This is a genomic window from Candidatus Tisiphia endosymbiont of Dascillus cervinus, assembly GCF_964026405.1.
Taxonomy (GTDB): Bacteria; Pseudomonadota; Alphaproteobacteria; order Rickettsiales; family Rickettsiaceae; genus Tisiphia.
In genome coordinates this window covers 230,686-461,371 of the sequence record NZ_OZ032146.1, presented here as the reverse complement: position 1 = coordinate 461,371, position 230,686 = coordinate 230,686, and the positions used below count along the sequence as shown (strand labels likewise).

The following is a 230,686-nucleotide window of genomic DNA, read 5'->3' as shown; positions in this document are numbered from 1 at the left end:
ACCATTATTCCTACGCGACTTATCTTCGAGATGGATAGGATCAAAATTGTGCCATAAAACGAGGTTAGTATGCGGTGTATGGGATAGAAAATTAAATTTTCTTTACTGACTACATTTTATCATTTTGCAGATTTTGTCATTTGGGGCATTGTTAGATCAAATAAATTGAATAAATGTTGTTGAAGAGACGTTAATTTTGATAATCTTGCTACTTTACAACCTTTGATAGTGTAATATAAAAAACATATTTTTCCAACTCTCTTAATGCTTCCTCAATGGTCACATTATATTTACCATCCTTAGTTACTCCACGACCCTGTTTCAACTTATTTTTCATATAGTGCCATATTTTTAATGCCAACATACAGACAAATACATGTCCCTTTGTTCTATTGCTTTTCCTTAAAAAAATCGGCCTTACTTCGAGTAATCCCGTCTTCATACTGCTAAAATTCGATTCTACTTCATGTAAATTATGGTAAGCTTTATCAACCAATTCTTTACTCATCAGTTTAATTTCAATCTGTGTTTCAATCGCATAACAACCATCAAGAGCAAATAATTCTTTTTTCTTATCTTGATCAATTTCAACCACTATTTGGTTGTCGTCTAATTTTAGGTTAATAAATTTATCTATCCGCCATTCTTCAGCAATTTTTTGAATATTATTTAAACCAGTTCTTGGCTTTGCTTTCTTATGCGTTGATACATATATAGTAATCTCAGTTTAACGTAAGGAGCAATTTTTGTGCTTTTAATTTATTAGGCTTTATTGCTGGTTTGCGTGGCTTGAATCAATAAGCCCTGAGATTATATTGACAAATGCATTAGTTGGACTTCGATGCCTTGAATGCTCAATTTGGCAGCAATTTTTTAACTGATCTATTACAGTCTCTACGATACCCCTTTTACCTAAAAAGAACTCTTGAATCTCTGTCATTATACGTGCTTTTATGTTCTTTCTTACTTTGGTAAATATATCTACGACTTGCTTTTTAAGCTGCTTAATAATAGGTCGTCCTAAATACCCCTTATCAACAAATAGCCAACCTTGCAATTTTTTCATTAACTTTGCTACAGGAAAACGATTATCAACATTTGCAGATGTCATTTTACAAGCCATTAACTCACCTTCATTATTAATTATCAAGTAAAGTTTTAAGCAAAAAAACCATCCCATTGAGTTTTTGCCTTTTGTTGCTATGCCCTTAAAGACCTTGTGCCTTTTTTCTCCTTTTATATGATTATATGACAAACATCTAGTGTTGTTGAATCTGCAAAATATATTCCTGTTTCTTTATCGGTAATGCCATGTAAAAAAATAGTAAGGGGCATCAAGCTACTTTCCATTAATTCAACAAATCTATTATAACTCACTACCTTTGGAAAATAAGCTTTTAGAACTCTTTGTACGCAGTCAATATAATAGTATTTAAAGGTTCGATAATGACTAATATGAAACAATATTATAATAGTCATTATCTCGGATAAACTCATGCTACAGGGCTTATTTCTTTTCTTGCCTGAATTTGCTAAAAAATAATTTTGATTATTTTTATCAAAATACTTACAAAAATCATCAATTGAACAGAATATTTCCTCTAGGGAAGCCAACATAGTTACCTCTTTAATTGTCAGTTAAAATTAGTAACTTTAATTCACTTCCCACTACACCGCAACCCTTATATCTTTATATAATCCTTCTACACTTATATCGAACTCAGGTTATATTACGTTCTTCCACCTTGCTAACTAGTTTTTCAACTCGGTTATTCCTATCAAACTCAACTTTTCGGGCTATAGAACCATTTTTTCTTAAAATATATCTTTTACCATTACTAGTTATTTCGCATATCTGTTCTTCAAAAAAACTATATTGCAAAACTCCGCTTTTCTCTAAGCTTTCAATCTCAACTTTACTTAAGGTTGTAATATAGTCCCATCCTTCTTTGGTCAGGGCTTCTTTGCCTGCCTCCTTAATCATTCCTTTATCACCAACAAAGACGATATTCTTAATACCAAAATTAGATTTTACTAGCTCTATCTGCTCATAAATGGTAGAAGGATCAGCACTATTACCCTTAAAAACTCTAACAGCCAAAGGTTCGCCATGATCATCAGTTAATAGACCTATCACTATTTGCTTTTTACCCTTCTTTTTATCCCAATTGTACCCATATTCCGCAAGTTCATTCTCTGTTCCTTCGAAATAGCTGGAAGTGACATCGTATAAAAGCATAACTGAAGGTACGTTATTGTGCTTCTGATAAGTTTTAAATAATTTCAGTTCTATCTTTTCTTGATTCTCCTCTAACCATTCTAGAGCATTGGCAAACTCGCTTATGCTGAGGAATTTACAGAAGCTACGAAACCTCAACCTGCAGAGAACGATGATGTACGTGAGGAGCAGAGAGTACCGGTAGCATGAATAAGTTACCAGCAGAAGTAGAGTTTACCAAAGATATCTAATATAGTTGAACAAGACCACCGCTTTATCAAGAAACGAACTAAGCCAATGCTTGGTTCTAAGAGTTTTCGCTCTGCTGCTATTACTGCTATAGAAAATATTCATATGATTCAAAAAAAACAAATTACTGGAGCTAATAATAATTTTTCTACTTTTGAGAATTTTGTTATGCTCATGGCATCATAATGTCCAAAATCTAAGGTTTTACAATTTTCGTTAGAACACGATTTACAAATGCGACAAAACCTTATATCTGCTCCACATCGTTAGGAGTAGAGGTTTCTTGTTGATCAGAACTTTCAAGGAGGTCAATAGTATCTTGCTTATTGTTCCTTGAGTAATCTTGTGCTTCAGATTCTGACCTTGCAACAATTACCGTTATATTTGTACTAAGCTCAGCGTGCAACCTAACCTCTACCACGAATACACCTGTTGACTTTATCGGTTTCTCAAGAATTATACTTAAATGTGATATTAAGTGCAAAGAAGCCTTAGACAAACTTTCAGCAATTTCTTTATTATTCACTGAACCAAACAACCGACCATCATCAGCAGACTGCTTAATAAATATTAATTCCTTACCACTTATAACATTATTAATAGCTTCTGCCTCAGATCTTATTTTTAGCTCCTTCATTTCAAGATCATGTTTTTGGGCTTCTATGAACTGTTTATTAGGTTCTGTTGCCCTAATTGCTAATTTTCTGGGGATAAGATAATTACGAGCAAACCCCTTTTTTACCTTAAGAATCTCTGCAATCTTTCCAAGTTTTCTTACAGGTTTAATCAAAATAACTTCCATCTTATTCCTCTGCTTAAATTTGAAATACAAAAGGCAACAACGCTAGGATTCTAGCAATTTTTATAGCATTCTTCAGTTTTCTTTGCTTTTTGGCACATACATTGGTAATCCTACTAGGCAACATTCTACCACCTTCTGATACAAATTTTATTAACAAATCAGGGTTCTTGTAATCAATTACTGGAGCATTTGGAATAGAAAGAGGACATCCCTTACGTTTTCTAAAAAACACTCTTTTATTACTTCTATCAACCATTCTAGTCATTGACTGAGAGTCAACAGCATCATTCTCAAACATTTTAATCTTTTCCAATTTTATTACTATTTAGTCTTTATTAATTGTTACATCAACTATTTCTTCATGATCTGAACCTTTACTTCTTAGAATCGGCGAAGGTTCAGCACTTATTGAATCAACATTGATATTAACAAACCTAATAATATTTTCACTTAGCTTCATTTTCCTTTCCAGTTCATTTATTACCGAAAAATCAGTTTTAAGCCCCATAAAAACATAATGTCCTTTTTTATTATTACCAATCTTATAGGCTAAACTTCTTAAACCCCAATATTCAGTTTTAATAACTTCACCGTTACTATCTTTAACAATTTTAGTAAAGTCATCGGTAATTTTATCTACATCAGCAGACGAAATATCTTGGCGTATGATAAAAACTGATTCGTAAAAAGCCATATATAAGAATCTCCAGCTACAAAATAAAGCCATTTATAACAATAAAAAACATTTAATTCAAGTGTTATCTTTATTATAGAGCATAATTAATAAATCACTAATACCTTTTGATTGCAAAAATATAACCGTTTTACACGGATTGTAAATAAATAATTAAATTAGTAGACTTATATTAATAAATTTAGTAGAAATTTATTAATTAATTCGATAATATTGCACTTTAAAAAGTCAAATTAATATCATTACAATAAATTCACAATATATGTAACATTAGACTCTTGCATAACTGAATTATACTCTTTTTACTTTAAAAAATTGACTCAGCAAAAACTTTGAGGATTTGCGTACTTCACATTACTTACATGTATGTCTAGCATGCTTATACCTTGTTTTATGCTCCAATCCCTCAATCATTTGGGTATACAGAGAAGAATTTAGTCATGCCTAAAGTCTTCATTTAATTAGTATTTAAAATGTTTGATAAATTACCGCCTAGAGTTCTTATTATAGAATCAACTAAAAGCATTAACGTTTCTTTATCTAATGTCATAGAGAGAGCATGGTTTAATCTTGTTAAGGCTAACACAATAGAAAAAGCTATAGCTTCCTCTATTGCAAATCACCCTGACATAATTATTGTTGATTCGATGGTACAAGATAAAGTTGCTACAGAAATAGCAACTAAACTAAGAGAAATTAATGGTTTAGAGAAAGTACCAATAATTTTTTTGCTACATTCCGGAGAATCACCGTCTAATTATACTTTGGAAGATAATAACTTTGTTGTTTCTCTTACTAAACCATTCACTTCAGATCAGCTAATGATTTCAATAAGATCATTACTCCGACGATTTAATTTAATTCTACAAGATAAAGTTATAAAATATAAGGAAGTAAGTATGGATCTTACTACCTATAAAGTAACTAATAACGGCAGGATAATTCGTTTAGGACCAACAGAATTTAAGATTTTACAACTTTTTATCAAAGCACCTAAAGTAATATTTTCCCGTCAAGATATTGTAGACAAAGTGTGGGGCAGAGATACAGCTATTGATCTACGTACTATTGATGTACATATAAATAGAATAAGAACATCTCTAAAAAATAAAGAATCTGAGGTATTTATAAAAACGATCCGTGCTATAGGATATTGCCTTGATTTGCCAAATTCTTAGAATTAAAGTAAAAAATTATCTATTTAACCTGAATTCGATATAAGAATTAATAATTCTTATATCGAATTCAGGTTAATTTAGAATTTCCCAGTCGAACCAAATCCACCAGAACCTCTAGAGGTTTCATCTAACGAATTAACCTCATCCCATAATATCTGCTCATATCTAGCAATAACCATTTGAGCAATTTTCATGCCACGCTCAATTACAAAATCTTCTTTAGGATGATGATTAATTAAAATTACCTTTATCTCACCACGATAATCAGCATCAATTGTACCAGGTGAATTCAGCACGGTAACACCATGTTTTAGTGCCAAACCTGATCTTGGTCTGATTTGAGCTTCTAAATGACTAGGTAATGCTATACAAATTCCCGTGGGTACTAACTTTACTTCTTGTGGTTTTATAGTGATTGGTTCAATATTTGCTGCTACTAGATCCATACCAGCACTATGCTCAGTAGCATAACTGGGCAAAAGATCTACAGAATGTTCTAATTTCTTAATTTTAATGTTCATAAATATAATATTTTTTGGTATGATATTGATCAGCTTGATTACTTAGACTCCAACTTTACTTAACCTTCTTACCATTAGCGTCATAAATTTCGATCTTTTCAAACTTATCTGCTTCTTTATACGGATAAGTAACCCTAGCTGTAATATAACCTCGGTTATTAGATATAGCCCCTTCAACTGGAGTACCTGCCACTTCCCATACTCCAAGAGTCATAACATCAAGTACTCCATGCCCAGCAGCTCTTAAATAATTCAAACCAGATTTTCTTGCCATAGCCCTATATGTTTCCATATATTTTCCATTTTCTTCTTGATGACGATCAACAATTTCCATACCATGAGATAGAAAACAACCTTTCGTTTGGCATTTAGTTATATCTGATACTGAAATACCTTCATTAGAAGCAGCTTTGTAGACAGAGCAGCTAGATAAAATTAGCATTATAATAAAAAGAAAAATATTAACTATATATTTACTAAACATTCATTACCCTAAAAATTAATAAATAGAACACTAACTTATCTTACAGTTATAGCACTGAACTACTTATATTTCTACAATTTTCTTTAATACATCAACGGTTAGTAATTATACAACCTTGCTGATTGTCAGATAGTTTCTTACAGATCGCTTTAGCTTGGCTTATACTTTGGTAGTTACCTACTAATACTAAATAGAAAAAACTTCCTGTACTAGATTGTATCTTCTTAATATTTACTACCGTATTATTAAGAATTTTTGCATATTTTTTTTTGATTCTTTCTCCTTCTTGGTTAGCTTCTGATTCAGATTTTACCGAGGCTAGTTGAATTTTATAACCACCTTGATTCGACTTATTTAACTGTGTTTCATCAATTTTGCGATGTGATTCAGTAACTTTTATGACATTTAAACCAGCTTTATTATTAGATGGTTGAACTATTGGAACAAATTTTTGCTCTATTAAATTCTCTTTTTGCACCAAGTCATTTCTTACTATATTAGGTAAAATTGTTTCTGTTCCTTCTTCATCTTTACTTAGTTTGTGTTTTTCATACTTAGCTTGATCAGTTTCTACTATACTAAATAAAATCGTGTCTATCGAGTCAAGTTCTTCATCACTTTCTGCTAGTTTTTGTTTAGCAATATTTAATGGCTTTTCCGGTTCAGGTTGTAATATTACAGGTTTGTTGGTCTTTTTTTGTTGTAAACTCTCATAAATTATATTATTTGCATTTGGTATTACTATCCCACCACTATCTTGTGGTTTAATTTTTGTAGGTGATGGATCAGGGTAAATTATTACTACTTGACCACTATTTCGGCTGTAATTAGTATAAACTAAATATGTAATACCACTAATTATTGAGAGAATAATTAATAAGAGTAAAGTGCGGTTAGTCATCAACTTGTAAATTACAATACTTTATTACATTTTATTCATAGGTGTTACCCCTATAACATCAAAACCAACTTTTATAATCTTTTGAATAGATTTTGCTAAAGCAAGGCGAGCGGTGGTTAACTCTATATTATCTTCAATTAGAAACCGATAATCATTATTTTCCTTGCCAAAATTCCATAAAGCATGGAATTTTGAAGCTAAATTAATCAGATAAAAAGCTACTCTGTGGGGTTCAAAATATTTTGCCGAAATCTCTAAAACTTTTGACCATGAAGCAAGAAGTTTAATTATTTCTATTTCCTCTTCGCTGGAAAGTAACGACAAGTCATACTCATTCTCTAAGAATTTACCATATGCTTTTGGCATGGATTCTTTAGCTTTTTCCAGTATAGATATTGTCCTAACATGAGCATATTGTACGTAAAATACAGGATTATCTTTTGATTGTTCTTTTACTTTTACTAGGTCGAAGTCAAGAGCAATATCATTTTTACGGGTTAGCATTATAAATCTTATTATATCTTTACCTACCTCATTTGTTACATCTCGCACACTAGTAAAATTACCGCTACGTTTTGACATCTTTATAGCGATACCGTTTTCAACAAAATTTACTAACTGGCAAATCTTAACATCAACTTTAACTTTTTCTCTACCAAGGGCTTTAACTATTGCCTCAATTCTTTTTACGTAACCACAATGATCTGCACCTAGAATGTAAACTAGATGATCAAAACCACGATCTATTTTATCCTTAGCATAAGCTAAATCAGAGGCAAAATATGACCAACTACCGTCAGATTTTTCTATTGGTCTATCTTGATTATCACCAAAAGCCGTAGATTTAAACAATTTCTGAGTTCTTGAATCCCAAGATTCATCTATTTTACCTTTAGGAGGGGACAACTGCCCCTCATATATTAGTCCCATTTTAGTAAGCATTTGTACAACTTCATCAATCTTACCACTATCATGCAGTGACTTTTCCGAGAAGAATACCTCGTGTTCAATATCTAGCTCCTTTAAATCCTGCTTAATTATAGCTAACATTTCTTCTACTGCAAAATCCTTAACGAGTTCATGACGTTGGTTATCGGTCATTGTTAATAATTTATCACCAAATTTTTCCACCAACTTTTGTCCAATATCTACCAAATATTCTCCAGGATAAAGCCCTTCTGGTATTACGATCTCTTCTTTTGTTAATGCTTGTTTATAACGTAAAATAACTGAACTAGCTAAGTCATCCACTTGAGAGCCGGCATCATTAAGGTAATATTCTTTGGTAACAATATAGCCAGTACTATCTAGAACTTTGGCTAAAGCATCACCATAAACAGCACCTCTAGCATGACCAATATGCATAGGACCAGTTGGATTTGCAGATACATATTCAATATTAACCTTTTGATTATTACCAAAATTAATCTTAAAAAAATCCTCCTTATCCAGCAATATATCATTGATAGAGTTATGCCACATATCAGCTTTGATAGTAAAGTTAATAAATCCTGGACCAGCAACTTCTATAGACGCGATATATGGAAGAGGCGTTAATAGTTCTTTAAATCTAATAGCTAGTTCCTTAGGTTTAATATTTTGTTTTGCAGCGATAATCATAGCTATATTACTTGAAAGATCACCATTGAGATTATCTTTAGGAATTTCTATAGCCGCCAATTTTAACACATCTTCATTATCGCATATTTGTCTAGCTGCACTAATGATATCTTCACGTAATTTATTAAATATATTCATAAATCAAATATTATTAAAATTGAAGGAATAAAGATCTTGATATTCTTGAATAGCGAAGCGGTCAGTCATGCCAGCTATATAATCTGCTACTATATCAGCTTTGGATTTTACATCCCCTGGTACAATTAATTCTTTCCAACTAAATGGTAATAAATCAATATTATCCATATATACTTTAAATAACCCTTGTATAATATTTTGACACTTTAAAGTTATAGAAGTCAGTTTATTATGTTTATATACTTTATTATACAAGAATTGTCTAATTGCCGTTATATGTTCTTTTGTCTCGTCAGTAAAATCAACAATCTGATAATCAAGATGTCGTATATCAGCTATTGTAGTTATTTTCTGTTTTTGTAAGTTATCATTTGTTTGTAGCAATAGATCGGTAATTAAATCACTCATCAATTTACGTACGATTTCATAAATAAGACGAGAAGTTGTTATATCCTTAAACTTGGACTTAATTTCAAAAGCATATTGATCAATAAATTTAATTTCTGCTAGATGATTAAAATCAATAATCTTAGCACCAACACTATCTTCCAAATCATGAGAAATATAACTAATATCATCAGCTAATGAAGCAATTTGAGCTTCAGCTGAGGAATAGTGAGCTAAGTCAAGATCATGTTGTAAATCATACTCTATTATATATTTAGGTATGTTATTTATTAAAGGACCATTATGTTTAACAATTCCTTCTAGCACTTCCCATGTCAAATTTAATCCATTATAAGCCGCATATCTTTTCTCTACTTTAGTAAGAATCTTTAATGAATGAGCATTATGGGAAAATCCACCATAATCTTCCATACATTTATTTAGTGCGATCTCCCCTGCATGACCAAAAGGAGTATGCCCAAGATCATGAGCAAGAGCTACAGTTTCAGCTAAATCACTTGATAAATTAAGGGTTTTAGCAATAGAACGTGCAACCGTAGAAACTTCAATCGAATGAGTAAGGCGATTTCGATAATGATCCCCTTCATGATTAATAAAAACCTGGGTTTTATATTGTAAACGTCTGAAAGCCTTTGAATGAATTATACGATCCCGATCTCGTTCAAATTCATTTCTATAAGATGTAGGATATTCATTAAACAATCTCCCCCTACTCTTGGCTGGATCTACTGCATATGAAGCAAGCATATATAACTCCTATTTAATCTGAATTCGATGTAACAAGTTACATCGAATGATGAAAAAAGTTAAAATGCACTCGCGTCAACCGCTTCAAGAGTGCATTTTTCCTTATAACAAAGCCAGTATAGAATTACCTAGCAAGCTTTTCAAGGTTTTTAAATGAAACTCTTGCAAAATTAGGTTTTTAGGATTATTCTAATGGTCTTTATAATATAAGATTATGTCAATAAAAGTTACTGATAATGCTTTTAAAAGAGTAGATGAGCTAATAAAACTAGAAAGTAATCCAAGTTTGGTTCTTAGAGTAGTTGTTGATGGTGGAGGCTGTTCTGGATTTGTTTATAAATACGCTCTCGTTCCAAGCAATGATATAACAAAAGATGACTGTACTATAGAAAAAGATAATATTAAAGTAGTTATCGATGAAATATCTCAGCAGCTTATGGTTGATTGTATAATAGATTTTATCGAAGAATTAGGTAGTTCCTATTTTGAAATTAGAAACTCCCTTGCAAAAAATAAGTGTGGGTGTGGTAATTCATTCTCTGTATAACTGTATATACTCAATTAACCTGAAGAGTTGGCAAAATGATTAAAAGTTATAGTCATAGACTGTAAAAAGTAAGTCCTTCTCCTTGACTAACTTACTTGTCCCTAGTTATTATGCAACAAATCTAATAGAATTTCCTACTAATAAAATAGCACACTGGTATAGATAACATATATATAAAGGCAATGGATGGTAACAAATACCATGGATATATAATAAGACTTATAATGATAACAGCAAATACCATCATCGCTAATGATAAATATTCGTGTTTTATCTTAATATTTTTTGTTGAAAATGTTGGTAGGCTGCTGGCAAGTAAAAAAGCAATTACAACAATATATAAATCTATCATAATAGTATGTTTACGGATATTGATACCTAAAACGCTACTTACTTCAAAATCCAAAATCATTGGCATTAGAGCAAGTAAAGCTCCACAAGGTGCAGGCACGCCAGTAAAAAAATATTTTATTTTCTTATTATGTATCTCCTGAAAAATAGTAGTATTAAACCTTGCAAGCCTTAAGGCCATGCATACCATAAACAATAATATAGAACCCCATGAAAATACTTGATATTCATATTGTTGAAAAGACCATAAATATACAAGATAAGCTGGGACTACTCCAAAATTAGCAAAATCACATAAGGAATCTAGTTCAGCACCAAAAGGACTAGTAGCATTTAGCATTCTTGCTATCCTACCATCAATTCCATCTATTATAGCTGCAACTAAAGTACAATATACAGCCTTTTCCCATCTACCATCTAATCCAAATTTAATAGCACTAACACCAGCCACAAGACCCAATAAAGTGATAAAATTAGGAAGCAATTTTATAAACGGAATTGGTTTTGTTATTTTAACTTTGTGTATTTTAAGCAATTTATACCTGTATACTTATATTAAAGCAGTAAGAATATTACCTTTTTTCAAACTTAAGTTCAGATGTTTTCTTGATCCTAAAATCAGCAATAATAGTTTCTCCACCAACTGAAGTCTGACCCTCAGTAACACAAAGTGCAGTTTTAAGTGGCAAATAGACGTCAGCTCTACTACCAAATCGGATGATACCATACCTATCACCAACTCTAACCTCAGTATCTTCTTCTAAATCACATAATATTCTTCTTGCTATTAATCCTGCTATTTGAACAAAAGCAATTTTATGACCACTATTTGTTTCCATTAAAACAGACTGACGTTCGTTATATATACTTGCCTTATCAAGAGAGGCATTGAAAAATTTTCCTGGATTATAATGTAGGGATAAAATCTTTCCATTAGCTGGAATACGATTTACATGAACATTAAAAATATTCAAAAAAATACTAACTCTAATCATTTCCTGATTACCAAGACCAAGTTCTAGAGGAGGAACTGCCTCAGTTATTTTTTGCACTGTTCCGTCTGCTGGACTGACTACTAGATCGTCACTAATAGGGGTAAATCGATCCGGATTCCTAAAAAAATATATACACCAAATCGTTATAACTAATCCTACATATCCAAAACTATTATGAACAGTAGAAAGTAAAAAAGTCACAACTGCAAAGCTTACGATAAATATGTAGCCTTCACGATGAATAATCTTCGAAAAATCACTATATTGCTTCATTCTCACTCTCTAATTTTGTTACGTTATCCCATTTACTTAAGGGTAATTTAAAAGTTGGTAGGGCTTACAATAGAAACATCAGGCTAGTGCTAACCTGATGTTATATTCTAAACGGGGTATAAAGGTCAACCGATGATAAGTTTTGATAAAACTTAACGCACAATTTCCCATTGACCGTCTGGTCTACGACAAGCTTTCCCATAAACTTTTTCTTGCTTACCACCCACAACAGCTACCTGAGTATACTCACGGCAATACTGACCACTATCGTCTTTGAAAGCTTTGCTTGGTGTTACATACCCGTAATTACCACTATCTGGGTTACGCCACTCTACACTCTGACCACTAGGAGCAGCCTCTAATGCTTTCTGCGAACTTAGCTCTGCCAATTTCCTGTCATTTTCATCCATATTTTGACCAATTTGACTACCGATAAATGCTCCAGCTAAAGCCCCTATACCAGTTGCTGCAAGTCGCCCTGTGCCTTTACCAAATTGCGATCCTAAAAGTCCACCAGCTACACCACCAATTAATGTTCCACCACCTTGTTTATTCATACCGGTACAGCCATGCAACATTGTTGCTGCTAAAATAATTGCTATAATTTTGCATGTTAAATTCATAAAAACCATATGTTTAAGAGTTACGTTATTTGACACACCCTAGGGTTAGTATATACTATACACTAATATATACTAACACTAATACATTTTATACTATAAAATCGAAAATTTTATATGACTAATTCAGAACATCAAATTTTAATCAAGTCCTCATCTTATTTGTCTTTTAGTATAGCTGTATTCATTTTATTTATTAAATCTTATGCGTGGCTGGTAACTGATTCTCAGTCTATTCTAGCGTCTTTAATTGATACTATGCTTGATATTTCATCATCTCTTTTTAATTTGATTGCTATTCGTTTTGCACTGCAGCCACCTGATTATCACCATAGATTTGGTCATGAAAAAATCCAAGATTTAGCAATTTTTTCACAAGCAGTATTCTTTGTTGTTTCGGGTTTATTTATGGGTTTTTCTTCTTTAAGGTCTCTTGTTGATGGATCAGTTCCAAGCAATATAGAATCTGGTATTAATATACTATATTTGTGCATTATCCTAACTGTTATTTTGGTGGCTTATCAAACTTATGTGATAAAAAAAACTAGTTCTGAAATAATCAAAGTAGATAAATTACATTATTTTACAGATTTACTAACAAATGTTGGTGTAATTGTTTCTATAAAATTAAGTACTCGTTTTTGGTTTATAGATTCATTATTTGGCATTGGTATTGCAATATATATAATATATGCCTCTTATGCTTTATTCAGAAAAGCTTTTAAAAATCTTATTGATGAAGAAATGCCTGAAGAAGATAGAAAAAAAATTCTCTCAATAATTACTAGATTTAAAGAAGTAAAAGGTATACACGAAATGAAGACTAGATATGCTGCAAGTAAGCCGTTTATACAATGTCACATAGAAATGGATGGAGATATGTCATTGTATAGTTCTCATTATATTAGTGATAAAATTTATATTGCATTGTTATTAGAGTTTCCAGGTGCAGAAATAATTATTCACCTAGATCCATATGGTTATGAGGAAAAAGTGAATTACCGTGAAAACATCAACCAAATTTAACAATTTCTTCATGGAGGAGGCTTTAAAACAAGCACAATTTGCTTTTAATGAAAATGAAATTCCGGTAGGTGCTATTATAGTTAATAGAATAAGTAACAAAGTTATTTCAAAGGCTCATAATATTGTTGAACAAACAAAGAATCCGCTACTCCATGCTGAAATTGTCGCGATAAATCAATCTTGTCAAATTCTATCTAGTAAGAATCTATCAGACTGTGATATGTATGTTACTTTAGAACCATGTACAATGTGTGCTGCTGCAATATCTTTTGCTAGGATAGGTAGATTATTTTATGCAGCAAACGACCCAAAACAGGGAGGAGTTGAGAATGGTGGGCGTTTCTTTAACAGTAAATCTTGTTTTTACCATCCTGAAATATATAGTGGTTTTTCAGCAAAAATTTCTGAGAATTTAATGAAGGAATTTTTTAAAAAAGTCAGATCACTGGAATAGACAGGGTATACTTAAATGATTTGGAAAATTGGATTTGAAAATGAATGGTGAGCATGCTAGGTGTATATATAGTACATGAGCATGCGAATCCATGATATTTTCAAAAAACAATTCGTAGGAGCAGAAGAGTATATAAAGGACAATATCTGCAACCAATGGAAGTTATTAATGAAACTAGATAAAATTGAGAATATCATAGTCGCACCACTATATATTATTATATTAATGGTTAGCATACCGGTATTAAGCGAGACTATTTATACTCCCTCACTTCCTGATTTAGCCAAGGATTTAGCAATTAGTGCTAATTTAGCTGAATACACACTTACTATTTATTTGTTCGGTTTTGCTATTGGTGTTTTAATATGGGGTAATTTATCTGATTGTTATGGGCGTAAGCCTTGCGTACTTACAGGATTTTTGATTTATGCTTTATCATGCTTCATTTGTTATCTAGCAGATAATATTAATATGTTATTTGCTGCAAGATTTATACAAGCTTTTGGAGCTAGTGTTGGCTCAGTATTAGGCATTGCTATAGCAAGAGATGTAGTAAAACCAGCAGAGCGTGGTAAAATGTTCTCAACGATAGCTATTGCCACGGCGTTTTCTCCTGCTATAGGACCAGTTATAGGTGGTTTTGTTATAAAATTTTATCATTGGTCGGCGGTATTTCTTGTTCTGATAGTGATTGCAATATTTATCATGGTGTTAATATCAGTTAGACTTCCAGAAACTAACCTAAATCTTAGAAGTGAACGTTTGGTTATTCCACTTTACAAAGAATGTTTTGCTAAAATGATCAGAGATCCAAGATTGCTCGGTTTAGCATTTTTAATTGGAGCAGTGAATGGTATGTTATTTGGTTATTTTACTGAAGCACCTTTTTATTTTATCTCAGGACTAAATATTTCAACTTCATCTTTTGGTATGATAACATTCTTTATATGTATTCCCTTAGCTTTAGGTGGACTTATATCCAAAAAGATGCATAAACTGCAAAGAACTTCTGATAATATTATCTTTACAGCTATTAAAGTTATGTGTTTAGGATCTCTACTATTCTTTTTATCTAGCTATTTTAATCTAATTAATAAAGATAATGTGACAGGTTCTTTATTACAAACTTTATTATGGCTAGGTATTATTATGACAGGTAAGACAATGATAGTTCCAAACTGCTTAAGCCAAGTTTTGGAAGATTATGGTAAATTTGCTGGCACGGCATCTTCACTTTTTGGTTTTATATATTATGTAATTATTGCAAGCTTTACAGGATTAATAGGGCATATGCATGATGGATCATTGATACAACTACCATTATTCATGCTGATCATTTCAATTAGCATGATATTAGTGTTTTATATGGCTATTAATAAGCAGCAAATGGCGAAGAATAATTAATAGATTTCCCATTTTTATAAATCTTCTAAGCTCCATTTAGCTCTAGGACAGAAATCGAGTCGGTCAGTAAGATTGTTTTGTAGACGTTCTAGCCCAGCATAAGCGATCATAGCAGCATTATCAGTGCATAAATGTGCTGGGGGTAGTAAAAGTGCATATCCTTGAGTTGCAGCTTTATACTTAAGTATAGACCTCAAATAATCATTAGCAGCAACCCCACCGGCAAGCACGCAAGTTTTTTGTGGCAATAGCGACTTACCTATAAATTCTTCATACATTCTAAAGCTATTAAGCATTTTTACTGACAAGATTTCTCCAACCACATATTGAAAGCTGGCTGCTATATCATTAATTTCTTGATCACCTATAGGTTCTAATTTGGATATTAATATGCGTACTGCAGTCTTTAAACCTGAAAACGACATATTACAGCCAGTTTGATGAATAATGGGTTTTGGTAAAATATATTTAGACGGATCGCCAAATTTTGCTCTTCTCTCAATTTCTACGCCTCCAGGGAAAGGCAAACCCAACATTTTAGCTACTTTATCAAAACACTCTCCAACCGAATCATCTATAGTTTGTCCTAAAATTTTATATTTGCCAAGGGAGGAAGCGGCAACAAATTGACAATGTCCGCCGGAAACTAATAGAAGTAAGTAAGGATATTCAGCCTTATTGGTTAATCTAGCAGTAAGTAAATGTCCTTCTAAGTGGTTAACTGCAATAAAAGGCTTCTTTAAGACACTAGCAATGGACCTAGCAAACATTGAGCCAACTATTACTCCTCCTATCAAGCCAGGACCGGAAGTGGCTGCGATTCCATCTATATCAGATAACTCAAGATGGCTTTCATCTAAAACATATCTAACTGCTTTTTCTAAATTCTGCAAATGTGATCTAGCGGCAATTTCCGGTACTACCCCTTGAAAAAGCTTGTGTTCTTGATGTTGGGAAATAACAACATTTGACAAAATTTCTTTATCTGAGGTGACTATTGCCACGCCAGTATCATCACAACTTGATTCAATACCCAATATTTTAATTATTGTAATCTCTCCTTTAATAAATCATTCACTAGGCTAGGATTGGCCTTGCCTTCAGTTTTTTTCATTACTTGTCCTACAAAAAAACCAAATAACTTATCCTTACCGCTTTTATAAGCAGCAACAGAATCAGGATTTTCCGACAATATTTCGTCAATTATAGCAGATAGTATACCACTATCTGACATTTGCACTAAGCCCTTTTCTTTAATAATTTTTTCCGGTTGCTCGCCAGTTTCAAACATAGTTTCAAAAACTACTTTGGCAATTTTCCCTGAAATCACCCCATCTTCTATTAACTTCACCATTTGGGCAAGCATTTTTGGGGTAATCTTACACTCATTTAAGCTAATGGCATTTTTATTAAGTTGACCAAACAACTCACTAATAATCCAATTAGCAAGTATCTTAGGATTGCATAAAGTCACTGCTGCTTCGAAATAATATGCTACCTGTTCATCAGCAGCAAGAACCTCAGCGTCATATGTGTTTAAACTATATTCTGCAATATATCTTTTAATTTTTGCATCCGGAAGTTCCGGTAGCTCCCGAGCTAATTGCTCTATCAGCTCCTCAGATAAAACTATTGGTAATAGATCTGGATCAGGAAAATATCTATAGTCATGAGATTCTTCTTTTAAACGCATTGTCCTAGTTTCACCAATATCAGCATCAAATAATCTAGTCTCCTGTATTATTGTCTGACCATTTTCGATTAAATTCACTTGCCTATTTGCTTCAAACTCTATTGCCCGCATAATATTACGAATCGAATTTATGTTTTTGATCTCACACCTTGTTCCGAGTGGATTCCCAGGAAGCCTAACTGAAATATTAGCATCGCAACGTAATGATCCTTTTTCCATATCACCATCACAACTTCCTATATATCTTAACAAAGCCCTGAGTTTACGAACAAATTCAGCTGTTTCCTCCGGTGAGCTAAGGTCTGGTTCAGTAACAATTTCCATTAATCCTACACCAGCCCGGTTTAAATCAATGAAACTATAATACGGAGATTGATCATGGATAGATTTGCCCGCATCCTGTTCTAAATGCAAACGATTAATTCTAATTTTCTTGGTTATTCCCTGCTGAGTTACTATGTCTAAATAACCATCTTGGACAATTGGATGATAGAATTGCGAGATTTGATATCCTTGCGGTAAGTCGGGGTAAAAGTAATTTTTACGATCAAATCTTGAATGAAGATTGATTTTTGCCTTAAGTCCGAGACCGGTCTTAATTGCTTGATGGACACAATATTCATTTAATACTGGTAACATTCCAGGCATTGCTGCATCAATTAAAGATACTTGTGAATTAGGAGGAGCAGCAAATTCGGCGGAACTAGCAGAGAAAAGCTTGGATTTTGAAGAAATTTGGGCATGTACCTCTACGCCTATAACATATTCCCATTTACCTGTATTACCAACAATATAAGCCATTTAAAATCTCTTTAGTTTACTATTAAAATGTGAAAAATTTTTAAGATTAAATCTTTATCATATTTTTGATAAAAATTGTAGTTTTTTATAACAAAACTTACGCTATGAGAAAAAAAATGGTACATTATGTTGAGTATAATTTACAAATGCCAAGAGGATAAAATTGCAAGCAATACCAGTTAATAGGACAGATTACTGTCAATTTCTAATAGTGAGTCAAAAGAATTATAGTTTGACCTACTATGCTGAACATGCCAAAAAATGTAGCCATGATGTTATTAATAGATTTTTAAAAAATGAAAAATATACACCTTCTTTGTTATGGGAACATATTAAGGATGATGTTATTTTATCGCCTAACGGATATACAATATTTGATGATACGGTGTTAAATAAAAGAAATACCAAGAAAATAGAAATTGCTAGATCACAGTACAGTGGGGCTACAGGTGGTATTACTACTGGTATAGGAGTAGTAAGTTTGGTATATTATAATCCGGATATTAATAAGTTTTGGGTAATAGATTACCGAATTTTTTCGCCCGAACATGATGGAGCGACAAAAGTAGAACACCTATTAAATATGTTAAATAATGCTGTGTATAGCAAAAAGATTCCTTTTCAAACTGTGCTTTTTGACACATGGTATGCTACGCATAAAATTATGCAACATGTTGATTCCTTGGGTAAATATTATTATGCTCCTATTAAAGCAAATAGAAACGTTACTAAAACTTCCTCTTCTAAGCCTTATAAAGCTGTTAGCAAGTTAACGTTTTCAGATGAGGAAATTAAGAGCGGAGTGGAGATTCATATAAAGGGCTTTGCAAAAGATAAGCATGTTAATTTGTTTAAACTTACTGTTTCTACCAACAGAGTTGATTATATTGTTACCAATAACAAAACTCAAAAATCTTCTAAAGCCGTACAAGATGAGTGTGGCTTTCGTTGGGTAATTGAGAGCATGCATAGAGAAATCAAGCAACTTACCGGTATAGAACGATGCCAATGCAGAAAACAACGCATCCAGCGTAATCACATTAGTTGTGCATTTTTAGTGTGGGCTTTTCTAAAAAACCCCAGTTGCCAATTAATTTTGTATATCAAAAAGTTCTATAGGAAGCAAAGTTTTGATAGAAGGTTTGTTTTCTAGCAACTGATAATTGATTAGGCAGGATAGCATATGACTAAATGCATTTGTAACTGATCTATGTCTAGAATGCTCTAACTTATCAAGAAATTTAAGTTTGCCTATTACGGTTTCTATCAGAGTTCTTTTGAGCAACATAACCTTATCTATAATAACCCGAGTAATAAGTTGGATGCCTTTGTCATACAAATCATCAAATAATTCTTTAGATATATAACCGCGATCGCCAAAAACTTTGCCATATATACCAAATATCATTCCTTTAAGTCCTTTCCTATCATCCTTATTACCACTGCTGAAAGATACCTTTATCAGATTACCTTTGGAATCTATGATTAAATGTAACTTTAGTCCATAAAACCACCCCTTAGTGGTTTTTCCTCTTGCCGCTATTCCTTTAAAAACCTTATGTGGACTTATACGATAATTCTTACATACGGCTATACCTGTAGCATCTACAAAAGACAGACCTGTGCATTCAGCAAGCAAATGATTCAGTAATATTGCTAAATAAGGCATACTTCTACCTATCAATTTAGTAAAATGTTCATAACTAACAAGTTTAAAATCTTCTGTATAATTATGTAAGATTACTTGTTTGTAATAATGCTTAAAACAATCACAATATGAATCATAGTAACCAATTAATATGGTTAATACTTCGCTTATTGATAAATAATTACTTACACCAGGTTTAAATTTACTACTATTAATTGTAGGCAAATTATTTTCCAAATTCTTTATAAAATCGTCGACAAAACAGTAAATTGCGGTAAAATCTTTTTTCATAGGTTATTTTGTTATTGGTTGAAAAAGATAAAATAACCTATGTCCCTTTTAAAATCTACCTTTCATCTCTCCTATTTAATTGGCAACTGGGGTTAAAAAGAACTGCACACAAAATAGGTAAGACGGTTTATCAAATAAAGTTAGGGCTTTTAGATCATTATATGCAACAGCAGTTACGTTCACCCTCTTTACGCTATTTAGAACCTTACATAGCGTAAGTTTTGATTAGTTTGTTTAACCATATTAAGTTGTTTTGCTAATTTAACAAATTGTTCATCAAAATCAAGGTTACAATCAAAAAACCAAATTAGATCATAATTATTTTTATTTTCATAAGCATACATTCTAATTAATTGAGTTTTACCTATACCGCTAGTACCCACTATACTTGCTTGTCTATATTTACTTAAATATTCATCAAGAATTTTAAGTTGTTGCTCATGATTGACAAAATAACTAACTGGAGTGATAAGATTAGATACTTGTACTTGAGCAAAAGTATTACTATAAATAATTAGTAATATGAATAATGTTAAAAATTTTTTCATATAATGAAACTGTTGAAAAATAAATTATGCCCTAACGGTACGTATAAAACATATTATTAACCTCAGCATCCGTATAGAAGTCAATAAGAAAATAATAACTTAACATAAATTTTCATTCCAAGAAGAATTATTTTTGACAATAGAGTGCATAAAAGCTAGTAATTTACGCATAACAGCAACAAGAGCAACTTTTGCTGGTTTATGTTTAGCAATTAAGTGGTCATAAAAATTACGTAAACGCTTATTACATCGTAAGGCAGCTACTGCAGCCATATAAAGAACTCTTCGAAGATTACCTCTACCTGCAAAAATACTTCTTCTACCTTTATAACTACCGCTTTCTCTAGCAAAAGGAGCAAGACCTACTAAAGCAGTTAAGTTTCTAAAAGTAATATTACCAAGTTCTGGTGCTTCACATATTACAGTGGTAGCAAGAGTAATGCCAACTGCTGGAATAGAAGTAAGCTTATCAATTTTATCTTTGATTTCTTGATTCTTAGAAATTAAGGCTTTGATATTCTCATCAATCTCTTGTAATTGTTCTGTTAAACTAGTAATATGCTGGTTCAAAGATAAGATGATTACGTGGTTAAACTCGGTATCCTGCCTAGCAACTTCTTGATTCTTAAATACTAATAATTGTTCCCTTCTTTTTAATAAAGCATGTAACTGTTGTTGGCTATTATTATCATAAGTAACTTTAATTGCTAGTGCAAAGCATGTTGCATAATCATGTAGTAATTTACTATCGATGTTATCAGTTTTAGCAAGCCATCCTCTAGCTTTAGCATAACTACGCATTTTATTAGGGTGTACTGTAGCAAAAGGCAATTTATTTATTTTTAAAAATTCTCTTAAATTATGTTCATATCCACCAGTAGGTTCAAAGACAACAACTAACTCAGATAAGGCAGGATAGTATTTATTAATAGTGCTAAGCATAATAGTAAAGCCATGTTGATCATTGGTAACTTCAAAAGCCTTGTTGGTAGCTGGTAGATAGATATTTAAAGTTTTTTTACTAACGTCCACACCAATATAAGTTGTTACCATATAAAGCCTCATGATTTATATTAATAATAGGATATGCTACATACTCATACGCAAGGTTTAAACCTTATGACATCCGTTCGTAGTCTTTATCCAAAACAGGATGGGTCTTTGCTGAGGTACGAAGTCTTTAAAATTCAAAGCTTCAATTCGACATACAGTTTACCCATCCTACCACTATATATAACTGATCATGTTATATTTATCATGGTTTTTTTATTGTATGAGCTCGATATAAGAATTAATAATTCTTATATCGATACTTGCTTTGTTATAAGGAAAAATGCACTCTTGAAGCGGCTGACGCGAGTGCATTTTAACTTTTTTCATCATTCAATATGTGATTTTAATTATTAAAATCACATATTGAATGGAGTATTATATTTTAACAATCAGATGGGCAACCGCTTCAAACCTGATTGTTTCTATACATAATACTGAATTCGATGTAACAAGTTACATCGAATTCAGGTTATTATTACGAATAATTATAAAGAATAAGCAAAAATAACTCAACTTAAGTTTGAATATTAATAATAAAAATCATTAAAAAGTAGGAAAGTTTGTTTGCTAATTCTGAACCTAAATTCCACTAGCCTAGTATCAGTATTATGCAATCCAAATTATTTCCAACTTAACTTACGCGAATTCGGGTAACTTGATGGTGGCTGAATAAGGGCTGGATTCCGCATCAAGGCTAGGATGATATTTTTTACACGAATGATAACTTTTGATTGCAGGAGGTAATTTATGCAGTAAGGATTACACCTGTGAAACTATCTTGTATAGTTCACTTAATAAAGTTGCAAATTCAATTTGCTCAAAACCTTTCCTAGGGATGACTATCATTGCCCAACTATTTTGTTTGAATTTTGATTCCTTGCTTAGCAGTCTAACTAAATGCCTGATACGTCTTTTGATTTTATTACGAATAACAGCGTTTCCTAACTTTTTTCCGACTTTCATGCCAAAAAGTAATGTATTTGACGAATTATATAAAATCTCACTAGATTTCTTACATAGGTTGTCAATATTACCTTTTACATTTAGCTTTGCAAAGAGCTTAGTAGAATTCTTTGCTATTATTGTGATAAAATAAGGACTATGGAACTTTTTTCCTAACTTATTAACTAGGTCAAATTCTTTCTGATTTTTTAGGGATGAGATAAGCACTTACTACGCTGATAATTTTTTTCTGCCTTTTGCTCGGCGTTTCCTTAAAATTTCTCTACCGCCGACAGTTGCCATCCTTGCCCTAAATCCATGTCTTCTTTTTCTTACTAAATTGCTAGGTTGAAATGTACGTTTCATAAATTCATATCCAATACGAAATAATATATTTCTTTATAGTCAGATAATGTTAAACTGTCAACTTAAATAACATTATTTAAACTAGGGTATAGCTATATTTCTCTCTTATTATCTTTAGTCTTTAAAAGATCTTGTTCTAATTTTATATTATTATTTCTATTGATAATAGATCGATAAACTTGCAGATTTTCCAAAACACGTTGAGTATAGTTCCTAGTTTCTGCATATGGTATTAGTTCAATCCAATCAATTATTTGTCGTAAATTCTTAAAGTCACGAGGATCACCAAACAGATTAATCCATCTTGTGATTCTACAAGGACCAGCATTATAAGCTGCAATGGCTAAAAGATAATTACCATTATATAGTTGTAAGTATTCTTTAAAATGATTAGTACCTAGCATAATGTTATATTTAGGGTCAAGAGTTAGCTTTTTAATATGACATTTACAGCCAACAGATTTAGCCGTATCATAAGCAGCTGTATCTGTAAGTTGCATTAGCCCCTTAGCTTTAGCTGTACTAATTGCATGCTGATTAAAAACTGACTCCTGTCTTATAATACTGTATGTTAAAGCTGGTTCTAGGGGGGTATTTTTTACTGCCTTAGTATAAGGGGTAGGGAAAGCATAATCCTTAATAAAAGTATGATGTTGACAAGCAGTTTTTGCTACATCTACTGTATGATAAATATTACCCTTTGTGCTAATGATATCGGTAATTAATACAATCTTAGATGGGGTTGATGATTTTTCAATAGCCGTTTTAGCATATAACAGAGCTAAATCATGCTTACCATGTTTAATCAAATATTTTATGGCTCTAATAATTTCACTATTTTCATTATTATGCTTAGTGGAGGTAGGCTTTTGTGGTAAAATGAAGTGCCGTTTGTTAAGTTCGATATTAGCTAACTGTCCATAAAAACTATGGGAATACTTGCTGGCCATATGATAAAATTTATTCGCTTGCTCTTTATCCCCTTTGGCTTCATAAGTTCTAGCTAGCCAATATTGCCCCCTTGATACGCTTAATGGTTTAGCTGCAACTTTCATAAATTTGTTAAAATGACTTAAAGCAATATCAGGCTTATGCAAAAATCTAAGGGCAAGCCAACCACTAAGCCATTGTGCTTCTCTTACATCATCAGGGTAGACAGTAAGAGGTATGCTAATTATTTTATAACTACTGGAAAAATCTTTTTGGTCAATAAATTCTCTAGCATAATAAGATTGTACACGAGCCCAATAGGCGGAATGTCTTTTATCTTGCTTTACTTTTTTAAATAGAGCAATACTTTGGCTGGTAGGAATCTCTGTTTTCTTGGAATCCAAATAGTTAAATAATAAAGCTGGGGTATAATATTTTTCTGATACTTGTTGAAAAAGTTTTTCACTATCATTAGATTTATTTAAGATAGCAATTTGGGCAATAAAATTTTGTTTATAGCCATTACTGACATAATGCATATATTTTTTTGCACTACGCATATCCCCTGCCCATAAATATTCATCAATTTTTTTTATATGATCTTCTTCACATAATATATTTTTGAAATTACTCAAATAATTGCTTTCTTCTGCTTGCGTGAAAACCCCATAAATCCAACCATTTTTCATAATCTTCGCTAATTTTTGTGGATCTTTTATTAATTTTCTACTGGCTAAAGCATAAAATTTATAGCCTAAAGCAGTAATTGGTTCGTTTTCACTAAACCAGTTTACAATTAAAGCTTGGTCTGTGTTATAGTTTAAATATTGTTCTGCCATCTCTTTTAGTTTATCGACTTGCGGCCAGTGGGGATTGTTTTGTATAAATTTTATTACCTCTTCAAAGCTATTTTTCTTATAATTCGGGTCTAAGAATCTTTGAGACATAATAATTTTGATTAAGGTTTTATCTTTTGAAGACTTTGCCATCTTTTCACAATCTTGCCATGCTTTTTTGTCTAAATGTATAAAAGTTTCTTTGACATAGTCCGATGCCATTGACTCTGATATTAATAAATTTAGAATAATTAAAACTATTGACAGTATTGTTGAAATTCTCATAATCGACAGTGGATAAATTAAATTATTATGGTATTATTATGAATAGAGCATTTGTCTTTCCAGGTCAAGGGTCACAAATGGTTGGTATGGGGAAAGAATTCTACGATAACTTTCAGGTGGCAAAAGAGACATTTGAAATGGTAGATAATACTCTTGGAAGAAAATTAAGCCATATTGTCTTTAATGGATCAAGTGAAGATTTAACTTTGACTATTAATGCTCAACCAGCACTAATGGCAGTATCTATGGCAATATTGAATGTCATTAAGCAACAAACAAATAGAAATATTACTAACCTGTGTTCATATGTTGCAGGTCATTCTTTAGGAGAATATAGTGCATTATGTGCAGCGGAAAGTATAGATATACAAGTAACTACCCAATTGCTAGCAGTACGTAGTAAGTCCATGCAAGAAGCCTATCCGGTTGGTCAAGGCTCAATGGCGGCATGTATAGGCGTACCTCTAAAAAAGCTTGAAGAAATCATCAAAGAGGTTATAGACCTTGATATAGCTAACGATAATATAGATGGACAGGTGGTAATTAGTGGTAAAACTATAGCAGTGGAACGGGTAATATCTATCGTAAAAGATTTAGGCTATAAAGCTATTAAATTGAATGTCAGCACTCCTTTTCATTGTAGTTTGATGAAGCCAGCAGAAGAGCAAATGGCAAAGGCTTTAGACAAAGTAGCAATTAACAAACCGTTTGTTCCGGTGATACAAAATGTTACAGCTAAACCAATAACTAACCCTATAGAGATAAAACAAAACTTAATCTCCCAGATTTGTGGTAGGGTGAGGTGGCGTCAAACTTTAAACGAATTGGAAAATCTGAAAATAGAACAAATAGTTGAAATAGGTGCAGGTAAGGTTCTAACTAATATGCTGAAAAAAACTGACCATAAATTTAATTTGATTAATGTTTCGAGTCTTGTAGAATTGGAAGAATTTTTAAAAATTATGTGAGTATGGTATTAGTGTTAAGACAAAAATCTGCTATGATCTCAATTTAATTAAAACAATAAGATATAAGATAATATAATAATGGCAACGCAAGCAAATACTAAATTTCCTATAAAAATTGATAAGAAACGAGATGATTTACTGACTAATTTTGGCAAAGCAGTGCTAAAAGATAGATACTTACTAGCCGGAGAGGGGTTTCAAGATCTATTTGCTAGAGTAGCTAGCTATTATGCTGATAATGCAAAATCAGCTCAGCAATTATATGAGTACATAAGCAAGTTGTGGTTTATGCCAGCTACACCGGTTCTTAGTAACGGTGGAACTGACAGAGGGATGCCTATCTCTTGTTTTTTAAATGAAACAGATGATAGTTTAGAAGGTATTGTAGATCTTTGGACTGAGAATGTTTGGTTAGCCTCACGTGGTGGTGGTATAGGAAGCTATTGGGGCAATGTTCGTTCTATTAATGAAGCAATTAAAGGCAAAGGTACTTCTTCTGGCATTATTCCATTTGTCAAGGTTGTCGATTCTATGACTTTAGCTATTTCTCAAGGGTCAATTAGACGTGGTAGTGCTGCTATATATTTACCAATTGATCACCCTGAAATTGAGGAATTCATAGACTTAAGACGCCATACTGGTGGTGATACTAATCGTAAAGCTTTAAACATGCATCACGGCATAGCTGTAACAGATGCATTTATGCAAGCAGTTGAGAGTGATGGAAATTTTCCATTAATCAGCCCTGCTACTAAAAAAGTTGTACGTGAAGTTAAGGCTAGAGATTTGTGGGTTAAGTTATTAACTACTAGAATAGAAACTGGAGAACCCTATATTTTATTTATTGATACTGTCAATAGATATATTCCGCAGCATCATAAAAAACTTGGATTACAGGTAAAAACTTCAAATCTTTGCAGTGAGATTACTTTGCCAACTGGCATTGATCATTTAGGTAAGGCAAGAACTGCCGTTTGTTGCCTATCTTCAGTAAATTTAGAATATTTTGATGATTGGCAGAATGATCCTGAATTTATTCCTACCGCAATGCGTTTTTTAGATAATGTACTTGAAGATTTTATTACTAAAGCACCTAGTACCATGGAGCGAGCTAAATATTCAGCAATGCGTGAACGTAGCATAGGTTTAGGCGTTATGGGTTTTCACTCATTCCTACAATCAAAGGATGTACCAATAGAGTCGGTAATGGCAAAGGTTTGGAATAATCAAATATTTGAACATATTCATAAAGAAGCTGATAAAGCTTCAGTAGTTCTATCTGATGAACGTGGTGCTTGCCTCGATGCAGTTGAAGTAGGTATTAACGAACGGTTTAGTAATAAAACAGCTATTGCTCCTACGGCATCAATCTCTATTATTGCTGGCAATAGTTCGCCTGGAATTGAACCATTTGCTGCTAATAGTTTTGTCCAAAAGACTCTTACTGGATCTTTTAATGTACGTAACAAATATTTAGAAAAGCTGTTAAGCACCAAAGGTTTTAATAATGAGCAGGTTTGGTCATCAATTGCAACTCATGAAGGCTCAGTTCAACATCTAACCTTTTTATCCAGCCATGAAAAAGATGTTTTCAGAACTGCTTATGAGATTGATCAAAATTGGCTTATTGATCTAGCAGCAGATAGGACACCACATATTTCACAATCTCAATCTCTAAATGTTTTCTTAGCAGGCAATGTAAGTAAGATGTATTTAAATAATATCCATTTTAGAGCTTGGAAAAAAGGGGTTAAGAGTTTATATTATTGTAGATCAACCTCAATTCAAAGAGCTGATAAAGTATCACACGATGTCAAGAAAGCGGATTTTCAAGATATTGAAAGAGATAATAAGAAAAAACAAGAAAAAGAAGTTGTGTCTTATGATGAATGTTTATCCTGTCAGTAATAGACTTCTTGCATAATTCTACTTTTGCTGGTAATTTGTGCGTCGATCCGGCACTCGAATCCTCACGTACATTTGAGTACGCTGCGGTTCTGCGTTCCGTGTCTCCTACAAATTCCTCAGCAAAAGCGAATTATGCAGGAAGTCTAATGAATATACGCGAATTCGGGATAAGAATTTGTCAATTCTTATCCCATCGTCATTGCGAGCGAACGTATGTGAGTGTGGCAATCCATGAAGCTTGTCATATAGATTGCTTCGTCAACCTACGGTCTCCTCGCAATGACGTTTTATAGTAGTATACTTAAAAAGGAAATATAATATGTCTTTACTTAATGCCAGTCCAATCTACAAACCATTTTCTTATCCATGGGCTTATGAAGCGTGGCATATTCAACAACGAATTCATTGGTTACCAGAGGAAGTGCCGCTGGCTGATGATCTAAAAGACTGGAAATATAATTTAAGTCCAGGAGAAAAACATTTATTAACTCAAATATTTCGTTTCTTTACTCAAGCTGATATTGAAGTAAATAATTGTTATATGAAACATTACTCTAGGGTATTTAAGCCAACTGAAGTACTGATGATGTTATCAGCGTTTTCTAATATGGAAACAATTCATATTGCTGCTTATTCTCATCTGCTTGATACCGTAGGTATGCCAGAAACTGAATATTCAGCATTTCTCAAATATAGAGAAATGAAAGATAAATATGACTATATGCAGCGTTTCGGTGTAGAAACTAAAGAAGATATTGCTACTACTTTAGCAGTATTTGGTGCATTTACTGAAGGGTTACAGCTATTTGCTTCATTTGTTATTTTACTTAATTTTCCTCGTTTTAATAAAATGAAAGGTATGGGGCAAATTATTAGTTGGTCAGTAAGGGATGAGACGTTACATACTGATTCTATCATTATGTTATTTAAAACTTTTATTAGAGAAAACCCTGAAGTATGGACTGAGGAGGTTCGTAGCCGTCTTTATGAGGCGTGTGCGACTATTGTGCATTTTGAAGATGCCTTTATTGAACTAGCATTTGAAGTTGGTGGTATTGAGGGGTTAACAGCTAGAGACGTAATGAAATATATTCGTTATATTGCAGATCGCAGATTAATGCAGCTTGGACTTAAAGAGATTTATTTAATTGATACTAATCCGTTGCCTTGGCTTGATGAAATCTTAAACGGTGCTGAACATACTAATTTCTTTGAAGGAAGGGTGACAGAATATACCAAAGCTGCAACTACTGGATCGTGGGAAGATGTATTTGCTGAGATGGATGGTAGGAGGAGTGGTACTACTTAACCTGAATTCGATGTAACAAGTTACATCGAATTCAGTATTATATATAGAAACAATCATGTTTGAAGCGGCTGCCCACCTGATTGTTAAAATATAATACTCTATTCAATATGTGATTTTAATTATTAAAATCACATATTGAATGATGAAAAAAGTTAAAATGCACCCGCGTCAGTCGCTTCAAGAGTGCATTTTTCCTTATAACAAAGCAAGTATCGATATAAGAATTATTAATTCTTATATCGAATTCGCGTGACTTAATGTGTTCTTGCTGGATTATTAGGTTTTCTACTAATGCGTGATACGTGGTCTACCATATTTGGGGGTTTTGGTGTTGAGACTTTAGCTTTAGGTAAAATCTTTTCCTCCTTAGGTGGTTTGTTAATTGTTGTGTCAAAATCGCTAAATAAACTCGTCTGAGTTTGAGGATTTATTTTATTTTTAGCAGGATCACCAGTAATAACGTTTTTTATATAAGACAGGATAAATCGACCGCAATTTATATTATCAGCTATTTTCTGATGACCTAGATATGATGATTTAAAGGTAACTCTATCTTTTCCAAATGTTTCTTCTAGTGAGTCTCTAATTGGCTTTAGTGGGTAGAAACGGCTAAGCCATCCTTTGGAATCCTGATGATGAGATGTTATATTGCCAGCATTATCTTTATTAAGTTCTAAATATGTGAAGTGTTTCCTTGTCAGAAGTCCAAAAAAATATTTGTTAGACTGACAAATAGGAATTATTGCTTTCTTCCAGTTAGTATCTTGGTTTAATACTCCAAGTGTATCCTTTAATGGGGCTGCAGTTGTTGTAAGCGTACTACCTTTTTGAGCATCATGAGATGGAGCAGTGATATAATTATTGTCATTTTTAAGATAATAATTGATTTTATTCTCAGGATTCCCCGGATTCCCCGGATTTTCATACGTCTCTGCTGATAGTTTATATCCTTGCCTTCTAGATAAATCTTTCAAGACATTATATATCTGAGTAGGCTTATATGCCATATATGGCTCAATTTCTTTCCGATCTTTCATTTCATTCCCTATAATATCCTTAATATATATTAGTGGTAAATAAAATAATAGTATACTAAAATGACTGCAAAAAATAGATGTTTTATAGATAGATGTTTTTAACATCATTTGAGTGCTAAAACAATTTTTGTTATTAGTGCAAGATATAAATAATAGTATAATAGAATATAATTGGGAGAATAAAATAATTATGAGTATTGAAATTATAGTTCCATCTCTTGGAGAGTCTGTATCAGAAGCGGCTATTGCTAAGTGGCATAAAAAACAAGGAGATGCAGTAAAAGTGGATGAGCTACTTTTAGAACTTGAGACAGAGAAAGTTACGTTAGCAGTAAATGCACTTTCCTCTGGTGTAATAAGCAAAATACTTAAGAATGAGGGTGATACAGTATATGTGGGTGAGAGCGTAGGACAAATTACCGAAGGAGAAGCTTCTAGTGTAGCTTCACTTAGTACACTAGACAAAGAGATAAAACAGCAACCTGCAAGTACCAACAAGGTTGATGTTCCGCCCTCGGTGCAAAGATTAGTGAGCGAAAATAAACTGCAATTAGCTGACATAAAAGGTACTGGTCGAGAAGGCAGAGTGACCAAGGGAGATGTACTAGAGTTCATAAATACCCCGCCTGCAAAAGAAACAGAATTACCTGTTATAGCCAATATTGTACGTACAAATGAAGGGATGGTTGAGCGTGTTAAAATGTCACGTCTTCGTAAAACTATAGCGGATCGTTTAAAACAATCACAAAATACTGCAGCCATTCTAACTACTTTTAATGAAATTGATATGTTGAAAGTTATTAATTTGCGTATGCAGTATCGTGAAGAGTTTGAGAAGAAGCATGGCGTGAAGCTAGGATTTATGTCATTTTTTGTAAAAGCTACTATTGAAGCTCTTAAAGCAGTTCCATCGGTAAACGCCGAGATAGAAGGGGATGAGATTCTGTATAAGAATTATTATGATATTGGTGTTGCAGTAGGAACAGAGCAGGGTCTAGTAGTGCCAATAGTTAAGCAGGCTGACAAATTGAGTTTTGCTAAGGTTGAGAAAGAAATTGCTGGTTTGGGTAAAAAGGCTAGAGAAGGAAAATTATCTATGTCTGATCTATCAGGTGGAACATTTACCATTTCAAATGGCGGTGTTTATGGATCACTATTGTCAACTCCGATTATTAACCCTCCTCAATCTGGTATTTTAGGTCTTCACAAGACCGAAGAAAGACCAGTAGTGGTTAATGGTAAGATAGAAATACATCCCATGATGTACGTTGCTTTATCTTATGATCATCGTATTATTGATGGCAAAGAAGCAGTTACTTTTCTTGTAAAAATAAAGGAATTGATTGAAAATCCTGAGAAATTGTTATTAAATCTTTAATACAAAGAAGGAATATAAGTTATGGTGAAAAATAAACCTGTTGTCTATGATCTCGCTGTTAAGATTGAAAAATTTCGTCCTACTAGCAAGGATATAAAGGATTATATTACAGCTCAGCATGCAACTTTAGCAAGTGACCCTAAGGAAAGTTTAAGCCTTAATCAATATTTAAAGGAAAAATATTTTTCAGATGATAATGTAGTAGTAGTTGCAGATTTATCCGATAGGACTTTTAGTAGATCTGGTAATGTAACAGACCTAAGCGGAGGAGATTTTACTGGTTGTATACTTAAAAATACTACTTTTACAGGATGTAATTTAGCTGATGCGATGTTTTGTGATGTTGATTTTGACAATGCTTATTTCGAAGATACTATTCTAAAAAACATAGATTTTAGAGGGGATGACCTTGCTAATTGTAGGTTTTCTGATGGCTATAAAGGATACTCTCAAATAGGGAAAGAACGTGATATTGAGGGGATAAAATTCAGTACCACTTCTTCTTTAGGCAGAAAATATGCTGACATAAAAAGTGACTTAGTTCGCAAAAAAGAGCAGCAAGATATTATAAGTAGTAAACAAAAAGAATTAGAGGAGGCGGAGAAGAAGTTAAGCTTGAAAGCTCAGGCTTGGCGTATTGGAGGTTATAAAACCGGGAATTCAGAATATGATAGGCTGCAAGAAGAGCTGAAGCTAATGGTTGAGCAAAAAATATTTCCTAGAGAAGATAATTCAATGCATGAAACTTTTCAAAACATTTTTGGCAGTAGCAGTTGTACTTTTGATCCAGCTTATGTACGAGGATCAACTAAAGAACAGCGAAATCAAGAAACGCAATATGTACCCTTAGCTCGGAAAGATATAGAGCAATATTTGCAGGCAAGAAAGAGTAATGAGAATTTAAGTTTAAATGATTTTGCTAAATCTAAATTAGAGAAATCACAGATAAGATCAGGAGCAAGAATTATTGCAGATTGTTCTAGTAGAGTTGATACTTCTACTAATAATGAATGGTATGATAGAGTTGATTTATCTAATTTAGATTTCTCTGGAGCAGATTTAGGGGGTGCTGTGTTCGCGGGGTCCGTTTTATCCGGATGTAGATTTAATGGTACTAATATTAGTGAAGCGAATTTCGAGAGTGCAGAACTTGATGGAGCTAATTTTTTAGGGTCTAAAGCAGATAACGCGAATTTTTTTAATAGTAATTTAAGTCAGGCAGTCGTTGATAATAGTCAGTTTACACATGCTTTTATGGCTTGTTCTAATGGTCAGGAGGTTGTGATAAATAACTCCAACTTTGATTATGCGAATATAAAAAAAGGTAAATGGGATAATGCAAAATTTACTGATTCAACATTTAATCAGGCAGATTTGCAAGGTATTTCTTTAATCTCAGCAGATTTACGAAGAGTACAAATGCAGCATGCAATATTAGATAAAGCTATTTTAACAGAGTGTCAAATTATAGAGAGTAATTTATCTAATGCTTTGATGGAAAAGACCAAAGCACATAAAGCAAAATTTAAAGATACTATATTGCAGAACATAGAAGCAAAAGGATTAGATTTGTCGGATGTTGAGTTAAGTGGTTTGACTAAGTTGGATGGAGCGAATTTAGAAGCAGCTATTCTAAGAAGGATTAATGCTGAAGGAGTGAATTTTATTAATGCCAATCTAAATATGGTGGAAGCACAAAAGGCGAATTTCAGAAATGCAATTTTAGAAGGAGTAGAGGTCAAATTTGCTAACTTAACAGAGGCGATTTTAGAAGGAGCGAAGGCTAAAGGAATCAATGCAAGTTATAGTATACTAAAAAAAGTTCATGCACAAAAGGCTGATTTCTCGAATAGTATAATGAGGAGTATTGACGCTCAGGAAGGTGATTTTACCGAAGTAATATTCATGAATGGTGATCTTACAAAATCAAAATTGCAGCAAGCGATATTGGAAAAAGTACAAGCAGAAAAGGTTAAGTTAGAAGGAGTTAATTTACGTGCGGCAAAGTTAGCTGAGGCTGATTTGTCTAAAGCTACGGTCGATATTGATACTGATATTGTGGACGTAAATTTGATTGGTTTACAAGGCATATTCATTCAAAATGGTCAAGAAATTATTCCGCAAAAGCTTCAAGAAGAGCAAAAACAATTGGAGCAAGTAAAAAAAGCGGAGCAATTAGAATTAACACTAGAGAATTTACCTCACATCGCTGTAGGTTTATTAAAAGAGACAGGGACATTTCTTCTTGATATTGCTACTATAGTACCTTCAGCTATTAGGAATCCGCTGGATACAAAGAAGCTATTATATGATGAGCTATATGCTGATTTTCTGAAATTTCAAGAAGTGAGTGGAAAATTATTAAGTGATAAGTTGCTAATTGAAGAAAGGCAAAAATTACAAAAAGAACAAGTAGAGCATGTATCTAATCTAATCAAGGGAGCTGGTGCAGTGGCTGATATATATATTCCTGCTCTGAATGAAGCACGATCTGATCTATTGAAAGATCAGATCGCTCAGCGTGTTTTGTTGCCAGTTTTAGGAGCTGTGTTAAATCCCGCTCCAATGATTTCACCTACAGAAGCTAGTAGAGTTAATCCTGATATATTTGATGGAGTAGATAAAAATTTTATTAGAAGGATAGTGCCGTTGGTGCTAAAATTAGGAGGTGGCGTATTAGAAGGAGAATCAAATAAAAAAGTACAAGAAATTTATAAAAATCTAATAATTTCTAACGAGAATTCAGGGCGTGATATCATTAAAAATGCTTTGGGAATCTTTACCAGCCCTAAAGTAGCAGAAGTAGTCAAGAAAGATTTAGTTGAGTTTTTACGTGATTCAGCTAATCAAAAAGAAATTACCAAAATTGCTGAGAATGTTCTAGACGATAAATTTACTAGATTTGTGTCAAAAGAATTTTTTAGGGATACTGTATCACTAGCAACTAATGCAAGTAGCACGATATTAGAGCATACTCCTGAAATGGTTATGATCTATGAGTTCTATATGAAACATCAAGATTTGGGCTTGGAATTATTGACTAATAAAAATTTATCTCCAACTCGAAAAGAAGAAATAATAGGAACGCAAAGAGCCATGATATTGTCTATTTTAGATAATACTAGTAAGGTTGTTCAAGATCTAGCTCCTGCCTTAAAATCGACTCTACCACAATATTTTGCTGATAATAAAAAGAATATTTTAGAATTTTTGGATAAAACAGAAGTGCAGCAAAATATAAGATCTATTGGTCTGAATCCTAAATTTGTACGTGATGCAACAGCAGCAACTATTCCATTTATTGTTGATGTTTTACCGATAATATCAGAACTTACTGAAAGTTGTTTAGCAGACAAAGAGGGGTTAGAGCGAATCATTGAGCAAACTAAAGAGGTTATGAACGTACCTGAATCCAAACAAGCAGAAAAAGTTGGTAAATTAGTAAACTCTCTTATTAAGTTTAATAAGGATAATCCTAAGGTTAAAGAAGTTTTACAAGAAAAAATACCGGAGCTTTTAATAAAACATGCTAAAGACCTTGGCCCTGTGGTTGAGAAATTTTTAAATGAAACCGAGATGGGTAAAAAACTAAAACTAAAAGGTGAAGCAATTGTTAAAGCACTAGGGGATCATGCTAAGGAAGTAGGAACAATAACGGCTTCATATAAGAAGGGAGAATATAGTGCAATGGTTCGTCCATTGATTAATTTGTTATCTGATACAAAAGTTCTAAGTTTAGCTGTAGAAGCTACTGTTAACCTTTGGAAGTATAATTTCCAAAAACATTTTGTGTCTAATTCAACACGTGAAAAAGTAATTGGTGAAAAAATGAACCAAATTATTGAAGATGTTTTGCCCAATCCTCTTGTGATAGCTAAGTCAGACAAGAAAATAGATTTATCTTCTATCTTTCAGGAGCAGGATGAGAAATATAGTCGAAATAATTCATCTGAGTATTCACCGATACTTGATTATTCCTTAAATAATAAAGATTTGAGAGGATTATCTTTTGAAAAAGTAGATATGAAATTAGATGATTTTGAAATTAAAGGATTTAATTTTAATGAAGTGACATTAGGAAAATGTTCTATGAAAAATGTTGAATTGAAAGAATGCTCTTTTAAGAGAGTTACTTTTAAAGAACATATAGACTTTGAAGGAGCTACCATTGATGGTAATACTTTAACTACACTTCTTCCGGAAATTAAAAAATATAATAAAAAACATCCGGAAAAAACAATGAATTTAGATAATATAAGAGTTGTTGGGAATATAAGCGAAGAAGTTAAATCAAATCCTTTGCTAAAAAATGTAGATTTGAATAAAGCTACTGTAAAAAAAATAGAAGTTATTCCACCAGTACCTAAAGCAAGTCAAACAATATCATCAAATGAACATAGAGAAAGATATGATAGAAATGCTAACAAAGAAAGACAAACAAATCTGTTAATCAGATAAAATAATGTTTGACATTGTTCTGAATAATCGGTATAAAACTTCACACAGGGCAAAAATCCTGTAGCTGTTTGAAAAGTTGATAAAACTGAAAACTAAATACACACTGCGATAATAAAAATTTATGATCGTGAGTGGATACTGTATAAGTAGCAGAATTAGTTCTGTACACATCGTACAATCTCAAGCTTTAAAAGAATCAAAGTAAATAAAATAAGAGCATTTGGTGGATGCCTTGGCACTAGAAGGCGATGAAGGACGTAATACGCTGCGATAAGCTTCGGGGAGCTGCGAATAAGCTTTGATCCGAAGATTTCCGAATGGGGAAACCCACCTGCTTAGCAGGTATCGTATAGTGAATACATAGCTATGCGAAGCAAACCCAGTGAACTGAAATATCTCAATAGCTGGAGGAAAGGACATCAACCGAGACTCCGTTAGTAGTGACGAGCGAATGCGGACCAGGCCAGTGGCTTCAGAATAAAAACTAGAACAACATGGAAAGGTTGACCATAGAGGGTGATAGCCCCTTATAGGTAAAAAGTTTTGGAGTCCTTGAGTAAGGCGGGACACGTGAAATCCTGTTTGAACATAGGGGGACCACCCTCTAAGCCTAAGTACTCTCTAGTGACCGATAGTGAACAAGTACCGTGAGGGAAAGGTGAAAAGAACCCCGATAAGGGGAGTGAAATAGACCTGAAACCGAATGCTTACAAGCAGTCGGAGCAGACATTGAGTTTTAAAGCTCGTTTATATGTTCTGTGACGGCGTACCTTTTGTATAATGGGTCAGCGACTTAGTTTATCTAGCAAGCTTAAGCCGTTAGGTGTAGGCGTAGCGAAAGCGAGTCTGAATAGGGCGACTTTAGTTAGATGAATTAGACCCGAAACCGAGTGATCTAGCCATGGTCAGGTTGAAGGTGGAGTAATATCCGCTGAAGGACCGAACCCACTACTGTTGAAAAAGTAGGGGATGAGTTGTGGCTAGGGGTGAAAGGCCAATCAAACTCGGATATAGCTGGTTCTCCGCGAAATCTATTTAGGTAGAGCGTTATAGCGATTACCGTCGAAGGTAGAGCACTGGATGAGCTAGGGGGTCCTACAGACTTACCAAACTCAACCAAACTCCGAATGTCGACGAGTACAGCATAGCAGACAGACTGTGGGTGCTAAGGTCCATAGTCGAGAGGGAAAAAGCCCAGACCGCCATCTAAGGTCCCTAAATCATGACTAAGTGTTAAAGGATGTGGGAAAACCAAAACAACTAGGATGTTGGCTTAGAAGCAGCCATCATTTAAAGAAAGCGTAATAGCTCACTAGTCTAAATAAGTTTTCCTGCGCCAACAATGTAACGGGGCTCAAGTCATGTACCGAAGATGCGGATTTGTACTTTAATAGTGCAAATGGTAGCGGAGCGTTCCGTAGACCTGTGAAGGTGAACTGTGAAGTTTGCTGGAGGTATCGGAAGTGAGAATGCTGACATAAGTAGCGATAAAGAATGTGAGAAACATTCTCGCCGAAAGTCCAAGGGTTTCTGCGTAAAGTTAATCTGCGCAGGCTTAGTCGGCCCCTAAGGTGAGGCTGAAAGGCGTAATCGATGGGAATCAGGTTAATATTCCTGAACCGAAAGGGTGTGACGAAGATAGTAAATTGTATATGCTTATTGGATTGTTATATGCAGTGAATATCTTCCAGGAAATAACACCCTTATTAAAGACCGTACCCTAAACCGACACAGGTGGACAGGTAGAGTATACCTAGGCGCTTGAGAGAACGATGCTGAAGGAACTAGGCAAATTGCATCTGTAACTTCGGGAGAAGGATGACCTATAAATGGGCAACCATCTATAGGTGGCACAAACCAGGGGGTAGCGACTGTTTATTAAAAACACAGGGCTCTGCAAAGTCAATAGACGAAGTATAGGGTCTGACGCCTGCCCAGTGCTGGAAGATTAAGAGGAGGGGTGCAAGCTCTGAATTGAAGTCCCAGTGAACGGCGGCCGTAACTATGACGGTCCTAAGGTAGCGAAATTCCTTGTCGGGTAAGTTCCGACCCGCACGAATGGCGTAACGATTTCCCCGCTGTCTCCAGTATCGACTCAGCGAAATTGAATTCTCCGTGAAGATGCGGAGTTCCCGCGGTTAGACGGAAAGACCCCGTGAACCTTTACTATAGCTTTGCACTGGTATTAGGAATTAGATGTGCAGGATAGGTGGGAGACTATGAAGCGGTGGCACAAGCCACTGTGGAGTCATCCTTGAGATACCACCCTTTTGATTCTTGATATCTAACCGCGATCCTTGAATCAGGATCCGAGACAATGCATGGTGGGTAGTTTGACTGGGGCGGTCGCCTCCCAAAGAGTAACGGAGGCGTGCGATGGTTAGCTCAGGTTGGTCGGAAATCAACTGTTAGAGTGCAATGGCATAAGCTAGCCTGACTGCGAGTCTGACAAGACGAGCAGAGACGAAAGTCGGTCATAGTGATCCGGTGGTCCCGAGTGGAAGGGTCATCGCTCAACGAATAAAAGGTACTCCGGGGATAACAGGCTGATGATTTCCAAGCGTCCATAGCGACGAAATCGTTTGGCACCTCGATGTCGGCTCATCACATCCTGGGGCTGGAGAAGGTCCCAAGGGTTCGGCTGTTCGCCGATTAAAGTGGTACGTGAGCTGGGTTTAGAACGTCGTGAGACAGTTTGGTCCCTATCTGCCGTGGGTGTAGGAAGTTTGAGAGGATCTGCCTTTAGTACGAGAGGACCGAGGTGGACGTACCTCTGGTGGACCAGTTGTCGCGCCAGCGGCATAGCTGGGTAGCTAAGTACGGAAGGGATAACCGCTGAATGCATCTAAGCGGGAAACCCACCTCAAAACTAGACTTCCCTATCAGAGCCGTGGAAGACCACCACGTTGATAGGCTAGGTGTGGAAACACGGTAACGTGTGTAGCTAACTAGTACTAATAGCTCGATTGTTTTACTTTGCTGAGGTTGTACTTGTGTACAGCATTAATTCTGCAAGAAACATAAAAAGGTTTTCAGTTTTATCAACAACTCAAATTTTAGACCTCTTTTGAAATTATGGTTCTATGAATAAATGTCTAAAGAAGTCTATATATAAAAAAATTTGTATTGCTAGCTTGGTGGTTATAGCACGAGTGAAACACCCGATCCCATACCGAACTCGAACGTGAAACCTCGTAGTGCTGATGGTACTATGCCCTGAGGCATGGGAGAGTAAGTCGCTGCCAAGCTTGCAATGCAAGTTTTTTGTAAAGGTCATGTACACTCAAATGATCCTACGAATTGCATTTGAAAATGAGGGGTAAACTAAAGTAATACGTGAGTTCCTGATGTTTTTAAAAAACAATTCTTAAAAGCGTAAGAGTATACAAATTGTCATTAGACATTTGTTGTTTTGTGTTCCAATTCTCCAAATCATTTAACTACCCTTGCAAGCAAGTCTTTTAAAAAGTAAGTTTTAAAAAATCAACTAAATTATCTACTAACAATAATCCATATTATTTGATAAAATTAGAACAAAAAGAAGGAGGTAATATGAACAATATTAACACTAAGTTTTACATACTACTAGTAATACTACTTGGTATATTCACTTATTCATTAAATCTTTTTAATAAAATATCTCAGTGTTCTTTAGTATTTGTGTTTTTAGCTGTAACTGCAAATATCATATCTGAACTATATGGTAGGAAAAAAGCTTGGATTGCTGTAACGTTGTGTATAATAGTAAGCTTTTGTTTGTTATGGGACTTCAATTATTATATTCATGGTCGTGTTATTAATGGAATTATACTTGTATCTTTTGTATCTATATTGTTATCAACATATTGTAGTACAAGTGTATTTGTACAACTCAAGTCAACATGTTCTTTGAATACAAGAAATTTTGCTGGTTTAATGATGGGTGCGGTTGTAGATGGCATTGTGATGTCAGGATTTTTTGTAAATATATTCTCTACAAGTAGAGTTTTGTCGATGTTTTTAAAAGAAGTATTATTTAAATGTGCATATTCATTAACAGTTTATATATGTATATTTTTGGGGTCATTTTTAGTCCAAAAAGTATATTGCAATAATAGGACTACCCGTCAACTGAAGAATTTTTGAGTAAAAAATACAGCTGAGTACCGCAAGAATCTTGGATAATGACGATGCAATTCTTGATTTTCTATTCTAGAGTATATATACTCAAATGATATTAAAGGGTGTTGGCAAAGTAGTAATAAAGTAAAATTATCGTCATATTTTGAGAATATATTATATAATTTTACTTTTTTACTTATTTTGTTGGCAATTTAATTAAAGAATTACTTAAAAATTTGCTTTATATAGCATTTATATGACTTTGCCAACATTCTATATACCTAACCCAAGGAACTCTTAGCTAAAAGCGATGTCATTTCCACTTTTGCAGGAATGACATCGATAGTAGTTAAGATTATATTTATACCAACTATTGGTACGGTTCTTAAATTGCCCTGATTAAATCTAACGGAATTAACTATATCATAACTTATTTAAACAGGAATAATGTGTATAAATTTATAGACTTGTTTTGCGGTATTGGTGGATTTAGGATTGCTTTAGAAGGAAAAGGAATGGAGTGTGTTTTTTCTTCAGATATAGATAAGGATATTCAAGAAACTTATGTAAAAAATTTCGGAGAAAGACCTTATGGCGATTTAAATGAAATCTCAGAAAAAAAAATACCAAAACACGATATTCTATGTGCAGGTTTTCCTTGTCAACCCTTTAGTATTTCTGGTAAGCAATTGGGATTAAAAGGCAGTAACGGAAGATTATTTTATGAAATAATTAGAATCGCCCAATATCATAAACCGTATGTTTTATTGCTTGAGAACGTCAAAAATATAATTAATATTGATAATGGATCGGTAATTAAAACAATAGATATAAAATTGGATGAAATTGGTTATAAAGTTTATAGGCATATTCTAAATTCTTCTTTTTTTGGTATACCTCAATCAAGAGAAAGGGTTTATTTTGTTTGTTTACGTAAAGATTACGATAATGATCTAAAATTTAAATATTTACCGCCAAAAGAAACTTTTGCAAAAGTTTATTTGGATGATATTTTAGAAGAAAAAGTTGATGATAGTTTATATATTAAAAGAGATGACATAGTAATAGATGGCAATAAAGAAATTTAAGACCTCTAAGAATTGGTTATGTTAATAAAGGCGGTCAAGGAGAAAGAATCTATAGCCCCTTGGGACATGCAATAACTCTTTCCGCTTTTGGTGGAGGAGTAGGTGCAAGAACTGGCTTATATTTAATTAATAATAGAATTAGACGATTATCAGTTAATGAATGTAAAAACTTAATGGGATTTCCAAAAAATCACCATGTTATAGAAGGGATAAAAGGTTATCAACAGCTTGGCAATGCTGTTATACCAAAGATGATCAGTAATATTTATGATTCAATTGGAATATCATAATTATGAATAGAAATGCTTATATAACCCGAGTTGCCAATTAATTTATAAGAGCAGAGCTAGGTTTTATGAACATTTGAAGTTAATTTGTAACATTAAAACACTTAATAAAAACTATATTTTTTAGAAATATGTTTGTATTAAAAATGTTTTAGTATCGAGCCTCACATGAAACCAGCGTTAAATATAGCTTTTGCCAGTATAATTAATTGGCAACTCGGGTTATATAGGAAAAAATGTTGAGGTTCTGTTTAAAAATAGCATAGGAGATCATCAAAAAATCATACAAAAAATTCAAGAAAACTTTAAAATACAAGGAAACTTCATAACTGCGATTTGTAGTGGAGTACATAATGAAAAAGTAGATGTAAAAATGGAATTTTCTTGTGGGAGAAATATTGATGCCAATATAAAGGCTTTTAAGACTGGTTTAAATCAACTAACAAGAACCACACCTGAAAAGTTCTGCGAAAAATTTAATTTGGATTGCTTAACGTGGTTGCAAAATCTACTTGTTGAAAAAGCCAAAAGAGGAGCTACAAAATATGATTTTTTTCCAAAAAGTGAAAAAGAGAAAGCAGTATTAATATTTAAACCTATTGTAAAAGATATAGTGGAATGGTCTATGTCTTATAAAAAATCTCGAGAAATACTAGTACTATACGATAGACAAGAAAGTATTATGCATATTTATTCAATGAAAAATATTTTAAAACATTTAAAATATGACATATCTTTTACATCTAAAGGTGGTAATTTGCTTATTGGTAATGTGATATAGCACTTAACATATATGTTCATATTAGTGCTAGGTTATAAGAACGAACAACCGTCATCGCGAGCCACGAAGTGGCGTGGCGATCCAAATAAACAGCGTGCTGTTGCAACTTTTGGATTGCTTCGTCGCCTAAAGTGGCTTCTCGCAATGACGGTTAGAGAATTTATTCAATCTACAACTGTAGCACTAATATGAACATATATGTTAAGTGCTATAACTTTTAAAAGAAAAGGGGGAAATGGTAAGTTATGTTCGCATAAAATAAAAACCGACCCAACTCACCCAGTAATAACATTCAATTGCAACTGAGAATGTATGAATTTATAAAAGAAATGAAAAATTATGAGTTAGGTAATTACGTTATCTAAATTTAAATCCCTTAAAGTGAAAATTACTTAGAAAAAATAAAATATTTATTAGAATGATCGCGGTAGGAATCACCGGTAGTTATGCTTCAGGGAAAACTTTTGTCTTAAATTATTTAGCTAATCTAGGATTTATAACTTTTTCTGCTGACGAATATGTTAAGAACCTATACGAAGAGTCAGAAATACAAAATATGGTTCTTAACTTACTACCTGATCTAAAAAGCTTTGATAAAAGAAAAATTGCAGAGCTAATCTATGCTAATGATTCAGCAAGAAACAAACTGCAAAATTTTATTCATCCATTTGTAGTGGAAAGTTTGTTTCTTTTTAAACAGCAAAATAGTAAATCAGAGATTACATTTGCTGAGATACCATTACTTTTTGAAGCTGGATTTGATCAATATTTTGATTTTTATGTTACAACATTCTGCTCAGAAGAATCTAGATTAAAACGTGCAATGTCTAGAGAGGCTTTTAATTTAACAGCTTATAATAAAATAGCACAAATTCAATTGCCACAACAGATTAAAATAGAAAAAGCAGATTTTGTTATTAATACTGATGTTAATCTAGTAGATTTAGATAAACAAATAACTCAACTAATAGAAAAATTAAAATGCAGCAATTAAGAGAAGTAATTTTAGATACTGAGACAACTGGTTTAGACCCCAAAAATGGTCACCGAATTGTTGAGATTGGTGCTATTGAGATGGTTAATAAAGTTTTAACCGGCAAACATTTTCATTTTTATATTAATCCAAAGCGAGATATGCCGACGGAAGCTTATCGAATACATGGCATATCGGGAGAATTTTTAAAAGACAAACCACCTTTTGAAGAAATTGTTGACGAGTTCTTAGGGTTTATTAGCAATAGCAGACTTATTATACATAATGCAGCATTCGATATTAAGTTTATTAATTATGAGTTATCTCTGCTCAAAAGACCTTCTACAGAGTATTTAGAACTTTCCAATATTATCGATACTCTTGCTTTAGCTCGGAAGATGTTTCCTGGAATGAAAGCTAATCTTGACGCATTATGTAAAAGATATAAAATTGACAATTCCTCACGTAAGTTGCATGGGGCACTTAAAGATGCGGCATTACTGGCAGAAGTTTATGTTGAACTTACTGGAGGTAGGCAGATAAGTTTCAATATTAATAGCCAAAAGGCACAAAATATAGACGAGTTAGTGGTTCAAACTACTATGGCAAATAAAAAGAATACTATAGTTATCAAACCAACTAAGGAAGAGTTACAAAAACATAAAGAGTTTTTGTCAAAAATTCTTTCTCCAATTTGGTTGTAGAACCAGTGTGCGAAAGTGAGAATGACATATATACTCTTCTGCTTTGAAGAATTGGTTTCGTAAAACTGCGTGGTATTCGCGTACTCACGTTTTATCTTCGAGACAGAAAAGTGCTTGAAACGTCTAAAAAATCAGGCTCGTAGTGCTTTTGGCATACTAAAAATTAGTCAACATAATGCTTCTTATTTGTGCTACAATTTGTTAGATATAAGGCTTTATGGTAATTTTCAAATATAATCAACTAGTATGATAACCCCAGTTGCCAATTAATTTTGTATATCAAAAAGTTCTATAGGAAGCAAAGTTTTGATAGAAGGTTTGTTTTCTAGCAACTGATAATTGATTAGGCAGGATAGCATATGACTAAATGCATTTGTAACTGATCTATGTCTAGAATGCTCTAACTTATCAAGAAATTTAAGTTTGCCTATTACGGTTTCTATCAGAATTCTTTTGAGCAACATAACCTTATCTATAATAGGGATTAATATATTTTTCATATTCTTTTTAACCCGAGTAATAAGTTGGATGCCTTTGTCATACAAATCATCAAATAATTCTTTAGATATATAACCGCGATCGCCAAAAACTTTGCCATATATACCAAATATCATTCCTTTAAGTCCTTTCCTATCATCCTTATTACCACTGCTGAAAGATACCTTTATCAGATTACCTTCGGAATCTATGATTAAATGTAACTTTAGTCCATAAAACCACCCCTTAGTGGTTTTTCCTCTTGCCGCTATTCCTTTAAAAACCTTATGTGAACTTATACGATAATTCTTACATACGGCTATACCTGTAGCATCTACAAAAGACAGACCTGTGCATTCAGCAAGCAAATGATTCAGTAATATTGCTAAATAAGGCATACTTCTACCTATCAATTTAGTAAAATGTTCATAACTAACAAGTTTAAAATCTTCTGTATAATTATGTAAGATTACTTGTTTGTAATAATGCTTAAAACAATCACAATATGAATCATAGTAACCAATTAATATGGTTAATACTTCGCTTATTGATAAATAATTACTTACACCAGGTTTAAATTTACTACTATTAATTGTAGGCAAATTATTTTCCAAATTCTTTATAAAATCGTCGACAAAACAGTAAATTGCGGTAAAATCTTTTTTCATAGGTTATTTTGTTATTGGTTGAAAAAGATAAAATAACCTATGTCCCTTTTAAAATCTACCTTTCATCTCTCCTATTTAATTGGCAACTGGGGTTAAATACACTTGAATCATCAATAATGTTATCTGCAATACTTATTTGTATATTATAATAATCCTTAAATAATGCTTGGATCTGATCAAAATATTGGTACATACCAAGCGTTTTTGAAGAAGGAGCTACAACATCTATAATTAATTTTTTCATTGACATCTCTTAAAGAATTTAAAATTATATCCTTTCTTAATTTAAAATAAAAATGTTGATACTAATATGGTGCCGCTAGTAGGAATTGAACCTACGACCTCATCATTACCAATGATGTGCTCTACCTCTGAGCTATAGCGACCTAGTTTTAAGAGAAGTCTCAGACTATATGAGTATGATCTTTTTGACATATATTGCTTTATCGGTCAAGCAATAATTTTAAAATAATTACTTAGTCAGTTAGCATTTGAGTGTATAATTTAGATTCTTTTTCGTCTAGTAGAAAAAACCCTATTACCATGCGTTTTCAATAATAATTGGTATACTGTAAGGTTTAATAATTATTAGGTCAAATCTAACTTGATAATTTTGGTATTTTGGGTTAGAGCTTAAAAATATACTGGCAGATCTTTTTATTCTTGCTTGTTGATGAGTTGATAATATCCGATCATCAACGTCAGAACGTCTTGTTTTTACTTCTATAAAAACAAGTTGTTTTCCACGTAGGGCAATAATATCAATCTCACCAACATAATATCTTTTACGATGGTGAAGAATTTGATAAAATTTAATTTTATAAATAACAATAGCCACATACTCAGCTATTAAACCGAATGTAATCCTTTTCATAATAATGTTTGCAAGAACTTGAAGAATTTTGAGTACATTCACCGCATAATAGCATATATATCAAGTAGCACTAATGACTTTTACATATAAAATATAAAAAAATCACAGTATTCTTAATGCTTTAAAGAATTAGTTGTTGATTCTTATTATGAAAACCCCCATTACACAAAGTCGATAATAAACTACCACATGAATTAGCATTTTGTGGTAGCGAGGGAGGGATTTGAACCCCCGACACGCGGATTATGATTCCGCTGCTCTAACCAACTGAGCTACCCCGCCATGATGGAAAGAGCTTCAGAAAAATCACATGCTAGACAACTCCAAACAGATTATATAAAATTTTAACGTTTAGAGAATTGAGTGCTTTTTCTAGCTTTATGCTTACCATATTTTTTCCGTTCTACAACCCTTGAGTCTCTTGTTAAGAAACCGGATTTGCGTAAAATACTATGAAATTCTGGTGCAATTTTGTCAAGTGCTCTAGAAACACCGTGTAGTACAGCACCCAGTTGCCCTGATATTCCACCACCTCTAACAGTACATATTATATCATATTGCCCAGCAGTATTAGTTACAACAAATGGTCGCAAGAGAGATTTGGTATGAGCTTCACGAGTGAAATATTGCTCCATATTTTTTTTGTTGACAATTACCTTACCACTACCACTTTTTAACCAAACTCTAGCAATTGCACTTTTTCTTCTACCTGTACCATAGACTTTATTATCACTACTTCCTACAGGCGTTTTAGGCTTAACTAACTTACTCTGAACTGTATCACTTTTGGTTTTTTCACTTTGAACCTTTAATATTGTCATAATTCACTATTTTTTATTCTTTGTATTTTTGCTTGCAAAATCATAAAACTCAGGTTGCTGAGCTTTATGTGGGTGTTCATTCTCTGCATAGACATATAGATTACCCATCTGCTTTGATCCCAAAACATTTCGCGTAATCATTCTTTTTACAGCAAGCTTAACGACACGTTCAGGATATTTACTAGACAGAATTTTTCCAGCTGTTGTATCCTTTATCCCACCTGGGAAACCAGTATGGCGATAATAAAACTTACCATCTTTAAGGTCTGATTTTTTACCTGTCAAGCAAATATGCTTGGAATTAATTATTATTACATAATCTCCACAATCTAAATGAGGAGTGAAGGAAGGCTTATGTTTGCCGCGTAAGATTTTAGCTACTTCACTAGCAAGTCTACCTAATACAAGGTCTTTAGCATCTATGACCCACCACTTTTTCTGAATTTGTGATGGTTTTGCAGAATAAGTTTTCACGTTATATATCTTTATTAATTAGAATTAATGTTATCATTGTCCTCGCCTAAGCTATACTAAATAGCATTATAACCACTATTTTGTCAAGATAAATGTAAATATATATTTTACATAGTTTCTTGACTAATCGACAAACATAATTTTTTTATCAGTAGCAAAATACATACTACCACAGCAGGTTTTTCCATGATATTCAATATTTTTAGTAATTTTAGCAATCTGTGGAGTAGTGCTTAAATTACCATTAACATCTGATTGGAAACTATATAATTCACCTTTAGTGGAAATAATATTTAAATTCCACTCTTCTGCCTCAGCTACCTTACCAATTATAGGGGTTAGGAATGATGAGGCTTTAACTTTTTTAATATCTTTCCCATCATTTAGATCTGCTACAAACTTGACTTTACCAAAATCAGTACTTATAGCAGCTATTTGTCCAGCATTATTTGTTATAAATAAACTATTACCCGCTAACAACATAGATTGCACATCATAAGCTTTGGTTTGCCAAAGAATATTACCCGTCATGATATCTAGCTTTACTATCTTACCAGCACTATTAGCTATATATATGTGAGAGTTATTGACAATAGGTTTGCATAATATAGATGCTGCCTCAAAATTTGGCAAGCCTATTTCTTGATGACTAGATAAATCGTTAGTCCATAGAACTTGACCGCTACCTGCTTCTAGAGCAAGAATTTGTCCTGAATTATAGTTTACTATTACATGATTATTTTGTACTATTGGGCTAACATGGTAACTTGATGACAAAGTTTCTACTACACCTTCATGTTGCCAAACAAAATTTAAGTTATCAATATTAATCGCTAATATTTGATTAGTTACTGTTTGAACTACAATAGTATAATTATTAATTAATACCGGTTTTACTCTAGTAATATCAGGCAACTCTTTTCTGATTATTTCATGACCTGACCTACTATCTAATACTACCAAGAATCTTGAACCATAGGTAACATATAGTTTATCATTGTGGCATAAGATCCCTCCACCAACATAATAATCACTCTTGTTAGTGCTGATATTATATGACCACATAATAGATTTATCTTTCATAGAAAAAGCGGAAATATTACCTTTAGTATCAATGGTATAGGCAACAGCTTTATTAAAAACTGGCTCTGATATTATTTTATATTTTGCAACAGTATATTCCTTATTTTGCAGCTGTTCAGGGCTAAATATATTTATTTTTACAGCAGAATCTATTTGAATTGTTTCATTACTTTCTACAGATAATCTAGGAGTTAATTCTACAATATTTTTAATCTTTTTAGCTCCAAGACCACAAGAAGTTAGAAGAAAAGGTAGTAAGAAAATAATTAATCGTTGTTTTATCATAATTTAAGCCTGTGTTATTACGCGAATTCGGTGAAATTATGATTGCTTCGTCGACCTACGACCTCCTCGCTAATAGACGTTTTATAGACGTATATGTCTATTAGCGAGCGAACGTATGTGAGCGTGGCAATCCATTTTGCTAAAAACATGATTTTAAAAGATTAAAATCATGTTTTTAGCTTTAGAAAGGTTTAAAATACATTCGCAAAACCGCTTTAAGAATGCATTTTTCCTTATATTAAAGCCAATTCGGGATAAGAATTAACTAATTCTTATCCCGAATTGAGGTTTATTGTAAGTTTGAAAGTAAAGCTTTAGCCTGCTCTTTAACTACTTGAGTTGTACTTTCTAGTGATATTACCTTTTTCAAAGTATTTTCTGCTAAATCTTTTGAGTTGTTGTTAATATACCAAATTGCTTTGATAATATTTGCAGTACCAAAGAATGGTTTATTCTCATCATCAAAATAATTTAAATATTCCTCGATTTCATTAATGTTTGCATTAGATAAATTTGTTTCGTCTATCATTAAACTTAACCAAACTAGACGTGCATATGCACTTGTTAATTCGGCATAATTCTTGTTATCAATAATTTTCTTTAATAAAGTTCTAGCCTCTATAAAATCTCCTTGTTGTATTTTTATACTGACTTGTTCGATAGCAGCAAGCTCTCCTACTTTATTATTACTTGTTTCAATTAAATTATCCAACGACTTTATGGTTAGGTCTTTGTTGTCATTGATAAGCGACATAGACTTAACTAAAATATCACCTGTCTTTTGATTATTCTTTATTTTCTTACCGTCAAGCCAATTGTTTATTAGCATAAATAATACGACTATTAGTGCGAGGATTATAGTTATAGGAAGAAGTTTTTTAAAGTAATAAAGTTTCTTTTCTTCATTTTTATCATTTAAGACTTCTTCTAAAATGTCAGTCATTATTATTTACCTTTTTGTTCATAAGAACCTAACGCTTACAAGCAAATTTGGTTCTTGCATCCTTAGCTCTTTTTATTGATGTAGCTGATCTACTCGGAAATTCTGTTTCAAGTTTATCAAGAATAGAGCATGCCTCTTGTATTTTCTTCAATTCCCCAAGAGATAATGCTAATTTTAACAATGAGTCAGAAGCTTTAGAACCTTTTGGTGATTGTTTGTAACCTTTTAGATAATTTATAGCCGCTTTATCAAACATATTACGTCTAAAAAAAGATTCTCCGTACCAAAAATACGCATTACTTACCAAAGGACTATTAGAGTAATTTTTTAAAAAATTTACAAACTTTTCTTCTGCATCGGTTAATTTATTATCTTTTAAAGAGGCAAGTGCTAAGTCATAAAGTTGCTTATCTTTTGCTATCCCCGAAATGGGTTTTGCAATATCATACGACGCAACTTCCTTTTGTACTTCTTTAGTAGCTGGTATTTCAAAGACATCGTCAACTATAGAATCATCTGCTAAATTTTTTGCTGTACTGGTATCCTCAGAACTTATTACCTCTTGTTTTGTAGAGCCTAAAATTCTCTCTAATTTGGCAATAGTATGTTCAATTATTTCGACTCTGCCAAGTAAGTGCTGATTCTCTTTCTCCAAAATATCTAATCTTTCTGTGCAATCATTAGATGAATTAAATTTCAAATCTTTTCTAGTAATTTGATTTCCAGCAAATACTTGCGTAGAAATCAAAATAATCAATAAATGTATAGCAATTGCTTTCATGAATTAATATTTAATTTAATATATTGTAAAACCATCTGAGTATACTAGAAAAATTATAGTAATCCACTTAAACAACTTTTGGCATCTGTTGCAATATAAAGTTTTTCACTTTCTCAAATGCTGTGTTCTCAATCTGCCTAATTCTTTCCTTAGAGATTTTATATTCAATACTAAGAGTATCAAGAGTTTTTGGAGAATCTTTTAATTTACGCTCAGTGAGAATATGTAATTCACGATCATTTAATATCTTCATCGCTTGTGTTAGCAAATTATGTTTGTTAACAGAATCCTCTTGGCTAATTAATCTTAGCTCTTGACTTGGACGGGTTTCCGGTAAAAATTCAATTAGCTCGCTATCACTGTTATCATTTCCACTATTTACCAAATTATTCAATGATAAATCTGGACCAGATAACCTATAATTCATTTCACTAACTTCATTCTTAGTCACTCCAAGTTCTTGAGCAATTTGAACAAAATCTTGATCTGTAACAGCTCTTGAATATAGGTTAGTGATTTTATGCTTAATTTTACCAAGGCTAAAAAATAACTTTTTTTGTGCTGCCGTAGTACCCATTTTAACCAAAGACCAAGATCTTAGAACATATTCATGGATTGAAGCTTTAATCCACCACAAAGCATAAGTAGACAAGCGAAAACCTAAATCAGGATTATATTTCTTTACTGCTTGCATAAGACCTAAATTCCCTTCTGACACAAGCTCATTTAGAGGTAGTCCATAATTTCTATATCTAACGGCAATTTTTGCTACCAATTTCAAGTGACTAGTTACTAGCTTATGAGCAGCTTCTAGATCATTCTGCTCAAGATAGGCTTTGGCAAGTAGAAACTCTTCTTCTTGTGAAAGTGACGGAACTTTATTGATCTTTTGCAAATATTGATAAAACCCTGATTCTGCAGAAATTACTGGCACACTGATTTTGTTAGTCATATAATACCTTTAAAATAGATTCCTTTACTTAGGGCATATACTAGAATGGGTACATAATATCATAAGTTTAAAATATTTTAAATAGACTTCTTGTAAAAAATTGAAATTTGACTTTTTTACAAAAAGAGAGCAACATAGTGTTACAAAAATCTAATAGAAATTTTGCCTTAGCCCTAGTTAGTTTAGTACTTAGCATGGTTTTTTTAAGCTTTGCATCAATACCAATTTACAATTTATTTTGTAAAGTCACTGGATATGGTGGTACTACCACAAGACAAGAACTCAATATATATTCTCCTAAAAAAGGAACTAGAACCATAACTATAGAATTTGATTCTAATGTTGACAGTAAATTGCCTTGGAGATTTATTCCTAAGCAAAGGAGGTCTAAAGTTACCCTAGGACAAAATACACTAATTTTTTATGAGTCTGAAAATCTAAGTAACGATGATATAATAGGAACTTCCATTTATAATGTTACACCTAATAAAGCTGGTAAATACTTTGTTAAAATACATTGTTTTTGTTTTGAAGAACAGTTATTAAAAGCAGGAGAAAAAATGTTGATGCCAGTGACATTTTTTATAGACTCTGATTTTGAGGAAGATAAAGAAATGAATGATGTGGATACAATAACCTTATCTTACAGTTTTTATAAGGTAAGAACCATTGAAAAAGATTCAATGAAATTCAAATAATAATTTAAGAAGTAGAAATTTAGTATATATTTATATAGCTAACCCGATTAGCATTACTTCGTCATTGTGAGGAGTGCGTGAGTACGACGAAACAATCTAAATGAAGTGGATTGCCACGACCACTCACGTGGTCTCGCTAATAGACGGAAAGGCTTTTACCCAAACGTCATTGCAAGGAGTAGCATTGCTACGACGAAGCAATCCAGATCCAATCATCTTCTTGGATTGCTTCGTCGCCACCAAAATGGCTTCTCGCAATGACAACAATTTACTATGGCTAAATACTAATCGGGTTAGCTATAGATGATTTTAATAAAAAAAGTTAATTATTTTATGACCATAACAATTCATTCCCTAGAAAACTTTAAGAAAATGCATATTGCAGGCAAACTTGCTGCAGAAACCTTAGATTTCATTACTAATTATGTAAAACCAGGAGTGAGTACGATCTATTTAAATGATCTTTGCCACGATTTTATTGTGTCTAATAATGCAATCCCTGCACCTTTGAACTATAATGGGTTTCCGAAATCAATTTGTACTTCTGTTAATCATGTAGTATGCCATGGTATTCCAAATGATAAACTCCTTAAAAATGGCGATATAATAAATATTGACGTTACTGTAATTGTCGATGGATGGTATGGTGATACTAGTAGAATGTATTATGTTGGTGATGTAGGAATTAAAGCAAAACGCTTAGTACAGGTTACTTATGATGCTATGATGATAGGAATTGAACTAGTAAAACCAGGAGTACATTTAGGAGATATCGGAAATGCTATACAAACTTATGTTGAAAAACATAATTATTCAGTTGTTAGAAATTATACTGGTCACGGGATAGGGCGTATATTTCATACAGAACCAACTATTCTACATTATGGCAAAGCTGGCACTGGCTTGGTCTTGGAGGAAGGTATGTTTTTTACTATTGAACCAATGGTAAATGCTGGACATCACTCCACTCATCTAAGTAAATTAGACGGTTGGACAGTTACAACAAGTGATAAATCATTATCAGCACAATTTGAACATAGTTTAGGCGTAACCAAAGATGGTTTTGACATTTTTACTTTATCACCAAAACATTTGACATATCCGCCTTATAAAACAGACTTATTGTAAAACTAAATATGAAAGATGATATACCCCATTATATTGGGCATAGACAACGCTTAAGACAACGTATTATTGTTTCTGCAGAAAATCTTGCAGATTATGAATTACTTGAAATGATATTATTTTCTGTAATACCTAGAAAAGATGTAAAACCATTAGCAAAGGAATTATTAACACAATTTGGTAGTCTTGCTAATTTAATAAATGCAGATAAAGAAAAATTGCTTAATATTAAAGGAACTAATGATAATTTATATGTAAATTTTGTCATTATGCGTGAACTAACTAACAGAATGCTAAAACAAAAAGTAATAAATCAAAATGTAATTAGTTCTTGGAACGTTCTAATATACTATCTAAAAGCAACGATGGGCAGCATGAAAACAGAACAATTTCGTATCTTATTTTTAAATAAAAAGAATGTCCTAATTGCTGATGAAATTTTAAGCCAAGGCACTATAGATCAGGCAACAATATATCCAAGAGAAATAATTAAAAGAGCTTTATTTAATGAAGCTGGTGCAATTATATTGGTACATAATCATCCAAGTGGTATTAGTAAGCCTTCAAATACTGATATTGAACTAACACACAAAATAGTAGAAACTTGTGCTAATATGAACATATCGGTTCATGACCACGTAATTATTACAGCCAATGAATATTTCAGTTTTAAATCTAATATGCTGTTATGAGTAACTTTATTAATTATAGTTTTTTGTTTTTATTATCTTTTATAGCAACAAGCTTTCTTACTTGGCTATTGATTTCTAGTCTTCCATCTTTTGGAGTGGTGGATATACCAGATCCACGTAGAGCACATAGTAGAATCACACCAAGAGGAGGTGGACTCGCGATAGTTATAGTGGTAATAATTGCTCTTATCGCCTATGAATATTTTTCAACAAAAACTCTGATAAACTCAATTAAAATTGTACCTTTACTGCTGATCATTTCCAGCATTTCATTTTTAGATGATCTTATTTCCATTCCGATATTTGTAAGACTAATTTTTCACATAATTTGTTCTACAATAGCCATTTTCCTATTTTTATTTCCAGTAGTATTATTTCATCACGAATTACCTTTATATATTGATTTTATGCTATCTATAATAGGATTGATTGTCTTTTTAAATATTTATAATTTTCTTGATGGAATAGATGGTATTAGTGGTGCTGAATCTATTCATTTATCGATCACTATATTGATACTTTGTTATCTAAAATCTGATATAATAATAAATACAAATTTTATAATTGTGCTTAACATCATTATATTAGCATGTTCCATAGGTTTTTTGATATTTAACTGGCATCCTGCTAAAATCTTTCTAGGGGACGTAGGTAGTATAAGCTTAGGATTTTTATTAGGTTTATGTTTGCTACTTATTTCAGCATCTAGTGTTCATTTGTTTGTTGCTTCATCTATTGCTAGCTTATATTACCTAGCAGATGGAGGATTAACCATACTAATTAGACTAGTTAATAAGGAGAAAATTTGGCAACCTCACTTAAAGCATTTTTTTCAAAAAGCAGTCAGAAATGGTAAAAGTCATAAGGAAGTAGTGAGTAGAATTATAATATGCAATATATTACTTATGGTATTATCAATCATTTCTCTGTACTTTCCTTTATTATCAATTATCTTTGCTATATTAGTAGTAATGGTTACAATAATTAATTTTGCCCATGAAACCGCTTAGCCATGACATCAACATAATTATTAGACGAATCTTTGGTAAACAGCACCCATTGCTTGCAGAAATTATGATTAATTGGAGCAAGATTGTTGGACCAAAATTTAGTAGCAAAACTAGCCCCTTAAAAATATCTAGCCCTAAAGAGAAAGGACAGATAATAAATATTTTACATGTACAAGTGGAAAATTCGAGCATCGCCTTAGAAATATCATTTCACCAACAGATAATTATTGAGCGTATTTCCGTTTATCTAGGTTTTAAGGCCATACATAGTTTAAGAACTACAATATATGCTACAAGAAATAACTAGAATAGACTTCTATTTTCATCAAGTATTATCCTGAAATCTTGGAAATATAGCTTTTGGCTGGCTAATGTTACTACCTGGAATTAAAATAAACTCCTTTGTTAAATGTTTAAACATTCTCTGACTTTTTGGTACACCAAGCTGATCAAGCATTTTATTAGCCGAATCAGGAATAAATGGCTGTAACATTACAGCAATATATCTTAGTGTCTCAAGTAGCGTATATAACACCTCATTCATCCTTATAGGATCAGTTTTTTTTAACTGCCAAGGGGCTTCTCGATCTATATAAATATTGGCTTCTTCGGTTAAAGTAATAATATTTTCTAACACAGAATTAATAGCAAAAGTCTTAGTGAACAGTGAATTTTCTGATATAATTTGGTGGGATAGCTTCATTAAAAATGACTCATAAATGCTATCGATAGATTCCTTGCCAATTGACGGAATTTTTGTCTCGTTGTTATTATAAACAAAGGCTAGAGTTCTTTGCAATAAATTACCAATTTTATTAGATAGCTCACTATTCACTCTATTGATTAAGCTACTACGAGAATAATTACCATCTGAGCCAAATATTACCTCTCTCATCAAATAATACCTAACTGGATCTAAACCAAACTCTTTTATTAATTGCAATGGATCAATTACATTCCCTATAGATTTAGAGATTTTTTGTCCTTCATTAGTCCACCACCCATGTGCCATAACACATTTTGGTAACGGCAAGCCAGCTGCCATCAAAAATGCTGGCCAGTATACGGCATGAAAGCGTAATATATCTTTACCGACTATATGAACATCAGTCGGCCAAAATTTGTTATACTGACTTGTATCATTTGGATATCCTAAAGCCGAAATATAGTTGGTTAGTGCATCAAGCCATACATATATTACGTGCTTTTCATCATTTGGTACTTTAATTCCCCACTTAAAACTAGAACGTGATATGGATAAATCATGCAATCCGGATTTGACAAAACTAATAACTTCATTACGTCTAGTACTTGGTCTGATAAAATCAGGGTTGGCATCGTAAAAATCTAATAATTTATCTTGCCATTTTGATAGGGCAAAAAAGTAACTTGGTTCTTCAAGCCATTCAACAGGAGCTTTAGTCGGAGCTAGTCCATCTTCTGTTAATTCTGATTCATCATAAAAAGCCTCATCACGCGTCGAGTACCAGCCTTTATAGCTATCAAGGTAAATATTGCCACTATCTAGCAATTTTTGCCATAGACTACTTACTGCTTGTTTATGCCTAGCTTCTGTAGTTCTAATAAAATCATCATTAGAAATGTTCATTGAGTGCATTAATGTACGAAAAGTTTCAGATACTGTATCGGTAAATATTTGTGGTTCAACATTTTTGGCAATAGCAGATTTTTCTACCTTTTGACCATGTTCATCAGTACCGGTCAGAAACATTACCTCTTTACCTGATAAACGCATAAATCTTGCTATTACGTCAGACGCAACGCTTGTATAAGCATGCCCTATGTGAGGTATATCATTAACATAATAAATAGGGGTGGTAATATAATATGTATTTTTCATAATGAATTTATAATGGATAAACCTATATTTGTTATAGTTATTCTTGCTAAATATGTATACTATAAAAATAGTTAATTTGAGCCGCTTGTTGCCGATGAAAGCAAGCCAGTGTCATTTCGAAATCAAGCAGTCACAAGTATACATTAGAATAAGATTGTAAATCTTTTGACCTAAGGGTGAATAAGATGGAGTTTAGAAAAATATGTTTTGTAACGTGCCACATCTCTTGTAAGAAGAGGAATATTTAATACAGACGCATGTGCTCCGATAAAGAAATCTAGTAATACGGAGTTTTTCTTGCCACTATTTGCTTTTTTATATTGTATAAAAACTTTTCCTGCTAAAAATAGGGCTTCTTTAGGGATAGGAAGAACTTTAAAATTATCGCCGATTATTTCTTCAAGTTCTTCAATTCTTTCAAATCCTATTGAAACTTCTGTATATATATAATCATTAATTGCTAATTCATGAAATTGCGATAATTTTAACAATTGGTTAGAAGACCAATTATACCAACTAGCATCACAGGTGATAATATCCAATAATATATTACTGTCAACTAAGATCATGATCTAGTTAATTTCATTATGGTATCAGTAGACATTTTTACTGTGCTTTTTCCAGACATATGCAATATTAATTTATTACCTCTATTATTTTGATTTTGATATTTTTTTAATAGAACGCCGTCTTCTTTTTCTATAAAAGTGATTTCTGTATCTGGCAAGAAGCCAAATTTACTTCTAATATCTATAGGTATAGTTATTTGCCCTTTACTAGATACTTTCATAATTATTACCTCGTGCTTTCGTTGTGCTATAAAATATAAGTGTTAGCTCATCGCAGCTACCTTAACGCTAATTGTATCGGCTAGTGCTATTTAAGAAATTTTCTATCAGAAATATAAGTGGTACTTTATCGCTTGTTTCCTAACACTGAGCCGTATTTAAGCAAAGCAGTAGCGGAAACAGTTATAGTTACCTCACTTGTGCTTGGTTCTGCAACTGGCATATTAACCGCACTATCATTAGCATTTACAGGTAATACCATCATCAATCTAGGCACTGGCATTCTCCTTGTTTCAGGATCAACATTTATCATAGTAAATCCATCGTATTCTTTACCAAGAGCTTTAGCTACACGTGTAGCTCGTTGCTTTAGTTTTGCAATAGCAGCTTCTATCATATAATCTCGGATGACTTCTCTTTTTTCATTAGAAAGAGTATAATTTAAACTTTGTATTAACAGCCCTTCATTCTGTAATTTTCCAATTAATGTCAATAAAGCCTCAGATGATTTGCTTTTCAGTGATAATACCTGAGTACCACGCCACATTTTTTCTTTATTTCATCTTTTTTATTATCAATATTTTGGTCTTGGTTATATTGGTAAACATAATATTGTTCTGTTGATACAGTAATATCTTCAACTTCTTTAGCCATTTTTACTGCTTTAGACATCATTAGGTTAATCTCATCCTGTATATATTTTAGATCAACTCCCTCTTTTTCTATTCGCATACTAGATATAAGTAAATCTTCTTTTACATCCATTTGTTCAGTAACAGATATATTAAGATACGAACCATTCTGATTTGTTGGTAAATCTTTAGACTGCATAGCAATTACCGGTAAAGTAAATGATATTAACGCTATAGCAATAGTAAGAAGACTTTTATACATACCTACCCCTAGAATAGTTTTGTTTTTTGAGATTATCCAAAACGCTCCATCTTATTTCAAAAAAAAGCACTTCCCCACTAGAACCCAAAAAACATCCAGTTTATCCACGGGGATTTATGCTTAGACCCTATAAGTCTAGTATACGTTATAAGTAAAGAACTTACAAGTAAGAATCTTACTATTCTTATTAAAAAATACATATCTACAGCCATGAATGTGTATTTGCTAGCATACTTCAATAATGTCTTGGGCTTACTTTTACCCACAAATATAAAATTAAGTGTAAAATAATATTGAATTATATACTTAAAATATAAGAAGGGGAAAGAATGAGGCATATACAAGCATTATCTAATGCTTACAACTTAGGTGATAAGTGGTTAGAAAGGGAATTTAGGCATGTTAACTTTGGAGATCAAAGACTTATAAAAAGGCTTATTAAAACTAGCTCACTTATAGAAAGCAAAGCTTCTGGTTCAATAAATCAAAGTTGCAGAAGTTGGAAAGAGGCTAAAGGAGCGTATAGATTATTTAGCAATAAAAAATTTGATCCAGCGGGAATTTATCATTCACATTATAAAGAAACACAAGAAAGGATTAAAGGTAATGAGTTTGTATTTTCAGTTCAGGATACAACATACCTAGATTTTGATTCTCATATTAAAACTAAAGGACTCGGTAGCGTCTCAAAGTCTTATACAAAACATAAAATGGGGCTGATTGTGCATAGTGCCTTGATGTTTACAGTGGAAGGATTACCTTTAGGATTATCTTCTCAACAATGTTGGGATCGTGCTATACGTGAAGAAACTGCACAAGAGAAATCAAGAAGAAAATATATCTCTTCTAGTGAAGATAAAGAAAGTTATAAGTGGATAGCAGCACTTAAGGACACTATGCATATTATACCTAAAGACACTAAAGTTATAACTATTGGTGACAGAGAAGCAGATATCTTTGAACTATTATGGTCGTGTCAAGAAAAGGGTAGTTTGTTTATTGTTCGTAATAGACAAAATAGAAAATTTATTTCTACAGAGGGAAGAAAAACAAATTTGTAAACCCATATAAATCAGATATCAGCAAAGAAAGAAATAGTAATTCAAGTTCCAAAAAAGAACAATGAAGCAGCAAGAATGGCAAATATTGAAATAAAATATATGTCTGGTTTAATACCAATTAGAACCCTTTCATTATATGGTTCAAAAAATACTGAACACAAAATCAGTGATAAAGTAGTGCTCTATGTTGTAAGAGCTAAAGAAAAATTCCCCCCTAAAGGAGTGGAAGCAATTGATTGTCTCTTGCTAACTAATGTTCCTGTCAGTAATTTTGAAGATGCGATTGAAAGGATAAATTGGTATAAGTTAAGATGGAGAATTGAAGAATATTTTAGAGTTCTAAAATCTGGATGTAAAATAGAAAATTCTCGTTTAGCTACAAAAGAAAGACTAGAAAAATTAATTGCCATAAAAAGCATCATTGCATTTAAAATTTTATATTTATCAAAAGTAGCAATATCTCATCCGCAAGAAGTGTGTACTAAGATTTTAACTTCACAAGAATGGCAAGCTCTTTATATTCGAGAGCATAAAACTATTTTTATACCTGAAGAACCTCCAACTATGAAACAAGCTATTATTTGGCTTGGTAAATTAGGAGGATTTATGAATAGAAAAAATGATAAATTACCAGGAACTATGACATTATGGAGGGGCTACGAAAATCTTACAGAAAGTATCGAAATATTATCTATATTTCTTTCCCAAAATTGTGGGTAAAAGTAAGTGTCTTGGGTTGGTGAATAATTATTGTCACCCTCTAACTTCATCTCTTGTGAACAATTAGTAAAATTACCTATAATTGCTTCAGAATTAGGGTTATTGTGAATTATATTACCATCTCTAGAAATTATTTCTATCCATTGACTAATCTCTTGATCTGTCAGATTATTAGCTACAAAATATTCTATCTCCTTAGAGAGATCAAAATGGGGTCAAAACATAAATCCCAGCAGATAAACTAGAAACCTATGAATTTGCAAATTCACATCTAATATTTTTTATTAATTGTACTATTTTTTTTAAAAGTTCAGGAATATATTGTTAAATATTTCATTTGCTAATAATCTTGTTGTTATATCAATAAAAATAAGATTATTAGCGATAATAGATTAAAATGCATTCGTGTCAGTCGCTTCAAGAATGCATTTTTCTGAATATTCTAGCCAGTTTTGGATTAAAACAACTTTTGAAGTAGGGAGAATTATATGAAACATTATACATTATTAGAGCAAGAGTTAGAGCAAATTTTTCAAATTAATAACGTGATTAACATACTTTATTGGGATATCGCAGTAAATATTCCGCATGGATCAATTGATAGTAGAACAAGCGAAATAGCACTACTATCTTCCATAGCCCGCTCTAGGTTACAATCGAAAAAATTAGCTGAACTAATAGAATCTGTCTCTGAAAACGTGAACACTCTTGATGTTTGGCAGTTAGCTAATTTAAGAGAAACAAAAAGACGAATTACAGAATCTACATGTATAGATGATGATTTATGGAAAATGTATGTTACTGCTAGTGCAAAATGTGAGTTAATTTGGCGAGATGCTAGAAAAAATAATGATTATCTATCACTTAAACCTTACCTACAAACAGTATTAGATTGCGTACAAAAAATGGCTAAATCTAAAGCCCATGCACTAAACTGTTCTGTATATGATGCTTTACTTGACACATATGATCCTGAACGTACACTTGATGAAGTTAAAGTAGTGTTTAATAATCTAAAAAAAACTATACCAGAATTAATTAGTCAAATAGTAGAAAAACAAAGTAAAGAAAATGTTCTACCTATCACTAATAGTATTAGTGAAGCACAACAAAAATTAATTGCTAAAAGGCTTATAGAAATAATGGGTTTTAACCTCACTAAAGGTAGGTTAGATGAATCAACCCATCCATTTTGTAGGGGTACTCCTGATGATGTTAGGTTAACTAATAGATATAATGAGCATAATTTTATTTCAGGGATTATGGGGATTATGCATGAAACTGGTCATGGTTTATATGAACAGGGCTTGCCCAGCAAATATAAAAACCAACCAGTAGGTAAGGCTAAAGGTATGGCTGTCCATGAAAGTCAATCTTTATTTATGGAAATGCAAGTAGGTAGATCAGGAGAATTTTGTCAATATCTATCAAAGCTACTTAAGGATGAATTTGGATTCAAAGGACTAGAATATTCTGCAGAAAATCTTTACAAATTAATGACAAGAGTCAAACTAGGTTTTATTAGAGTAGAAGCAGATGAAGTGACTTATCCAATGCATGTAATAGTTAGGTTTGAACTAGAAAGATTGCTAATTAGCGGAGATCTATCTTTGAATGATCTACCACATTATTGGAACAATAAGATGCAGGAATATTTAGGCATTACTCCACAGAACGATAAAGACGGATGCTTACAAGATATACATTGGCCAATGGGCAGTTTTGGTTATTTTCCATCCTATACTAATGGAGCAATTATTGCTTCAATGGTCATGAAAAAAGCACAGGAAGTTAATCACAATATAAAAAAGGAAATAACAAGAGGAGAATTCAATGGTGTAAACCAATTCTTAGATAATAATATTAGAAGCTATGGCTCATTAAAAAATACCAGTGAATTAATTAAAGACGCTACGGGTGAAGATCGCATTCAATCGGAAATATTTTTAAAATATCTCCAACAAAAATATTTATAACTTATTTAACCTCAAATATCTGTAACAAGTTAATATTAGGCTCAGTATTATCGCCACCCCTGCGAAAGCAGGGGTCTAAAAAAATAGCCAAGAAGACTATTCAACATTTTTAGACCCCGAATCCATCATTCGCACCGAAGGCTCTCACTGGTCTAGGATGACATCACCGACTTAAACCGGACACCAACACGCCTTCACAGGGATGACGACATTGTAAATAACTACAAATGTAGTACTAAGCTAAAGCTTTTACTTGAATAATCATGAGAGTAATATCAAGAAAAACTCTTAGGATCTATATCCACTTTTAAATGACAAAAAGCAGGGATTTTGATTAAACTTAACCATGTTTGTAAAAATTTTTGTAAATTAAATTTCCTATCCACTATGATTAGAATACGGTAACGAAACTTTCCTGCTAATTTAAACATCAATGCACTAGATGGTCCGAGTATTCTAGCTGAACTTTTTGGTGCAATTGCAACTAGAGTTTTGGATATTTCAAGCACTTTATGCTCATTTTTCCCAGACAAAATTATTGATGCCATTTTGGTGAAAGGAGGCATATTCTCTGCTTGCCTTGTTTTAAGTTCATATTGTAAAAACTGATCTCCTCCATTTTTTATATAACTAAATATAGCATTATCTGGATAATAAGTTTGCATTAATACTAGACCTTTTTTATCTTCTCTTCCTGCCCTACCTCCTACTTGGTGAAGTAGTTGATAATTGCGTTCACTTGACCGCAAGTCTCCACTACTAATAGCCCCAAGATCAGCATCAACAACACCTACTAAAGTAAGGTTAGGAAAGTGATAACCTTTAGTAATCATCTGAGTACCAATTAGAATATCAACCTCAGAATGCTCCATTTTATATAGTAATTCGCGGATCTTTTCAGGTTTTTGGGCATAATCTTTGCTAATTACCACAATTTTACTATCGGGAAAAAGATGCCTAGTTTCTTCTTCAATTCTTTCAATCCCAGGACCACAAACAGTTAAAGAGTCTTCTTCCCGACAATCAGGACAAAAAATATGAATCCTACTTTGATAACCACAATGGTGACATTCAAGTTTTTTGCTAGATTTATGTACCACTAACCAAGCAGAGCAAGAATTACAAGTAAAACGATAACCGCAAAGTTTACATAACATCAAAGGGGCATAACCCCTACGATTCAAAAATAATAACACCTGCTCTTTGCTTGCTAGCTTTTTACCAATTAATGCTATTAACTCCTTAGATAAGTAAGAATTTTTTGATAATTTCTCCTTTTTCATATCAATTATTTGAATTTCTGGCAAAGTTGCCTCCTGATAACGATTTGACAATTCAATTAATTGATACTTATTGGTACTTACGTTATAAATTGTTTCAATAGACGGAGTAGCCGAGCATAATACTACTTTTATTTTGGATAAGCTTCCCCGCAATACCGCTACATCGCGAGCATTATATAATATACCATCATCTTGCTTATAAGAACTATCATGCTCTTCATCAATAATAATTAATCCAAGATTACTATACGGTAGAAATAGACTACTTCTAGCACCAATTATAACTTTAATTTCATTGTTGAGCAAACCTCTTAAAATCATCTTTTTCTGAGCTTTAGTAATCGCAGAATTCCATATTACTGGCTGAAAGCCAAAGCGTGCTGTAAAACGATTTATAATTTGCTGACTTAAAGCAATTTCTGGTAACATGATCAATATTTGGTTACCTTGCTTCAAATAATCAGCCAATAGATGAAAGTAAATTTCTGTTTTACCTGATCCGGTTACTCCCTTAATAATTGATGGTTTATCCGATTGACTTGATAGAGAAAGTGCTTCTTGTTGCTCTACTGAAAGAGTTGGCAAAATAAAATCTTTGTTTAATTCTTGATGCTTTATTTTTATAGGTTGCTGGGCAATATCGATCGGCAAAGTCAACTTAGCAACTGAACCAAGTGAAGTCATATAATAATTAGCAGCCCATTTAATTAAATCTAATATTTCCTGATTAAACCCAAATTCAAGTGGCACTTTTTGTTTAATAGATTTGATTTTACTAGTTCCCTCTGAAACTTCAGTATCTAATTGCCAAACTATACCCGTTAATTCTTTATTCCTAAATGGGACAACTACTAAATCTCCTATAGCTAATTTTAATCCATTTGGAATTAAATAATCCAACGGGAAAAGCTTAGCTAATGGCAATAATATTTTTGCAACTTGCATTGAAATTCATTTTCAGGTCATTTGAGTATACCATATACTATATACTAATTATCAGAAGCACTAATAGATAAACAATAACAAAATGCAAAAATATTCATCTTTTTCAAAAAAAATATAATAAATTCCTAGTAATATTCTAATTTTTAGTTTAACTTGTATAGCGATTTAAAATATTATGGTTTTTATGGAAGATATTAACTATTGGGATAACTCAAAGTATGAATATTGTCAGTATGCTACTAGGCTATTGAACAAACTCTGTAAGATAAATGAGGAAGTAAACCGACCAATAAATATTGACGAAGTTAAAAAAGCTATTTATTACGCCAAAAAATATCACGGCAGTCAAATGAGACAGTCTGGCGAACCCTATTACTCGCATCCAATTGAAGTAGCGTATATGGTAGCGGAATATGCAGCATCAGAAATTCCAAGCTATTTCAGAATTGATATGATTGTTACCAGTATACTGCATGATACTATCGAGGATACAAAACTGACCGAAAAGATGATTGAATATATTTTTGGAAGTGTAGTAGCTAGTCAAGTAGAAGCTTTAACTAGGGTTAAACCTCACGGCAAGATTAGCTCCAAAGAGATTTTAAATTTATTATATCAACAAAAAAAATATGATGTAGCATTTATTAAAATTTTTGACCGAATTCACAATTTACAAACTATAGGAGTTAAGTCACCTGAAAAAGCTAGGAAGATTATTGAGGAAACTATAGAAGAATTTATACGTCTAGCTATATACTTAGAAGCAATTGGTTTAGAAAAAAAACTAATAGAGCTATGTTATCAATATTTATCTACTATATCATCTAAGCAATATTTGCTACAGAGTCTACATAAGTTTTCTTTTCAGAAAGATTTCCAGCATCTTTCTCGAGTTTAATAAAATATGATAATCCATATGCACAACCTACAACTGTTGGGATTGTAATAAAATACAATCCCCAATGACTAAAATAATCTGTTAAATACACAAGGCTAACAGAAGTAATAAGATATACTAAAGCTCGGGATGCAGCGTATATCGCACTAGTATAAGTAAAACGTTTAAAGACTGGAAAATGCTTAAAGAATATTGCATTAGCTGGTGATGCTTCGCATGCAGTAAATAATAGTAAAGACTGAATTATCAATATATCAAAGCCGGTTGTTGCATTATTCAATAAATATGGAATCATTAGGCAAAACTTACGCTATGTAAGGTTCTAAATAGCGTAAAGAGGGTGAACGTAACTGCTGTTGCATATAATGATCTAAAAGCCCTAACTTTATTTGATAAACCGTCTTACCTATTTTGTGTGCAGTTCTTTTTAGAAAAGCCCACACTAAAAATGCACAACTAATGTGATTACGCTGGATGCGTTGTTTTCTGCATTGGCATCGTTCTATACCGGTAAGTTGCTTGATTTCTCTATGCATGCTCTCAATTACCCAACGAAAGCCACACTCATCTTGTACGGCTTTAGAAGATTTTTGAGTTTTGTTATTGGTAACAATATAATCAACTCTGTTGGTAGAAACAGTAAGTTTAAACAAATTAACATGCTTATCTTTTGCAAAGCCCTTTATATGAATCTCCACTCCGCTCTTAATTTCCTCATCTGAAAACGTTAACTTGCTAACAGCTTTATAAGGCTTAGAAGAGGAAGTTTTAGTAACGTTTCTATTTGCTTTAATAGGAGCATAATAATATTTACCCAAGGAATCAACATGTTGCATAATTTTATGCGTAGCATACCATGTGTCAAAAAGCACAGTTTGAAAAGGAATCTTTTTGCTATACACAGCATTATTTAACATATTTAATAGGTGTTCTACTTTTGTCGCTCCATCATGTTCGGGCGAAAAAATTCGGTAATCTATTACCCAAAACTTATTAATATCCGGATTATAATATACCAAACTTACTACTCCTATACCAGTAGTAATACCACCTGTAGCCCCACTGTACTGTGATCTAGCAATTTCTATTTTCTTGGTATTTCTTTTATTTAACACCGTATCATCAAATATTGTATATCCGTTAGGCGATAAAATAACATCATCCTTAATATGTTCCCATAACAAAGAAGGTGTATATTTTTCATTTTTTAAAAATCTATTAATAACATCATGGCTACATTTTTTGGCATGTTCAGCATAGTAGGTCAAACTATAATTCTTTTGACTCACTATTAGAAATTGACAGTAATCTGTCCTATTAACTGGTATTGCTTGCAATTTTATCCTCTTGGCATTTGTAAATTATACTCAACATAATGCACCATTTTTTTTCTCATAGCGTAAGTTTTGTAGGAAATATATGGAAACTAAAATTAATCTTATCTTTAATATCACTAGTGGATGATATTTATTGGTGAAATACAGCACAAAAATCATGTTTCCTAGTAATATAGCAGATACAATAAAGTTATTGTAAATAATTTGTTCGGCTGTATAGTGAAATGAATATTTTAAAATATTAGCACAATGTATATAAGTAAAATAAAAAATTACTGACCATATACAATCTACTAACAGTAAGCTTATTGTTGTTTTCCAATTAGTTTTTTCTTGAATATTGAGAGTATCTTGCATTACATGTTCAACGTCAATGTTAGATCCTATACTTTTTAACTGTTGAAAAGTTTTGTTTAATCGACGTTTAGCGTCGGCAAATTCAGGTGTTTCTCGCAACGTTGTCCTAGCAATCATACCAACTAATGCCACACCTTCACCAAACCAAAAAGCCAGTCGCTAATTAAGAGCATAAGAAATAACAAGAGAGGCTACACCTAGAGCAGCAAACCCTCCAAAGGCAGCACAAAAAACTATCATAGCTACAGAAACATATCGTCCTGGTGGTTGTAGATATTCTGTTAGATATAATTGAGTTCCTGTGATTTCCCCCATAGAAGTCATACCTTGTACAATACGACATATTGTCACCAGCCAAGCTGCAGTAATCCCTATTTGAGCAAAAGTTGGCAAATTAGCCATGACAAAACAAGATATTGCCATTAAAAAAGTTGTAATGACTACAGATGCTTTCCTTCCTACATTATCGCCTATCCAACCAAATATTAATGCACCAAATGGTCTAAGCAAGTAAGTAGAACAAAAAGCAGCGGCTAAAAGAAGAGTAGCCGTATATGGGTCAGTTTTTGGAAAAAACAACTCATTAAGCAATACCGCCATATGTACATAAAGCATTAAGTCAAAATATCCAAGAAATGTCCCTATTGAGAGTAATCCAACAACCTCTTTTTGTTCTCTAGTCAAACTAGTCTGTTTTTGCATAACCTTATTATCTGCTTGGATAATTTTGTTCATATAATTGTTTAAGCCTCACTGCTATGTTAGCTATAATAATTACTTGCTTCAATAATTATTATATGCATCACAATTAGAAATCAGTAGTATGAATAATAAAGCAGAAAAATATATTAATCAAATGGTTTAACAATAACCATGACAACAGCCACTATCATCAACAGTGCTGGTACTTCATTAATGATACGATAAAATCTTTCAGAATGATGATTTTTGCCTTCAACAAAATTCTTCCTCCATCTAGCTAATAAACCATGAAAAATAGTGATACCTAGAATTGCTGTCATTTTTACGTAAAACCATGTTCCTAAAGCTACTAATCCATATATATAACTGTTAATTATACCTAAGGTATAAGTGCTGATCATAGCCGGATTCATAATGATTCTGAGTAACCTACTTTCCATTAACTGAAACATCTTGTCAGTTTCACTACCTACTACAACTTTAGTGTGGTAGACATATAATCTTGGTAGGTATAGTAAACCTATCATCCAAGAAATTGCTGATACAAGATGGAATGCTTTAAACCATAAATAATAACTAGCCATTAATTTTATCCCATTACTTAGTTTTTTAAATTACAAGGACACATAGTAAAATTATAAGGACATATTCTTTTATTAATTGAACTACATATCAAATTTTTTGTATCGAAACTATAATTAACTAAATTTGATACCATTTTAGTTATACTATTGATAAACAATTTATTTGTTCCAAGAGCAGGAGTCCTAATATATTCTATCTTGTACTTACCAGCAATCTTTCTATATTCAATGTCTAATTCTACCAGTGTTTCAACATGTTCTGATACAAATGCTATTGGGACTATTATAAGAGATTTATCTTCTTTTCCTGCTATCTCAATTTCATCCTCCGTATTAGGTTTAAGCCATTCCACTGGACCAACACGACTTTGATAAGTTATTTTATAATCTAAATTATCTATGCTAAGCTTAGACACCAAATTTTCTACAGTCTTTTCAATCTGCCACTGATATGGATCTCCTGCTTTTATTATTTTTACAGGCAGACCATGAGCTGAAAATAATATACGAAAATTTTTTTTGTTTTTCAATTTTTTAAATGATTGCTTTATTAATGACAAATGAGCTTTAATAAATTCGTCATCGATAGGATAACAACAAATAGTTTTAATATGTCGGGAATATTCACTTTTATTTTTATAAAGAGAAGATATAAAATCTTTAATCGAAGATCCAGTAGTGGTGCTAGAAAAATGTGGGTATAATGGTAACAATATTATTTCTGAAGGGTTATACTCATTTATTTTTCTTACTGCTTCTTCGGAATCAGGATAAGAATAACGCATTGCTATAAAAATCTTAAAATCCTCATTCAGAGTTTGTTTTAACTTCTCTGTAATAGCAGCTTTTTGAGATTCTGTTTCTTGTAAAATAGGCGAATTATTATCTACTAGAGAATATATTTTCTGAGATTTTTTGTTTCTAGTGATTGATATTATCTTAGCAAGAATAAACCTTAGGGGATTTGGCAAGTTAATAATTGCTTTATCATAAAATAAGTTAAATAGAAATCGTTTGACTGAGTTTAAGCTATTTGGTCCACCAAGGTTAAAAAGTACGATGGCTATTTTTTTTTGAGATATTTTAGTATTTAAATTCTCTAACATAATTAACTAAAAACTCAACATTTTCAACTGGTGTATTTGGCAAAACACCATGTCCAAGATTAAATATAAAATTTCTTTCTTTAAAATTTGCAATTATTTTACTTACCTTTTCTGCGATAATTTCTTTATTAGTAAGCAATATAAATGGGTCTAAATTACCTTGTACAACAATTTTCTCACTCCATAATTTCATGGCACTAGCTGGTACAAACTGATCTGCTCCAATAGCATCCACTCCAGTATTAATAATATATTTTTCATATAAAAGCCCAGAACCTCTTGGAAAACCTATAATCGGTAAATGTGGAAACTGTTTTTTTAAAGCTAATACTATATTTTTTGTTGGTTGCACTACAAACTGATCATATTCTGCTTCTTCTAATATCCCTGCCCATGAATCGAATAATTGTACTAAGTCTGCCCCAGCTTTTACTTGTTCCTTTAAATGAATAATAGTTTTTTCAGTAATAAAGTCTAGAAGTTCTTGTGCTAAGTTATTATTTTCATAAATAAATTTTTTACTTGTTTCAAAACTTTGTTTGCCTCTTCCTTCAAGCATATAAGTCATTACCGTCCATGGACTACCGGCAAAACCTATCAATGCAGTATCAACTGGTAATTTTGCTTTAGCTTTATTGATTATTTCATAAATTACATTTAGTTTTCCATTAGAATTTCCTTCAAGATATTTAAAATCTTCTTTTGATTGAAATTTACGTAATATTGGTCCTATATTTTCTTCAAATTTTACATCCCAGCCAAGTGCATCAGGTAAAACCAAAATGTCAGAAAAAATTATAACAGCATCAAATCCATACCTTCTTATTGGTTGTAAAGTCACCTCTACAGCCTTATCAACATTATAACATAAATCTAAGAAACCACTAACAGTTTTTCTTATTTTTTGATATTCAGACAAATATCTACCAGCTTGACGCATTAACCAAATAGGTACAAGATCATTTTTTTTCTTAAAAGTTTGTAAAAGCTGATTCATGAAATAACCCATAATAATCTATATTTATATATAATATTTTTTTAGTTGATATAGACATTGTTAATATGTAGATTAATTATATATACACATAGTTATACACATTTTTTTATTGCTAAATTACTAGAGAAGTTTATTGATTATAATTATTACTCACATTATTCATAGGATTATTTTTTTAGTGGATAATTCATAGTGGTTTATGTGTGTAGAATGAGAAAACGTGAAAGATATTAGATATCTAGCATTTTACACACAAAATTATCCACAAAATTATTCTTTAAATTATAGAGGTTATTAACCTCTATATACGGGATATATACGGGTAGTTATTGGTTGCTTTTAATATAGAGATTAAAATATGAATAAAAATTATCCACAAAGACTAATAAACTATGAATAAGCTGATTATTCACTTAGTTTCAGACTCTTCAGTGCAAACAGTTAAACATGCAGCTAATACTGCTTTGTCACAATTTAGCAAAATTGAGTCAAAATTGTATCATTGGCCAATGTTAAGAAATGCAGAATCATTAAATGAGGTTTTGAAAAAAATCAAGATGAAACCAAGCATTGTATTGTACACTATTTTAGATCACGAACTAAGAAGAAATTTAACTAAATTTTGTTATGATTTAAAAATTCCTTGTATCTCTGTTGTAGGTAGAATTGTAAAAGAAATTTCAGTTTTTTTAGGTGTAGAAACAGAAGAAAGTTTAGTTTATGATTATAAATTTGATGAAGGTTATTTTGATAAGATTCATGCTATTGATTATACTCTTAGACATGATGATGGTCAGATGACTAGTGAATTAGATGAAGCTGATATTATTCTGATTGGTCCTTCTAGGACATCAAAAACTCCAACTTCCGTATATCTAGCATATAATGGATTTAAAACAGCAAATGTACCTTATATTCATGGTTATCCGTTTTTAGACTTGTTAGGCAGCATTACAAAACAGCTTGTAATTGGTTTGATTATTAACCCAACTCGGCTAATTGAAATAAGAGAAACTAGAATGCATTCATTACAGATGAGCGATAATACTAATTATACGGATTTTAAAATAGTCCAAGAAGAATGTATGCAAGTAAAACAAATTTGCGAGCAACAGGGGTGGTCAATAATTGATGTTTCAAGAAGATCTGTAGAAGAAACCGCTGCTGTAGTTATGAAACTTTATTATGATCGTAAGAAATATGTTCTTAACAATTTAGATACTAACATTTTTAAGTAAACTTAAAGCAGTCATTTACAATAAGAATTTTACTTAGTATGATTATAATTGTTAAAACACAGGGATGTCATCCCCGCGTAGGTAGAGGAATCTAGAAAAATAGCAGGCTGTTGAGTATTATGCCTCATAGTATAATCGTCATTGCGAGGAGTCGCTGAAAGCGGCGACGCGGCAATCTAGGATACGCGAAGCGTTACTCTAAAAAAACAGATTCGTTGTTTACCTAGATCGCCACTTATAGAAAAATGTAGGGTACTATGATTATGCTTACGCGGGGATGACATCGAAGGTGTTTTTTATTCGATATTTAATAATTCAAAAAATAAGAGATTATGAAAAGTAATATAACAGATGATTCTTTTAATAAAGAAGTTTTAGAGTCCACCACACCTGTATTAGTTGATTTTTGGGCTGAATGGTGCGGACCATGTAAAATGTTAACACCTATTATTGAAGAATTAAGTAAGGAATTAGTGGGCAAAATAAAAATCGTTAAAATGGACATAGATCAAAATCCCAATATACCTTCAAGTTTAGGTATTCGTAGTATACCTACAATGATTTTGTTTAAAGATGGGAAACAACTAGCTACTAAGACTGGAGTATTCCCCAAAAATATTATTGAAGAATGGATTAACTCTTCAGTAAAAATATAACTCATGTTTTTAACATATGACGTCTAAACTAGTATCTATAGAGATATCTGATGGTTGTGTAGAAGGAATCAATAACCAACAAAGGGTAGAAAGTTTAAGACACTTTTTTATTAAAGGAGGTAAACTTTTTCCTTCGTCAATTCCTATCTTAAATAATATAAATCTTTCCTGTCAAAGAGGCGAAAAAATTGCCTTTATTGGTAGCAATGGTTCAGGTAAGAGTTCTTTGCTTAAAGTAATTGCTGGAATTTATCCATTAAAGTTTGGAAAAATTAAAGTTCATGGTAACTTTGCCGCCATTATTGAGATGGGAGTAGGTTTTGAATTAGAGCAAACTGGCAGAGAAAATATCAAAATGCTTATGATTTATAATAATATGTTAGGTAAGTACAGTAAAGAACTGGAACAAGAAATTATAGATTTTTCTGAGCTAGGGAATAAAATAGATTTACCGGTAAAAAATTATAGTTCTGGTATGTTATCAAGATTGGCTTTTTCTGTATCGGCTTTTCAAGATTCAGATATTCTTTTACTAGATGAAGTTTTTGCTGCTGGTGATAGTCATTTTATTGAGAAGTCGACCAATTTTATGAAAAACAAGTTACAAAATATACCTATTTTAATATTAGTAAGTCATCAAGAAAATATTATTAAGGAGAATTGTAATAGATGTGTATTATTAAAAGAAGGTAGTATTATTGCAGACGGTAATCCAGATGAAATACTAAAAATTTATAATAGTGGGAATTATTAATGATAAAGTATTTTTTTTCCAAGAAATACTGGTTGTCAGTGGTATTATTAACCCAAGCTTCTATATCTCATCAAAATAAAGATTCTTTTTTAGGTTCGTTATGGGGTTTAGTTCAGCCTTTTGTGCATATAATGATCATTTCATATTTTTTTGGATTTTTACTTAAGCTACCAAGAGAAGCAATGATTATGAATCTAGTCGGTGGTTTACCGTTATGGACATTTATTGTTAGCAGCTTAAATATATCATCAAATTCATTAATTAATCGCAGTGGTATTATAAAAAAGGTAGTAATTTCTAGAACTATCTTTCCTATATCGGATAGTTTAACACAAGTTTATACCCTAATTTATTCGTTTGTAGCTATGTATATAGCTTTTATCATTTTATATCCTGAAAGATTTAGTGTATATATACTTTTTGTACCAATGCTTGTGTTACCGCTGATTATTTCTGTGATTAGTAGTTCTATCGCATTTGCATTTTTAACTCCTTATATACGTGATGTTCCACAGGTATTAAATTTGATTTTGAATGTTGCATATTGGACTATACCAATAGTGTACCCATATTCTATGGTACCAGAATCAAAGAAAATATTTTTTGAAATTAACCCCATTTTTCTTGTCATAAGACCAGTTCAATTCTTAGTAATAGAAGGAGTGTTGCCAGATGTATTTATGATTATAAAATCCTTTATTGTAGCCGTTATTGTTTCATTTTTCAGTTATCTTGGCTACAGATTTTTTTCTAAAAATGTCATATATTATATATAGCTAATCTAAAGAAGGTTTTAGCTATATGACACTTGCTTTTGGTTTAGATTTTATAGATCTGAATAGATTAGAAGGCTTAAAAAAATTAGATGAAATTTTTCTAAATTTTCTGCGTAGCCATAGTTATTCTCTTTATGAAATTATTTTATCATTAAGGGCTAATCCTGATCAAGTTGATCAAAAATATTACTCGGATTTTTTATTAGAAATTTCGCCTGTTTTTGATGATTTTCTAGCTAAGTTATTTGGTATTGAACAAGAAATAGCCAATCTGAGATTTAGTCATAAAGAATTTGATGTAATTTATGAATGTAAGAGAAAGTTCATCCAGCGTGTTGCGGTAAGAAAATATCCTCCTGAAAAACTAAAAGAGATTGATTTTGATAGTGTATCAATTTTTTTAGAAAAACTTTTAGGAGAGGAGTTTACCCAAGACAAGTTTGCTCGTCAAGTAATAAAATGGCAATTAGATGATGAAAAATATGCTTTTGAGTTAGATATAGCAGCAAAATATGCTGCCTTTATGGTTTATAATAGACCTCTTGCAGGAGTAGAGTTTCAAAGGAGATTTAATGAATCTGAAAGTATATTATTTTCTTTACCAAATAAAACAGATAAAGATAATTTAATAGATCTTAATAAGGTAGCTAAATATAAAAAACATGTAAGAGTAGGGTTTGATTGTTTAAATCCTATATCTAATCTAGATACAGTCTTAAATGCTACTCACTATTGTATCTACTGTCATAAACAGGGAAAAGACTCGTGTTCTAAAGGGTTATACTCGAATGATTCTGCGAATATACTACCGACTACGCCATCAAAGTCGGGCTGTCCGCTGAAGCAGAAAATCTCTGAGATGAATTATGTAAAGTCCAAGGGATTTAATTTAGCTGCTCTTGCTATTATTGTCATTGATAATCCAATGGTGGCTGCTACCGGTCATAGGATTTGTAATGATTGTTCTAATGCTTGCATTTATCAAAAGCAAGAACCTGTAGATATTCCTCTTGTTGAATCTAATATTTTGGAAACTACTTTGCTTCTACCTTACGGGGTGGAAATATATTTATTACTTACCAATTGGAATCCACTTAACATTTTTTCTCTGATGCCAAAGCCTTCAACTAATTACAAAGTTTTAGTAGTGGGTCAAGGACCAGCTGGGTTTAGTTTAAGCCATTATTTATTACGAGACGGACATACTGTAGTAGCTATAGATGGCTTAAAAATCACCCCATTACCTTTTGATATTAACAAGCCTATTAAATACTGGTCTGATTATAAAAAAAACTTATCAGAAAAAATACCTGAAGGTTTTGGAGGAGTAGCCGAGTATGGTATTACTGCAAGGTGGGATAAAAATAATTTAACTATATTACGTCTGATACTGGAGAGAAACAGTCATTTTAAGCTTTTTGGTGGTGTAAGTTTAGATAGTAATATAACTATGGAGCAAGTATTTCATTTAGGATTTGACCATGTTGCTTTGTGTGTTGGAGCTGGTAAGCCCAAAATTGCTCAAATGAAAAATTTTCTTGCAAAAGGTGTGAAAACAGCCTCCGACTTTCTAATGACATTACAATCAGGAGGAGCTTTTTTAGAACAATCTAACACTAATTTGCTTATTAGGATGCCTATTATTATCATTGGCGGGGGACTGACCTCTATTGATGCAGCAACTGAAAGTTTAAATTATTATAAGTTACAAGTAGAAAAATTTCTAAAAAAGTATGAATTGTCAGTTGAGGAGAATGGGAAAAATCATACAGAACAAAATTGGACAGATGAGGACAAATTAATAGCCGAAGAATTTATCTCGCATGCAAAATTATTTAGGCAAGTACAAGATACAGAAGCTGTAAAAAAAATCCTCGATGAACTAGGTGGAGTAACAATTTGTTATAGAGGAAAATTAAAGGATTCTCCTGCCTACAAGTTAAATCCTGAGGAAGTTATGTATGCTATGGCTGCAGGTGTAAATTTTGCTGAAGATATGATACCTTTAGGCATTGATGTTGATCAGTATACTTACGCTGAATCAATAGAATTTGATAATTTAGGTATAAGGAAAAAATTTAAGGTAAGGACTGTACTTATGGCAATAGGTACGCATAAAGATAATAGTTATTTGGAAAATCATTCGAGTATAACAGACTTCCTGCATAAGTCAAAAATAGTTGAGAAATTTTTAGGAGAAACGAAGCCGAGTACCGCAGCGTACACAGGCGTACGTGAGGAGCACAGGCGAGTTTCGACGACAAAATTACCAACTAGATTGACTTATGCAGGAAGTATAACATATTTTGGTGATTGTAATCCTCAATACTCTGGAAGTGTGGTTAAAGCCTTAGCAAGTAGTAAAGAGGGGTACAAGTTTATTGGAAAAAAACTTATCAAAAATAAACCAAGTTTTTTTGGTAATAATCTAAATTTCTTCGTTAAACTAGATTATTTACTAGTTAGCCGTATCAAGCGGATTAATATTCTATCTTATAAGATAGTAGAGCTGGTAATACATTCTCCTATCGCTGCTCAAAATTTTCAACCGGGGCAATTTTTCCGTTTACAAAATTATTCTAGTGATATTTCAAAAATTATCGAACCATTGGCTGTCACTGGAGCTTATGTTGATTCAGAAAAAGGGTTAATTCATTTGATAGTTTGGCAAAATGGTAAATCAAGTAAATTATGTAGATATTTATCGCAAAATGAACTAGTAGTACTAATGGGACCTAGTGGTAAGCCAACTGAGATATTAAAGGATAGTAATGTAGTGCTTGTTGGTGGAGGAGTTGGAAATGCAGTTTTATGCTCAATAGCTAAGGCTCTTAAAAATAATAATTGTAAAATTATATATTTTGCTGGTTATAAAAATTTACAAGATAGGTTCTATCAAGACAGAATAGAAGAAGCAGCCGATATAGTAGTTTGGTGTTGTGAAGAAGGTATTTTATCAAAAAATAGGGCGGAAGATATTAGTGTTAAGGGCGATTTGGTGTATGCTATAATGGGGCATTGTTACCTTTGGAAAAATTTGAGCATAGATAGGATAATAGCTGCGGGTAGTACAGAAATGATGGAAGCTATAAAAGATATAAAAGATGATTTTTTTGGTAACAAAACTCAATTAATAGTAAGTCTTAATTCTCCTATGCAGTGTATGATGAAAGGTACTTGCGGACAATGCATTCAGGAAGTTACAGATGAAAGGAAATATATTTTTACTTGTGTCTGCCAAGATCAAGATGCAAAAATAGTTGACTTCACAGGGTGTAAAAGTCGTTTAGAACAAAACTCTCTCCAAGAAAAAAATTAAAATGACAAAAATATATAGATATATAGACTTACCAATTGCTCTAATATACTCAAATGATTTGAATATATTATTGGTATCAGATGGGGACTTTTTAACAGGTTTATATTTTGTAGGGCAAAAACATATGCCAATTTTAGATAGTAGCTATCATGAACAGCAAAATTGCAGTATATTCGATCAAACTTACCAAGAGCTAACAGAATACATAAATGGTACTAGAAAAGAATTTACTGTACCTTACCGTTTCACGGGGACTAATTTTCAGGAGAAAGTATGGTCTACCATCTCTGCCATCCCATATGCTAGAGTGATGAGTTACAAGGATATTGCAAATTTAATATTTGCTCCTAAATCTGTACGTGTAGTAGCAAACACTGTGGCACGCAACACTTTGTTAATTATAGTACCATGTCATAGGGTTATAGGTACTGATGGTAGACTAACTGGTTACGCTGGAGGACTTGAACTCAAGAAAAAACTTTTAGAATTAGAAGAAAGCTATAAGGATATGATTATACTTTGACCTTTATCGATAAAAATGATAAAATAGACCTAGAAAGGTGTTAATAACCAGCTTGAACAAATATACAAAAGAATTATTTTAGATAAGTGATAATAATATGAAAATTTCAGCAAATGCTATTAGGGCTGGTAACATTATAGTGTATAATAATGATTTATGGGTTGTGAGCAAAACACCTGAACATACCAAACCTGGTAAAGGTGGGGCTTATGTACAAGTAGAGATGAAAAATTTAAAAACTGGTACAAAACTTAATGAGCGTTTTAATTCATCCGATTATGTTGAAAAAGCACAGCTTGAGAATAAGGATTTACAATTCCTATATTTTGAAGGTGATGACCTCGTGTTAATGGATAATGAGACATTTGAGCAAATTTTAATTAATAAGGCAATTCTTGGTGAATGTTTGCCATTTCTTGAGGATAATATGATACTCAAGGTACAGTTTTATGAAGAAAAAGCTTTAAATGCTGAATTACCGCAAACCGTTATTGCTGAAATTATGCAAACTGATCCTGTAATTAAAGGCTCTACGGTAACATCTTCTTATAAACCAGCGATTTTAACCAATGGAGTAAAGGTAATGGTACCGCCTTATTTAGTTACTGGGGAGAAAATAGTTATAAAAATTGAAGATATAAGCTTTGTTGAGAGAGCAAAGTAATATATACTCAGGTAGAACTTTAAGAGTTAAGGTCATTGTCTCTGAAGATCAAAGCTGCCTAGTTATTCATGTACGCACAGCTAGCTAGACTTTGCTATTGCCTCTTGAAGTTATACTATCGTCTATCATCAACTTTTGAAGTCATATATAGCTTATGCAGCCTATAACTAACTTACTTATTACTGCATCATGTAAAGCTGTTAAGTTTTTGAAGAGAGATTTTTTAGAGCTGGAAATGCTTCAAAGATCTAATAAGGGAAACTATGATTTCTGCAATAAATCTTATATTAAAACACAAGATTTATTACGTAATGAGTTGCAAAAATATACAAGTTCTTTATTTTTTCCAGAGGATAAGTTTGAATTAGATAACGCTTCTGAGATGGTTTTATTAATAAATCCGCTTGATAGTTTGAGTAATTTAGAAAAAAGTATACCATTTTTTGCTGTATCTATAACGTGTTTAAAAAAGATTAATAAAATTTTAACCACGGTTTGTACGGTGATAAACTTTCCAGCTCTTGATGAGATTTATTATGTTGAGAAGGGAAAAGGGGTATGGGTAGGAAATAATACCACTAATAATAGTGGTAGATTAAGGGTTTCTGCTTGTTCTAGTTTTGATAATTTTCTAATTTCTACTGATGATCTTAACATAAACCCAGTTTTTTTGAAAAATGCTAGGGTTTTTGGTTCTCATTGTTATGGAATTCTATTACTTGCAGCTGGTAAGATTGATGCTGTTTATTTTTCATCATTAAATTACACTTTAAAAGCTAGTTTTGATTTAATTGTCCGAGAATCAGGTGGAGCAATAATAAATAATGACAAAACGTTTGTTGCTACTAATTATGAACTTTCCGAGAAATTTAAACATCTATTACTTGAAAAAACGTCATTGAGTAGTTAATTTTTGTTGCCAAAATTTTTTACTTTTATTTTTTTGTTGTATCATATACAATTTTGTTAGGGATAAGTTTTTTAGCATAGTACCCTACATTTTTTATATAACCACTATTAAAATGGTTGCTGATCGTCTATTAGCGAGGAGTCGCTGAAAGCGGCGACGTGGCAATCTAGGATACGCGAAGTGTTACTCTAAAAAAACAGCTCCGCTGTTTACTTAGATTGCCACGGCATCTAAAGAGCCTTGCTATGACGATTATAGAAAAATGTAGGGTACTATGGTTTTTTAGGATTAAATCTTGAAATCCCTAATATTATTCTAATAATTTAATGTTATGTTATGAAAAAGTTTAGTGTTAATTGTGATTTTGGTGGACAAATGGCACCGTTTACTATATATGTAGGGCAACCTGAGCCGGGGCATCATCCCTTGCATTTTCAGGATGACTGGTTATCAAAGCAACGTGGTGGGAAAATACCAGCTGAGGTCATGGATGCGATAACTAAACTGCAAGAACTGGCTAATAAGAATAATATTCTGCTGGAAGAATTGTGTGTGTATGCTCTTGGTTCTGCACAAGAAGAGGATGATAAATCTGAAAAAAGTGAAGAATCGGAAAGTGATAATGACGACCAAGATAGTAATAATGATGTTAACGGTGAGACTGCTAGTTAACCTGAGTTCGATGTATATTGCTATGATTTCAAGAGTTGGGTAGACGATAGTATAACTTCAAGAAGAACTAGGCAGCAGCAAAGTCGAGCTGCTAGGTGTACATGAGTAACGGAGCAGCCATAGTACATTTTTTATGTCACTACTGTTAAGAGTCCTTACGAGCGTCATTGCGAGGGGTCGCTGAAAGCGGCGACGCGGCAATCCAGGATATGCAAAGCGTATTAGAAGAAACAGCTTCGTTGTTTATTTGGATCGCCACGGCATCCAAAGATGCCTCGCGATGACGATTATAGAGAAATGTAGAGTACTATGGCTTACATCAAACTGAGGTTAGCTATTTATCATAATTGGCACACAATAATAATTTTGATCAGGTGGTTGTGTCTATATCAGAAGATATTACATTAATAAAATTCAGTAATGTATCTAAACAATTTGGCAAAAAGTTACCCCTTAATAATATTAATTTTACCGTTAAAAAAGGTGAGGTTACGACTTTAATTGGTCCAAATGGTGCTGGAAAAACAACAATAGCTAGATTAATCTTGGGATTAGACAGTGCCTCATCTGGTAATATAACAATTCACCCCCATCTAAAAATTGGCTATGTACCCCAGAGACTAGATTTTGCTTCAGACTTACCAATTACAGCTGAAAATTTTTTATATTTATTAGCCTCAAATGCTACTCGCAATGATTGGCAAGAATGGAATAATTTTATTGATTTTGATAATTATAAACATCATGATATTTCAGAACTTTCTGGTGGTCAATTTCAGAAGCTAATTCTAACTGCTACCTTACTCAACAATCCTGATCTAATTATTTTAGATGAACCAACTCAATCATTAGATGTTACTAGTCAGCAAGAATTTTATCGGATTATTAATCAAATAAAAAAACGTCTAAATATTACAATTTTTATGATATCACATGACTTATTTACTGTGATGAAAAACTCTGACCAAGTTATATGTTTGAATGGACATATATGTTGTAGTGGTAAGCCTAACGATTTAGCACAGAACCAAGACTTCCTAAACACCTTGTCATCAATTGGTTTTTATGTCCATCATCATGACCATAAACATTAGATATTTTTGGCAAACTCACTTGGGCATTGCCCGCAATGAAGGATTGGTAGAAATATACCTCATGACATATTATACCCACCATTAATTGACAACGTTTCCCCAGTGATAAAACCAGCTTGCTCATCTGCTAGATACTCTACGGATCTAGCAATTTCTTCTGGTCTACCCAACCTTTTCATTGGCACAGCTGCTATTATTTGCTCTAGTATATTAGCTGGTATCTTTTCAACCATTGATGTTTTAATATACCCAGGAGCTATACAATTTACCGTTATATTTTTAGAAGCTGATTCCCTAGCTAATGCCTTAGTAAATCCTATAATTCCAGCTTTAGCAGCAGAATAATTAGTTTGCCCTATTTGTTCTGCCTGAGCATTAATTGAACTAATATTAATAATTCGTCCGTAATTTTGATTTCGCATTTGGTTAATTACTGCACGGCACATATTAAAGCATGAGCTAAGATTAACGTTAATCACTTCTTGCCACTCTTCTTCAGTCATTTTATGCATCATCGCATCCCTAGTAATACCAGCATTATTCACTAGGACACTTACTGGACGACCAAATTCATTTTCAAGTTCCTTTATTGACCTAAAACATTCAGCATAATTTGCTGTATTCCATTGCTTAGTTTTAATAGAATAATTTTCATTAAAATCTTTAGCAGCTTGGTAATCACTATAAAAATTTGCTACAACGGTAAAGCCTCTATCCCTTAATGCTATAGTAATAGCCTTGCCTATCCCCCTTGTTCCCCCTGTAACTACTGCTAACTTTGACATAATATCTATAACTCGTCTACAGCTTCAACAGATTCTACCTCGGGGATAAAATGTTTAAGCATTGATTCAATACCATTTTTTAAAGTAATAGCCGAACTAGGACAACCTTGGCAAGCTCCACGAAGTTCTAATTTTACCACTCCATTTTCAAATCCTCGATATATTATATCACCTCCATCCATGGCAACCGAAGGACGTACACGTGTTTCAATAATTTCTACAATCTGTTGTTCGATTTCAGACATCTTGTCAGAATTATTTATGGCAGATTGACCATTTTCCCCATCAAAAACAGTAAAACCAGCAGTAAAATGATCCATAATAATCATCAAAATTTCAGGTTTTAAAACTAGCCAATCACTTTTTTCTTCTTTAGTAATAGTAATAAAATCACTACCAAAAAATACAGATTTTACGCTATTTATACTAAATAATTGAACTACTAGCCTGCTTTTACCTTTTGCCTCATCAAGATTACTAAAATGAACCGGCTCATTAGGGCTAACAGGTATGTTAGGGAAAAATTTTATCGCATTAGGATTAGGAGTAATTTCAGTTTGAATAAACATATACTTTTTCCTCGATAAAAAGAATGACCTTGATAAAAATGAATGGTACCCGCGGCCAGACTTGAACTGGCAAGGGTTTGCACCCCACGGATTTTAAGTCCGTTATGTCTACCATTCCATCACGCGGGCAAGGTCAGGTTATTTTAGACTCTATGAAGATTGCACAGACTAATAAAAAAAACGTTAAAAAGCAAGTATTTTTACTATAAAAACTTCATTTCTTCTTGATTTTTATCGAGTATACTCGGTGAACTTCAAGAATTGGCGTCGTCGTGTCTAAAGATCGAAGCTGCTCACGTACTAATGTACGCTCCGCTGCTCGACTTTGACACTCCTAGCTCTTCTTGAAGTTGACCCTCGTCTACCAACTCTTCATTTACGAGCAGTATATACATTGAATTAAGGTGAATATTAAACCTTAACTGGCATAATCACAAAAACATCTTTAGGATTCTGAAGGGTTTTCAATAACATTGGTGATGATGCATTTAAAAAGTATAGCTCAACTTGGTTTGCTTTAGTAGCACTTAACACAGCACTTAGTGCATCAGTAAGATATTTAGGATTAAAACCTATAGACAGAGTATCTTCATGATCAAAAATGCATAAATTACTTTCATCTAGAGAACATGGTATGCATTCTTTAGCCACGCCTCTTGCTTCTCCAGAAGCGGTAATTTCAAGCAAGTCTTTTGATAAAATCAATTTTATTGCTTGAAATTTGTCTATAGTTATTGTCGCTACTCTATCTATAGCATCAGCTAGCAACTTGGTATTAATAGTAAGTTTATAGTTGTTCTCTACTGGGATAAAAGCTTGATAATCCGGAAAAGTTCCATCAATTAGTTTTGATACCATTATAATATCATTACAAACAAATTTAATCCTATTAACACTTAGAAAAATTTCAGCCTCCAGTTGAATATTCTTAGGGTCTTTCAATATCTTAACAATTTCCTCGAGAGTCTTTTTAGGTAAAATAACTCCAAATTCGCTAGCATTATTGGCTATTTTTACTACTGACACTGATAATCTATGCCCATCGGTGCTAGCCATACAACATTCTTCATCTTTTACGTAGAAATAAACACCATTAAGATTATAACGAGTTTCATCAACGGATACCGAAAACAAAGTACCGTCGATCATTTTAACAAAATCACTACAAGATATTTTTAAAGTAGCTTCAACATTAATATCATCTAACGCAGGGAACTGGTTAGCATGTAGGGTTAGTAGGTTAAAAGCACAATTCTTTCCTAGAATTTCAAGTTGATCTGTTTCATTTGAGACACTAAGTGTTACATCATTATCAGATATCTTTCTTATTATGTCATTTAATGTTTTAGTAGATACCATTATTTCGCCTTCACTTATTACTTGAGCTGCTACTTTTTGGCTTAAATATATTTCCATGTTAGTAGTTATTAGCTCTAGCTTACCATCCTTAGATGATAATTTAACATGACTAAGCTCAGCAATTACGTTACGTTTTTCTACCACAGAATTGGCAAAAGCCAAAGCATGAGTTAATGTTTTTGTTTCAACTATTGTTTTTAAGTTATTATTATTCATAGTATTTATCCATAATTAACCTCAGTGCAAACTTACTCTTGAAGTAGGAGAAGTATACATATTATATACTATCTAACAAATAAATACAAATATGTTTCCCATGTAGTTGATTTTCATCTAGCGTTATTTATCCTTTAATTACAATGGTGGATAATATGGTACGGTTATATAATTCTCCAGTATGACAGGAACGTCGATAACTTGGATATTTCTCAGGGGTAGTATATGTATCTTCTAGCATCCTTGTTATATCTTTAATACCAGCTTCTTGCAGTTGAAGTTCTACATAAGCTGGTAAATCAAACATATAATGCTTTGTTCTCAAAGAGCTACTAAAAAACTTTGAGTTCTTAGCCCGTTGCTTTATAAAATTATCGTAAAATTCTTGGTCTACCTCATAAGAATATTGTTGAATACTAGGGCAAATAATAGCTCTAATATTTTTTGCTCCTTTCTCATGCATTAGTTTTACCAAATTATTAGTGATACCAGCTTTAGCTCCACGCCAACCACAATGAGCTGCCCCTATAACCTTACCATCTTCGCTACTAAGTAGAATAGGAACGCAATCAGCAGTTTGTACTGTTAGCACTAGATTTTTTTTGGTAGTAACTGCCCCATCAGCTTCGGGATCAGTCTCAATATCACTATCAGCATCAATAACTTTGTTACCATGAACTTGCTGTAGGATAACAATGTTCTTGGCATCATAATGCTTAACTACTGTTAGCCGATTATTCTCGACACTTTCTAAGATCCTAGAATCACCCAACTTATTTTTTTTACTATAAATATGACTAGATTGCTTGAAGCTTCCATCAAAAATTTTATAATAAACTTTATTCTTTATAAACTCATCCACATGACCACCCTACAGCAATTTATCCATACACTATCAGATCATTTGCAAAAGAACAATGCTTTACAAAAAATCATTAAGAAATTTCGAACAGACTACTCGCTAATAGCTTGCATCGGAGTGGAAATAGAATTTTATTTAAGCAAAAATATTGATCCACTCGAATTTCAGACTCTACTTGGAATAGCAGTTAAGAAAGAAAAAGGAGCTAATCAATTTGAGGTAGATTTGCCGCCTTCCACTAACATAATTGAGTATATAGAAAAAATTAGTAGCACTAAGTCTAAAATACAAATTATTGCAGAAAAATTACGGGGTAATGTAAATTTTTCTGCCAAACCATTTGCAAGCGATTATGGTAGTAGTATGCATTTTCATGTAAATTTTATATTCCCAAATGATTTGGAGAATTGTATACTTAATATTGATCTAATGGCTCAAAGTATCTGTCATTATATGCTTGACACTTTCTTGATATTCATGCCAAATGAAGATGATTATCTTCGTTTGGATAAGAATTTTATGGCACCAACTAATGTATCTTTTGGTAATAATAATAGAACTGTTGCACTGCGCATCCCTGACCTCTCTCCTAAAAGACTAGAACATAGAATAGCAAATCCACTCACTGATCCTTATTTGGCAATTTTTACTATTTTAAACTCTATATTTCTAGGTCTAAAATTTCCTGATAAAATAAATAATATCAACAAAATATATGGCAATGCTTTTGATCAACAATATAATTTAGTGTCATTCCCCAAATCATTAACAGAAGCATTAGAGCTATTTAATTTGGAGTTTTTTATATTACTCAATAGACAAAGAGAACTAGCTACTCTAGAATCACTACTAGAAATAATGAAGAAATTATAGTGTTACAAACTTTAAAAAAAAATACTTTAAAAATCGGTAAGTGCCAAGTTCAATTATTACCTTTATTACTTACTATATTAGCATTTGTAATTCTCTTATCACTTGGGTTTTGGCAAATTGCTAGATTACAGGAAAAAGAACTGTTTTTAAGTTCAATGAAAAATAATCTTAATAATCCGTCAATTAATATAAAAACACTTAGTGGAAATAAATTATATGCTAAAATAAGGGCGAACGGCTATTTTCTAGTGGGTAAGAATTTACATCTTTATGGGCGCAGATCAATGTCCACTGAAAAAGATGGTTATTATTTAGTTACCCCATTTCAAACTGATGATAACAAGATAATCTTGGTTGTACTAGGGTGGTTTGCTGGGAGGCATAAAAAAAATATTGATAATATAATAGATAACTCTATGGAAGTCACAGGTGTAATTCTTCCCGGTGAAAAAACAAAGCTGTTTGTACTGGATAATGATGTTAAAAATAATGTTTGGTTTACCTTGGATTTAACTCAAGCCTCTAATGTTCTTGGCTTAAAATTAGAAGATTTTTATTTAGTTATGGAGGGTAATAACAATCGATCTGATATTCTTAAAAGTTTGTCGATTGAAAATTTGCTGAATGTCAGAAATGATCATTTAGAATATGCCATAACTTGGTTTGCATTAGCGATCTCGTTAGCAGTAATTTTTGTAATTTATAATTTGTCTAAAAAAGAAATAAAATAAATATAAAGGAGTAGTTATGACATTAAAAATAGGTGATATTGCACCAAATTTTACTATGCCAATAGATAATAATAGTACAGTTAATTTGTCAGATTTAGCAGGAAAGGTTGTTGTATTATATTTTTATCCTAAAGATGATACACCAGGTTGTACTATCGAAGCCGGTGACTTTAATAAATTAAAACTAGAATTTGAAAAAATGAATGCTGTCATTATTGGTGTATCAAAGGACGACTTAAATTCTCACGATAAATTCAAGAAAAAATATTGTTTGGATTTTGATCTTGCATCAGATTCTAATTCCGATACTTGTGAAAAATATGGAGTTTGGGTAGAAAAATCAATGTTTGGTAAAAAATATATGGGAGTTGATAGAGCTACTTTCTTAATAGACAAAAAAGGCAAGATAGTTTACATTTGGTCAAAAGTACAAGTGGCTGGACATGCTGAAGACGTATTAAATCAGGTACGGAAAATAATATAAACATATCTATATTTTAACAGTCTATCTTCCAAGAACATATACAAAAGTGAACAAAAACAACCATACTACATCGACAAAATGCCAGTACCAAGCTGCAAATTCAAAACCCAAATGACCATTACCTTTCACAAAGTCACCTCGCCGCACTCTATAATAACAAACACTTAGAAATATAGTGCCAATTATTACGTGAACTCCGTGAAAACCTGTTGCTAAGTAAAAATTAGAAGGATAGATTCCATCTTTAAAACCAAAAGCTGCATGATGATATTCATAAGCTTGCATTAAACTAAAAAATACACCAAGTATTATGGTAAAGCTAAGAGCAGTCATACAATCCTTTTGGTTATTTTCCTCAAGAGCATAATGTGCCCAAGTTACTGTTGTACCGGACAACAAAAGAATCAATGTGTTAATAAAAGGAATGTCAAAAGGATCAAATGTTTGAATACCAGCAGGAGGCCATACACCAGGTTTTACCACCCATATACCATCTAGCACTCCTACAGGGAAAAGGTTTGCTTTAAAAAATGACCCAAAAAATACAGCAAAAAACATTATTTCTGACAAAATAAATAGTGCCATACCTATCCTTAAGCCGATTCTTACTGGCTGCGTATGATGTTTTCCAATTAATCCCTCTTTAATTACATCACTCCACCATGAATATAAACAAAAAATCACTGAAAGAATACCAGCTCCAAAAACATATTCACCAAATCTATATGCATGCATAAACATTATGCTACCGCTAGCTAAAAGCAATAAGGCAAATGAAGTCAGGATTGGCCAAGGACTCGGATCAACGAGATGAAATAGATGTTGTTTTTCTTCTAAAGAAACAACATTATTGTTTTTAATAGATATATGTAACATAACAAACTCATAAGCAATTCACTGCTTGGTTATTTTATGCTATCTTCTGTAAATATCAAGAATATACTCAACAGACGCGAATTCGGGATAAGAATTAGTTAATTCCCGAATGGGGTAATTACAATTAATACACTTCAGGAGGAGCGTGTGAAAAATCTGAGCCTCTTCCATCACACGGTACTTCTTGAGCTAAAGCTTCTTGACCACAAGTATTATAATCATTATCAGGTATAAACATCTTACTAAAAGAGTTAAGAAGCATATTTTGAGAATTAGTTAACTCAGGTATTTCATCCATATGATTACCGTTGATGATTGAGCTAATCCGACCGGATAAAGCTTCAATTTGTGTATTATCTAATACTTGTAAGAACATTTCTAGAAGCTGAGATTCCCTAGGAGTTAAAGTACTCAAGCCTTTTTGTAAAGTTTCATATTGACTATCATCTAAATCTTTAATCAATAATTGTTGTTTATCACATTCATTCGATATTACACGATTACTAGCAGTACTGGAAGCATTATTATCTTGCTCTTCATTAGTATTATCACTCGCTACTAACGCACTAGAAACATTAGATTCGTCAATGTTTGCTGCTTTTAAACTCTCTTCTCTATTTACACTCTCAACCAATGTTTTACAAAGATTCTCAAGTAATTCTTTGTTATTTTCTACATATTGCCTACCAATTTCTTTTAATTTAGCTATATTATCCGGCTTAACATTATCCAATTTTTTACATTCTTTTGGTATAGGAATTGATATCTCTGTAAATTGACCAGCTTCTGGTAAATCTTTTTTAACTTCAGTTATAGCACTATGTTCGGTAGCTTTCATAATTTTGTTTATTATGTTTCCTTTAGTTACCCAACCTATCGAACCATCCAATTTTTTTGATGGTATCGCCGTTTCTTTATGAGTTTGTTCAAAATTGATAGAACAAAGCATCGTATGTTTTAACATTTCTACTTGTTCTTCAAGAGTCATCCCTTCTTTCAGCACTCCTATAGCTGATCCTGCTGGAATATTAGCACTTAAGCCTCCATCGACAAGAGCATAAGGTACTCCAGCATCATAGCCAAAACCACCTACACCCTCTTTATTAACAACAACTTTAAAATAAGTAGGAGCTGCCGTAGTAGCAAGAACTACCTCTTTTTTTAGTACGTCGTTATGGGTATGACTATCAAAGACTTTATTAGGATCATTTTTGCCACTTACGTCAAAAACAGGTATAATAACACGAGTTATAGCCTCATCTAATGTACTATTACCCAAATATTTTTCTAACATTGCTTTAAGAGGTTTTTGACTATATTTATGGCTGAATATGTTACCGATTGGACCATTAAAATACCACTTTTGTGGGAAAATATCAGCAGCAGTATTTTCAAATAGCTCTAAAGCTTGTTTTGCTGAAAAAAGTGGTTCTGTTGATCCCTTTTCTTTAGGGATGGTCAATAAAGTTGCAATTAATCCCCCAACACTAGTGCCAGTAATAACACTAAATAATTCAGATATAGACTTGCCTGTCATTTCCTCAATCGCTGCAAGTACAACCAACTCAGCAATCCCCTTAATTCCACCACCTGAAATAGAGAGAATCCTATTTTCTTTTATTTTATCTATTTTATTCAATTTTGCTTCACCTATGTCGCCCATAATTATAACTCACTAAATAAAAAACATTTTATATACTCGATGAGAATCAAGAATTGCGTTGTCGTCTTCAGGGATCATAGGTAACCACGTACTAAATGTACGCCTAGCACCTCGACCCTTTGACTCCTGCTACTAATCATGATTTTAATTCTATCGTCTATACAACTCTTTCAGATACGAGTAGTATACAACATACATAGTGGAAGAGATTGTCAAAAAAATCAAGCTATAGAATGATATAAACTACTAATTATTATCTACCTGTATTGTATAATAATCACTATATACTAAATAGTAATTAACTTTCCTGTAATATATATAGCTTGTCGCAAAAAATAAAATTATTTTACACTTTATAAGTTGGTTAAGTAGTCTATAATCCGATTTAATTAAATTTGATTGATAAGATATAGATGAGCAAACCTAAATCCGTTTTTTTATCAGCAATTTCAGGAAATATACTAGAATATTATGATTTCACAGTATATTCAGTATTTGCATTAGTAATTGGTCACACATTTTTTCCTTCAAGCTCAAAATTTTTACAAATATTATTGGCTCTCGGGGTATTTGCAGTAGGATTCATTACTAGACCAATTGGTGGTATATTTTTTGGTTATGTTGGCGATAAATATGGAAGGCGTATAGCCTTAATTATTTCCATGCTTGGTATGACTATACCAACATTTACTATGGGACTAATTCCTTCTTATCATGACATAGGAGTTTATGCACCGATAATATTAATCATAATGCGTCTTTTTCAAGGCTTATGTATTAGTGGTGAAGGGGCTGGAGCTGCTATTTTTATTCTAGAACATCATCAAAATTTACGACCAGGTTTTACTGCTGGTTTAGTACATGGCTCAAATATGGCTGGTACGTTAATAGCCACCCTTGTAGGAATTATTATTGAACAATATTTTTATCATTTTGATTTTGCTTGGCGTTTTGCATTTTTACTAGGCGGGGCTATGGGGCTTGTCGGTTTCTATTTGCGTCTTCGTGTATCAGAGACTCCAATTTTCAAAATGTTAGCTGAACAAAAGAAAACTTTAAAAGCACCTTTTATCAACGTAGTTAAGACAGCTTGGAAAGCGATGTTTTTAACCTTTTGTACAGGTGCAGTTGCTAGTAGCGTCGTCTATTTAGTAAAAACCTATATCATTGTGTATTACCATGATGTTATGCACCTTGATAATACAATTGCTCTTACTTATATGTTATATGCAAATTTTATATCGATGGTATCTATGCCATTATTTGGTGGATTAACTGATATTATTGGAAAATTTAAGACTTTAGCTTTAATAAGCTTAGCAATCTTGATATTAGCTTTACCTATTTTGTTATCTATGTCATTACCGTTCATGTGGCAACAAATTCTAGCACTAACTATCTTAGGTATTCTTAGTGGGGCAATAGCTGGGGCAGCCTATAGCTTTATTATATCTTTATTTACTCCTGAACAAAAATTTTCAGGGGTATCCTTTAGTTATAATTTGGGTATTGCTATATTTGGTGGTACTTCTCCTCTTATTTCTCGTTGGCTTGTTGAAAAAACAGGCTTGTTTTATGCCCCTGCCTTTTATATTATGACTACTTCTAGTATATTTTTAGTTATCATTTATTTTATGAGAAATGAAATAAGACGTTTACTTAGCAGGAATTCTTTCAAAACTAGAAAGAGATATAATAAGTTGTTTTAACATTCCCACTATAGTGATGGTATAAATTATTATGATTAGCAACAAAGAGAAAGTAGTAACATGGTTTACAAATTTACGTGATCAAGTATGTACTGAATTCGAGAAAATTGAACTTGAATATAGTAAGGTGCAAGGTTTAGCTGCTGCGAGATTCATACGAACACCATGGGACAGAAAAAACGGCGGTGGTGGCGTAATGTCTGTAATGCGTGGTAACTTATTCGAGAAAGTTGGGGTGAATATTTCTACAGTTTTTGGAGAATTATCTCCAGAGTTTAGTAAAAATATACCGGGTACGGAAAATAGTAGGCAATTCTTTGCTACTGGTATTTCTATCGTGGCTCATCTTACTTCTCCATTGGTACCAGCGGTACATTTCAACACCCGCTATATTGAAACTGCTAATCATTGGTTTGGCGGTGGTGGAGACCTAACGCCATTTTACCCTAATGAAAATGAGACGACAAAATTTCATAATGCTTTTAAACATGCTTGTGATAAACATGATCCAAATTATTATCCTAAATTTACAAAACAATGTGATGAGTATTTTTACTTAAAACATAGAAATGAGCCAAGGGGAGTAGGCGGTATATTTTATGATTATTTAAATACTGGAAATTTTAATAATGATTTTTCTTTTACTAAGGACGTAGGACAAACATTTTTAACAGTATATCCTGAAATTGTTAGAACAAAGATGTTACTGCCTTGGACTAGTGAACAAAAGGATTATCAATTAGTGCGTCGTGGTAGATATGTTGAATTTAACTTATTATATGATCGTGGGACAATGTTTGGCTTAATGACAGATGGCAACGTTGAAGCAATATTAATGTCTTTACCCCCAGAAGTACGTTGGTAACCTTTATAATAAATATCAAATTTGTGCAAAAGGTAAAAGCCACTATTATAGAACCTTTTTCACTCATTATTAAATCCTTAGACTCTCAAGTAATTGGTGCATTCGATTGGATTCGAACCAACGACCTCTGCCTTCGGAGGGCAACGCTCTATCCAGCTGAGCTACGAATGCTTAATTTATTGCTGCTTCTCAAACATGAAAATACAATAGATATTTTTCGCTAATAGCAACTACTGATCGTGACTTTTAAATTACCCTATGGCTTTATCTGAGAGAAGAATTTTTAACCTAACAAATATGGGGCGAATGACGGGACTTGAACCCGCGACCCTCAGATCCACAATCTGATGCTCTAACCAACTGAGCTACATCCGCCATGTAACCTGCGTTAAAGTAAATTATTATCACCCATAAGTCAAGTATATTCAAACCAAGTTACCATGACTTAATACTTTTATTCTTAGAATTTTTGCTGTCATAATTATATGATATTATTTTACTAATTCATCTAACTTACCTTCTTCTTCAAGTTTATGAAGAGCATCACATCCACCAATATGCTTACCATCAATGAATATTTGTGGTAATGTACGTTGTCCATTAGCTTTAGCTTGCAACTCTAATCTTTGCTTGTCACTATAATTGTCTACGATTATTTCTTTGTAAGATATATTTTTTCGATTAAGTAGTTTTTTTGCCTTAGTGCAATAGGGGCAATATGTTAATGTATAAATTATGACAGTGTATAGAATTATTTTGTGCATAATTGTTATCCTATTTTTATAGTTATAAAACTATTATCCACATATAATAAACTTTTAGCAAGTTACAAGTTAATGATAAATAAGTTTTCAATAGTATCTAAATATAGTCCAGCTGGCGATCAGCCAAAAGCAATTAATGAAATCGTTAAAGGTCTTGAATCTAGAATGCGTTCACAAATACTCTTTGGTATTACTGGTTCTGGTAAGACCTTTACTATGGCAAATATTATTAAGAGAACCGGTAGACCATCGCTTATTATGGTACATAATAAGACATTAGCTGCCCAAATTTATTCAGAAATGAAGGCAATTTTTCCCAATAATGCCGTTGAATATTTTGTATCATATTATGATTATTTCCAACCTGAAGCATATATTGCAAAAACCGATACTTATATAGAAAAAGATTCTTCGATAAATGAACAAATAGATTTATTAAGACACTCTGCTACTAGGTCACTGCTGGAACGTCGGGATGTAATTGTTGTATCCTCAGTTTCTTGTATTTATGGTCTTGGTTCACCAAATCTTTATTATCAGATGACAATAAGCCTTAAGTCTGGGGAAATTTATGCTAGAGATAAATTGCTTAATGACTTAGTAAATTTACAATATGAGCGTAATGATGTGGGGTTTGAACGCGGTACGTTTAGGGTAAAAGGTGATAATATTGATATATTTCCAGTACATTATAACGATAAAGCTTGGCGATTGTCATTTTTTGGCAATGAAATTGAATATATAAGCGAATTTGATCCGCTTACAGGTGAAAAATTAGCTAAATTGGATCAAGCTGTGATTTATGCTAAGTCCCACTTTGTAACACCTAAAGAAGTAGTACAAAATGCTATATCGCAAATTGAAGAGGAATTACAACGACGCTTAGAATTTCTTAAAGCACATGATAAATTAGTAGAGGCTCAAAGATTAAATCAGCGTACCCAATATGATATGGAAATGATGATGGAAACTGGCAGTTGCAAAGGCATTGAGAATTACTCTCGATTCCTAACTGGTAAAGCAAATGGGCAACCCCCGCCAACCTTATTTGAATATTTGCCTAAAGATGCTTTACTATTTGTCGATGAAAGTCACGTATCTGTCCCGCAAATTAGAGCAATGTATAATGGTGATAGGGCAAGAAAAGAAGTATTAGTGGAACACGGGTTTCGCCTTCCATCAGCCTTAGATAACAGACCATTAAAATTTGAAGAATGGCAAGATTTTAGACCTCAGACGATTTTTGTCTCGGCAACACCTGGGTCTTTTGAATTGGAAGAAACAGCAGGGATTATGGTCGAACAAATTATCAGACCAACGGGACTACTAGACCCAGAATGTATTATAAAACCAGCGACTAACCAAGTTGAAGATTTGATAAGTGAGATCCAATATACGATAAATAAAGGATTTCGTGTTTTAGTGACAACATTAACTAAAAAAATGTCAGAAGATTTAACAAATTATCTACAAGAATTAGGGTATAAAGTATCATATTTGCACTCTAATGTTCATACTCTTGAACGTATGGAAATCATAAGAGATTTACGCCAAGGTACTATAGATATTATTGTTGGTATTAATTTATTGCGAGAAGGTTTAGATATTCCAGAATGTGGACTTGTTGCGATACTTGATGCTGATAAAGAAGGTTTTTTGCGTTCTGAAGTCTCATTAATTCAAACTATCGGCAGGGCTGCAAGGAATAGTCAAGGAAGAGTAATACTCTACGCAGATCGCAACACCAAGTCTATTGATAAGGCTGTAGGTGAGACATATAGAAGAAGAAAAATTCAGGAGGAATATAATAGGCAACATGGTATAGTACCGCAGACAATTAATCACCATATCCATGCACTAATCGAATTAGAAAAATTGGATAGTAAGTTAGATAATAAAAAACAAACTCATATATTATTGGACAATCCAATGAAATTGAAAGCTCATATCGATAGATTAAAGAAGGAAATGTATGAAAAGGCTAGTAATTTAGAATTTGAACAGGCGGCAAAAATACGAGATCAAATTAATGTACTAGAAGAAGCAGCCTTAGAGCTAACTTAATTTAAAGTACTTTCTGTTCCAATTAACCATTAGTTTGGGATAAGAATAAGCCTTTTAAAGAATGAGTAATAGTAGAGTAATAGTAATGTACTGGTTAGGGGATAAACAAAATAAGCAATACCGCAAAAATAATGAAAACAGCTATTAGTGGATCATAAAAATCTGTTATATTTATAGATATAACCGAATTTGGAATAACTTGTTATATTAAATTCAGGTTATTTATTACCGTGTATCATCACAACACTCGCAAAAATACGTTGATGAGTTCTGTAGATATAATAACAGAGATAATTACGATATGTTTAATTTGTTGATAAAACAAGCTGTTTTGTGAAATTGGAATATTCTATCAAAACTTACGCTATGAGAAAAAAAATGGTACATTATGTTGAGTATAATTTACAAATGCCAAGAGGATAAAATTGCAAGCAATACCAGTTAATAGGATAGATTACTGTCAATTTCTAATAGTGAGTCAAAAGAATTATAGTTTGACCTACTATGCTGAACATGCCAAAAAATGTAGCCATGATGTTATTAATAGATTTTTAAAAAATGAAAAATATACACCTTCTTTGTTATGGGAACATATTAAGGATGATGTTATTTTATCGCCTAACGGATATACAATATTTGATGATACGGTGTTAAATAAAAGAAATACCAAGAAAATAGAAATTGCTAGATCACAGTACAGTGGGGCTACAGGTGGTATTACTACTGGTATAGGAGTAGTAAGTTTGGTATATTATAATCCGGATATTAATAAGTTTTGGGTAATAGATTACCGAATTTTTTCGCCCGAACATGATGGAGCGACAAAAGTAGAACACCTATTAAATATGTTAAATAATGCTGTGTATAGCAAAAAGATTCCTTTTCAAACTGTGCTTTTTGACACATGGTATGCTACGCATAAAATTATGCAACATGTTGATTCCTTGGGTAAATATTATTATGCTCCTATTAAAGCAAATAGAAACGTTACTAAAACTTCCTCTTCTAAGCCTTATAAAGCTGTTAGCAAGTTAACGTTTTCAGATGAGGAAATTAAGAGCGGAGTGGAGATTCATATAAAGGGCTTTGCAAAAGATAAGCATGTTAATTTGTTTAAACTTACTGTTTCTACCAACAGAGTTGATTATATTGTTACCAATAACAAAACTCAAAAATCTTCTAAAGCCGTACAAGATGAGTGTGGCTTTCGTTGGGTAATTGAGAGCATGCATAGAGAAATCAAGCAACTTACCGGTATAGAACGATGCCAATGCAGAAAACAACGCATCCAGCGTAATCACATTAGTTGTGCATTTTTAGTGTGGGCTTTTCTAAAAAGAACTGCACACAAAATAGGTAAGACGGTTTATCAAATAAAGTTAGGGCTTTTAGATCATTATATGCAACAGCAGTTACGTTCACCCTCTTTACGCTATTTAGAACCTTACATAGCGTAAGTTTTGCTATATGTATACTAAAAGATTAGAAGCGTCTATAACGCATGATATTTTAGTCCAACTTGATAATCTTGGTTGGATTGTCGATGAAAAAGACCCAAAATGTAACGTATTTCAACAAAGAGTGAAACTTACAAAGCAAAAAGAATTACTTAATGGTAAAATGCCTGACTTTGTGCTATACAAGGAAGGAAGTAATGAACCAATAATAATAATTGAGGCAAAAAAACCGAATGAAAGTATACAATTAGCAATAAACCAAGCATTGAATTTGTATGCTAAACCACTAAATACGCCACTTATATTTGCTTATAATGGAAGTTATATTGAAACCCAATATTTGTATAATGGGCGTAATCTTAAAATTGATGGAGAAGATGTAAGGCAATTTGTAAATCATCATACGGCACTCAGATTTGTTAACGAAGGATCTGAAATACTATCTGCAGTAAATTTTATTCAGCATTCAAGAGACGAGCTTATTAAGATATTTAAAAGGGCAGCTAATTTACTAAGAGAGGATGGTCTACAAGCAGGTATTGATAGATTTGGAGCATTTTCTGATATTTTGTTTTTAAAAATTCTTGATGAGATTTCTGTTCTAAAGATGTTGGGGGGTGAGGAGAATACATTAGATGAGTACCTTAGATGGAGTTCATTTTCTCAGAGAAAAGGAAACGAATTGTATCAATATGTGAAAGATGTTGTTTGGATTAAGATTAACAAGAAATATGGTGATATTTTTAGCGAAGCATTCCCTATTAATTCACCTGATATTTTTGAAGAGATTATTTATGAGATTTCAAAACTTAACCTTACAGCTTCAGATAGTGATGTGAATGGTGATGCTTTTGAGTATTTTTTAAAAAATGCTTACCAAGGCATCAAAATTAAAGATTTAGGCGAATATTTTACACCTAGAAACATTGTAAGAACAATGATAAGTATGGTTAATCCTAAAATTGGCGAAACCATTTATGACCCTTTTTGTGGTACAGGAGGGTTTTTAATTGAAGCGTTTAGATATTTAAAAATCAGAACTTCGTTTAACGATGAGGTGCAAAATATTCTAAGAAAAAAAACAATTCACGGTTCTGAGATTACTGTAAATGCAAGAATTGCAAAAATGAATATGATTTTGTTCGGAGACGGACATAGTAATATCAAAAAACAAGACACCATTTCTGATTATGTAAATCAAAAATATGATATTGTAATTACAAATCCACCATATTCGCAACAAACAAGGTTTGGGTATTTGTATCCAATTCAATCAAATAATGGTGACGCTATTTGTGCTTTACATTGCTTTGAAGCTTTAAAACTAGGTGGTAGAGGTTGTTTGCTTGTAAAAGAAAACTTTCTTTCAGATGGGGGCGATGTTGGAAAGGTAAGAGAGTATATTTTTAATAACTCATCAAATGTTTCTATTGTTTCATTGCCAAGAAAGCTTTTTGAACCTTACACACCAACAAAAACAAGTATTGTGTATTTCGAGAAAAACAGAAAGATATCAAACACATTCTTTTTTGTAGTTAATGCGGTTGGTCATGAACTTGGTTCAAGAAAGAAGCCAATTAAGGACAATGATTTGCCAGCTGCACTTGATGCTTTCAACAATAAAAAGACTGTTTTAGAAATTGAATCTGCTATAATAGAATCAACTGAAATCGCCAAGAATGGTTATAGTTTGTGGATTTATGATTATTTTGATATTTTTGCTAATTTAAAAGGTGATATTATAAAACTTGGTAATTATATTGAGGAGATAACAGAAAAAACAGAGCCCTCTTTACAGCCAATTACAGATTTTAGAATTTTAGGTGTAAGTAATAGTATTGGTGTTTTTGACAATGAAATTTTAAAAGGTGAGGACATAAACCAAAAATACAAGCAGGTTCAAGCTGGAGATTTGGTATATAATCCGCATAGGATTAATGTGGGTTCTTTAGGTTTAGTCTTTGAGGATTTAAGCGGTGGTTATGTAAGTGGTATTTATACCGTCTTTAGAGTTTTAAAAAAATTCCAAGATATTCTACCATCCGAATATTTATTACATATTTTAAAGTCAAAATATTATTTAGCCATTATTGGCAAATACGATACAAAATATGGAGCTGTTAGAGCGAATTTAACTTATGAACAGCTTTGTAATATACACATACCATTACTTAAAAAAAATGAAATGAAAGAATTTTTAGAAAAAATAAGTAAACTAAATAATATCACGGAAAAATTTCAGAAAATTAAAAATAATCTATACATAAAATTTTACCTTAATTTTTACAACCTTATTAACCTAAAAGTTTCAGCATTATAAAAACTAACACAAAAATTTGTCCTGCAATAAGCCAATTGTTATGACTTAGAAAAAAGTTGATTATCGAGTAACAAATTACATACTACAACTAAATATGTCTCTAGAGAAAGCATGCCATCAAATCAATTATATTTATTTCGAGATATGCGTTTTTTGCCTATCTTCATAGTACAATTTTGTGGTTGTATGAATGATAGTATACTAAAAAATGCTCTAATTATATTAATTACTTATAAACTATCTAGTCAATTGGTAGAATCAACCCAATTGCTTGTACTTGCTGCTAATACTATTTTTGTATTGCCTTTTGTTATATTTGCAAGTATTGCAGGGCAAGTGGCTGATAGATACGAGCGATCAACTTTAGTTAAAATCATTAAATTATTTGAACTATCCATAGTGCTTTTCGCTACTTATGGATTTTTCAATAATAATTTAGTAATACTTTTTTTGTCTATATTTTTTATGGGTATACATTCAACATTTTTTGGACCAATCAAATACAGTGTTCTGCCAGACCATTTATACAAAAATGAACTATTGGGAGCTAATGGATTTGTTGAGGCAGGAACATTTATCTCTATTTTAGTTGGTACTATTATTGGAGGATACTACACTATAAGTGGCAATTTAATCATCACTATTCTGATAATAATTGCTATGGTTGGTGTTGTTGCTAGTTATTTTATGCCAAGATCGAATAATTCTAACTGTGAAATTAAAATAAATTTAAATTTATTTCGTGAAAGTATAGAAATGATTAAATATGCTAAAGCTAAAAAGCAAGTATATCTAGCAATTCTTGGTATATCTTGGTTTTGGTTTATCAGTGCAGCAATACTTGCCCAAATTCCATCTCTTGCTAAAGATACTTTTGGAGCGGATGAAAATGTTGCTAATTTGTTCCTTGCAACATTTTCAATTGGAGTAGGGGTTGGTTCTTTTTGGTGTAGTAAGATTTTTGGAAATGAAATTACCACGAAATATGTTTTTGTCTCGGCACTTGGTATCAGTATATTTGGTATTGATTTATTTTTTGCCAGTCGCATTAGTGCAGTTCATTATGAACCGGAACAGTTAAAGAGTATATTTGTCTTTTTATCTAAAAAGCATAATTGGCGGATCATTATCGATTTATTTTTTATAGCTGCTATTGCGGGGCTATATATTGTTCCACTTTTTGCAGTATTACAATATTTGAGTTCTTCAGCTCATCGTAGTAGAATAATTGCTATAAATAATTTTGTTAATGCTATATTTATGGCTGGCTCCACTGCAATATTGTCGTTGTTGTTCTATTGGGAATATTCGATACCATCCGTTATATTATTTATTAGTCTGCTCAACATAGTGGTAGCTTATTATATTTATCAATTAATTCCCGAAGTAAAAATAGTACCTTTTGCTGTTAACCGAGCTATTTTAAAATTTCTTTTTGATTGCATGTACAGAGTGGAAGTAAAAGGTATTGAAAATTTTTATAAAGCTGGTAAAAGATCAGTAGTTATCGCCAATCATATTTCATATCTTGATCCTGCCTTACTTGCAACTTATCTACCTGAAGAAATGACTTTTGCCATTAATACAACTATGGCTAAAGTGTGGTGGGTAAAACCATTCTTAACGATGGCAAAAACTTTACCAATTGATCCTTCTAATTCAATGGCTATAAAGAGCTTGATTAGGGAAGTACAAAAAGATAAAAAAGTTGCTATATTCCCTGAAGGAAGAATAAGTATTACTGGTTCCTTAATGAAGATATATGAAGGACCTGGCATGATTGCTGAGAAATCTGATGCGACAATTCTACCTGTAAGAATAGATGGTACACAATTTACTCATTTTTCTAAACTTAAGAATATATTAAAAACACGGATATTTCCTAAGGTTACTATTACTATTTTGCCACCAGTAAAATTTCCTTCTAAGCTGAATATAGATAATAGGGAAAAGCGTAAATATATAGGTCAGGCTCTTTATGATATCATGGCTGATATGATGTTTGAAAGCTCTGATTATCAAAATACTATATTTCAGTCTCTAATTGAGACAGCAAAATCTTACGGTTTTAACAAAAAAATAATACAAGATATTGATGATAAATCTGTTACCTATCGCCAATTAATATTGGGATCTTTTACTTTAGCAAATTTAATAAAACAGGATACGGAAGTAGCTGACTATGTAGGTCTTATGCTACCTAATATGGTTGAAACTATGGTTACTTTTTATGCTATGCAAGCCTGCTGCCGTCGACCAGTTATGATTGACTATATGAGTGAGGTGAGCAATATAGTGGCTTCATGTAAAACAACGTCAGTTAAAATGGTATATACTTCAAAACAGTTTGTTGAAAAAGCTGGATTACAGGAAGTGGTAGCAAAAATCTTAGCAGCCAATATAAAAATTATTTACCTTGAAGATTTAACACAAAGAATTGATTTATATTTAAAAATTAAGGCTATTATAGCCAGCTTCTTCCCACAAAGTTATTACAACAATATATGTAGCAGTTATGATGATAATGATCCGTCAGTTGTAGTATTTACTTCTGGTATTTCAGCAACAGCTAAAGCTGTAGTATTATCACATAGGAACTTGCAGGCTAATCGATGCCAACTTCTAGCTAAGGTACATTTTAGTCCTGATGATTCTGCCTTTATGGCTTTACCGCTTTTTCACTGTTTTGGTTTATCTGGAATAATAATGATGACACTCAATGCTATACCAGTGTTTCTTTACCCGTCTTCTCTGCATTATAGGAGTATTCCTGAGGTAATATACGATATCGGAGCGACAATTATGTTTGGTACGGATATATTTTTGCATGGTTATGCTGTCTATGCTCATCCTTATGATTTTTATTCTATAAGATACGTATTTGCCAGTAGTGAGAAACTGAGAAAAGACACAAGGGAATTATGGCTTGATAAGTTTGGTATAAGAATTTTTGAAGGATATGGTACGTCAGAAACATCTCCAATAATATCTTGTAATACCCCAATGCATTATCGTGCTGGAAGTGTAGGGCGTTTGATGCCTAAAATAGAATATTATATTAGACCAATTCACAATAGACCTCTTGCAGAATTTGCTTCTGCTGAGGAATTTAAAGAAACCACGGAGCTTCGAACCGTAGCGTACTCAAATGTAGGTGAAGAGCAGAGTACCGGTAGTACGAATAAATTACCAGCAGAAATAGAATTATGCGAGAGGTCTATTGGAATAGAGGGGGTAGGACAACTATTCATCAAAGGACCAAATATTATGCTTGGCTATATGCACTCTAATAATCCCGGAATTATCCACCCTACATCATCAGAAGAATTGGGTTTGGGATGGTATGATACTGGAGATATAGTAAAAATTGATGAAGATGGATATCTTACCTTATTAGATCGTATTCAGCAATTTGTTACAATAGAAGAAGTAATTACGCTGATATTAATAGAGGATTTAGCTAATATGATCGATGTTGATAGTAAGCATGTTGCTATTTGTCCTGATAATGATAATAAAGACAAACAGATTTTTCTATTGACCACAAGTCAGACCATAAATAGTGAAAAATTCATAGAAATAATGCATAAAAATTCAATAGACTCAAACCAAAAGAATATACCAGTTATTATCCATGTTAAAGAAATACCAATTCTACCAATAGGTAAAGTAAATTATCGGCAAATAACTAAAATGCTTGAAAATTATAGAAAAGTAACTAAAATGCTGAAATAAGGTACATGAGTGTCATATATGGACGCCAATATACTATATAACTTGGACTAATAAACCATTTATAACAAACTAATCTATTTAATAGAAAAATATTATGCATAATGTTGTTGGTAAAGTATTATTAATTATTGTTGTTGTTCTTCTAGCATTATTTGCTTATAAAACTATGAAGACTCCTAGTGCTTCTACTACGGTTTCGATTAACACTCTCGATCAGCAAGTGTTAGACAGAAAAGAAGAAGTGGAAAAAACTGAACAAATTATAAAAGAATATTTATTAAATAATCCCGAAATAATCATTCAGGCAATAGAAGGTCTTCAGCAGCGTAAAATGCAAGAAATGGAAATAAAAACTGGCGAATATATAAAAGATAATAAATCTGAAATAGAAGATTCTCTTACATCTCCTGTACTTGGTAACCCGAATGGAGATGTAGTCATCGCTACTTTTTATGATTATAATTGTAGTTATTGTAGAAAAGGTCATAACTTTATTAACCAGTTAATCAAATTAGATACGGGGGTTAAAGTCGTTTTAAAACCGTTCCCGATTCTTGGTGATGCATCTAATTATGCTGCAACTATTGCTTTAGCTGTTTATAAAACCACTCCGAGTAAGTTTCAAGATATTCATAATGGTTTAATGGACTTAAAATCTATTACCAAAGAATCTGTAGAAAAATTGTTACTAGTAAATGATCTAAATCCTGAAGTAATTGCGGAAGAAATCAATAAAGATGAAATAAAAAATCTCATCGACAAAAATGTTAAGTTAGCAAAGGGTTTAAAAATACAGGGAGTACCTGCTTATATTATTAATGGTAAATTAATAGCAGGAATGGTAGATCTAGACCAATTGCAGACGATAGTTGCTGATATACGAAGTCAAAATAAGTAGTTTCGCTGTTATCCGAGCTACGGTGCATGGAGACTTTGCCTAAAAATACCAATGTAAGTAATGGTACTACAAGACCAAAAACGATATCGACAACGCAATTCTTCAAAGTAGCACCACTACGCATTATGTAAAAACAAACTATTAGAAGCAGTTTGTTAGGAGCTAACACTTGATAAGTGCTATCAAGTTCATAATGGAAGAAGCAAAAATGCTCGAAAATCAATATGTTAGATAGTTGTTTCCTAGAAGAGTATACACCTAATAACTCAAAATCAACATATCTCGATCTATTCTGAAACCTTTAAAACGCTCTAATAACGACATGCCTAGTAACGATACGTCAAGACCGCCAGTACCTATGTGAGCTTCAACATTTCTAAAAAAAGCTCCTCTACCAATCTCAACACTATTTAATCTCACGGGAGCAGCCCTACTCGTACCATTAGCTGTAGAGTAAGTTTTAGTGTAATTTAGTTTTGATAAGTCAAATCCTAGCATTTTAGCATCACTAATAGTAAGAGCAACATCACTTGCTCCGGTATCAATCATAAATTTAATTTTTATTCCGTTTGCCACGGCGTTAACGTAGAAATGCCCATCGTTACTACGACTAATTACTAATTCTCCTTGTTTATTGACCCAATTATATGATGGTATTAGTACGGATATGACTCTTTGAGCGGCGTAATTTAACTCAAACTTGAAAGCATAACTAGTAATTATAATTAAGAAAATTCCGCCCCAAGTTAATAATTGAATAGAGAGTATCCTTATACCTTTTTGGCTAAAGGAATTATAAACTATACTGATAATCACCAAAATCATTATAAAACAAGTTATACTTTTTTGGTTATCCCAAGAAAAAGCAGCAAATTGTGCAGCTACTAGTTTACGTGCACAGAAAGTAATGACAATACTAATGCATAGAATAATTATTAACTTTATAAGACTTTTATTACTCACATTAAATCACCTATATTCTCTAAAAATAATCTTGCTCTATGAGATTTGGGTTTTTCAAAAAACTCTACTGCCGGCTGATCAGCTAAAACTTGTCCGTGATCCATAAAAATTATCCTATCGGCTATGGCTTTGGCAAATTTAATATGATGAGTAACTACAATCATGGTTATTTGACTTTTAAATAAAGATATAATTTCAATAATATCTTTAATATTTTCAGGATCTAAAGCTGAAGTAGGCTCGTCAAATAACATTATTTCTGGATTCATCATCAAGGCTCGGCAAATCGCCACTCTTTGTTTCTGTCCCCCAGATAAATTGACAGGAAAGGCGGTAATTCTTTGTCTTAAACCAAATTGTTCTAATAATTTCTCTGCCTTAGCAATGGCAGCCATTTGCTTCATTCCTAAAATATTAACAGGAGCATATATTAAATTATCTTGGACATTTAAGTGCGGAAAAAGATTAAACGCTTGAAAAACCATGCCAATTTTAAGACAAAGTTTCCTTTTATTTTTTTGCGTCAATTTTTTGTCATCGATTAACACATGCCCACTGGTGGGAACTTCTAAAGCATTGATAATTCGCAATAAAGTAGATTTACCACTACCAGAAGATCCTATAATCGCTATAGTTTCTTTTTTCTTGAACTCAAGACTAATATCTTTAACAGCATAGGTTTTGCCATAGTTTCTTGAAACCTTATCGAGTATTATCATATACTCCTAATAATTTGAAAAGTTGATAGACCTACGTGAATTCGGGATGAGAATTAACTAATTTTTATCCCGAATTGGGGTAACTCAGGTTTGTTAAACTATAAATTTGTAACCATCATATAGAGGTTTTATATTACTTGGCAATATTTTTGATATCTCATGGTAATCAATAAAATGATTCATATTCGTTAATAATATTTGTTGAGGTTTATATTCATCGTTCCACTGTAAAATTTTATCTAATCCTGCATGGCAATCATTAGATTCATACGCCATACAGTCTAATATCCAAACATTGATATTTTTCAAGAATGGTTTAGATTCTGCCGGAAAAGCTAGCACATCACTAGAATATACAAAATCATCCATTCTAATACCTAAACTATCTATAGGACCATGATGTTGTCTGAAGAATTGTACATTTATGGTATTAATTTTAAATTTTGCAAAAAAATCTACCGGTCTTGCAATCAGTTTGTCCGGAGCAAATAAATGTTGGTGACGATTCTCAGTTTTCAATGCTGTGCTACTGTCAGAAAAAATTTCTAGTGGTGTCTTTTGGAAAAATGGAAATATACGTAAATCATCAATACCGTTCACATGATCTGCATGATAATGGGTTAATATAGCACCGTCCAATTTTTTAATCTTTTCTCGCATTAATTGATTTTTGATGTCAAAACCAAAATCAACAAGAATTTGACTATTACCATCATCGATGTATATTGATGATCTAGTTCTTTTATTGTAACTTGAAGTAGAAGTGCATATATTGCAATCACAATTAATTATCGGCATACCAAGTGATGAGCCACATCCTAGCACTGTTATTTGTAGCATATACTTAAACCAAACAAAATTGAAATTGAAAATGTTTGAACTTTTATATAATTTCCATGGTCTTAATCAAGAGATATTCTTGTGGATCAATAGAATTACTAACCATTTTAGCATAATAGCTTATATTCTACAAATTATCTCTTATTGTTTTAATATTACCAACTTTGCTATCGTTTATTTTATATATTGTGGATATTTCTATATCCAGTTAAAAAAGATTCAAGATTTTAATCAGCGTCAGATCAAATTTTGGTCTATATATAATAAAATGGTAATGATTGGTATAATTTATGCTATATTCGGTTGTACTTATGCTCTATTTAAGTTTTCGGTTAATATACCTAGACCATTTTGCTCATTACCTCTTAATAGTTTTGTAACAATTGCTCATGTTGAAGTTGAAAGATGTTTATCCAGTTTTCCAAGCAGTCACTCCGGATTAGCATTAATGGTATCTTACTGTATTTGGCCATATATAACAATGTGGCAAAAAATTATAGCCTTTTTGATTGTTTTATTAGTAGCAGTCTCACGTATTACTCTTGCTATGCATTACCCAGCTGATATTATTTATAGTTTCCTTATCACCATAATGATTATAGTGGTTAGTAAAATGATTTTTAAAATTTTTACCAACAATTTAATAAAATGGTTTGGTGAAAGGATTCTTTCTCTATTATATCATTATTTTCTAGACCACTAATATAATTAGTGATTTTTATTTTGAATAAATTTCACTTATGTTTTATAGTAGTAAGATACTAAAAAACTCTTATATAGCTTCAAATTTATGCAAAATATGGAAATTATTGAGACTATCTCTACATCCGTATCATGTTTTGGCAAAGAACCACCTTTTGATCATCCAAGAATTTATTTGGAGATTGATTCAACCAAAGGCTCTATTGTGTGTCCTTATTGTAGTAAAACATTTGTGTTAGTAAGTAATGAAGATAAAACTCCTGTCAGATAGTACTATAAACCGCATCGCTGCTGGGGAAGTAATTGAACGACCAGCTTCGGTGGTAAAAGAACTAGTTGAGAATGCTATTGATGCAGCTAGCACTAAGATAGATATAAGCTTACAGCAAGCAGGGAAAAATCTTATTATTATTTCTGATGACGGAATAGGCATGTCTGAAGAAGATCTAAAAATTGCCGTAGAACGTCATACTACTTCTAAACTTGATGAATCAGATTTACAAAATATTCACACTTTTGGCTTTCGTGGAGAGGCATTACCTTCAATAGGTTCTGTAAGTAAGATGTTGATTACTTCAAAGGCACGTGGGGCTGATAGGGCTTATCATATACAATCTAGCGGTGGGCATAATAAAGAGATTAAACCTACCATTCATAACGAGGGTACTAAGATTGAAATACGTGATTTATTCTTTGCTACCCCTGCAAGACTAAAATTTTTAAGATCTGATAAAACTGAATTAGCAGCTTCAGTTGATGTAATCAAGAAAATTGCATTAGCTCATCCTAAAATCAGCATTAATTTATCTCATGATGGCAAAAATATCATAAAAGTAAAAGGTCAAGATGGAAATTTTGATGATCTGTTAAAGCAAAGAATAATTGATATATTGGGTTATGATTTTATTGAAAATTCTGTCCATATTAATCTACAAAGACCGGAAATATCAGTATATGGCTTTACCAGCATTCCTACCTTTAATAGAGCTTCTGCTGAGGATCAGTTTTTATTTGTTAATAATAGACCCGTTAAGGATAAATTACTACAAATCGCTCTAAGACTAGCTTATCAGGATTATTTAGCTCGGGATAGACATCCAGTTTCAGTTTTGTTTCTACAGATAGATCCCCACATGGTTGACGTTAATGTACATCCTGCCAAAACAGAAGTAAGGTTTCATGATCCGGGTACTATACGGGGATTACTGATAAGCTCTATCAAAGATGCCCTTGCCACTAGAAGTCATATGGTGTCAACGAATATTGCCACAACTGCCTTAGGTCTTTTTCGAAATACTACTACTAACTTTGTTAAAACAAATAAGGCATTTCAAAAGAACCATACCTCTTCTAATAAAGTATATCCAGATGGTTTGAGTATATCTGATAATATCAGTACTTATAAGGCTCAAAATTTAACCATTCCTAGGCACAATGATAGTTCTAATGTTCAGCAACAATTAATAAAGACAGACCCACATGCTAAAGTAGAAGTGCTAGAGGATGATATCCTAGACCTAGATTGTAATAATAAACCTCTTGCAAAATTCACTTCTACTAGGGAATCTGCAGGAGGATTGAAACCTCACCCTTCAAGCAGTACGGCAAATTCCGTTACGGATTCAAGTCTAGTACCATTGCCTAAATTACCAGCAGAAGTAGAGTTATGCAAAAAGTCTAATGTTGCACTCGGAGCAGCAAGAGCCCAACTGCACGGCACTTATATAATATCACAAACAGCAGATAGTATTATTATCGTAGATCAACATGCAGCACATGAGCGTTTGGGATACGAGAAAATTAAGCAAATGATAAGTAACAATGGCTTAATTAAGCAACGATTACTCATGCCTGAGATAGTAGAATTACCGGATGTCAAAAGAGCTGATTTATTGTATAATAAAAAGGATGATCTTTCTAAATTAGGTTTAAGCCTAGAAAAATTTGGCGAGCGATCTATCATTGTATCAGAGACTCCAAGCTTATTTGGAAATACCGATATAAACCAACTTACCCAAGACTTGGCAGATAATTTATCTGATCTTGGTGAAAATATTTCCTTGATTCAATTGATTGAACATGTTACAGAAACCTATGCATGTCATTATGCTATCAGAGCAGGTCGTAAATTATCTTCTGAAGAAATGAATGAATTATTAAGACAAATGGAAAAAACCCCATTTTCTGGTCAGTGTAATCATGGTAGACCAACTTACATCGAACTCAAACTCAAAGATATTGAGCGATTATTTGGACGTAGGTAACCTGAGGTTACGCGAATTAGGGATAAGAATTTGTCAATTCTTATCCCTAATTCGCGTAGGTTAGGTAACTTGAATTCGATGTAACAAGTTACATCGAATTCAGTATTATATATAGAAACAATCAGGTTTGAAGCGGCTGCCCACCTGATTGTTAAAATATAATACTCCATTCAATATGTGATTTTAATAATTAAAATCACATATTGAATGATGAAAAAAGTTAAAATGCACTCGCGTCAGCCGCTTCAAGAGTGCATTTTTCCTTATAACAAAGCAAGTATCGATATAAGAATTATTAATTCTTATATCGAACTGAGGTTAGGTAGGTTTTAAACTGTATAAAAAAATAATGTAATGTCTAACTATAATAATATATTCGATCACCATATAACTAGAATTAAACAAGAAGGAAGATATCGTGAATTTGTTCCTGTTCAAAGACAGGCAAATAACTTTCCATCTGCTTGGTATGGTAATAAAGAAATTGTAATGTGGTGTATTAATGATTATCTTGGTATGAGTAAGCATCCAGATGTTACCAAAGCTGCGTTAGATGCTATATCCAAATATGGAATTGGTTCTGGTGGTACAAGAAATATAGGTGGTAATAATAGCAGCATAATAGAATTAGAGAAGGAACTAGCAATCCTACATAATAAAGAATTAGCTCTAGTTTTCACTTCCGGTTATGTTGCCAATGATACTAGCCTTGCAACACTGGCAAAAATAATGCCTAATATAGTTTTTTTCTCAGATGAGTTAAATCACGCTTCTATTATTTCCGGTATCTGTAATTCAAAAGCTGAAAAACATATTTATCGGCACATTGATACTTGCCATCTTGAAGAATTACTCAAAAAGGTGGATATTAATAGACCGAAGATTATTGTTTTTGAATCAGCTTATTCTATGGACGGATTATTTTCACCAATAGAAAAAATAGTGAATTTAGCTAAAAAATATAATGCTTTAACCTTTATTGATGAAGTACATACAGTTGGTCTGTACGGCAAGCATGGTGCTGGCATTGCCGATCTTCAGGGTTGTGCTGATAAAATTGATATGATCCAAGGAACGCTTGGTAAGGCTTATGGCACTATTGGTGGTTATGTTGCAGCCAATCGTCAAATTATCGATTCTATAAGGCTTACTGCACCAGGTTTTATATTCACCACCTCTCTACCCCCAGTTATTGCTTCAGCAGCAACTGCCAGTATTCGTCATTTAAAAAATTCTAATATAGAGAGGGAAACTTACCAAAAGGTAATAGCCAAGGTAAAAGAATCTTTTGATAAAGCTAAAGTGAATTATTTAAAAAATGATAGTCATATTATACCAATAATTATTGGTGATCCAATTAAAGCCAAACAAGCTTCTAAAATGTTGTTGGATAAATATAATATTTATGTTCAGCATATTAACTTCCCAACAGTACCACGTGGCACAGAACGTTTAAGAATCATCCCAACACCTAACCATACCGACCAAATGATTTATGACCTCACCACAGCCCTTGTTGAAATTTTTAGTACTCTCGATATATCACCATCAATCAATTCTTACTCTATAATAAAATTACCTTTACACCCTGCAGCGTAGTATAATTGTAATCAGTAGTTAATGTACATAGTAGCATTAACTACCAAAGATGCCATTCCTACTTGCCACTATGTCATCAACCATGATTTTAATAGCAGGTGTAGCAATAATAATTCTTCTTACTAATACATTTTCTTCGATCGATTTCTAAAGAAAATAATGTATAATGAAAATTATTAAGAAATGAACTAACATGACCACAATATAACACTGAATTCGATGTAACTTGTTACATCGAATTCAGGTTAGCGGTAGATATAGCGGATATAGACATACAGGTCATGGTCGAAATTTTGTTAGACCTATGTTGTTTGTAGCTGCTATGGCTGCTAGAAATTCTAACTCTGAACTGAAGGTATTTTATGAAAAATTGATCAATAGAGGAAAAAAGAAAATGGTGGCGATGGTAGCATTAATGCGTAAAATCATTGTGATTGCAAACGCTAAGTTACGTTGAAGAATTTTGTGTGTATTACCTGCCCATTAACTTAGCAATAGTTTTATTAGCTTCTTCTAGCTCCTGTTTAGTATTTACTCCAAGCACTATGTCGTGGTCTGAAGATAGCAAATATGATACTTTTTCTCCGCTATCCTTAGCTATTTTTACAAGGGCGGTTAAATATAACTCTTTTGATCTATCAACCTTACCTAAAAAAATAGTAGGTAGATATTTTTTTAATATACCAGCTTCAAAAGCCATAATACCAGAATTACAAATTGTTATAGCTTGTTCTTCACTCGTTGCCTCTTTAAATTCCACAATTTTTAAGAAATGTCCTAGTTCATCAGTAACTATTCGTCCATATTGCCCCGGGTTATCACGTCTAAAGCATAACGTTGTAATGGCTGAATTTGTAGAAATTAGGTGGTCTAATAAATCGTTAATAATATTTGCGGTGATTAAAGGATTATCTCCGTAAAGTACTGCTACAATTTTATTGTCATCAACTAAGTCTAAAGCAGTATATACTGCATGAGCAGTACCAAGAGGTTCTGGCTGTAATATAAATTTACAAATATCTTTATAACAAACAATATGTTCTTCTAATTGCCATGAGTGAACTAAAATAACTTCATTGCTCACTTGCCGAGCATTGGTTATCACCCTATCAAGCATCGATCTACCACCAACTTTATGCATTACTTTTGGTAAGGTAGAATCCATTCTTCGACCATTACCTGCAGCTAAAACAATAACTTGGCAGTCCATATTAAGCATCTTTCATAGTTTCATAAATTGCGTCAGATAATTCATAATTACCAAAAACTTTTTGCACATCATCACTTTCTTCTAAAATATCCACTAATTTTAATAGCTTCTCTGCTTTATCATTATCTTCTATAATTATGGTATTTTTAGGCACCCAACCTACGTAAGATTCTTCAGGATGTCCATATTTATTGGTCAGAAAATCAACAGCTTGCATAAAGTTCTCAATATCCGTGTAGATTAAATATGTATCTTCTTCAGAAATCATATCTTTTGCTCCAGCCTCTAGGCTACTGTCAAACATAGCTTCTGTTGTTGCTAAATTTGCCGGATATTGTATTACTCCAAGATGATCAAACATATAACTGCTACTTCCAGTTTCACCTAAATTACCACCAAATTTGCTAAAAGCTGCTCTAATTTCAGTAGCCGTACGATTTTTATTATCAGTTAAAGCCTCTACTATTATTGCAATACCACCTAGAGCAAAACCTTCATATCTAATCTCTATATAATTTTCGTTATTATTAGAATCACTTGCTGCACTTATTGCCTTATCTATTCGATCCTTTGACAAATTCTGACTGCGTGCTGCAGCTATGCTACTCCGCAGGCGTGGATTATTGCTTACATCAGTTCCCATTTTAGCAGCAGTGATAATTTCTCTAATTAGCTTAGTAAAAATTTTTGCCCTTTTCTTATCTTGTGCACCTTTTCGGTGTTGAATGTTTTTAAATTTTGAATGACCGACCATAATGCTCCCATAAAACCTAAAGCTATCAAAGCCGGATCGTATCAGAAGGTAATTTAAAGTCAAGAATAAATTCTTCCAGCTTTTCCAACATTAGAGTCATTTTTTACTTTAATAAAACTGCATATCATTTTATATTAGCTAAGTATAACACATAGAATCAAACCCACTAATACCAAATATGAAAAAATTTATAATTTTATATCTGTTATTTGCTCACGATTGCTTAGCCTCAGAACCTCAGGCGTGGCAAATGTTGTTACAAACTCCAGCAAGCCCTCTTATGGAAGAGCTTCACGGGTTTCACAATTTCCTACTGTTAATATCAGGAGGAATAGTTGTCTTTATTACCATTCTACTAGTCTATGTTTGTATTAGATTTAATGCAAAAGCCAACCCTATTCCAGCAAAATTCTCTCATAATATCTTAATTGAAGTTATTTGGACGATAATCCCTATAATAATTTTAGTTATTATTGCCATACCATCATTTCGTATTTTACGTTTTGCAGAAAAAATCCCTGAAATAGATATGACTGTTAAAGTTGTGGGTTATCAGTGGTATTGGCATTATATATATCCTGATCACGATAATATCGAATTTGATAGTTATTTAATTACCGATGAAAAATTAAAACTTGGTCAAAAACGCTTATTAGATGTCGATAACCGTGTTATCATACCAGAAAATACTACGGTAAAATTTCTAATTACGGCAGGAGACGTCATACATAGTTTTGCAGTACCAGCACTGGGCATAAAGATGGATGCCGTTCCTGGAAGAATCAATGAAACTTGGACTAAAATTAGCAAAAAAGGCGTGTATTATGGTCAGTGTTCAGAACTTTGCGGTGTTAATCACGGTTTTATGCCGATTGCCATTGAAGTGGTAAGCAAGGAAGAATTTCAAAACTGGTTGATTATGGCAAAGTCAAAATTCTCTATGAATATGAAGACTAACAAAAAATTAGCCTTCAAATAAATTAAATAAAAGAGTTACTATGGTACATTTCAACAAGCATTATCCCCATCTTTACGCAAAACAGGTTAAAGAAACTATATTTTTAAAACATTTTATTCATAATCCTAACATAATGGTAGGTGATTATAGTTACTATCATGATAGCCACTATCCATAACAGTTTGAACGTAATAATGTTATAGGTTGTCATCAGTGTAAATTAATTATCGGTAAGTTTTGTGCTATTGCCAAAGGAACTACCTTCATCATGGATGATGTAAACCATCTCATGGATGGTTTTTCTACTTATCCATTTTTTATTTTTGAAGGTTGGAATAATTATACTCCAACTTGCAACAAAGCTAGAAGTACAATAGTTGGTAATGATGTGTGGTTTGGTACGAATTCAGTCATTATGCCAGGAGTAACAATAGGAGACGGAGCAATTATCGGAGCATATGCAGTGGTCACCAAGGATGTACCACCCTATTCTATAGCTGTAGGTAATCCTAGTAGAATTATTAGAAAAAGATTCTCAGAAGACATAGTAGACAAATTAGCACAAATAAAATGGTGGGACTGGGATTATGATAAAATTACTAGAAATATCGAAGTCATAGTAGGTGCAGATATTGATCAACTTAAAGAATGTAAATAGTAACCATTATGACACTTAAAGATAAAGCCTCTATTAGACCTCTTGCAGAAGTAATATCTGATCATCACGAAACCCCTAAGGGGTTACAAAGATGGATTTTTTCTACTAATCACAAAGATATTGGCGTAATGTATATTATATTCGCCATATTTGCTGGGCTTGTTGGTGGATTATTTTCTGTTATTTTTAGGTTAGAACTAGCAGTACCCGGCGGGCATCTACTAGGTGGTAATTATCAGCTATACAATGTATTAATTACCGCTCATGCTATAATTATGGTATTTTTCATGATTATGCCAGCTTTATTTGGCGGATTTGGTAATTACTTCATACCAATTTTAATAGGTGCCCCGGATGTGGCTTTTCCTAGGCTAAATAATATAAGTTTTTGGCTACTTGTCCCTGCTTTTATATTATTAATGCTGTCAGGTTTGGTTGATGGAGGAGCTGGTACTGGTTGGACACTGTATCCTCCTCTAAGTAGTCTAGTAGGGCATCCTGGGGCTGCTGTGGATATGGCTATTTTAAGCTTACATCTTACAGGGCTTTCCTCCATTCTTGGTTCAATTAATATGATTGTCACTATCTTTAATATGAGAACTGATGGTATGGGGTTATTTGAAATGCCCTTATTTGTTTGGTCAATTTTGGTTACTGCCTTCTTGCTGATACTAGCAATTCCTGTGTTAGGGGGTGCAATAACCATGTTACTGACTGATCGAAATTTTGGTACTACTTTTTTCAAGCCTGATGGTGGCGGAGATCCAGTGTTATTTCAGCATTTATTTTGGTTTTTTGGTCATCCAGAAGTATATATCGTAGTATTACCGGGATTTGGTATAGTCAGTCAGGTCATCTCTACTTTCTCCCGTAAGCCAATATTCGGTTATTTTGGTATGGTGGTAGCTATGGTAATTATAGGATTTGTTGGCTTTATAGTTTGGGCTCACCATATGTTTACTGTTGGTCTTTCGTACAATGCATTAATATATTTTACTGCTGGTACTATGATTATAGCTGTACCTACTGGTATCAAAATCTTTAGCTGGATTGCCACAATGTGGGGAGGATCAATTACTTTTGAAACCCCTATGTTGTTTTCCATAGGGTTTATCTTGCTATTTACTATTGGCGGAGTTACCGGCATAATATTATCAAATTCAGCAATCGACAGAATTTTACATGATACATATTATGTTGTAGCACATTTCCATTACACTATGTCGCTTGGGGCGTTATTTACTGCATTTGCTGGGTTCTATTATTGGTTTGGTAAAATGTCCGGGCGGCAGTATCCTGAGATGATGGGCAAAATTCATTTTTGGATTACCTTTATCGGCGTTAATTTGACATTTTTCCCTCAACATTTTCTAGGATTAGCTGGTATGCCAAGAAGAATACCGGATTATCCGGATGCGTTTGCCGGCTGGAATATGGTTTCATCTATCGGAGCTAGTATTTCATTTATTGCAGCTCTTTATTTTGTATTTATTGTTATTTATACTCTGAAATATGGGAAAAAATGCCCATATAATCCTTGGGGTGATGGGGCTGATACCCTTGAATGGTCAGTATCATCTCCACCACCATTTCATACTTTTGAAACATCACATAAAGGAAACTAATTTTATGAATGAATATATCTATTGTGGCTTTTGGCGAAGATCTATTGCTGTAGTTTTGGATCGAATTTTCTTAATTATTTTTCTTCTAATTTGTATTATTATGATACTACTAAGTAACCTTCCACTAGCCGACCGATACACTATCCGATTCTTTCATTTCGACATCAATAATACTATCATTAACAATATTATATGATCCAATATTTGAGTCATCTTCAATGCAAGCAACTCTTGGTTGCTATATTTTAGGTATGAAGATCATAAACGAGGATGGTACTCGAATAAGCTTTTTAAAATCGTTGATTAGATTTATTATATTAGCACTAATAAGTAGTACTGTAATATTGGGGATTATAAGTATTATCTGCATGATATGTACTAATGAGAAAAAGTTTCTACATGACATGATTTGTGGTACTCGCATGGTAAAGCGATAAGATTAGTATGATACAGAAAAAACCAGTAATAGGAATCACTCTAGATTTGGCTAATAATTCTGAAAAGTATGCCTATGCTCCTTTTCCTTGGTATGCAATTAGACAAAATTATGCAGATAGCGTGATAAAAGTTGGGGGAATCCCCTTAATGCTACCCTATCAATATGATACAATTGAAGTGATGCTGTCAATTATCGATGGGCTAATTATTCCCGGTGGCGATGAGGATATTCACCCTAAATTTTATAGCCAAGAATTCACTTGTGATAGAACAGCTACCAACGACCAACGTGATAATTTTGAGTTACTACTTACCCAAAAAGCTCTAGAAAAGAATATGCCATTCCTTGGAATATGTCGTGGTATGCAGATGTTAAATGTAGTATGTGGTGGCAACCTTATCCAGCATATACCTGATTACATAAAGTCACAAGCAGGAGTAGCTACGGTTATTAACCACGAGCAACCTGCCCCCAAACATACATTATCGCATTCTATAACGATAGAACCAAACACTATTCTTGCAAACTTATCGGGAAATAAGCAAACTTGTATGGTTAACTCGAGCCATCATCAAGCAGTAGGAAAAATAGGCAAGGGACTCCGAGTTGCAGCAACAGCACCGGACGGAATAATTGAAGCAATTGAGTCAATAAATCACAAATTTGTTATAGGAGTAGAATGGCATCCTGAATATTTAAACCCTAATGATTTAGATTTAAATTTATTTAAAGGATTAATCGAAGCTATAGCTAAACTGGAAAGGTTTTAGCCAAAGAACCGTCTATTAGCGAGGGAGACGATGAAATTGCCGATGTGGCGATCTCATGAAGTAATATCTGCCTTTGTTAGGTGACCTCTAGGTGATTTGAAGTACTACTTCACAAGATTGCCACGTTGCCGCTTCTTGCAGCTGCTTCTCGCAATGACGGTTTAAGCCTTACAATAGCACTTCGCTAATAGACGATTTTTTAACTTTCAACAGTTATGGGATGACATCGAGATTGTTAAAACGATCTCTTACATCGAATTCAGGTTAACTAGAACCTAGCATAAACCGATTTAAAAATTCAAAATCTTCAGTTTCTAGACATAAAATTTCTGGTAAATGGACTCGAGCAGTAAAGTTATTATTTATATACCCTTTGCCTTTCAAGTGTTGGCGTTGTGGCACGATGGGACTTCGCGTAGGAACAACGGTTTGACTACGCCTAGTCCGCTCACCACTCTTACACCTAGCCAACTCTTGAAATTCATCTTGTATACTTACCTTAAGCAGTAAAATTATTCTTGTATTACTACGTTCAGGGCTAATACGGTTTTTAAGCAAATCAACGATTTGACATAATTCATAATGATTTTGTGGATAGAGTTTTATCTCTAGTCGTTCTTCATTCATTATATCGTCAATAGTTGTGAAGCTTTTAGCGATTAACCTTGTTCCCCCAGCATCCTTAAACAAATCACAGTGTGCCACAACTAGACGTTGAATGTCAAGTAAGTGAACAAAAATTTTAAGTATTTCTTCACTATAAATAGTTAATTCGAAAATACCAAATTGATCGGATAGTTGTAAGGTTACAAACCTTCCACGAGATGACATACGTGAATCTTTTTTTTGTATTACCCCAGCTATCCTTATCTGCCTACTAGAAGTAGAACCACTATCATTTTGTAAGTCAAGTGATGTTGCAATATTAAGCCTAGCTAGCAAATCTTGATATCTTGATAATGGATGTAGCGTAATGAATAGTCCTAATACTTCAAATTCATAAGAAGAGACAGTATTATTATCAAGTGGTTCTGCTTCAATTAACACTTGTTGACTTGCAGAATTTACCTTAATCAGGCTAAATTGATCAGAAACTTTTTCTGCATGATAGGAAGAGGCGTAAGCTAAAAGTTTAGCGATGCTTAACAGTAACTGATTACGATTAGAATGTAACGTATCAAAACACCCGGCTTTAATAAGATTCTCTAATAATTTTCGATTAATAGATTTAAGCGATAGCCTTTCAATAAAATCTATAATATTTTTAAACTTACCATTTTTAATTCTTTCTTCTGCTAATATTTTGCCAAAAGTAGCTGTGACACTTTTGATAGCACCTAGGGCATAGATGATAAATGTCTTTCCTTCTTCATGAGTAGTACTAAAATAACCAGTGGAAAGATTGATATTAGGAGGAATAATAGTAATGTTGTTATTTCTAGCTTCTTGCATGAATAGATTGATTTTATCATGATTATTTAATTCAAGATTTAAACAAGCTACCAAAAATTCGGCTGGAAAATTTGCTTTCAGATAGGCGGTTTGATAAGATATTACACCATAAGCTGATGCGTGTGCTTTATTAAAACCATAGCTAGCAAATTTAGCCACTGTTATAAAAATAGACTCTGCTTGCTGGCGTGAAATATTGTTAGCTATCGCACCTTTAATAAAAGTTTCTTCTTGCTCTGCCATTTCAGATTTTATTTTTTTGCCCATGGCTTTACGAAGTAAATCTGCTCCACCTAAGCTATAGCCGGCAATTACTTTGGCAATTTCTAAGACCTGTTCCTGATATATAACAACTCCATAAGTTTCTTCTAAAATTGGTTTAAGCATCTCATGCAAGTAATCTGGTAGCTGCAAACCGTGCTTACAAGCAATATAAGTTGGGATATTATCCATAGGACCAGGGCGGTATAATGCTCCTAACGCTATTATATCTTGGATGGAGTCAGGTTTAAGACGTCTTAAAGTATCCTGCATTCCACTACTTTCAAACTGGAAAACACCGGTAGCTCTGCCACTACACAGCAGTTCATAAGTTTTTTGATCATCAAATAGCATATTAGTAAAATCAATATTTATGTCTTGCTGTTTTAATAATTCTAGACATTTAGTAATAACAGTCAGAGTTTGCAGACCTAAAAAATCAAATTTAATTAAACCAGCAATCTCAGCATATTTCATGGAATATTGTACTACCAACATATCCGAATTTAGGTCTTTATAAACTGGTAATATTTCTACTAAATCTTTGCCAGCTATAACGATTCCCGCTGCATGTGTAGAAGCATGCCTGTTAAGTCCCTCAAGCACTAAGGATGTATCCAATACTTGTTTTATTAGCTCCTCTTGACCATCTAAATTATATAGACCGCTGCCATGGGCGGCGTTGTTCAGCTCCTTTACTTCCTTTATAGCCTGATTTAATGTAACGGGAGTAACAGCATTAAATGGCACAAGCTCAGTTAGATATTCGGCATATTTATAAGGCAAGCCAAGAACTCGTGATACATCTTTGATAACAGCTTTTGCCTGCATCTTACCAAAAGTGATGATTTGACCAACTTTATTATCCCCGTATTTAGAACGTACATAATTAATAACTTCTTCTCGCCGTTCTTGACAAAAATCAATATCAAAATCTGGCATTGATATACGTTCAGGGTTTAAAAAACGCTCAAATAGTAGACCAAATTTAATAGGATCGAGATCAGTGATAAGAAGACTCCAAGCAACTATTGAACCCGCCCCAGAGCCTCTACCAGGTCCTACCATAATACCTTGCTCTTTACTCCATTTTATGAAGTCAGAGACTATAAGAAAATAGCCAGCAAAATCCATCCGACAAATAATATCTAGTTCGTAATTAAGACGAGTTAGATATTGTTGTTTAATATCTTGCTGTTTATCTATGGCAATATTTTCCCATTTAAATTTTGTATCAAGTCTTGATAGTAATCCTGCTGTGGAGTTTTGCTTAATTAGATCTATTTCATTAATATCTAGACTAGAGAAATTTGGTAACATTGGTGGATTAGCATGTGCCATAAAATGGCATCTTTGGGCTAAATGGACGGTATTTTGTACAGCATCAGGTAAATCACTAAAAAGTTCTAGCATTTCTTTTGGTGATTTAAAATAACAACCAGTACTAACCTTTTTACGACTCTCCTCTTCTTTACTAACACCAGCAGATATACATAATAATACATCATGTGCATCATGCATGTTAACATCGCTAAACAATACTTTGTTGGTAGCAATTAGTGGAATACCAAGGTCATCGGCTATTTTTATATAATTTGCTTCTATAGATTGTTCTATTGCTAAATTATGCCGCATAATCTCAAAATAGAAACGATTACCAAAAATGCTTTGTAGCTTAGTGGTCCAAAAAATGGCTAATTCTTCGTTCCCATCAATCAGGCTTTTACCAATTATCCCATCAGTATAAGCGGATAAGATAATAAGTCCTTCATGGTACTTAACCAAATCATCAAAAGTAATATGATTACAAATTTTGCGATCATTTTCAGTGAAACTAGCACTAACTGCTTTTAGTAAATTTTTGTAACCTACCTCATCTTTAGCAATCAGCACCATTTCACCAAAATTATCTTTAGTAAAAGCAACGTTTACAATTGCCCCATTTATAGGTTGTACCCCTGCCCTGCAGCTACTTAAATCGAACTCTAGTGAGCCAAATAAGTTACCCTTATCTGCTAAACAAATCGCTGGCATTTTGTGTAATTGTGCCAGCTCTACTATACGATCAATTGTTAAGGCACTCTCAAGAAATGAATATGAGCTTTGTACTCTTAAGTGAATAAAATCAAACTTCATATTGTGTACCAATAAGATAATATTTAAACCCAAGAGATTTTAGCATATCTCCGTCAAGAATGTGCCTGAAATCAATAATTATAGGAGATCTAACTTGATGGCGAATAAGCGACCAATCTAAATCTTTAAACTCCGACCATTCGGTTGCCACTACAATTATATCACTATTTTGACAAGCACTAAGTGCTGAATCGGCAAAAAATATATTTTTTAGCTCTTTTTTAGCATTATCCATACCTATTGGATCGAAGGCTATAATATTAGCTCCTTTATCAACTAGAATTTTGATGATTTTAATAGCAGGGCTGCTTCTAATATCATCTGTACCAGCCTTAAAAGTAAGACCCAATACGGTAATATTTTTATTAGTCAAATTATCATTTATGATATAATCAATCCTATCCGCCATATCATAGCCCCTCTGATCATTACTACTTATAACAGAATTAACTATTTGTAAGTTACATTGATAATGCCCAGCTATTTGTGAAAGTGCTAAGAGATCCTTAGGAAAACATGAACCACCAAATCCAGGTCCAGCATTTAAACATTCTTTACCTATTCTCTTGTCGAGTCCCATAGCAATCGATAGTTCTTTGATATTTGCCCCAGTTCTCTCACATAAATTTGCCATTTCATTAATAAAAGCAATCTTTGTTGCTAAGAAAGCGTTTGAGGCATATTTGGTAAGTTCTGCCGTAACCAAATCAGTACATATAAGAGATATATTCTTTGTAGTCAAAGGCAGGTAGATCTTTTTTAATAAATCTTCTGCGTGTTTATTATTTGTGCCAATTAATATTCTATCAGGGTTTAAAAAGTCATCTACAGCAGTACCTTCTCTAAGAAATTCAGGATTTGAGGCAACAGGAAATTTAAGATTTCTTTTTTTTAAATAATCAATAATTTGGTTACATGTTGTTGGAGGTACAGTTGATTTAATAACAATCAAACAATCATCGTTGATCCATTCACATAAATTATCGATAGCAGTAAAAATATATTGTAAATCTGCCTCCCCTGAAGGTAGTGGTGGTGTTCCTACTGTAATAAATACCGCTTGGGCATTTCTTAATTCAGCCGAGTAGTTGGCTGTAAACTTCAACTTACTAGACTTTACTAATGGCGGTAGGTACTGAGCTAATTTTGGTTCATAAATTGGTAAAATATTTTTTTTAAGCTGATCGATTTTAGAAATATCGGTATCTAAGCAAGTAACGTCGTGTCCTAAGTAACTCATCATTACGCCAGATACTAATCCAACGTAACCAGTGCCTATAAAATGAAGTCTAATATTCATAAATAATTTTCAAATTTTTTTCAGTATATACTTAGTGCAACAAGTTTGTTGTGCTATATTGTTGCAAAGTATATATTAACTGATCAAGTACTAAATAACAAGATGATGCTCATTAAAAGATTTTTTATTAACCTAAGCATAATAGTTTGCACAATTGTAGTAATTTTAACTTTATTAATATTAAGTAGTAGTAAAGGATATTTAGATAAGCCAATTAAGAAGATAATAGAATTTTACCTTGATAAAAAAGCTATGAAAATACGGATAGGTAACTTACAAGTAAGAAATAATATTCTATCAATCGATAAAATCTTTATGGATTTAGCAAATAACGCCCAAGGTGAAATTACTAATTTCAAAATCAGTTTTATTATTGATGATATAATAACCAAGCCTTTAATTCTTAGTACTATTGACATAGATAGTTTTTCCTTAATCTCTAAAGATGATCAATTAGTAATAAATGCCAAAATATCTGCTATATCCATTGTGGATTTTTTTAAAAATAAGATTGAAACACAGTTAAACTTAGGTCCTATAAAAAATATTTCTTTGCTTGATAGTTATGGTGAAAAATTACCTGATGGTGAAGGATTTTGTTCCTATAGCAGTAAAATTTCTAGAGCTTCTAAGAAATCGATCAATTGCAAACTAGAGTTTGGTGATAAAGCCTATCTATTATTCAATAGTGTATTGGATGGTAGCATAATTCAAGCAAGTGGTAATGCTCAGAATATTCCTATAATGATTTATCAAATTGTTGAGAAAATTATTCCTGAAAATAAAGTAATTTTATTTCTACAGGAATATATGAAAGGTGGTTATATTAGAAATGGAGAATTTGATTTTAATTTTGATAAAAATTCTTTAGAAAAGAATATTTCCTTAGAAACTGCATTGAAGGCTAAGCTGCATGTTGTAGATCTTGAATATCAATATGATAAAGACTATCCCCCTTTACGAAAAATTGATACTGATGTTACTATATCTGGGCTATCTGTTAAGTTCATATTAAATCAAGCATATAGTAGTAATAGTCTTATTTCAGGTGGGGTAATAACTTTTGATTGGCAAGGGATGGATAAATCAAATTTTATTGTTAATGCTGATGCTAAGGGGAGTGTTAACGATTTAATTGATTTTATGTCAAATGACGATTGTAATAAAGTAAAACAACAAGGAATTGACCTTAGAAAGATCACAGGAATCGCTGATTCAAAAATTGGCATAATAATACCGATCAGTCCAACTATAAAAAATACTTATGACATCTCTACGATAATAACTGGAGTGAATGGTAAAGCATTTAGTGACAATATTATATTAAAAAATGCCAAAATAACTGGAACATTTAATGGCGATAAGGTAAATTTGATCGGTATAGGTAAAATTAATGGCTATGACAGTAATTTACTTATCGATGTTAATGTCACTGATAATAACCAAGATGATTATCAGAATTTATTAAAAGTAAAAACTACCATTATGGGTAATAACCAAAAGGTTGGTATATTAAAGTTAATCTCAGGTAGTAGTGTCCTAGATTTTGAATATAAAGAGCAAAAAGATGGGAAAAGCTTAATTAAAGCCAATACTAACCTCAAAAACTTAGAATTTTATATTGATAAAATATCTATACATAAAAAACTTGGTAGTGAAGCTAACTTTACTTTAACTGGCAAGTTATATAATAACCTAAATGGTGATATTGATTTTAATCTTTCGGGAGAAAATAACTTAAAAATAGTTGGTAAGGTTAAAGTAGCAGAAGATAAGTATGATGTTACTTTACCTGTGATGAAGTATAATACGACTGATCTAGTAGGAAAATTGCTTTTAGGTAAAGATAGCTTGAATGCTCAGATTCATGGGAAACAACTAGATTTGTCTGAATCTAATATGATGCAATTCTTAGAGAAAGAAGGAGATCCAAAAAATATTCATTTAACAGTTGATGTAGATAGGGTAAGGTTAAAAAATAATATAATGCTTGATAAGCTTAATTTACAAATTGATTGTAATAAAATCAAATGTTTTTCTGGTTCTTTAAATTCAAAAATTGGTACTAAATCTTTTAAAATGCTACTTACAGATAAAAAAGATCTAGAACAATGGATAGTTACCTGTGATAATGCTGGAGCTTTATTTAGAGGTATTGGTATGTATAATAAAATGAAATCTGGTATTATAAATCTGACACTTGATACAAAAAGATATGATGCTAGAAAGGGAGAAGTGATACCAATCGTAGATGGAACATTTGATATCAAGCACTTTGTTACTACCGATGTGCCTTTTCTTACTAGAATGGTATCGGTTGTTTCTTTCCCAGGTTTTATGAGTTTTATATTAAATAATAAGGATATCATGTTTAGGAACATGACAGGTAGATTTAGTTATATAGGTAATACCATAAATATTGCTGATACATCAGCTACCGGACCATTTTTTGATTTTACAATGCAAGGTACAATTGATACTAATAAACATCAAATGAAGCTTAAAGGTAATGTAATACCTTCTTTCTTTTTTGCAAGTAACGTTATCACTAAAGTACCAATAATTGGTAAAATATTTTCAAAGGTTGTGCCTTACTCTATGGAGATGAAGTATAAGGAGTAATAGTCCCTATGTCATCAACCCGAGCAGAGATGATACTGATAACTTGTTATATCAAACCTAGGTTACTTAAGTCAAACTTAAAGTAACTTTAATAGCTTTTTCAATATTAATAATCTCAGTTTTATTCAACTGTTCTATAAACTCTCCCAATCTAGATTTATCTATGGTTCTAATTTGATCAGTTAACGCTTTTGCAGTTTTGTTGTTAACTGTAACTCTTACTTCAAAAGGAAAAATATTATTAATATTTGAGGTAATGGGGATAATTATTACTCTACTAGATATTTTATTCTGAATATTATTAGATATAACTATTGCAGGTCTTGTTTTTTGAATTTCAGTTCCAATTGTTGGATCAAGATTTACCCAATAAATATTGCCTCGTATTATTTCTTTATTTTTTACTAATGTCATCTATTGCATCCCACTCTTTTAGCAAATTTTGACGTTCATTATCTTGCTCTGCATCTTTATATGCCAAAGTAAGTTCCAGTTCCTTTTTTTCTAATTCTTTAGCAATAGCATTGCTTACAAAGTTACTAATTTTTTTAGAAGGAATCATATATTTTAATTTATCATATAAGGTCTCGTTTAAACTAATACTCATCGTTCTCATAAAATTAACTTCATTATTGTATAATACAAAACTTACGCTATGTAAGGTTCTAAATAGCGTAAAGAGGGTGAACGTAACTGCTGTTGCATATAATGATCTAAAAGCCCTAACTTTATTTGATAAACCGTCTTACCTATTTTGTGTGCAGTTCTTTTTAGAAAAGCCCACACTAAAAATGCACAACTAATGTGATTACGCTGGATGCGTTGTTTTCTGCATTGGCATCGTTCTATACCGGTAAGTTGCTTGATTTCTCTATGCATGCTCTCAATTACCCAACGAAAGCCACACTCATCTTGTACGGCTTTAGAAGATTTTTGAGTTTTGTTATTGGTAACAATATAATCAACTCTGTTGGTAGAAACAGTAAGTTTAAACAAATTAACATGCTTATCTTTTGCAAAGCCCTTTATATGAATCTCCACTCCGCTCTTAATTTCCTCATCTGAAAACGTTAACTTGCTAACAGCTTTATAAGGCTTAGAAGAGGAAGTTTTAGTAACGTTTCTATTTGCTTTAATAGGAGCATAATAATATTTACCCAAGGAATCAACATGTTGCATAATTTTATGCGTAGCATACCATGTGTCAAAAAGCACAGTTTGAAAAGGAATCTTTTTGCTATACACAGCATTATTTAACATATTTAATAGGTGTTCTACTTTTGTCGCTCCATCATGTTCGGGCGAAAAAATTCGGTAATCTATTACCCAAAACTTATTAATATCCGGATTATAATATACCAAACTTACTACTCCTATACCAGTAGTAATACCACCTGTAGCCCCACTGTACTGTGATCTAGCAATTTCTATTTTCTTGGTATTTCTTTTATTTAACACCGTATCATCAAATATTGTATATCCGTTAGGCGATAAAATAACATCATCCTTAATATGTTCCCATAACAAAGAAGGTGTATATTTTTCATTTTTTAAAAATCTATTAATAACATCATGGCTACATTTTTTGGCATGTTCAGCATAGTAGGTCAAACTATAATTCTTTTGACTCACTATTAGAAATTGACAGTAATCTGTCCTATTAACTGGTATTGCTTGCAATTTTATCCTCTTGGCATTTGTAAATTATACTCAACATAATGTACCATTTTTTTTCTCATAGCGTAAGTTTTGAATAGTTATTGTACAATACAATACAATACAATACAATATGAAAACTTGAGTATTTTCTAACTAGCGTTTATACTGTTGCTATTTAGAGTTATAGGGGCTTCATCCTGAATTTGTTTTAGGATATAGATTACACCTATAGATAATTTATGACAGAAACTTATGACAAAAACAAAGCAGGAAATTTATAATAGTAGACCTACTTCTCCTCATTTGACGATATATAAAAAGCAGATAAGCTCCGTTTTGTCTATTTTGCATCGTATAACGGGGATAGGCTTATTTTTTGGACTATCAATATTGTCGTGGTGCTTTATTTTATTAGCTTTTAGTAAATTTGATCCTGAATATTTACAGTGCTTTAAATGTAATTTACTTAGAATACCTCTAATATTCATAAGTTTTGCATGGTTTTATCATTTATGTAATGGGGTGCGTCACTTAATTTGGGATAGTGGGCATTGTTTTTCAATAAGGGCTATTAACTTCACAGGTTGGTTTGTGGTAGTAGCTTCGATATTGATGATGTTAGTTTTTTGGTTGTTATAGCTAACCAGAACAGGTTGTTAATATTGTTTATAAATTTCTAAATGTCTATTAGTGATTCACCTTACGTATAGCATTTAAAAATTGCAGAAAAGTACAAGACGTCATTGCGAAACCACGTAGTGGTTGAAGCAATCCATAAAGTAATTAGAAATGGATTGCTTCGTCGTGCTTACGCACTCCTCGCAATGACGCTAGGTTGTTTTTCCTATGACTTTTAAATTGCCATGGGTGTTATACGTAAGGTGAAATAATAATTTAACTTAAGGCCTCTATATGAATAATAATTTAAGGACAGAGTTGGCAAAAGCTAAAGGGGTTGGTTCGGCAAAAAGTGGTTCGAGTCACTGGTTGCATCAAAGAATAACAGCTATTATTTTAGCAATTTGTTCTATTTGGCTAATATTTTTTATTAAATATGCTACTAGAGAGGGTTTTACTCATTTTGTTAGTACTTTACAAAGACCTTACAATATTGTCCCTTTAGGAATACTGCTTATTACCGCTTTCTATCATTCAATGCTTGGTATGCGTGTGGTAATTGAAGATTATATTAGTTGTATTAAGCTCCGCACAGGGTTAATTATATTACTTAAAATATTTTGCATTATAACGATTGCCTTCTTAGTGGTAGCATTATTTTATGTTATAGTAACCTCAACCTCAGCTCGATATAAGAATTAATAATTCTTATATCGATACTTGCTTTGTTATAAGGAAAAATGCACTCTTGAAGCGGTTCTACGAGTGCATTTTAACAATCAGGTGGGCAGCCGCTTCAAACCTGATTGTTTCTATATATAACACTGAATTCGATGTAACAAGTTACATCGAATTCAGGTTATAGTAATCTGATGAGTCAACAAAAATAATCTTATGCAAACCACATTACCTGAACGTTCATTAGTTATTAAAGAAAGATTAGACACGATTGTCCAAGAAATTTTAGCTGCTGGCAAATCAAAAATAGCAATGATAGTTTTATTTGGCTCATATGCTAGAGGGGATTGGGTACAAGACGTGTACACAGAGAATCATATTACCTATGTTTATCAGAGCGATATAGATCTGTTACTGGTCTTAAAGAAAGGAAAATATGCTGGATATAAAGCTACAAAACTTACGCTATGTAAGGTTCTAAATAGCGTAAAGAGGGTGAACGTAACTGCTGTTGCATATAATGATCTAAAAGCCCTAACTTTATTTGATAAACCGTCTTACCTATTTTGTGTGCAGTTCTTTTTAGAAAAGCCCACACTAAAAATGCACAACTAATGTGATTACGCTGGATGCGTTGTTTTCTGCATTGGCATCGTTCTATACCGGTAAGTTGCTTGATTTCTCTATGCATGCTCTCAATTACCCAACGAAAGCCACACTCATCTTGTACGGCTTTAGAAGATTTTTGAGTTTTGTTATTGGTAACAATATAATCAACTCTGTTGGTAGAAACAGTAAGTTTAAACAAATTAACATGCTTATCTTTTGCAAAGCCCTTTATATGAATCTCCACTCCGCTCTTAATTTCCTCATCTGAAAACGTTAACTTGCTAACAGCTTTATAAGGCTTAGAAGAGGAAGTTTTAGTAACGTTTCTATTTGCTTTAATAGGAGCATAATAATATTTACCCAAGGAATCAACATGTTGCATAATTTTATGCGTAGCATACCATGTGTCAAAAAGCACAGTTTGAAAAGGAATCTTTTTGCTATACACAGCATTATTTAACATATTTAATAGGTGTTCTACTTTTGTCGCTCCATCATGTTCGGGCGAAAAAATTCGGTAATCTATTACCCAAAACTTATTAATATCCGGATTATAATATACCAAACTTACTACTCCTATACCAGTAGTAATACCACCTGTAGCCCCACTGTACTGTGATCTAGCAATTTCTATTTTCTTGGTATTTCTTTTATTTAACACCGTATCATCAAATATTGTATATCCGTTAGGCGATAAAATAACATCATCCTTAATATGTTCCCATAACAAAGAAGGTGTATATTTTTCATTTTTTAAAAATCTATTAATAACATCATGGCTACATTTTTTGGCATGTTCAGCATAGTAGGTCAAACTATAATTCTTTTGACTCACTATTAGAAATTGACAGTAATCTGTCCTATTAACTGGTATTGCTTGCAATTTTATCCTCTTGGCATTTGTAAATTATACTCAACATAATGTACCATTTTTTTTCTCATAGCGTAAGTTTTGATTGGTAACAATATAATCAACTTTGTTGGTAGAAACAGTAAGTTTAAACAAATTAACATGCTTATCTTTTGCAAAGCCCTTTATATGAATCTCCACTCCGCTCTTAATTTCCTCATCTGAAAACGTTAACTTGCTAACAGCTTTATAAGGCTTAGAAGAGGAAGTTTTAGTAACGTTTCTATTTGCTTTAATAGGAGCATAATAATACAAAACTTACGCTATGAGAAAAAAAATGGTACATTATGTTGAGTATAATTTACAAATGCCAAGAGGATAAAATTGCAAGCAATACCAGTTAATAGGACAGATTACTGTCAATTTCTAATAGTGAGTCAAAAGAATTATAGTTTGACCTACTATGCTGAACATGCCAAAAAATGTAGCCATGATGTTATTAATAGATTTTTAAAAAATGAAAAATATACACCTTCTTTGTTATGGGAACATATTAAGGATGATGTTATTTTATCGCCTAACGGATATACAATATTTGATGATACGGTGTTAAATAAAAGAAATACCAAGAAAATAGAAGTTGCTAGATCACAGTACAGTGGGGCTACAGGTGGTATTACTACTGGTATAGGAGTAGTAAGTTTGGTATATTATAATCCGGATATTAATAAGTTTTGGGTAATAGATTACCGAATTTTTTCGCCCGAACATGATGGAGCGACAAAAGTAGAACACCTATTAAATATGTTAAATAATGCTGTGTATAGCAAAAAGATTCCTTTTCAAACTGTGCTTTTTGACACATGGTATGCTACGCATAAAATTATGCAACATGTTGATTCCTTGGGTAAATATTATTATGCTCCTATTAAAGCAAATAGAAACGTTACTAAAACTTCCTCTTCTAAGCCTTATAAAGCTGTTAGCAAGTTAACGTTTTCAGATGAGGAAATTAAGAGCGGAGTGGAGATTCATATAAAGGGCTTTGCAAAAGATAAGCATGTTAATTTGTTTAAACTTACTGTTTCTACCAACAGAGTTGATTATATTGTTACCAATAACAAAACTCAAAAATCTTCTAAAGCCGTACAAGATGAGTGTGGCTTTCGTTGGGTAATTGAGAGCATGCATAGAGAAATCAAGCAACTTACCGGTATAGAACGATGCCAATGCAGAAAACAACGCATCCAGCGTAATCACATTAGTTGTGCATTTTTAGTGTGGGCTTTTCTAAAAAGAACTGCACACAAAATAGGTAAGACGGTTTATCAAATAAAGTTAGGGCTTTTAGATCATTATATGCAACAGCAGTTACGTTCACCCTCTTTACGCTATTTAGAACCTTACATAGCGTAAGTTTTGTAATATAAATGAAACCAAAAGAAGTAATAACGTACATCAAAGCACGAGATACAGAAAATATCACGCTAACACAGGTAAAACGTTTAAATACAGGAAAGCTTTTATAAAAAATTGGAGCAGCAGAGGTATGACAGTACTTAAATAAAATAATGACTATCTGAATGAGAAATAGCTCAAACGGAAAATTAAGATTATTTAGCCAATATGGACAAAATAAAATAACAATAGAATATATAATAAGTATAATTTTTGCGGTTAATAATGGATATACTCTGTAACTTACATAAGATAATATTGATAAGATTAAGAACTCTAATACAAAGACAATAAAATTATGATGAATAACCTCAGTTGATGTATAACCAAAATCAGTCTTGAGAATAGTACCACAATGCAGATAGATAAAATAAAAACATACCGGTGTAGAACACTCTAATAAAAGGAACGCTATTATTGTTTTTTTATTAACGACTGGATCATTATATAATGCTTTTATATCAATATTAGCTTTCTCATATTTATTTTTTAGTATAAGTTTTGCATTAGCAAATTCAGGTGTTTCCCGCAATGTTGTTTTAGCAGCAAAACCAATCAATGCCACTATTGCACCTATCCAAAATGCTAGACGCCAGTTAAAACCATAGGAAGTAACAAGTGAGGCAATTCCTAAAGCACCCATACTTCCTAAGGCAGCAGATAGCCCTACCAATGTCACACTTACATACTGGATTGGTGGGTTAATTGTTTCGGTTAAATAAAGTCCTGCCCCTACTATCTCCCCCATAGATGTCATGCCTTGAACAAATACGGCAAATTGTTATTATCCAAGTAGCAGCTACTCCTATTTGAGCATAGGTAGGAAGATTAGCCATGACAAAACATGATACAGCCATCATAAAAGTTGTAATTATAACAGTAGATTTGCGTCCTATATTATCACCCAACCAAATATTAAGGCACCAACCGGCCGAAAAACAAAGGTAGTACAAAAGGCAAAAGACATCATTAAAGAAGTGAAGTGAGAATCAGCAGGTTCAAAAAACAACTCATTAAGAAACGCTGCCATATGAACATATAACATCAAGTCAAAATATTCTAAAAATGTACCAATTGAAAGTAAGCCCACTGCTTCTTTCTGTTCTCTAGTTAAACTTCTCTGTTCATGCGGATACTTTATCATTTATTTTTCTCCTTTAATGTTAAAATGAGCTTATATATTCTGCTACTTTAAAGAATTGGAGTTTATAGTTATTATGCAAATTCAGGATAAGAATTAACTAATTCTTATCCTGAATTGGGTTTATTGTATAAATTTTTCAGATACTGGATTTTCCATGAGTCTCTTAGCTATCTCACTATCTGATATGGAATCGTTTTTTGTAGATCGCATATAGATAGTTACTAATTCTACCATTTTATCACAAAACTCAGATTGTAGCATTTGAGAAGCTTCTAGCTTTTGTCTATTCATTAAATCTATAGTCTCAAGTTTTTTGCTTTCTAGAAACTTATCAATTTCTTCGTTTTGCTGCTTAATTATATTATTGGCAGTTTCTTTGCCATCTTTGATCATTTTTTCTCTTAAAACTTCAATCTGTTGTATTTGGGCTGTAGCATCTTCAAATAACAACGTCATATCTTCGTTAAGTTTTTGGGCTTCTAAAACTTGGTCTTTGATGACCATAATTTTGTCATCTAACGATTTTAAAATTATATTTTTTATTGGTCTATAGACTAAATACACAAAAATTAGGAAACAGACGGCTAGCCAAAATTTTTCGTCAAACAATTGCATTATTTTATCTTTTTGTAAGATTCTTTTAATAACTCTAAATCAACTTCTTGATTAGTAATTTTTTGAATTAACAATTTTGCTAAATCGATGCATGAGTCATTTTCATTAATCCAAAATAATTTATTAGTTGTTTCTATATCATGACGATTATTGGCAATTTGTGCTTTCAACTCATTATGGAGTTGAATTTTTTTTGATAGAAGAGATGCTTCCATTGCATCCCTAGCTTCTTTTTTAATATTTTCCACTATATTTGATATCTCTGCTAGTGTATTTGCATATTGCTTATGCAAGTCATCAGCTTTTTCCCCAAGACTTTCTGCACTAGCAATATTGCTATCTATATAAGCTTGCCTATTCTCAAGAATCTTTTCAGTTAGCGGTGCAATGAACTTATGAACTAGAAGGTATAAGATACTAAAAACAACTACCAGCCAAAAGATTTGCGAACAATAAAAGGTAACATCAAATTGAGGCATAGTTACTTAGGAAAATATCAACAAAATTGCAATTACGAACGAGAATAAGCCCATAGCTTCCGTAAGTCCAGCTCCAATGAATGCCATTCTTTGTAATTGATCAGTAGCTGAAGGATTACGGGCAATTGAAGATAGCAATGCACTGAATATACTACCTACACCAATGGCCGCACCTGACATACCAATAGCCATTAATCCTACACCAATAAATTTTAGAGACGTTCCGTCCATATGTAAACTCCTAAATATAAAAAATTCTAGGTTCTTGCATATTACTGCATTTTTATCTATAAGACCATAAAAATGAAGTCATACGCAGAACCTAATGTGAATTTACAGCATCATTCAAGTATACACAAGAAAGAATTGTAAATATATAAGCTTGAAGTATTGCTATAAAAATTTCAAATCCAATAAGGATCACAATTAGTGGAATTGGCAAAAATTTAAAGAAAATCATTAATGAAACTATAAATCCTGCCATCACCTTTAGTAATATATGTCCTGCTACCATATTAGCAGCTAACCTTAAAGATAAACTTATAGGTCTTGCTAGATAGGCAAATAATTCTATCAAAATCATAAGCGGAGCTAGCCAAGATGGCGTACCTTTAGGCAAAAATATTGATAAAAAATGTATACCGTGATTAATAAAACCGATAATTGTAACCATAAAAAATATCATAATTGCTAAGGCAAATGTTACTATAATATGGCTAGTAACAGTGAATCCGTAAGGAAGCATGCCGAGCAAGTTACATAACAAAATAAACATAAACAAAGTAAAAATGAACGGTATAAACTTACGTCCCTTTTCTCCAACATTTTGATTGAGCATCACTGTAATTATATCATAAATTATTTCAGCACTAAGCTGTAATCTAGATGGTATAATTTTTTCGCCTTTTAAGGCTAAATAAAAATAGGAAAGACCTACAACTTCAGCAAGCAACATAAACAAACTAGAGTTAGTAAAACTAATATCGAAACCAAATAAATTAATTTCTACTAGTTTCTTTATTGCAAATTGATCTAAGGGACTATGGGACATTATTTATTTTTTGCCAAATTATTTTAAAACCTGCAAGCATACCTATCAACAAAAATATTATAATACAAAATGGTTTAGAATTAAACAATTTATCTAATGTAAAACCAACAATAAACCCCAGCATCACACTAGAAAACAAATCTAACGCTATAGCCAACGCATCAATTTCTTTTTTTGGATTAAGTTTAGGGTGAAAATGATTATTTGTTCGATTATTTGTTTTAAGTTTCTTAATCCTTTTTTGTATCTTATCTAACTCTTTTTGTTCCAACATATACATTAATACAAAGAAGTCTATTTAAACCTCAATTTCGGATTAATGAAATTAACCCGAAATTGGAATGAGAATGTAAACAATCAGGCTTAAAGCGGTTTGACACCTGACTGTTAAATATTTCATTTACTAATAATAGATTAAAATGCATTCGTAGAATCGCTTCAAGAATGTATTTTTCTGATATTCTAGCCAGTTTTGGATTAAAATTTTTAATCCAAAACTGAGGTTTTAAATAACCTTGGCACTATATAGCTATGTAACATTAGACCTTTGTTTGTAAGATTAATATGATCTTTATCACCTAATCCCTCATCCCACCTAAGTAAACCTAGCTTTTTATAGTATGTTGCCTTTTCCATATCTAAAATCTCAAATAATTGTTTACCAATTCTTTTCTGTATACTATCAATAGTTAAACCCTTTTCAAGACGTAGTCCCATCATCAACATTTCTGCAATTATTTCTTGCATAGAAAGTTTATTAATCTGCTGAATACCACATCCTAAACTGTCAACAGCTTGTAACCATTTTTCTGGTTTATGCCACATCATAATACTATATAGATTAGATGTAAAATTACTATCACACATGTTAACCCTGCTGTGGCTACCCGGACCTACACCTAAATAGTTGTCATATTGCCAATATGTTAAGTTATGTTTACATTCATGACCTAATATAGCATAATTTGATATTTCATATCTAAGATATCCTTGGGACTTTAAATAGCAGTTAGTCCACTCATAATGGTCAGCTGCTTGATCTGAGTTTGGTATAGTCAGATTTCCCTCGTTAAACAATTTATAAAATAACGTACCCTTTTCGATTACTAGTTGATACAGTGAGATATGACCTGAGGCAAGTTTCATGGCATTGGTAAGTTCATCTTGCCAACTTTCTAGAGTTTGGTTACTTCTTGCATAAATTAAGTCAAAAGATATTCTAGGGAAAAGATGGCGAGCTGTCTCAATAGCTTTGATTGCTTGCCCTACATCATGTTGTCGTCCTAAACTCTTTAAGTCATCTTCCACTAGAGACTGGACGCCAATTGACACACGGTTTATTCCAGCTGATCTAAAGTCCCTAAATTTTTCAGTCTCAAATGAAGTGGGATTTGCTTCTAAAGTAATTTCTGTCTGCTCATCTATTGTTGCTAGATTTGCTATTTTTTTAATTATTCCTTCAACAACAAATGGCTTCATTAAAGATGGAGTTCCACCTCCAAAGAAAATAGATTTTATATATTTATGACCTATAATATCCTTGAAATGATCAAGCTCTAGTTCATAACATTTCAACCATGTATCATGATCTACTTTATCTACAACATGAGAATTAAAATCACAATACGGACATTTTGACAAACAAAATGGCCAGTGTATATATATTGATAAAGGATTTTTCATGTTTATGCTTAGTTGAAAATTACTTCAGCTCATCTTTTACTATCACTACTTCCAAACCCTTTATTTAGATATATTACCATACGTAAACAATAGTAGCATGTTAGCATCGATATGTTCTTTGAGAGGTGGATAGGTGATCAGATCATAAGATTGTACATCTACTTTAACCGGTAAGTTACTGTCATTACTTCACCATTCTTAATCAAATTAGCGGCAATAGCTACCTTAAGTACGGTATCTAGGGTAATGGTTGATAGTATCACCCCCTTATATTCTAGGTAGTCTTTAAGTAACCTGAATTCAATGTAACAAGTTACATCGAATTCAGTGTTATATATAGAAACAATCAGGTTTGAAGCGGCTGCCCACCTGATTGTTTCTATATATAACACTCCATTCAATATGTGATTTTAATTATTATCATCATTGGATTCAAAACAAAATAGCAGAAATTGGTAAATTATCTGAGGCCATTTCCATGTTCTTTGTCACCTAATTCAATTTGATGTACCATATTTCATAACTATTTTATTAAACGATCGACATATTCGATATTATGGTAGATATTCATCAAATAGATCTTGTATTCCTGATAGACTTACTTCAAAAATATCAGGCAGAGGTGGAACAAATCCAACATTATCACGAGTTTGAAATTGTAAAATTTTAATAGGCCGTTTTGGTGATATGCCTTCTTCTCTTTGGTATTCAACCGCGTCTTTCCATTTTTCTGCTACTAATGCCGCAAACTCTGAATGTATTGTTGCAACATCTTGTTTACATTCAAAGCCTACACCTTCGACTTTTATGCTGTATCCCTTGTTGCTCAATTTATAGTCTTTTAATACTTTATTGACCTCTCGTTGTGTTGCAATAGTTTGTCGCTCAATATATGGATTATTAGTTTCAAATAGAATGACAAACTCTTTTTTATCTCCATACTGACCATTAATAATATTCTCAACTAACTTTCTTGCAGCGTCACGGGCTGTACTAGTAGTGTTAGGCCTTTGGTATTGTTCTGCTAATGTATCGACTATAGTAATGGTTTTACTATCATTTAATAGATAAGTAGTAAGTAAATCTTGGGACATTAAAGTTTCTGTTAATTTTCGACTTTCTCCTTCTGCATAATTAGGATACACTCTACCAGGAAAATATCCTGGGGGACATTCCTCTTTTGTCTTATATTGGATAAATGGAGATGATTCGTTCAATCTGATACCATGTCGTGCAGCTAAGCCTTTTATATATTCCTTACCTTCTGTCACACGAGCTAGATCCTCTCCTATAGGCAGAGAAACATCCAATGTATCTAAGTCAGTTTTTGCTTTATAAGCTTCAATCAACTTATCACGTACTGTAGGCGTAATTCCATCAATATTAGCCCATAATTCTCGTGCTCCTGTTAATATTGCTGTTTCTCCGTTCACTTTAATATTACATTTTGATAATATATTATGGTAATCTATTATCCGAGCCATTACGCCTATACGAGATGCCCCGGCAATCCAAGCACTGTCATATTCCTGATGTTCTGGAGTTTCGCGATCAATTAGACGTAGTACTTTAGCACCAGCTAAATATTCTTTCTCATACTTTTTCATCCAGTCTTGGGAAGATAGCTCATTACGTTCCTGGCCAGGTTTACGACCAAAAGCATTCTGAGAAATATAGAAAAGGAAATCCATGATATCTTGTTCATCTAATCCTGTTCCTTTTCCAAGGTTTTTACGTAATATTTTAGCATTAAATCTGCTAGGATCACTTTGATCAGCTTTAGATTTTTTTATTGCAGGATATATCTGTTTAAAAGTTATTACAGGATCCTTTACTCCTAGACGATTAATATCCTGCCATAGCTTTTCCGGATGAAAATATCCTACGATTTGAAGTTGCTTTAATAAGGTTGCTTTAATAAGGCTTCTTGATGTTCTGTTGCACTTATATCTTGACCTGCTTTTTTATAACCTGTAAAACCCAATTTAGTTGCAGCTAATTCGAAATGAGATGGTTTTGTAGACTTTGTATATCCATCATAAGTAAAATAAGTAGTAGGAAACAAAACCCCGACAACAGCAGGTATTAGCTTGTAAAAAGTATGTTTTGCCATATTTACCCTTTTGGTTAGAATTTATATTAATTTCTTAAGTTAAAGTATCTCACTTGTCAAACGTATTTTTAGGGCAGTTTAAAAAACCCAACTTTAACCTATGTCTATAATTGTTAAAATTTTCTCTAGTTTCAGTAATTTTGAAGGAAAAATGCATTATTAAAGTGGCTAACGCGAATGCATTTTAAACCTTTCTAAAGCTAAAAACATGATTTTGAAAGATTAAAATCATGTTTTTAGCAAAATATTAATTTAACAATCAGATGCAGAGCCGTCTCAAATCTGATTGTTTCGATAATTTCACCGAATTTGGGATAAGAATTGACAAATTCTTATCCTGAATTCGCGTAAGTTCTATTAAATAAACGGATTAGTGATTAATAATTTATTTTGACTAATAACAGCTGATGTACCTAATGGCAGTGGTAAATTTCGTGCTATATGTCCTATATCTTTTATAAAGAAGGCGGGTACTTGTGAATTTTCTACTGCAATTTGAATTGCCGTTTGTGTAAGATCTCTACCATCTTGTTCCTCTCCGTTTGTAAATTCACCGAAAAGAATTGCTTGGCTTTTTTCTAGAATTCCCACTTGTTTTAATTGTTCTAATCTTGCAAATATTCTATAACCTCTTTCTCCTACATCTTCAAAAATTAATATTTTATTGGTAGAATTAAGTTGCCAGTTTGTACCAAGAGAATATTGCACCATAGATAAATTACCACCAAGGATTTGTCCTAAAATTGAATCTCTATTCGTTAAATTTTTTGCTATTGCATTTATAGGATAAAGATCATAAGTAAAATTTTTAGTATTACCTAAAAGAGCATTGATTATATCAATGTGGTCTTGAGCATTTACGCCTCGCACTATTCTGTCTAAAACTGTAGCGTGTAAAGATGACCACCCTATTATTTGGTTAAAATATAAGTGTAACGCAGTAATATCGCTAAAGCCTACTAATATTTTATATTTATTGAACATATGAGGTTTCAAAAAAGGAATTAATTCCATAGAACCATATCCTCCTCTATAAGCCCATATAACATTTGAATCTAGATTTTGTAGAGCTGAAATAAAGCTTTGTAGTCTTACTTCTAATGTTGAGGCACTAAATAACCCGAGTTGCCAATTAATTTATAAGAGCAGAGCTAGGTTTTATGAACATTTGAAGTTAATTTGTAACATTAAAACACTTAATAAAAACTATATTTTTTAGAAATATGTTTGTATTAAAAATGTTTTAGTATCGAGCCTCACATGAAACCAGCGTTAAATATAGCTTTTGCCAGTATAATTAATTGGCAACTCGGGTTATATAATAGCATAATACCTCGAAGACTTTTAATGTTTACGATTGTAAGCGGGAGTGCAAAGGCATCCCAATCAACTATTCAAATGTCTCGGGGATTTGGGCTAGAGTACCAGGATCTATACGATCTTAAAACCAATTGCTTCACGGTCGCTCACGCCTGCACAGCGATAGTCATTATAAATCATTATTTACATTGACTTTAATATCTATTATATCATACTTTTTACTTACAATTGCTTCGTCGTTGCAAAGCAGCTCTTCGCTAATAGGTGCTAGGCTGTTTTTCCTATGACTTTTAAATTGCCATGGGGGTTATGTGTAAGGTAAGTTAACCATAAAATTATCGAAACAATCAGATGCAGAGCTGTCTCAAATCTGATTGTTTCGATAATTTCACTGAATTTGGGATAAGAATTTGTCAATTCTTATCCCAAATTCGCGTTACTTGGATATTATTTTGATAAAATTACTTGCTCTTATAGAGATAAAATGAGAACATAGATGTGTAATAAAGAATAATAAATTAATAATTATAGAAAAGTTAATGGGAGAAATATCATGAGGGTACTGTTAGTAGAAGATAATAGTGATATAGCTAGTTCTATTGAATTAACGTTAGCTTCAGAAGGAATTATTTGTGAGGTGGTGGAGTTTGGTACAGAAGGAATAGAAATAGCTAAAATTTATAATTATGATTTAATTATTTTAGACCTGATGCTGCCAGATATTAGTGGGTTCGAAGTCCTACTGAGATTACGTTCTGCTAAAGTAAAAACACCTATACTGATTTTATCAGGTATTACTACAGTTGATCAAAAAATTAAAGGACTTACGTGTGGGGCAGATGATTATATCACAAAACCATTTAACCGCGAAGAGTTAATTGCTCGTATTTATGCAATTGTTCGTCGTTCTAAAGGACATTCTGAGTCAGTTGTTAGGTTTGACAAGGTAAGTATTCATCTTGATACTAGAATTGTAGAAGTTGATGGAACAAGGGTTCATTTAACGAATAAGGAATATGCTATTTTAGAATTATTAGTCTTACGTAAGGGAACAGTACTGAATAAGGAGATGTTCTTAGACCATCTTTATAGTAGTGTTGATGAGCCGGAAATTAAAATTATAGACGTATTTGTATGCAAATTACGTAAGAAATTAGCTGATGCTGCTGGTGGTACAAATTATATTGATACAGTATGGGGGCGTGGCTATATGTTGAAAGAATATGATGAACAAGAATCACTATTGCATCATTTTCAAGGAGAAGTTATTGAACCATCTCTAGAATCAGAGGTAGAAGATAACAAAGAGTCGTGATATAAATAAAGGATTATGATTTTGATTCTATCGTCTATCAACTCTTCATTTACGAGCAGTATAACAGAAGCTTAATTTAATATAGATAGAGAATTATGATACCTAGCAAGATAGAATTAACTGGTAAAGTCTATATTAAATATGTTGATCCTATACCAGTCCCAAATGTTGGGGATGTTAAGCTTTTATTAAATGATGATGCATTGAGTCTTAACAAAGGAGATTATGATAACTTAAAGTCAAGTGGTTATATTAAAGCAAAAATTTTTGATGGACTTGTTTGGCAAAATATTAATATAAGTGAGTTATATCTTGAAAAAGAACATAAATTTACTAAAAAACAAAAATCTATTGACTCAGCCTTACTGTGCCGAAGTATAATTGAAAAACATCGGGGAGTCACGTTGCACCGAACTTATAGAGGACATTTTACTACTCAAGAATAGACTTCGTAAACAGAGGACTAATAAATGGAAACAGATGACAAAAAACCAAGGGACTCTAGAAAATTGGCAGACCAAATTAAAGATGCATTAGTAGGCATCACTGATAATGAACTTGGATCTGATGAGGCGATGGAAATTTTCAATGAGTTAAGTAAAAACGATGCTTTCGAACAGGAAATAGAACAAATATTGGCTTGTCTTAACGAGCAAACAATGGATCTAACAAAATTACAGACACAGATCATCCTATTAATAAAAAAATATTTAGGTAAAATTGCACACAAGAAATTAGGAAAATTAGGTGTTAAAATTGATGAGAACCTTGTTAGTAAGAATGTTGCTGAAGTAAGTAGTTACTTAATGCAACAACATTCACAATTGGTAAAAGAAGCTAACCGAGGTTTGATAAAATCAAAAGATAAGCTACAAGGCATAAGTAATCAATCTAGATTGGAAGCAAAACGTTTAGTGAAAAATTTTGCTTTATACCAAGTTTATAAGTTCATGAACCCTAAAAGAATAGCTGGAGAAACAAAGGAAGAAAATTTTGCTTATAATATGATTAGAGGGGGGATAGATCTAGCTAAAAAATATGAGGGTGGATCGAAAAATGATCTTAAATCTTATTCTCCAGAATTTATCAAAAAATTAGATAAGGCTCATCAGAATTTTAAAGGTAGTGGCAGGACAATTTATTGATTAAGTTATTGATTAATGCGAGTTACCCATTATGGATTGTTTTATGTTCCAATTGAAGTAGGATTATTTGTATAACCCCAGTTGTCAATTAAATAGGAGTGATGAAGTAGAACCACTATGAAAGCAACATTATATATCTTAAGTTCATTTGGACTTGGAGCAATGAAAGCTAGTATAGTAAAATCTCTTAATAGTAGTATACCTATTTCTCTAGTTGTATTTTTACAATTCTTTCTTTGTGCTATCTTTTTTTTACCAAAAGTTATTAGGTCTCGTGGTCAATTAATAGTATCACAGCGATATTGTGCATTAATTACAAGGGGATTATTGGGGGCAGCATATTGGTATTGCATGTTTTCAGCAGTAAATTACTTGTCTCTTTTCAATGTTAGTACACTTACGAATCTGTCTCCAATTTGGGTACTGCTAATAACGGGTATTTTTACTAATAAATCTATCAAAAATGATCTATTATTTTTAGCAATAATTGGCTTTATTGGCTGTTTATTAATACTGAAGCCATCAGTAGAAATTATAACTTCAGGAATCATTTTTGGATTACTTAGCGGAATATTTATGGCATTAACTATTATATCATTACACAACTTACTAAAAACAGAGACCTCAGATAGAGTATTAGTGTATTATTTTTGGATTTCCTCTCTTATTATGTTACCATTTTTAGTGGATTTTAATATAACACAAGTTTCTTCAAAGGATTGGATATTGCTATTAGTCAACGCTCTGTTGATGCTTTTACACCAAATATTATTAAATAAGGGATTAGAAATTGGTTTAGCTACTGAAATGAGTATACTAGCTTATAGCAGCGTTGTATTTTCTTTAATTTTAAGTGTAGTTATATGGCAGGAAATACCAGATAGTTTTTCAATTATTGGAGCAATAATAATCTCAAGTGGAGTATATATATCTAGGAGACAAAAATCGTAAGCAAAAAGTAGAGTAAGATGAATATATCTATTAGTTTATGCTTTTGCAGGGATAACATTGGTGAATTTTAGATATCCTCAAGACTACTAACGTCTAACAAGTAATAAATGAAGCTTTACAAATTGGCAACATTTGTAGTATAAGAGCCTAGGATTAAATTATTTAAAGAATTATAAAAATGAATATTCATGAATACCAAGCAAAGATGATTTTGAGGCAATATGGTATACCTACTTCTACAGGGGTTGTAATATTGCAAAAAGAAGATATCGATAGGCTAATTGATGGTTTAGAAGCAGAAATATATGTGATTAAAGCCCAAATCCACGCAGGTGGTAGGGGGAAAGCTGGGGGTGTAAAAGTTGTAAGAACTAAAGAAGAGGCAAAGAAAGCAGCACACGCAATGTTTGGCATTAACTTAGTAACTCATCAGACGTCAGCTATTGGGCAAAAGGTTCGCTATCTCTATGTTGAATCTGGGTGTGATATTTTAAAAGAATATTATTTTAGTGCCGTTTTTGATCGTAGTAATAGCAAGGTAACTTTTATAGCTTCTACTGAAGGTGGGGTAGATATAGAAGAAGTTGCTCATAATACTCCAGAGAAAATTATTAAAGTATCAGTTGATCCTGCAACAGGCATACAGTCATTTCATTGTCGTAGAATGGCATACAAGCTTGGTTTTAAGAATGAGCAGGCAAAACAAATGATGAAAATTGTTGAATCAACCTATCGAGCTTTTATAGCAACTGATGCTAACCAAATTGAAATTAATCCATTAATAACAAAAGCTGATGGTAGTTTATTGGCACTTGATGCCAAGATTAACTTTGATGATAATGGATTATTTAAACATCCTGATATTTTAAATATGCGGGATGATGATGAAGAAGATGCTCTTGAAATAAAAGCAGCTAGCCTTGGTCTTAGTTATGTTAAGATGGATGGTACTATTGGTTGTATGGTGAATGGGGCTGGGCTAGCTATGGCTACAATGGATATTATCAAGCTTTATGGTGCTGAACCGGCAAACTTTTTAGATGTTGGTGGTGGGGCTGATCGTGAGAAAGTAACGGAAGCACTAAAAATAATTTTATCAGATTCACATGTACAAGGGGTTTTAGTTAATATTTTTGGTGGTATAATGCGTTGTGATATAATAGCCGAAGGCATTATTGCTGCAGTGAAAGAGATTGGCATTACAGTTCCACTGGTTGTACGTTTAGCTGGGACCAATTTTGAATTAGGTAAAAATATTTTAGCAAATTCTGGTTTAAAAATAATTGCTGCAAATGATTTAGGTGATGCTGCTGTTAAGATCGTCGATGCAGTAAAATAATTCATATAAAAATACGGAAAATGCATATATGTCAATATTAGTTGATAAAAATACAAAAGTAATTTGCCAAGGTTTTACTGGCTCTCAAGGGACTTTTCATTCTGAGCAGGCAATCAGTTATGGTACTAAAATGGTAGGAGGGGTAACTCCTGGAAAAGGTGGAAATACTCATCTAGATCTACCTGTATATAATACAGTACATGAGGCAGTTGCGAAAACTAAGGCTACTGCCAGCGTTATTTATGTTCCACCACCTTTTGCTGCTGATTCAATTTTGGAAGCTATAGATGCAGGAATTAGTTTGGTAGTGTGTATTACAGAGGGAATACCGATACTTGATATGATAAAGGTCAAAAGGGCATTAATCGGATCAAAAACTAGATTAATTGGACCAAATTGTCCTGGCATTATTACTCCTGATGAATGCAAAATCGGCATAATGCCTGGTTATATTCATAAGAGAGGCAGGGTAGGAATTATATCCCGGTCCGGTACTTTGACTTATGAAGCAGTAGCACAGACTACAGCTGTTGGTCTTGGTCAATCTACCTGTATTGGTATTGGTGGAGATCCAGTTAATGGCACCGATTTTGTTGATTGTATTGAAATGTTTTTACAAGATAATGAAACAGAATCGATTATTATGATTGGTGAAATAGGTGGGGATGCTGAGGAAAAGGCTGCTGAATTAATAAAAAGCTCAAAGATTAAAAAACCAATAGTTACTTTCATTACTGGTGTTACTGCTCCTGAAGGTAAAAGAATGGGGCATGCTGGTGCAATTATTTCTAATGGACAGGGTTCAGCTGAAGATAAGTTGGAGGCATTGCAAAGTGCAGGTGTTACTATCACTAGATCGCCAGCTGATATTGGTAAAACTATGTTTGAACTATTAAAGAAGCTCTAAACCTTAGAGGTAATAACTGCAAAAGCTACAGAAATTGGGTAATCGTCTGAAATGGACAAGTGAATTTTGATTTGTCCAAATTTGTTTGGATTTTCAGGATGACAAATTTGGACAAAGGGCTTTCCTAAGGCATCATTTAGTATAGAGATGTCTTTAAATCGTAAACCCCGCCCAATTCCGATACCAAGGGCTTTGCTAACTGCCTCTTTCGCAGCAAACCTTTTTGCCAAAAAACAACCATATTGGTCTTTGTTTAGAGAAGTTAGCTTTTGTATTTCCGTTTTAGAAAGAATTATGTTTACAAAACGCTGGTCATATAGGTTTAATATCCTTTCTATTCTTGGAATTTGTACTATATCTGTACCAACACCAATAATCATTTTTGTTCATCATCACTAACATTATCATCAAATATTTGATCATCTAAATCAGAGTAGTCTTCAGTAACACAAAGATCTGAGCCGCTTGGTAAATAATCAAACTCTTCTACAGCAGTATCAAGGGAAGCATCAGTATTTTCTTCATCAATAGGATCGATTCTGCTTTTTGTTCGAAGACGTTTTAATAATTGTGCCTTTAGGGCTGGAATCGTTATATGGCCAGCAGCTATTTCACGTAATGCCAGTACAGTTGCCTTATCGCCTTTCACGTTATTAATAGTCATTTTACTACCAGAATTTATATCATTTGCTCTTTGAGCAGCTAAAGCTACAAGCTTAAATCTATCGTGAATTTTTCCAACACAATCTTCAATCGTTATCCTAGCCATAATACTCTCTTTTTAATTTTATAAGATATATATACAATAACGGATCAGTATAAAGTATAATTAGTAGATTTCAAGAATAGAATTTTCATTGCCTCTCTAGGGTAGTTTAAAAATCATAGATACAGGTGGAAAGATGTAAGGACACTCAAAGAACTGGGGAAAATATTATGTTTTTTTGAGCATTTCTTTATATAGATCTAAGGTTTTACTAAGCATTAAATCAAGGGAAAAATTATCGATTACTGCTTTTCTTGCTGCTTGTTGTATTTTGTTACCTTCATTGGTTTTGAGTATAGATAAGCAATGTTCGATTTTTTCTGCTAAATCAACAGCATCGTTTGGTTTGACATGAAATCCAGTTTTTTTATCTAATATTGTTTCAATAGCTCCACCTATATTTGTAGCAATTACTAGCTTTTCCATTGATTGTCCTTCAGTTATAGTGCGACCAAATGCTTCTGGCTCAATTGAAGTAGATATTACTATATCTGAAACACCGTAAAGGCTGAGCATATCAGCTTCATTACCAAAAATTTGAATTTTACTTTGTAGCTTCAATAAGTTTATAAGAGATTTTACTCGATTGGTAAAATTGGGATGTTTGGATAAATCTCCAACCATTAGACAGTAGAAATCTAGATGTTTTAATTTGCCAAGTGCTTCAACAAGGGTAAGATGCCCCTTCCAACTGGTCATTCTTGATGGTAACAATATTATAGGAGTATTGTTAGATATACCGTATTTCTTTTTATGTTTTAGTAACTTTTCTTCTGTAACATTTTTTGGATCAAAATAACTATAATCTACCCCTCGATATATTACAACAATTTGATCTTCTAGGATTTGATAATTAATTAATATATGGTGTTTTACAAAATTAGACACAGCTATGATCTTTTCGCCTTTGACCATGACGCTATTATAAAAATGTTTGAAAGGATTCGAGATGTTGTAAATTCCGTGGAATGTTGTTAAGAATTTAGTGCCTGTAGCCTTTGCCGCCATATAACAACTCCAAGCTGGAGCTCTCGATCTTGCATGTACTATATCTACGTTATATTCCTTAATTATTTCTGACAGAATTCTTGCGTTTTTCCATATTGTCAAAGGATTTTTAGTAGCACTATTCATAGAAATATGTGGCACTCCTGCCGCCACTAATTCTTCAACCAATGAACCACCAGATGAGACTACAATAACATTATAATCAACTTTTTTTAACATTTTAGCCACTTCAATTGTTCCTCGCTCTACTCCACCAGAGAATAAAGCTGGAACTACTTGCAAAATAGTGGGTTTATGATATCGTTTGGGTGAATCTGATGAAATCATTAATCTTTTTCATAATTAATTTAAATGCGTAAAATATATAATACAGAAAAGAAAAGATTTATCACTTACAATCATCATGAAAGTAGCAAAAAAAATATGCCATCGGTAATTTTTTTGCATAGCTTGATGTCAGGTATGAATGGAAAAAAGGCTATATTTCTTGAGAATTACTGTAAAAAACGTGATTATAATTTTATCACATTTGATAATTTTGGTCATGGAGAATCATCAGGTAGATTTCTAGATAAAACGATTGGATCTTGGCTTACAGGGGTTGAATTAGTTTTAAATAAACTTGTAGTGCAACCAGCTATTATCATAGGCTCCAGTATGGGTGGTTGGTTAGCCATTCTTGCTGCTATAAAATTTCCTAGTAAAGTTTGTGGTCTTGTTTGTATTGCTCCTGCCCTAGATTTTACAGAAACTATTTGGCAAAACTTAACTGAAATGCAAAAAACACAAATGCAACAACAAAAATACCTTGAGATTAGTGGGCGTAATTGCAACGATAAATATCCAATAAGTTATCAATTAATACTCGAAGCTAGAAATCACTTGTTACTAAATTCAAATAGTATTAATCTTAAGGGAGCTATACATTTAATTCACGGGATGCTAGATGAGGACGTACCTTATACCATCTCAAATAACCTTGCAGAAAAAATTACTAGTGACATGGTAGTGATAAAATTGATAAAAGATGGAGTTCATACTCTTGTACGAGAATCAGATTTAGCTATAATAGCTAATTCTTTGGAAGAAATAATAAACTTATCATTAGAACGATGAATAAACATATATTTGCTAAAATAACTAAAGTTTCCGATTTTTTAAAGATATCGGAAGTAATAGATAAATTAGATCAAGATAGCTTGGTGCTTTTTGATGTAGATGACGTACTTATCATGGATCAAGATGAATATCGCTTAACTCATCCTTATAGGCGGCAGTGGCGTGCTGAAAGCAAAAACCGTCTTACGAGAGAAGAAAGGCATCTTTTATACAGTATTATTTTAAAAAATCGTACTATTCGCTTAGTGGACTATAATATAACTGATATACTAGGTAGATTATGGGAGATGCAAATCCCAACTGCTGCTCTGACCAAATTATATACAGGGAAATTTGGTGTTATTGAGGATTTTACCAATTGGCGTCTTACAGAGCTTAAAGGGATAAATATAGATTTTATGAAATCTACTCCGATAAAGGAGGAAATATTAGTTGATGAATTACATATTGGGGGTGGTGTACCAATGATGAAAGAAGGGGTGATTCTTACAGCCGATGTTGATAAAGGTGCAGTATTAGAGAATATTTTACACAAAAAAAACTACTATCCTAAAACAATAATATTTGTGGACGATATTTTAGAAAATATTGAGTCAGTGGCAAAAATATGTAGCAAATTACAGATTAATTTTTATGGTTTTGAATTTGACGGAGCTTCTTTGATCCCGGAAACAGAACTAGATGAAAAAAGTGAAAAAATTCGTTTTGAGATTTTAGAGAAGGAACATCGTTGGATAACAGATTTAAAACTATAATTATTTTTTTGTGTATATGCATTACTTCTTGCTATGCTATAGCTGAAGAACAAGAGAGTATTGGGGTAAAAGCTACTAAAGTACAAATGGCTGATTTATATAATGTTTTCAGTGTTATAGGACAATGTAAGAGTGGTATGAGTCGTGATTATTATGCAAATGTTTCTGGTAGACTTGATTTAGTATCTACTTCCCAAGGAGGTAAGATCCATCAAGGTGATGTTTTGCTTATTATTGACCAAGGTTTAGCTATGTCAATTAAGTCACAAGCGGAAGTCTCTTTAAGAAAAGCTATGGCTTCTTATAGCCGTGACAAGGAATTATTTGCCAAAAAATATATTAGTAGTGATGTGCTAGAAAAATCTAATAGCGAGTTAGAAGAAGCTAGGCTTGCTTTTGCTAAAGCAATGAATAGTTACAACGATATGGTTCTTATAGCTCCATTTGATGGATATATTGGTATAATAAAATCCAAAATAGGGGATAAGATAAAACAAGGAGATTATCTTTTTAGCATTATTGCTCAAAACTCTACTACTGATAATATTTTAATGGAGCTACCTGAGGGGCTTTATAATCAGGTGTCAGAATCCACTAATTTAGTGATAACCGATAATAAGGGTGGATTAATTAATGGAAAAATTGCTGAAATCTCACAATATGTTTCAGATAATGGTACTATAAGTGCTAAAGTTATCATTGATTCTAATAGTAATATTGTGCATGGAAGCTATGTAAATATAGATCTAATTCTTAACAAACATAGGAATTTAGCTGTGCCTAATCAATCGGTACAGAGTAATAATAAAGGTGAGTATTTTGTATATAAACTCAATGACAATAAGGTACAACAACTTTATGTTAAACTTGGCACTAGTTTAAATGGTTTAACAGAGATTATCTCAAGTGAAATTAAGGAAGGAGATATGGTGGTATTGGAAGGGATTACTAAGATTTATGATGGTAGCGTCGTCAAATTGTTAGATTAACCTGAATTCATATAACAGGTTACATTGTTAAGCATCAACCGCGAACGATGTCACCGAACTAAGATTAAATTAACAGAGGATTAAAATGGAATATATATTATTAGTTTGTAGTATCGTGGCAATTCTTATTATTGTACAGATGGTTAAGGTTGTACCACAACAACAAGCATGGGTTGTAGAAAAGTTTGGAAAATTTGATAGGGTTCTGCAGCCAGGATTGAATATTTTGATTCCAGTGATTCAGAGAGTAGCCTATAAACACACCCTGAAGGAAGAAGCTATTGATGTTACTGCTCAAACAGCCATTTCAAATGATAATGTTACGTTATTAATAGATGGTGTTTTATATGTAAAAATTGTTGATCCAGTCGCTGCATCTTATGGTGTTAATAGTCCATATTATGCTATCACACAGCTTGCACAGACCACCATGCGTTCAGAAATAGGAAAATTACCATTAGATAGGACTTTTGAAGAACGGGAAACATTAAACATCGCTATTGTGTCTGCTATTAACCAAGCTGCAATGAATTGGGGGATACAATGTATGCGTTATGAAATTAAAGATATTCAGCCACCACAAACAATACTTAAAGCAATGGAATTACAAGTTGCAGCAGAACGTCAGAAACGAGCTCAAATTTTGGATTCAGAAGGCAATAGACAAGCAAAAATAAACCATGCAGAAGGTGAGAAGGCTCAAGTTGTATTAAATTCTGAAGCTTCCTATACTGACCAAGTAAATAGAGCTAAAGGTGAAGCTGAGGCAATAGGATTAGTAGCAATGGCTACTGCTAAAAGTATTGAAGTTATTGCCGCATCTATTCAAAAGTCTGGGGGTAATGACGCAGTATCTTTAAAAATTGCTGAACAATATATAAATGCTTTTGGTGAGTTAGCCAAAGATAGCAATACAGTAATTCTTCCGGCAAATCTTTCTGAACCAGGAAGTTTTATAACTCAAGCTTTAAGCATTTTTGATCAGCTAAAATCAGTGAGCAATAAGAAATTGTCTAAGGAATCTTCTATGAAGAAACAAACTAGTGCTAGTGAGTAATTACTTATTTAACTTGAATTCGACATAAAAATAATTATTATTCTAAGCATTTTCGAATGTCAACCCTAACAGGGACTATATTGATAACAAGTTATATCGAACTCAGGTTACAATAATCAGGTTACAATAAATTTAGGAGAAAATTTAATGACGTACGTGCCTATAGTAGTTGAACAAACCCCTAGAGGGGAAAGAGCCTATGATATCTATTCTAGGTTGTTAAAAGAACGTATCGTTTTTGTTTGTGGTCAAATTGAAGATTATATGGCAAATGTAGTGGTTGCACAATTACTGTTCTTAGAGGCAGAAAATCCAGAAAAAGATATTTTCATGTATATTAATTCTCCTGGTGGTGTTGTAACTTCTGGTTTGGCAATTTACGATACTATGCAATATATTAAGCCTAAGATTTCTACTCTTTGTATAGGACAGGCTTGTTCAATGGGTTCTATGTTACTCACTGCTGGAGAGAAAGGTATGCGTTATGCTCTGCCGCATAGTCGTATAATGATCCATCAACCGTCAGGTGGTTACCAAGGGCAAGCTACAGATATAGAAATTCATGCTAAAGAAACCATGAAATTAAAAAGAATGCTCAATAACTTGTATGTCAAGCATACAGGACAAGAACTAGATTCTATTGAAAAAAGTATGGAACGTGATAATTTCATGGATCCCGAAGTAGCTAAATCTTTTGGTCTTGTTGATGAAATCATTACCGATAGAGCAAAAATCTTAGTAAGAAAATAGTTTAAAAGGCTGTTAGATGTTATGGATTCCGCACCGAAATGCAGGGGCAGGGGGCAGGATTATTTTTGTTTCTTGGTTTGTGACGTAGTATTAGATCTAGCAAATACTTTAAACTCATCAAGTAGTATTTTAAGATGCAGATTTATATCTTCTAACTGAAAGGTAGCATACAATATGTGATGTTCTTTCTTAACTGTACTATTAGCTAGCTCTGTGGTTCTTTTGATGTAGAGCTGCTATTTCATTTTGTGCTTTGATGTAGACGTTAGAGAAATCCTTGCAAATAACCTCGATCTCGCTATAGGTTAATCTGATGTTATTAAGCCATTTGATCGAGAGGAGGATTAAGAGTATCTGTCCGATGATTATGCTGAATGCTAAAATAGCCAAGGTCAATATTTGGTAATTCATATGTTACTTCCTTTGTTGCCTAGGATTGTGCTTGTTCGCTTAGCCTTTCGCTAGATAAGCTTGGCTGATTGATTGCTGCTATAGGACTGTGAAAATAATAAGGGTTGATTTGGCTAAGAAATTTGTATATAATCATAGTATACTTCAATAAAAGGGTTGTTATTTAAATAGTATTTGATGCTATTTGATTAATTCTACTAGTAAGTACTTTTGAGCCTGTGAAACTTTTCGGTACTTACCAGTTGACTGTAATATTCAATATAATACTTGAGCTTTATTTAAGGATAGAGCTGAAGTATTATATTGGCTTTTTTAGTTTGAGATTTATAGCTAACCCGATTAGCATTACTCCGTCATTGCGAGACCACGTAGTGGTCGTGGCAATCTAGAAAAATTAAATTGGATTGCTTCGTCGCTACTAAAGTAGCTTCTCGCAATGACGCCAATTTATATGGCTAAATACTAATCGGATAGCTAAACCAAAATGTGTATTTTGGTTTTAAAAAAATAGTCAGTAGTTACTAACCTCTTTTTTTTTGGTCCCATCCTATTTTTGGGAGTTTATTATAGTTATTTGGGGTTGTCAAGAAGAATGTGTCAACAGTTGATATATTTTTTATTTTTACTTAATCCATGAATTCTTAGATATGACTCTTGTTAAAGAAATACAAAAATTTTTAGGATTAAAATTTGAAATACTCAAATTGAAAAGAAGAGATTTCTCTGAGGGTAGTGGGATTCCTTATAATAATATTACTAGTATTATGAATGGATTAAGGTCTAATCCCCAAATGCATACTATACTGAAAATAGCTAACTACTTTGACTGTTCTATAGATGAAGTTGTTGGCAGAAGTGAATATATTCCATTATTACAAGTAAAAGGAAGATTTAAGGATTTATCACTAGATGATATTAATAATAACTTAAAAAAATTCTTAAAAGATAAAGTTGTTAAGCAAGATATAAATTTTTATATTTTAGGAAAAGAAATTGGATTTAATTATTCAATTCATAATTTTATTAACGGAAGCCGAGAACAAAAAAATTTAAATAGTCAAATTATAGTAGCCCTAGCCGATTATTTCCAAGTATCCCTAGATGAAATGGTTGGTAGAATTGCTCCTACTAAAGATACTGACAATACTAAATTTTCTGAACAAAACTTTAATAGTGATCCTGATCTGAATAATTTATAGCTAACCTGTGATTTTTAAATTACCATGTCATTTTTGGCAACAAAACCTAATTCAATTTTGACAACTATATATAAAATCCTTAATTATCGGTACAATAAACTGTTTGAATTTGCTACCACTAAATAAGCCGTAATGCCCAACTCCCTTTTGTAAATGATATTTTTTCATTGTCATAGGAATACCGGAACACAAATCTAATGCAGCTTTAGTTTGTCCAACCGCAGCTATATCGTCATTCTCGCCTTCGATACCTAGTAAAGCACAATTTGTTATATTTTTTAAATGAACTTTACGATTTTTTGAGACAAATTCATCTTTGGCAAGAGCAAAATCTTTAAATACTTCTTGTATTGTTTGGAGATAGAATTCCGATGTTATATCCATAGTGGCTAAATATTCATCATAAAATTTTATGGTATGATTAGCTTTTTCAAGGTTGCCATCTAGCAAATTTTGTAGTAAATCCAAATGCGAATTAATATGCCGAGGAATATTTAAACTGATAAAACCCATAAGTTGTAAAAACCCTAGATAGACATTTCTTCCGTAACCAGGATAGTTAAAGGGGACGGATGTAATCATCATTTGGCAAAACCATTGCATGCTTTTATGGATTGCAAACAAGTCAACATCTGTAGGATTAAGCCTTGCATCAATAGGTCCACCTATCAGAATCATTGACCGCGGCACATTTATATCATTATTTGTAGACATTATACTAATGGCAGCTAGAAGGGGGACTGTTGGTTGGCATACTGCCATAGTGTGCAGATTTGGTCCTAGAAACGTTATAAACTCAATTAAGTAGTCTATAAAATCATCTAAGTTAAATTTACCAAGTTGATTAGGTATAGTGCTTGCATCAAGCCAATCTGTAATATATACATCTGCATAGGGGAGCATTTCAGTTACAGTGTCCCTAAGTAAAGTAGCATGGTGTCCTGACATTGGAGCAATTATTAATAACTTTGGCATTTCTTGCTTAATACCAATTTTGCTAAAATGCTTTAATTGACAAAATGTTTTAGTAGCAACTGTTTTTTCTTTAACAACATAAGACGTACCATCAATAATACATTCATTAATGTTAAATTCTTGCTTCTTGTATGTTCTAGTCATCCTTTCAGCAAGTGTCAAATATGCTAACATAACGTGAGTATAGCCGCTATCTTTTACAGGATTATTACTATTTTTAAACCACTGCTCTAAAATTTCTATGTTTGCTCGCATTGGAATAAGCATAGTTTTAAAGGCTTCTAGTGCATAATAAAGATTATTAGAACTGCCATTATGCATAATATTTGTCCTTTAGAAGTCTGTTTATGCTTTAATTTTATATAATTAAGTGTTAATAATATACTCAAATACTGCAATATTCAAATGATTTACCCCAATTTGGGATAAGAATTTATCAATTCTTATCCCGAATTTGCGTATTTGAGTATTAGTGCTAATGAATTATTATGATAATATAAAGGTGATGCATAAAAAAATTGTGGCGATTATTGGTAGACCCAATGTAGGGAAGTCTACGCTCTTTAATCGTTTGGCTATCAGGAAAAAGGCTATCGTACATGATCTCCCGGGGGTAACACGTGATCGAAAATATGCTGATGCTCAAATTGGACCATTCGATTTTACGGTAATTGATACTCCTGGTTTAGAAGAAGCGGAAGGTGCGAAATTAGAATATAGAATGATGCAGCAGACTGTAGAAGCCATTCTAGAAGCAGATTTACTATGCCTTATGGTGGATGGCAAAAATGGTGTATTACCGGAAGATAAGTTTTTTGCTAATTTTATCAGAAAATATGATAAAAAATCTGTGTTGATTGTCAATAAATGTGAAGGACGGTTTGATTTTGCTAAAGAATACTACAAGCTTGGTTTTGATAATGTAGTGCCAATTTCTGCAGAACATGGTGTTGGTATGGCAGATTTACACGATGCAATAACTGAAAAATTAGGAGATGAGGAACTAGAGGAAGAATTAATCGACCCAATAAAGGCTGACTATATACAAATAGTGGTGAGTGGTAGACCAAATGCAGGAAAATCTACTTTTATTAATAGTATTATTAATAATGAAAGATTGTTAACAGGACCTGAAGCCGGTATAACAAGGGAATCTATAGAAATTGATTGGCTATATAATGATAATAAATTTAAATTAATTGATACGGCTGGTCTAAGAAAAAAGGGAGCTATTAACAAGTCCTTAGAAAAATTATCAGCTTCTGATACTATTAATAGTATTAAGTTTGCTAATACTGTTATTCTGATGGTTGATGCACAAATGAATTTGGAGCAACAAGATCTAAATATTGCTAGTTATGTTATAGAGCAAGGCAGAAGCCTGCTTATAGTAGTTAATAAGTGGGATTTAATTGAAGGGAAAAATAGAGATAAATTTAAGGAAGAATTTCTTTATAAGATGGAAACCAATCTACCACAAGTTAAGGGAGTATCGATAATATTCATATCAGCCTTAAAAAAGCAGAATATTAATATGGTACTAGATGAGGCTATAAAAGTTTATACTTTATGGAATAAAAAAATTGCTACTAGTAAACTGAATAATTGGTTAGGTTTTGCACTCGAGCAACATCCGCTGCCCTTACAAAAAGGTGGTAGACGTGTTAGAATTAAATATATGACCCAAACAAAAACTCGCCCACCAACTTTTAAACTATTCTCTAATAATCCTGAGAAAATCACGGATAGTTATACTAGATACCTTGTAAACAACTTGCGGGAAGCTTTTAATTTACCCGGTGTGCCAATAAGATTTACTTATACTAAAACTGAGAATCCATATGTAAAGTCATAGGTCTAATATGAGTAGAGTTAATTAATTTCCATTCAGAAGGTAACCAATTATTTTGAAAAAGAGTTTATCGTGAATAAGGGATAGTACTACTTCTATGGTAATTAATATTATAATGATCCATTCAAGTCTAGTTGAGTGTTTATAGTTTAAGTCATTTGACAAAATGTTATAGAGTTCATGGATCATGTTCAGTCGATGGTTAAGAATATTCTGACGAATTTGAATATCTTGAAACTCTGCAGTCATTAAGTATAAAGGTTCATAACTAGGACGACGCCAAAAAAATTCAGGAGTATCTAGTATATCGCTGTGTAAATTAATAGAATATCGTTCGTTAAATAATATGCCAATTTGTTGAGATATTTCCTTTTTTGAAAGTGATACACTGCCAGTGCTGGCTAGCTCTTGTTGAATCGGTGTTGTTTTTACAATTAAATTACTTACTGATTTTTCTAGTACACTAAGTTTAACTGACTGAGCTAAAGCATGCGATATAGATAATTTTATAAAAGTTGATTTATCTGCTAGAATGATTTGGTTTTTTTCTTCATCTATAAAGGTTTTACCTGTAGTTTCATCATAATCAAAATAGATAAAGTCAGACATTATCTCATCAGTTTGATTAGCTTGCAGAGCTACTATATCGTCTAGAATCATTTTCTCTTGGCTTTCTTCAGCTCCCCATATAGTAACACAGCCAAATGGGAAAAAGAAAACATCTATAGGGTTTAAGTTTTTTACTTGTTCTTTTTGAATATATAGTACATCATCAAAGTGTTTAGGTTCAAGACCAATCTTATTGAGATTTATTACTAAGTCATTCATCTTATATTCAGAAGTCGTACAGTAGGAAGCACATCTCATATAATAAATAATTTATAGCAAACAACTATTGCATCAGTATAATATAGTATTATAAAACTTATTAAAGTCAATTAAAATATCATAGTTGGTAATTATGCATGAAATATTAACAAATAGAGCAATTATTGAAGTTGTGGGTGATGATGCGATGAATTTTTTGCATAATTTGACAACTAATGATATAAAAAATAATGATTATTGTTACAGTTATGCTCTAAATAATCAAGGAAGGTATTTATTTGATTTTTTTGTATTAAAACTATCAGCAACAAGACTTTTTATTGATATAAATGTTAATCAGTCTGATTTATTTAAAAATCACTTAGTGCAGTATAAATTACGTGCTAAAATTGAAGTGAACGACTTAACTAACATCTATCAGGTTATTTACTCAAAACAACAGTTGGAATTTAATGGATACAAAGACCCTCGTTATGAGCAACTCGGTTTCCGTTCCATTGTTAGTAAAGATGTACCAATAACTGCAGGAACAGCAGGACTATACCTGCAAGATAAATATAATTTTGCCATAGTTGATGGGTATGAGGATCTAATTTTCAACAGATCCATTCCGGTCGAATATGGCTGTGAGGAATTAAACGCTGTAAGTTACACTAAGGGTTGCTATATTGGACAGGAAGTTATTTCAAGAACAAAATACCAAGGAGTAGTAAGGAAAAAAATATTTAAATTATACTCTCCTTCCCCTTCGAATTGGCTCCGTAAAACTGTGGGGGATTCGCGTGCTCACGTACTAGATGTACGCTCCGCTCACTCACCCCTTGTTTTACGTTCCAATTCGAAGGAGAAGGAGAGTATATCTGCTACTACAGACAGTTTAGATATCTCAAAAGATGATGAAATTATGGCAAATAATACAAAAATTGGAGTAGTATGTTCAAGCTATAAGAATAGTGCAATAGCTTTAATTAGAGTAGACGACTATCATGTATCGCAAAATACAGCTATTACTGTAAAAAACTTACCTGTTTCTTTGGTTGTTCCACCTTGGAGGAGCTGTACATATGAGTAAAATTATATTTTTAAATGGATGTGGCTCTGCTGGTAAAACATCTATCGCAAGAGCAATACAGTATTTAAGTAAGGATTCTTGGCTTACTTTTGGCATAGATACTTTTATTAGTATGACACCATTACCATGCTCATCTGATGATAAACCGGATGTTAGATACTTTTCCTTCGTTCCGGGGATAAATGACCGTGGACCAACCATGCGTGTTGAAACTAATCCAAAGGGTGAGCAGCTCTTTGGTATCATGCCAGATTTTGCCAATCTACTTGCAAGTCGTAACAATAACCTTATCATTGATGAAGTCTTATTTGAAGATGCTTGCCTCAAATCTTATATAAAAAGCTTGAATGGCTATATTGTCTACAAAACTTACGCTATGTAAGGTTCTAAATAGCGTAAAGAGGGTGAACGTAACTGCTGTTGCATATAATGATCTAAAAGCCCTAACTTTATTTGATAAACCGTCTTACCTATTTTGTGTGCAGTTCTTTTTAGAAAAGCCCACACTAAAAATGCACAACTAATGTGATTACGCTGGATGCGTTGTTTTCTGCATTGGCATCGTTCTATACCGGGTAAGTTGCTTGATTTCTCTATGCATGCTCTCAATTACCCAACGAAAGCCACACTCATCTTGTACGGCTTTAGAAGATTTTTGAGTTTTGTTATTGGTAACAATATAATCAACTCTGTTGGTAGAAACAGTAAGTTTAAACAAATTAACATGCTTATCTTTTGCAAAGCCCTTTATATGAATCTCCACTCCGCTCTTAATTTCCTCATCTGAAAACGTTAACTTGCTAACAGCTTTATAAGGCTTAGAAGAGGAAGTTTTAGTAACGTTTCTATTTGCTTTAATAGGAGCATAATAATATTTACCCAAGGAATCAACATGTTGCATAATTTTATGCGTAGCATACCATGTGTCAAAAAGCACAGTTTGAAAAGGAATCTTTTTGCTATACACAGCATTATTTAACATATTTAATAGGTGTTCTACTTTTGTCGCTCCATCATGTTCGGGCGAAAAAATTCGGTAATCTATTACCCAAAACTTATTAATATCCGGATTATAATATACCAAACTTACTACTCCTATACCAGTAGTAATACCACCTGTAGCCCCACTGTACTGTGATCTAGCAATTTCTATTTTCTTGGTATTTCTTTTATTTAACACCGTATCATCAAATATTGTATATCCGTTAGGCGATAAAATAACATCATCCTTAATATGTTCCCATAACAAAGAAGGTGTATATTTTTCATTTTTTAAAAATCTATTAATAACATCATGGCTACATTTTTTGGCATGTTCAGCATAGTAGGTCAAACTATAATTCTTTTGACTCACTATTAGAAATTGACAGTAATCTGTCCTATTAACTGGTATTGCTTGCAATTTTATCCTCTTGGCATTTGTAAATTATACTCAACATAATGTACCATTTTTTTTCTCATAGCGTAAGTTTTGCAATAACAAAACTCAAAAATCTTCTAAAGCCGTACAAGATGAGTGTGGCTTTCGTTGGGTAATTGAGAGCATGCATAGAGAAATCAAGCAACTTACCGGTATAGAACGATGCCAATGCAGAAAACAACGCATCCAGCGTAATCACATTAGTTGTGCATTTTTAGTGTGGGCTTTTCTAAAAAGAACTGCACACAAAATAGGTAAGACGGTTTATCAAATAAAGTTAGGGCTTTTAGATCATTATATGCAACAGCAGTTACGTTCACCCTCTTTACGCTATTTAGAACCTTACATAGCGTAAGTTTTGTATATATAGATGCTTAAGTAAATTAGAAATATTTATCAAAAATTGTTATGAATGCTTAAAACAAGGAGGAAAAGTTGTAATATGTACTTTAGATATTATAAGTGCATATTCTTATCCAGAGGTTTTTGATATATTAAAATTTCCCACGAAGTTTTTGAAAGATGAGTACACGGATGGTTGCCCCATAGAAATTAGTATTACAAATGATTGTGTTGTAACGTGCTATCATATGGATTTTGATACTATAAAGAGATTAATGGAAAAATTGGGCTTCAAGAATGTAAGGAAACATAACTTGTTTTTAAAAGAAAATGCTTTACAGAGCTTTACAGAACAAGAATTTAACCTTATAAAAGAATCTAATATACTCTTATTAATAGAGGCAGAGAAATAAATATAATAGACTCACCAATTTTAATCACTTTAAGTTTATTTAATTATACGAGAATTTGGTATGGAAGAAGATTTGAATTTTAGTATTGAAGAAGTCAAATGGTCTGAAGTTAAGGATGAAGTGTATAAGGTTAATCCTGAATTGACAGAAAAATGTGATAATGTTAATCAATGTGGAGGATATTCTTTATTCAAAATAAAATATCCTTATGGAGCATATATTGTTAATAGGGGGAGTTTCATCTACCAACTAAAGACGGCAAACTAATTTCTATAAATGACTCAAGAATTCCAGAATTTCTAAAAAAGAAGTTGAGATATAGCCATATTCCCTTATCCTTAATTCTTAATAGTTTGAGCGAAGTATTTGTTCAGATACAAAATAGAATTGTTTCCCTTAATGTTCTTTTGACTGGTGAACTTTTTGGTCTATTTGAATTAATGCATATGTTAAACCAAACATCTTCATTAGATATGCCTATTTGGAATGTGTTAGCTGGAGCTCGCTCTACTGTTATGATTCCAAGTATTTCTGATACAGTGGGTCATAATAGGATTAAAAAGAAATTAGGGGCTGATATCTATGCTCCCTATGGTTTGTCAGATCATTGGCGGACATTTGTAGATATTAATAAGTATTTTCATAATTCAAATTGGAATAATAGCATTCTAGTATTTTCTAATGATTGGTTTCTTCAACCAAATGATCCTGGATATAGTGGTTTTTATAATTATCTAGTTACTCAATGTTGGAAACAGTTTCAATTGTTAGAAGATTTTACAGATTTTAGTTTATTATGGTCATTTTTTACTCATGCAATTAATCTACGTAATTTAAAACCACGATCATATCTAATAGACACTGTTAGACATTTAATTTTGATTTCTAAAGGTTCTGCTATAGCATTTAAGCCATCTACGGATGATACAGGTTTGCCAATGAGTTTAATACAGCAAATATATGTAAATGATTATAATCTAAAAGATTATATACCAAATATTATGCAACCAGCAAAATTTACTAAAAATAGTAAAGTCTATTATTCTCTTAGCTTTCCTACTCTATTTAATAGCTCTCCTTATTGTAGAAATCCTCCGAGTATAATTGAAGATCAAAGAGAGATTAAAAGATTATTAGATATTTTAATAAATACTATTCACCAAATTGAGAATCATAGTGCCAACTCCCTTAAAAACATAAAATTTGAGTTATTTCATTCTGGAAACGATCCATTTGGTCAGATATTATCTAGTAAAATTATATCTGAAGATGATGCTAGGTTTTTAGAGTATAATAGTAATGGTAAGGAAGCAAGAGTATTTTGCTCCTCATCTAGTTTTTTTAATGGTTGTATTGCTATCTGTAATAATGAGTAATTTAAATACACCCATATTAGAAACTCTACAAAGTATAATAGATAAATTAAAAGGATGTAAGTATCTTAATTTAAAAAATGTTACCTTTGTTTGTGTACAACATTTGTTATTTACAACAATAGATTTAATAAAATCTCTTATCAGATTAGGTGCTAAGCCGAATAATATTCATATAATGGGTAAAATATACTCAAATTGCCCTATAGTAATTGCCCAACTTATAGAAATGGGAGTAAATTACTATCCTAGTTCCCAACCGCAACAATTTGGCTATTTTAACTATTATTTTAATACAGATATAGCTAATATGTGGGCTAATGTTGCTACTACCATAATAAATGTAAAATCTGACACTATTATCATACTAGATGATGGTAGTAAATGTACAACAACTATTCCAAAGTTACTAAGTGATAATTACAAGGTCTTTACTGTAGAGCAGACATCATCAGGGGTTGTTCATATTATTAAAAACAATTATACCACGTTACCTTTTATTAACGTTGCTTATTCTGCTGCAAAGCAAATATTAGAGTCTCCAATGATTGCTCAGACCGTCATACGAAAACTTGATAAAATTTTGCCTTTACAATTTCGTACCCTTGTATGTGGAGTAGTAGGTTTTGGAGCTATAGGAAGAGCTGTCGCCCGGAAACTATTATCTTTAAATCATAAAGTAATAATATATGATAGATCTGACAGTAAGTATAATCTTATGAAGAAGATTAAAACTGCAAATAATATTCTATCTTTATTTCAAAAATCTGAGTATATTTTTGGTTGTACAGGAGAAGATATTACTTTATCTCTTGACATCAATAAAATACGAGGAACAAAGAATCTAATTAGTTGCTCATCACAAGATATAGAATTTCAGTCATTACTGCATATTATTCAAGATAATTCTTCTATTAATACCTCTAACGTATTGGATAATATCGAATATTCTACAGATAGTGCAACGTTCAATATTTTTAGAGGAGGATACCCTGTAAATTTGGATAATTCTGGAGAATCTGTGCCAGCCAATGATATACAACTTACTCGAGGATTATTACTTGGTGGAATCGTGCAAGCACTATTTCATTTAGTTCAAGAGGTTAATCAAAAGCCACAACAATATATGTTACATCCTAAAATACAAAAATTAATAGTGAAAGAATTAGTATATAATCAAAAGTACAAATTTTCTAATGATTTAGTAGTTATGAATTTTTTAGATGAAGAGTGGATTAAAAATAATTCTAGCGGAGAATATGTAAGTAATGATATTATCTCACGATATTTTCTGTAAACCTAAATTTCCGATTAAGAGTAGATAAAAAGTTGATGGAAATGAGGTTTAGTTTTCCCACACGCCGCATGATAATCCACTTCTATAGCATAATTTTTGCTCATATTTATCTCGAAGATGAGGAGCGAAGCCTATAGATAATAGGCGAGCGACGAGTGACGACGTCACCAAATTCTCCTGAATTGACTATACCAATGTCAATCTTGGCTTTGTGGTTAGTAAAGTTAAGATAAGTACTGTCTTGTATCACTAGCAATAAATTATCATTATTGTTGTTAATTCTATCAGTAGTTTGCCTAAAATGCGACTCTATTAAATGATCATTGTTAACTTTGCTATTAACAAAAAAATCATAAGATTGTCTTTGATCTTGTGGATTATCAAAAAGATTCTTAATACAGATTGTAAATTTTGCCATTAGGGCTGTAAAAATCTTTAAAGCTCTTGATTTAAGACGTTGATCTTTTAAACTAAACTTTCAAATTCTGATTCAAAAAATAACTTATTACTTCCTTCTCCTAGTCCCAAACTATCCAATTGCTTACCTCAAATCTTAAAAAATAAAATTTAATATTATCTTATTTCTTTTTAATCCTTGCAATTAAAACTTAAGGCTAACTGTTAGATTTGGTTTCGGCTCGGATGTTTGGCTGTCTACGCTTTACTACTGTCGTTACCTTCAGCTGCACAAGACTCGCTATATGGTGGAGCTAGCTACTCCTTCCATAATAGGACTTTCACCCGTAAGATTAATGCACCTTATCTTGACGCACACACAATCAGTTGGACAGAGCCCAGAGCCTTAATAATTCACATTTTTCCAGTCGGAGCGTTTAGTTTCTCCGGTTTTATAAAAAGAAGTTACTTCTTTTATAAAATGTTCAAAATCCGGATTTTCTTTAACGAGCCTATTAGCCATATCCCAATCAATCTCTAATCTTTCTTTAGCAGGAATTAGTATTCGACCTTTTTCTGATTCGTTTATGTTTAATAAAATAAATCCTATACCGTGCCTAGCAGAAAGAATTTCCAGTTCACGAAAAGTGTTACTATCCTTGCTTTCTACTAGAGAGAAAGCTACTAAATATCCATAGTGAGCCCATGAGGAATTTGATAGTGCTTGAAAAAAAGATTCTCGTACATTGGAGTGATTAATTGTTACTTTCACCTCAAAAGACCAAAGTTTAGCTTTTATATTCGCATATTGTTTGACGCAATCTTTGATCGGCTCTGCCCAACCTTTCGTCATAGCCTCCATTCCCACTAGGTCGGGATATAACCATTTATTAGCATTAGTACCACTACGATTTGAAGAACGTTTATCATTAATAGTCATGTTATAAATACTAAGCTCATCCCAAAGAAATTCTGAAAGCTTTAGATACACCTCTTTTTCTTTTATGTTTGACCATTTTTCAGCTTCTTCTATCTCCGCTTGATCAGTTTTTTTAGTAAAATAATATTTGCGCGGACACTCTTGTGTTATTTTAATACCAGGCTCTTGTTTTTGTATGGCTTCATTACGTTCTTTAGTCATTTCTCCACTAAAGAGTACTATAATAATTTGAGCTATTTTTGCTGGATCAGTTACATTGAGTATTGATTTGCATTTACTGTTCTCCGCTTTTCTCTTGACTTCCTCAGGATAAGTTTTTACTAGCCATGCAGCTATTTCTCTAGAAGTAAATTTCCGACCTTCATTGGCTTTAAGGAAACCAATAATTGCTCTGTTACGGTTAAATTGCATAGATACTACTATTTTATAAACTACTAATAAATAATAATCAGAATAGTAAAGAATTTAAATATAACTAATATATAATTCCAAGTTATTATCTTTAAATTTAAATGTAGTTGTAATATTACAACTTATTCATTTTTAACAAATACCCAATCTTTATCGGAAGACTCAGTTTCACTATAATAATAGTTTTGTTTAGAGAACTGTTTTAATTTTTCAGGTACGTCTATAAGATTTTCTGCAATAAAGTTAAGCATGCTGCCCCTAGCTTTTTTGGAGTTTATAGCTATTATTTGTAATTTGTTATTTCTTTTTTCTTTAAAATATATATTAATTATTGGATATTTAAGATCATTTTGATTTATGGCGGAGGAATATTCATTAGAGGCTAGGTTGATTAGATATTTATTTTGGTGAGTTGCTAATATTTGATTTAGATAATTGGTAATATCAATTTGCCAAAAACTGGATAATTTTTCTAAATTTGGCAATTTTGTTGACATTTCTAGCCTATAGGGTTTTATTTTATCTAAAACTCTTAGTGGTCCATATAAACCTGATATAATTAACGTGTGTCCTTGCAAGAAATCCCATTGCTCTTTAGAGAAACTGCGTCTATCAATATTATCATAAACATCCCCATCATAGGCAAATATTGCTTGCTTTTGGGGATGGTTATTGAAATCTTGAAATCTATGATAATTAAGCTCAGCCAGTTTGCTACTTATATTCATTACCTGCTTGATCTGATTTTGTGATAGGCTTTTACATATCTGTAAGAGATACTGCATTTTAGTAAGGAAATGCGGCTGCGTACATGGTAAATCCGGTATTTCCGAGATAAAATCTTGAGTCTTAGCTGGTGAAATTATACTTAGCATATCTGTAGTCTAGACAAGAAATTTACAATTTAACTGATTCAATTAATTTTCTAACTCCATCTACTGATTTATTAAATAGAGCTTGTTCTTCATCATTTAGTTTTATTTCCACTATTTTTTCTACACCATTTTTACCAATAATAACTGGCACTCCGACATACATACCTTTTACTCCATATTCCCCTTGAAGATAAGCAGCACAACTTAATATTTTACGTTTATCTTTTAGATAACTCTCTAACATTTCAATAGCAGAAGTTGCTGGAGCGTAATAGGCAGAACCATTTTTAAGTAGTGAAACAATTTCTCCACCACCATTTTTTGTGCGATCTATTATCGCATTAATACGTTCTTTCGTCGACCACCCCATTTCTACTAAATCTAAAACTGGTATGCCGTTAATTGTTGAATATCTAACCAAAGGAACCATTGAGTCACCATGACCTCCAAGTACAAAACTACTAACATTTTCTACAGAAACATTAAATTCATTGGCTAAGAAAAAGTTAAATCTTGATGAGTCAAGCACCCCAGCCATACCAACCACCATATTGCTAGCTAGTCCACTTTCCTTTAACATTACGTAAACCATAGCGTCAAGTGGATTGGTTATAACAATGACAAAAGCGTTCGGTGCATATTGCTTAATGTTGCTAGCCACAGTTTTTATAACAGTAGTATTAACATTAATTAAATCATCCCGACTCATTCCAGGTGAACGTGGTACTCCAGCTGTAACAATTATAGCATCTGAACCTTCTATGTCTTTATAATTGTTAGTACCTTTAGCAATTATATCTGATCCAGTAATTGCTCCAGCTTGTGATATATCTAAAGTCTTACCCTGCGAAGGACCTTCAGATAAATCAAACATAACTATATCAGCAAGTTCTCTAAGACTGATCAAATGTGCAAGTGTTCCGCCAATCTTTCCCCCACCAATTAAAGCAATTTTTGTTCTTTTAGCCATACTTCCTCCTGAAAAGCATTTTATGAATTCATTGAATCAAAAAATTCTGTATTAGTTTTAGTGTTTTTAAGTTTATCAATTAAAAATTCTGCTGCATCGATAGTTCCCATTGGGTTAATGATTCTACGAAGAATCCACATTTTGGTTAAAATGGCTTTATCAACCAATAGCTCCTCTTTACGTGTACCAGATTTAGTAATATCAATCGCAGGGTAAACGCGCTTATCAGCTATTTTGCGATCGAGGACTATTTCAGAATTACCAGTACCTTTAAATTCTTCAAAGATTACCTCGTCCATACGAGAACCGGTTTCAATTAAAGCAGTTCCTATTATAGTCAATGAACCACCACTCTCAATATTTCTTGCCGCTCCAAAGAATCTTTTTGGACGTTGCAGAGCATTTGCATCAACTCCCCCAGTAAGAACCTTACCAGACGAGGGTACAACAGTGTTATAAGCTCTTGCAAGTCTTGTTATTGCGTCAACCAATATTACTACATCTCTTTTATGCTCGACCAACCTTTTAGCTTTCTCAATAACCATTTCAGCAAGCTGAACGTGTCTAATAGCGGGTTCATCAAAAGTTGAGCTAACTACTTCACCACGCACTGAACGTTGCATATCAGTAACTTCTTCTGGGCGTTCATCAATTAACAAAACAATTAAAAATACTTCGGGGTTATTGGTGGTAATAGCATGAGCTATATTTTGCAATAGAACAGTTTTTCCCGTTCTTGGTGGAGCAACAATCAACGCACGTTGTCCTTTACCCATAGGAGCAACCAATTCAATTATTCTTGTACTAAAATCCTTACTATTATCTTCTAGCTCTAGGGATAATTTTTCTTCAGGATAAAGTGGTGTTAAATTATCGAAATGTACTCTATGATATGCCTTAGAAGGGTCTTCAAAATTAACTTTGTTTACTTTTAACAAGGCAAAATAACGTTCTCCTGGTTTTGGAGCTCTAATTTGCCCTTCTACCGTGTCCCCTGTACGTAGTCCAAAACGACGAATCTGACTTGGGGAAATATAAATATCATCAGGACCGGCTAAGTAATTTACTTCTAGAGATCTAAGGAAGCCAAACCCATCAGGTAAAATTTCAAGTACGCCTTCTCCTGAAATCAAATCACCCTGCTCAACAGATTTCTTGAGTATAGCAAAGACTAGCTCTTGTTTTAGCAAAGCACTAGAATTTTCAATATTAAGATTTTCTGCTTGTATTTGCAATTCTTCAGGTGACTTACGTTTTAATTGTTTAAGATTGATGATAACAATACCATCTTTATTAGGATTATCATACTTAGTATTATTATAATAAATATCAGGTGATTCCTTATTGTTAGTAACTGTATTTTGGGTCATACCTATTTTTTTTAGATTAGTTAAGATCAAACTTTTCTAGAAACTTTATTCTTTCTAAGTCATTTTGTTGTTAGAATTAATCGAAGGAATTCTCATGTACACCAGTACTACTTACGATTTTTTGATTAATTTTTTAGTAAAAATTCCTTTCATAGCTAGTTTTGAAATAGGTCTATTGCTTTAAAAACTGGGAGAATCACGAAACCTACGAAAGTCAAGTTACTTAAAGATTAAGGTTAGACTACTACTCGAATGATTAGACTTCTTGCATAATTCTACTTTTGTTGGTAATTTATTCATCGTGCCTAGGCTCGAATCCGTAACGGAATTTGAGTGTGCTGCAAGTCGAGATTTCGTGGCTTCCTTAAATCCTTGCACATAAGTGAACTCTGCAAGAAATTTATTGAAATTAGCATCACAAAATTTTGACAGCTCAGTTAGACTATGTGGACCTAGAGAGCATTCGTATTTCCGAGTAACTAACTTAATTTGGGAATTGGTATTAATACTAACTTAATTATTTATATTTATCAAATTATTTTGCGGTTGTCAAACAAATTACACATGGTAGGATAATTTAAAAGTATAACCAATAGTTGATGCACATGTGTATATACTCGGTCAACTTCAAGAATTAAGGTCGTCGTGTCTAAAGCACCATAGTACCCTACATTTTTCTATAATCGTCATAGCAAGACTCTTTAGATGCCGTGGAGATCTAGGTAAACAGCGAAGCTGTTTTTTTAGAGTAACGCTTCGCGTATCTTAGATTGCCGCGTCGCCGCTTTCAGTGACTCCTCGCTAATAGACGATCAACAACTATTTTAATAGTGGTTATATAAAAAATGTAGGGTACTATGAGTGACCCACGCAACAAAGTCAGTCAATTTACCATAACCTTCCTTTATTTACTGCTTTAAGAGCAGGTTTAGTAGGTGTTGCTAGTTCTCTTTTAATTGTTTCGACATGCCTTAACGTTTTTTTTACTTGTTGAATTTCTATTTTAACATTATTACTAATAATCCTAGACATGCTTGGATTATTTTGCGGCGTTTGAGTTTCCTGAACTATTGGGGTTTTTGTAGGTATTTCTTGCTCTGATTTTATTGCTATCATTGAAGTATTTATGGTATCTTGCCTAGCATGCACTTCTTCTACCTTTGGGTTGGGCAGGTCAGTAGCATCTTCAGCTAGCTCTTGATATCTAGGTTTGTCCATCTGTGCTATCGAATTGCTCTGTAACTTATCCACCAAGACTCTGTTATCTAGTTGGTCCGTAGTTAACTCATTTAACCTGTGTGCTTCTATATTTTCTAACTTAGCTTCTGTTGGTGTTGATACCACAAAATCAGAACTACTAGGTTCGGGTATTTGTTTTGTTTCTATGCTAGAATGTTGAGTAAGAGGAGGTGGTGGTGTGGACACTGAAGTTGACATGGTTGGTGCAGTTTGATTGCTATATTTGTCTGTAAGATGTGTAGCAATATCCTGTAAATTATTTGTAGAAATAGGTAATTTTTTAATCACAGAAGAATACCAAGATTTATCTGATGCAATTTTATTTGTTATGTCAGATATTATCTCGTCTTTGTGATTTCTTAGTTGCTCAGAACCAAGTTCTATTAAAGTCGGAGATAATTGTTCCGAGATTTTATTATTTTGTTGTTCTGTAATCTTTATATCTGTTTTATTTTGAATTCTGTTAATAGATTCTTTAAGGATTGGTTTTGAAACTAATTCTGCATCTTTATCTTTAATAATTGGATTAATAGAATCAGCAAATCGTTTGATATTTTCTTCTGTAATTTTTGTTGCATCTAAGGTTAGAAACGAAGAATTTTTTGGAGCATTATCTACACTAAAAAATTTCTGAGCTTCCTTGCCAATTAAGCTATGTAGCTCTGTTAGTTTCCACTCTTCAAATAACTCAGTTGCTAATTCACTGGGTATATGGACATAAGGTAGAAGCTGTTTACAAAAAGCCTCTTGTCTGATCTTTTTTTCTTCCATAGAACCAGTATCTTGTATATTTATACTAAGAGTCAATAAAAGTTTTTTAGTTTCATTTTCTCTATAATTAACAAACTCTGGACTTAACCCATTATTCCTACTATCTACTAATTCTTTTATAAAAGAATTAGCAGATTCATTAACTGCATTAGAAAGAACTGTACGTTCTGTCTTATTAAGTTTTGTGAATTCTTTAGCAAATTTAACAGTTTTATTTCCTTGGCTAATAGTTTTATTAAAAATATTAAGTTGCTCGGTACTAAAATGTCTTGTATCTGCTTGTAAACTTTCCATAGTTTTGTTAATTACTGTACTGGCATAATCTGATTTAGGAATTGCTTGACCTTTTAGCTCTAATATTACTTTTTTAATAGTTTCAAGAGCGATCTTATCCTGATCATTGTTACTTTTAATATCATTTAATACAAACCCCTTTAAACTAGCTTCTAAATTTGCAAACTGTCTGTCTGCTTTTGCCTTGTCATTATCGTTCATAAGTCTTTTAGAACGTTCTATATTTAAACTAAAATTATCAAGCAGTTCTTCTGTCTTTTTATCAGATAAATTACAGTAAAAACTTTCTACTGCTAATCCAGTCATTGCACTCATAAATGATTCGTTAGTACCAATGAGTAATCCGTTATCTATGGATTCTTTTGATAATTGTGGAATTGGTTGTTTTAGAAATTTAAGTTTATATGTGTATGCCCTTCCTATTAATTTATTTATATTTTCAATCTCGTTTTTAGTGTTAACTCTAATAATATCATCTTTTTTGTCTGCTAAATTGCTATCACTTTCGTACCCGGAATCAACAGATCTTACCGATATAGTATCATCTTGATTAGTACTATATTCAGAATGAATAGAATCCTTATCACTCTTAAAATTAGATATATTTAAATTACTGGATTCTATAGTTGCTCTATCGTCTGACATAAAAACCTTTCATTATATTAATCATAAAATTAGAAGACATATAATCCCTATTACATAAAGAATCTCTATTGAATTGATGATTCTGGCAAGCATTTTAATATAGAACAAATGTACTTAACGCATTTCAGAGTTGGTGTTGTTGTATTTTTGTGCAAAACCCTGCTAATATTTATTCTTCACAATTGTTTGCCTTCAGCTATAATATCATATGTAGATATTCTAAGAGTTAATTATGTTACAAATTAGCGATAAAATTTTTTCTAATCTTAGTGGGCAGGAAAAATATGATATAATAAGCAGTAAGCAACGTGGAGATTGGGATAATACAAAAGATTTTATTATTAAAGGTAAAGAATGGATAATTGATGAAGTAAAAAAATCAGGTCTGCGAGGGCGGGGTGGTGCTGGATTTTCGACTGGCACCAAATGGTCGTTCATGCCTAAAGACCATCCAAAGCCTAGTTACCTAGTGGTTAATGCTGATGAATCAGAACCTGGTACGTGCAAGGATCGTGATATTTTAAGGTATGAGCCACATAAATTAATTGAAGGTTGTTTGCTCGCCAGCTTTGCTATTAACGCACATACTTGTTACATATATATTCGTGGTGAATTTTATAACGAATCCTCCAATGTACAGCGTGCTATAGATGAGGCTTATGATGCCGGTTTTATAGGCAGTAATGCTTGTGGTACAGGGTATCATCTTGACATTCATTTGCATAGAGGGGCTGGGGCGTATATTTGCGGTGAGGAAACAGCTCTGCTCGAAAGCTTAGAGGGCAACAAGGGCTTCCCTAGATTAAAGCCACCATTCCCGGCTAATTTCGGCTTATATGGTTGTCCAACAACTATTAATAATGTTGAATCAATTGCCGTTGTGCCTACTATACTCCGGCGTGGAGCTGATTGGTTTGCTGGAATCGGTAAGCCTAATAATACCGGAACAAAGATTTTCTGTATTTCTGGTCATGTAAATAAGCCATGTAATGTTGAAGAAGCCATGGGCGTACCTTTAAAGGAGTTGATTGAGAGATATGCCGGGGGTGTACGGGGTGGATGGAGTAATCTGAAAGCTATTATCCCAGGTGGTTCATCAGTACCGTTGCTACCAAAGTCATTATGTCAGGATGTTGCAATGGATTTTGATAGTTTAAGGTCAGCTGGTTCAGCACTCGGGACTGGTGGAGTCATTGTTATGGATAATTCTACGGATATTATTTACGCTATTGCTAGGCTTAGTAAATTCTACATGCATGAGTCTTGCGGTCAGTGTAGCCCCTGTCGAGAAGGTACAGGTTGGATGTGGCGAGTTATGATGCGACTGGTACGCGGTCAGGCAAAAATAGATGAAATAGATCAGTTACTGGACGTTACAAAAATGATCGAAGGTCGTACTATTTGTGCCCTTGGAGATGCTGCTGCTTGGCCTATTCAAGGGTTAATTCGTCATTTCCGTCATGAGATTGAAGAAAGGCTAGCCAAGCAAGGGGTTTAGTTTAGATTGCTCTGTTACTGTTAGCAAATTAGTATCATATAAATGAAGAAAATAATAAGTCTGAACATAAGTAGAAAATCTCAATTTATTATTGCATTTGCTATAATGGGGTTATTATTGCTTATACCATGCTGTAGTCGTTTATCTTGTATTACTTACATGTTACCATCAGAATATTTAAATAATGGAAATTTAGCATATTTCCAATTTAATAATTATAATAAACTACAAGAATTACTTCCTAAAAATATTAGATATATCGAACAATATAATATAATTGCCAGTGGACAATTTAGTGTTAACCAATTTAAAAATGCTATTGGGTGTAAAACAGATATTATTGATGTTGATTTAAGGAGTGAGTATCATGGATTCAATGATCTAAACCCAGTGTCCTTTATCAGTTTACCATATAATGACGTTAACGCTAATAAATCTCAAGAGGAAATTATACTACAGGAGCAATATCTTTTTGATTCAATATTACCAACTTACAAGCAACTTAGTATATATGTAAATAATTTGAAGACTACGCCAACAAAGAAGGACCTAACAATCTGTATACCTATTTCTACTAAGACTGAAGCTGATATAATGGCAGGTTTGAATATTGATTATTGTAGAATTACCACATTAGATCATCGAGAGCCAAATCGTGATAATTTAGATAGAATGGTAGCACTTTTTGATCAAAAATTAAAATTAAATCCAAGTCGATGGGTTTATTTACATTGCTTAGGTGGAGGTGGTCGTACCACGGCAGTTACAGCTGAGCTTATGATGTTAAAACAACAAGAAGCTGGCGAGTTACAACCATTCGATGATTTGCTAACATATGTAGAATCTGTGAGTAATGGTTATAAGTTAGTCCCAAGTTGTAAGCCTAGTGATCAAAATTATCGCTGTCAATGGAAGTGGGATCGTTATAATACCTTAAAAATATTCTATAATTTTGTACAAACAAGAACTGAGAATCAAACTTTTAGTGATTGGCATAATGTAATGTTCCAAAAGAAAAAGACATTGTAATTAACTTGATTATATTAATAATTTATGTTTTAATTAATCATATTAATTAAAATAATTATTATCATGGAAGAATTAAATGCAACTGAAGCAAAACGTGAGTTTGGTGAATTACTTATCAAAGTGCAAACAGAACCTATCAGCATTAGTAGACATGGCAAGCCTATAGCTGTAATAGTTTCTGATAAAGAGTTTCATGAATTAGAATCTTTTAAAGAACAAGTATTAAAACTTGCAATTTCTGAAGGATTAGATGACTTAGCAAAAAATAAAATACACTCTCATAAGGTTGTTTTTGATAACTTAAAAATAAAGCTTAATGGTTCAGTGTAAATTTACAAATAGTGCGAAACGTGATCTTGAAGATATTACAGATTACACACTAAAACATTGGGGAAGGCAGCAAACTATAAAATATTTTAGATGAGATACATAACAAAGCTATTGCTTTAAGTCTTAATCCTAATATAGGTACTTTACGAAATGATATATATCCTACCTTATTGAGCTTCCCTACAAAAAAACATATATTGTATTATCTAAAACAAGAGTATGGTATTATCATAGTTAGAGTACATATGTACTATAAGCTTCATAACTTTCCAAACCTCAATAACCTCAAATAAAATCATTCCAAAAAAATATGTCATATTTTTTACAGTATTATATATAATGCAACCTAATTTATTTTTGTTAAGTAAAAAACGTGAAAAAAAAGCTTTTTATTAAAACTTATGGATGTCAAATGAATGTATATGACTCCATCAAGATGCAGGACTTGCTAGAGCCATTCGGTTATCAGCCAATTGATTCTATGCACCAAGCTGATATGATTATTTTAAATACTTGTCATATTAGGGAAAAAGCTGCAGAGAAAATGTATTCCGAGCTTGGTCGCATCAAACAAATTAAAGATGATAGAAAGTCAAAGGGAGAAGGTAATGTAATCGTTACTGTTGCTGGATGTGTTGCACAAGCTGAAGGTGATGAAATTTTTAGAAGAGCTAGTTATGTAGATATAGTAGTAGGACCACAATCTTACTACGATTTACCAGAGTTGATAGCAAAAATTGCTAGACATGAAAAACATGTAATTAAATTGGATTTTGTTGAAGAAGCTAAATTTGATAAGCTACCTGAACAGTCTAATATACAAGGAGTAAGTAGCCTTATTTCAGTTCAAGAAGGTTGTGACAAATTTTGTACTTTTTGTGTTGTACCTTATACTCGGGGTGCAGAATTCTCAAGGAGTCTAGAACAAATATACAGAGAAATTATAAAATCCGTTTCAAACGGAGTAAAGGAAGTAATCTTGCTAGGTCAGAATGTTAATGCTTATCATGGAAAAACTATTGAAGGCAAAGAGTATAGTTTAGCAGATCTAATCAGCTACATAGCAGAAATACCAAGTCTTGAGCGTATTAGATACGTTACTTCTCATCCTATTGATATGACAGAAGATTTAATTCTGTTACATGGGTCTGAGCCAAAATTAATGCCGTTTTTATACTTGCCAGTACAGTCAGGTTCTAACAAAATTTTAAAATCAATGAATCGTAGACATAACAGAGATTATTATTTTGATATTATTAATCGTTTAAGAAATGCGAGAAGAGATATAGTCTTTTCATCTGACTTTATTGTAGGATTTCCCGGAGAAACGGATGAAGACTTTGCTGACACTTTATATCTAGTAAAGAAGGTTGGTTATGGTCAGTGTTATTCTTTTAAATATAGTCCAAGACCTGGTACACCTGCTGAGGTTAAAGAGCAAGTGCCTGAACATATAAAATCTAGGCGTTTAGCAATTTTACAGCAAGAAATATCTCGCCAACAATTATTGTTTAATGAAAGTTGTATTGGCAAAATAATGCCAGTATTATTTGATCGTGACGGTAAATTGGACAATCAACTGATAGGAAAAACATGTTATATGCAGTCGGTGCATGTAATAAACCCTGCAAAAGATTTGTTCGGTCAGATTATCGACGTAAAAATTACCGAGGCTGGGGGGCAAGTAGTTTGAGCGGAGAAATGGTGCTGTAATCCAATTTACGCGAATTCGGGATAAGAATAGTTATTTCTTATCCCGAATGGGGGTAGTCATCACAACGTAAACTGGGAGCTAAAAAATAAACAGGAAGGATGTTTTAGATGATGATATTATATAAAATAAAACTTTTACTTGAATAAATGTAAGAAACACACTATCAAAAATGCTCAAACTTTTTTATATATTTTTTAAATTATTTACAATATTAGGGCTAATAGCACTTAGTGTGTGTGTGTATTTGTTGTATCATTACTCTAAGGATTTACCGGACTATTCTCAACTTGCCGATTATCATCCACCATCGGTAACAAGAGTATATGCCCAAAATGGAAAATTAATGGAGGAATATGCTTTGGAACGTAGAGTTTTTGTACCTATTAGTAGTGTACCACACTCTCTTATAGAGGCGTTTATTTCAGCAGAAGATAAGAATTTTTTTGAACATCCAGGAGTTGATGTTATAAGTATAATCAGAGCAGCCATATTCAATATCTCTAATATTTTGCATCATCGTAGAGTAGAAGGAGGGTCAACTATTACTCAACAAGTAGTTAAGAATTTTTTATTAACCTCTGAAGTATCAATAGAACGTAAGATCAAAGAAGCAATTTTATCCTATAGGGTCTCAAAAACCTTTACTAAAGATCAAATTTTGGAGTTATATCTTAATCAAACATTTTTTGGTAGGGGAGCTTATGGAGTTGCCATGGCTGCTCAGAATTATTTTAATAAGTCTATTGAAGATTTAACTGTTGCCGAATCAGCTTTTATCGCTGGTCTACCAAAAGCACCATCAAATTTTAATCCGGAGAGAAATTATGCTAGGGTGAAAGATCGTAGAGATTATGTTATTATGAGAATGTTGGAAGATGGTTATATAACGCAAGAGACAGCAAAAGAAGCAGTAGATAGTCCTATTACTTTGCAAAAGCGGGATCGTAATGAAACCGTTACAGCCGGTTATTATGCTGAGCAAGTACGGGAAGAAGTCATTAGTAAAATTGGCAGTAAAGAATATTTCTATACTGGAGGGTTAACGGTCATTACTTCACTTGATGCTGGTTATCAGCAAGCTGCAGAAAATGCTCTTAGGCAAGGCATAAGAGCATATGATAGGAAGCATGGTTTTAGAGGAGTCATAACTAATATTGATCTAAATAACTGGCAAGATAATTTAAATAAAGTAGCAAAGCCTCCAGCTATTTTAGAATATCAATTAGCTGTTGTGTTAAATGTTTCGGATAATCAAGCAGAAATTGGTCTTTGTGACTCTAGTAAGTCAAAAATAGTTTTATCAGAAATGAAGTGGGCAAAAAATGATCTTAAATCAGTAAAAACTCTTTTAAAGAAAGGTGACGTTGTAGTAGTCGAAAAAGTAAATGCTAATTACTATTTGCGGCAAATTCCTACTGTTAATGGTGCGATTATAGTGATGAATCCTACAACAGGTCAGGTACTTGCCAGCGTTGGTGGATATGATTTCACAGTTAGTAAATTTGATCGTGCTACTCAGGCACTGCGACAACCAGGGTCACTCAGTAAAACTTTTGTTTATCTTGCTGCTTTAGAAAACGCAATCCAGCCAAATAGAATTTTTGAAGATGGTCCAGTAGAGATTCCGCAAGGTCCTGGCATGCCAGTTTGGCGACCAAAAAATTATAAAGGGAATTTTCTAGGTTCAATTACTATGCGTATAGGGCTTGAGAAATCACGAAACCTTGTTACTGTTAGGGTAGCACAAGCTATAGGGCTAAGCAAAGTTGCTGAGATAATCAAGCGATTTGGTATTAATAATGAGCCGAAGAGATTTTACTCTATGGTGCTTGGTTCGCTCGAAACCACACTAGAAAAAATGACCAATGCTTATGCAATAATTGCTAATTCAGGAAAAAAAGTTACGCCGCATTTCGTAGAGCTAATTAAAGATCGTAATGGTAAAATAATTTATCGTAGAGATAATAGGGAATGTAAAAATTGTAATGTATCTGACTCCCAGCTTACTGATAACTTATCACTCCCTATCCTACCTCAACCCGACTATCGGATGATTACCGATGAAGCAAGTGATTATCAGATTATCTCATTTCTCACTGGAGCAGTTGAAAGAGGTACGGCAACCGCTGCAAAAAAACTTGGTAAGGTTATAGCTGGTAAAAGTGGTACTACCAACGATAGTATGGATACTTGGTTTATTGGTTTTACTCCAAAAATAGTTGTCGGAACATATATTGGTTATGATACGCCAAAAACACTAGGAAGAACTGCAACAGGGTCAAGTGTTGCCTTGCCTATATTTATTGATTTTATGGAGAAGGCTTATTCTGATATTCCATCACTGGCATTTAAAGTACCAGAATCAATTAAATTGTTACCAATAGATCCAACAACTGGTAAAATTACTTCTGCTAGTAGTATTATGGAAGCATTCAAAATTCATGATATACCAGTATTAGATTATCAAGAAGAAAACCAAGGTCAAGATAATGATGCTTTCCATAATATCTCTCCCGAAAAAGATCCTTCTCAGGAGATATATTAATCTCAAATATCATGAAAAGGTAATAGTTCAGGTTCATTTTTAAGATTTTTAATCTTTTCCGGTAAGCCTAAATAAGCGGCTATAGCTAAAAATAGCCCTAAATATTGTTTAGGGTTTACTAACATTGCTAGATCTTCATAAATTCTTAAAGGTGGTACAGAAGAAAAGTGCTTATATAATTCTACAATCTCAAAAGAAGGGTTATTTGCGAAGGCAGCTTTTAATATTTCAATGTTTTTATTATTCCAGCTAGAAGAGTTCATAGGTAGATAAAGATTTAATGCGGAGATATGTGAAGGTATAAGTTTAATAGCTGATTCTAAATAATGGATAGCATCTTTTGTCTCATTAGCTTCTAGCATATTTTTAGCAGCGTCAACATAATAATCAGCTATTTTGTTCTTTATAGACTCTAGTTTTTGTGTGTCAACTCTGTTAAGTTTGGATACCACAAAGATAAATTTTGTCCACAGAGAAAGTTTAGCATAACAATCAAGTAAAATTTCTAAAGTTTCACTATCAAATTCATTTAGGTTAAATGATCTAACAGCATAATTCTCAGCTGTTTCATACATATTATTTTGATAAAATATTTGTGCAAGTCTTTTGGTAACAAAGGCACTATAATGTTTAGATTGCTCTAATTCCTGAAAATATTTTATTCTTATTGAAGGATCTAATTCTGCTTCTGCTAAAAGTAAAGTATGAAATACCTTGTTTTCTTCGCTTAAACGGTAAGCTATTTTCTGACTAGTTGCTACTGACTTTGATTTTTCACCAGCAATATATTCTGCCATAGCCTTCATCAGTAGGTAATTATCAGTAGTGGCTCTTTTGGAAAAGAAAAGATCTTTTAAATTAGCAGGTAGGTCAATAATTAGAAATATTATTTTTAAAAAAATAGCACTAAAAAGTGTAAATAATATATATAAAATAATGAAAGTAAAAAAGGAGGTTTCTATATAATAATCATATAAATTTAAGGTTAATGTTGAGTCAAGCTGATTTAAGACAGAAAAGCCTAAATATAATAACAAAAATGTAATACAAATTATTAATAATCTTATCATTATTTTACTCTACGAATTCTTGTTATAATTTTCTTGTTGTATAGTTACCATCTAGCATTTACCATAACAAATTGGTGTCATTGCGAGGAGCTGCTTTAGTAGCAACGAAGCAATCCAAAAAAGTAATTATAAATGGATTGCTTCGTCGGTCTTATGACCTCCTCGCAATGACGAAGTAATGCTAATCAGGTTAGTTGTAATTCTTCTGAATAAAAGAAATTAATAAAAAAATCTAGATTGCCTATTATTCTCAACTTTAGTTTTTCTTTATCTTTGGTAAAACTAGATTTCCTTTCAATCTTAATAAATTTCTCGATCCAACAATTTGCTTTTGGAAATATCTTGACTAAACCTAGACTATTATTAAGTAAATAATTTTCATTATAATTGTGTAGGTCTAGCAAAATATTTTTTATTTTTGTAGGTAACTCTACAGTTTCAATTTGACGAATTTGCTGTGTATAATCTTTATCTTGTAAAAAATTTATCACTAAAAGATTAACGCTAAGTAAATAAATGCTATAATTAGGGGGGGGCTTAGATGATTTGGGTTGGTGGTTTAATAAGACTTCTTCTTGATTCAAACTACTATCTTTTTGAAGTACAACATTTTCTGATATAGTAGCTGGTTTAGAAGTAGTTGGGTTGTCAGGTAGTTCAGTATCTACTTTTTTATTATTTAAAAAAGTCATGTAACCTATTGATATGGCAAATAACACAATTAGAATAATTGTGAGAATAATAGGATTATTACTACGAACTTTTATTATATTAGTTTCTGATTTTTGCATTATAAATTAATAACTCTAACATTTGTTGCGGCTGTCCATTATCACAATAAACCACATTTTTGGCAAAATATCTAATAATATTTGCTACTTTTTCACTTATAGTAATCACTAAACTATTATCTAGTAGTTTTAGCAAATTATTTTTTATTAATAATTCAATGAAAGTCTTAGTGCTGTTCTGTGAATATAGTAAAATAAAATTGATGCCCTTTTCAATCTCTGCTATTTGGTACAGCTGGGTCGCGTATTTTACCCGATAAATAATGTGTCTTTTTATTTTTTGAGGCAAATCTTGAGTAATTTCATTTGACGATAAATATATGGTTTGCTCATATATTTCTTGAGGGATGTTTTCTAGTAGGTCTTGAATATTTGTAGCAACATATCGTACTACAAAATTTCTTTGTTCTAGAATTAACTTTGATGAATTGCCAACTATCCATACGTTCTTTTGTTCTACCTCTTGATGCCCAGCAAGGATTCTAGCAGCAAATTTACTGGTGACAATTATATTAACATAATTATGCAAAATGGTGCTATTTAATGGCAAAGCTTGATATTCCACTAAAGGAGAACAGATATATTTAAAACTACAATTTTTCTCCAATTCTCTAATGGTTTCATTATTATCCTCTAAACTTCTAGTTAATAGCACCGATTTCATAAAGCTAGCTTATGGCATAATTCTTGATAATCTATGGCAAGTGGTTTAGGACCAATAATAGATAAAGTAGGTTTTGTAACAAATATTTTGTTAGCAATATTTATTATATCTTGTTTTGTTATATTCATAATATGTTCAATAGTTTGTTCAGTAGGTATATATTTGCCAAAAACAGCAAAATTTTTACCAATTTCTTCTGATTTATAAGAAGATTCTTCTTGAGCCATATAGATACTAGTTTTTAGTTGTACTTTAGCCCTATCAATTTCTGAGTCTTTGATGTCTGTAGAAACTTTTTTTATTTCATTAACTAATTGTTCTGTAAGGAATGGTAGTTTATCATGATTAGTGGAGGCATATATGCCAAAAATCCCACTATCATAGTAGGAGCTATTATAGCTACCAATTGAATAAACTAGTCCAAGTTTTTCCCTGATTTGTTGAAATAATCTCGATGACATACCATTGCCAAGTATTAGTGAAAGAACTTGCGTATGATATAATTGTTGTATGTTAAAATACGGCACACTCTCGAAACCTAGAACTAGAGTAGTTTGCTCAAGATCTTTGGTGATAAAGCTATGTCCCCCTGTATATCTAACTTTCTCAAAATGACTATTTTATTTATTTTTTAATGAACAAAATAATTTTTTGGCAAATTCTACAACTTGCTCATGGGAAATATTTCCTGCTACTGATAAGTAAATATTTTCGGCATTATAATGTTTGTCAACATAATTACTAAAATGTTCTCTATCAAATTTAGCCAAACTGTCGTGAGTTCCTAGAATTGACCTGCCAAGTGCTTGATTCTCATAAGCACTACTGTAAAATTTCTCGTGGATAAGTTCATCAGGGTTATCTTGAACATGAGCAATTTCTTGTAGAATCACCTGATATTCTTTGGCTATTTCTTCCTTTGAAAAAACTGAATTTGATATCTGCCAGTATTTCTAAAGCTTTATAGCAGTTTTCATTCAATATTTTTGAATAATAAACAGTTTGTTCATGCGAGGTATATGCATTAAAATGTCCTCCTATAGAGTCAAATTCTTCAGCAATTTGTTTAGCAGACCTAGTTGTTGTGCCTTTAAATGCCATATGTTCAAGAAAATGGGATATGCCTATTTCTGAAGATTGTTCATAGCGGCTACCTACATTAACAATGACATTAATAGCTACAGAATTTATATTAGACATATTATAGGTAAGAATAGTTAGACCATTTTTAAGTTTGCTTGAATTAAAGTCCATTTTATCACTTATTTAGATTCCAATGACCTTAAAATAACTCTTTACAACTAGTTATGCAAGGAGTCATTTCCTATCAAAACAAAGTATACTCGGTGAACTTCAAGAATTAAGGTCGTCGTGTCTAAAGCACAATTGTTGAAATCATAGAAGTATATATGACCTTAATTTAATATTATAACTATTTATTTGAGTTGCTGATAACCATTGATTATACTTAACTTCTTTTTTATGCCAGTATATTCAAGTGCAATATGGTAATTATCAACTTCAGTAATTCTAATACATTCATCTATATCATAGATATTGTCAGTATGTAACATTTCTGTACCCTTCTTAGATACTTCTCTTCTTGCTTGTTCAATGGCTTGGCTTCTCGATTGTGCAACAACAAAAGTGATAAAATGATTTTCTCCCAAAAAGTTTCTCTTATAAGAACCAAGGTTAACAAAATATAAATGATTGGTACTAGATTGAGGTTTTATTTCCGTAATTTTAACATCAAAACCATTAAGACTAGCTAGTATGAACCAAGAATCAACATGTAGAGATGTTTTTATACCACACCATTTGCTTTTAATTTTTTGAGAAATTTCAATATCAGATTTCCCAACTGCAAATACAACATCATGCATTTCTATATTACAACCTTCAACTTTTCCTCCTAAATAGAAAACACATAACATAGGTGAGTCAAATACAAATTTTTGCAAATAAGGCATATAAAGCTCTTTTAATTTTCTAATTCAATGATATATTTTTAATAGTTATTAGTTAGTTGTTAATATCATTATAGGTATGATACTAACAAGGAGTCTATTATTTTCTACATAAATTTCATATATTTGGTATAATAGCTAAGTTGCTTTGTAGCAACCTAAACTCAAAAAACTAAAGATATTCTCGTGTTAAAAAAAATCAATTTTGCTAAAATGCATGGATTAGGTAATGATTTTGTGATTATCAATCAGCGTGATTTACCTAAAAATTGTGATTTGCAACAATTATCTCTAAAGATTGCCAATCGCCATACTGGTATTGGTTATGATCAGTTTATTATTTATGATAAAAAACCAAATTACTATGAGATGATTATATATAACCAAGATGGATCAAGTGCCAAATTATGTGGTAATGCTTCAAGGTGTCTTACCAAGCTGATATATCTTGATTTAGGTATAAAGGAAATCACTTTGAGTGTATATGGAAAAGAATTATCTTGCAAGATACTGAATGAGAACGAGATTGAAGTAGATAGTGGGATAGTTAGTTTCGAGGAAGATTGGATGCCTTCATCCGAAAAAATCTGGCCGGTTGTAGAACGTTATATGATCGACATCAAGGAAGTTATCTGTGCCGATATTGGTAATCCACATTTTGTTATTTTTAGTGATCTCGCTATTGAAGATAAAGAAATAATAGGAGAAAAATTACAGGAAAAAGAATTATTTGCTGATGGTGTTAACGTTAATTTTGCTTCAATCAAGAATAATAAAATTTATTTATCGGTTTGGGAAAGAGGTACAGGCTTAACTCTTGCTTGTGGTAGTGGAGCATGTGCTAGTTTTGCTTCTGGGGTCAAGCTAGGATTTATTAGCTCTCCTTGTCAAGTAGTATTTCAATTGGGTAGTCTACAAATGTCAAAGCAAGGTGAGAATATAATAATGACTGGTCCTGCTACTTTAGTTTCGCGCGGGGAGTTTTTTTATGACTAAATTACAAGAAGTTGTAACCCAAGAAATTATAACTTTTGGTTGCAAATTAAATATTTATGAGAGTGAAGTGATCAAAAATAACTTAGCTCTTTCCGGTCTTGAAAATGTTATAGTATTTAATACTTGTGCTGTTACTAAGGAAGCTGAAAAACAATCACGTCAAGCAATTCGTAAGGCTAAAAGAAATAATCCTGATGTAAGAATTATTGTTACTGGTTGTGCTGCTCAGAATAACCCAGCTATTTTTGCTAATATGGTTGAGGTTGATAAAGTACTTGGTAATGAGGAAAAATTGATTGCTAGCAATTATCAATTTACCGAAGAAAAAGTGGTAGTAAATGATATAATGTCGGTTACTGAAACTGCTAATCATATGGTGAGTAGTTTTGATGGTAGATCTCGTGCCTTCATTCAGGTGCAAAATGGTTGTAATCATCGTTGTACGTTCTGTATGATACCTTATGGTAGAGGTAATAGTAGGTCAGTACCGATGGGTGCTATAGTACGACAGTTAAGGGCATTAGTAGAAAATGGTTACAATGAAGTAGTATTTACAGGTGTTGATGTGACTGCTTATGGACCAGATTTGCCAGGAACTCCAACTTTTGCTCAGATGATTAGACGAATTATTGGCTTGGTTCCAGAACTAAAGAGGCTTAGATTATCTTCAATTGATGTAGCTGAGATCGATGATGATTTGTTCGATCTTATGGTCTATATACCAAAGATTATGCCGCATTTTCATATTAGTTTACAAGCTGGTGATGATATGATACTTAAGCGTATGAAACGTCGCCATAATCGTCAAAATATTATTGATTTTTGTCATAAATTGCGTAATTTAAGACCAAATGTATCATTCGGTGCAGATATTATAGCTGGTTTTCCGACGGAAACTGATGTAATGTTTGACAATACCAAAAGACTTATCTCTGAGGCGGATTTACAGTATTTACACGTTTTTCCATATTCTGAACGCGATGAAACTCCGGCTGCAAGAATGCCGCAAATAGCAAAATCGATTAGAAAAGCAAGAGCAGAAATTTTAAGAACTGCCGGAGAACAACAATTACAAAAATTTTTCCAAAGGAATATAGGGCAAGAAGTAGAGCTACTTGTAGAACAAAATAACATGGCTCATACAGAAAATTTTATTCCGGTAAAGCTTGAAGGTAATTTTGACGTAGGACAAATTGTTAAGGCTCGGCTAGTTGCTATAGAAGATAATCATATGATTTCAGAAATTTTGGTATGAACAAGTTTAAAAATATTGCTGTTTATGGTGGCGGTAGTTGGGGAACTGCACTAGCCTGTCAAGTGGCAAGATGTTACGATAATGCTCCCATATTTTTACGTGATAATAATATTGTTGAAGAAATAAAAAATAGTAAAACCAATAGCAAATATTTGGGTAGCGATGTTACATTACCAAGTAATATAGTGCCTTATAGTGAGTTGGCAGCTATTTTAGATCAAGAAGTAATAATTATTGCTGTACCATCTTTTGCTTTTCATGATACTCTGAATATATTAAAAGATACTGGGATATCTAAGGATGTGGCGTTATTAGTTGCAACTAAGGGCTTTTCTAGAGATCCTACAGAACTACTATCCGATAAAGTAAAAAAGATATTACCAAATAATCCATTGGCGTTTATCGCTGGACCTAACCTAGCTAAAGAAGTTGCCCAAAATTTATTAAGTTCGGTAACTATTGCTTCTGTAGACATTGACCTTGCAAGAAGATTGGCAATTAGTTTAATATCACAACAATTTAAGGTTACTATAACTGACTATGTGGTAGCAATTCAAGTGGCATCTGCTGTTAAAAATATTGTAGCGATAAAAAGTGGTTGGTATGAGGCAAAAGGTTATGGACAGAATGCTAAAGCAGGTCTGATAACGGGGGGGCTTCAAGAAATAAAAATTTTATCTGAGGCCATTGACGGAGAATTAGAGGATAGCTCTATTTTATATGCTCCAGGCGTATTAGGGGATTTGGTGCTAACTTGTTACTCTAAAGAATCACGAAATAGTAGATTTGGTTATGAATTAGGGAAGCACTTAGATGTTAATAAATTTTTAAATGAAAATTTATACTTAGTGGAGGGTCGAGAATCTGCTAAACTGGTATTGGATCTCATAAGAAAATATGATCTAACATTACCGATTATTTCATCAGTAATTAAAGAACTGAAATTAGTATGAAGTTTTTTGGCAATTTATCACAAATGTTATCACCAATATTTGGTAAAATAATATTATTAGAATTCTGTTTGTTATTATTAATTTTTCCGTTAGAAAATTTTAGAATTAATGGAGAATCTATTATTTTCCCAGCTTTTGAAGTTAGTTTACTCTACTATTTTTCCACATTTTATCATATTGGTTTTTGGCTAATATTTTTAGCAGGAATAACTTTTGACCAGTTATATTCCATGCCAATTGGTACAAATTCTTTGGTTCTGATAATTGCTCACATAATTTTAGAATTCACAGGAAAATTTTTTGTACTTAGAAGTTATTTAACAAATTTTATCGTCTTTTGTTTCTATTATTTCTTTATATTACATTTTAGATATTTGCTGATTTTAAGCAAAGGCTTATCTTCGGAGGGGTATTTTATGATGTTAATGCAGTATCTAACTACTATATTCTCATATAATTTGCTACGAATTCCACTTGATAAAGCATTAGAATATTTTAGAAAACATGCTAAATAGTAAAATATTATATAGCCAGTTAATATCAAGAAGGGCTTTTCTCATAGGTTCAGGAAAACTGACATTGCTTTCGTTATTGGCTGGAAGAATGTTTTTTATGGAGTTGCTTGAAAATGATAAATATCGTACTTTATCTGATAAAAATCGTATAAGTTTTATTCTAATTCCACCTTTTAGAGGGCAAATTTATGATATCAACGGTAACATTATGGCTACAAACCAAACTTGTTTTAGGTTGTTACTTGACATACATAATGGCAATGATTACAAAAACGAATTAGCTCTAGTTGCCAATATCCTAGAATTATCCGAAGAAGAACAAAATTACATTAAGCAAAAAATAAAAAAAGCCAATAAACATATTCCTTTGGTTATACTAGATAATCTTAGCTGGCAACAAATGTCACTTATTGAAGAACAAAAGTTAAATTTAAGTTCTATTTTTGTAGATGCTAGTTATTCAAGATTTTACCATTTTTCAGAAGCGACTTGTCATGTGATAGGGTACACTGGACAGATTAATGAGCAAGAAAAACAAGATTTACAAATTAACAATTTAGGAGATTTTAATATTGGAAAATTTGGTGTAGAAAAATATTATGAAGACAAGTTACGTGGAAAATTTGGTTATAAGCAGATAGAAGTAAATGCCTTGGGTAAACAAGTAAGAGAAATCACCAATATTCAAAGCCAGCAAGGTGAGGACTTACATCTAAATATTGACGTGGAACTACAACAAAGAGTGCAGCCATACTTAAATAAACAAGGTTGCTCTGCAATAGTTATTGATACCAATAATGGTAATGTGCTAGTGCTGGCTATGTCACCAGTATTTGAGACTAATAATTTTATAAAATTATCCCAAGATTACTGGCAAAGTTTAGTCAATGATCCCTATAAGCCGTTGATTAATAAGACCATACAAAGTACTTACCCACCTGGATCTATTTTTAAAATTATTACAATTTTAGCTGGATTAGAGAATGGCATTAAACCGACTAAAACTGTTAATTGTACTGGTGCTTCAGTATTAGGTAATAATAGTGCTAGATGTTGGAATCGTCATGGTCATGGCATCGTTGATATGTATAATGCTATCAAATATTCTTGTAATTCTTATATGTATGAAATAGCTTGCTTGATAGGTCATAAAAGAATATTAGATATGGCAAGAAATTTTGGTTTTGGTACAAAAACTGGCATTGATTTAACCGGAGAAGCATCAGGTTTTGTTCCTTCAGAAGAGTGGAAAATGAAAAAATTTAACTCTAAATGGACGATTGGTGATACTCTTAATTTATCGATAGGGCAAGGGTTCTTATCAGCTACTCCAATCCAGCTAGCTAGATTTGTAACAGCAATTGCCAGTAATGGGAAATTGTATAATCCTAAAATTGCTAAAGATATATCAGTAAAAGATGGGTCAGTATTCGATCAGATTAATATAAATCAACAATATCTAGATATTTTAAAAGAAGGCATGTATAGAGCAGTTAATACGCAAGGTGGGACTGCCTATTATAGTAGAATTTTGACAGAAGGGCATCAATTAGCTGGTAAAACAGGTACGGCACAAGTGCAATCAAAGGTTAATATCAATGATGATTTAAATAGAGAGTCAATTGCTTGGGAAAGGCGTAACCACGCTATATTCGCTGGGTTTGCTCCTTACCTACAACCTCGTTACTCTGTTTTAGTGTTTGTAGATCATGGTGGAGGTGGAGGTAGGGCAGCAGCCCCTATAGCTAGTAAGATTATGGCTATGGTACTTGATAAATATAATTGAATATTTTTTACTATTCGTACTTAGTGCTAGCGATTTTATAGTATATATTAGCATTTATATAAAAACTTAGAAACTTGCAATATGACAGACCCAATTTTTAAACAATTTGTAATTATTTTACCTGAGATAATGCTGACCTTACTAGCTTTGTTTACTCAGACATATGCAGTGTTATTTAGTACAAAAACTAAAACCATTAGCAATATACCTGATGAATTTCAAGAGTTGGCTAGGTCTGCGAGTGGTGAGCAGACTAGGCGTAGTCAAACCGTTGTTCCTACGCGAAGTCCCATCGTGCCACAACGCCAACACTTGAAAGGCGAAGGGTATACTCAGATATTACTATCGGCAATATTACTTATTGTCGCTTTTCAACAGTTGCAGTATCTTGCTTTACAAGGTTCAGGTAATGGTATAATAGCTTTTCGTAATTCTTTTGTCGTTAATCATTTTACTGTTGGTTTTAAATTCTTTGTTTTATTATTTTCAATAATGACTATGATGATTTATCAGGCATATTGTAAAATCACTAAGGAGGAGTTTAAAACAGAATTTATAACCTTAGTGCTACTTTCTACTGTTGGTGTTTTTATTACTATATCAGCCCGTAATTTTTTACTTTTATTTGTTGCTATGGAGTTACAGGCACTGGTAGCCTATGTATTAGCTGGCTTTAATCTGAATAATATTAAAGCATCAGAAGGAGCGTTAAAATATTTTATTCTTGGGTCTTTGATTAGCTGCCTAACGTTATTTGGCATTTCCTTTATTTATGGATTTGGCGGTAGTTTAGATTATAGTAATATTTTTCAGAAATTGAATCATTCACCGCAGCCAAATATTGGTTTAATAGTGGGCTTAGTGCTTTTTTTAAGTGGTATCTTATTTAAATTATCAGCTGCTCCTTTGCATAGTTGGACGTTAGATGTATATGAAGGGTCTCCCATTCCTTCAATTACCTATTTCTCTGCTACCACAAAAATTGGTAATGTGGTGGTATTATTAAATATAATGACTATGGTAATTGGAGATTATAAGCAAATTTCAGTTGATCTAATAAAAATCACTGCGATTTTGTCCATGCTTATTGGGGCAGCTGGTGCTATTAGACAAACCTCCCTCAAAAGGCTAATGGGTTACAGCACTATTCTAAATATAGGCTATGTTTTAATGGCTATTTCTTTTCATACTCCTTACGGTGATAGAGTAGCATTACTATATATGGTTATTTATGCTGCTTCTGTCACTGGCTTTTTTGCCTGCCTAATTACTCTGCTGGGTGCAAAATCAGATTCGGCAACTTTTGATGATATTAAAGGTCTTGCTTCTACCCGTAAGGCGTTAGCTGCTGGGATTGCGATTATCATGTTCTCTATGATAGGCATTCCACCACTGGCAGGATTTCTTGCGAAATACAGCGTTTTCTATCAGGCTATTATAGAGAAACAATTTACTCTAGCATTTATAGCTATTGGCACAAGTGTTGTAGCGGCTTATTATTACCTGAAAATAGTTAAGTTTATGTATTTTTTTGAAGCGGATAAAAGTTTGAAACTAGTTTTAGTACCAACACCTAAGAGCTTAAAATTTATATGCTATTTGATTATTGGAGTTTTATTGCTTCTGTGTGTTTTTATTCAGCCATTTGCTGATATACTCAAATGATTTGAAGAATTGGATTTGAAAATGAATGGTGAGCAAGCGGAGCGTACATTAGTATAGTTACGCATGCGAATCCATGATATTTTCAAATCCAATTCTTCAAATCATTTGAGTATACTATGGATGGTTTATAGCTATGTCGTGGCAGGAAAAATATAATCTACTAATTTTTGATGAGATAGATAGTACCAGTTCTGAAGCTATTAGGATGGTTAAGGATTGTCCTGATAAAAATTATGTAATATTGGCAAAAAATCAGACAAAATCGCGTGGAAGAAATAGTAGAATCTGGCATTCTAGTCTAGGGAATTTGCATGTTAGTATATTATTAAATCATAAGATTAATCTTAGCTATATTCCACAATTATCTTTTGTTATGGCTATTGTTGTTTATAAAACTATAAGATCTTTGAAGGAGGAATCAGAGAATTCTATCAAATTAAAATGGTCCAATGATGTTTTGATAAATGACAAGAAAGTATCAGGTATATTGCTTGAGTCTATTAGTATAAATGATAATAATTATCTCATTATAGGTGTTGGCATCAACGTTAAGGGAAGCCCTTTAAATATTGATCAATTGGTAACCAATTTATCCGATGAGAATATAGAAGTAAAAGATCTAGAATATTTATTAGAGCTTCTCATGATTAACTTTGAAAAATATTTTAGTAGATGGAAACAAGAAGGGTTTAGTAAAATAAGACAATATTGGCTTAAAAGAGCTTATAAGTTAGGTAAGACGGTTACTGTAAATGATGGAAACACAAAAATTTCAGGAATTTTTAAAGACATAGATGAGAACGGGAGCATAAGGATTCAGCTTGCCTCAGGGCAGGTTTGTTGCGTTAATTATGCTACGGAAATAATTTATTAACTGATATTTTTTTGATAAAACTCTATAGCCTTGTTTAAATCTTCTACTGTATCAACAGAAATGGGGATATTGTTAACATAACATACCCCTATGGACATGTTATTTTGTAATGCTCTTAGTTGTTCAAGTTTTTCGCTTAATTCTAAAGTTGAAACAGGTAAGTTTATGAATTTAGTTAATGCTTCTTTGCGAAACCCATACATTCCTACATGATATAGAAATTCTTCTGCACCGTGTGGAATGAGATTACGAGAAAAATACAAAGCCCTATCATTATGGTCAGTAACAACCTTGACATTACTATGACCATTTACGGCATCTATACCAACTTTTACTACTGGGGTCATAATATCATGGCTACTGGACTTTAGGCTTTCAATAACTTTGATAATTGATTCCGGTTCAACAAAAGGCATATCACCCTGTACATTCAGGATATAATTAATATGGTGATTGTTAGGGATTAGCTGAAATGCTTCGTATACACGTTCGGTACCAGTTTGACATTCTTGGTTTGTCATAATAAATTGTCCACCGCAATCAGTAACTTTTTTAGCTATAGTTTCTGAATCAGTTGTCACATAAATATTTTTTAGTTTGGTTAAATATACTTGCCTAAGAACACGCTCAATTATTGAGATTCCCCCTACAAGTTGTAGAGGTTTTTTGGGAAGTCTTACTGAATCAAGTCTTGAAGGAATAATAATTGCAACATCAGAGTGCATAAACTACCATATGACTATATTTACTAAAATTTAAGTGTTGACAACACAAAATAATTGTTGACAACATAACCTTTTTAAACGATAAAGTAAAGCTTATTATATATGGCTTTTAAGTATGGATTCCCGCTTTTAGCTGGAATGACATCGAGAGCGTATTTAGGGCTCGTAGCTCAGCTGGTAGAGCACTTGACTTTTAATCAGGTTGTCCCGGGTTCGAATCCCGGCGAGCCCACCACTTTAGGGTACTTAAAACCATAAACATATCTGCGTATGTTGGGTTTATAATCCTAAGTGAAGCCAGCTAAAAAAGTATATCTGATGCATGACACTGCTAACACTTGAAATGCTAAGGGTATTAATGGGTTTGTAGCTCAGCTGGTTAGAGCACACGCCTGATAAGCGTGAGGTCGGAAGTTCAAGTCTTCTCAAACCCACCATTCGTAAGTATTCTTTATGAATCTTGAGAATATAATTCCACAATTAAGCCGTAATAAGTTAGCTATTTACTGGCTTGGAAATGGTATATTTTCGCTTGCTCTTGCTGGGGTGTATTCAATAATATTGGTAATGCTCCGCACTCCAATGTTAGTTAACTTATTTTCAAATACAGAAATTTTTCGATCAGCTTTGGTTATTCATGTTAATTTATCAATCCTAGTTTGGTTGATGTCAGTTACAGCATGTGTTTGGAGCTATAATTTAGAGGCGACTACTTTCAGCATAACATGTGTAATAATAGCATTTATTTCTACTGCACTAATAGCTTTATCACCATTTTGTGGCCAAAATTTTCCTGTAATGAACAATTACATACCAATGCTGGAGAATATAATATTTATTTTCGGAATTAGTTTGTTTGGTGTATCTGTATTGTTATTTGCCTTATATACATTATGGAACTGTTGCAAAATATCTTACTTTAACTCCCTCATTAATTTTACTATCCTTTCTACCGTAATAATGTGGGTGTTAGTATGGGTATGTTTTATTTGGTCTTATTGCCAATTACAAGAAATTATTAAACTTGTACCAGTCGATATAGAATTTTACTATGAATTGCTTTTTTGGAGTGGCGGGCATTTATTACAGTTTATTTACACGCAAATTTTGATATTAGTAATGACAGTGTTATTCCATGCTTGGATAGGTAAGGAATTAAGATTTAAAAAGCTGTACCTTGCACTATTATATTTAAATTTTGTTATAAGTGTTGCAGCTATTAGTGGACATTTATTATATGATATTATAGATGCTGAATTCAAAGAATACTACACTAAACAAATGAAATATGGTGGCGGGATAGCAGCAACTTTGTCTTTGATAATAATGTTTTATGAGCTAGTTACAGCTAATTTGAATAACATTACTTCGTCATTGCGAGGAAGCGTAAGCCAACGAAGCAATCCATTTCTAATCACTTTTATAGATTGCTTCGTTGCTACTAAAGTAGCTCCTCGCAATGACACTAGTTTGCTACGAGTAAATAGTAATCAGGTTAGCTATATAAAGATGAGCATAATTTGTTCTAGCATATTATTTCTGTTTGGAGGATTTATTGGTATATTAATTACAGGTATGAATGTTACTATTCCTGCACACTATCATGGTTCAATTGTTGGGATTAGTGTAGCTTGTATGGGTTTCTGCTTTCTTCTATGTGACGATAAACAGCAGAAGAACTCATATTTTACAACAGCAATTATAACGATAACTACAGGGCAGATGTTACATATTATAGCTCTGCTCTTTGCTGGTGGGTACGGGGTGATGCGAAAAACACCAGGGGTAGAAATGACTATTGGCAGTAAATTATTAATGGGTATAATGGGTGGTGGTGGGCTGATTGCTATTGTTGGTGGCTTGATGTTTGTTATTATTTGTGGTAGAAGAATCTTGTTTAAGTAATTGGAATAAAAATAATGGACTTGAAAAAACCTACTACAGAAGAAGCCAAAGAGGCAGTTAAAACTTTATTACGATTTATTGGTGAAGATCCAAATAGGGAAGGGCTACTAAAAACTCCTGATAGAGTAATAAAAACTTACCAAGAAGTGTTTTCTGGGTATGATAGAGATGTGGAAGAAATATTAACGACTAAATTTTACGATACTTGTAATTTTCAGGATTTCATAGTGTTAAAAGACATACATTTTAATTCATTTTGTGAACATCATATGTTACCGATAACTGGTACGGTAAATATAGCTTATATACCTGATAATTGTATAATAGGTATCAGCAAGCTCGCTAGGATAGTTGATGTTTTTGCTAGGAGACTACAGATTCAAGAAAAGATGACTGTACAAATTGCTGAAACATTACAGAAATATATTAAGCCCCTAGGTGTTGCGGTTAAGATTTCTGCATTACATAGCTGTATGACTCTTAGAGGAGTTATGCAAAATGATAGTATTATGAATACTATGCATTATACAGGTATATATATAGAGCAGCAGAAATATCGCCACGAGTTTCTAAATATTATTGCCAAGAAATGATCATTTGAATAGGTTCTTGATATTGATAAGTTCCTAAATGTCATTGCGAGGAGGCGTGAAGCCCGAACGAAGCAATCCATAAAAGTAACCAAAAATGGATTGCTTCGTCGCCACTAAAGTGGCTCCTCGCAATGACGAAGAAATTATTCAGAACTCATTCGGGTTAGTTATATAGCTAACAATTTTTCAAATAATTTGCATATATCTATTAGTATAGTTAATTTTTATGATATATTGCGTATATATTCGGATATACCAACTCTTTAATTCATTTGAGTCTATTCATGTTACTATCAAAATATTTTTTACCTGTGCTGAAGGAAGAACCAGTGGAGGCACAAGTGGTTTCTCATCGGTTGATGCTTAGAAGCGGTATGATAAGACAGCAATCTGCTGGGATTTATAGCTGGTTGCCGATAGGCTTAAAAGCCCTTAAAAATGTTGAAAATATCGTTCGACTTAATATGAACAAGGTAGGGGCTATTGAAATATTAATGCCTTGTATTCAACCAGCATCTTTATGGGTGGAATCTGGAAGATTTGAGAATTATGGCAAAGAAATGCTAAAATTCCAAGATCGCCATGATAATACGTTATTGTTTGGACCTACTAATGAAGACATGGTGACTGATATTTTTAGAAATAATATTCAGTCCTATAAGGATTTGCCAAAAAACTTATATCATATTCAATGGAAATTTAGGGATGAAATTAGACCTCGCTTTGGGGTTATGCGTGGTAGAGAATTCTTAATGAAAGATGCATATACTTTTGATATAGATCAAATAAGTGCTGTAAAAACCTATAATCAGATGTATCTAGCCTATATGCAAACATTTCGTGATATGGGTTTAACTGTAATCCCAGTACTTGCTGATAATGGTCCAATTGGTGGCAATTTAAGCCACGAGTTCCATATTCTTGCTGATAATGGTGAGAGTACAATTTTTTATGATAAAAAATTTCTATCTTTAACAGACCAGGAAAGTTTAGATATTGAAAAATTACAAACCTTATATGCGGCAGCAGAAGAAAAACATGATCCTGATAAATGCCTGTTATCAGAACATGACCTTGCCAGTAGTAAGGGTATTGAAGTTGGGCATATTTTTTATATTGGCACAAAATATGCCGAAGCCATGAATGCTTTAGTAAATAGTAATAAGGGTAATCTTGTGCCAGTGGAAATGAGTTCTTACGGTATTGGTATTTCAAGACTTTTAGCTGCCATAATCGAATCAAGTCACGATGATAAAGGGATTATATGGCCTACAAATATTGCTCCTTTTATGGTATCAATATTAAATTTGAACATAAATGATAATTACTGTAATAGATTATCTAGAACCATATATGATAAACTAACAGCAAATAATATAGAAGTGTTATACGACGATACTAGTGAACGAGCCGGTAGCAAATTTGCCACCCATGATCTTATAGGATCACCATACCAAATAATCATTGGTCCTAAAAAAGCTGAAAATAATGTGGCGGAACTGAAAAATCGTAAAACTGGGAAAATAGGAGATTTGTTTATAGATGCAATTTGTGATAAAATAATATCGCCTAATTAAAAGTAGGAATTAGGTTGTGTGAAGTTTTTAAAAAATAATGAGTATCAGTATTAGTGGGCTAAAAAAATCTGCTATACTAATAAATTATCAATAGACATATTGCGAAATTCGCTTCTACGAAAGGATTTGTAGGAGACACGGAATCTCGACCCGCAGTGTACTCAAACTTCGTTACGGATTCGAGTCTAGTCCCGACGCCCAAATTACCAGTAGAAGTAGAATTTCGCAACATGTCTAATATATAAAATATCATTAGTTTTAGACTCTAATCTAAAACTAATGATATTAAAAGGAATTGCTCTCTTACATTATTAATTTAATAAGGTACAATATGACAGTCCAAAATTCACACAATAATCTAATGAATTTTACAAAAGAACATCAGGTTAAAGATTTTACTCTAGAACAATATACATTCCGTTTTACAAACAAATTTGAATCCTATGTTATTTACTGGTATGGTATTCCAGTAGGGAATGCAAAAAATGGCTTATGTGGTGGTATGTCTTTAGCATCAATCTTATACTATAAGTATAAAATTGTAACACCTAAAAACAACATTACTCCAAGTATAAAAACTGATCCTCAAATGTTTACCTTTATAATAAATTGCCAAGTGGCTAGTCTCACCGTAAAAGCTTTGTTTAATTATTTTAGATTTATGTTTACTGCCAAAAGTACTGATGCAAAAGAATTAAGTAATCAGTATCCTATTATTATGCAAACAATTGATACAGATACTCCTGTCTTAGTTGGGTTAATTAGAGCAAAAGCAAGTTTTTTTAATCCTAAAACATGGTTAAATATAATCCAACACCATCAAGTAGTAGCATATAAATATATATTACAAGAAAAAACGATAACTTTTCATATATATGACCCAGATAGTCCTGGAGCTGATATGGCAATTACCATAGATAGAGATAACTTAGACATTACAGCTACTGGTTGGCTTAACCCAATTTACACCTTATTTGCGATTAGTTTTAATTATAATAAAAAACCGCCTGTTGTATAATAGTCTTCAAAATTATACAGAGCATTGAGTTTAGGTTTTATGTCACACATATTAGTAAAGCGTTGGTTGGCGGTATGCTGCTGCATGGTAATATTTATGATTTTTTTAGGAGGTCTCACTAGGCTTACTGATGCTGGTTTATCAATTGTTGAATGGAAACCGGTTTCAGGTGTCGTTCCCCCGCTGGGTAATGCTGATTGGCAGGATGAATTTGCTAAATATCAACAATCTGTCGAATATAAGCAAAAAAATACTAATATGACTCTTTCAGAGTTTAAATTTATTTTTTGGCTTGAATTTATTCACCGTTTTGCTGGCAGAGTAGCAGGTTTGTTGTATCTAGTACCATTACTGTATTTTTTTGTACGTGGACGGATTGATACAAGGTTACTGCCTGTATATTTGGCGATATCGTTATTATTTGCAGTCCAAGGATTTATGGGCTGGTATATGGTGAAAAGTGGTCTAATTTTGCAGCCATATGTCAGTCATTTCCGTTTAGCTTGTCATTTGGTTATTGCAGTTATTATCTATAATTTACTGTTCTATCAGCTGATGAAAAATAGTTTTGATATTTTACTAGTTGAACGGACAATAAGTTTAAATTTAGCAAAATTCTTTTGTATATTCACTATTATTATAGTTTATATACAGATTTTTTTAGGTGGTCTAGTTGCAGGTCTTGATGCAGGGCTTGTATATAATAGCTTTCCGTTAATGGGGAATAGTTTTATACCTCAAGAAATAGCTTTTAAACTATTGAGTAGAGATAGTTTAAGTGATGCTGTTTTTGTTCAGTTTATCCATAGAATTGGAGCGTATATTGTTTGTACTAGTGTTGGTTTGTTAGTGTTGAGTCTAATAAAAACCAAGCATCCTAAATTAAACAAAGTTGCTTATTATATTGTTGGTGTGCTGATATTACAAATGTTAGCTGGCATAATTACTATTTTATATTCAGTACCTATATTAATGACCTTAGTGCATCAGATTTTTGCTATTATACTATTATCATGTATATTATGGGGGTATTTTTTGTTAAAGAGTAGCTAGTGGCAATATTAAATGTAGATATAGAACTACCTTGTAGGTTGGATCGTTACTTGAAGAAGTTATATCCTAGCTTTACCCAAGGGATGGTTGAGCGTGCCTTAAGGTTTAAACAGATAATGGTTAATTCTTGTAAGGTAGCGGCAAATTTGCGAATAAAGGCTGGGGATCAAATTTTTATAGAGGATAGTTTAAATTTAGAACCTCAAAAAGTGTCTGATAGGGTTTTTTCGAGTTCGACAGTTATACTAGCTGGTAAGTTAATGAAGGATTACCTAGTTTATCAGGATGAGTGGCTTATAGCAATTAATAAGCCATCAGGTCTTGCAACCCAAGGCGGTAGTAAAATAAGCCTATCTATAGATGATGCACTACAATATTTAAATAGCCAAGGGGCAGATTTAAAACTAGTACATAGGTTAGATAAAGATACTTCAGGTATATTACTAATCGCTAAAAATTATGCGAGTAGTATAAAATTAGTGAAAGCCTTTAAGGAAAAGAATATTCAGAAAACCTATATTGCAGTAGTTTTAGGTAACCTTCCGCAACATGAAGGAGAAATTAGTGGTATGATAGGGAAGAATAGGGGAGGGGCGTATGAGACTGTACAAAATGATGAAGAACATGGCAAATTAGCCATAACTCGCTATAAATTGCTGAAAAACTTAAATAATGGTTTGACTCTAGTTGAGTTCACTCCTCTTACTGGCAGAATGCATCAACTTCGATTTCATGCGAAAATGCTGGGTTGTCCCATAATAGGTGACACAAAATATGGTACTCAAGAGGCAATGGCTTTATCCAAGGAAATGTTATTACATGCCAAAAGAATAATCTTACCGGAGAAAATATTTGCTAAAGAAATAATAATTAATATAGATTTACCGGGATATTTTTACCCACATCTCTTTATTTCCGCTTGAGCTGCAGCAATCCTTGCGATAGGAATACGGTATGGTGAACAGGATATATAATGCAAACCAATTTTATGAAAAAACTCTATAGAATCAGGATTTCCCGCATGTTCTCCGCATACGCCAAGTTTTAATGTAGGGTTGTTTTTTAGCCCACGTTGTATAGCAGTTTCTATTAACTCACCAACCCCTTCCTCATCCAATTTACTAAAAGGATCAAATGCAAAGATTTTTTTTTCCAAATAGTCTGGAAAAAATGACGCTACATCATCTCTAGAAATGCCGTAAGTTGTTTGTGTTAAATCGTTGGTACCAAAGCTAAAGTAATCTACCTGCTTGGCAATTTCTCCAGCTTTTAAAGCAGCTCTTGGTAGCTCGATCATAGTACCAAGAGTAAAATCAAACTTACATTGGTTAGTATTTTCCATGTCAATGATCACATCTTGTATATGTATCTTTAAAGCTTTTAGCTCATTAACGTCACTGATTAAAGGAATCATTAACTCTAGAACAATATTTATATTTTCTTCAATTTGCAATTCTCTGATAGCAGTAAAAATTGCCATTATTTGCATTTGATAAATCTCAGGATAAGAAATACCTAGGCGACATCCTCTATGTCCAAGCATGGGGTTCACTTCATATAATGCGTGCAAACGTTGTTCCACAACAGCTAAAGGTAGATTCATAACATCTGCTAAGTTTCTTTTATCAATCTCTGTTGTTGGCAAAAATTCATGTAAAGGAGGGTCAAGCAGTCTTATATTTACGACTTTACCATGCATAATTCGAAATAATGCCTTAAAATCTCGAATTTGCAAGGGCAATAATTTATTTATCGCATGTTTTCTCCGTTCTATATCAGGAGCAATTATCATTTCTCGTACTAATGGAATTTTATCAGGGTCAAAAAACATATGTTCTGTTCTACATAGTCCAATTCCACACGCCCCAAATTTCATGGAAACACCAGCGTCTAAAATAGTTTCAGCATTGGCTCTAACTTTTAAAGTAGCAAATTCATCTGCCCAATCTAGAATTGTTTGCAATTCCTTAGTAAAACTAGGCTGAATAAGTGGTACTTCCCCTAAAAAAATTTTTCCTGTTCCACCATCTATAGTTATTAAGTCACCATAATTAATGATAGTTTCCCCTATTTTAAAGAGCTGTTTTTTTTCATCTATTACCACATCACTTGCCCCGCAAACACATGGTTTTCCTAATCCTCTAGCGACTACAGCCGCATGTGATGTCATTCCTCCTCTAGCTGTAAGAATACCGGCTGAAACATACATACCATTTATATCTTCAGGACTAGTATCATGGCGTACCAAAATTACTTTATGGTGATGCGACATTTTCTCGGCATCATATGGAGAAAAAACTACTATACCAGTGGCAGCCCCAGGAGATGCTGGCAGTCCTTTAGCAATGAGGCTTAGAGTATTGCTATAATCAATAGCCGTGTGCAAAAGCTGAGTTAGAGATTCCGGATCTACACGCATTATTGCTTGTTGTTTAGTAATCAATCCTTCTTGTACCATATCCGTGGCAATTTTAATACTGGCTAAAGCTGTTCTTTTAGCAGTACGTGTTTGCAAGACATAGAACTTACCGTTTTCCACGGTGAATTCTATATCTTGTATATCCAAGTAATGTAGTTCTAACTTCTTACAAATTTTCTGTAATTGATCAAATATTTGTGGCATAACTGTTTGCATTGAGCAATCAGGAATATGATCGTTTGACATAATAGGGCTTGGGGTTCTTGTCCCTGACACTACATCTTCACCTTGGGCGTTTACTAGATATTCACCAAAAAGCTTATTTTCACCAGTTGCAGGGCAACGTGAAAATACTACTCCTGTTGCAGAATTATTGTTTTGATTACCAAAAACCATTGACTGTACATTAATCGCTGTACCCCAATCATTGGGTATATTATGTAGCTTTCTATAAGTTATTGCTCTATCACTTGTCCAAGATTTTAATACGGCTTTTATTGATTCTTCTAGTTGTGTATATGGATCAAAAAACGATTCACCACAATGATTAAAGATTATCTTTTTAAACTCTTCAACTATTATTCTTAGGAAATCCCCAGTAATTTCATTCTCTTGATAAATATTACATTTGCTCTTATGCATTTCAAATGCATTCTTAAATAATCCGTTTGAAACGGATAATACTATTGATCCGTACATTTCTAAGAATCTTCGGTAGCTGTCAAGAGCAAAAATTTCATTTCCAGTACTGGATAGCACATCGCAAACTTGATCATTATACCCAAGATTAAGTATAGTATCCATCATGCCGGGCATAGAGGCTCTTGAACCTGAACGGACGGATAGTAGTAGTGGATTTTTATGATCCCCAAAAATCTTACCAGTAGCATTTTCTAAATTTTTAACAGCTACCGCTAAATCCTTATTAAAATTTTCAGGCAAATTGTAATTATTTTTATAAAAATAATTACAAAGTTCTGTAGTAATAGTAAAACCATCGGGAATAGGTAAATTTAAGTTAGACATTTCAGCAAGACCAGCTCCTTTACTACCGAGTATGTCTTTCATTTGAGCATTGCCTTCCCCACCGTTAGTACCAAAATAATAGATCCATTTGTTCATAAATACCGAAACAATTTTTAAGATAATTATTATATAATATGGCTAGATAAGCTGCAATGTTTAAATGCCCTGTACTAGAAGATATCTTATCACTCAAGTCTTTTCCCTCACTCTCTTGATTTCTAGTTGATCAAATTTTGTACCGCTCAATAATAATTCATTAAAATCAAGTTTCTGTTTTTTAGCTTTTGATAATCCTGTCTACTTATAAATACTGGTATATTCAGGAATTTTTATTAATCTTCCATTAATTAGTTCAATGGTTATTTCCGCTACAGCTTCTTGATTTTTTTGTGAAATATGAATTTTCTTGAATTTATCATTATTACGTAGCCCAGCTTTATATGCTGTACTATCCTTTTTTAAGTTGCTAACTATCTTTTGAAAATTTGTAATATCAAACCCATAATCATTTATGGCAATTTTTTTATAATGTAATTTTGAGTTATTTAAGAAATTACTTAAATCAAAATTACCATATTTTACAAATTTATTAACTGTACGTTTCAAGTTATTTTTGGTAATATTGTTAATATATTGCCTCATAATTGAGGTAGTGAATTTCTCTTTTTTATTATGAATATGATTTGCCACTATTGTTTTTATAAGATTATCTAAACTAAACTGAGTATTAGTTAGATTTTGTATTTTTATATCTAGTACAGATGCTATTATATAGCCTCTGTCATATGGTAACTCGCTAGCTAGAGCATTATCCCAATATAATTTTGATATAGTTTCATTATCAAATAATAAGTAAGGAGAGGTATAATATTTTTGTAAAATCTTGTTATAGTTCCCTAAATATTCTTCAAATGTTACAATTCCATTAGTTAAATTAATCTTGTCAGTAAAATACTGTGTAAATCCTTCTGTAAACCACTTATATAGCGTTTCCTCTTTTTCCTTTATCAGAGTATTGCCTATCCACTTATGCAAATTTTCATGTGCCAGTAGGTGCTTAATATTAAAATCATTTACATTAAACTTCTCAGGTAATAGATACAGAACAGTATTACCGCCAATTAAAGTACCATAGAAACTATTATGTTTTCTATGGTTATTTATGAATACAAACAAATTATCATTATTCTTTGTTTCAAAGAATCTCTCTTGAGCATTTATTATTTCATACAAAAGTTTTGTTAATCTTTCCTGTGATTTGGTATCTATACTAAAAAATATTATGTTGTTACCCTTATAATTTACATTTTGTAAGATACTATGGTTTCCAGATATAGCAAATCCCTTTGAAATTAAGTTATCTGCAGTAAGATTAAGCTTTTGTATTTTATTAGCAGCAATATTGCCAAAATTAGTAAATACATCATTATGACTAGCAAATTTAATATCTACATCTATACTTTCGCCGTTTGTATATAATTTGGGGCATATTAAGGCAAACTTATATAAAAAATAAAATCCCTGGTCGATTATGTAAGTATAATAGCTTGATCCAAGTTTTTCTTGAGTATTCAATATATCATACCATACAATAATCTTTTGATTGGGTTTATGCGTTATTTTATTAGCATTTTTTATAAAAACACCATTTTCTACATGAATATTTTTTATTTGATTAGACAAATCATGTCCCCAAACTTGATGAGGAATATATAATTCTGTTTGATTTGAATTAGGAGAAGTAAATTCCAACTTAATTCTAAGCTTCTTATCCTTAGGAAAATGATAAACCTCATATGATAAGCTACCAAAAGCTTTGCTAATAAAAAAACAAAGATACATATTGCAAATATCTTTAAGTTTACGTTTAATATATAGTTAGCCTATCATTTCTATTTTATCATAACATTCTATATATACAATATATATTTTGATATACAAAGTGCTTTTTTGTAAGAAAAACAGTGTTTTTTTCATAGGATAGGATTATGCTAAGATTTAAACTACTCTTATGCTAACAATATTCGTAAATAACCGAACAAATGACGTTTTACCTTAATAATTGCTGGCTTAATATTTATAAACCTAAAGGCATAAGCTCAGCAAAGCTTGTTTCTATCATTAAGAAAAACCTTTTAGGGGCTAAAGTTGGTCATTGTGGGACTTTGGATGTTGAAGCTGAAGGTGTATTACCTTTGGCAATTGGTGAAGCAACAAAACTAGTACGAGTTCTAGTAGATGCAAAGAAAACTTACATTTTTACGGTACAGTTTGGTAGGCAAACTGATACAGCAGATGCTTCAGGAAAAATAATAAAGGTTACTGATAATATTCCTACTTCAATTGATTGCCATAATATATGTAAAAAATTCATAGGTACAATAAAACAACGTCCTCCTGCCTTTTCTGCTATAAAAGTTAACGGTATTAGATCTTATAAGTTAGCACGAGAAGATTTGGTAGTAGAATTAACTCCTCGAAATATTGAAATATATAATTTAGAATGTCTTAATTTCAATCACCAAAATAATCAAGCTACCTATAAGGTTGAATGCTCTAAAGGGACTTATGTAAGGACTCTAGCAGAAGATATTACTTTATCCTTGCAAAGTTTAGGATTTGTGGTAGAATTACAGCGTACTAAAGTTGGAATATTTGCAGCATGCAATGCTATTAAATTAACAGAACTTGATATACAAAAGCAAGAAATGAAACAGTTTCTCGCAGAAAAAGCTATAAAGATTGAAGCAGTACTGGACGACATCCTGGTGCTTGATGCTACTACTGACCAAGCTAAGAAAATCATTCATGGTCAGAAATGCTATTTTGATTATCCTGAAAATATTGAATTAATTTGGATTCGGTATCATGACTCTCTCTTAGCAATTGGTAGCTTGAGTGAAAATTGCTTTAATTCTTTCCGAGTATTTAACCTAATAAAAATAAACGTGGAGATTAATGATGTCGATTACAGCACAGCGTAAGCAGCAATTAATTACAGAATATGCTACTAAAGAAAACGATACTGGTTCTAGTGAAGTGCAATGTGCAATTCTAACTGAAAGAATCAATAACTTAACAGGGCATTTTAAAACTAATCACAAAGATTATTCTTCGAGAAGAGGATTATTGATGTTAGTTGGTCGTAGGCGTCGATTGTTGGATTATATCAAGAAGCAAAGTCTAAGCAGATATTTGTCGTTGATTAATAAACTAGGAATAAGAAAGTAAAATAAAGCCCGGTTAAAAAATCAAAATTTTAGCCGGGTTTTTTGTTCATTAAATAAGGAATAAGAATGTTTGAAGAAATAACAAAAACGATAGAATTAGGTGGGAAACGACTAGAATTAACTACTGGTAAAATTGCTCGTCAAGCTGATGGAGCAGTTATGGTAAAAATGGGAGGAAGTGTTTTATTATGTACTGCCGTGAGTAGCAAAGAAGTAAAAGAAGGGATAGGATTCTTTCCTCTTACTGTACACTACAAAGAAATGGCATTTGCTGCTGGTAAAATACCTGGAGGATTTTTTAAAAGAGAAGGTAAAGGGTCAGAAAAAGAAGTATTAGTCTCACGCTTGATCGACAGACCGATTAGACCATTATTCCACCCAGCCTTTCTTAATGAAACACAAGTAATATGTACTGTTCTTTCATACGATCCTGAATGTAATACGGATATATTAGCAATTATTGGAGCATCGGCTGCATTGGCTTTGTCTAATGCACCCTATCAAGATATAGTAGCAGCTAGCAGAGTTGGTTTGATAAATGATCAATTCATATTAAACCCTTCATTTAGTCAATTAAAGGATAGTAAATTAGACTTAGTAGTGGCAGGCACTAAGACGTCAGTTATGATGGTTGAGTCTGAAGCTGATCTATTGTCCGAAGAAAAAATGTTGGAAGCTATTGAGTTTGGTCACAAGGCATTACAGCCTGTAATTGAATTGATTAATGACTTAGTAAATATTGCTGGGAAACCTAAATTACAGCTTACCGATTTATTCCCTACTAGCTTAAAGGAACAAATTAGAAGCATCGCATCAGAAGATATTCAGCATGCTTTTTCTATCAAATCAAAACAAGAAAGGGTCTTAGCGGTAAAGCATGTTTCTGATATAATTAAGCGACATTTTGCCGAAGATATTGCTAATAATAATCTTACTAATGCTCAGATTGAGTTCGCTCTTAAAGAAGTAGAATCAGATGTACTACGTCATGACGTATTAAAGAGAAATATTCGTATAGATGGTAGAAAACCAACAGATATAAGAAACATTGCTTGTGAGGTTGCGATACTGCCAAAAACACATGGTTCAAGCTTATTTACTAGAGGAGAAACACAAAGTTTAGTAGTCACTACACTAGGTACTGGTCAAGATGAACAAATTGTTGATAGTTTAGACGGGGAATATAAAGAGCGTTTTATGCTTAACTATATTTTCCCTCCTTATTCAGTAGGCGAAGCAACCCCAGTAAGAGCTCCTGGTCGCAGAGAGATAGGTCATGGCAAACTAGCATGGAGAGCCATTAACCGTATGTTGCCAACTAAAGAACAGTTCCCTTATTCTATTAGAGTAGTGTCAGAAATTACCTCCTGTAATGGTTCGTCATCTATGGCTACTATTTGTGGTAGCTCAATGGCTCTGATGGATGCTGGAGTACCCATCACAACTCCTATAGCAGGTATTGCTATGGGTTTGATAAAAGAAGGTGATAAGTTTGTAGTATTATCCGATATTATGGGGGATGAAGATCATCTTGGAGATATGGATTTTAAAGTAGCTGGTGGCACACACGGCATAACCGCATTACAAATGGATATAAAAATATCTGGAGTAACGTTTGAAATAATGAAGCATGTTTTAGTTCAAGCAAAGCTTGGTCTTGTTCATATTTTACAAGAAATGGATAAGACTATTAATAAAACCAATAACCATATTAGCCAGTATGCACCTTGTATTCAAAGTTTTAAAATTGATAAAGATAAAATTAGAGACGTCATAGGGTCGGGTGGCAAAGTAATACGCGAAATTTGTGATATGACATCGGCTAAAATTGACATAAGCGACGATGGCAATGTAACTGTTTCGGCTATAGGCAAAGAGAAGCTAGATATGGCTGTCGAAAAAATTAAGTCAATTGCTTTTGATCCTGAAATAGGCGGCATATTCAATGGAACTGTTGTTAAAATATTAGACTCTGGAGCGTTTATCAATTATTTAGGTAATCGTGATGGATTCATACATATTAGTGAGATTTCAAAAGAACGTATCGAATCTGTATCTAGTGTTTTAAAACATGGAGATATAGTAAAAGTTAAACTTATTGGTTTTGACAATAAAGGCAAAGCAAAATTAACCATAAAAAATATCGATGCTAAAGTTACTCAGGACGTTACAAGTAATCAAAAATCTGAGTCTTATAAAGATAACAGCGATAATAATGGTAATAAACGCGAATCTGCAAAGAAATGGCAAAATAACAAAACAGCCTCCTCTAATGAAGATGAAGTTGTAACTAAGGAGCGTAAGTATTTTAATTAAAACCAAACTAACTCAACTAGCCTCTGTGATATTTATAGAGGCTAGTTAGTTGTTTTGTGTGGTTTATTACAAAAATTTGAAGCGATTAATTTTCCGAGTACTGATTTAACACATCTCCAAGTACCATTGAGTCATTTTCGTCCCATATACCACCAAGAGCCTCTTTATTTTCTTTGGTATTATTATGCCACAAGTTTTCCCACAAAATCTTTTGATTTGGATCATTTACAATATCCTGTCCTCGATAATGCAGTTTCATCGATAACATAGCATTAATAGTTTGATCATCTAGCTTTCCTAGATTCGTACCTTCATTATTTAGTACTTTATATCCTAACTCCTCAAGTTGCTTTTGTATATTTTCAATTGTATCTTTATCTTGCTTACTCTCGTCTTTATAAGAAACTATTACTTCCGGATTTTCTTTCCTTTCCTTAAAGCAATATACACCAAAATTATGAGAAAACCCTTTTTCTTCTGCCTTGGCGAATGTTTGCCATGGAAAATACGGTCCAGGTCCTATTTTCCTTCCAGAAGTCCAATCACTATGAGCCAATAACATTTTTGGATTAGAATGTGTGTTAGTTGTTAACCATTCTTGCAACTCAATTCCAGCCCTTATCTGTGGCTCGGGATAATCTTCTAATCCAGTATTTACATAATTAATTCCTACCGAAAAACTATTCATATCATTCTTTAAAATGTTCTCCGGCAAGTGAGGATTCCACTTACTTAGATAGTGTAACCCACCAACTCCTGCATGGTAAGCCCTACAGGTCACAGGCACCAATTTAAATGTTACCCCCTCTTTATCTATAAGAAAATGAGTAGAGGTGCCATTTGTCTCATAAGCATTAAAAGCTGCCTCAACAGTTGGTGATACTGTGTAATTATGAACAGTATAGGGAATAGACTGATCTTTTTTAAATGTTGCATCTGGTATTTCTGGATTTCTTACATTATTACGTAAATTGTAATTATTACATTTCCCTTTTTCAAGAGATTGTTCTGGGTACTGAGTATCCTGATTCTCACGTAGATATCTAAGATTGAATGTTAATTTTTCTTTCATGATATACCTATTTTTAATGGTTTTGATACTGTTAAATAGCAGGGTAGTTTAAAAATCGCACCTTGAAGCTGAAGTAAGTAATTATTAAGACATCCAACGTCATGAGCTACGAAGATATGAAGTACCGCCGAAGCAATTTCCTCGCAATGACGTTTGAAGCACATATCCACCTAAAACTACTTCGGTTTTTTCAACTTTAAACTGCCATGATTAAATAGTACTATTTAATTCTATCCAAGGCATTAATATTTGTCTAGATTAAATTTATTGCTTCACAAAGTTTGTTCAAATAATATTTGCTTTTCAGTATTGATTACCTGTTCTATCTTACTTGTCAATTCTCGAACATCAGATTGCTCCATTTCTTCTACAGGAATAACATCAATAATCTTTACTTGGATTACCCCTGGTTTCTTAATCCAAAAACCCTTTGGCCAGTATACCCCTGCGTTGTGAGCCATCATCACGATCGGTACTTTTGCTAGTAATGCTAATTTTGCTGCACTGGGTTTAAATTTGACATTTTGTTCTGGTCTAAGTCTAGTAGATTCAGGAAAAATAACCAACCATAAACCACTTTTTATCTTTTCTTGTCCTTCTCTTAAAATTTGACCAACTGAGATATTGGCATTACGGTCTACGGCAATTGGCTTAACCATTTCCAATCCCCAACCAAATAATGGGATATTAAATAACTCTTTTTTTAATACCCAAGAATGTTCAGGTATAATTAATTGTACAAATATTTGTTCCCAGCATGATTGGTGATTAGACAATACTATAGAAGGAAATGAAGGCAATTTATCTAGACCAGAAACTTGGTATTTTAAACCACAAAAGATTCTAGCCAGCCAAATAAATACATAGGAGAAAATAACTCCAATCCTGTAACGTATATAATAGTTGACATTAAAATATGTTACAGGTATGTAACATATAAGGAAGAATGTAATGGTAAATATAGCAAGTAATGCATAAAATGTTAATACTCTTAAACGCCAAAACATAGTTGGTTAATCTTAGTTGTTAATAATTAATGGGTACAATAGCATAAAATTACGTCTACATATAGATATAATTAGTAATTATTCGGGGAAATTAAATGAAAAAAACAGCTCTATCCGGATGTCAAGTGACCGGGACTCTGCATTTAGGAAACTATCTCGGGGCAATTGTTAATTGGTCTAAGCTCCAAGATGAGTATAACTGCTTGTTCTTTTTAGCCGATTTGCATGCTATTACTATAGATCGTTCACCTATAGAGCTAAATTCTTCTATATTGCAAACTGTTGCTATATATATAGCAACAGGACTTTTGCCGGAGAAAACCACTATATTTGCCCAAAGTATGGTGAAGGAGCATACTGAACTTGCTTGGATATTAAATTGCGTTACTCCGCTTGGTTGGCTTAAACGAATGACTCAGTTTAAAGACAAAGCAGGAAAAGACCAGGAGAGTGCTGGTTTAGGATTATTGTCTTACCCAGTATTGATGGCAGCTGATATATTATTATATAATGCTGATATAGTACCTGTTGGCGATGATCAAAAACAACATTTAGAACTTACCAGAGATATTGCGGCTATCATCAACAGGAAATTCAATCAAGACATCCTAAAATTACCAGAACCATTAATTCAAGGCTCATCAAGAATAATGAGCTTAAAAGATGGTCGTAAAAAAATGAGTAAATCTGATCCATCTGATTTATCTCGTATTAATTTAAATGATAGTCGAGATCAAATTTACCAAAAAATTAAAAAAGCTAAAACCGATCATTTAGCTGAGATTAGTTATGATCCTCAGAATAGACCAGAAATCAGCAATTTAATTAACATTTATTGCAGTTTATCTGGTAGTAATGTTGACACAATAGTTAATCAATACCAAAATACCGGTTTTGCTAAATTTAAGGATGATCTAGCTGATATTATCATCACAACTCTAACTCCCATTAATACCAAATATGCAGAGTTAATGAAAAACCAAGATTATCTAGTAAGCACACTACATAACGGAGCAGATAAAGCTAGAGTTATCGCTACTAGAACTCTGACTGAAATCAAAAAATTAATGGGCTTTGTTGTATAAAACTAATTACTATTTAAACAGCTTCCTAAAAATTAATACTCCTCCTATCCATAGCCAAAGCCGCTTCCTTTATGCCTTCACTCAAGGTAGGATGGGCGTGGCAAGTTCTTGCTATATCTTCTGAAGAAGCCCCAAATTCCATAAATGCTACAAGCTCTGCAATCATAGTACCAGCGCAAGAACCTATAATATGTGCTCCAAGTACTTTATCAGTTATGCTATCAGCTAATATTTTTACCATCCCATCAGTAGAGCCTGTGCTTCTCGCTCGACTATTTGCCAAAAATGGAAATTTACCAACTTTGTAATCAATCTTAGCTTCTTTCAATTGTTCTTCTGTTAAACCAACACTTGCCACTTCTGGATAAGTGTAGATGACACTTGGAATAAGATTATAATTAACATGACCTGCTAAGCCTGCCATAATTTCAGCGGCAGCAACAGCTTCCTCTTCTGCTTTATGAGCAAGCATAGGACCAGCAATTACATCACCGACAGCATAAATATTCGGAATTATTGTTTGAAACTGCCTATTTACCGTAATTCTATTTTGTTTGTCCGTTTCAATAGCTAATTTATCTAAACCTAAATCTGTTGTATGGGCTTTTCTACCAACAGCCAATAACACTATATCAGCAGTTATTTGTTGCACTGAGTTATCGGCTGTTTGTTGTATATTCAAAACAACTTTTCCTGCTTTTTTCTCAGCAGACAGCACCTTAGTATTTAATCGCAATTCAATAGATTGCTTTTGCAGGATTTTGGTAAATTGACCGATAATCTCTTTATCTAAAGCTGGCACAATACTTCCAGCATATTCAATAACCGTTACTTTAGAACCAAGCCTATTCCATACCGAACCAAGCTCTAAACCGATATAACCACCACCAATCACTACCATAGTTTCTGGGACTTTAGCAAGATTCAAAGCTCCCGTTGATGAAACTATATATTCCTCATCAACAACAATATTGGGCATTTCAATAATATCAGAGCCAGTAGCAATTAAAATATTTTTAGCCGATATCTGTTCAATTGATGTACCGTTAGTAATTTCCACAAGATTGGCTGAAATAAATTTGGCACTTCCTGTAAATTTAGTGATTTTATTTTTTGCAAACAAGCTTTCTATGCCTTTGCATAAGTCTGATACTATCTGACTTTTTTTAGTCATCATTTTTTGTAAATCAAGTTTGGCTGAGGTCATAATGCCAATATCGGCACAATGGTTCAATACTTCATGATATTTCTCAGAGAAATTTAGCAATACCTTGGAAGGAATACAGCCAACATTTAGGCAAGTACCACCAAGCGTCATCCTTTTCTCTATACAGGCAACCTTCATACCTAACTGAGCTGCTCTTATTGCTCCTGTATAACCAGCTGGACCACTACCAATTACTATTAAATCAAATTCTTGCATATATTTTCCCTTACTTATAATAATTAATGGCATTATAAACCATAAATATACGAACACTAATAGCTAATTTGAATTTAATTCAATTATTTTTTGATTATTTTATTGTAGTAAATATTGGCAGAGTTGATGCTTTATGGTCAAAAGTGAAACTAGTACTACAACCATTTAGTTCATTTAGTTTACCTATTAAAATATCAGCAAAATCTGTATTACAGTTCTCATATTCTCTAACAGTTAGCGATAAAGTTTTGTGATCCTCAAACCGGAATTCTATAGTAGCAAATATTTCTTTTAGTACATTTATTATTTGGTTTTTTGAATATTTATAACCTCGTCCTAAAACCCAAATTATTTCACAAACTACTATGTTATTAATCAAAACTTACGCTATGAGAAAAAAAATGGTACATTATGTTGAGTATAATTTACAAATGCCAAGAGGATAAAATTGCAAGCAATACCAGTTAATAGGACAGATTACTGTCAATTTCTAATAGTGAGTCAAAAGAATTATAGTTTGACCTACTATGCTGAACATGCCAAAAAATGTAGCCATGATGTTATTAATAGATTTTTAAAAAATGAAAAATATACACCTTCTTTGTTATGGGAACATATTAAGGATGATGTTATTTTATCGCCTAACGGATATACAATATTTGATGATACGGTGTTAAATAAAAGAAATACCAAGAAAATAGAAATTGCTAGATCACAGTACAGTGGGGCTACAGGTGGTATTACTACTGGTATAGGAGTAGTAAGTTTGGTATATTATAATCCGGATATTAATAAGTTTTGGGTAATAGATTACCGAATTTTTTCGCCCGAACATGATGGAGCGACAAAAGTAGAACACCTATTAAATATGTTAAATAATGCTGTGTATAGCAAAAAGATTCCTTTTCAAACTGTGCTTTTTGACACATGGTATGCTACGCATAAAATTATGCAACATGTTGATTCCTTGGGTAAATATTATTATGCTCCTATTAAAGCAAATAGAAACGTTACTAAAACTTCCTCTTCTAAGCCTTATAAAGCTGTTAGCAAGTTAACGTTTTCAGATGAGGAAATTAAGAGCGGAGTGGAGATTCATATAAAGGGCTTTGCAAAAGATAAGCATGTTAATTTGTTTAAACTTACTGTTTCTACCAACAGAGTTGATTATATTGTTACCAATAACAAAACTCAAAAATCTTCTAAAGCCGTACAAGATGAGTGTGGCTTTCGTTGGGTAATTGAGAGCATGCATAGAGAAATCAAGCAACTTACCGGTATAGAACGATGCCAATGCAGAAAACAACGCATCCAGCGTAATCACATTAGTTGTGCATTTTTAGTGTGGGCTTTTCTAAAAAGAACTGCACACAAAATAGGTAAGACGGTTTATCAAATAAAGTTAGGGCTTTTAGATCATTATATGCAACAGCAGTTACGTTCACCCTCTTTACGCTATTTAGAACCTTACATAGCGTAAGTTTTGTAATAAATATAGAACCACTAATACCTGAATATTGCTCAATTAATTTTGTAGCTTTGCTACTCTGTACTTCGTCATCTTGAATCAAATAACGAATTAAAACATTAGTATCAATTCCGATCATATCCACTCTTAATGGATTCATTCATATCTTCGATACTTAATGGTGTTTTCGGTTTGGGAAGTATTCCTTTTAAATTTTTAACTGGCTTATTAATGGCACTACTATAAAAGAGCCATCTTGTATAATGAACTCTAATTTACTGCCAGAAGATAAGTGTAGCTTGTTTCTAATATATGATGGGATAGTAACTTGTCCCTTACTTGTAACTGTTGAGCACTGTGCTTTCATAAGATACCATATTATGTATATTAGCTATGATTATTATAATAATGTAAGGAGAAAGTAAGAGCAAGCTATAAATGCTTATTTTTTCCTACTATTTTAAATACTGGTTATTTTTATACTATTTTTACTCGGAGAGGCAATGAAGCTAATTATATTAATTTGTTCGGTAAAAGTGTTAGTATCATTGCTTAGAATAGAAAGCATTTGCTTCGATATCATGTTATGAGAGTTTTTTAATAACGCTCCGGATTCTCCAATATTCTTTAATTCTCTAATGAAATCTAAAGGGCTTTTATAGCTCAGTTGAATATTTTCATAATCAACGATAATTTCTGTGAATCCTGCCTGTCCTAGTAAAGGTGTTACGTGATCAAAATGGATAAAAGGGGAAACATGTTGAAAGTGAGGACGACTTAATGCTATTTCAGTTTCAATGAATTTCATTCGTAGTTCTTTTAGGCTGTTACCACCGATAAAATTACCAATAAATAGACCATTTGGTTTTAAAATACGTTTTATCTGTAACAGAAAATTTTGTACATCATTGATCCAGTGTAGACCCAAGGAAAAAGTTATTAGGTCAAAACTAGCTGCTTTAAATGGTAAGTTTTCTTCATCAACTAGTAATTTGGGAGTATGGTCAAACGATTGTAACATAACATTTGATGCACTAGCCGCTACAATTATAGCATAGTTATAGTTCTGCACTAATAGTTTAGTTAGTATACCAGTACGACATTCTAAATCTAAAATATCAGGAAATTCTTTATCAATAATATTTAGACGTTCAATAATATCGAATGCTGCATATTTAAAAAACGAACACTCAGCGATATTATCCACCACTTTGTCACGATTAGATTTTAACTTCTCACGATCAAATATAATTGTTACCTCTAGCTAGCTCTTGGTAATACTACCATAATATTACTCTTATATTTCCTAATATTACTTTCAAATGAAGCTCTCTGTTTATTCCTCAAAAGCATGTTTGTTGGCAGAGGAGGTGTATTATTATAATAATTGTATCCACTATACATGTTAATAGAGTTTTTATACAAGTCCATATTGTTAGCAATTTTGATAACATCTTGTTTATATTTAGAGCCAAACTCATGGGTGGCTGAATGGTAATGAGCAATTGCTTTGTGCCAACTACCTAACTGATCATATTTAGCTTTTAGGAATTTAGCAGCATAGGCGACGTTTTTCTTAGGATCAAAAGCTTGATTTAAAGAGTTAAATGCATTTAAATGATGTTTTAAGTTGATTTGCATACATCCTACATCAATATTTTCTTTGCCTTGAATAATTTGTTTTTTTACAAATGATGTTGCCTCTTTTTTAGTATTAAAATAATATCCTTTACCTTCAACATTGACAGTCCAAGGCCAAACCACTTTAATTTTATATTCAGTATGTTTTTTGCCCGATTCTTTTAAAGCTATCGAGTGTAACGTATTAGGAGGAATTTTATGTACCTTTTCAAAGTAAGGAAACATCCTTGAGCATTTATGTGATTCAGCAATTTCTACGTCTATATTAGCATATGCTACATTAACATATAAATATAATGGAAAAAGAAACAATAAATATATGGCTAATATTGACCTAATGGACATAATTATTATCATTTTACTTTATCTTTTGTAGCATATTAAAAATTTTCCTACAAGGCAAGTTATGTCTCGTTGTCCTATAATTTTGTCACATAAATATTTTGTTAATAGAAAAATATGCTTATTTTCATTGACTTTATTAACATAGAGCTTTAAAAGGTTTAGTTTGGCTTCATTACATTATCTATGTTAAATAACCCGAGTTGCCAATTAATTATACTGGCAAAAGCTATATTTAACGCTGGTTTCATGTGAGGCTCGATACTAAAACATTTTTAATACAAACATATTTCTAAAAAATATAGTTTTTATTAAGTGTTTTAATGTTACAAATTAACTTCAAATGTTCATAAAACCTAGCTCTGCTCTTATAAATTAATTGGCAACTCAGGTTAAATAGTGTTAGTCTTTAGGTAATTTTTTGTATAAAATAATGTTACCATTCAAAAGTATTTTTACTAAAATTCAGGAAATCATTTGGCCTATAGAAAGAGAGGAATTGAAACTTTTTTTGCCTATGGCATTAATGATGCTGTGTATTCTTTTTAATTTTGGAACACTTAGATCCGTTAAGGACGGATTGGTCATACCATCAATAGGAGCAGAAGTCATTAGTTTCCTAAAACTTTGGTTTGTTCTTCCTTCCTCTATATTATTTACTATAATATATGTAAAACTTAGTAATCACGTACGTTTTGAATATATTTTTTATATAGTAATTTTGAGTTTTTTGCTTTTTTTCCTGATATTTGCTTATATCATTTACCCTAATCAGGAGTTTTATCATCCAAATGCTGAGCAGGTAGAACATTTAGTATCATTGTATCCTAATTTTCGATGGTTTATCAAGATAATGGGTAAATGGAGTTATGCTCTCATGTATATCTGTTCAGAATTATGGAGTGCAGTAATTATTAATCTAATGTTTTGGCAATTTGCTAATAATATTTTTGATACCAGTAAAGCGAAACGTTTCTATCCAATTTTAGGAATGGTAGGTAATGTTGGTCTGATTTTAGCTGGCAATATATTAGTAGCTTTCTCAAATGTACGAGGGGTAGTCGATGCTCAAGTTATAATAAATGAAGATTTGCAATATAAATCAGAACTAATGCTACAACCTGTTATTTCTATAATAGTGTTTGTTGGTATAATTTCCATGCTGTTATTTAGGTTAATTAATTATCTTATTTTGAATGACGAGGTGCTAAAGGCTGATTTCCAAATAGTTCAAATACAGGCAAAAACTTCCTTATCACTTATGGATAGTATAAGGTTGGTTATTAACTCAAAATATATTGGACGCATTGCTTTATTGATAATTTGTTATGCACTACTAATTAATATAGTGGAAGGTCCGTGGAAAGCTAAGGTAAGGGAGCTTAATTCCAATATGTTAGATTATATACATTTTATGGGTAGGTTTAATATTTGGATGGGAATTTCCAGCGTTACTTTTATGATAGTTGGTAGTAATGTGATTAGGAAATTTACTTGGTTAATTTCAGCATTATTAACACCCTTAATGCTTTTGATAACTGGCTTAATGTTTTTTATCTTTGTTATTTTTTCAGAATATATAAGTTTTGGTATAAAAGACTTTAATCCAATTTATGTGGCTGTAATTATCGGAGGAGTACAAAATATTTTAAGTAAATCAACTAAATATTCGTTATTTGATTCAACAAAGGAAATGGCATATATTCCTTTATCATTAGAACTTCGAACAAAAGGTAAAGCTGCTGTTGAGGTTATTGGTATTAAATTTGGTAAGTCCTTAGGAGCTTTTATCCAGTCTTTTATATTTATTATAGTGCCTACTGCCACATGTGATTCAATAGTAGTTTATTTACTAACAATTTTTATTATTATAGTTATTTTGTGGTTTTGGAATATAGTACAACTAAACCGGGAATATGTGAAGTTATGTAATTGACCCCAATTCGGGATAAGAATTAGTTAATTCTTATCCCGAATTGGCTTTAATATAAGGGAAAATGTATTCTTAAAACGATTTTGCGAATGCATTTTAAACCTTTCTAAAGCTAAAAACATAATTTTAATCTTTTAAAATCATGTTTTTAGCAAAATGGATTGCCACGCTCACGTACGTTCGCTCGCTAATAGACATATACGCTTATAAAACGTCATTGCGAGGAGACCATAGGTCGACGAAGCAATCTATAATTTCACTGAATTTGGGATAAGAATTGACAAATTCTTATCCCAAATTCGCGTAAATTGAAGTTAATGAGCATGCGAAAAAAGTTAATATATATATCAGTTATAATTGCTGTAATCCTATTGATTTATACCATTTCATGGTTGGTAATTGTTACTTCTGTAGCTAGTAAGATTAATGGGCAATATAGTAACCGCTATATCGCTGCTAATTCGATAGATAGTGAACAAAAATATTTCATTAAATTTAATAAAGTTGTTAGCTATGGTTTTCCGTTTAAAATTGCCTTGCAAGTAATTGGTTGGCATGAAGAGGGAGAGAATAGTATAATTGAATTTAATTCCCCGATTTATATAGGTTATGATTTACTGAAACAGGCTTGCTTTGTTAGTTATTTTGGTGACGCAACAGGTCGCTATAAACCTATTGAGTTGGGATTTGGTACAAAATTCGAAAGTGGTAATTATTCTTTTATAGCCAAAATGCCTTTAAGCTTTAAATTATTTAAGATTTTTATACAAAAAAAAGATCCGTTTGAAATTATAAATTTTATAAAAAAGTTGGAATTAACATCTGAGAAAACAAAAATTTTTGATTTAGTTGACGGGCAGAAATTATATGATGAAGATCATACAATTATTTCATTTTCACTAGAAAGGAATAAATATTATACTGATCTAGAAGATTTTAAAAATAATGTGCCACAAAAATTAAATGTTACTTATTCAACAAACATCTTAGAAAGTAATATTATAAACAGAAGAATACCAGCTGGTCTTTTATTATATAGATTTGCTTGGCCGATACCTTTTAGTTTTGAAGGTAAGTTTTATATAAAAACTAATAAATCTTTATATAGTGAATTTGCTAAAGATTTGGAAATAAAAATGATATCCAGCAAGTTTTCAAGTAGTATCCAAGAATCCTTGACTACTTTATTGTATCAAAGTAAAGTAGAAGAAGGTAGCAATGATAGTCATCTTAAGGTTAAATCAAAAATTGATTTGAAGCCAGGATTTTCCGATAATATATTGAATTCTATACAGTATTTATTGTCATATATATCGCTACTCCCTAATAGTTCATCTTTAATAGAAGAATTACAGTATATTAACAGTAATAAAGATAAATTCAACTTGACTGAATTAGAGAACCATCAATATATTTTTGATTTAGATATAAATTTTCTTGCTAGAAAAAAAGATATAATGAGAGCTCAAATAAATAATCTTAGTTTGTTTTCTAATAATACCGGATTTCGATTATCAAGTGAATGCAGGCTAGATGCATTTAGAAAATTTGATATTAAGGGACTTATTGTCTTCAATAATTATTTAAAGGCAACGGATATTATAACCAATTATTTCTTTAACTTGGGTAGGTTTAAAACATTCTCAGAAGATAGTCGTATTGTATACAAAGAAGGTACGAAGTATTTTTTAAGAACCATATCAGATCATCCTGATTCTAACTCAGGTGACATAAGTTTTGAGTATAATTTAGATTCAAGTAATATAGAAAAAGGCAAAATAGGTTCCGTAGACTTTAATAAATTTTTGCCATTATATTATCTAGCATTATACAAAAAAGCCTCGGAAAAAATACATATTGGTGATAATGTAACAAAAAGGATACAAGAACTAGTACCTGATTTTAATGAGCATCATTCATTGTTAAAACAATTAATGATCCAGCCTTTTTTGGAGGTTGATAGTGATGTTTGGCAGGAAGTCATAAAATAACCTGAATTCGATGTAACAAGTTACATCGAATTCAGTATTATATATAGAAACAATCAGGTTTGAAGCGGCTGCCCACCTGATTGTTAAAATATAATACTCCATTCAATATGTGATTTTAATTATTAAAATTACATATTGAATGATGAAAAAAGTTAAAATGCACCCGCGTCAGCCGCTTCAAGAGTGCATTTTTCCTTATAACAAAGCAAGTATCGATATAAGAATTAATAATTCTTATATCGAACTGAGGTTAAAATAGCATTAGAGATGTAAATTGGATACTATAAAAATAATACATAAAGATTTAGCAGTAGAACTGTCTAGCTTAAATAAACTTATTCTGACCCACTTAGCTGCCAAAGAACAACTAGTTGGCGTAATAGGTAAATATTTACTAGAATTTGGTGGAAAGAGAATCCGGCCATTACTAACAATTCTAACTAGTAAAATGTTTGGTTATGTCGGTGAAGATAATATCAAACTTGCTGGAGCTGTAGAATTTATTCATGCAGCAACTTTACTTCATGACGATGTAGTAGATGAAAGTACAATGAGAAGATCCAAACCTACTGCTAATGTTGTTTGGGGGAGTAAGGCTAGTATTCTAGTTGGAGATTTTTTATTTAGTCAATCATTTCAGTTAATGGTAGATACCAAATCTGTTAAAGCTATGAAATCTTTATCAAGAGCTTCAGCAATTATATCAGAAGGTGAAGTTTCTCAGCTTGTGAAATTGAATCAGCGGAGAATTATTGACGAAACAGAATATAATGAAATAATTATGGCGAAAACTGCAGAGTTATTTGGAGTATCTTGTGAAGTAGGAGCAATTATTTCTAGTCAATCTAACGAGATCTGTGAAAGTTTACAAAATTTTGGTAGATATTTAGGAAATATTTTCCAAATTATTGATGATTTATTTGATTATTTAGGAAATAGTCATGATATTGGCAAGAATATAGGTGATGATTTTTTAGAAGGAAAAATAACTCTACCCCTAATCTTTTTATATAAGAAGCTTGATGATACCGGGCAATTAACAGTTCAGAAAATGATTAAGGCGGATAATAGATCTGAGAGTGAATTTGAGATAATACGAAGTTTGATGATACAACATGGTATTAAGCAACAAATTATCGACCATCTAGCAAACATTAAGAATGAGGCTAGTAATTTATTAGAGCAAATCCCTATACAGAATATTTATAAAGATCATTTAGCTTCTTTACTTGAGTTTACGTTAAATAGGTCTTATTAGGTTATGTTGCCAAGGTTTATGCGATAATAATAATTTAACCTGAGTTCAATACAACATTACCGTACCTCATACATCATACCTAGTTACAATTAAATCTGGTCTTCAAACTTTTACGATTAATATGCAAAATATTCCAACCAATATTGAACATCTTTCTGAATCAGAGGTAGAAAACTTACTAAAACAACTGGCAAGTGAGATAGAAAAATATAATAAAGCATATCACCAAGAAGATACTCCTCTGATTTCTGATGCTGAATATGATCAATTATTTAATTTAAATCTTGAACTTGAAAAAAAATTTCCTCATCTTGTGCTGGCAAATAGTCCAACTAAACAAATCGGTAGTCTAGCTGCAGAGAAATTTTCTAAAGTAAAACATATAAATCCAATGTTTTCTCTTAGTAATGCATTTGATAATGAGGATGTATCAGAATTTATAAATAGAATAAAGAATTTCTTACGTCTTGATAGTTTTCAACCTATCTTTTGCGAACCTAAAATAGACGGTTTATCTTTTTCTGCTACCTATAAGAATGGCATACTCACCACTGCTGCGACAAGAGGTGATGGTTTTATTGGAGAAGATATAACTGAAAATATTAAGACTATCAAGCATTTCCCTCATTCAATAGTCTTGGATACAGCAATTTTGGAAGTAAGAGGTGAGGTTTATATCAATAAACAAGATTTTCTATTATTAAATCAAGCACAAGAATTATCAAAAAAAGATAAATTTGCAAACCCGCGTAACGCGGCTGCTGGGTCGTTAAGGCAGTTAGATCCAAACGTTACAGCAAGTAGACCTCTAAGGTATTTTGTTTATGCTGTGGGAAGTAGTAGTAACAAAATAGCTGATTCTCAGGATGCTTTATTAGATAAGTTAAAAGAGCTAGGGTTTATCGTTAATAATATAGGAAAATTAGCATATTCTGAAAATGATATGAAATATTTCTATGAATATTTGAATTCATCTAGAGATCAATTGCCTTATGAAATTGATGGTATTGTCTATAAGCTAAATGATTTTGCTTTGCAGCAAAGGATGGGTTTTATCGCAAGAAGCCCAAGATTTGCTATTGCTCATAAATTCCCTGCAATAGTTGGTCAAACTAAACTAATTAATATTACTCTACAAGTAGGTAGGACAGGTGTGTTAACGCCTGTTGCTGAGTTAGAGCCGCTTTCTATTGGGGGAGTTAGGGTATCAAGAGCTACATTACATAATTATCAGGAAATCATAAGGAAAGATATAAGGATTAATGATTATGTGTTTTTGCAGAGGGCAGGGGACGTCATACCGCAAATTACTGCGGTAGATTTTACTAAACGTTCTAGTGAATCACAAAAAATCGATATACCAAAACTTTGTCCGTCTTGTGATTCTAATTTACATTATAATCAAGAGACAATAATAATTCGTTGTGATAATGGGTTGAATTGTCCTGCTCAAAATTATGAACGAATTTGTCATTTCACATCTAAAAATGCTTTAGATATAGATGGTTTGGGGGAAAAACAAATAGAATTTTTGCTGGAAAAATCTTTAATAGAAAATCCTGTGGATATTTTTTATTTACAAAATAATAATGAAAAAAGCTTAGTCAAGCTTGAAAATATGGTAGGATGGGGGCGAATTTCTGTAGAAAACCTATTTGCAAACATTGAAAAATCCAAAACCGTCCCCCTAAATAAATTCATTTATTCCCTAGGAATTAGGCATATTGGCGAACAAAATGCCAAATTACTTGCTCGAGAATTTCAGAATTATGGTAATTTTATAGAAGCTATGGAATCTTTATTAAAGGGTGATCAGCCTATGTACCAAAGGTTAAATGATCTAGAAGGAATAGGAGATAAAATTTTGGTGGATATTATCGATTTCTTTGATATTAAAGAAAATCTACAAATTATTCATCAGTTAAGTAAAATTTTAGAAATTCAAGACTATAGTGATCAAACCACCAAAACTGCATTAACTGGTAAAGTTGTAGTATTTACTGGTTCTTTACTTACTCTTTCAAGAGCAGAAGCAAAATCTCAGGCAGAGAAATTAGGAGCTAAGGTAAGTAGTAGTGTTTCGTCTGCTACTGCTGTAGTGGTGGCGGGTAGCGATGCTGGTAGTAAACTCAAAAAAGCTAAGGAACTTGGAATTAAAATTATTGATGAAGATGAGTGGCTGGAGTTAGTATATACTAATTCTCCCACATCAATTCAATAAAGTACCTAGGGGAATTTGTACCCCACGTATAAATTCTTCAACGTTTAAAGCTTTTCTTCCTTCTTGCTGTAATTTTCTGATGATCAAAGTACCCTTACCACAAGCTATTTCTAAGATATTATTATTAACCACAGTACCAGGCTGTAATTTAACATCCAAATCATTATAATACGCTTCTAGGATCTTTATAACTTTACCTCTATATTCAAAATATATTCCAGGCCATGGATTCATACCTCGAATTCTACAATCTATTTTGTAAGCAGTCTCATACCAATTTATCTTCCCTTCTTCTTTCTTGAGTTTATGAGCATAAATTACTCCATCTTTATCTTGGACAATCCTTGGTAGGTTATCAATATTATCTAAAGTTTTAACCAATAAATCAGCCCCTATTTCTGCACATTGGTCATGCAAAACTGGTAAAGTTATTCTAGGAGAGAGTGAAAACAAATGCTGCAATATAATATCACCAGTATCCCACCCCTCATCCATCTGCATTATGCATACAGAAGTTTCAGAGTCTCCCTCTATAATAGTACTCTGCAATGGAGCAGCTCCCCTATGACGTGGTAAACTTGAGGGATGGATATTAAGACATCCATATTTCTTGGCTTGTAGGATAACTTGTGGTATCAAGAATCCATAAGCAACTACTACTATTATATCCGCATTAATTGAATTAATTAAATTGGTTATTTCTTCGGTTTTCAAGGTTTTAGGGGTATAAGTTGGAATATCATATTTTGATGCCAAACTATGGATAGGTGATGCTACCTCATTTAGCCCCCTTCCTTTAGATTTTGGAGATTGAGTGAATACAGCAACCACTTGGTGATCTTTACTGTTAATTAAACTCTTAAGAGTAGGTACAGCAAATTCAGGCGTACCCATGAAAATTACTTGCACAAAATATTATTTTTCAGTTTTTTTAATTTACGTAATGCTATGTCCTTTTTTATATCACTTAAATAATCAATTAGTAGTCTACCATCTAAATGATCCATTTCATGCTGAATAACCCTAGCAAGCCAACCATCAGCTTTTAATTCTTGCTGGTTATTATGATAATCTAAGAATCTTATAGTTATAGACTCAGACCTTGCTACTTCAACCCGTTGTTCCGGTAGAGATAAACACCCTTCTATTGCCACAACTAATTCTTTAGATTTGTCTATTATCTTCGGGTCAGCGATAAATAATGGATAAAACCCAGCGGGTCTTTCTGTATCATCATTATTCTGCAAATCAACTACCAATATACGCTGAGCTATTCCAATCTGAATGGCAGCTAACCCCACACCATGATCATGATACATAGTTTCAACCATGTCATCCATCAACTTTCTTATATTATCATCGATTATGCTTACTGGCAAAGATTTTTGTTTTAATTTTGAATCTGGAGCAGTCACAATAGGTAACACAGGCATAGTACTTTAAAACCATAAATTATTTATACTTTTCTGCTTTGAAATTCGTAGGATTATTCGAGTATGCAAAAACATTTACATTGTACCACAAAATAACCAATGAGTCTAGTGTGAGCTATTTGCTAGCGAACGAAAAAAAGATGTGGTCAATAGTAAGCTACGCAGGGCTGATATCCTCCTAATGGGGATTATTACTTGAGCCTAGTATTAACTTGTTACATCGAATACAGGTTAAATTATTAAGAAAGTTTAAAATATTTACACTTTTTTACCCTGAAACTATTAGTACACGCATAAAAATCATTATACTTCTTAGGTTCTGCACGCAGAACTTAATTAAAATCAATATATGGTAATAAATTTATGGTTAACAAAGTAAATATATATAATGTTATTAAATTCCAATCCCCATTTGAACGTCTTAAATCATACACTAATTCACCTGATGTTATCTTACGTAAAGCTATTATTACTCAGGCAATTATTGACGCAACCAATATATCAAAATTCCGCACAGCAAAAAAGCTAGAACAAGAAGCAAAATTATGGATTTTTGGTGGTAGTGAATCTTTTAAAGAAACTTGTCTAGAAGGTGGGATTGAGCCATCTTTTGTAGTAAGAGTAACCAAAGCAATTATAAAGCTACATAAGAATAAATCTAGGCTTAGAAAGTCATCACAACAAAACTCAGTAGATAGTAAAAACAAAAAAAACATTATTTAGAACAAAATTATAACCTTATTTAAGTTAGCTATAAAATGTTACAATTTAGGTAAAATTACGGTCAAAGAATCGCTTTTTAACTGAAAAATACTTTAAAAAAACAATTTGGAGTAAAGCGTCAAAACTTACGCTATGTAAGGTTCTAAATAGCGTAAAGAGGGTGAACGTAACTGCTGTTGCATATAATGATCTAAAAGCCCTAACTTTATTTGATAAACCGTCTTACCTATTTTGTGTGCAGTTCTTTTTAGAAAAGCCCACACTAAAAATGCACAACTAATGTGATTACGCTGGATGCGTTGTTTTCTGCATTGGCATCGTTCTATACCGGTAAGTTGCTTGATTTCTCTATGCATGCTCTCAATTACCCAACGAAAGCCACACTCATCTTGTACGGCTTTAGAAGATTTTTGAGTTTTGTTATTGGTAACAATATAATCAACTCTGTTGGTAGAAACAGTAAGTTTAAACAAATTAACATGCTTATCTTTTGCAAAGCCCTTTATATGAATCTCCACTCCGCTCTTAATTTCCTCATCTGAAAACGTTAACTTGCTAACAGCTTTATAAGGCTTAGAAGAGGAAGTTTTAGTAACGTTTCTATTTGCTTTAATAGGAGCATAATAATATTTACCCAAGGAATCAACATGTTGCATAATTTTATGCGTAGCATACCATGTGTCAAAAAGCACAGTTTGAAAAGGAATCTTTTTGCTATACACAGCATTATTTAACATATTTAATAGGTGTTCTACTTTTGTCGCTCCATCATGTTCGGGCGAAAAAATTCGGTAATCTATTACCCAAAACTTATTAATATCCGGATTATAATATACCAAACTTACTACTCCTATACCAGTAGTAATACCACCTGTAGCCCCACTGTACTGTGATCTAGCAACTTCTATTTTCTTGGTATTTCTTTTATTTAACACCGTATCATCAAATATTGTATATCCGTTAGGCGATAAAATAACATCATCCTTAATATGTTCCCATAACAAAGAAGGTGTATATTTTTCATTTTTTAAAAATCTATTAATAACATCATGGCTACATTTTTTGGCATGTTCAGCATAGTAGGTCAAACTATAATTCTTTTGACTCACTATTAGAAATTGACAGTAATCTGTCCTATTAACTGGTATTGCTTGCAATTTTATCCTCTTGGCATTTGTAAATTATACTCAACATAATGTACCATTTTTTTTCTCATAGCGTAAGTTTTGTAATATATCTGAAGAAGTTGCTTTAGCAAAAAAAGAAGTAATATCATATTTAACTGCTACTAATAAATGGTTATTAGTGTTTGATAATTTAAAAGTTAATGAAAATAAGAAAGTACAAGATTTAATTGATTGGGAGCATAATGGTCAGGTCGTGTTTTGTTCGCAAGATAATGAAAAGTTATCTAATATTATAGCAATGCCCCTACTTGATGTGTCTACTATTGTAGCTTTAGCTAATAACTTATTAGACAATAAAAATAACAATAATATCGAATTTTTAATGCAATCTTTTAGTGGTTATCCAATATTGATAGTGCAAGGAGCTCAATTACTTAACAAAGTTAAAGGTTTAGATAAAGAGGAATATAAAAAGAAAATTTATCAATCGACTGATAAAATAGCAACAAATATTAGCATGGCTATTCAACAATTAAATCCTAGTGCAGTAAAATTACTTAATAAAATAGCTTTACTAAATAACCAAAGCTTCTCGAAACAGCTTCTTAGCACCATTACTGATCATAAAGATACTTTAGATGATGATATATATCAATTATCTAAATCTATGCTAATCAGTAATATTGATCCTAACAAAGATAACCCTATTTTTGAAATGCATGATATAGTTAGCAATAAAATAATGGAACTAAATGGTAATAATAATAAAATATATTTAAAAAATATTATTAGCAAATTACCTAAATTTAAAGGGTCTTATTCAGGATATTTGTGGAAAAGAGCCAAGACTATACTAGAAAACTTAGAAATTCTTTTAAAAAACTCTGAGAAATATAATGTTGACCTATACGCAATACTTACCTTAAGGGTAGAGTTATTCTCTCTGTATATCAACCTTCATAATGCCAGCAAAGCACAACAAATGTTTGATTGGTTTAGTCAAAAAGATAAAGAATTTAAATTGTGGCAGATGTCTGAAACTCAAAAATTTTATTATGCTAAGTACTTAGGAATAGTGGGAGCGTATTATAAAACAATATTAATGGATTTTAACACAGCAATTTCTTATTTTACTAAAGCATTAAATATTCTAGATAAGCTTGATAATGAAGCTGATTATTACGCTATTAAATTAAATCTTCTCTCTAATCTAGCTATGACTTATATATTCTTAGGTGAAATAAAAATATCTGAAGAACTTTTTAAAAAGATAGAAAAGCTAGTAAAATCAAGAGTAATGCAAGAAGATGAAATATATACACTATATATTATAAAATCTTCATTCTTTGAGATGCAAGGTCACTATCAAGAAGCTTTAGAGTGTGCAGATAAAGTTATTGAAATATTTATAAAAAATGGTCATAATATTAATGACTCATACGCTTTTACAATTTATATGTATAGAGCATATATGTTGAATTTTTTGGGTAGATATCAAGAATCTTATACTCAGGTTCAATCATTATATAACTCAATACACAATGAGTATGAAGATGGAGATATTTATGCAATAATGGCAAAAAGTGCATTAGGTTTAGGTAAAGTAGATCAAGCTTATGAATATATTAGTAATGCTATCCTCCTGTTCTTAGCAGAAGACAAGAAAAATGCAGAGAACACAAATTATTCTAAAAATCGTTATTTAGCAGATGCTTATGTAGTACAAGGTGATATTTTATTTGCTCAAGATAACCTGAATCAAGCTATAGAATCTTATAAAAAAGCTTTTGTTATATATCATTATTTATATGGAGATAGAAGTCAAAATGTTGCCCAAATGAGTTATTTGTATAATCATGGAGCAAAAGCTGCCTGTAAAAGCAAAGATTTATATAATTACAAATTTTTTGGCAAGCCACAAATTAAGGAATTTGGCATACACCATCCTAACACAGTTGATATGTTTGAATATTGCAAACAATATAACATGGATTTGTGGGTCAAGAACAATTAAACATTAAGGTTCAATCGTTGGAACTTTATATTAAGTGGCAGCTCATCGCAACTACCTTAACATTGGTTCTATCTATGCAATTGCTAATAGAGATTTCCAACGAGTATATACTCCACTGAATCGGTTGATGGAGTAATAGCTAATTTATAACCATATTCCGTAATTAAGTAGTAAGTGTAATATTCATGAACGTTTTCGATACTTACATCATCAATAGTTCTGTTTCCAAGCAAAATATCTGCTCTATCCTGATCAAGCTTGAGGTTTGGAGATGTTACTACAATTTTTATACCAATAAAATTGTCATTTTGTATCTCTAGTTCAATCTTAATAACAGCATCTCTGTATATATTGTTAGATGCTGCAACAATTAAACACATAATAATCTGAGCTATATTGTCATCGATATTTGTGCTGATTAACCTTGTGAACACTAGTTCAATATTATGATTTTTTGATTTTAAAAAATCAGTACTTAATCTATTAATTTCTGCAATAGCAATTTTGTTCCCCTCAGAAGGTAGAGAGTATACATAACGATGAAACTGTAAATAGCTCATGAGTCTATTTATACTATCCTGAACCAGTTTAGTAGCTTTCTCTTGATACTCTATAGTTTTTATTAACCCAATAGCATTATCTATAACACCTATTGATCCTGCAAAATCATGACATATTTTTTCATTTAAAGCTTGGCATAATTTTAGTGAATTTAGCATATTCTTAATAAACTCGTTTAGCTGGCGAAATGCTATCTACTTCATCTGTCAAAGTTGTAAGAGTTACAGGTTTGTAATCTAACTTCACCTTACCTTGCTCATCAATCCAAGCGAGTGTATGTTTCATCCATTCTTCATCATTACGCTCTGGGTAATCCTCCCTAGAATGAGCTCCCCTACTCTCTTTTCTAGCCGCTGCGCAGTGCACAGTAATTACCGCTTGATCTAATAAATTAGCTAGTTCTAATGCTTCAACCAAGTCGCTGTTCCATATTAATGATCTATCATTAACCTGAATATTTGCATATTCCTTTCTCGCTTGGTCAATCATTTCTATTCCTTCATCTAGAACCTCTTGAATTCTAAATACCGCTGCATGATTTTGCATGATTTTTTGCATTTTAAGTCTTAAGTCAGCTACTGGTAGGCCCCCTTTAGCATGACGTATACCATCAAATCTGCTAATTATTTTATCCAATATAGACTCCGGCAAGCTTTTATGCTTTTGCCCTACTTTAACAATTTCAGCAGCTTTTTGTGCTGCGGCTCTACCAAATACTACTAAATCAAGCAGAGAGTTTGATCCTAACCGATTGGCCCCATGTACTGAAACGCAAGCAGCTTCACCGATTGACATTAACCCAGGAATAATCTTATTATGATTATCCTGACCTTTATCAATCACTTGACCATGGTAATTTGTTGGTATTCCCCCCATATTATAATGCACTGTTGGTAATACAGGTATTGGCTGAAGAGTTACATCAATACCAGCAAAAATTTTAGCCGTCTCTGAAATACCGGGTAAACGTTCGTGAAGAATTTCCGGCGGTAAATGATCTAAATGTAAGAATACATGATCTTTATGCTCACCTACCCCTCTATTTTCTCTGATTTCCATGGTAATAGCTCTTGAGACCACATCTCTTGAAGCAAGGTCTTTAGCAGCTGGGGCATATCGTTCCATAAATCGCTCTCCATTAGAATTTACTAAATACCCACCTTCTCCTCTAGCACCTTCGGTAATTAAGCAACCAGCTCCATATATACCAGTTGGGTGGAATTGGACAAATTCCATATCTTGCAAGGCAATAGAACTTCTTGCCGCCATGCCACCTCCATCACCAGTACAAGTATGAGCACTTGTTGCAGAAAAATAAGCTCTACCATACCCGCCAGTAGCTAAGACCACTAAGTGAGCATGGAAACAGTGAATTGTTCCGTCATCAAGATTCCAAGCAACTATCCCTACACATTCTCCATTATTCATTAATAAATCAAGGGCAAAATATTCGATAAAAAACTGGGCTTTATTTTTTAAAGCCTGTTGATATAAAGTATGTAATATTGCATGACCAGTACGATCTGCTGCAGCACAAGTCCTTTGAGCTGCTTGTCCCTTACCATAATTTGTTGTCATGCCACCAAAGGGGCGTTGATAAATTTTGCCTTCTTCTGTTCGAGAAAAAGGTACTCCATAATGCTCAAGCTCTAGCACTGCTGCAGCTGCATGTTTACACATATACTCAATTGCGTCTTGATCACCCAACCAATCCGAGCCTTTTACTGTATCGTACATATGCCAACGCCAATCATCTTGCCCCATATTACCAAGAGAAGCACTAATGCCCCCTTGGGCAGCCACAGTATGACTCCTAGTTGGGAAAACCTTACTAATGCAAGCAGTATTTAAGCCCTCTTTCGCCATACCAAAAGTAGCCCTAAGACCAGCCCCACCTGCTCCAACTACCACTACATCAAATTCATGGTGGATAATATTATAAGATTTAAACATTTATATAAATTCCTTTTGTTTGTAATAATCCTTTTGTTCATAGTACCCTACATTTTTTATATAACCACTATTAAAATGGCTGCTGATTGTCATTGCGAGGAGTCGCTGAAAGCGGCGACGCGGCAATCTAGGATACGCGAAACGTTACTCTAAAAAAACAGCTTTGCTGTTTACCTAGATCGCCACGGCATCTAAAGATGCCTCGCGATGACGATTATAGAAAAATGTAGGGTACTATGCCTTTTGTTACAGAATATATCATATATTTATTCTTGACTAAGCTTTTCCAAACAAATTTTTTCAGTAATTTTTTGCAATTGTTCTACCCTGCCAATTAAATACAGCAACTGCTCCTTAGTAATCCTGTAGTTTTTGTCATATCTTGCTTTAACATAAGCATCTCGAAGTAATGTAAAACATGCTTTTTGCTCTTCACTTTCATAGGGAAATATTTTGCAAAGATCATGATAAAAAATCCGTGCTCTTTTGTTTAATTTTAATATATCATGTAATTTTGGTTTATAACCGGAAAAGACTAATAAAATAGCATTGTAAAAACTCTCGGTAGCTTAATGAAGTAAAAAGGCTGATTCAGAGTAATTGTCATCTTCAAAAAAAGCTTTTATTCCAATGAATAGTCCTTTTCCTCTACCAAACCAACATTCATATTCTTCTTGAGCTATTGGTTTGCGTTCTGACCATGGCAAGTCCTTAGCTTCCGATAGCACAAATTCCCCAGTATCATATAGCAAAATTCCTTCATTTCTAATATCACGAAAAAAATACTTACCTTTCTCGAGTTGGTTATTTACAAAGTGAATAGGCTCAAGTATCAGTGTCACTGATGGTTCTTTCATGGATACTAATGGATCTTTGGTAATATCTATAGGGAATTTTCTATCTAATCTTTTATGTCAAAACTTACGCTATGAGAAAAAAAATGGTACATTATGTTGAGTATAATTTACAAATGCCAAGAGGATAAAATTGCAAGCAATACCAGTTAATAGGACAGATTACTGTCAATTTCTAATAGTGAGTCAAAAGAATTATAGTTTGACCTACTATGCTGAACATGCCAAAAAATGTAGCCATGATGTTATTAATAGATTTTTAAAAAATGAAAAATATACACCTTCTTTGTTATGGGAACATATTAAGGATGATGTTATTTTATCGCCTAACGGATATACAATATTTGATGATACGGTGTTAAATAAAAGAAATACCAAGAAAATAGAAATTGCTAGATCACAGTACAGTGGGGCTACAGGTGGTATTACTACTGGTATAGGAGTAGTAAGTTTGGTATATTATAATCCGGATATTAATAAGTTTTGGGTAATAGATTACCGAATTTTTTCGCCCGAACATGATGGAGCGACAAAAGTAGAACACCTATTAAATATGTTAAATAATGCTGTGTATAGCAAAAAGATTCCTTTTCAAACTGTGCTTTTTGACACATGGTATGCTACGCATAAAATTATGCAACATGTTGATTCCTTGGGTAAATATTATTATGCTCCTATTAAAGCAAATAGAAACGTTACTAAAACTTCCTCTTCTAAGCCTTATAAAGCTGTTAGCAAGTTAACGTTTTCAGATGAGGAAATTAAGAGCGGAGTGGAGATTCATATAAAGGGCTTTGCAAAAGATAAGCATGTTAATTTGTTTAAACTTACTGTTTCTACCAACAGAGTTGATTATATTGTTACCAATAACAAAACTCAAAAATCTTCTAAAGCCGTACAAGATGAGTGTGGCTTTCGTTGGGTAATTGAGAGCATGCATAGAGAAATCAAGCAACTTACCGGTATAGAACGATGCCAATGCAGAAAACAACGCATCCAGCGTAATCACATTAGTTGTGCATTTTTAGTGTGGGCTTTTCTAAAAAGAACTGCACACAAAATAGGTAAGACGGTTTA

General features: G+C 32.5%; 213 protein-coding genes, 7 tRNA genes, 2 rRNA genes and 9 pseudogenes (1 of these 231 cut by a window edge). 115 read left to right on the top strand and 116 right to left on the bottom strand.

Annotated elements, in window-relative coordinates:
* Positions 1-208 precede the first annotated feature (208 nt).
* The 4 genes from AAGD19_RS02205 to AAGD19_RS02190 all read right to left on the bottom strand — a co-directional run bounded on the left by AAGD19_RS02205 (position 209) and on the right by AAGD19_RS02190 (position 2,239).
* On the bottom strand, positions 209-595 hold the full coding sequence (locus AAGD19_RS02205; protein ID WP_341748152.1) for a hypothetical protein: 387 nt from the start codon (positions 593-595) through the stop codon (positions 209-211).
* A gap of 174 nt (positions 596-769) precedes the next feature.
* A complete protein-coding gene (locus AAGD19_RS02200; protein WP_341747355.1) occupies positions 770-1,255 on the bottom strand; it encodes an IS982 family transposase in 486 nt (161 codons plus the stop codon).
* On the bottom strand, positions 1,237-1,617 hold the full coding sequence (locus tag AAGD19_RS02195; RefSeq protein ID WP_341747354.1) for a hypothetical protein: 381 nt from the start codon (positions 1,615-1,617) through the stop codon (positions 1,237-1,239). The genes AAGD19_RS02200 and AAGD19_RS02195 overlap by 19 nt, the downstream gene beginning before the upstream one ends.
* 103 nt (positions 1,618-1,720) lie before the next feature.
* Positions 1,721-2,239 (bottom strand): transposase, encoded by a 519-nt coding sequence (locus tag AAGD19_RS02190; protein ID WP_341748151.1) that lies wholly within the window; start codon positions 2,237-2,239, stop codon positions 1,721-1,723.
* Positions 2,240-2,461: 222 nt separating this feature from the next.
* On the opposite strand from AAGD19_RS02190, the pseudogene AAGD19_RS02185 reads away from it, so the two are divergent.
* Positions 2,462-2,653: pseudogene (locus tag AAGD19_RS02185) on the top strand (IS6 family transposase); the annotation flags it as partial.
* Between the two features lie 61 nt (positions 2,654-2,714).
* On the opposite strand, the gene rplI reads toward AAGD19_RS02185, so the two are convergent.
* Genes rplI through rpsF form a run of 3 tightly spaced genes read right to left on the bottom strand, consistent with a single transcriptional unit; the run spans position 2,715 to position 3,963 of the window.
* Entirely contained in the window at positions 2,715-3,269 is a 555-nt protein-coding gene (gene rplI, locus AAGD19_RS02180; RefSeq protein ID WP_341748150.1) for a 50S ribosomal protein L9, read from the bottom strand.
* Positions 3,270-3,282: 13 nt separating this feature from the next.
* Positions 3,283-3,567 carry a 30S ribosomal protein S18 gene (gene rpsR / locus AAGD19_RS02175; RefSeq protein WP_341748426.1) on the bottom strand — a complete coding sequence of 95 codons (285 nt, stop codon included), beginning with the start codon at positions 3,565-3,567 and terminating at the stop codon, positions 3,283-3,285.
* A gap of 27 nt (positions 3,568-3,594) precedes the next feature.
* Positions 3,595-3,963, bottom strand: a complete 369-nt coding sequence (gene rpsF / locus AAGD19_RS02170) for a 30S ribosomal protein S6 (RefSeq protein ID WP_341748149.1) — start codon at positions 3,961-3,963, stop codon at positions 3,595-3,597.
* Positions 3,964-4,436: 473 nt separating this feature from the next.
* Here rpsF and AAGD19_RS02165 point away from each other — a divergent pair, with 473 nt between their 5' ends.
* Entirely contained in the window at positions 4,437-5,141 is a 705-nt protein-coding gene (locus AAGD19_RS02165) for a winged helix-turn-helix domain-containing protein (protein ID WP_341748148.1), read from the top strand.
* Positions 5,142-5,218: 77 nt separating this feature from the next.
* Here the strand turns inward: AAGD19_RS02165 and dut are convergent, their stop codons facing one another.
* The 5 genes from dut to AAGD19_RS02140 form a co-directional block, all read right to left on the bottom strand.
* Positions 5,219-5,662, bottom strand: coding sequence for a dUTP diphosphatase (dut, locus tag AAGD19_RS02160; protein ID WP_341748147.1), 444 nt, complete (start codon positions 5,660-5,662; stop codon positions 5,219-5,221).
* A 55-nt stretch (positions 5,663-5,717) separates the two neighbouring features.
* Positions 5,718-6,146, bottom strand: a complete 429-nt coding sequence (locus AAGD19_RS02155) for a hypothetical protein (RefSeq protein ID WP_341748146.1) — start codon at positions 6,144-6,146, stop codon at positions 5,718-5,720.
* A 91-nt stretch (positions 6,147-6,237) separates the two neighbouring features.
* On the bottom strand, positions 6,238-7,047 hold the full coding sequence (locus tag AAGD19_RS02150; RefSeq protein ID WP_341748145.1) for an SPOR domain-containing protein: 810 nt from the start codon (positions 7,045-7,047) through the stop codon (positions 6,238-6,240).
* A 24-nt stretch (positions 7,048-7,071) separates the two neighbouring features.
* Positions 7,072-8,805, bottom strand: coding sequence for an arginine--tRNA ligase (gene argS / locus AAGD19_RS02145; RefSeq protein ID WP_341748144.1), 1,734 nt, complete (start codon positions 8,803-8,805; stop codon positions 7,072-7,074).
* A gap of 3 nt (positions 8,806-8,808) precedes the next feature.
* A complete protein-coding gene (locus AAGD19_RS02140) occupies positions 8,809-9,960 on the bottom strand; it encodes a deoxyguanosinetriphosphate triphosphohydrolase (protein ID WP_341748143.1) in 1,152 nt (383 codons plus the stop codon).
* Positions 9,961-10,174: 214 nt separating this feature from the next.
* Between AAGD19_RS02140 and AAGD19_RS02135 the strand changes: the two genes are divergently transcribed.
* On the top strand, positions 10,175-10,507 hold the full coding sequence (locus AAGD19_RS02135; protein WP_341748142.1) for a HesB/IscA family protein: 333 nt from the start codon (positions 10,175-10,177) through the stop codon (positions 10,505-10,507).
* Between the two features lie 121 nt (positions 10,508-10,628).
* On the opposite strand, the gene AAGD19_RS02130 is transcribed toward AAGD19_RS02135, so the two are convergent.
* The 3 genes from AAGD19_RS02130 to AAGD19_RS02120 all read right to left on the bottom strand — a co-directional run bounded on the left by AAGD19_RS02130 (position 10,629) and on the right by AAGD19_RS02120 (position 12,749).
* Positions 10,629-11,393, bottom strand: a complete 765-nt coding sequence (locus AAGD19_RS02130) for a phosphatidylcholine/phosphatidylserine synthase (RefSeq protein ID WP_341748141.1) — start codon at positions 11,391-11,393, stop codon at positions 10,629-10,631.
* A gap of 37 nt (positions 11,394-11,430) precedes the next feature.
* Complete coding sequence (locus tag AAGD19_RS02125; protein ID WP_341748140.1) at positions 11,431-12,126, bottom strand: phosphatidylserine decarboxylase; 696 nt, start codon at positions 12,124-12,126, stop codon at positions 11,431-11,433.
* 152 nt (positions 12,127-12,278) lie between these two features.
* On the bottom strand, positions 12,279-12,749 hold the full coding sequence (locus AAGD19_RS02120) for an RT0821/Lpp0805 family surface protein (protein WP_341748139.1): 471 nt from the start codon (positions 12,747-12,749) through the stop codon (positions 12,279-12,281).
* A 114-nt stretch (positions 12,750-12,863) separates the two neighbouring features.
* Here AAGD19_RS02120 and AAGD19_RS02115 point away from each other — a divergent pair, with 114 nt between their 5' ends.
* The 3 genes from AAGD19_RS02115 (at position 12,864) to AAGD19_RS02105 (ending at position 15,630) form a co-directional block, all read left to right on the top strand.
* Entirely contained in the window at positions 12,864-13,772 is a 909-nt protein-coding gene (locus tag AAGD19_RS02115; RefSeq protein WP_341748138.1) for a cation diffusion facilitator family transporter, read from the top strand.
* A 10-nt stretch (positions 13,773-13,782) separates the two neighbouring features.
* Complete coding sequence (locus AAGD19_RS02110; protein ID WP_341748425.1) at positions 13,783-14,226, top strand: nucleoside deaminase; 444 nt, start codon at positions 13,783-13,785, stop codon at positions 14,224-14,226.
* Between the two features lie 75 nt (positions 14,227-14,301).
* Positions 14,302-15,630: a multidrug effflux MFS transporter gene (locus AAGD19_RS02105; RefSeq protein WP_341748137.1), complete on the top strand. Its 1,329-nt coding sequence runs from the start codon at positions 14,302-14,304 to the stop codon at positions 15,628-15,630.
* A gap of 14 nt (positions 15,631-15,644) precedes the next feature.
* Here AAGD19_RS02105 and tsaD read toward each other — a convergent pair whose 3' ends face one another.
* Entirely contained in the window at positions 15,645-16,679 is a 1,035-nt protein-coding gene (gene tsaD / locus AAGD19_RS02100; protein ID WP_341748424.1) for a tRNA (adenosine(37)-N6)-threonylcarbamoyltransferase complex transferase subunit TsaD, read from the bottom strand.
* Positions 16,676-18,124: an Asp-tRNA(Asn)/Glu-tRNA(Gln) amidotransferase subunit GatB gene (gene gatB, locus AAGD19_RS02095; protein WP_341748136.1), complete on the bottom strand. Its 1,449-nt coding sequence runs from the start codon at positions 18,122-18,124 to the stop codon at positions 16,676-16,678. The genes tsaD and gatB overlap by 4 nt, the downstream gene beginning before the upstream one ends.
* 211 nt (positions 18,125-18,335) lie before the next feature.
* Between gatB and AAGD19_RS02090 the strand changes: the two genes are divergently transcribed.
* Positions 18,336-19,277: a transposase gene (locus tag AAGD19_RS02090; protein WP_341748135.1), complete on the top strand. Its 942-nt coding sequence runs from the start codon at positions 18,336-18,338 to the stop codon at positions 19,275-19,277.
* On the opposite strand, the gene AAGD19_RS02085 is transcribed toward AAGD19_RS02090, so the two are convergent.
* Positions 19,215-20,063: an IS982 family transposase gene (locus tag AAGD19_RS02085; RefSeq protein WP_341748134.1), complete on the bottom strand. Its 849-nt coding sequence runs from the start codon at positions 20,061-20,063 to the stop codon at positions 19,215-19,217. The genes AAGD19_RS02090 and AAGD19_RS02085 overlap by 63 nt on opposite strands.
* Before the next feature lie 8 nt (positions 20,064-20,071).
* On the opposite strand from AAGD19_RS02085, the gene AAGD19_RS02080 reads away from it, so the two are divergent.
* A complete protein-coding gene (locus AAGD19_RS02080; RefSeq protein WP_341748133.1) occupies positions 20,072-20,281 on the top strand; it encodes a hypothetical protein in 210 nt (69 codons plus the stop codon).
* Here the strand turns inward: AAGD19_RS02080 and AAGD19_RS02075 are convergent.
* The 5 genes from AAGD19_RS02075 to AAGD19_RS02055 form a co-directional block, all read right to left on the bottom strand.
* The gene (locus AAGD19_RS02075; protein ID WP_341748132.1) at positions 20,261-20,611 is read right to left on the bottom strand and encodes a hypothetical protein; all 351 of its coding nucleotides are present in this window, start codon (positions 20,609-20,611) and stop codon (positions 20,261-20,263) included. The two genes, AAGD19_RS02080 and AAGD19_RS02075, sit on opposite strands and share 21 nt — an antisense overlap.
* 99 nt (positions 20,612-20,710) lie before the next feature.
* Positions 20,711-21,664: an IS110 family transposase gene (locus AAGD19_RS02070; protein WP_341748131.1), complete on the bottom strand. Its 954-nt coding sequence runs from the start codon at positions 21,662-21,664 to the stop codon at positions 20,711-20,713.
* 759 nt (positions 21,665-22,423) lie between these two features.
* Positions 22,424-22,834, bottom strand: coding sequence for a ribonuclease P protein component (rnpA, locus tag AAGD19_RS02065; protein ID WP_341748130.1), 411 nt, complete (start codon positions 22,832-22,834; stop codon positions 22,424-22,426).
* A gap of 3 nt (positions 22,835-22,837) precedes the next feature.
* Positions 22,838-22,972, bottom strand: a complete 135-nt coding sequence (gene rpmH, locus AAGD19_RS02060; protein WP_341748129.1) for a 50S ribosomal protein L34 — start codon at positions 22,970-22,972, stop codon at positions 22,838-22,840.
* A 92-nt stretch (positions 22,973-23,064) separates the two neighbouring features.
* Positions 23,065-25,023: a lytic transglycosylase domain-containing protein gene (locus AAGD19_RS02055; RefSeq protein ID WP_341748128.1), complete on the bottom strand. Its 1,959-nt coding sequence runs from the start codon at positions 25,021-25,023 to the stop codon at positions 23,065-23,067.
* A gap of 38 nt (positions 25,024-25,061) precedes the next feature.
* On the opposite strand from AAGD19_RS02055, the gene fabD reads away from it, so the two are divergent.
* The 3 genes from fabD (at position 25,062) to AAGD19_RS02040 (ending at position 29,208) form a co-directional block, all read left to right on the top strand.
* Positions 25,062-25,991, top strand: a complete 930-nt coding sequence (fabD, locus tag AAGD19_RS02050; protein ID WP_341748423.1) for an ACP S-malonyltransferase — start codon at positions 25,062-25,064, stop codon at positions 25,989-25,991.
* A gap of 78 nt (positions 25,992-26,069) precedes the next feature.
* A complete protein-coding gene (locus AAGD19_RS02045) occupies positions 26,070-27,899 on the top strand; it encodes a ribonucleoside-diphosphate reductase subunit alpha (protein ID WP_341748127.1) in 1,830 nt (609 codons plus the stop codon).
* 319 nt (positions 27,900-28,218) lie between these two features.
* Complete coding sequence (locus tag AAGD19_RS02040) at positions 28,219-29,208, top strand: ribonucleotide-diphosphate reductase subunit beta (protein ID WP_341748126.1); 990 nt, start codon at positions 28,219-28,221, stop codon at positions 29,206-29,208.
* 254 nt (positions 29,209-29,462) lie between these two features.
* On the opposite strand, the gene AAGD19_RS02035 is transcribed toward AAGD19_RS02040, so the two are convergent.
* Positions 29,463-30,245, bottom strand: coding sequence for a hypothetical protein (locus tag AAGD19_RS02035; RefSeq protein WP_341748125.1), 783 nt, complete (start codon positions 30,243-30,245; stop codon positions 29,463-29,465).
* 190 nt (positions 30,246-30,435) lie between these two features.
* Between AAGD19_RS02035 and odhB the strand changes: the two genes are divergently transcribed.
* The 10 genes from odhB (at position 30,436) to dnaQ (ending at position 44,015) form a co-directional block, all read left to right on the top strand.
* Positions 30,436-31,623 carry a 2-oxoglutarate dehydrogenase complex dihydrolipoyllysine-residue succinyltransferase gene (gene odhB, locus AAGD19_RS02030; RefSeq protein WP_341748124.1) on the top strand — a complete coding sequence of 396 codons (1,188 nt, stop codon included), beginning with the start codon at positions 30,436-30,438 and terminating at the stop codon, positions 31,621-31,623.
* A 21-nt stretch (positions 31,624-31,644) separates the two neighbouring features.
* Positions 31,645-36,081 carry a pentapeptide repeat-containing protein gene (locus AAGD19_RS02025; RefSeq protein ID WP_341748123.1) on the top strand — a complete coding sequence of 1,479 codons (4,437 nt, stop codon included), beginning with the start codon at positions 31,645-31,647 and terminating at the stop codon, positions 36,079-36,081.
* A 199-nt stretch (positions 36,082-36,280) separates the two neighbouring features.
* Positions 36,281-39,060 (top strand): 23S ribosomal RNA (locus AAGD19_RS02020).
* A 154-nt stretch (positions 39,061-39,214) separates the two neighbouring features.
* Positions 39,215-39,329 (top strand): 5S ribosomal RNA (gene rrf, locus AAGD19_RS02015).
* A gap of 304 nt (positions 39,330-39,633) precedes the next feature.
* Complete coding sequence (locus AAGD19_RS02010; protein WP_341748122.1) at positions 39,634-40,206, top strand: VUT family protein; 573 nt, start codon at positions 39,634-39,636, stop codon at positions 40,204-40,206.
* Between the two features lie 425 nt (positions 40,207-40,631).
* Positions 40,632-41,270 (top strand): DNA (cytosine-5-)-methyltransferase, encoded by a 639-nt coding sequence (locus AAGD19_RS02005; protein ID WP_341748121.1) that lies wholly within the window; start codon positions 40,632-40,634, stop codon positions 41,268-41,270.
* Positions 41,271-41,329: 59 nt separating this feature from the next.
* Entirely contained in the window at positions 41,330-41,560 is a 231-nt protein-coding gene (locus AAGD19_RS02000) for a DNA cytosine methyltransferase (RefSeq protein ID WP_341748120.1), read from the top strand.
* Positions 41,561-41,930: 370 nt separating this feature from the next.
* Positions 41,931-42,338, top strand: coding sequence for a hypothetical protein (locus AAGD19_RS01995; protein ID WP_341748119.1), 408 nt, complete (start codon positions 41,931-41,933; stop codon positions 42,336-42,338).
* 418 nt (positions 42,339-42,756) lie between these two features.
* Positions 42,757-43,332, top strand: a complete 576-nt coding sequence (gene coaE, locus AAGD19_RS01990) for a dephospho-CoA kinase (RefSeq protein WP_341748118.1) — start codon at positions 42,757-42,759, stop codon at positions 43,330-43,332.
* The gene (gene dnaQ, locus AAGD19_RS01985) at positions 43,320-44,015 is read left to right on the top strand and encodes a DNA polymerase III subunit epsilon (RefSeq protein ID WP_341748117.1); all 696 of its coding nucleotides are present in this window, start codon (positions 43,320-43,322) and stop codon (positions 44,013-44,015) included. The genes coaE and dnaQ overlap by 13 nt, the downstream gene beginning before the upstream one ends.
* 266 nt (positions 44,016-44,281) lie before the next feature.
* Here the strand turns inward: dnaQ and AAGD19_RS01980 are convergent, their stop codons facing one another.
* The 11 genes from AAGD19_RS01980 to rpoH form a co-directional block, all read right to left on the bottom strand.
* Positions 44,282-45,160, bottom strand: coding sequence for an IS982 family transposase (locus AAGD19_RS01980; protein ID WP_341748116.1), 879 nt, complete (start codon positions 45,158-45,160; stop codon positions 44,282-44,284).
* A 55-nt stretch (positions 45,161-45,215) separates the two neighbouring features.
* Positions 45,216-45,404 carry a hypothetical protein gene (locus tag AAGD19_RS01975; RefSeq protein ID WP_341748115.1) on the bottom strand — a complete coding sequence of 63 codons (189 nt, stop codon included), beginning with the start codon at positions 45,402-45,404 and terminating at the stop codon, positions 45,216-45,218.
* A gap of 67 nt (positions 45,405-45,471) precedes the next feature.
* Positions 45,472-45,546 (bottom strand) — tRNA-Thr (locus AAGD19_RS01970).
* Positions 45,547-45,698: 152 nt separating this feature from the next.
* Complete coding sequence (locus AAGD19_RS01965; RefSeq protein WP_341748114.1) at positions 45,699-45,998, bottom strand: YraN family protein; 300 nt, start codon at positions 45,996-45,998, stop codon at positions 45,699-45,701.
* A 241-nt stretch (positions 45,999-46,239) separates the two neighbouring features.
* A tRNA-Met gene (locus tag AAGD19_RS01960) sits at positions 46,240-46,316 on the bottom strand.
* Between the two features lie 62 nt (positions 46,317-46,378).
* Complete coding sequence (rpsI, locus tag AAGD19_RS01955; protein ID WP_341748113.1) at positions 46,379-46,855, bottom strand: 30S ribosomal protein S9; 477 nt, start codon at positions 46,853-46,855, stop codon at positions 46,379-46,381.
* Positions 46,856-46,861: 6 nt separating this feature from the next.
* Positions 46,862-47,329, bottom strand: a complete 468-nt coding sequence (gene rplM, locus AAGD19_RS01950) for a 50S ribosomal protein L13 (protein WP_341748112.1) — start codon at positions 47,327-47,329, stop codon at positions 46,862-46,864.
* Positions 47,330-47,452: 123 nt separating this feature from the next.
* On the bottom strand, positions 47,453-48,694 hold the full coding sequence (locus AAGD19_RS01945) for a PQQ-binding-like beta-propeller repeat protein (RefSeq protein ID WP_341748422.1): 1,242 nt from the start codon (positions 48,692-48,694) through the stop codon (positions 47,453-47,455).
* A gap of 292 nt (positions 48,695-48,986) precedes the next feature.
* Positions 48,987-49,640: a DUF2659 family protein gene (locus AAGD19_RS01940; protein ID WP_341748111.1), complete on the bottom strand. Its 654-nt coding sequence runs from the start codon at positions 49,638-49,640 to the stop codon at positions 48,987-48,989.
* Positions 49,641-49,668: 28 nt separating this feature from the next.
* Positions 49,669-50,421, bottom strand: coding sequence for a tol-pal system protein YbgF (ybgF, locus tag AAGD19_RS01935; RefSeq protein ID WP_341748110.1), 753 nt, complete (start codon positions 50,419-50,421; stop codon positions 49,669-49,671).
* A gap of 67 nt (positions 50,422-50,488) precedes the next feature.
* Positions 50,489-51,373 carry an RNA polymerase sigma factor RpoH gene (gene rpoH, locus AAGD19_RS01930; protein ID WP_341748109.1) on the bottom strand — a complete coding sequence of 295 codons (885 nt, stop codon included), beginning with the start codon at positions 51,371-51,373 and terminating at the stop codon, positions 50,489-50,491.
* A 137-nt stretch (positions 51,374-51,510) separates the two neighbouring features.
* Between rpoH and AAGD19_RS01925 the strand changes: the two genes are divergently transcribed.
* From AAGD19_RS01925 to AAGD19_RS01905, 5 genes are all read left to right on the top strand, one after another.
* Positions 51,511-52,071, top strand: coding sequence for a cytochrome c oxidase assembly protein (locus AAGD19_RS01925; RefSeq protein ID WP_341748108.1), 561 nt, complete (start codon positions 51,511-51,513; stop codon positions 52,069-52,071).
* 333 nt (positions 52,072-52,404) lie between these two features.
* On the top strand, positions 52,405-53,199 hold the full coding sequence (gene map / locus AAGD19_RS01920) for a type I methionyl aminopeptidase (protein ID WP_341748107.1): 795 nt from the start codon (positions 52,405-52,407) through the stop codon (positions 53,197-53,199).
* 8 nt (positions 53,200-53,207) lie between these two features.
* On the top strand, positions 53,208-53,888 hold the full coding sequence (gene radC / locus AAGD19_RS01915; RefSeq protein ID WP_341748106.1) for a RadC family protein: 681 nt from the start codon (positions 53,208-53,210) through the stop codon (positions 53,886-53,888).
* Positions 53,885-54,898, top strand: coding sequence for a UDP-phosphate alpha-N-acetylglucosaminyltransferase (locus tag AAGD19_RS01910; RefSeq protein WP_341748105.1), 1,014 nt, complete (start codon positions 53,885-53,887; stop codon positions 54,896-54,898). Before radC ends, AAGD19_RS01910 begins: the two co-directional genes overlap by 4 nt.
* Entirely contained in the window at positions 54,885-55,205 is a 321-nt protein-coding gene (locus AAGD19_RS01905; protein ID WP_341748104.1) for a DUF721 domain-containing protein, read from the top strand. Before AAGD19_RS01910 ends, AAGD19_RS01905 begins: the two co-directional genes overlap by 14 nt.
* 18 nt (positions 55,206-55,223) lie before the next feature.
* On the opposite strand, the gene metG is transcribed toward AAGD19_RS01905, so the two are convergent.
* The 5 genes from metG to AAGD19_RS01880 form a co-directional block, all read right to left on the bottom strand.
* Entirely contained in the window at positions 55,224-56,759 is a 1,536-nt protein-coding gene (gene metG, locus AAGD19_RS01900; RefSeq protein ID WP_341748103.1) for a methionine--tRNA ligase, read from the bottom strand.
* 170 nt (positions 56,760-56,929) lie between these two features.
* Positions 56,930-57,328, bottom strand: coding sequence for a type II toxin-antitoxin system VapC family toxin (locus tag AAGD19_RS01895; RefSeq protein WP_341748102.1), 399 nt, complete (start codon positions 57,326-57,328; stop codon positions 56,930-56,932).
* On the bottom strand, positions 57,325-57,549 hold the full coding sequence (locus AAGD19_RS01890) for an AbrB/MazE/SpoVT family DNA-binding domain-containing protein (protein ID WP_341748101.1): 225 nt from the start codon (positions 57,547-57,549) through the stop codon (positions 57,325-57,327). Before AAGD19_RS01890 ends, AAGD19_RS01895 begins: the two co-directional genes overlap by 4 nt.
* Positions 57,550-57,674: 125 nt before the next feature.
* On the bottom strand, positions 57,675-58,094 hold the full coding sequence (locus AAGD19_RS01885) for an SIMPL domain-containing protein (protein ID WP_341748100.1): 420 nt from the start codon (positions 58,092-58,094) through the stop codon (positions 57,675-57,677).
* Entirely contained in the window at positions 58,064-58,441 is a 378-nt protein-coding gene (locus tag AAGD19_RS01880) for a hypothetical protein (protein WP_341748099.1), read from the bottom strand. The genes AAGD19_RS01885 and AAGD19_RS01880 overlap by 31 nt, the downstream gene beginning before the upstream one ends.
* A 329-nt stretch (positions 58,442-58,770) precedes the next feature.
* Here AAGD19_RS01880 and AAGD19_RS01875 point away from each other — a divergent pair, with 329 nt between their 5' ends.
* The 3 genes from AAGD19_RS01875 to AAGD19_RS01865 all read left to right on the top strand — a co-directional run bounded on the left by AAGD19_RS01875 (position 58,771) and on the right by AAGD19_RS01865 (position 62,198).
* On the top strand, positions 58,771-59,502 hold the full coding sequence (locus tag AAGD19_RS01875; RefSeq protein WP_341748098.1) for a transposase DNA-binding-containing protein: 732 nt from the start codon (positions 58,771-58,773) through the stop codon (positions 59,500-59,502).
* 6 nt (positions 59,503-59,508) lie between these two features.
* On the top strand, positions 59,509-60,222 hold the full coding sequence (locus AAGD19_RS01870) for an IS4 family transposase (protein ID WP_341748421.1): 714 nt from the start codon (positions 59,509-59,511) through the stop codon (positions 60,220-60,222).
* A 488-nt stretch (positions 60,223-60,710) separates the two neighbouring features.
* Positions 60,711-62,198 (top strand): carboxypeptidase M32, encoded by a 1,488-nt coding sequence (locus AAGD19_RS01865; protein WP_341748097.1) that lies wholly within the window; start codon positions 60,711-60,713, stop codon positions 62,196-62,198.
* 275 nt (positions 62,199-62,473) lie between these two features.
* Here the strand turns inward: AAGD19_RS01865 and AAGD19_RS01860 are convergent, their stop codons facing one another.
* Positions 62,474-64,426 carry a primosomal protein N' gene (locus AAGD19_RS01860; protein ID WP_341748096.1) on the bottom strand — a complete coding sequence of 651 codons (1,953 nt, stop codon included), beginning with the start codon at positions 64,424-64,426 and terminating at the stop codon, positions 62,474-62,476.
* Between the two features lie 184 nt (positions 64,427-64,610).
* Between AAGD19_RS01860 and AAGD19_RS01855 the strand changes: the two genes are divergently transcribed.
* Positions 64,611-65,324, top strand: coding sequence for an HD domain-containing protein (locus AAGD19_RS01855; RefSeq protein ID WP_341748095.1), 714 nt, complete (start codon positions 64,611-64,613; stop codon positions 65,322-65,324).
* A 305-nt stretch (positions 65,325-65,629) separates the two neighbouring features.
* Here the strand turns inward: AAGD19_RS01855 and AAGD19_RS01850 are convergent, their stop codons facing one another.
* From AAGD19_RS01850 to hemE, 6 genes are all read right to left on the bottom strand, one after another.
* The gene (locus tag AAGD19_RS01850; protein ID WP_341748048.1) at positions 65,630-66,661 is read right to left on the bottom strand and encodes a transposase; all 1,032 of its coding nucleotides are present in this window, start codon (positions 66,659-66,661) and stop codon (positions 65,630-65,632) included.
* A 30-nt stretch (positions 66,662-66,691) separates the two neighbouring features.
* Positions 66,692-67,150, bottom strand: a complete 459-nt coding sequence (locus tag AAGD19_RS01845) for a hypothetical protein (protein ID WP_341748094.1) — start codon at positions 67,148-67,150, stop codon at positions 66,692-66,694.
* 27 nt (positions 67,151-67,177) lie between these two features.
* Positions 67,178-67,753, bottom strand: coding sequence for an MFS transporter (locus AAGD19_RS01840; protein WP_341748093.1), 576 nt, complete (start codon positions 67,751-67,753; stop codon positions 67,178-67,180).
* A 113-nt stretch (positions 67,754-67,866) separates the two neighbouring features.
* Positions 67,867-68,304 (bottom strand): protoporphyrinogen oxidase HemJ, encoded by a 438-nt coding sequence (hemJ, locus tag AAGD19_RS01835; RefSeq protein ID WP_341748092.1) that lies wholly within the window; start codon positions 68,302-68,304, stop codon positions 67,867-67,869.
* 17 nt (positions 68,305-68,321) lie between these two features.
* Positions 68,322-69,410, bottom strand: coding sequence for a ferrochelatase (hemH, locus tag AAGD19_RS01830; protein WP_341748091.1), 1,089 nt, complete (start codon positions 69,408-69,410; stop codon positions 68,322-68,324).
* Positions 69,388-70,407, bottom strand: a complete 1,020-nt coding sequence (gene hemE / locus AAGD19_RS01825; RefSeq protein ID WP_341748090.1) for a uroporphyrinogen decarboxylase — start codon at positions 70,405-70,407, stop codon at positions 69,388-69,390. The genes hemH and hemE overlap by 23 nt, the downstream gene beginning before the upstream one ends.
* 392 nt (positions 70,408-70,799) lie before the next feature.
* Here hemE and AAGD19_RS01820 point away from each other — a divergent pair, with 392 nt between their 5' ends.
* From AAGD19_RS01820 to AAGD19_RS01775, 10 genes are all read left to right on the top strand, one after another.
* Complete coding sequence (locus tag AAGD19_RS01820) at positions 70,800-71,645, top strand: pyruvate, water dikinase regulatory protein (RefSeq protein ID WP_341748089.1); 846 nt, start codon at positions 70,800-70,802, stop codon at positions 71,643-71,645.
* Positions 71,646-71,977: 332 nt separating this feature from the next.
* Entirely contained in the window at positions 71,978-72,301 is a 324-nt protein-coding gene (gene trxA / locus AAGD19_RS01815) for a thioredoxin (RefSeq protein ID WP_341748088.1), read from the top strand.
* Between the two features lie 16 nt (positions 72,302-72,317).
* Positions 72,318-73,055 (top strand): ABC transporter ATP-binding protein, encoded by a 738-nt coding sequence (locus AAGD19_RS01810; protein ID WP_341748087.1) that lies wholly within the window; start codon positions 72,318-72,320, stop codon positions 73,053-73,055.
* Positions 73,055-73,831, top strand: coding sequence for an ABC transporter permease (locus tag AAGD19_RS01805; protein WP_341748086.1), 777 nt, complete (start codon positions 73,055-73,057; stop codon positions 73,829-73,831). The genes AAGD19_RS01810 and AAGD19_RS01805 overlap by 1 nt, the downstream gene beginning before the upstream one ends.
* A 25-nt stretch (positions 73,832-73,856) precedes the next feature.
* Positions 73,857-77,150, top strand: a complete 3,294-nt coding sequence (locus tag AAGD19_RS01800; RefSeq protein ID WP_341748085.1) for an FAD-dependent oxidoreductase — start codon at positions 73,857-73,859, stop codon at positions 77,148-77,150.
* Position 77,151: 1 nt separating this feature from the next.
* Complete coding sequence (locus tag AAGD19_RS01795) at positions 77,152-77,673, top strand: methylated-DNA--[protein]-cysteine S-methyltransferase (RefSeq protein ID WP_341748084.1); 522 nt, start codon at positions 77,152-77,154, stop codon at positions 77,671-77,673.
* A 97-nt stretch (positions 77,674-77,770) separates the two neighbouring features.
* On the top strand, positions 77,771-78,337 hold the full coding sequence (gene efp, locus AAGD19_RS01790) for an elongation factor P (protein WP_341748083.1): 567 nt from the start codon (positions 77,771-77,773) through the stop codon (positions 78,335-78,337).
* A gap of 154 nt (positions 78,338-78,491) precedes the next feature.
* On the top strand, positions 78,492-79,247 hold the full coding sequence (locus AAGD19_RS01785) for an inositol monophosphatase family protein (protein WP_341748082.1): 756 nt from the start codon (positions 78,492-78,494) through the stop codon (positions 79,245-79,247).
* Between the two features lie 336 nt (positions 79,248-79,583).
* Positions 79,584-79,919 carry a DUF2610 domain-containing protein gene (locus AAGD19_RS01780; RefSeq protein ID WP_341748081.1) on the top strand — a complete coding sequence of 112 codons (336 nt, stop codon included), beginning with the start codon at positions 79,584-79,586 and terminating at the stop codon, positions 79,917-79,919.
* 386 nt (positions 79,920-80,305) lie between these two features.
* Positions 80,306-81,013 (top strand): metal ABC transporter ATP-binding protein, encoded by a 708-nt coding sequence (locus tag AAGD19_RS01775; RefSeq protein ID WP_341748420.1) that lies wholly within the window; start codon positions 80,306-80,308, stop codon positions 81,011-81,013.
* 59 nt (positions 81,014-81,072) lie between these two features.
* On the opposite strand, the gene AAGD19_RS01770 is transcribed toward AAGD19_RS01775, so the two are convergent.
* The 5 genes from AAGD19_RS01770 to pgeF all read right to left on the bottom strand — a co-directional run bounded on the left by AAGD19_RS01770 (position 81,073) and on the right by pgeF (position 84,804).
* Positions 81,073-81,798 carry an SDR family oxidoreductase gene (locus AAGD19_RS01770; RefSeq protein ID WP_341748080.1) on the bottom strand — a complete coding sequence of 242 codons (726 nt, stop codon included), beginning with the start codon at positions 81,796-81,798 and terminating at the stop codon, positions 81,073-81,075.
* 5 nt (positions 81,799-81,803) lie between these two features.
* On the bottom strand, positions 81,804-82,367 hold the full coding sequence (locus AAGD19_RS01765; protein ID WP_341748079.1) for a NifU family protein: 564 nt from the start codon (positions 82,365-82,367) through the stop codon (positions 81,804-81,806).
* A 43-nt stretch (positions 82,368-82,410) separates the two neighbouring features.
* Positions 82,411-82,496: transfer RNA gene (locus tag AAGD19_RS01760), tRNA-Leu, on the bottom strand.
* A 282-nt stretch (positions 82,497-82,778) separates the two neighbouring features.
* On the bottom strand, positions 82,779-83,942 hold the full coding sequence (gene dnaN / locus AAGD19_RS01755) for a DNA polymerase III subunit beta (RefSeq protein WP_341748078.1): 1,164 nt from the start codon (positions 83,940-83,942) through the stop codon (positions 82,779-82,781).
* Positions 83,943-84,069: 127 nt separating this feature from the next.
* A complete protein-coding gene (gene pgeF / locus AAGD19_RS01750; RefSeq protein ID WP_341748077.1) occupies positions 84,070-84,804 on the bottom strand; it encodes a peptidoglycan editing factor PgeF in 735 nt (244 codons plus the stop codon).
* On the opposite strand from pgeF, the gene AAGD19_RS01745 reads away from it, so the two are divergent.
* Genes AAGD19_RS01745 through bcp form a run of 3 tightly spaced genes read left to right on the top strand, consistent with a single transcriptional unit; the run spans position 84,805 to position 86,892 of the window.
* A complete protein-coding gene (locus tag AAGD19_RS01745; protein WP_341748076.1) occupies positions 84,805-85,677 on the top strand; it encodes a glutamine synthetase in 873 nt (290 codons plus the stop codon).
* 32 nt (positions 85,678-85,709) lie between these two features.
* Entirely contained in the window at positions 85,710-86,408 is a 699-nt protein-coding gene (locus AAGD19_RS01740) for an SURF1 family protein (RefSeq protein ID WP_410520830.1), read from the top strand.
* Positions 86,409-86,424: 16 nt separating this feature from the next.
* The gene (gene bcp, locus AAGD19_RS01735) at positions 86,425-86,892 is read left to right on the top strand and encodes a thioredoxin-dependent thiol peroxidase (RefSeq protein WP_341748074.1); all 468 of its coding nucleotides are present in this window, start codon (positions 86,425-86,427) and stop codon (positions 86,890-86,892) included.
* Positions 86,893-86,913: 21 nt separating this feature from the next.
* Here bcp and AAGD19_RS01730 read toward each other — a convergent pair whose 3' ends face one another.
* Complete coding sequence (locus AAGD19_RS01730; protein ID WP_341748073.1) at positions 86,914-87,768, bottom strand: cytochrome c oxidase subunit 3; 855 nt, start codon at positions 87,766-87,768, stop codon at positions 86,914-86,916.
* A gap of 124 nt (positions 87,769-87,892) precedes the next feature.
* On the bottom strand, positions 87,893-89,431 hold the full coding sequence (locus AAGD19_RS01725) for a patatin-like phospholipase family protein (RefSeq protein ID WP_341748072.1): 1,539 nt from the start codon (positions 89,429-89,431) through the stop codon (positions 87,893-87,895).
* Positions 89,432-89,844: 413 nt separating this feature from the next.
* Here AAGD19_RS01725 and AAGD19_RS01720 point away from each other — a divergent pair, with 413 nt between their 5' ends.
* Both AAGD19_RS01720 and hemF read left to right on the top strand, forming a co-directional pair.
* The gene (locus AAGD19_RS01720) at positions 89,845-91,140 is read left to right on the top strand and encodes an MFS transporter (RefSeq protein ID WP_341748071.1); all 1,296 of its coding nucleotides are present in this window, start codon (positions 89,845-89,847) and stop codon (positions 91,138-91,140) included.
* 28 nt (positions 91,141-91,168) lie between these two features.
* Positions 91,169-92,005 carry an oxygen-dependent coproporphyrinogen oxidase gene (hemF, locus tag AAGD19_RS01715; protein ID WP_410520829.1) on the top strand — a complete coding sequence of 279 codons (837 nt, stop codon included), beginning with the start codon at positions 91,169-91,171 and terminating at the stop codon, positions 92,003-92,005.
* A 94-nt stretch (positions 92,006-92,099) separates the two neighbouring features.
* On the opposite strand, the gene AAGD19_RS01710 is transcribed toward hemF, so the two are convergent.
* From AAGD19_RS01710 to grxC, 3 genes are all read right to left on the bottom strand, one after another.
* A tRNA-Arg gene (locus AAGD19_RS01710) sits at positions 92,100-92,176 on the bottom strand.
* 127 nt (positions 92,177-92,303) lie between these two features.
* A tRNA-His gene (locus AAGD19_RS01705) sits at positions 92,304-92,380 on the bottom strand.
* Positions 92,381-92,496: 116 nt separating this feature from the next.
* On the bottom strand, positions 92,497-92,769 hold the full coding sequence (grxC, locus tag AAGD19_RS01700; protein WP_341748069.1) for a glutaredoxin 3: 273 nt from the start codon (positions 92,767-92,769) through the stop codon (positions 92,497-92,499).
* A gap of 75 nt (positions 92,770-92,844) precedes the next feature.
* Between grxC and uvrB the strand changes: the two genes are divergently transcribed.
* The 5 genes from uvrB to AAGD19_RS01675 all read left to right on the top strand — a co-directional run bounded on the left by uvrB (position 92,845) and on the right by AAGD19_RS01675 (position 103,243).
* Entirely contained in the window at positions 92,845-94,833 is a 1,989-nt protein-coding gene (gene uvrB, locus AAGD19_RS01695) for an excinuclease ABC subunit UvrB (protein WP_341748419.1), read from the top strand.
* Positions 94,834-95,306: 473 nt separating this feature from the next.
* Entirely contained in the window at positions 95,307-96,290 is a 984-nt protein-coding gene (locus tag AAGD19_RS01690; RefSeq protein ID WP_341747233.1) for a transposase, read from the top strand.
* Between the two features lie 10 nt (positions 96,291-96,300).
* Positions 96,301-98,610, top strand: a complete 2,310-nt coding sequence (locus AAGD19_RS01685) for an N-6 DNA methylase (protein WP_341748068.1) — start codon at positions 96,301-96,303, stop codon at positions 98,608-98,610.
* Positions 98,611-98,721: 111 nt separating this feature from the next.
* A complete protein-coding gene (locus AAGD19_RS01680) occupies positions 98,722-102,345 on the top strand; it encodes an acyl-[ACP]--phospholipid O-acyltransferase (protein WP_410520821.1) in 3,624 nt (1,207 codons plus the stop codon).
* A gap of 94 nt (positions 102,346-102,439) precedes the next feature.
* The gene (locus AAGD19_RS01675) at positions 102,440-103,243 is read left to right on the top strand and encodes a DsbA family protein (protein WP_341748067.1); all 804 of its coding nucleotides are present in this window, start codon (positions 102,440-102,442) and stop codon (positions 103,241-103,243) included.
* A gap of 258 nt (positions 103,244-103,501) precedes the next feature.
* On the opposite strand, the gene AAGD19_RS01670 is transcribed toward AAGD19_RS01675, so the two are convergent.
* The 3 genes from AAGD19_RS01670 to AAGD19_RS01660 form a co-directional block, all read right to left on the bottom strand.
* The gene (locus AAGD19_RS01670; protein ID WP_341748066.1) at positions 103,502-104,206 is read right to left on the bottom strand and encodes a TIGR02281 family clan AA aspartic protease; all 705 of its coding nucleotides are present in this window, start codon (positions 104,204-104,206) and stop codon (positions 103,502-103,504) included.
* Positions 104,203-104,925 carry an amino acid ABC transporter ATP-binding protein gene (locus AAGD19_RS01665; protein WP_341748065.1) on the bottom strand — a complete coding sequence of 241 codons (723 nt, stop codon included), beginning with the start codon at positions 104,923-104,925 and terminating at the stop codon, positions 104,203-104,205. Before AAGD19_RS01665 ends, AAGD19_RS01670 begins: the two co-directional genes overlap by 4 nt.
* Before the next feature lie 93 nt (positions 104,926-105,018).
* Entirely contained in the window at positions 105,019-105,723 is a 705-nt protein-coding gene (locus AAGD19_RS01660; RefSeq protein ID WP_410520828.1) for an MBL fold metallo-hydrolase, read from the bottom strand.
* Between the two features lie 73 nt (positions 105,724-105,796).
* On the opposite strand from AAGD19_RS01660, the gene AAGD19_RS01655 reads away from it, so the two are divergent.
* From AAGD19_RS01655 to AAGD19_RS01635, 5 genes and pseudogenes are all read left to right on the top strand, one after another.
* Entirely contained in the window at positions 105,797-106,468 is a 672-nt protein-coding gene (locus tag AAGD19_RS01655) for a phosphatase PAP2 family protein (protein ID WP_341748063.1), read from the top strand.
* A gap of 96 nt (positions 106,469-106,564) precedes the next feature.
* Positions 106,565-106,738: a zinc-finger domain-containing protein gene (locus tag AAGD19_RS01650; RefSeq protein WP_341748418.1), complete on the top strand. Its 174-nt coding sequence runs from the start codon at positions 106,565-106,567 to the stop codon at positions 106,736-106,738.
* On the top strand, positions 106,713-108,731 hold the full coding sequence (gene mutL, locus AAGD19_RS01645) for a DNA mismatch repair endonuclease MutL (RefSeq protein ID WP_341748062.1): 2,019 nt from the start codon (positions 106,713-106,715) through the stop codon (positions 108,729-108,731). Before AAGD19_RS01650 ends, mutL begins: the two co-directional genes overlap by 26 nt.
* Positions 108,732-109,085: 354 nt before the next feature.
* Positions 109,086-110,330, top strand: coding sequence for a 5-aminolevulinate synthase (gene hemA / locus AAGD19_RS01640; protein WP_341748061.1), 1,245 nt, complete (start codon positions 109,086-109,088; stop codon positions 110,328-110,330).
* Between the two features lie 247 nt (positions 110,331-110,577).
* Positions 110,578-110,787 (top strand): annotated as a pseudogene (locus AAGD19_RS01635) (IS110 family transposase); the annotation flags it as partial.
* Positions 110,788-110,802: 15 nt separating this feature from the next.
* On the opposite strand, the gene AAGD19_RS01630 reads toward AAGD19_RS01635, so the two are convergent.
* Both AAGD19_RS01630 and AAGD19_RS01625 read right to left on the bottom strand, forming a co-directional pair.
* Positions 110,803-111,549: a sugar phosphate nucleotidyltransferase gene (locus AAGD19_RS01630; protein ID WP_341748059.1), complete on the bottom strand. Its 747-nt coding sequence runs from the start codon at positions 111,547-111,549 to the stop codon at positions 110,803-110,805.
* On the bottom strand, positions 111,542-112,294 hold the full coding sequence (locus AAGD19_RS01625) for a YebC/PmpR family DNA-binding transcriptional regulator (protein ID WP_341748058.1): 753 nt from the start codon (positions 112,292-112,294) through the stop codon (positions 111,542-111,544). Before AAGD19_RS01625 ends, AAGD19_RS01630 begins: the two co-directional genes overlap by 8 nt.
* Before the next feature lie 178 nt (positions 112,295-112,472).
* Here AAGD19_RS01625 and coxB point away from each other — a divergent pair, with 178 nt between their 5' ends.
* From coxB to AAGD19_RS01605, 5 genes and pseudogenes are all read left to right on the top strand, one after another.
* Entirely contained in the window at positions 112,473-113,273 is an 801-nt protein-coding gene (gene coxB / locus AAGD19_RS01620) for a cytochrome c oxidase subunit II (protein ID WP_341748057.1), read from the top strand.
* 19 nt (positions 113,274-113,292) lie between these two features.
* A pseudogene (locus AAGD19_RS07460) lies at positions 113,293-113,910 on the top strand (CatB-related O-acetyltransferase).
* Between the two features lie 8 nt (positions 113,911-113,918).
* Positions 113,919-115,535 (top strand): cytochrome c oxidase subunit I, encoded by a 1,617-nt coding sequence (gene ctaD / locus AAGD19_RS01610; RefSeq protein ID WP_341748055.1) that lies wholly within the window; start codon positions 113,919-113,921, stop codon positions 115,533-115,535.
* Positions 115,536-115,753: 218 nt separating this feature from the next.
* Positions 115,754-115,972 (top strand): RDD family protein, encoded by a 219-nt coding sequence (locus AAGD19_RS07455; RefSeq protein WP_410520820.1) that lies wholly within the window; start codon positions 115,754-115,756, stop codon positions 115,970-115,972.
* 10 nt (positions 115,973-115,982) lie between these two features.
* Positions 115,983-116,744: a gamma-glutamyl-gamma-aminobutyrate hydrolase family protein gene (locus AAGD19_RS01605; protein WP_341748417.1), complete on the top strand. Its 762-nt coding sequence runs from the start codon at positions 115,983-115,985 to the stop codon at positions 116,742-116,744.
* Positions 116,745-117,008: 264 nt separating this feature from the next.
* Here AAGD19_RS01605 and dnaE read toward each other — a convergent pair whose 3' ends face one another.
* Both dnaE and AAGD19_RS01595 read right to left on the bottom strand, forming a co-directional pair.
* Positions 117,009-120,593, bottom strand: coding sequence for a DNA polymerase III subunit alpha (gene dnaE / locus AAGD19_RS01600; protein WP_410520819.1), 3,585 nt, complete (start codon positions 120,591-120,593; stop codon positions 117,009-117,011).
* On the bottom strand, positions 120,583-121,887 hold the full coding sequence (locus AAGD19_RS01595; protein WP_410520827.1) for a UDP-glucose dehydrogenase family protein: 1,305 nt from the start codon (positions 121,885-121,887) through the stop codon (positions 120,583-120,585). The genes dnaE and AAGD19_RS01595 overlap by 11 nt, the downstream gene beginning before the upstream one ends.
* Positions 121,888-121,995: 108 nt before the next feature.
* Here AAGD19_RS01595 and AAGD19_RS01590 point away from each other — a divergent pair, with 108 nt between their 5' ends.
* A complete protein-coding gene (locus AAGD19_RS01590) occupies positions 121,996-124,515 on the top strand; it encodes a DUF3971 domain-containing protein (protein ID WP_341748053.1) in 2,520 nt (839 codons plus the stop codon).
* Between the two features lie 66 nt (positions 124,516-124,581).
* Here AAGD19_RS01590 and AAGD19_RS01585 read toward each other — a convergent pair whose 3' ends face one another.
* The 3 genes from AAGD19_RS01585 to AAGD19_RS01575 are packed head-to-tail and all read right to left on the bottom strand — an operon-like array spanning position 124,582 to position 126,147.
* Positions 124,582-124,929, bottom strand: a complete 348-nt coding sequence (locus AAGD19_RS01585; RefSeq protein ID WP_341748052.1) for a type II toxin-antitoxin system PemK/MazF family toxin — start codon at positions 124,927-124,929, stop codon at positions 124,582-124,584.
* On the bottom strand, positions 124,910-125,122 hold the full coding sequence (locus AAGD19_RS01580) for a hypothetical protein (RefSeq protein ID WP_341748051.1): 213 nt from the start codon (positions 125,120-125,122) through the stop codon (positions 124,910-124,912). Before AAGD19_RS01580 ends, AAGD19_RS01585 begins: the two co-directional genes overlap by 20 nt.
* 41 nt (positions 125,123-125,163) lie before the next feature.
* Positions 125,164-126,147 carry a transposase gene (locus AAGD19_RS01575; RefSeq protein ID WP_341747233.1) on the bottom strand — a complete coding sequence of 328 codons (984 nt, stop codon included), beginning with the start codon at positions 126,145-126,147 and terminating at the stop codon, positions 125,164-125,166.
* 279 nt (positions 126,148-126,426) lie between these two features.
* Here AAGD19_RS01575 and sdhC point away from each other — a divergent pair, with 279 nt between their 5' ends.
* Together sdhC and sdhD are read left to right on the top strand one after the other, a co-directional pair.
* Positions 126,427-126,813, top strand: a complete 387-nt coding sequence (sdhC, locus tag AAGD19_RS01570; protein ID WP_341748050.1) for a succinate dehydrogenase, cytochrome b556 subunit — start codon at positions 126,427-126,429, stop codon at positions 126,811-126,813.
* Between the two features lie 273 nt (positions 126,814-127,086).
* Positions 127,087-127,494, top strand: a complete 408-nt coding sequence (gene sdhD, locus AAGD19_RS01565) for a succinate dehydrogenase, hydrophobic membrane anchor protein (protein WP_341748049.1) — start codon at positions 127,087-127,089, stop codon at positions 127,492-127,494.
* Between the two features lie 436 nt (positions 127,495-127,930).
* Here sdhD and AAGD19_RS01560 read toward each other — a convergent pair whose 3' ends face one another.
* Both AAGD19_RS01560 and AAGD19_RS01555 read right to left on the bottom strand, forming a co-directional pair.
* Positions 127,931-128,962, bottom strand: a complete 1,032-nt coding sequence (locus AAGD19_RS01560) for a transposase (RefSeq protein WP_341748048.1) — start codon at positions 128,960-128,962, stop codon at positions 127,931-127,933.
* A gap of 30 nt (positions 128,963-128,992) precedes the next feature.
* Complete coding sequence (locus tag AAGD19_RS01555; protein ID WP_341748047.1) at positions 128,993-129,244, bottom strand: hypothetical protein; 252 nt, start codon at positions 129,242-129,244, stop codon at positions 128,993-128,995.
* A 117-nt stretch (positions 129,245-129,361) separates the two neighbouring features.
* Here AAGD19_RS01555 and AAGD19_RS01550 point away from each other — a divergent pair, with 117 nt between their 5' ends.
* The gene (locus tag AAGD19_RS01550) at positions 129,362-130,345 is read left to right on the top strand and encodes a transposase (RefSeq protein WP_341747601.1); all 984 of its coding nucleotides are present in this window, start codon (positions 129,362-129,364) and stop codon (positions 130,343-130,345) included.
* 934 nt (positions 130,346-131,279) lie between these two features.
* On the opposite strand, the gene AAGD19_RS01545 is transcribed toward AAGD19_RS01550, so the two are convergent.
* The 10 genes from AAGD19_RS01545 to AAGD19_RS01500 form a co-directional block, all read right to left on the bottom strand.
* Positions 131,280-131,531 (bottom strand): hypothetical protein, encoded by a 252-nt coding sequence (locus AAGD19_RS01545; RefSeq protein WP_341748046.1) that lies wholly within the window; start codon positions 131,529-131,531, stop codon positions 131,280-131,282.
* A gap of 120 nt (positions 131,532-131,651) precedes the next feature.
* Positions 131,652-132,146: an ATP F0F1 synthase subunit B gene (locus tag AAGD19_RS01540; protein ID WP_341748045.1), complete on the bottom strand. Its 495-nt coding sequence runs from the start codon at positions 132,144-132,146 to the stop codon at positions 131,652-131,654.
* Positions 132,146-132,625 (bottom strand): ATP F0F1 synthase subunit B', encoded by a 480-nt coding sequence (locus AAGD19_RS01535; RefSeq protein ID WP_341748044.1) that lies wholly within the window; start codon positions 132,623-132,625, stop codon positions 132,146-132,148. Before AAGD19_RS01535 ends, AAGD19_RS01540 begins: the two co-directional genes overlap by 1 nt.
* Positions 132,626-132,631: 6 nt before the next feature.
* Positions 132,632-132,856 (bottom strand): F0F1 ATP synthase subunit C, encoded by a 225-nt coding sequence (locus AAGD19_RS01530; protein ID WP_341748043.1) that lies wholly within the window; start codon positions 132,854-132,856, stop codon positions 132,632-132,634.
* 91 nt (positions 132,857-132,947) lie between these two features.
* A complete protein-coding gene (locus AAGD19_RS01525; RefSeq protein ID WP_341748042.1) occupies positions 132,948-133,676 on the bottom strand; it encodes a F0F1 ATP synthase subunit A in 729 nt (242 codons plus the stop codon).
* Positions 133,666-133,950 carry an AtpZ/AtpI family protein gene (locus AAGD19_RS01520; RefSeq protein WP_341748041.1) on the bottom strand — a complete coding sequence of 95 codons (285 nt, stop codon included), beginning with the start codon at positions 133,948-133,950 and terminating at the stop codon, positions 133,666-133,668. The genes AAGD19_RS01525 and AAGD19_RS01520 overlap by 11 nt, the downstream gene beginning before the upstream one ends.
* A 212-nt stretch (positions 133,951-134,162) precedes the next feature.
* The gene (hemW, locus tag AAGD19_RS01515; protein ID WP_341748040.1) at positions 134,163-135,359 is read right to left on the bottom strand and encodes a radical SAM family heme chaperone HemW; all 1,197 of its coding nucleotides are present in this window, start codon (positions 135,357-135,359) and stop codon (positions 134,163-134,165) included.
* Between the two features lie 554 nt (positions 135,360-135,913).
* Positions 135,914-136,966 carry a hypothetical protein gene (locus AAGD19_RS01510; RefSeq protein ID WP_341748039.1) on the bottom strand — a complete coding sequence of 351 codons (1,053 nt, stop codon included), beginning with the start codon at positions 136,964-136,966 and terminating at the stop codon, positions 135,914-135,916.
* A 293-nt stretch (positions 136,967-137,259) separates the two neighbouring features.
* Positions 137,260-137,472, bottom strand: coding sequence for a hypothetical protein (locus tag AAGD19_RS01505; protein WP_341748038.1), 213 nt, complete (start codon positions 137,470-137,472; stop codon positions 137,260-137,262).
* 357 nt (positions 137,473-137,829) lie between these two features.
* Positions 137,830-138,549: an LD-carboxypeptidase gene (locus AAGD19_RS01500; protein ID WP_341748416.1), complete on the bottom strand. Its 720-nt coding sequence runs from the start codon at positions 138,547-138,549 to the stop codon at positions 137,830-137,832.
* 796 nt (positions 138,550-139,345) lie between these two features.
* On the opposite strand from AAGD19_RS01500, the gene ctrA reads away from it, so the two are divergent.
* The 6 genes from ctrA (at position 139,346) to sucD (ending at position 144,449) form a co-directional block, all read left to right on the top strand.
* The gene (ctrA, locus tag AAGD19_RS01495; RefSeq protein ID WP_341748037.1) at positions 139,346-140,107 is read left to right on the top strand and encodes a response regulator transcription factor CtrA; all 762 of its coding nucleotides are present in this window, start codon (positions 139,346-139,348) and stop codon (positions 140,105-140,107) included.
* A gap of 95 nt (positions 140,108-140,202) precedes the next feature.
* Positions 140,203-140,553 (top strand): hypothetical protein, encoded by a 351-nt coding sequence (locus AAGD19_RS01490; protein WP_341748036.1) that lies wholly within the window; start codon positions 140,203-140,205, stop codon positions 140,551-140,553.
* A 24-nt stretch (positions 140,554-140,577) separates the two neighbouring features.
* Complete coding sequence (locus AAGD19_RS01485) at positions 140,578-141,252, top strand: DUF5394 family protein (protein ID WP_341748035.1); 675 nt, start codon at positions 140,578-140,580, stop codon at positions 141,250-141,252.
* A 117-nt stretch (positions 141,253-141,369) separates the two neighbouring features.
* On the top strand, positions 141,370-142,203 hold the full coding sequence (locus AAGD19_RS01480) for a DMT family transporter (RefSeq protein WP_341748034.1): 834 nt from the start codon (positions 141,370-141,372) through the stop codon (positions 142,201-142,203).
* A gap of 178 nt (positions 142,204-142,381) precedes the next feature.
* Positions 142,382-143,542, top strand: a complete 1,161-nt coding sequence (gene sucC / locus AAGD19_RS01475) for an ADP-forming succinate--CoA ligase subunit beta (RefSeq protein ID WP_341748033.1) — start codon at positions 142,382-142,384, stop codon at positions 143,540-143,542.
* Positions 143,543-143,570: 28 nt separating this feature from the next.
* Positions 143,571-144,449 (top strand): succinate--CoA ligase subunit alpha, encoded by an 879-nt coding sequence (gene sucD, locus AAGD19_RS01470; RefSeq protein WP_341748032.1) that lies wholly within the window; start codon positions 143,571-143,573, stop codon positions 144,447-144,449.
* Here the strand turns inward: sucD and acpS are convergent.
* From acpS to AAGD19_RS01455, 3 genes are all read right to left on the bottom strand, one after another.
* On the bottom strand, positions 144,446-144,829 hold the full coding sequence (gene acpS / locus AAGD19_RS01465) for a holo-ACP synthase (RefSeq protein WP_341748031.1): 384 nt from the start codon (positions 144,827-144,829) through the stop codon (positions 144,446-144,448). The genes sucD and acpS overlap by 4 nt on opposite strands.
* Positions 144,826-145,218 (bottom strand): DNA-directed RNA polymerase subunit omega, encoded by a 393-nt coding sequence (rpoZ, locus tag AAGD19_RS01460; protein WP_341748030.1) that lies wholly within the window; start codon positions 145,216-145,218, stop codon positions 144,826-144,828. The genes acpS and rpoZ overlap by 4 nt, the downstream gene beginning before the upstream one ends.
* A 165-nt stretch (positions 145,219-145,383) precedes the next feature.
* A complete protein-coding gene (locus AAGD19_RS01455) occupies positions 145,384-146,550 on the bottom strand; it encodes a glycosyltransferase family 4 protein (protein WP_341748029.1) in 1,167 nt (388 codons plus the stop codon).
* A gap of 24 nt (positions 146,551-146,574) precedes the next feature.
* Between AAGD19_RS01455 and AAGD19_RS01450 the strand changes: the two genes are divergently transcribed.
* The 6 genes from AAGD19_RS01450 to AAGD19_RS01425 all read left to right on the top strand — a co-directional run bounded on the left by AAGD19_RS01450 (position 146,575) and on the right by AAGD19_RS01425 (position 152,503).
* Positions 146,575-147,339 carry an alpha/beta hydrolase gene (locus AAGD19_RS01450; RefSeq protein ID WP_341748028.1) on the top strand — a complete coding sequence of 255 codons (765 nt, stop codon included), beginning with the start codon at positions 146,575-146,577 and terminating at the stop codon, positions 147,337-147,339.
* Positions 147,336-148,097, top strand: coding sequence for a DUF2608 domain-containing protein (locus AAGD19_RS01445; RefSeq protein ID WP_341748027.1), 762 nt, complete (start codon positions 147,336-147,338; stop codon positions 148,095-148,097). The genes AAGD19_RS01450 and AAGD19_RS01445 overlap by 4 nt, the downstream gene beginning before the upstream one ends.
* Complete coding sequence (locus AAGD19_RS01440; RefSeq protein WP_341748026.1) at positions 148,073-149,086, top strand: efflux RND transporter periplasmic adaptor subunit; 1,014 nt, start codon at positions 148,073-148,075, stop codon at positions 149,084-149,086. Before AAGD19_RS01445 ends, AAGD19_RS01440 begins: the two co-directional genes overlap by 25 nt.
* A gap of 85 nt (positions 149,087-149,171) precedes the next feature.
* Positions 149,172-150,143, top strand: a complete 972-nt coding sequence (locus AAGD19_RS01435; RefSeq protein WP_341748025.1) for an SPFH domain-containing protein — start codon at positions 149,172-149,174, stop codon at positions 150,141-150,143.
* 147 nt (positions 150,144-150,290) lie between these two features.
* Positions 150,291-150,893, top strand: a complete 603-nt coding sequence (gene clpP / locus AAGD19_RS01430; protein WP_341748024.1) for an ATP-dependent Clp endopeptidase proteolytic subunit ClpP — start codon at positions 150,291-150,293, stop codon at positions 150,891-150,893.
* A gap of 1,058 nt (positions 150,894-151,951) precedes the next feature.
* On the top strand, positions 151,952-152,503 hold the full coding sequence (locus AAGD19_RS01425) for a helix-turn-helix transcriptional regulator (protein WP_341748023.1): 552 nt from the start codon (positions 151,952-151,954) through the stop codon (positions 152,501-152,503).
* Between the two features lie 51 nt (positions 152,504-152,554).
* Here AAGD19_RS01425 and phaZ read toward each other — a convergent pair whose 3' ends face one another.
* A complete protein-coding gene (phaZ, locus tag AAGD19_RS01420) occupies positions 152,555-153,799 on the bottom strand; it encodes a polyhydroxyalkanoate depolymerase (protein ID WP_341748022.1) in 1,245 nt (414 codons plus the stop codon).
* A 184-nt stretch (positions 153,800-153,983) separates the two neighbouring features.
* On the opposite strand from phaZ, the gene der reads away from it, so the two are divergent.
* Positions 153,984-155,333 (top strand): ribosome biogenesis GTPase Der, encoded by a 1,350-nt coding sequence (der, locus tag AAGD19_RS01415; RefSeq protein ID WP_341748021.1) that lies wholly within the window; start codon positions 153,984-153,986, stop codon positions 155,331-155,333.
* Between the two features lie 21 nt (positions 155,334-155,354).
* Here the strand turns inward: der and AAGD19_RS01410 are convergent, their stop codons facing one another.
* Entirely contained in the window at positions 155,355-156,158 is an 804-nt protein-coding gene (locus tag AAGD19_RS01410) for an RMD1 family protein (RefSeq protein WP_341748020.1), read from the bottom strand.
* Between the two features lie 133 nt (positions 156,159-156,291).
* On the opposite strand from AAGD19_RS01410, the gene AAGD19_RS01405 reads away from it, so the two are divergent.
* Both AAGD19_RS01405 and AAGD19_RS01400 read left to right on the top strand, forming a co-directional pair.
* Positions 156,292-157,230: a folate-binding protein gene (locus AAGD19_RS01405; protein ID WP_341748019.1), complete on the top strand. Its 939-nt coding sequence runs from the start codon at positions 156,292-156,294 to the stop codon at positions 157,228-157,230.
* The gene (locus AAGD19_RS01400; RefSeq protein WP_341748018.1) at positions 157,223-157,612 is read left to right on the top strand and encodes a phosphotransferase-like protein; all 390 of its coding nucleotides are present in this window, start codon (positions 157,223-157,225) and stop codon (positions 157,610-157,612) included. Before AAGD19_RS01405 ends, AAGD19_RS01400 begins: the two co-directional genes overlap by 8 nt.
* On the opposite strand, the gene AAGD19_RS01395 is transcribed toward AAGD19_RS01400, so the two are convergent.
* Together AAGD19_RS01395 and AAGD19_RS01390 are read right to left on the bottom strand one after the other, a co-directional pair.
* Complete coding sequence (locus tag AAGD19_RS01395; protein WP_341748017.1) at positions 157,600-157,839, bottom strand: hypothetical protein; 240 nt, start codon at positions 157,837-157,839, stop codon at positions 157,600-157,602. The genes AAGD19_RS01400 and AAGD19_RS01395 overlap by 13 nt on opposite strands.
* Positions 157,760-158,632 carry a transposase gene (locus tag AAGD19_RS01390; protein WP_341748016.1) on the bottom strand — a complete coding sequence of 291 codons (873 nt, stop codon included), beginning with the start codon at positions 158,630-158,632 and terminating at the stop codon, positions 157,760-157,762. The genes AAGD19_RS01395 and AAGD19_RS01390 overlap by 80 nt, the downstream gene beginning before the upstream one ends.
* A gap of 127 nt (positions 158,633-158,759) precedes the next feature.
* Between AAGD19_RS01390 and AAGD19_RS07450 the strand changes: the two are divergent.
* The 4 genes and pseudogenes from AAGD19_RS07450 to AAGD19_RS01370 form a co-directional block, all read left to right on the top strand.
* A pseudogene (locus tag AAGD19_RS07450) lies at positions 158,760-158,859 on the top strand (IS701 family transposase); the annotation flags it as partial.
* A 606-nt stretch (positions 158,860-159,465) separates the two neighbouring features.
* Positions 159,466-159,672 carry a hypothetical protein gene (locus tag AAGD19_RS01380; RefSeq protein ID WP_341748015.1) on the top strand — a complete coding sequence of 69 codons (207 nt, stop codon included), beginning with the start codon at positions 159,466-159,468 and terminating at the stop codon, positions 159,670-159,672.
* 140 nt (positions 159,673-159,812) lie between these two features.
* Positions 159,813-160,781 (top strand): hypothetical protein, encoded by a 969-nt coding sequence (locus tag AAGD19_RS01375; protein ID WP_341748014.1) that lies wholly within the window; start codon positions 159,813-159,815, stop codon positions 160,779-160,781.
* Positions 160,774-162,075, top strand: a complete 1,302-nt coding sequence (locus AAGD19_RS01370) for an NAD(P)-dependent oxidoreductase (RefSeq protein ID WP_341748013.1) — start codon at positions 160,774-160,776, stop codon at positions 162,073-162,075. The genes AAGD19_RS01375 and AAGD19_RS01370 overlap by 8 nt, the downstream gene beginning before the upstream one ends.
* A 106-nt stretch (positions 162,076-162,181) precedes the next feature.
* Here AAGD19_RS01370 and AAGD19_RS01365 read toward each other — a convergent pair.
* From AAGD19_RS01365 to AAGD19_RS01340, 6 genes and pseudogenes are all read right to left on the bottom strand, one after another.
* Positions 162,182-162,535, bottom strand: a pseudogene (locus AAGD19_RS01365) (hypothetical protein); the annotation flags it as partial.
* Positions 162,536-162,877: 342 nt separating this feature from the next.
* On the bottom strand, positions 162,878-163,822 hold the full coding sequence (locus tag AAGD19_RS01360) for a hypothetical protein (RefSeq protein ID WP_341748012.1): 945 nt from the start codon (positions 163,820-163,822) through the stop codon (positions 162,878-162,880).
* A gap of 122 nt (positions 163,823-163,944) precedes the next feature.
* Positions 163,945-164,697 (bottom strand): peroxide stress protein YaaA, encoded by a 753-nt coding sequence (locus AAGD19_RS01355; protein ID WP_341748011.1) that lies wholly within the window; start codon positions 164,695-164,697, stop codon positions 163,945-163,947.
* Between the two features lie 22 nt (positions 164,698-164,719).
* Positions 164,720-165,667, bottom strand: coding sequence for a malate dehydrogenase (mdh, locus tag AAGD19_RS01350; RefSeq protein ID WP_341748010.1), 948 nt, complete (start codon positions 165,665-165,667; stop codon positions 164,720-164,722).
* Between the two features lie 20 nt (positions 165,668-165,687).
* A complete protein-coding gene (gene rho / locus AAGD19_RS01345) occupies positions 165,688-167,037 on the bottom strand; it encodes a transcription termination factor Rho (RefSeq protein WP_341748009.1) in 1,350 nt (449 codons plus the stop codon).
* An 888-nt stretch (positions 167,038-167,925) separates the two neighbouring features.
* The gene (locus tag AAGD19_RS01340; RefSeq protein WP_341748008.1) at positions 167,926-169,986 is read right to left on the bottom strand and encodes a hypothetical protein; all 2,061 of its coding nucleotides are present in this window, start codon (positions 169,984-169,986) and stop codon (positions 167,926-167,928) included.
* A gap of 232 nt (positions 169,987-170,218) precedes the next feature.
* Between AAGD19_RS01340 and nuoF the strand changes: the two genes are divergently transcribed.
* The 5 genes and pseudogenes from nuoF (at position 170,219) to AAGD19_RS01315 (ending at position 177,102) form a co-directional block, all read left to right on the top strand.
* Positions 170,219-171,484, top strand: a complete 1,266-nt coding sequence (gene nuoF, locus AAGD19_RS01335; RefSeq protein ID WP_341748007.1) for an NADH-quinone oxidoreductase subunit NuoF — start codon at positions 170,219-170,221, stop codon at positions 171,482-171,484.
* 42 nt (positions 171,485-171,526) lie between these two features.
* A complete protein-coding gene (locus AAGD19_RS01330; RefSeq protein ID WP_341748006.1) occupies positions 171,527-172,513 on the top strand; it encodes a hypothetical protein in 987 nt (328 codons plus the stop codon).
* A 63-nt stretch (positions 172,514-172,576) separates the two neighbouring features.
* Complete coding sequence (locus tag AAGD19_RS01325; RefSeq protein WP_341748005.1) at positions 172,577-172,843, top strand: type II toxin-antitoxin system Phd/YefM family antitoxin; 267 nt, start codon at positions 172,577-172,579, stop codon at positions 172,841-172,843.
* A 373-nt stretch (positions 172,844-173,216) separates the two neighbouring features.
* A pseudogene (miaB, locus tag AAGD19_RS01320) lies at positions 173,217-174,556 on the top strand (tRNA (N6-isopentenyl adenosine(37)-C2)-methylthiotransferase MiaB).
* Positions 174,557-174,726: 170 nt separating this feature from the next.
* Positions 174,727-177,102, top strand: coding sequence for a penicillin-binding protein 1A (locus AAGD19_RS01315; RefSeq protein ID WP_341748003.1), 2,376 nt, complete (start codon positions 174,727-174,729; stop codon positions 177,100-177,102).
* A gap of 2 nt (positions 177,103-177,104) precedes the next feature.
* Here AAGD19_RS01315 and AAGD19_RS01310 read toward each other — a convergent pair whose 3' ends face one another.
* From AAGD19_RS01310 to AAGD19_RS01290, 5 genes and pseudogenes are all read right to left on the bottom strand, one after another.
* Positions 177,105-178,172, bottom strand: a complete 1,068-nt coding sequence (locus tag AAGD19_RS01310) for a tetratricopeptide repeat protein (RefSeq protein WP_341748002.1) — start codon at positions 178,170-178,172, stop codon at positions 177,105-177,107.
* A gap of 185 nt (positions 178,173-178,357) precedes the next feature.
* Complete coding sequence (locus AAGD19_RS01305) at positions 178,358-178,963, bottom strand: hypothetical protein (RefSeq protein ID WP_341748001.1); 606 nt, start codon at positions 178,961-178,963, stop codon at positions 178,358-178,360.
* The gene (locus AAGD19_RS01300; protein ID WP_341748000.1) at positions 178,944-179,627 is read right to left on the bottom strand and encodes a uroporphyrinogen-III synthase; all 684 of its coding nucleotides are present in this window, start codon (positions 179,625-179,627) and stop codon (positions 178,944-178,946) included. Before AAGD19_RS01300 ends, AAGD19_RS01305 begins: the two co-directional genes overlap by 20 nt.
* Positions 179,624-180,881 (bottom strand): annotated as a pseudogene (locus tag AAGD19_RS01295) (M16 family metallopeptidase). Before AAGD19_RS01295 ends, AAGD19_RS01300 begins: the two are co-directional and overlap by 4 nt.
* A gap of 182 nt (positions 180,882-181,063) precedes the next feature.
* Positions 181,064-181,600, bottom strand: a complete 537-nt coding sequence (locus tag AAGD19_RS01290) for a DUF1543 domain-containing protein (RefSeq protein ID WP_341747999.1) — start codon at positions 181,598-181,600, stop codon at positions 181,064-181,066.
* 183 nt (positions 181,601-181,783) lie between these two features.
* On the opposite strand from AAGD19_RS01290, the gene dapF reads away from it, so the two are divergent.
* The 7 genes from dapF (at position 181,784) to AAGD19_RS01255 (ending at position 189,641) form a co-directional block, all read left to right on the top strand.
* On the top strand, positions 181,784-182,593 hold the full coding sequence (gene dapF, locus AAGD19_RS01285) for a diaminopimelate epimerase (RefSeq protein ID WP_341747998.1): 810 nt from the start codon (positions 181,784-181,786) through the stop codon (positions 182,591-182,593).
* Complete coding sequence (gene mtaB, locus AAGD19_RS01280) at positions 182,586-183,848, top strand: tRNA (N(6)-L-threonylcarbamoyladenosine(37)-C(2))-methylthiotransferase MtaB (protein WP_341747997.1); 1,263 nt, start codon at positions 182,586-182,588, stop codon at positions 183,846-183,848. The genes dapF and mtaB overlap by 8 nt, the downstream gene beginning before the upstream one ends.
* Positions 183,845-184,801 carry an NAD(P)H-dependent glycerol-3-phosphate dehydrogenase gene (locus tag AAGD19_RS01275; protein ID WP_341747996.1) on the top strand — a complete coding sequence of 319 codons (957 nt, stop codon included), beginning with the start codon at positions 183,845-183,847 and terminating at the stop codon, positions 184,799-184,801. Before mtaB ends, AAGD19_RS01275 begins: the two co-directional genes overlap by 4 nt.
* On the top strand, positions 184,798-185,316 hold the full coding sequence (locus AAGD19_RS01270) for a hypothetical protein (RefSeq protein ID WP_341747995.1): 519 nt from the start codon (positions 184,798-184,800) through the stop codon (positions 185,314-185,316). The genes AAGD19_RS01275 and AAGD19_RS01270 overlap by 4 nt, the downstream gene beginning before the upstream one ends.
* Positions 185,306-187,102, top strand: a complete 1,797-nt coding sequence (gene mrdA / locus AAGD19_RS01265) for a penicillin-binding protein 2 (protein WP_341747994.1) — start codon at positions 185,306-185,308, stop codon at positions 187,100-187,102. Before AAGD19_RS01270 ends, mrdA begins: the two co-directional genes overlap by 11 nt.
* An 81-nt stretch (positions 187,103-187,183) precedes the next feature.
* Positions 187,184-188,767: an NADH-quinone oxidoreductase subunit N gene (locus tag AAGD19_RS01260; RefSeq protein WP_341747993.1), complete on the top strand. Its 1,584-nt coding sequence runs from the start codon at positions 187,184-187,186 to the stop codon at positions 188,765-188,767.
* A 133-nt stretch (positions 188,768-188,900) separates the two neighbouring features.
* Entirely contained in the window at positions 188,901-189,641 is a 741-nt protein-coding gene (locus tag AAGD19_RS01255; protein ID WP_341747992.1) for a biotin--[acetyl-CoA-carboxylase] ligase, read from the top strand.
* On the opposite strand, the gene AAGD19_RS01250 is transcribed toward AAGD19_RS01255, so the two are convergent.
* Positions 189,638-190,366 carry a 3-deoxy-manno-octulosonate cytidylyltransferase gene (locus AAGD19_RS01250; RefSeq protein WP_341747991.1) on the bottom strand — a complete coding sequence of 243 codons (729 nt, stop codon included), beginning with the start codon at positions 190,364-190,366 and terminating at the stop codon, positions 189,638-189,640. The two genes, AAGD19_RS01255 and AAGD19_RS01250, sit on opposite strands and share 4 nt — an antisense overlap.
* A 159-nt stretch (positions 190,367-190,525) precedes the next feature.
* On the opposite strand from AAGD19_RS01250, the gene AAGD19_RS01245 reads away from it, so the two are divergent.
* From AAGD19_RS01245 to AAGD19_RS01210, 8 genes are all read left to right on the top strand, one after another.
* Positions 190,526-190,601 (top strand) — tRNA-Lys (locus AAGD19_RS01245).
* Between the two features lie 125 nt (positions 190,602-190,726).
* Positions 190,727-190,803, top strand: a tRNA-Ile gene (locus AAGD19_RS01240).
* Between the two features lie 16 nt (positions 190,804-190,819).
* Positions 190,820-192,271 carry a hypothetical protein gene (locus AAGD19_RS01235; RefSeq protein ID WP_341747990.1) on the top strand — a complete coding sequence of 484 codons (1,452 nt, stop codon included), beginning with the start codon at positions 190,820-190,822 and terminating at the stop codon, positions 192,269-192,271.
* Positions 192,272-192,291: 20 nt separating this feature from the next.
* Entirely contained in the window at positions 192,292-192,864 is a 573-nt protein-coding gene (gene folE / locus AAGD19_RS01230) for a GTP cyclohydrolase I FolE (RefSeq protein ID WP_341748415.1), read from the top strand.
* Between the two features lie 284 nt (positions 192,865-193,148).
* Complete coding sequence (gene proS, locus AAGD19_RS01225; protein ID WP_341747989.1) at positions 193,149-194,441, top strand: proline--tRNA ligase; 1,293 nt, start codon at positions 193,149-193,151, stop codon at positions 194,439-194,441.
* A 331-nt stretch (positions 194,442-194,772) separates the two neighbouring features.
* Positions 194,773-195,459: a hypothetical protein gene (locus tag AAGD19_RS01220; protein WP_341747988.1), complete on the top strand. Its 687-nt coding sequence runs from the start codon at positions 194,773-194,775 to the stop codon at positions 195,457-195,459.
* 39 nt (positions 195,460-195,498) lie between these two features.
* Entirely contained in the window at positions 195,499-196,512 is a 1,014-nt protein-coding gene (locus AAGD19_RS01215; protein ID WP_341747987.1) for a COX15/CtaA family protein, read from the top strand.
* 5 nt (positions 196,513-196,517) lie between these two features.
* Positions 196,518-197,435, top strand: a complete 918-nt coding sequence (locus AAGD19_RS01210; RefSeq protein ID WP_410520826.1) for an RluA family pseudouridine synthase — start codon at positions 196,518-196,520, stop codon at positions 197,433-197,435.
* Here AAGD19_RS01210 and ppdK read toward each other — a convergent pair.
* Complete coding sequence (ppdK, locus tag AAGD19_RS01205) at positions 197,408-200,053, bottom strand: pyruvate, phosphate dikinase (RefSeq protein WP_341747985.1); 2,646 nt, start codon at positions 200,051-200,053, stop codon at positions 197,408-197,410. The two genes, AAGD19_RS01210 and ppdK, sit on opposite strands and share 28 nt — an antisense overlap.
* Positions 200,054-200,254: 201 nt before the next feature.
* Positions 200,255-201,799 carry a hypothetical protein gene (locus tag AAGD19_RS01200; RefSeq protein ID WP_341747984.1) on the bottom strand — a complete coding sequence of 515 codons (1,545 nt, stop codon included), beginning with the start codon at positions 201,797-201,799 and terminating at the stop codon, positions 200,255-200,257.
* A 200-nt stretch (positions 201,800-201,999) separates the two neighbouring features.
* On the opposite strand from AAGD19_RS01200, the gene truB reads away from it, so the two are divergent.
* The 3 genes from truB to pnp all read left to right on the top strand — a co-directional run bounded on the left by truB (position 202,000) and on the right by pnp (position 205,503).
* Complete coding sequence (gene truB, locus AAGD19_RS01195) at positions 202,000-202,941, top strand: tRNA pseudouridine(55) synthase TruB (RefSeq protein WP_341747983.1); 942 nt, start codon at positions 202,000-202,002, stop codon at positions 202,939-202,941.
* Positions 202,919-203,188: a 30S ribosomal protein S15 gene (gene rpsO, locus AAGD19_RS01190; RefSeq protein ID WP_341747982.1), complete on the top strand. Its 270-nt coding sequence runs from the start codon at positions 202,919-202,921 to the stop codon at positions 203,186-203,188. Before truB ends, rpsO begins: the two co-directional genes overlap by 23 nt.
* A 65-nt stretch (positions 203,189-203,253) precedes the next feature.
* Entirely contained in the window at positions 203,254-205,503 is a 2,250-nt protein-coding gene (gene pnp / locus AAGD19_RS01185) for a polyribonucleotide nucleotidyltransferase (RefSeq protein WP_341747981.1), read from the top strand.
* 85 nt (positions 205,504-205,588) lie between these two features.
* Here pnp and AAGD19_RS01180 read toward each other — a convergent pair whose 3' ends face one another.
* Positions 205,589-206,575 (bottom strand): N-acetylmuramoyl-L-alanine amidase, encoded by a 987-nt coding sequence (locus AAGD19_RS01180; RefSeq protein ID WP_341747980.1) that lies wholly within the window; start codon positions 206,573-206,575, stop codon positions 205,589-205,591.
* A 272-nt stretch (positions 206,576-206,847) separates the two neighbouring features.
* Positions 206,848-207,582, bottom strand: coding sequence for a lysophospholipid acyltransferase family protein (locus tag AAGD19_RS01175; RefSeq protein WP_341747979.1), 735 nt, complete (start codon positions 207,580-207,582; stop codon positions 206,848-206,850).
* A gap of 95 nt (positions 207,583-207,677) precedes the next feature.
* Between AAGD19_RS01175 and trpS the strand changes: the two genes are divergently transcribed.
* Positions 207,678-208,667 carry a tryptophan--tRNA ligase gene (gene trpS / locus AAGD19_RS01170; RefSeq protein WP_341747978.1) on the top strand — a complete coding sequence of 330 codons (990 nt, stop codon included), beginning with the start codon at positions 207,678-207,680 and terminating at the stop codon, positions 208,665-208,667.
* 25 nt (positions 208,668-208,692) lie between these two features.
* Here the strand turns inward: trpS and lpdA are convergent, their stop codons facing one another.
* Both lpdA and AAGD19_RS01160 read right to left on the bottom strand, forming a co-directional pair.
* Positions 208,693-210,090: a dihydrolipoyl dehydrogenase gene (lpdA, locus tag AAGD19_RS01165; RefSeq protein ID WP_341747977.1), complete on the bottom strand. Its 1,398-nt coding sequence runs from the start codon at positions 210,088-210,090 to the stop codon at positions 208,693-208,695.
* Between the two features lie 94 nt (positions 210,091-210,184).
* A complete protein-coding gene (locus AAGD19_RS01160) occupies positions 210,185-210,469 on the bottom strand; it encodes a hypothetical protein (protein ID WP_341747976.1) in 285 nt (94 codons plus the stop codon).
* Positions 210,470-210,586: 117 nt separating this feature from the next.
* Between AAGD19_RS01160 and AAGD19_RS01155 the strand changes: the two genes are divergently transcribed.
* Positions 210,587-211,570 carry a transposase gene (locus AAGD19_RS01155; protein WP_341747233.1) on the top strand — a complete coding sequence of 328 codons (984 nt, stop codon included), beginning with the start codon at positions 210,587-210,589 and terminating at the stop codon, positions 211,568-211,570.
* A 4-nt stretch (positions 211,571-211,574) separates the two neighbouring features.
* Here the strand turns inward: AAGD19_RS01155 and AAGD19_RS07445 are convergent.
* From AAGD19_RS07445 to AAGD19_RS01140, 4 genes and pseudogenes are all read right to left on the bottom strand, one after another.
* Positions 211,575-211,697, bottom strand: a pseudogene (locus AAGD19_RS07445) (PIN domain nuclease); the annotation flags it as partial.
* A 69-nt stretch (positions 211,698-211,766) separates the two neighbouring features.
* Positions 211,767-211,925 (bottom strand): AbrB/MazE/SpoVT family DNA-binding domain-containing protein, encoded by a 159-nt coding sequence (locus AAGD19_RS01150; protein WP_410520818.1) that lies wholly within the window; start codon positions 211,923-211,925, stop codon positions 211,767-211,769.
* Positions 211,926-212,018: 93 nt separating this feature from the next.
* A complete protein-coding gene (locus tag AAGD19_RS01145; RefSeq protein ID WP_341748414.1) occupies positions 212,019-212,699 on the bottom strand; it encodes a methyltransferase domain-containing protein in 681 nt (226 codons plus the stop codon).
* A gap of 119 nt (positions 212,700-212,818) precedes the next feature.
* On the bottom strand, positions 212,819-213,556 hold the full coding sequence (locus AAGD19_RS01140) for a lytic transglycosylase domain-containing protein (protein WP_341747975.1): 738 nt from the start codon (positions 213,554-213,556) through the stop codon (positions 212,819-212,821).
* Positions 213,557-213,974: 418 nt separating this feature from the next.
* On the opposite strand from AAGD19_RS01140, the gene AAGD19_RS01135 reads away from it, so the two are divergent.
* The 4 genes from AAGD19_RS01135 to ligA all read left to right on the top strand — a co-directional run bounded on the left by AAGD19_RS01135 (position 213,975) and on the right by ligA (position 220,944).
* On the top strand, positions 213,975-215,477 hold the full coding sequence (locus tag AAGD19_RS01135; protein WP_341748413.1) for an Npt1/Npt2 family nucleotide transporter: 1,503 nt from the start codon (positions 213,975-213,977) through the stop codon (positions 215,475-215,477).
* 320 nt (positions 215,478-215,797) lie between these two features.
* Positions 215,798-217,465 carry a hypothetical protein gene (locus AAGD19_RS01130; RefSeq protein ID WP_341747974.1) on the top strand — a complete coding sequence of 556 codons (1,668 nt, stop codon included), beginning with the start codon at positions 215,798-215,800 and terminating at the stop codon, positions 217,463-217,465.
* Positions 217,466-217,739: 274 nt separating this feature from the next.
* Positions 217,740-218,723 carry a polyprenyl synthetase family protein gene (locus AAGD19_RS01125; protein ID WP_341747973.1) on the top strand — a complete coding sequence of 328 codons (984 nt, stop codon included), beginning with the start codon at positions 217,740-217,742 and terminating at the stop codon, positions 218,721-218,723.
* A gap of 121 nt (positions 218,724-218,844) precedes the next feature.
* The gene (ligA, locus tag AAGD19_RS01120) at positions 218,845-220,944 is read left to right on the top strand and encodes an NAD-dependent DNA ligase LigA (protein ID WP_341747972.1); all 2,100 of its coding nucleotides are present in this window, start codon (positions 218,845-218,847) and stop codon (positions 220,942-220,944) included.
* Here the strand turns inward: ligA and fmt are convergent.
* Positions 220,933-221,853 (bottom strand): methionyl-tRNA formyltransferase, encoded by a 921-nt coding sequence (gene fmt, locus AAGD19_RS01115; protein ID WP_341747971.1) that lies wholly within the window; start codon positions 221,851-221,853, stop codon positions 220,933-220,935. The genes ligA and fmt overlap by 12 nt on opposite strands.
* Complete coding sequence (gene def / locus AAGD19_RS01110) at positions 221,844-222,377, bottom strand: peptide deformylase (protein WP_341747970.1); 534 nt, start codon at positions 222,375-222,377, stop codon at positions 221,844-221,846. Before def ends, fmt begins: the two co-directional genes overlap by 10 nt.
* 363 nt (positions 222,378-222,740) lie before the next feature.
* On the opposite strand from def, the gene AAGD19_RS01105 reads away from it, so the two are divergent.
* Positions 222,741-223,100 (top strand): hypothetical protein, encoded by a 360-nt coding sequence (locus tag AAGD19_RS01105; RefSeq protein WP_341747969.1) that lies wholly within the window; start codon positions 222,741-222,743, stop codon positions 223,098-223,100.
* 125 nt (positions 223,101-223,225) lie between these two features.
* Here AAGD19_RS01105 and AAGD19_RS01100 read toward each other — a convergent pair whose 3' ends face one another.
* Entirely contained in the window at positions 223,226-224,257 is a 1,032-nt protein-coding gene (locus AAGD19_RS01100) for a transposase (protein ID WP_341747968.1), read from the bottom strand.
* Positions 224,258-224,405: 148 nt separating this feature from the next.
* On the opposite strand from AAGD19_RS01100, the gene AAGD19_RS01095 reads away from it, so the two are divergent.
* Positions 224,406-226,241 carry a tetratricopeptide repeat protein gene (locus tag AAGD19_RS01095; protein WP_341747967.1) on the top strand — a complete coding sequence of 612 codons (1,836 nt, stop codon included), beginning with the start codon at positions 224,406-224,408 and terminating at the stop codon, positions 226,239-226,241.
* Positions 226,242-226,324: 83 nt separating this feature from the next.
* On the opposite strand, the gene AAGD19_RS01090 is transcribed toward AAGD19_RS01095, so the two are convergent.
* The 4 genes from AAGD19_RS01090 to AAGD19_RS01075 all read right to left on the bottom strand — a co-directional run bounded on the left by AAGD19_RS01090 (position 226,325) and on the right by AAGD19_RS01075 (position 229,612).
* Entirely contained in the window at positions 226,325-226,960 is a 636-nt protein-coding gene (locus AAGD19_RS01090; RefSeq protein WP_341747966.1) for a histidine phosphotransferase family protein, read from the bottom strand.
* A gap of 4 nt (positions 226,961-226,964) precedes the next feature.
* Positions 226,965-228,755 (bottom strand): succinate dehydrogenase flavoprotein subunit, encoded by a 1,791-nt coding sequence (gene sdhA / locus AAGD19_RS01085; protein ID WP_341747965.1) that lies wholly within the window; start codon positions 228,753-228,755, stop codon positions 226,965-226,967.
* A 266-nt stretch (positions 228,756-229,021) separates the two neighbouring features.
* Positions 229,022-229,258: a nucleotidyltransferase gene (locus AAGD19_RS01080; RefSeq protein WP_341748412.1), complete on the bottom strand. Its 237-nt coding sequence runs from the start codon at positions 229,256-229,258 to the stop codon at positions 229,022-229,024.
* Positions 229,259-229,324: 66 nt separating this feature from the next.
* Entirely contained in the window at positions 229,325-229,612 is a 288-nt protein-coding gene (locus AAGD19_RS01075) for a hypothetical protein (RefSeq protein WP_341747964.1), read from the bottom strand.
* 178 nt (positions 229,613-229,790) lie between these two features.
* Between AAGD19_RS01075 and AAGD19_RS01070 the strand changes: the two are divergent.
* Positions 229,791-230,582: pseudogene (locus AAGD19_RS01070) on the top strand (transposase); the annotation flags it as partial.
* Between the two features lie 37 nt (positions 230,583-230,619).
* Here the strand turns inward: AAGD19_RS01070 and AAGD19_RS01065 are convergent.
* Positions 230,620-230,686 carry the 3' portion of a hypothetical protein gene (locus AAGD19_RS01065; protein ID WP_341747963.1) on the bottom strand. 1,091 nt of this gene lie beyond the right edge of the window, so 67 of the gene's 1,158 nt are visible here — the last part of the coding sequence; its start codon lies beyond the right edge, outside the window; it ends in the stop codon at positions 230,620-230,622.

Coding starts and splice junctions, on each gene's coding strand:
- AAGD19_RS02195 (WP_341747354.1), bottom strand. CDS start 1,617: ATGTTGGCTTCCCTAGAGGAAATATTCTGTTCAATTGATGATTTTTGT.
- AAGD19_RS02190 (WP_341748151.1), bottom strand. CDS start 2,239: ATGCTTTTATACGATGTCACTTCCAGCTATTTCGAAGGAACAGAGAAT.
- rplI (WP_341748150.1), bottom strand. CDS start 3,269: ATGGAAGTTATTTTGATTAAACCTGTAAGAAAACTTGGAAAGATTGCA.
- rpsR (WP_341748426.1), bottom strand. CDS start 3,567: ATGTTTGAGAATGATGCTGTTGACTCTCAGTCAATGACTAGAATGGTT.
- rpsF (WP_341748149.1), bottom strand. CDS start 3,963: ATGGCTTTTTACGAATCAGTTTTTATCATACGCCAAGATATTTCGTCT.
- AAGD19_RS02165 (WP_341748148.1), top strand. CDS start 4,437: ATGTTTGATAAATTACCGCCTAGAGTTCTTATTATAGAATCAACTAAA.
- dut (WP_341748147.1), bottom strand. CDS start 5,662: ATGAACATTAAAATTAAGAAATTAGAACATTCTGTAGATCTTTTGCCC.
- AAGD19_RS02155 (WP_341748146.1), bottom strand. CDS start 6,146: ATGTTTAGTAAATATATAGTTAATATTTTTCTTTTTATTATAATGCTA.
- AAGD19_RS02150 (WP_341748145.1), bottom strand. CDS start 7,047: ATGACTAACCGCACTTTACTCTTATTAATTATTCTCTCAATAATTAGT.
- argS (WP_341748144.1), bottom strand. CDS start 8,805: ATGAATATATTTAATAAATTACGTGAAGATATCATTAGTGCAGCTAGA.
- AAGD19_RS02140 (WP_341748143.1), bottom strand. CDS start 9,960: ATGCTTGCTTCATATGCAGTAGATCCAGCCAAGAGTAGGGGGAGATTG.
- AAGD19_RS02135 (WP_341748142.1), top strand. CDS start 10,175: ATGTCAATAAAAGTTACTGATAATGCTTTTAAAAGAGTAGATGAGCTA.
- AAGD19_RS02125 (WP_341748140.1), bottom strand. CDS start 12,126: ATGAAGCAATATAGTGATTTTTCGAAGATTATTCATCGTGAAGGCTAC.
- AAGD19_RS02120 (WP_341748139.1), bottom strand. CDS start 12,749: ATGAATTTAACATGCAAAATTATAGCAATTATTTTAGCAGCAACAATG.
- AAGD19_RS02115 (WP_341748138.1), top strand. CDS start 12,864: ATGACTAATTCAGAACATCAAATTTTAATCAAGTCCTCATCTTATTTG.
- AAGD19_RS02110 (WP_341748425.1), top strand. CDS start 13,783: ATGGAGGAGGCTTTAAAACAAGCACAATTTGCTTTTAATGAAAATGAA.
- AAGD19_RS02105 (WP_341748137.1), top strand. CDS start 14,302: ATGAGCATGCGAATCCATGATATTTTCAAAAAACAATTCGTAGGAGCA.
- gatB (WP_341748136.1), bottom strand. CDS start 18,124: ATGGCTTATATTGTTGGTAATACAGGTAAATGGGAATATGTTATAGGC.
- AAGD19_RS02085 (WP_341748134.1), bottom strand. CDS start 20,063: ATGAAAAAAGATTTTACCGCAATTTACTGTTTTGTCGACGATTTTATA.
- AAGD19_RS02075 (WP_341748132.1), bottom strand. CDS start 20,611: ATGAAAAAATTTTTAACATTATTCATATTACTAATTATTTATAGTAAT.
- AAGD19_RS02070 (WP_341748131.1), bottom strand. CDS start 21,664: ATGGTAACAACTTATATTGGTGTGGACGTTAGTAAAAAAACTTTAAAT.
- rpmH (WP_341748129.1), bottom strand. CDS start 22,972: ATGAAACGTACATTTCAACCTAGCAATTTAGTAAGAAAAAGAAGACAT.
- AAGD19_RS02055 (WP_341748128.1), bottom strand. CDS start 25,023: ATGAGAATTTCAACAATACTGTCAATAGTTTTAATTATTCTAAATTTA.
- fabD (WP_341748423.1), top strand. CDS start 25,062: ATGAATAGAGCATTTGTCTTTCCAGGTCAAGGGTCACAAATGGTTGGT.
- AAGD19_RS02045 (WP_341748127.1), top strand. CDS start 26,070: ATGGCAACGCAAGCAAATACTAAATTTCCTATAAAAATTGATAAGAAA.
- AAGD19_RS02040 (WP_341748126.1), top strand. CDS start 28,219: ATGTCTTTACTTAATGCCAGTCCAATCTACAAACCATTTTCTTATCCA.
- AAGD19_RS02035 (WP_341748125.1), bottom strand. CDS start 30,245: ATGAAAGATCGGAAAGAAATTGAGCCATATATGGCATATAAGCCTACT.
- odhB (WP_341748124.1), top strand. CDS start 30,436: ATGAGTATTGAAATTATAGTTCCATCTCTTGGAGAGTCTGTATCAGAA.
- AAGD19_RS02025 (WP_341748123.1), top strand. CDS start 31,645: ATGGTGAAAAATAAACCTGTTGTCTATGATCTCGCTGTTAAGATTGAA.
- AAGD19_RS02010 (WP_341748122.1), top strand. CDS start 39,634: ATGAACAATATTAACACTAAGTTTTACATACTACTAGTAATACTACTT.
- AAGD19_RS01995 (WP_341748119.1), top strand. CDS start 41,931: ATGGAATTTTCTTGTGGGAGAAATATTGATGCCAATATAAAGGCTTTT.
- coaE (WP_341748118.1), top strand. CDS start 42,757: ATGATCGCGGTAGGAATCACCGGTAGTTATGCTTCAGGGAAAACTTTT.
- dnaQ (WP_341748117.1), top strand. CDS start 43,320: ATGCAGCAATTAAGAGAAGTAATTTTAGATACTGAGACAACTGGTTTA.
- AAGD19_RS01980 (WP_341748116.1), bottom strand. CDS start 45,160: ATGAAAAAAGATTTTACCGCAATTTACTGTTTTGTCGACGATTTTATA.
- AAGD19_RS01975 (WP_341748115.1), bottom strand. CDS start 45,404: ATGAAAAAATTAATTATAGATGTTGTAGCTCCTTCTTCAAAAACGCTT.
- rpsI (WP_341748113.1), bottom strand. CDS start 46,855: ATGACAATATTAAAGGTTCAAAGTGAAAAAACCAAAAGTGATACAGTT.
- AAGD19_RS01940 (WP_341748111.1), bottom strand. CDS start 49,640: ATGACTGACATTTTAGAAGAAGTCTTAAATGATAAAAATGAAGAAAAG.
- ybgF (WP_341748110.1), bottom strand. CDS start 50,421: ATGAAAGCAATTGCTATACATTTATTGATTATTTTGATTTCTACGCAA.
- rpoH (WP_341748109.1), bottom strand. CDS start 51,373: ATGACTAACAAAATCAGTGTGCCAGTAATTTCTGCAGAATCAGGGTTT.
- map (WP_341748107.1), top strand. CDS start 52,405: ATGACCATAACAATTCATTCCCTAGAAAACTTTAAGAAAATGCATATT.
- radC (WP_341748106.1), top strand. CDS start 53,208: ATGAAAGATGATATACCCCATTATATTGGGCATAGACAACGCTTAAGA.
- AAGD19_RS01910 (WP_341748105.1), top strand. CDS start 53,885: ATGAGTAACTTTATTAATTATAGTTTTTTGTTTTTATTATCTTTTATA.
- AAGD19_RS01905 (WP_341748104.1), top strand. CDS start 54,885: ATGAAACCGCTTAGCCATGACATCAACATAATTATTAGACGAATCTTT.
- metG (WP_341748103.1), bottom strand. CDS start 56,759: ATGAAAAATACATATTATATTACCACCCCTATTTATTATGTTAATGAT.
- AAGD19_RS01895 (WP_341748102.1), bottom strand. CDS start 57,328: ATGATCTTAGTTGACAGTAATATATTATTGGATATTATCACCTGTGAT.
- AAGD19_RS01890 (WP_341748101.1), bottom strand. CDS start 57,549: ATGAAAGTATCTAGTAAAGGGCAAATAACTATACCTATAGATATTAGA.
- AAGD19_RS01885 (WP_341748100.1), bottom strand. CDS start 58,094: ATGTGGCGTGGTACTCAGGTATTATCACTGAAAAGCAAATCATCTGAG.
- AAGD19_RS01880 (WP_341748099.1), bottom strand. CDS start 58,441: ATGTATAAAAGTCTTCTTACTATTGCTATAGCGTTAATATCATTTACT.
- AAGD19_RS01875 (WP_341748098.1), top strand. CDS start 58,771: ATGAGGCATATACAAGCATTATCTAATGCTTACAACTTAGGTGATAAG.
- AAGD19_RS01865 (WP_341748097.1), top strand. CDS start 60,711: ATGAAACATTATACATTATTAGAGCAAGAGTTAGAGCAAATTTTTCAA.
- AAGD19_RS01860 (WP_341748096.1), bottom strand. CDS start 64,426: ATGCAAGTTGCAAAAATATTATTGCCATTAGCTAAGCTTTTCCCGTTG.
- AAGD19_RS01855 (WP_341748095.1), top strand. CDS start 64,611: ATGGAAGATATTAACTATTGGGATAACTCAAAGTATGAATATTGTCAG.
- AAGD19_RS01840 (WP_341748093.1), bottom strand. CDS start 67,753: ATGAACAAAATTATCCAAGCAGATAATAAGGTTATGCAAAAACAGACT.
- hemJ (WP_341748092.1), bottom strand. CDS start 68,304: ATGGCTAGTTATTATTTATGGTTTAAAGCATTCCATCTTGTATCAGCA.
- hemH (WP_341748091.1), bottom strand. CDS start 69,410: ATGTTAGAGAATTTAAATACTAAAATATCTCAAAAAAAAATAGCCATC.
- hemE (WP_341748090.1), bottom strand. CDS start 70,407: ATGAATCAGCTTTTACAAACTTTTAAGAAAAAAAATGATCTTGTACCT.
- AAGD19_RS01820 (WP_341748089.1), top strand. CDS start 70,800: ATGAATAAGCTGATTATTCACTTAGTTTCAGACTCTTCAGTGCAAACA.
- trxA (WP_341748088.1), top strand. CDS start 71,978: ATGAAAAGTAATATAACAGATGATTCTTTTAATAAAGAAGTTTTAGAG.
- AAGD19_RS01810 (WP_341748087.1), top strand. CDS start 72,318: ATGACGTCTAAACTAGTATCTATAGAGATATCTGATGGTTGTGTAGAA.
- AAGD19_RS01805 (WP_341748086.1), top strand. CDS start 73,055: ATGATAAAGTATTTTTTTTCCAAGAAATACTGGTTGTCAGTGGTATTA.
- AAGD19_RS01800 (WP_341748085.1), top strand. CDS start 73,857: ATGACACTTGCTTTTGGTTTAGATTTTATAGATCTGAATAGATTAGAA.
- AAGD19_RS01795 (WP_341748084.1), top strand. CDS start 77,152: ATGACAAAAATATATAGATATATAGACTTACCAATTGCTCTAATATAC.
- efp (WP_341748083.1), top strand. CDS start 77,771: ATGAAAATTTCAGCAAATGCTATTAGGGCTGGTAACATTATAGTGTAT.
- AAGD19_RS01785 (WP_341748082.1), top strand. CDS start 78,492: ATGCAGCCTATAACTAACTTACTTATTACTGCATCATGTAAAGCTGTT.
- AAGD19_RS01780 (WP_341748081.1), top strand. CDS start 79,584: ATGAAAAAGTTTAGTGTTAATTGTGATTTTGGTGGACAAATGGCACCG.
- AAGD19_RS01770 (WP_341748080.1), bottom strand. CDS start 81,798: ATGTCAAAGTTAGCAGTAGTTACAGGGGGAACAAGGGGGATAGGCAAG.
- AAGD19_RS01765 (WP_341748079.1), bottom strand. CDS start 82,367: ATGTTTATTCAAACTGAAATTACTCCTAATCCTAATGCGATAAAATTT.
- dnaN (WP_341748078.1), bottom strand. CDS start 83,942: ATGAATAATAATAACTTAAAAACAATAGTTGAAACAAAAACATTAACT.
- AAGD19_RS01745 (WP_341748076.1), top strand. CDS start 84,805: ATGACCACCCTACAGCAATTTATCCATACACTATCAGATCATTTGCAA.
- bcp (WP_341748074.1), top strand. CDS start 86,425: ATGACATTAAAAATAGGTGATATTGCACCAAATTTTACTATGCCAATA.
- AAGD19_RS01730 (WP_341748073.1), bottom strand. CDS start 87,768: ATGTTACATATATCTATTAAAAACAATAATGTTGTTTCTTTAGAAGAA.
- AAGD19_RS01725 (WP_341748072.1), bottom strand. CDS start 89,431: ATGGGCGACATAGGTGAAGCAAAATTGAATAAAATAGATAAAATAAAA.
- AAGD19_RS01720 (WP_341748071.1), top strand. CDS start 89,845: ATGAGCAAACCTAAATCCGTTTTTTTATCAGCAATTTCAGGAAATATA.
- grxC (WP_341748069.1), bottom strand. CDS start 92,769: ATGCACAAAATAATTCTATACACTGTCATAATTTATACATTAACATAT.
- AAGD19_RS01685 (WP_341748068.1), top strand. CDS start 96,301: ATGTATACTAAAAGATTAGAAGCGTCTATAACGCATGATATTTTAGTC.
- AAGD19_RS01680 (WP_410520821.1), top strand. CDS start 98,722: ATGCCATCAAATCAATTATATTTATTTCGAGATATGCGTTTTTTGCCT.
- AAGD19_RS01675 (WP_341748067.1), top strand. CDS start 102,440: ATGCATAATGTTGTTGGTAAAGTATTATTAATTATTGTTGTTGTTCTT.
- AAGD19_RS01665 (WP_341748065.1), bottom strand. CDS start 104,925: ATGATAATACTCGATAAGGTTTCAAGAAACTATGGCAAAACCTATGCT.
- AAGD19_RS01660 (WP_410520828.1), bottom strand. CDS start 105,723: ATGCCGATAATTAATTGTGATTGCAATATATGCACTTCTACTTCAAGT.
- AAGD19_RS01655 (WP_341748063.1), top strand. CDS start 105,797: ATGTTTGAACTTTTATATAATTTCCATGGTCTTAATCAAGAGATATTC.
- AAGD19_RS01650 (WP_341748418.1), top strand. CDS start 106,565: ATGGAAATTATTGAGACTATCTCTACATCCGTATCATGTTTTGGCAAA.
- mutL (WP_341748062.1), top strand. CDS start 106,713: ATGAAGATAAAACTCCTGTCAGATAGTACTATAAACCGCATCGCTGCT.
- hemA (WP_341748061.1), top strand. CDS start 109,086: ATGTCTAACTATAATAATATATTCGATCACCATATAACTAGAATTAAA.
- AAGD19_RS01630 (WP_341748059.1), bottom strand. CDS start 111,549: ATGCTTAATATGGACTGCCAAGTTATTGTTTTAGCTGCAGGTAATGGT.
- AAGD19_RS01625 (WP_341748058.1), bottom strand. CDS start 112,294: ATGGTCGGTCATTCAAAATTTAAAAACATTCAACACCGAAAAGGTGCA.
- coxB (WP_341748057.1), top strand. CDS start 112,473: ATGAAAAAATTTATAATTTTATATCTGTTATTTGCTCACGATTGCTTA.
- ctaD (WP_341748055.1), top strand. CDS start 113,919: ATGACACTTAAAGATAAAGCCTCTATTAGACCTCTTGCAGAAGTAATA.
- AAGD19_RS07455 (WP_410520820.1), top strand. CDS start 115,754: ATGCAAGCAACTCTTGGTTGCTATATTTTAGGTATGAAGATCATAAAC.
- dnaE (WP_410520819.1), bottom strand. CDS start 120,593: ATGAAGTTTGATTTTATTCACTTAAGAGTACAAAGCTCATATTCATTT.
- AAGD19_RS01590 (WP_341748053.1), top strand. CDS start 121,996: ATGATGCTCATTAAAAGATTTTTTATTAACCTAAGCATAATAGTTTGC.
- AAGD19_RS01585 (WP_341748052.1), bottom strand. CDS start 124,929: ATGACATTAGTAAAAAATAAAGAAATAATACGAGGCAATATTTATTGG.
- AAGD19_RS01580 (WP_341748051.1), bottom strand. CDS start 125,122: ATGAGTATTAGTTTAAACGAGACCTTATATGATAAATTAAAATATATG.
- sdhC (WP_341748050.1), top strand. CDS start 126,427: ATGACAAAAACAAAGCAGGAAATTTATAATAGTAGACCTACTTCTCCT.
- sdhD (WP_341748049.1), top strand. CDS start 127,087: ATGAATAATAATTTAAGGACAGAGTTGGCAAAAGCTAAAGGGGTTGGT.
- AAGD19_RS01545 (WP_341748046.1), bottom strand. CDS start 131,531: ATGATAAAGTATCCGCATGAACAGAGAAGTTTAACTAGAGAACAGAAA.
- AAGD19_RS01540 (WP_341748045.1), bottom strand. CDS start 132,146: ATGCAATTGTTTGACGAAAAATTTTGGCTAGCCGTCTGTTTCCTAATT.
- AAGD19_RS01535 (WP_341748044.1), bottom strand. CDS start 132,625: ATGCCTCAATTTGATGTTACCTTTTATTGTTCGCAAATCTTTTGGCTG.
- AAGD19_RS01530 (WP_341748043.1), bottom strand. CDS start 132,856: ATGGACGGAACGTCTCTAAAATTTATTGGTGTAGGATTAATGGCTATT.
- AAGD19_RS01525 (WP_341748042.1), bottom strand. CDS start 133,676: ATGTCCCATAGTCCCTTAGATCAATTTGCAATAAAGAAACTAGTAGAA.
- AAGD19_RS01520 (WP_341748041.1), bottom strand. CDS start 133,950: ATGTTGGAACAAAAAGAGTTAGATAAGATACAAAAAAGGATTAAGAAA.
- hemW (WP_341748040.1), bottom strand. CDS start 135,359: ATGAAAAATCCTTTATCAATATATATACACTGGCCATTTTGTTTGTCA.
- AAGD19_RS01510 (WP_341748039.1), bottom strand. CDS start 136,966: ATGAAAAAGTATGAGAAAGAATATTTAGCTGGTGCTAAAGTACTACGT.
- AAGD19_RS01505 (WP_341748038.1), bottom strand. CDS start 137,472: ATGGCAAAACATACTTTTTACAAGCTAATACCTGCTGTTGTCGGGGTT.
- ctrA (WP_341748037.1), top strand. CDS start 139,346: ATGAGGGTACTGTTAGTAGAAGATAATAGTGATATAGCTAGTTCTATT.
- AAGD19_RS01490 (WP_341748036.1), top strand. CDS start 140,203: ATGATACCTAGCAAGATAGAATTAACTGGTAAAGTCTATATTAAATAT.
- AAGD19_RS01485 (WP_341748035.1), top strand. CDS start 140,578: ATGGAAACAGATGACAAAAAACCAAGGGACTCTAGAAAATTGGCAGAC.
- AAGD19_RS01480 (WP_341748034.1), top strand. CDS start 141,370: ATGAAAGCAACATTATATATCTTAAGTTCATTTGGACTTGGAGCAATG.
- sucC (WP_341748033.1), top strand. CDS start 142,382: ATGAATATTCATGAATACCAAGCAAAGATGATTTTGAGGCAATATGGT.
- sucD (WP_341748032.1), top strand. CDS start 143,571: ATGTCAATATTAGTTGATAAAAATACAAAAGTAATTTGCCAAGGTTTT.
- acpS (WP_341748031.1), bottom strand. CDS start 144,829: ATGATTATTGGTGTTGGTACAGATATAGTACAAATTCCAAGAATAGAA.
- rpoZ (WP_341748030.1), bottom strand. CDS start 145,218: ATGGCTAGGATAACGATTGAAGATTGTGTTGGAAAAATTCACGATAGA.
- AAGD19_RS01455 (WP_341748029.1), bottom strand. CDS start 146,550: ATGATTTCATCAGATTCACCCAAACGATATCATAAACCCACTATTTTG.
- AAGD19_RS01450 (WP_341748028.1), top strand. CDS start 146,575: ATGCGTAAAATATATAATACAGAAAAGAAAAGATTTATCACTTACAAT.
- AAGD19_RS01445 (WP_341748027.1), top strand. CDS start 147,336: ATGAATAAACATATATTTGCTAAAATAACTAAAGTTTCCGATTTTTTA.
- AAGD19_RS01435 (WP_341748025.1), top strand. CDS start 149,172: ATGGAATATATATTATTAGTTTGTAGTATCGTGGCAATTCTTATTATT.
- clpP (WP_341748024.1), top strand. CDS start 150,291: ATGACGTACGTGCCTATAGTAGTTGAACAAACCCCTAGAGGGGAAAGA.
- AAGD19_RS01425 (WP_341748023.1), top strand. CDS start 151,952: ATGACTCTTGTTAAAGAAATACAAAAATTTTTAGGATTAAAATTTGAA.
- phaZ (WP_341748022.1), bottom strand. CDS start 153,799: ATGCATAATGGCAGTTCTAATAATCTTTATTATGCACTAGAAGCCTTT.
- der (WP_341748021.1), top strand. CDS start 153,984: ATGCATAAAAAAATTGTGGCGATTATTGGTAGACCCAATGTAGGGAAG.
- AAGD19_RS01410 (WP_341748020.1), bottom strand. CDS start 156,158: ATGAATGACTTAGTAATAAATCTCAATAAGATTGGTCTTGAACCTAAA.
- AAGD19_RS01405 (WP_341748019.1), top strand. CDS start 156,292: ATGCATGAAATATTAACAAATAGAGCAATTATTGAAGTTGTGGGTGAT.
- AAGD19_RS01400 (WP_341748018.1), top strand. CDS start 157,223: ATGAGTAAAATTATATTTTTAAATGGATGTGGCTCTGCTGGTAAAACA.
- AAGD19_RS01380 (WP_341748015.1), top strand. CDS start 159,466: ATGGAAGAAGATTTGAATTTTAGTATTGAAGAAGTCAAATGGTCTGAA.
- AAGD19_RS01370 (WP_341748013.1), top strand. CDS start 160,774: ATGAGTAATTTAAATACACCCATATTAGAAACTCTACAAAGTATAATA.
- AAGD19_RS01360 (WP_341748012.1), bottom strand. CDS start 163,822: ATGCAATTTAACCGTAACAGAGCAATTATTGGTTTCCTTAAAGCCAAT.
- AAGD19_RS01355 (WP_341748011.1), bottom strand. CDS start 164,697: ATGCTAAGTATAATTTCACCAGCTAAGACTCAAGATTTTATCTCGGAA.
- mdh (WP_341748010.1), bottom strand. CDS start 165,667: ATGGCTAAAAGAACAAAAATTGCTTTAATTGGTGGGGGAAAGATTGGC.
- rho (WP_341748009.1), bottom strand. CDS start 167,037: ATGACCCAAAATACAGTTACTAACAATAAGGAATCACCTGATATTTAT.
- AAGD19_RS01340 (WP_341748008.1), bottom strand. CDS start 169,986: ATGTCAGACGATAGAGCAACTATAGAATCCAGTAATTTAAATATATCT.
- nuoF (WP_341748007.1), top strand. CDS start 170,219: ATGTTACAAATTAGCGATAAAATTTTTTCTAATCTTAGTGGGCAGGAA.
- AAGD19_RS01330 (WP_341748006.1), top strand. CDS start 171,527: ATGAAGAAAATAATAAGTCTGAACATAAGTAGAAAATCTCAATTTATT.
- AAGD19_RS01325 (WP_341748005.1), top strand. CDS start 172,577: ATGGAAGAATTAAATGCAACTGAAGCAAAACGTGAGTTTGGTGAATTA.
- AAGD19_RS01315 (WP_341748003.1), top strand. CDS start 174,727: ATGCTCAAACTTTTTTATATATTTTTTAAATTATTTACAATATTAGGG.
- AAGD19_RS01310 (WP_341748002.1), bottom strand. CDS start 178,172: ATGATAAGATTATTAATAATTTGTATTACATTTTTGTTATTATATTTA.
- AAGD19_RS01305 (WP_341748001.1), bottom strand. CDS start 178,963: ATGCAAAAATCAGAAACTAATATAATAAAAGTTCGTAGTAATAATCCT.
- AAGD19_RS01300 (WP_341748000.1), bottom strand. CDS start 179,627: ATGAAATCGGTGCTATTAACTAGAAGTTTAGAGGATAATAATGAAACC.
- AAGD19_RS01290 (WP_341747999.1), bottom strand. CDS start 181,600: ATGCCTTATTTGCAAAAATTTGTATTTGACTCACCTATGTTATGTGTT.
- mtaB (WP_341747997.1), top strand. CDS start 182,586: ATGACTAAATTACAAGAAGTTGTAACCCAAGAAATTATAACTTTTGGT.
- AAGD19_RS01275 (WP_341747996.1), top strand. CDS start 183,845: ATGAACAAGTTTAAAAATATTGCTGTTTATGGTGGCGGTAGTTGGGGA.
- AAGD19_RS01270 (WP_341747995.1), top strand. CDS start 184,798: ATGAAGTTTTTTGGCAATTTATCACAAATGTTATCACCAATATTTGGT.
- mrdA (WP_341747994.1), top strand. CDS start 185,306: ATGCTAAATAGTAAAATATTATATAGCCAGTTAATATCAAGAAGGGCT.
- AAGD19_RS01260 (WP_341747993.1), top strand. CDS start 187,184: ATGACAGACCCAATTTTTAAACAATTTGTAATTATTTTACCTGAGATA.
- AAGD19_RS01255 (WP_341747992.1), top strand. CDS start 188,901: ATGTCGTGGCAGGAAAAATATAATCTACTAATTTTTGATGAGATAGAT.
- AAGD19_RS01250 (WP_341747991.1), bottom strand. CDS start 190,366: ATGCACTCTGATGTTGCAATTATTATTCCTTCAAGACTTGATTCAGTA.
- AAGD19_RS01235 (WP_341747990.1), top strand. CDS start 190,820: ATGAATCTTGAGAATATAATTCCACAATTAAGCCGTAATAAGTTAGCT.
- proS (WP_341747989.1), top strand. CDS start 193,149: ATGTTACTATCAAAATATTTTTTACCTGTGCTGAAGGAAGAACCAGTG.
- AAGD19_RS01220 (WP_341747988.1), top strand. CDS start 194,773: ATGACAGTCCAAAATTCACACAATAATCTAATGAATTTTACAAAAGAA.
- AAGD19_RS01215 (WP_341747987.1), top strand. CDS start 195,499: ATGTCACACATATTAGTAAAGCGTTGGTTGGCGGTATGCTGCTGCATG.
- ppdK (WP_341747985.1), bottom strand. CDS start 200,053: ATGAACAAATGGATCTATTATTTTGGTACTAACGGTGGGGAAGGCAAT.
- AAGD19_RS01200 (WP_341747984.1), bottom strand. CDS start 201,799: ATGTATCTTTGTTTTTTTATTAGCAAAGCTTTTGGTAGCTTATCATAT.
- truB (WP_341747983.1), top strand. CDS start 202,000: ATGACGTTTTACCTTAATAATTGCTGGCTTAATATTTATAAACCTAAA.
- rpsO (WP_341747982.1), top strand. CDS start 202,919: ATGTCGATTACAGCACAGCGTAAGCAGCAATTAATTACAGAATATGCT.
- pnp (WP_341747981.1), top strand. CDS start 203,254: ATGTTTGAAGAAATAACAAAAACGATAGAATTAGGTGGGAAACGACTA.
- AAGD19_RS01180 (WP_341747980.1), bottom strand. CDS start 206,575: ATGAAAGAAAAATTAACATTCAATCTTAGATATCTACGTGAGAATCAG.
- AAGD19_RS01175 (WP_341747979.1), bottom strand. CDS start 207,582: ATGTTTTGGCGTTTAAGAGTATTAACATTTTATGCATTACTTGCTATA.
- trpS (WP_341747978.1), top strand. CDS start 207,678: ATGAAAAAAACAGCTCTATCCGGATGTCAAGTGACCGGGACTCTGCAT.
- lpdA (WP_341747977.1), bottom strand. CDS start 210,090: ATGCAAGAATTTGATTTAATAGTAATTGGTAGTGGTCCAGCTGGTTAT.
- AAGD19_RS01150 (WP_410520818.1), bottom strand. CDS start 211,925: ATGAAAGCACAGTGCTCAACAGTTACAAGTAAGGGACAAGTTACTATC.
- AAGD19_RS01140 (WP_341747975.1), bottom strand. CDS start 213,556: ATGATAATAATTATGTCCATTAGGTCAATATTAGCCATATATTTATTG.
- AAGD19_RS01135 (WP_341748413.1), top strand. CDS start 213,975: ATGTTACCATTCAAAAGTATTTTTACTAAAATTCAGGAAATCATTTGG.
- AAGD19_RS01130 (WP_341747974.1), top strand. CDS start 215,798: ATGCGAAAAAAGTTAATATATATATCAGTTATAATTGCTGTAATCCTA.
- ligA (WP_341747972.1), top strand. CDS start 218,845: ATGCAAAATATTCCAACCAATATTGAACATCTTTCTGAATCAGAGGTA.
- def (WP_341747970.1), bottom strand. CDS start 222,377: ATGCCTGTGTTACCTATTGTGACTGCTCCAGATTCAAAATTAAAACAA.
- AAGD19_RS01105 (WP_341747969.1), top strand. CDS start 222,741: ATGGTTAACAAAGTAAATATATATAATGTTATTAAATTCCAATCCCCA.
- AAGD19_RS01090 (WP_341747966.1), bottom strand. CDS start 226,960: ATGCTAAATTCACTAAAATTATGCCAAGCTTTAAATGAAAAAATATGT.
- sdhA (WP_341747965.1), bottom strand. CDS start 228,755: ATGTTTAAATCTTATAATATTATCCACCATGAATTTGATGTAGTGGTA.
- AAGD19_RS01075 (WP_341747964.1), bottom strand. CDS start 229,612: ATGAAAGAACCATCAGTGACACTGATACTTGAGCCTATTCACTTTGTA.